Source organism: Sphingomonas sp. SORGH_AS_0870 (assembly GCF_031453175.1).
In the GTDB taxonomy this organism is placed as follows: Bacteria; Pseudomonadota; Alphaproteobacteria; order Sphingomonadales; family Sphingomonadaceae; genus Sphingomonas.
Map to the genome: position 1 here is coordinate 1,376,595 of NZ_JAVIYW010000002.1, position 229,038 is coordinate 1,605,632.

At 68.3% G+C, this 229,038-nt stretch carries 192 protein-coding genes, 3 tRNA genes and 3 pseudogenes (2 of these 198 running past the window's edge); 85 read left to right on the forward strand and 113 right to left on the reverse strand.

All coding sequences use genetic code 11. The annotated features are described in order from the left end of the window. The 5 genes from sufC to QE363_RS07065 form a co-directional block, all read left to right on the forward strand. On the forward strand, positions 1–647 hold the 3' portion of the coding sequence (gene sufC, locus QE363_RS07045; protein ID WP_309693600.1) for a Fe-S cluster assembly ATPase SufC. 106 nt of this gene lie to the left of the window's left edge; 647 of the gene's 753 nt are visible here — the last part of the coding sequence; its start codon lies off the left edge, out of view; its stop codon occupies positions 645–647. Continuing rightward, entirely contained in the window at positions 644–1,723 is a 1,080-nt protein-coding gene (locus QE363_RS07050) for a SufD family Fe-S cluster assembly protein (protein ID WP_309693603.1), read from the forward strand. Before sufC ends, QE363_RS07050 begins: the two co-directional genes overlap by 4 nt. A gap of 142 nt (positions 1,724–1,865) precedes the next feature. Beyond that, positions 1,866–3,071 carry a cysteine desulfurase gene (locus QE363_RS07055; protein WP_309693606.1) on the forward strand — a complete coding sequence of 402 codons (1,206 nt, stop codon included), beginning with the start codon at positions 1,866–1,868 and terminating at the stop codon, positions 3,069–3,071. Beyond that, positions 3,068–3,526 carry an SUF system Fe-S cluster assembly protein gene (locus tag QE363_RS07060; protein WP_307103911.1) on the forward strand — a complete coding sequence of 153 codons (459 nt, stop codon included), beginning with the start codon at positions 3,068–3,070 and terminating at the stop codon, positions 3,524–3,526. The genes QE363_RS07055 and QE363_RS07060 overlap by 4 nt, the downstream gene beginning before the upstream one ends. 2 nt (positions 3,527–3,528) lie before the next feature. Further along, positions 3,529–3,882, forward strand: coding sequence for an iron-sulfur cluster assembly accessory protein (locus QE363_RS07065; protein WP_309693609.1), 354 nt, complete (start codon positions 3,529–3,531; stop codon positions 3,880–3,882). A 210-nt stretch (positions 3,883–4,092) separates the two neighbouring features. On the opposite strand, the gene QE363_RS07070 is transcribed toward QE363_RS07065, so the two are convergent. From QE363_RS07070 to thpR, 3 genes are read right to left on the reverse strand one after another with little or no spacing between them, the layout of a single operon-like run. After that, positions 4,093–4,755 carry an HAD-IA family hydrolase gene (locus QE363_RS07070; protein ID WP_309693611.1) on the reverse strand — a complete coding sequence of 221 codons (663 nt, stop codon included), beginning with the start codon at positions 4,753–4,755 and terminating at the stop codon, positions 4,093–4,095. 10 nt (positions 4,756–4,765) lie between these two features. Continuing rightward, the gene (locus QE363_RS07075) at positions 4,766–5,302 is read right to left on the reverse strand and encodes a superoxide dismutase family protein (protein WP_309693613.1); all 537 of its coding nucleotides are present in this window, start codon (positions 5,300–5,302) and stop codon (positions 4,766–4,768) included. A 47-nt stretch (positions 5,303–5,349) separates the two neighbouring features. Beyond that, positions 5,350–5,901: an RNA 2',3'-cyclic phosphodiesterase gene (gene thpR, locus QE363_RS07080; protein WP_309693616.1), complete on the reverse strand. Its 552-nt coding sequence runs from the start codon at positions 5,899–5,901 to the stop codon at positions 5,350–5,352. A gap of 122 nt (positions 5,902–6,023) precedes the next feature. Between thpR and QE363_RS07085 the strand changes: the two genes are divergently transcribed. The 4 genes from QE363_RS07085 (at position 6,024) to QE363_RS07100 (ending at position 8,817) form a co-directional block, all read left to right on the forward strand. Further along, entirely contained in the window at positions 6,024–6,770 is a 747-nt protein-coding gene (locus tag QE363_RS07085; RefSeq protein ID WP_309693618.1) for a Bax inhibitor-1/YccA family protein, read from the forward strand. Between the two features lie 74 nt (positions 6,771–6,844). Beyond that, on the forward strand, positions 6,845–7,624 hold the full coding sequence (locus tag QE363_RS07090) for a transglutaminase family protein (protein WP_309693620.1): 780 nt from the start codon (positions 6,845–6,847) through the stop codon (positions 7,622–7,624). 63 nt (positions 7,625–7,687) lie between these two features. Then, positions 7,688–7,963: a hypothetical protein gene (locus QE363_RS07095; protein ID WP_309693622.1), complete on the forward strand. Its 276-nt coding sequence runs from the start codon at positions 7,688–7,690 to the stop codon at positions 7,961–7,963. 296 nt (positions 7,964–8,259) lie between these two features. Further along, a complete protein-coding gene (locus QE363_RS07100; protein WP_307103923.1) occupies positions 8,260–8,817 on the forward strand; it encodes a hypothetical protein in 558 nt (185 codons plus the stop codon). Positions 8,818–8,852: 35 nt separating this feature from the next. Here the strand turns inward: QE363_RS07100 and QE363_RS07105 are convergent, their stop codons facing one another. The 3 genes from QE363_RS07105 to QE363_RS07115 form a co-directional block, all read right to left on the reverse strand. Beyond that, positions 8,853–9,584 carry an extensin family protein gene (locus QE363_RS07105; protein WP_309693626.1) on the reverse strand — a complete coding sequence of 244 codons (732 nt, stop codon included), beginning with the start codon at positions 9,582–9,584 and terminating at the stop codon, positions 8,853–8,855. Beyond that, positions 9,584–10,363, reverse strand: a complete 780-nt coding sequence (locus QE363_RS07110; RefSeq protein ID WP_309693628.1) for an NUDIX hydrolase — start codon at positions 10,361–10,363, stop codon at positions 9,584–9,586. The genes QE363_RS07105 and QE363_RS07110 overlap by 1 nt, the downstream gene beginning before the upstream one ends. Before the next feature lie 97 nt (positions 10,364–10,460). Next, positions 10,461–10,536: transfer RNA gene (locus tag QE363_RS07115), tRNA-Ala, on the reverse strand. A gap of 247 nt (positions 10,537–10,783) precedes the next feature. On the opposite strand from QE363_RS07115, the gene QE363_RS07120 reads away from it, so the two are divergent. Together QE363_RS07120 and QE363_RS07125 are read left to right on the forward strand one after the other, a co-directional pair. Then, positions 10,784–12,058 carry a DUF2171 domain-containing protein gene (locus tag QE363_RS07120; protein ID WP_309693630.1) on the forward strand — a complete coding sequence of 425 codons (1,275 nt, stop codon included), beginning with the start codon at positions 10,784–10,786 and terminating at the stop codon, positions 12,056–12,058. 69 nt (positions 12,059–12,127) lie between these two features. Beyond that, the gene (locus tag QE363_RS07125; protein WP_405053168.1) at positions 12,128–13,144 is read left to right on the forward strand and encodes an NADP-dependent oxidoreductase; all 1,017 of its coding nucleotides are present in this window, start codon (positions 12,128–12,130) and stop codon (positions 13,142–13,144) included. 48 nt (positions 13,145–13,192) lie between these two features. Here QE363_RS07125 and QE363_RS07130 read toward each other — a convergent pair whose 3' ends face one another. Next, positions 13,193–14,101, reverse strand: coding sequence for a neutral zinc metallopeptidase (locus QE363_RS07130; protein ID WP_307103931.1), 909 nt, complete (start codon positions 14,099–14,101; stop codon positions 13,193–13,195). A 125-nt stretch (positions 14,102–14,226) separates the two neighbouring features. Between QE363_RS07130 and QE363_RS07135 the strand changes: the two genes are divergently transcribed. Further along, complete coding sequence (locus QE363_RS07135; protein ID WP_309693634.1) at positions 14,227–15,012, forward strand: 3-hydroxybutyrate dehydrogenase; 786 nt, start codon at positions 14,227–14,229, stop codon at positions 15,010–15,012. Next, a complete protein-coding gene (locus QE363_RS07140) occupies positions 14,997–15,620 on the forward strand; it encodes a DUF4893 domain-containing protein (RefSeq protein WP_309693636.1) in 624 nt (207 codons plus the stop codon). The genes QE363_RS07135 and QE363_RS07140 overlap by 16 nt, the downstream gene beginning before the upstream one ends. On the opposite strand, the gene QE363_RS07145 is transcribed toward QE363_RS07140, so the two are convergent. The 4 genes from QE363_RS07145 to aceA form a co-directional block, all read right to left on the reverse strand. Continuing rightward, positions 15,572–16,216, reverse strand: coding sequence for a hypothetical protein (locus QE363_RS07145; protein ID WP_309693638.1), 645 nt, complete (start codon positions 16,214–16,216; stop codon positions 15,572–15,574). The genes QE363_RS07140 and QE363_RS07145 overlap by 49 nt on opposite strands. Before the next feature lie 8 nt (positions 16,217–16,224). Next, positions 16,225–17,184 (reverse strand): cation diffusion facilitator family transporter, encoded by a 960-nt coding sequence (locus tag QE363_RS07150; protein WP_309693640.1) that lies wholly within the window; start codon positions 17,182–17,184, stop codon positions 16,225–16,227. 130 nt (positions 17,185–17,314) lie between these two features. Next, positions 17,315–17,473 carry a hypothetical protein gene (locus tag QE363_RS07155; protein WP_307103943.1) on the reverse strand — a complete coding sequence of 53 codons (159 nt, stop codon included), beginning with the start codon at positions 17,471–17,473 and terminating at the stop codon, positions 17,315–17,317. A 28-nt stretch (positions 17,474–17,501) separates the two neighbouring features. Further along, the gene (aceA, locus tag QE363_RS07160; RefSeq protein WP_309693643.1) at positions 17,502–18,782 is read right to left on the reverse strand and encodes an isocitrate lyase; all 1,281 of its coding nucleotides are present in this window, start codon (positions 18,780–18,782) and stop codon (positions 17,502–17,504) included. Between the two features lie 188 nt (positions 18,783–18,970). Between aceA and QE363_RS07165 the strand changes: the two genes are divergently transcribed. Both QE363_RS07165 and QE363_RS07170 read left to right on the forward strand, forming a co-directional pair. After that, positions 18,971–20,365, forward strand: a complete 1,395-nt coding sequence (locus QE363_RS07165; RefSeq protein ID WP_309693646.1) for a short-chain fatty acyl-CoA regulator family protein — start codon at positions 18,971–18,973, stop codon at positions 20,363–20,365. Positions 20,366–20,423: 58 nt separating this feature from the next. Further along, positions 20,424–22,469, forward strand: a complete 2,046-nt coding sequence (locus QE363_RS07170) for an EAL domain-containing protein (protein WP_309693647.1) — start codon at positions 20,424–20,426, stop codon at positions 22,467–22,469. Positions 22,470–22,488: 19 nt separating this feature from the next. Here QE363_RS07170 and QE363_RS07175 read toward each other — a convergent pair whose 3' ends face one another. The 3 genes from QE363_RS07175 to QE363_RS07185 are packed head-to-tail and all read right to left on the reverse strand — an operon-like array spanning position 22,489 to position 24,075. Further along, entirely contained in the window at positions 22,489–22,854 is a 366-nt protein-coding gene (locus tag QE363_RS07175; protein ID WP_307103951.1) for a response regulator, read from the reverse strand. Positions 22,855–22,914: 60 nt separating this feature from the next. Further along, a complete protein-coding gene (locus QE363_RS07180; protein WP_309693651.1) occupies positions 22,915–23,871 on the reverse strand; it encodes an aldo/keto reductase in 957 nt (318 codons plus the stop codon). A 6-nt stretch (positions 23,872–23,877) separates the two neighbouring features. Beyond that, the gene (locus QE363_RS07185) at positions 23,878–24,075 is read right to left on the reverse strand and encodes a hypothetical protein (RefSeq protein ID WP_307103956.1); all 198 of its coding nucleotides are present in this window, start codon (positions 24,073–24,075) and stop codon (positions 23,878–23,880) included. Positions 24,076–24,196: 121 nt separating this feature from the next. On the opposite strand from QE363_RS07185, the gene QE363_RS07190 reads away from it, so the two are divergent. Continuing rightward, on the forward strand, positions 24,197–24,649 hold the full coding sequence (locus QE363_RS07190) for a DUF4126 family protein (RefSeq protein WP_309693654.1): 453 nt from the start codon (positions 24,197–24,199) through the stop codon (positions 24,647–24,649). A gap of 245 nt (positions 24,650–24,894) precedes the next feature. Here the strand turns inward: QE363_RS07190 and QE363_RS07195 are convergent, their stop codons facing one another. Then, complete coding sequence (locus QE363_RS07195; RefSeq protein WP_309693657.1) at positions 24,895–26,082, reverse strand: Gfo/Idh/MocA family oxidoreductase; 1,188 nt, start codon at positions 26,080–26,082, stop codon at positions 24,895–24,897. Between the two features lie 121 nt (positions 26,083–26,203). On the opposite strand from QE363_RS07195, the gene QE363_RS07200 reads away from it, so the two are divergent. From QE363_RS07200 to QE363_RS07240, 9 genes are all read left to right on the forward strand, one after another. Continuing rightward, a complete protein-coding gene (locus QE363_RS07200; RefSeq protein WP_309693659.1) occupies positions 26,204–26,593 on the forward strand; it encodes a cytochrome c family protein in 390 nt (129 codons plus the stop codon). A 14-nt stretch (positions 26,594–26,607) separates the two neighbouring features. Then, positions 26,608–27,648, forward strand: a complete 1,041-nt coding sequence (locus QE363_RS07205) for a sugar phosphate isomerase/epimerase (protein ID WP_309698126.1) — start codon at positions 26,608–26,610, stop codon at positions 27,646–27,648. A gap of 69 nt (positions 27,649–27,717) precedes the next feature. Next, the gene (locus QE363_RS07210; protein WP_309693661.1) at positions 27,718–29,022 is read left to right on the forward strand and encodes an MFS transporter; all 1,305 of its coding nucleotides are present in this window, start codon (positions 27,718–27,720) and stop codon (positions 29,020–29,022) included. Then, complete coding sequence (locus QE363_RS07215; RefSeq protein ID WP_309693663.1) at positions 29,019–29,939, forward strand: TIM barrel protein; 921 nt, start codon at positions 29,019–29,021, stop codon at positions 29,937–29,939. The genes QE363_RS07210 and QE363_RS07215 overlap by 4 nt, the downstream gene beginning before the upstream one ends. Before the next feature lie 17 nt (positions 29,940–29,956). Then, positions 29,957–30,766: a DUF1080 domain-containing protein gene (locus QE363_RS07220; protein ID WP_309698128.1), complete on the forward strand. Its 810-nt coding sequence runs from the start codon at positions 29,957–29,959 to the stop codon at positions 30,764–30,766. Continuing rightward, positions 30,763–31,353 (forward strand): gluconate 2-dehydrogenase subunit 3 family protein, encoded by a 591-nt coding sequence (locus QE363_RS07225; protein ID WP_309693666.1) that lies wholly within the window; start codon positions 30,763–30,765, stop codon positions 31,351–31,353. The genes QE363_RS07220 and QE363_RS07225 overlap by 4 nt, the downstream gene beginning before the upstream one ends. Further along, positions 31,350–32,183: a sugar phosphate isomerase/epimerase gene (locus tag QE363_RS07230; protein WP_309693669.1), complete on the forward strand. Its 834-nt coding sequence runs from the start codon at positions 31,350–31,352 to the stop codon at positions 32,181–32,183. Before QE363_RS07225 ends, QE363_RS07230 begins: the two co-directional genes overlap by 4 nt. A gap of 31 nt (positions 32,184–32,214) precedes the next feature. Further along, positions 32,215–33,897, forward strand: coding sequence for a GMC family oxidoreductase (locus tag QE363_RS07235; protein WP_309693672.1), 1,683 nt, complete (start codon positions 32,215–32,217; stop codon positions 33,895–33,897). Between the two features lie 10 nt (positions 33,898–33,907). Next, the gene (locus QE363_RS07240) at positions 33,908–34,948 is read left to right on the forward strand and encodes a LacI family DNA-binding transcriptional regulator (protein ID WP_309693675.1); all 1,041 of its coding nucleotides are present in this window, start codon (positions 33,908–33,910) and stop codon (positions 34,946–34,948) included. Positions 34,949–35,215: 267 nt separating this feature from the next. Here QE363_RS07240 and QE363_RS07245 read toward each other — a convergent pair whose 3' ends face one another. After that, the gene (locus QE363_RS07245) at positions 35,216–36,235 is read right to left on the reverse strand and encodes a class 1 fructose-bisphosphatase (protein ID WP_309693677.1); all 1,020 of its coding nucleotides are present in this window, start codon (positions 36,233–36,235) and stop codon (positions 35,216–35,218) included. A 212-nt stretch (positions 36,236–36,447) separates the two neighbouring features. Between QE363_RS07245 and epsC the strand changes: the two genes are divergently transcribed. Then, positions 36,448–37,422, forward strand: a complete 975-nt coding sequence (gene epsC / locus QE363_RS07250; protein WP_307103980.1) for a serine O-acetyltransferase EpsC — start codon at positions 36,448–36,450, stop codon at positions 37,420–37,422. Continuing rightward, positions 37,419–38,159, forward strand: coding sequence for a gamma-glutamyl-gamma-aminobutyrate hydrolase family protein (locus QE363_RS07255; protein WP_309693681.1), 741 nt, complete (start codon positions 37,419–37,421; stop codon positions 38,157–38,159). The genes epsC and QE363_RS07255 overlap by 4 nt, the downstream gene beginning before the upstream one ends. A gap of 12 nt (positions 38,160–38,171) precedes the next feature. On the opposite strand, the gene QE363_RS07260 is transcribed toward QE363_RS07255, so the two are convergent. Beyond that, complete coding sequence (locus QE363_RS07260; RefSeq protein ID WP_309693682.1) at positions 38,172–40,646, reverse strand: sulfite reductase flavoprotein subunit alpha; 2,475 nt, start codon at positions 40,644–40,646, stop codon at positions 38,172–38,174. A 77-nt stretch (positions 40,647–40,723) separates the two neighbouring features. On the opposite strand from QE363_RS07260, the gene QE363_RS07265 reads away from it, so the two are divergent. After that, complete coding sequence (locus QE363_RS07265; protein ID WP_309693684.1) at positions 40,724–42,958, forward strand: TonB-dependent receptor domain-containing protein; 2,235 nt, start codon at positions 40,724–40,726, stop codon at positions 42,956–42,958. Positions 42,959–42,980: 22 nt separating this feature from the next. On the opposite strand, the gene QE363_RS07270 is transcribed toward QE363_RS07265, so the two are convergent. From QE363_RS07270 to QE363_RS07300, 7 genes and pseudogenes are all read right to left on the reverse strand, one after another. Next, positions 42,981–43,424, reverse strand: coding sequence for a MarR family transcriptional regulator (locus QE363_RS07270; protein WP_309693687.1), 444 nt, complete (start codon positions 43,422–43,424; stop codon positions 42,981–42,983). Between the two features lie 74 nt (positions 43,425–43,498). After that, positions 43,499–44,686, reverse strand: coding sequence for an HlyD family efflux transporter periplasmic adaptor subunit (locus QE363_RS07275; RefSeq protein ID WP_309693689.1), 1,188 nt, complete (start codon positions 44,684–44,686; stop codon positions 43,499–43,501). Then, positions 44,683–46,824 (reverse strand): type I secretion system permease/ATPase, encoded by a 2,142-nt coding sequence (locus QE363_RS07280; protein WP_309693692.1) that lies wholly within the window; start codon positions 46,822–46,824, stop codon positions 44,683–44,685. Before QE363_RS07280 ends, QE363_RS07275 begins: the two co-directional genes overlap by 4 nt. Then, a complete protein-coding gene (locus QE363_RS07285; protein WP_309693695.1) occupies positions 46,821–48,089 on the reverse strand; it encodes a TolC family protein in 1,269 nt (422 codons plus the stop codon). Before QE363_RS07285 ends, QE363_RS07280 begins: the two co-directional genes overlap by 4 nt. A 178-nt stretch (positions 48,090–48,267) precedes the next feature. After that, a complete protein-coding gene (locus tag QE363_RS07290) occupies positions 48,268–53,454 on the reverse strand; it encodes a BapA/Bap/LapF family large adhesin (RefSeq protein WP_309693699.1) in 5,187 nt (1,728 codons plus the stop codon). A gap of 25 nt (positions 53,455–53,479) precedes the next feature. After that, positions 53,480–57,460 (reverse strand): annotated as a pseudogene (locus tag QE363_RS07295) (Ig-like domain-containing protein); the annotation flags it as partial. Between the two features lie 195 nt (positions 57,461–57,655). Continuing rightward, positions 57,656–58,624, reverse strand: a complete 969-nt coding sequence (locus QE363_RS07300) for a family 43 glycosylhydrolase (protein WP_309693702.1) — start codon at positions 58,622–58,624, stop codon at positions 57,656–57,658. 132 nt (positions 58,625–58,756) lie between these two features. Here QE363_RS07300 and QE363_RS07305 point away from each other — a divergent pair, with 132 nt between their 5' ends. Next, the gene (locus tag QE363_RS07305; protein WP_309693705.1) at positions 58,757–59,890 is read left to right on the forward strand and encodes a cellulase family glycosylhydrolase; all 1,134 of its coding nucleotides are present in this window, start codon (positions 58,757–58,759) and stop codon (positions 59,888–59,890) included. Between the two features lie 9 nt (positions 59,891–59,899). Here the strand turns inward: QE363_RS07305 and QE363_RS07310 are convergent, their stop codons facing one another. The 9 genes from QE363_RS07310 to QE363_RS07350 all read right to left on the reverse strand — a co-directional run bounded on the left by QE363_RS07310 (position 59,900) and on the right by QE363_RS07350 (position 70,247). Further along, positions 59,900–61,219: a glycosyl hydrolase family 28 protein gene (locus tag QE363_RS07310; protein ID WP_309693708.1), complete on the reverse strand. Its 1,320-nt coding sequence runs from the start codon at positions 61,217–61,219 to the stop codon at positions 59,900–59,902. Between the two features lie 80 nt (positions 61,220–61,299). Beyond that, on the reverse strand, positions 61,300–62,655 hold the full coding sequence (locus QE363_RS07315; protein WP_405053214.1) for a glycoside hydrolase family 27 protein: 1,356 nt from the start codon (positions 62,653–62,655) through the stop codon (positions 61,300–61,302). A gap of 43 nt (positions 62,656–62,698) precedes the next feature. Continuing rightward, positions 62,699–64,129: a carboxylesterase family protein gene (locus tag QE363_RS07320; protein ID WP_309698132.1), complete on the reverse strand. Its 1,431-nt coding sequence runs from the start codon at positions 64,127–64,129 to the stop codon at positions 62,699–62,701. Between the two features lie 87 nt (positions 64,130–64,216). Further along, complete coding sequence (locus QE363_RS07325; RefSeq protein ID WP_309693711.1) at positions 64,217–65,320, reverse strand: acyltransferase; 1,104 nt, start codon at positions 65,318–65,320, stop codon at positions 64,217–64,219. Then, positions 65,317–65,865, reverse strand: coding sequence for a sugar O-acetyltransferase (locus QE363_RS07330; RefSeq protein WP_309693714.1), 549 nt, complete (start codon positions 65,863–65,865; stop codon positions 65,317–65,319). The genes QE363_RS07325 and QE363_RS07330 overlap by 4 nt, the downstream gene beginning before the upstream one ends. Before the next feature lie 3 nt (positions 65,866–65,868). Further along, the gene (locus QE363_RS07335; protein ID WP_309693717.1) at positions 65,869–66,543 is read right to left on the reverse strand and encodes a DUF1349 domain-containing protein; all 675 of its coding nucleotides are present in this window, start codon (positions 66,541–66,543) and stop codon (positions 65,869–65,871) included. A gap of 109 nt (positions 66,544–66,652) precedes the next feature. Next, entirely contained in the window at positions 66,653–68,176 is a 1,524-nt protein-coding gene (locus QE363_RS07340; RefSeq protein ID WP_309693721.1) for a DHA2 family efflux MFS transporter permease subunit, read from the reverse strand. A gap of 128 nt (positions 68,177–68,304) precedes the next feature. Continuing rightward, positions 68,305–69,105 carry a polysaccharide deacetylase family protein gene (locus tag QE363_RS07345; protein WP_309693724.1) on the reverse strand — a complete coding sequence of 267 codons (801 nt, stop codon included), beginning with the start codon at positions 69,103–69,105 and terminating at the stop codon, positions 68,305–68,307. Further along, entirely contained in the window at positions 69,105–70,247 is a 1,143-nt protein-coding gene (locus QE363_RS07350) for a GDSL-type esterase/lipase family protein (RefSeq protein WP_309693727.1), read from the reverse strand. The genes QE363_RS07345 and QE363_RS07350 overlap by 1 nt, the downstream gene beginning before the upstream one ends. Positions 70,248–70,368: 121 nt before the next feature. Between QE363_RS07350 and QE363_RS07355 the strand changes: the two genes are divergently transcribed. Next, positions 70,369–71,433: a cupin-like domain-containing protein gene (locus tag QE363_RS07355; RefSeq protein WP_309693730.1), complete on the forward strand. Its 1,065-nt coding sequence runs from the start codon at positions 70,369–70,371 to the stop codon at positions 71,431–71,433. Here QE363_RS07355 and QE363_RS07360 read toward each other — a convergent pair. The 4 genes and pseudogenes from QE363_RS07360 to QE363_RS07375 form a co-directional block, all read right to left on the reverse strand. Continuing rightward, positions 71,424–72,929 (reverse strand): tryptophan 7-halogenase, encoded by a 1,506-nt coding sequence (locus QE363_RS07360; RefSeq protein WP_309693733.1) that lies wholly within the window; start codon positions 72,927–72,929, stop codon positions 71,424–71,426. The two genes, QE363_RS07355 and QE363_RS07360, sit on opposite strands and share 10 nt — an antisense overlap. After that, on the reverse strand, positions 72,926–73,390 hold the full coding sequence (locus tag QE363_RS07365) for a tryptophan 7-halogenase (RefSeq protein ID WP_309693736.1): 465 nt from the start codon (positions 73,388–73,390) through the stop codon (positions 72,926–72,928). The genes QE363_RS07360 and QE363_RS07365 overlap by 4 nt, the downstream gene beginning before the upstream one ends. 100 nt (positions 73,391–73,490) lie before the next feature. Further along, positions 73,491–74,228 (reverse strand): annotated as a pseudogene (locus QE363_RS07370) (tryptophan 7-halogenase); the annotation flags it as partial. Beyond that, positions 74,225–75,751 (reverse strand): tryptophan 7-halogenase, encoded by a 1,527-nt coding sequence (locus QE363_RS07375; protein ID WP_309693739.1) that lies wholly within the window; start codon positions 75,749–75,751, stop codon positions 74,225–74,227. The pseudogene QE363_RS07370 and the gene QE363_RS07375, both read right to left, overlap by 4 nt. A gap of 222 nt (positions 75,752–75,973) precedes the next feature. Here QE363_RS07375 and QE363_RS07380 point away from each other — a divergent pair, with 222 nt between their 5' ends. Further along, positions 75,974–79,291 (forward strand): TonB-dependent receptor, encoded by a 3,318-nt coding sequence (locus QE363_RS07380; RefSeq protein WP_309693741.1) that lies wholly within the window; start codon positions 75,974–75,976, stop codon positions 79,289–79,291. A gap of 69 nt (positions 79,292–79,360) precedes the next feature. Here QE363_RS07380 and QE363_RS07385 read toward each other — a convergent pair whose 3' ends face one another. Further along, complete coding sequence (locus QE363_RS07385) at positions 79,361–80,092, reverse strand: GDSL-type esterase/lipase family protein (RefSeq protein ID WP_309693744.1); 732 nt, start codon at positions 80,090–80,092, stop codon at positions 79,361–79,363. 188 nt (positions 80,093–80,280) lie between these two features. Here QE363_RS07385 and QE363_RS07390 point away from each other — a divergent pair, with 188 nt between their 5' ends. From QE363_RS07390 to QE363_RS07400, 3 genes are all read left to right on the forward strand, one after another. Beyond that, on the forward strand, positions 80,281–82,767 hold the full coding sequence (locus QE363_RS07390) for an exo 1,3/1,4-beta-D-glucan glucohydrolase (RefSeq protein WP_309693746.1): 2,487 nt from the start codon (positions 80,281–80,283) through the stop codon (positions 82,765–82,767). Positions 82,768–83,046: 279 nt separating this feature from the next. After that, the gene (locus QE363_RS07395; protein WP_309693749.1) at positions 83,047–84,393 is read left to right on the forward strand and encodes a cellulase family glycosylhydrolase; all 1,347 of its coding nucleotides are present in this window, start codon (positions 83,047–83,049) and stop codon (positions 84,391–84,393) included. Between the two features lie 18 nt (positions 84,394–84,411). After that, positions 84,412–85,641, forward strand: a complete 1,230-nt coding sequence (locus tag QE363_RS07400) for a glycoside hydrolase family 27 protein (RefSeq protein WP_309693751.1) — start codon at positions 84,412–84,414, stop codon at positions 85,639–85,641. A gap of 21 nt (positions 85,642–85,662) precedes the next feature. Here the strand turns inward: QE363_RS07400 and QE363_RS07405 are convergent, their stop codons facing one another. After that, positions 85,663–89,208: a hydantoinase B/oxoprolinase family protein gene (locus QE363_RS07405; RefSeq protein WP_309693754.1), complete on the reverse strand. Its 3,546-nt coding sequence runs from the start codon at positions 89,206–89,208 to the stop codon at positions 85,663–85,665. A gap of 103 nt (positions 89,209–89,311) precedes the next feature. On the opposite strand from QE363_RS07405, the gene QE363_RS07410 reads away from it, so the two are divergent. The 4 genes from QE363_RS07410 to QE363_RS07425 are packed head-to-tail and all read left to right on the forward strand — an operon-like array spanning position 89,312 to position 92,432. Further along, positions 89,312–89,821 (forward strand): winged helix DNA-binding protein, encoded by a 510-nt coding sequence (locus QE363_RS07410; RefSeq protein ID WP_307104032.1) that lies wholly within the window; start codon positions 89,312–89,314, stop codon positions 89,819–89,821. A gap of 15 nt (positions 89,822–89,836) precedes the next feature. Next, complete coding sequence (locus QE363_RS07415; RefSeq protein ID WP_309693760.1) at positions 89,837–90,502, forward strand: 5-oxoproline transporter, DUF969 family subunit; 666 nt, start codon at positions 89,837–89,839, stop codon at positions 90,500–90,502. Beyond that, positions 90,499–91,461: a DUF979 domain-containing protein gene (locus QE363_RS07420; RefSeq protein WP_309693764.1), complete on the forward strand. Its 963-nt coding sequence runs from the start codon at positions 90,499–90,501 to the stop codon at positions 91,459–91,461. The genes QE363_RS07415 and QE363_RS07420 overlap by 4 nt, the downstream gene beginning before the upstream one ends. Then, positions 91,458–92,432 (forward strand): DUF2891 domain-containing protein, encoded by a 975-nt coding sequence (locus tag QE363_RS07425; RefSeq protein WP_309693765.1) that lies wholly within the window; start codon positions 91,458–91,460, stop codon positions 92,430–92,432. The genes QE363_RS07420 and QE363_RS07425 overlap by 4 nt, the downstream gene beginning before the upstream one ends. A 126-nt stretch (positions 92,433–92,558) precedes the next feature. On the opposite strand, the gene QE363_RS07430 is transcribed toward QE363_RS07425, so the two are convergent. Together QE363_RS07430 and QE363_RS07435 are read right to left on the reverse strand one after the other, a co-directional pair. Next, positions 92,559–92,634, reverse strand: a tRNA-Glu gene (locus tag QE363_RS07430). Positions 92,635–92,753: 119 nt separating this feature from the next. Then, complete coding sequence (locus QE363_RS07435) at positions 92,754–94,127, reverse strand: class II 3-deoxy-7-phosphoheptulonate synthase (RefSeq protein WP_309693768.1); 1,374 nt, start codon at positions 94,125–94,127, stop codon at positions 92,754–92,756. A 192-nt stretch (positions 94,128–94,319) separates the two neighbouring features. Here QE363_RS07435 and QE363_RS07440 point away from each other — a divergent pair, with 192 nt between their 5' ends. From QE363_RS07440 to QE363_RS07450, 3 genes are all read left to right on the forward strand, one after another. Further along, entirely contained in the window at positions 94,320–95,357 is a 1,038-nt protein-coding gene (locus QE363_RS07440; protein ID WP_309693771.1) for a M48 family metallopeptidase, read from the forward strand. Positions 95,358–95,473: 116 nt separating this feature from the next. Beyond that, positions 95,474–97,315, forward strand: coding sequence for a methyl-accepting chemotaxis protein (locus tag QE363_RS07445; protein ID WP_309693774.1), 1,842 nt, complete (start codon positions 95,474–95,476; stop codon positions 97,313–97,315). A 124-nt stretch (positions 97,316–97,439) separates the two neighbouring features. Next, complete coding sequence (locus QE363_RS07450; RefSeq protein WP_307104047.1) at positions 97,440–97,784, forward strand: hypothetical protein; 345 nt, start codon at positions 97,440–97,442, stop codon at positions 97,782–97,784. On the opposite strand, the gene cysS is transcribed toward QE363_RS07450, so the two are convergent. Then, complete coding sequence (cysS, locus tag QE363_RS07455; protein ID WP_309693779.1) at positions 97,770–99,221, reverse strand: cysteine--tRNA ligase; 1,452 nt, start codon at positions 99,219–99,221, stop codon at positions 97,770–97,772. The genes QE363_RS07450 and cysS overlap by 15 nt on opposite strands. A gap of 372 nt (positions 99,222–99,593) precedes the next feature. Between cysS and rpsU the strand changes: the two genes are divergently transcribed. Together rpsU and QE363_RS07465 are read left to right on the forward strand one after the other, a co-directional pair. Next, on the forward strand, positions 99,594–99,800 hold the full coding sequence (gene rpsU / locus QE363_RS07460; RefSeq protein ID WP_007404630.1) for a 30S ribosomal protein S21: 207 nt from the start codon (positions 99,594–99,596) through the stop codon (positions 99,798–99,800). A gap of 156 nt (positions 99,801–99,956) precedes the next feature. Beyond that, positions 99,957–100,526, forward strand: a complete 570-nt coding sequence (locus QE363_RS07465; protein ID WP_309693782.1) for an FKBP-type peptidyl-prolyl cis-trans isomerase — start codon at positions 99,957–99,959, stop codon at positions 100,524–100,526. Positions 100,527–101,155: 629 nt separating this feature from the next. Here QE363_RS07465 and QE363_RS07470 read toward each other — a convergent pair. From QE363_RS07470 to wecB, 5 genes are all read right to left on the reverse strand, one after another. After that, complete coding sequence (locus QE363_RS07470) at positions 101,156–101,671, reverse strand: transposase (protein ID WP_309690550.1); 516 nt, start codon at positions 101,669–101,671, stop codon at positions 101,156–101,158. Between the two features lie 444 nt (positions 101,672–102,115). Further along, positions 102,116–102,355: a hypothetical protein gene (locus QE363_RS07475; RefSeq protein WP_309693785.1), complete on the reverse strand. Its 240-nt coding sequence runs from the start codon at positions 102,353–102,355 to the stop codon at positions 102,116–102,118. A gap of 195 nt (positions 102,356–102,550) precedes the next feature. Then, positions 102,551–103,309 carry a metallophosphoesterase family protein gene (locus QE363_RS07480; protein ID WP_309693787.1) on the reverse strand — a complete coding sequence of 253 codons (759 nt, stop codon included), beginning with the start codon at positions 103,307–103,309 and terminating at the stop codon, positions 102,551–102,553. A 74-nt stretch (positions 103,310–103,383) separates the two neighbouring features. Next, positions 103,384–104,652, reverse strand: coding sequence for a UDP-N-acetyl-D-mannosamine dehydrogenase (gene wecC, locus QE363_RS07485; protein WP_309693790.1), 1,269 nt, complete (start codon positions 104,650–104,652; stop codon positions 103,384–103,386). After that, positions 104,636–105,766 (reverse strand): non-hydrolyzing UDP-N-acetylglucosamine 2-epimerase, encoded by a 1,131-nt coding sequence (gene wecB, locus QE363_RS07490; protein ID WP_309693793.1) that lies wholly within the window; start codon positions 105,764–105,766, stop codon positions 104,636–104,638. The genes wecC and wecB overlap by 17 nt, the downstream gene beginning before the upstream one ends. Positions 105,767–105,879: 113 nt before the next feature. Here wecB and galU point away from each other — a divergent pair, with 113 nt between their 5' ends. Next, complete coding sequence (gene galU / locus QE363_RS07495; RefSeq protein WP_309693795.1) at positions 105,880–106,740, forward strand: UTP--glucose-1-phosphate uridylyltransferase GalU; 861 nt, start codon at positions 105,880–105,882, stop codon at positions 106,738–106,740. A gap of 138 nt (positions 106,741–106,878) precedes the next feature. On the opposite strand, the gene QE363_RS07500 is transcribed toward galU, so the two are convergent. Genes QE363_RS07500 through QE363_RS07535 form a run of 8 tightly spaced genes read right to left on the reverse strand, consistent with a single transcriptional unit; the run spans position 106,879 to position 113,449 of the window. Next, on the reverse strand, positions 106,879–107,223 hold the full coding sequence (locus QE363_RS07500) for a hypothetical protein (protein ID WP_309693797.1): 345 nt from the start codon (positions 107,221–107,223) through the stop codon (positions 106,879–106,881). Further along, positions 107,220–107,984 carry a molybdopterin-synthase adenylyltransferase MoeB gene (locus tag QE363_RS07505; RefSeq protein WP_309693800.1) on the reverse strand — a complete coding sequence of 255 codons (765 nt, stop codon included), beginning with the start codon at positions 107,982–107,984 and terminating at the stop codon, positions 107,220–107,222. Before QE363_RS07505 ends, QE363_RS07500 begins: the two co-directional genes overlap by 4 nt. Beyond that, positions 107,981–108,418 carry a hypothetical protein gene (locus tag QE363_RS07510; RefSeq protein WP_309693802.1) on the reverse strand — a complete coding sequence of 146 codons (438 nt, stop codon included), beginning with the start codon at positions 108,416–108,418 and terminating at the stop codon, positions 107,981–107,983. The genes QE363_RS07505 and QE363_RS07510 overlap by 4 nt, the downstream gene beginning before the upstream one ends. Further along, positions 108,415–108,864, reverse strand: coding sequence for a dUTP diphosphatase (gene dut, locus QE363_RS07515; protein ID WP_309693805.1), 450 nt, complete (start codon positions 108,862–108,864; stop codon positions 108,415–108,417). Before dut ends, QE363_RS07510 begins: the two co-directional genes overlap by 4 nt. Further along, a complete protein-coding gene (gene coaBC, locus QE363_RS07520) occupies positions 108,861–110,048 on the reverse strand; it encodes a bifunctional phosphopantothenoylcysteine decarboxylase/phosphopantothenate--cysteine ligase CoaBC (protein ID WP_309693807.1) in 1,188 nt (395 codons plus the stop codon). Before coaBC ends, dut begins: the two co-directional genes overlap by 4 nt. Next, positions 110,045–111,124, reverse strand: a complete 1,080-nt coding sequence (locus QE363_RS07525) for a hypothetical protein (protein WP_309693810.1) — start codon at positions 111,122–111,124, stop codon at positions 110,045–110,047. Before QE363_RS07525 ends, coaBC begins: the two co-directional genes overlap by 4 nt. Positions 111,125–111,153: 29 nt before the next feature. Further along, positions 111,154–112,689, reverse strand: a complete 1,536-nt coding sequence (ubiB, locus tag QE363_RS07530; RefSeq protein WP_309693813.1) for a 2-polyprenylphenol 6-hydroxylase — start codon at positions 112,687–112,689, stop codon at positions 111,154–111,156. Positions 112,690–112,717: 28 nt separating this feature from the next. Further along, on the reverse strand, positions 112,718–113,449 hold the full coding sequence (locus tag QE363_RS07535) for a class I SAM-dependent methyltransferase (RefSeq protein WP_309693815.1): 732 nt from the start codon (positions 113,447–113,449) through the stop codon (positions 112,718–112,720). A 79-nt stretch (positions 113,450–113,528) separates the two neighbouring features. Here QE363_RS07535 and mutM point away from each other — a divergent pair, with 79 nt between their 5' ends. The 3 genes from mutM to dnaA all read left to right on the forward strand — a co-directional run bounded on the left by mutM (position 113,529) and on the right by dnaA (position 116,727). Next, entirely contained in the window at positions 113,529–114,344 is an 816-nt protein-coding gene (gene mutM / locus QE363_RS07540; protein ID WP_309693818.1) for a bifunctional DNA-formamidopyrimidine glycosylase/DNA-(apurinic or apyrimidinic site) lyase, read from the forward strand. Positions 114,345–114,431: 87 nt separating this feature from the next. Then, positions 114,432–114,695 (forward strand): 30S ribosomal protein S20, encoded by a 264-nt coding sequence (rpsT, locus tag QE363_RS07545; protein WP_007404699.1) that lies wholly within the window; start codon positions 114,432–114,434, stop codon positions 114,693–114,695. A gap of 469 nt (positions 114,696–115,164) precedes the next feature. Beyond that, the gene (gene dnaA, locus QE363_RS07550; protein WP_309693838.1) at positions 115,165–116,727 is read left to right on the forward strand and encodes a chromosomal replication initiator protein DnaA; all 1,563 of its coding nucleotides are present in this window, start codon (positions 115,165–115,167) and stop codon (positions 116,725–116,727) included. An 87-nt stretch (positions 116,728–116,814) separates the two neighbouring features. Here dnaA and QE363_RS07555 read toward each other — a convergent pair whose 3' ends face one another. The 4 genes from QE363_RS07555 to secB are packed head-to-tail and all read right to left on the reverse strand — an operon-like array spanning position 116,815 to position 120,500. Beyond that, a complete protein-coding gene (locus QE363_RS07555) occupies positions 116,815–117,381 on the reverse strand; it encodes a topology modulation protein (protein ID WP_309693843.1) in 567 nt (188 codons plus the stop codon). Continuing rightward, positions 117,381–118,388 (reverse strand): tryptophan--tRNA ligase, encoded by a 1,008-nt coding sequence (gene trpS / locus QE363_RS07560; RefSeq protein WP_309693846.1) that lies wholly within the window; start codon positions 118,386–118,388, stop codon positions 117,381–117,383. The genes QE363_RS07555 and trpS overlap by 1 nt, the downstream gene beginning before the upstream one ends. 8 nt (positions 118,389–118,396) lie before the next feature. After that, positions 118,397–119,974: a murein biosynthesis integral membrane protein MurJ gene (gene murJ, locus QE363_RS07565; protein WP_309693849.1), complete on the reverse strand. Its 1,578-nt coding sequence runs from the start codon at positions 119,972–119,974 to the stop codon at positions 118,397–118,399. A 13-nt stretch (positions 119,975–119,987) separates the two neighbouring features. Continuing rightward, positions 119,988–120,500, reverse strand: coding sequence for a protein-export chaperone SecB (secB, locus tag QE363_RS07570; RefSeq protein ID WP_307104089.1), 513 nt, complete (start codon positions 120,498–120,500; stop codon positions 119,988–119,990). A 219-nt stretch (positions 120,501–120,719) separates the two neighbouring features. On the opposite strand from secB, the gene QE363_RS07575 reads away from it, so the two are divergent. Genes QE363_RS07575 through QE363_RS07585 form a run of 3 tightly spaced genes read left to right on the forward strand, consistent with a single transcriptional unit; the run spans position 120,720 to position 123,276 of the window. After that, complete coding sequence (locus tag QE363_RS07575; RefSeq protein WP_405052658.1) at positions 120,720–121,343, forward strand: Tim44/TimA family putative adaptor protein; 624 nt, start codon at positions 120,720–120,722, stop codon at positions 121,341–121,343. A 9-nt stretch (positions 121,344–121,352) separates the two neighbouring features. Beyond that, entirely contained in the window at positions 121,353–122,723 is a 1,371-nt protein-coding gene (locus tag QE363_RS07580; protein ID WP_309693857.1) for an MltA domain-containing protein, read from the forward strand. A gap of 25 nt (positions 122,724–122,748) precedes the next feature. After that, positions 122,749–123,276 carry a Smr/MutS family protein gene (locus QE363_RS07585; RefSeq protein WP_309698134.1) on the forward strand — a complete coding sequence of 176 codons (528 nt, stop codon included), beginning with the start codon at positions 122,749–122,751 and terminating at the stop codon, positions 123,274–123,276. Here the strand turns inward: QE363_RS07585 and dapE are convergent. Continuing rightward, positions 123,254–124,372, reverse strand: a complete 1,119-nt coding sequence (gene dapE / locus QE363_RS07590) for a succinyl-diaminopimelate desuccinylase (RefSeq protein WP_309693860.1) — start codon at positions 124,370–124,372, stop codon at positions 123,254–123,256. The genes QE363_RS07585 and dapE overlap by 23 nt on opposite strands. Before the next feature lie 126 nt (positions 124,373–124,498). Between dapE and QE363_RS07595 the strand changes: the two genes are divergently transcribed. Next, on the forward strand, positions 124,499–124,669 hold the full coding sequence (locus tag QE363_RS07595; RefSeq protein ID WP_307104098.1) for a hypothetical protein: 171 nt from the start codon (positions 124,499–124,501) through the stop codon (positions 124,667–124,669). A 51-nt stretch (positions 124,670–124,720) separates the two neighbouring features. Here QE363_RS07595 and QE363_RS07600 read toward each other — a convergent pair whose 3' ends face one another. From QE363_RS07600 to rpmH, 8 genes are all read right to left on the reverse strand, one after another. Further along, the gene (locus tag QE363_RS07600; RefSeq protein WP_309693865.1) at positions 124,721–125,383 is read right to left on the reverse strand and encodes a glutathione S-transferase; all 663 of its coding nucleotides are present in this window, start codon (positions 125,381–125,383) and stop codon (positions 124,721–124,723) included. A 97-nt stretch (positions 125,384–125,480) separates the two neighbouring features. Continuing rightward, positions 125,481–128,354, reverse strand: a complete 2,874-nt coding sequence (locus QE363_RS07605) for a TonB-dependent receptor domain-containing protein (RefSeq protein ID WP_309693868.1) — start codon at positions 128,352–128,354, stop codon at positions 125,481–125,483. Positions 128,355–128,388: 34 nt separating this feature from the next. Next, positions 128,389–128,520 carry a hypothetical protein gene (locus tag QE363_RS07610; protein WP_309693871.1) on the reverse strand — a complete coding sequence of 44 codons (132 nt, stop codon included), beginning with the start codon at positions 128,518–128,520 and terminating at the stop codon, positions 128,389–128,391. Positions 128,521–129,000: 480 nt separating this feature from the next. Then, the gene (yihA, locus tag QE363_RS07615) at positions 129,001–129,675 is read right to left on the reverse strand and encodes a ribosome biogenesis GTP-binding protein YihA/YsxC (RefSeq protein WP_309693877.1); all 675 of its coding nucleotides are present in this window, start codon (positions 129,673–129,675) and stop codon (positions 129,001–129,003) included. Beyond that, positions 129,672–131,369, reverse strand: coding sequence for a membrane protein insertase YidC (yidC, locus tag QE363_RS07620; protein WP_309693880.1), 1,698 nt, complete (start codon positions 131,367–131,369; stop codon positions 129,672–129,674). Before yidC ends, yihA begins: the two co-directional genes overlap by 4 nt. 30 nt (positions 131,370–131,399) lie before the next feature. Then, positions 131,400–131,612, reverse strand: a complete 213-nt coding sequence (gene yidD / locus QE363_RS07625) for a membrane protein insertion efficiency factor YidD (RefSeq protein WP_042490341.1) — start codon at positions 131,610–131,612, stop codon at positions 131,400–131,402. A gap of 2 nt (positions 131,613–131,614) precedes the next feature. Further along, positions 131,615–132,001, reverse strand: a complete 387-nt coding sequence (gene rnpA, locus QE363_RS07630; protein WP_405053215.1) for a ribonuclease P protein component — start codon at positions 131,999–132,001, stop codon at positions 131,615–131,617. A 59-nt stretch (positions 132,002–132,060) separates the two neighbouring features. Then, a complete protein-coding gene (gene rpmH / locus QE363_RS07635; protein ID WP_007404632.1) occupies positions 132,061–132,195 on the reverse strand; it encodes a 50S ribosomal protein L34 in 135 nt (44 codons plus the stop codon). A gap of 196 nt (positions 132,196–132,391) precedes the next feature. Between rpmH and QE363_RS07640 the strand changes: the two genes are divergently transcribed. From QE363_RS07640 to QE363_RS07650, 3 genes are all read left to right on the forward strand, one after another. Beyond that, entirely contained in the window at positions 132,392–133,906 is a 1,515-nt protein-coding gene (locus QE363_RS07640) for a YifB family Mg chelatase-like AAA ATPase (RefSeq protein ID WP_309693883.1), read from the forward strand. 83 nt (positions 133,907–133,989) lie between these two features. Beyond that, positions 133,990–134,074 (forward strand) — tRNA-Leu (locus tag QE363_RS07645). A gap of 30 nt (positions 134,075–134,104) precedes the next feature. Next, the gene (locus tag QE363_RS07650) at positions 134,105–134,365 is read left to right on the forward strand and encodes a hypothetical protein (protein WP_309693886.1); all 261 of its coding nucleotides are present in this window, start codon (positions 134,105–134,107) and stop codon (positions 134,363–134,365) included. Between the two features lie 159 nt (positions 134,366–134,524). Here QE363_RS07650 and QE363_RS07655 read toward each other — a convergent pair whose 3' ends face one another. From QE363_RS07655 to QE363_RS07670, 4 genes are all read right to left on the reverse strand, one after another. Beyond that, the gene (locus QE363_RS07655; RefSeq protein ID WP_309693899.1) at positions 134,525–136,138 is read right to left on the reverse strand and encodes a S10 family serine carboxypeptidase-like protein; all 1,614 of its coding nucleotides are present in this window, start codon (positions 136,136–136,138) and stop codon (positions 134,525–134,527) included. A gap of 45 nt (positions 136,139–136,183) precedes the next feature. Then, complete coding sequence (locus QE363_RS07660) at positions 136,184–136,864, reverse strand: ZIP family metal transporter (RefSeq protein ID WP_309693914.1); 681 nt, start codon at positions 136,862–136,864, stop codon at positions 136,184–136,186. Between the two features lie 331 nt (positions 136,865–137,195). Further along, complete coding sequence (locus QE363_RS07665) at positions 137,196–137,828, reverse strand: TonB-dependent receptor (protein WP_309693916.1); 633 nt, start codon at positions 137,826–137,828, stop codon at positions 137,196–137,198. Positions 137,829–138,092: 264 nt separating this feature from the next. Next, a complete protein-coding gene (locus QE363_RS07670; protein ID WP_309693919.1) occupies positions 138,093–138,977 on the reverse strand; it encodes a LysR family transcriptional regulator in 885 nt (294 codons plus the stop codon). Positions 138,978–139,135: 158 nt separating this feature from the next. Between QE363_RS07670 and QE363_RS07675 the strand changes: the two genes are divergently transcribed. The 3 genes from QE363_RS07675 to QE363_RS07685 all read left to right on the forward strand — a co-directional run bounded on the left by QE363_RS07675 (position 139,136) and on the right by QE363_RS07685 (position 141,705). Next, the gene (locus QE363_RS07675; protein WP_309693922.1) at positions 139,136–140,176 is read left to right on the forward strand and encodes a catalase family peroxidase; all 1,041 of its coding nucleotides are present in this window, start codon (positions 139,136–139,138) and stop codon (positions 140,174–140,176) included. Further along, the gene (locus tag QE363_RS07680; RefSeq protein ID WP_309693925.1) at positions 140,173–140,703 is read left to right on the forward strand and encodes a cytochrome b; all 531 of its coding nucleotides are present in this window, start codon (positions 140,173–140,175) and stop codon (positions 140,701–140,703) included. The genes QE363_RS07675 and QE363_RS07680 overlap by 4 nt, the downstream gene beginning before the upstream one ends. A 102-nt stretch (positions 140,704–140,805) precedes the next feature. After that, a complete protein-coding gene (locus QE363_RS07685; RefSeq protein WP_309693927.1) occupies positions 140,806–141,705 on the forward strand; it encodes an NmrA family NAD(P)-binding protein in 900 nt (299 codons plus the stop codon). A 41-nt stretch (positions 141,706–141,746) separates the two neighbouring features. Here QE363_RS07685 and QE363_RS07690 read toward each other — a convergent pair whose 3' ends face one another. The 9 genes from QE363_RS07690 to QE363_RS07730 all read right to left on the reverse strand — a co-directional run bounded on the left by QE363_RS07690 (position 141,747) and on the right by QE363_RS07730 (position 152,952). Beyond that, the gene (locus QE363_RS07690) at positions 141,747–141,995 is read right to left on the reverse strand and encodes a hypothetical protein (RefSeq protein WP_309693930.1); all 249 of its coding nucleotides are present in this window, start codon (positions 141,993–141,995) and stop codon (positions 141,747–141,749) included. Positions 141,996–142,092: 97 nt separating this feature from the next. Continuing rightward, complete coding sequence (cobA, locus tag QE363_RS07695) at positions 142,093–142,875, reverse strand: uroporphyrinogen-III C-methyltransferase (RefSeq protein ID WP_405053216.1); 783 nt, start codon at positions 142,873–142,875, stop codon at positions 142,093–142,095. After that, entirely contained in the window at positions 142,868–145,465 is a 2,598-nt protein-coding gene (locus QE363_RS07700; protein WP_309693936.1) for a molybdopterin-dependent oxidoreductase, read from the reverse strand. Before QE363_RS07700 ends, cobA begins: the two co-directional genes overlap by 8 nt. Before the next feature lie 127 nt (positions 145,466–145,592). Then, a complete protein-coding gene (gene nirD / locus QE363_RS07705; RefSeq protein WP_309693939.1) occupies positions 145,593–145,931 on the reverse strand; it encodes a nitrite reductase small subunit NirD in 339 nt (112 codons plus the stop codon). Then, on the reverse strand, positions 145,928–148,417 hold the full coding sequence (gene nirB / locus QE363_RS07710; protein ID WP_309693942.1) for a nitrite reductase large subunit NirB: 2,490 nt from the start codon (positions 148,415–148,417) through the stop codon (positions 145,928–145,930). Before nirB ends, nirD begins: the two co-directional genes overlap by 4 nt. Beyond that, positions 148,417–149,643: an alginate export family protein gene (locus tag QE363_RS07715; RefSeq protein WP_405053169.1), complete on the reverse strand. Its 1,227-nt coding sequence runs from the start codon at positions 149,641–149,643 to the stop codon at positions 148,417–148,419. Before QE363_RS07715 ends, nirB begins: the two co-directional genes overlap by 1 nt. Beyond that, a complete protein-coding gene (locus QE363_RS07720) occupies positions 149,643–150,890 on the reverse strand; it encodes a nitrate/nitrite transporter (protein ID WP_309693944.1) in 1,248 nt (415 codons plus the stop codon). Before QE363_RS07720 ends, QE363_RS07715 begins: the two co-directional genes overlap by 1 nt. A gap of 272 nt (positions 150,891–151,162) precedes the next feature. Further along, a complete protein-coding gene (locus tag QE363_RS07725; RefSeq protein WP_309693947.1) occupies positions 151,163–152,374 on the reverse strand; it encodes a CmpA/NrtA family ABC transporter substrate-binding protein in 1,212 nt (403 codons plus the stop codon). Further along, on the reverse strand, positions 152,371–152,952 hold the full coding sequence (locus QE363_RS07730; RefSeq protein ID WP_307104166.1) for an ANTAR domain-containing response regulator: 582 nt from the start codon (positions 152,950–152,952) through the stop codon (positions 152,371–152,373). The genes QE363_RS07725 and QE363_RS07730 overlap by 4 nt, the downstream gene beginning before the upstream one ends. Before the next feature lie 232 nt (positions 152,953–153,184). On the opposite strand from QE363_RS07730, the gene QE363_RS07735 reads away from it, so the two are divergent. The 3 genes from QE363_RS07735 (at position 153,185) to QE363_RS07745 (ending at position 158,381) form a co-directional block, all read left to right on the forward strand. Beyond that, the gene (locus QE363_RS07735; protein WP_309693952.1) at positions 153,185–154,072 is read left to right on the forward strand and encodes an arabinan endo-1,5-alpha-L-arabinosidase; all 888 of its coding nucleotides are present in this window, start codon (positions 153,185–153,187) and stop codon (positions 154,070–154,072) included. Between the two features lie 87 nt (positions 154,073–154,159). Continuing rightward, entirely contained in the window at positions 154,160–155,200 is a 1,041-nt protein-coding gene (locus QE363_RS07740) for a glycoside hydrolase family 43 protein (RefSeq protein ID WP_309693954.1), read from the forward strand. A gap of 271 nt (positions 155,201–155,471) precedes the next feature. Next, entirely contained in the window at positions 155,472–158,381 is a 2,910-nt protein-coding gene (locus QE363_RS07745) for a TonB-dependent receptor (RefSeq protein ID WP_309693957.1), read from the forward strand. Between the two features lie 78 nt (positions 158,382–158,459). Here the strand turns inward: QE363_RS07745 and QE363_RS07750 are convergent, their stop codons facing one another. The 5 genes and pseudogenes from QE363_RS07750 to QE363_RS07770 form a co-directional block, all read right to left on the reverse strand. After that, the gene (locus QE363_RS07750; RefSeq protein ID WP_309693959.1) at positions 158,460–159,902 is read right to left on the reverse strand and encodes a GH1 family beta-glucosidase; all 1,443 of its coding nucleotides are present in this window, start codon (positions 159,900–159,902) and stop codon (positions 158,460–158,462) included. Between the two features lie 56 nt (positions 159,903–159,958). Continuing rightward, positions 159,959–161,764: a glycoside hydrolase family 9 protein gene (locus tag QE363_RS07755; protein ID WP_309693962.1), complete on the reverse strand. Its 1,806-nt coding sequence runs from the start codon at positions 161,762–161,764 to the stop codon at positions 159,959–159,961. Further along, positions 161,761–163,392: a tryptophan 7-halogenase gene (locus QE363_RS07760; RefSeq protein ID WP_309693964.1), complete on the reverse strand. Its 1,632-nt coding sequence runs from the start codon at positions 163,390–163,392 to the stop codon at positions 161,761–161,763. Before QE363_RS07760 ends, QE363_RS07755 begins: the two co-directional genes overlap by 4 nt. After that, complete coding sequence (locus QE363_RS07765; protein WP_309693966.1) at positions 163,389–164,861, reverse strand: tryptophan 7-halogenase; 1,473 nt, start codon at positions 164,859–164,861, stop codon at positions 163,389–163,391. The genes QE363_RS07760 and QE363_RS07765 overlap by 4 nt, the downstream gene beginning before the upstream one ends. Further along, positions 164,858–166,316, reverse strand: a pseudogene (locus QE363_RS07770) (tryptophan halogenase family protein). The gene QE363_RS07765 and the pseudogene QE363_RS07770 overlap by 4 nt, the downstream one beginning before the upstream one ends. Positions 166,317–166,634: 318 nt before the next feature. Here QE363_RS07770 and QE363_RS07775 point away from each other — a divergent pair. Further along, positions 166,635–170,084: a TonB-dependent receptor gene (locus QE363_RS07775; protein WP_405053217.1), complete on the forward strand. Its 3,450-nt coding sequence runs from the start codon at positions 166,635–166,637 to the stop codon at positions 170,082–170,084. A 124-nt stretch (positions 170,085–170,208) separates the two neighbouring features. On the opposite strand, the gene QE363_RS07780 is transcribed toward QE363_RS07775, so the two are convergent. The 3 genes from QE363_RS07780 to QE363_RS07790 all read right to left on the reverse strand — a co-directional run bounded on the left by QE363_RS07780 (position 170,209) and on the right by QE363_RS07790 (position 175,417). Further along, positions 170,209–170,784, reverse strand: coding sequence for a hypothetical protein (locus QE363_RS07780; RefSeq protein ID WP_309693971.1), 576 nt, complete (start codon positions 170,782–170,784; stop codon positions 170,209–170,211). 106 nt (positions 170,785–170,890) lie between these two features. Further along, entirely contained in the window at positions 170,891–173,212 is a 2,322-nt protein-coding gene (locus tag QE363_RS07785) for a TIM-barrel domain-containing protein (RefSeq protein ID WP_309698144.1), read from the reverse strand. A 135-nt stretch (positions 173,213–173,347) separates the two neighbouring features. Further along, positions 173,348–175,417, reverse strand: a complete 2,070-nt coding sequence (locus tag QE363_RS07790; protein ID WP_309693974.1) for a phosphocholine-specific phospholipase C — start codon at positions 175,415–175,417, stop codon at positions 173,348–173,350. Between the two features lie 298 nt (positions 175,418–175,715). On the opposite strand from QE363_RS07790, the gene QE363_RS07795 reads away from it, so the two are divergent. The 7 genes from QE363_RS07795 (at position 175,716) to QE363_RS07825 (ending at position 184,508) form a co-directional block, all read left to right on the forward strand. Beyond that, on the forward strand, positions 175,716–176,567 hold the full coding sequence (locus tag QE363_RS07795; RefSeq protein ID WP_309693976.1) for a TorF family putative porin: 852 nt from the start codon (positions 175,716–175,718) through the stop codon (positions 176,565–176,567). Between the two features lie 108 nt (positions 176,568–176,675). Further along, positions 176,676–176,765, forward strand: a complete 90-nt coding sequence (gene kdpF, locus QE363_RS07800) for a K(+)-transporting ATPase subunit F (protein ID WP_115378396.1) — start codon at positions 176,676–176,678, stop codon at positions 176,763–176,765. 13 nt (positions 176,766–176,778) lie between these two features. Continuing rightward, entirely contained in the window at positions 176,779–178,482 is a 1,704-nt protein-coding gene (gene kdpA, locus QE363_RS07805) for a potassium-transporting ATPase subunit KdpA (RefSeq protein WP_309693981.1), read from the forward strand. A gap of 15 nt (positions 178,483–178,497) precedes the next feature. After that, the gene (gene kdpB / locus QE363_RS07810; RefSeq protein WP_309693983.1) at positions 178,498–180,534 is read left to right on the forward strand and encodes a potassium-transporting ATPase subunit KdpB; all 2,037 of its coding nucleotides are present in this window, start codon (positions 178,498–178,500) and stop codon (positions 180,532–180,534) included. 55 nt (positions 180,535–180,589) lie between these two features. After that, the gene (gene kdpC / locus QE363_RS07815; RefSeq protein ID WP_309693986.1) at positions 180,590–181,162 is read left to right on the forward strand and encodes a potassium-transporting ATPase subunit KdpC; all 573 of its coding nucleotides are present in this window, start codon (positions 180,590–180,592) and stop codon (positions 181,160–181,162) included. Then, on the forward strand, positions 181,159–183,825 hold the full coding sequence (locus QE363_RS07820; protein ID WP_309693989.1) for a sensor histidine kinase KdpD: 2,667 nt from the start codon (positions 181,159–181,161) through the stop codon (positions 183,823–183,825). Before kdpC ends, QE363_RS07820 begins: the two co-directional genes overlap by 4 nt. Continuing rightward, entirely contained in the window at positions 183,825–184,508 is a 684-nt protein-coding gene (locus tag QE363_RS07825) for a response regulator transcription factor (protein WP_309693992.1), read from the forward strand. Before QE363_RS07820 ends, QE363_RS07825 begins: the two co-directional genes overlap by 1 nt. Before the next feature lie 172 nt (positions 184,509–184,680). Here the strand turns inward: QE363_RS07825 and map are convergent, their stop codons facing one another. The 5 genes from map to QE363_RS07850 all read right to left on the reverse strand — a co-directional run bounded on the left by map (position 184,681) and on the right by QE363_RS07850 (position 188,896). After that, positions 184,681–185,445, reverse strand: coding sequence for a type I methionyl aminopeptidase (gene map, locus QE363_RS07830; RefSeq protein WP_309693995.1), 765 nt, complete (start codon positions 185,443–185,445; stop codon positions 184,681–184,683). A 1-nt stretch (position 185,446) separates the two neighbouring features. Continuing rightward, a complete protein-coding gene (locus QE363_RS07835) occupies positions 185,447–185,653 on the reverse strand; it encodes a ParD-like family protein (protein WP_307104209.1) in 207 nt (68 codons plus the stop codon). Positions 185,654–185,696: 43 nt separating this feature from the next. After that, positions 185,697–186,062 (reverse strand): YbaN family protein, encoded by a 366-nt coding sequence (locus QE363_RS07840; protein ID WP_309693999.1) that lies wholly within the window; start codon positions 186,060–186,062, stop codon positions 185,697–185,699. Between the two features lie 97 nt (positions 186,063–186,159). Further along, the gene (locus QE363_RS07845; protein WP_309694002.1) at positions 186,160–188,280 is read right to left on the reverse strand and encodes a S9 family peptidase; all 2,121 of its coding nucleotides are present in this window, start codon (positions 188,278–188,280) and stop codon (positions 186,160–186,162) included. 64 nt (positions 188,281–188,344) lie between these two features. Next, complete coding sequence (locus tag QE363_RS07850; protein ID WP_307104215.1) at positions 188,345–188,896, reverse strand: TetR/AcrR family transcriptional regulator; 552 nt, start codon at positions 188,894–188,896, stop codon at positions 188,345–188,347. Between the two features lie 233 nt (positions 188,897–189,129). Between QE363_RS07850 and QE363_RS07855 the strand changes: the two genes are divergently transcribed. From QE363_RS07855 to QE363_RS07900, 10 genes are all read left to right on the forward strand, one after another. Then, complete coding sequence (locus QE363_RS07855; RefSeq protein ID WP_309694006.1) at positions 189,130–190,977, forward strand: methyl-accepting chemotaxis protein; 1,848 nt, start codon at positions 189,130–189,132, stop codon at positions 190,975–190,977. A 147-nt stretch (positions 190,978–191,124) separates the two neighbouring features. Beyond that, entirely contained in the window at positions 191,125–192,810 is a 1,686-nt protein-coding gene (locus tag QE363_RS07860) for an ABC transporter ATP-binding protein (RefSeq protein WP_309694009.1), read from the forward strand. Next, a complete protein-coding gene (locus tag QE363_RS07865; RefSeq protein ID WP_307104221.1) occupies positions 192,794–193,867 on the forward strand; it encodes an efflux RND transporter periplasmic adaptor subunit in 1,074 nt (357 codons plus the stop codon). The genes QE363_RS07860 and QE363_RS07865 overlap by 17 nt, the downstream gene beginning before the upstream one ends. Next, the gene (locus QE363_RS07870) at positions 193,864–195,300 is read left to right on the forward strand and encodes a TolC family protein (RefSeq protein WP_309694013.1); all 1,437 of its coding nucleotides are present in this window, start codon (positions 193,864–193,866) and stop codon (positions 195,298–195,300) included. Before QE363_RS07865 ends, QE363_RS07870 begins: the two co-directional genes overlap by 4 nt. A gap of 389 nt (positions 195,301–195,689) precedes the next feature. Further along, on the forward strand, positions 195,690–197,852 hold the full coding sequence (locus QE363_RS07875) for a TonB-dependent siderophore receptor (protein ID WP_309694015.1): 2,163 nt from the start codon (positions 195,690–195,692) through the stop codon (positions 197,850–197,852). Beyond that, complete coding sequence (locus QE363_RS07880; RefSeq protein WP_309694017.1) at positions 197,846–198,676, forward strand: alpha/beta hydrolase-fold protein; 831 nt, start codon at positions 197,846–197,848, stop codon at positions 198,674–198,676. The genes QE363_RS07875 and QE363_RS07880 overlap by 7 nt, the downstream gene beginning before the upstream one ends. Beyond that, the gene (locus QE363_RS07885) at positions 198,673–198,948 is read left to right on the forward strand and encodes a hypothetical protein (protein WP_309694021.1); all 276 of its coding nucleotides are present in this window, start codon (positions 198,673–198,675) and stop codon (positions 198,946–198,948) included. The genes QE363_RS07880 and QE363_RS07885 overlap by 4 nt, the downstream gene beginning before the upstream one ends. Further along, on the forward strand, positions 198,945–199,241 hold the full coding sequence (locus tag QE363_RS07890; protein ID WP_307104233.1) for a hypothetical protein: 297 nt from the start codon (positions 198,945–198,947) through the stop codon (positions 199,239–199,241). The genes QE363_RS07885 and QE363_RS07890 overlap by 4 nt, the downstream gene beginning before the upstream one ends. Before the next feature lie 6 nt (positions 199,242–199,247). After that, complete coding sequence (locus QE363_RS07895; RefSeq protein WP_309694026.1) at positions 199,248–200,846, forward strand: PepSY-associated TM helix domain-containing protein; 1,599 nt, start codon at positions 199,248–199,250, stop codon at positions 200,844–200,846. Between the two features lie 69 nt (positions 200,847–200,915). Further along, entirely contained in the window at positions 200,916–201,344 is a 429-nt protein-coding gene (locus QE363_RS07900) for a hypothetical protein (RefSeq protein WP_309694029.1), read from the forward strand. A gap of 51 nt (positions 201,345–201,395) precedes the next feature. On the opposite strand, the gene QE363_RS07905 is transcribed toward QE363_RS07900, so the two are convergent. The 8 genes from QE363_RS07905 to adh all read right to left on the reverse strand — a co-directional run bounded on the left by QE363_RS07905 (position 201,396) and on the right by adh (position 209,433). Further along, the gene (locus tag QE363_RS07905; RefSeq protein ID WP_309694031.1) at positions 201,396–202,562 is read right to left on the reverse strand and encodes a GTP-binding protein; all 1,167 of its coding nucleotides are present in this window, start codon (positions 202,560–202,562) and stop codon (positions 201,396–201,398) included. Then, entirely contained in the window at positions 202,555–202,695 is a 141-nt protein-coding gene (locus QE363_RS07910; RefSeq protein WP_309694034.1) for a hypothetical protein, read from the reverse strand. The genes QE363_RS07905 and QE363_RS07910 overlap by 8 nt, the downstream gene beginning before the upstream one ends. Before the next feature lie 10 nt (positions 202,696–202,705). Continuing rightward, the gene (gene sodC / locus QE363_RS07915) at positions 202,706–203,269 is read right to left on the reverse strand and encodes a superoxide dismutase[Cu-Zn] (RefSeq protein ID WP_309694036.1); all 564 of its coding nucleotides are present in this window, start codon (positions 203,267–203,269) and stop codon (positions 202,706–202,708) included. Beyond that, positions 203,266–204,513: a GTP-binding protein gene (locus QE363_RS07920; protein ID WP_309694038.1), complete on the reverse strand. Its 1,248-nt coding sequence runs from the start codon at positions 204,511–204,513 to the stop codon at positions 203,266–203,268. Before QE363_RS07920 ends, sodC begins: the two co-directional genes overlap by 4 nt. Positions 204,514–204,689: 176 nt before the next feature. Next, a complete protein-coding gene (locus tag QE363_RS07925; protein WP_309694041.1) occupies positions 204,690–205,229 on the reverse strand; it encodes a GNAT family N-acetyltransferase in 540 nt (179 codons plus the stop codon). Positions 205,230–205,252: 23 nt separating this feature from the next. Next, positions 205,253–206,767, reverse strand: a complete 1,515-nt coding sequence (locus QE363_RS07930) for an acetyl-CoA hydrolase/transferase family protein (RefSeq protein WP_309694043.1) — start codon at positions 206,765–206,767, stop codon at positions 205,253–205,255. A 50-nt stretch (positions 206,768–206,817) separates the two neighbouring features. Continuing rightward, the gene (locus tag QE363_RS07935) at positions 206,818–207,852 is read right to left on the reverse strand and encodes a zinc-dependent alcohol dehydrogenase (protein WP_309694046.1); all 1,035 of its coding nucleotides are present in this window, start codon (positions 207,850–207,852) and stop codon (positions 206,818–206,820) included. Between the two features lie 69 nt (positions 207,853–207,921). Next, positions 207,922–209,433: an aldehyde dehydrogenase gene (gene adh / locus QE363_RS07940; protein WP_309694048.1), complete on the reverse strand. Its 1,512-nt coding sequence runs from the start codon at positions 209,431–209,433 to the stop codon at positions 207,922–207,924. A 186-nt stretch (positions 209,434–209,619) separates the two neighbouring features. On the opposite strand from adh, the gene QE363_RS07945 reads away from it, so the two are divergent. Both QE363_RS07945 and QE363_RS07950 read left to right on the forward strand, forming a co-directional pair. Beyond that, a complete protein-coding gene (locus QE363_RS07945) occupies positions 209,620–210,657 on the forward strand; it encodes a GAF domain-containing protein (protein WP_309694051.1) in 1,038 nt (345 codons plus the stop codon). Between the two features lie 84 nt (positions 210,658–210,741). Next, positions 210,742–211,278, forward strand: a complete 537-nt coding sequence (locus QE363_RS07950; protein ID WP_309694054.1) for a hypothetical protein — start codon at positions 210,742–210,744, stop codon at positions 211,276–211,278. Positions 211,279–211,285: 7 nt separating this feature from the next. Here the strand turns inward: QE363_RS07950 and QE363_RS07955 are convergent, their stop codons facing one another. Genes QE363_RS07955 through QE363_RS07970 form a run of 4 tightly spaced genes read right to left on the reverse strand, consistent with a single transcriptional unit; the run spans position 211,286 to position 214,904 of the window. Beyond that, positions 211,286–211,993 (reverse strand): Crp/Fnr family transcriptional regulator, encoded by a 708-nt coding sequence (locus tag QE363_RS07955; protein WP_307104255.1) that lies wholly within the window; start codon positions 211,991–211,993, stop codon positions 211,286–211,288. A 57-nt stretch (positions 211,994–212,050) separates the two neighbouring features. Further along, positions 212,051–212,167, reverse strand: coding sequence for a cytochrome bd-I oxidase subunit CydX (cydX, locus tag QE363_RS07960; protein ID WP_307104256.1), 117 nt, complete (start codon positions 212,165–212,167; stop codon positions 212,051–212,053). A gap of 12 nt (positions 212,168–212,179) precedes the next feature. Further along, a complete protein-coding gene (gene cydB, locus QE363_RS07965; RefSeq protein WP_309694056.1) occupies positions 212,180–213,319 on the reverse strand; it encodes a cytochrome d ubiquinol oxidase subunit II in 1,140 nt (379 codons plus the stop codon). A 16-nt stretch (positions 213,320–213,335) separates the two neighbouring features. Continuing rightward, positions 213,336–214,904 carry a cytochrome ubiquinol oxidase subunit I gene (locus tag QE363_RS07970; protein WP_309694058.1) on the reverse strand — a complete coding sequence of 523 codons (1,569 nt, stop codon included), beginning with the start codon at positions 214,902–214,904 and terminating at the stop codon, positions 213,336–213,338. A 124-nt stretch (positions 214,905–215,028) separates the two neighbouring features. Here QE363_RS07970 and cydD point away from each other — a divergent pair, with 124 nt between their 5' ends. Together cydD and QE363_RS07980 are read left to right on the forward strand one after the other, a co-directional pair. Further along, positions 215,029–216,663 carry a thiol reductant ABC exporter subunit CydD gene (cydD, locus tag QE363_RS07975; protein ID WP_309694061.1) on the forward strand — a complete coding sequence of 545 codons (1,635 nt, stop codon included), beginning with the start codon at positions 215,029–215,031 and terminating at the stop codon, positions 216,661–216,663. Next, the gene (locus QE363_RS07980) at positions 216,660–218,261 is read left to right on the forward strand and encodes an ATP-binding cassette domain-containing protein (RefSeq protein ID WP_309694063.1); all 1,602 of its coding nucleotides are present in this window, start codon (positions 216,660–216,662) and stop codon (positions 218,259–218,261) included. The genes cydD and QE363_RS07980 overlap by 4 nt, the downstream gene beginning before the upstream one ends. Position 218,262: 1 nt before the next feature. Here QE363_RS07980 and QE363_RS07985 read toward each other — a convergent pair whose 3' ends face one another. Both QE363_RS07985 and QE363_RS07990 read right to left on the reverse strand, forming a co-directional pair. After that, positions 218,263–218,952, reverse strand: a complete 690-nt coding sequence (locus QE363_RS07985; RefSeq protein ID WP_309694066.1) for a Crp/Fnr family transcriptional regulator — start codon at positions 218,950–218,952, stop codon at positions 218,263–218,265. Next, positions 218,942–220,264, reverse strand: a complete 1,323-nt coding sequence (locus QE363_RS07990; RefSeq protein ID WP_309698146.1) for a radical SAM protein — start codon at positions 220,262–220,264, stop codon at positions 218,942–218,944. Before QE363_RS07990 ends, QE363_RS07985 begins: the two co-directional genes overlap by 11 nt. A 127-nt stretch (positions 220,265–220,391) precedes the next feature. On the opposite strand from QE363_RS07990, the gene QE363_RS07995 reads away from it, so the two are divergent. Beyond that, positions 220,392–221,093 (forward strand): OmpW family outer membrane protein, encoded by a 702-nt coding sequence (locus QE363_RS07995; RefSeq protein WP_309694067.1) that lies wholly within the window; start codon positions 220,392–220,394, stop codon positions 221,091–221,093. Between the two features lie 23 nt (positions 221,094–221,116). On the opposite strand, the gene QE363_RS08000 is transcribed toward QE363_RS07995, so the two are convergent. Continuing rightward, the gene (locus tag QE363_RS08000) at positions 221,117–222,220 is read right to left on the reverse strand and encodes an FUSC family protein (RefSeq protein WP_309694070.1); all 1,104 of its coding nucleotides are present in this window, start codon (positions 222,218–222,220) and stop codon (positions 221,117–221,119) included. A gap of 103 nt (positions 222,221–222,323) precedes the next feature. On the opposite strand from QE363_RS08000, the gene QE363_RS08005 reads away from it, so the two are divergent. Both QE363_RS08005 and lldD read left to right on the forward strand, forming a co-directional pair. Beyond that, positions 222,324–223,202 (forward strand): LysR substrate-binding domain-containing protein, encoded by an 879-nt coding sequence (locus tag QE363_RS08005; protein ID WP_309694074.1) that lies wholly within the window; start codon positions 222,324–222,326, stop codon positions 223,200–223,202. A gap of 141 nt (positions 223,203–223,343) precedes the next feature. Next, entirely contained in the window at positions 223,344–224,525 is a 1,182-nt protein-coding gene (gene lldD / locus QE363_RS08010) for an FMN-dependent L-lactate dehydrogenase LldD (RefSeq protein WP_309694077.1), read from the forward strand. A 12-nt stretch (positions 224,526–224,537) separates the two neighbouring features. Here lldD and QE363_RS08015 read toward each other — a convergent pair whose 3' ends face one another. The 4 genes from QE363_RS08015 to QE363_RS08030 all read right to left on the reverse strand — a co-directional run. Then, positions 224,538–225,659 carry an alpha-hydroxy-acid oxidizing protein gene (locus tag QE363_RS08015; RefSeq protein ID WP_309694081.1) on the reverse strand — a complete coding sequence of 374 codons (1,122 nt, stop codon included), beginning with the start codon at positions 225,657–225,659 and terminating at the stop codon, positions 224,538–224,540. Between the two features lies 1 nt (position 225,660). Further along, positions 225,661–227,373, reverse strand: coding sequence for a thiamine pyrophosphate-requiring protein (locus QE363_RS08020; protein WP_309694085.1), 1,713 nt, complete (start codon positions 227,371–227,373; stop codon positions 225,661–225,663). 68 nt (positions 227,374–227,441) lie between these two features. Beyond that, positions 227,442–228,899 (reverse strand): aldehyde dehydrogenase family protein, encoded by a 1,458-nt coding sequence (locus QE363_RS08025; RefSeq protein WP_309694088.1) that lies wholly within the window; start codon positions 228,897–228,899, stop codon positions 227,442–227,444. Between the two features lie 55 nt (positions 228,900–228,954). After that, on the reverse strand, positions 228,955–229,038 hold the final stretch of the coding sequence (locus tag QE363_RS08030) for an MFS transporter (protein ID WP_309694092.1). Its footprint extends 1,194 nt past the window's final position; the window shows 84 of its 1,278 coding nt (coding positions 1,195–1,278); its start codon lies beyond the right edge, outside the window; its stop codon occupies positions 228,955–228,957.

Sequence of the window (229,038 nt, forward strand, 5' to 3'; positions counted from 1 at the left end):
ACGGCGCGGGCAAGTCGACGCTCGGCTATGTGCTGGGTGGGCGTCCGGGCTATGAAGTGACCGAGGGTTCGGTGACGTTCGACGGCGTCGACCTGCTCGAGCTCGAGCCGAACGAGCGCGCGGCCGCCGGCCTGTTCTTGGGCTTCCAGTATCCGGTCGAGATTCCCGGCGTGTCCAACGTCCAGTTCCTGCGCGAGAGCCTGAACGCGCAGCGCGGGCAGCGGGACGAAAAGCCGCTGTCGGGGGCTGAGTTCCTGAAGCTCGCCCGCGCGCAGGCGGATGGGCTGGGGCTGAACCAGGACATGCTCAAGCGTCCGGTCAATGTCGGCTTCTCGGGCGGCGAGAAGAAGCGCAACGAGATGGTCCAGATGGGCATCCTGAACCCCAAGTTCGCGATCCTTGATGAGACGGACTCGGGCCTCGACATCGACGCGCTGCGCATCGTGGGCGACGGCATCAACCGCATCATGCGCGCGCCCGACAAGGCGGTGCTGCTGATCACCCATTATCAGCGGCTGCTCGACTATGTGCAGCCCGACCGGGTGCATGTGCTGGCCGATGGCCGCATCGTGCGTTCGGGCGGCCCCGAACTCGCGCTCGAGCTGGAGCGTGAGGGCTATGCGGGCGTCGAGGGAGCGGTGGCGTGACCACCACGCTGGAACTTCCCTCGACCCGCGAAGAGGCCTGGCGCTGGGCCGATATCGACGCGCTTCGCCGCGCGGCGGAGAGCGAGCGGGCGGTGCCGGTCGCGGGTGCGGATCGCTTCCTCGATCTGCCGGGCGCGCGGTTGCTGTTCGTCGACGGCGTGCTGGATGAAAGCGCCAGCAGCCCCGGCCCGGTTCAGCTGACCCAGATTGACGCCAGCGACCATCCGCTGGGTCGCCAGGCGCTCGGGCGTGGCTGGTCGCTGCGGCTGGAGCGCGACGCGGTCGCGGAGCCCGTGCAGATCGTCCATGTCGCCAGCGGCGCGGCCAATCACCTGCCCGCCGAGATCGTGCTGGCCGAGGATGCGGCGGCACAGATCTATGAGACCTATGTCGGGCGCGGCTGGACCAATCGGCTGACGCGGCTGAAGCTCGCCGCATCGGCGCGGCTGATGCGCGCGGTGCGTCTGTTGCAGGACGGCGGCTTCGTGTCGCTGCGCGAGGAAGCCGAGCTGGGCGAGGGCGCGAGCCTGACCGCGACCTTCCTGGCGGCGGGCAATATGGGCGCGCGGATCGATGGCGGGATCACCCAGACCGGCGACGGGGCCTATGCCGAGTTCGGGGGCGCGCTGCTGACCCGGGGCGAGTTGAAGCAGGAGTGCGCGGTGTCGCTGCGCCATGCCGCGCTGAACGGCCAGAGCCACCAGCTGTGGCGCGCGGTCGCCGCCGATCGCAGCCAGGCGAGCCTGGCCGCGCGGGTCGAAGTGGCGCGCGATGCGCAGAAGACCGACGGCGAACAGTCGCTTCGCGGCCTGCTGCTCCAGCGGACCGCGACGGTGAACCTGAAGCCCGAGCTGGAAATCTTCGCCGACGACGTGAAGTGCGCGCATGGCGCGACCGTGGGCGAACTCGATGCCAAGGCGCTGTTCTATATGCAGAGCCGCGGCATTCCCAAGCCGCGAGCACAGGCGCTGCTGACGCGGGCCTTCGTGGCGGATGCGATCGATCGTATCGGCAATGAGGTGGTGCGCGAGGCCTTTGCGGCGGACGCAGATGCCTGGCTGGAGGCCGCGCTTTGATGGTGATGACCCAGATCCTCCCTGCGCCTTGCGCGGGGAGGGGGACCGCTCGCGAAGCGAGGGGTGGAGGGGCCGGAGGGGCTTGCCCCTCCACCACCGCTTCGCGGCGGTCCCCCTCCCCATCGAAGATGGGGAGGATTTGATGGCGACGGCATCTCCCCTCGACCGTGTCGCGGATTTCCCCGCGATCCCGGACGGCTGGGCCTATCTCGACACCGCCGCGACCGCGCAGAAGCCGCAGGCCGTGATCGACGCGATCACGCGGGCCTATGACACCAGCTATGCCACCGTGCATCGCGGCGTCTATCAGCGTTCGGCCGACATGACGCTCGCCTATGAAGCCGCCCGCGAAGCGACCGCGCGGTTCATCGGCGCGGGGTCGGCGAACGAGATCGTCTTCACGCGCGGCGCGACCGAGGGGATCAACCTGGTCGCGCAATGCTGGGCCGCGACCCAGTTGAAGGCGGGCGACCGCATCCTGTTGTCGATGCTGGAGCATCATTCCAACATCGTGCCGTGGCAGATGGTCGCGGAGCGGTTGGGCGTCGCGATCGACGTGTTGCCGCTGACGGCGGATCACCGCATCGACCTGGACGCGATGGAGCAGATGCTGACCCCGGCGCATAAGCTGGTGTCGCTGGGCCATGTGTCGAACGTGCTGGGCTCGGTGCTCGACGGGCGTCGTGCGGCCGATCTGGCGCATCGGGTTGGCGCGAAGATCCTGCTCGACGGGTGCCAGGCGGTGCCGCGCATCGCGGTCGATGTGAAGGCGCTCGACTGCGACTTCTATGTCTTCTCGGGCCACAAGCTCTATGGCCCGACCGGCATCGGCGTGCTGTGGGCGCGGCCCGAATTGCTGGAGGCGATGCCGCCCTATCAGGGTGGCGGGTCGATGATCGACCGGGTCAGCTTCGAGAAGACGACCTATGCCCCGCCGCCCGGCCGGTTCGAGGCGGGGACGCCGCATATCGTCGGGGCGCTCGGGCTTCATGCCGCGATCGACTATGTGTCGGCCATCGGGCTGGACGCGATCCATGCGCATGAGGCCGCTCTGGTCGCGCAGGCGCGCGAGGGGCTGTCGGCGATCAACTCGGTGCGGCTGCTGGGGCCGGAGGACTCCGCCGGAATCGTCAGTTTCGCGGTCGAGGGGGTTCATCCCCACGACATCGGCACCATATTGGACGAGAGCCGGGTGGCGATCCGGGCGGGCCATCATTGCGCCCAGCCCTTGATGGAGGCGCTCGGCCTGCCCGCCACCGCGCGGGCGAGTTTCGGCGTGTATAACGGACCCGATGACGTCGCGGCGCTGGTGGATGGCGTCCGGCGGGTCACGAGGATTTTCGGATGAGCAGTTTCAAGATCGAAGAGGTCGAAAGCGTCGAGCAGCCGCCCAAGGCGCGCGTGCAGGACGTGGTCGAGGCACCGGCCGAGCGGCAGCGCGATTATCTGTCGGGCTTCCTTTCGCAAAAGCCGACCGCCGACGATCCCACCCAGCCGGGCGGCGCGCTGTATGACGGGATCATCGACGCGCTGAAGGAAATCTACGACCCCGAAATCCCGGTCAACATCTATGACCTGGGGCTGATCTATGGCGTGGAGGTGACCGAGGGCGGCCATGCGGTCGTCACCATGACGCTGACCACCCCGCATTGCCCGGTCGCCGAGTCGATGCCGGGCGAGGTCGAACTGCGTGTCTCGGCGGTGCCGGGGATCGCGACCGCCGACGTCAACCTGATCTGGGATCCGCCCTGGGACCCGCAGAAGATGTCTGACGACGCCAAGCTCGAACTGGGGATGCTCTGACCATGGCGACCACACTCCGCCCGCGTCCTGCCGCGCTGAACCTGACGCCCTCGGCCGAGGCACGGATCGCCGACCTGATGGCGCGTGCGCCGGAGGGGGCGATCGGGGTCAAGCTGTCGACGCCGCGCCGGGGATGCTCGGGCCTGGCCTATTCGGTGGATTACGTCACCGAGGCCAAGGCGTTCGACGAGCGGATCGATACGCCGGGCGGCACGCTCTATGTCGATGGCGGATCGATCCTGTATCTGATCGGATCGACCATGGACTGGGTCGAGGACGACTTCACCGCCGGGTTCGTATTCCAGAACCCGAACGCCAAGGGCGCGTGCGGGTGCGGGGAGAGCTTCACGGTCTGAGGGGGAGGGTTTCCCTTAACCTTCGACTGCGCTCACGCTGAACGGGGGTTAGGCAGGGTAACCGTTCTCTAACCCGTTCCCCGGCGAAGGCCGGGGCCCAGTTGCGATGGCTTTTCAATGGCAGGGGGTATCTGCCTCCCACGCGGCGATATCCCGCCATCTAGGCTGGATAGAAACTGAACCCTGGCCTCCGCCGAGGAACAGGTGGGATCAGACCCGGTGCTCCAGCTTCAAACTCGCCCCGTCCCATTCCACCGCCAGGTCGCGATAGTCCGTCACCATCGCATGGGCGGTGTCCATCGCCCCGCGATGCGTCTCGGTAATCACCACCACCGTCATCCCCGCCGCCTCGGCTGCCGCGATCCCCGCGGGGGCATCCTCGAACGCCAGACAGTCTTGCGGCGCGATCCCCAGCTTCTTGGCGCCCAGCAGGAAGCCGTCGGGGGCGGGCTTGCTCCGCTCGGCATCCTCGGCCGTCACGAACACGCCCGGTAGCGGCAACCCCGCCGCCTTCAGCCGCACCTCGGCCAGCCTTTTGGGCGCCGAGGTGACGATCGCCCAGCGATCCGGCGGCAGCACCGCCAGAAAGGCCGCCGCGCCTGCGATCGGCACGATGTCATCCAGGTCGAGCATCTCCGCCTCGGTCAGCGCATGCGCCTCCGCCACCGGATCGACGCCGGGCAGGTTGAGCCGCCGGATCGTCTCGACCGACTGGACGCCGTGGATGGTCGGCAGGAACGTCGCCACGTCCAGCCCCTGCCGCGTCGCCCAGGCGCTCCAGGCGCGTTCAGCCGAGGCGATCGAACTCAGGATCGTCCCGTCCATGTCAAACAGGAAGCCGCCAAAGGCGCGGGTCGGCAGGGGCGTGGTCATGGTCGGCGGATCAGTTCGCCTGGAACACGCCGCAGGCGATGCGCCCGCCGCTATTGCCGCTGGGGTCGGTCTTCAGATCGTCGGCGGCGGCATGGATGACGATCGCCGAGCCGTCCGCATCGAGCAGCCCGGCGATGGTCGCGCCCGGCAACACGATGCCCAGCGTGCCGCGTCCGTCATTGCCGACCGTCATGTTGGGCATGTCGCCCTCATGCGGGCCCTGCGGGTTCAGGCTGCCATGCTGGCGCTGGGTGGGGTTCCAATGGCCGCCCGCGGTGGTGAAGTCGGGCGCGTCGCAGCGGCCGACGGTGTGGATATGGACCCCGTGCATCCCGGCGGGGACGTTCTCGGCATCGAGCGTGATCCGCAGGCCCCCCGCCACCTCGGTCGCGGTCGCGCGGCCCGCCGCCACACCGGCCCCGGTCTGGAGCGACGCGGTCGCGCTGGAACCGCCGGGCGTCGGGGCGCCGGTTTCCACCTTGGCCTGGTCGCAACCCGCCAGGCCCAGGCCCAGCAGGGCGGCGGTCGTCAGCGCGAGATATTTCATGTCGGAGGCTCCCTGATCGAACGAAAAACGGATGTGCGCGCCGGTCCTTACCGGTCGATGTCGAGCGGCCAACGCATCACGGGTTCATAGGATGCGCCGCCATGCCCCAGCTCGCTGCGATACAGGACCAGATGCTCCATCATGAAGGGCGCGCTGGCAAGCCCGGCATGCGCGGCGCGCCACGCGCCGACCTCGGGCGCGGCCCCGGCGCTGCGCGGCATCCGGGCCAGCGTGATGTGCGGGCGATAGGCGCGGTGCTCGGGGGGCAGTCCGGCGCGGATACAGGCCTGGTCCACCTTGCGGTGCAGATGCGCCAGCACGTCGTGCGGCGTCACATCGGCCCAGAGCGTGTCGGCGCGCTCGCGCTTCTCGAAGGCGCCGACGCCCGCGATCCGGACGACGGGCGCGGGCGCATGGACCTGCGCCAGCATCGCCGCGACATCCTCGGCCACCGGGCGATCCACCTCGCCGATGAAGCGCAAAGTCAGGTGGAGCTGGTCGTCGTCCTGCCACCGGGCATGGGGCACGCCGTCCATGGCGTCGGTCAGCAGGTCGCGAATGGCGCGGGGCGGGCGGAGGGCGACGAACAGGCGGAGCATGACAAAATGTTTCTATCGCACGCACGCATGAAACGGGAACCGCTTTGGCTTGAAAAGCGTCCCCGAGAGAGCGATATTTCCATCAACCGGCATATGGCCGGTCAAAGGAGCAATAGTTCACCATGGCAAACTGGTCTGATCCACGGCCGAGCGCCGCGCCGTTCGGAACCACCGCCACCACGGGCTCGACCGCCTATGACGCGGGTCTGCGTTCGTACATGCTGTCCGTTTACAACTACATGTCGTCGGGCGTGCTGCTGACGGGTATCGTCGCGCTGCTCTTCGCATGGGGCGGGCGCGACAGCATGGCCGCGCAGGTCTTCCTCAATGGCGGCGCGCTGCGCTACGTCATCATGTTCGCGCCGCTGGGCTTCGTCTTCGCGCTGAGCATGGGCCAGACGCGGATGAAGACCTCGACGATGCAGCTGCTCTTCTGGGCGTTCGCGGTCGTCATGGGCCTGTCGCTGTCGACCATCTTCCTGGTCTATAGCGGTTCGTCGATCGCGGGCGCGTTCTTCGCCACCGCGGCGGGTTTCGCGGCGCTGAGCCTCTATGGCTACACCACGAAGCGCGACCTGTCGGCGTTCGGCACCTTCCTGATCATCGGTCTGGTCGGTCTGATCGTCGCGAGCGTGATCAACATCTTCCTGCAGTCGGGCACGATGGGCCTGGTCATCAGCTTCGTCGGCGTCCTGCTGTTCGCGGGCCTGACCGCCTATGACACGCAGCGTACCAAGTCGCTCTATTATGAGGTGCGCGGCACGTCGATGCAGGACCGCGTGGTCATCATGTCGGCGCTGAGCCTGTATCTCGACTTCATCAACATGTTCATGTTCATCCTGCGTCTGACCGGCTCGAGCCGCGACTGACGCCTGGAAACAGGGCAAGTCCCATGGGGCCCGGCGGATCGTCCGCCGGGCCTTTTTCGTGAAAGGATGACGGCATGCGCCTGTCGATCGAAGTGTCGCTCGACTATACCGTGACCGACCCCGCCGACATCCTGTTGCAGATCGAGGCGGCGGCGATGCCCGACCAGCGGCTGGAGCATCAGGCGCTGACCATCTGGTCCGACCATGGCGTGACGGCGGTGCCCGGCGATGACGGGATCGGCCAGCGTTGCTGGGTCCGGGTCGATCATGCGCTGCGTGCGCGCTATGAAGCGGTGGTGGCGGTCGAGCGACTGGTGGTGCCGCTCGATGCCCTGCCCGCGACGCCCGCACGGGCGCTGGGCGGTGATCTGATCCCCTATCTGCTGCCCAGCCGTTATTGCGAGTCCGACAAGCTGGAGGGGTTCGTGCGGCAACGCTTCGCCGGGCTGTCGGGCGGCGCGATGGCGGCGGCGCTGGCCGAATGGGTGGCGACGCGGATGACCTATCGCTCGGGCAGTTCGCAGGGGGTGACGACCGCGCTCGACACCTTCGCGTCGCGGACCGGCGTGTGTCGCGACTATGCCCATCTGCTGGTCGCGCTGGCCCGTGCGGCGGAGATCCCGGCGCGCTGCGTCTCGGCCTATGCGCCGGGCGTCGATCCGCCCGATTTCCATGCGGTCGCGGAATTGTGGCTGGGCGATGCGTGGCATCTGGTCGATGCGACCGGCATGGCGCGTGCGGACGAGATCGTCCGGGTCTGTGTGGGGCGCGACGCGACCGATATCGCCTTCATGACCGTGTTCGGCGAAGCCTGGCTTTGCGATCAACAGGTTAAGGTGCGCCGTCTGGACTGAGCGCGGGCAGGAACGCTGTGCGTCATGGCTCGTTGATCCTGTCCAATCAGATGGGGAATTGCCATGAACGACAGCATCGACGATCGCGCGCTCGACAGCGTTTCCGTCGCGCCGGGCGGCGACCAGGCCGAGCAGGGCAACCGTCCGCGCCCGCCCGAGCAGGATGCGGGACAGGACCCCGACATCACCGGGAATCTGGCCAAGAACCCCGAGGATGTCGACGCCCAGCTCGACGAGAGCCTCGACGAATCGATGGATGCCAGCGATCCGCCCTCCAACACCCAGCCCGGCCGTGACGGCCCCGCCGAGTCGTCGGGCTATACCGAAGAGGATCGCTGAGGCGGTTCCGCAGTAAAGCCATGTCGGGGGCGGCCGCGTCCCCGGCATCGCGCCCGTCGGCCAGGCAAGAGACCCGCCGACCCTATGGCCGCGTGCGAAACGCATATCCGCCGCGACGGGCCTAAAACATCGCCGACATGCCTATTCGGAAAAATTCCGAACGTCATCCTGCACTTCGTCGCAATCAATGTTGCGGCGCGGCGAATTTCGTGATGCTCTGTGCCCGGTCGTTCAGCGTTGCGTTAACCTAATGCGCGCATGATGATCGGGTTAGTTTCGATGGGCGGGGTGAGCACATGGGATCGAAGAACAGACCGGCCGAAGGCGCGATGACACTGGCCGAGATGAAGGAATTTGCAGGTTTCGCGGCGGCGACCCAGCGTTATATCCGCCGCTCGCTCGACATCGGCCTGGACCGCGAGGATGCGATGGCGCGCTGGTCGCGCGATGTGGTCGAGGCGGCGAGCATCCGGGCGCAGGCGCGGCTGTATCGCAATCTGCCCGAGATCCGGCACCATATCCCCGTCGACAGCGGACTGGAGTCGCTCGAACCCTTCATGGCGCCGTTCGTGACGATCGCCGCCTTCGATCTGGGGCAGGGGCGGCTGACCAGCTTCTCGGCCTTCCGCTTCCTGTACGAGCGGCTGGTCGGGGCCGAGGTCCGGCCCTGGCTGCCCGCGGTCTTCTGCTCGGCGGCGGCGCTGCCGCATCTGCATCCCGAACTGCGGCGGCAACTGCTCCAGTCGATCAGCGAGGCGGCGGCGACCGCTTCGGGCTGGTCCAGTCGCCAGCCCGCCTTCTTCCCGCATTGGGTGGAGAAGGTCGACACCAACGGTACGTCGCTGGCCAACTGAACCATGGCGGTGGCGGAGCGGGGGGCTCCGTCACCCTATCGACAGGCGCGCCAGCCCATCGGGCCGCGATAGGCCTGGTCCAGATGGAAATGGTCGGCATGGGCAGCATTATAATCGGGTGACAGGGTCGTGGCGAACAGCCGACAGGCATCGTCGCGCACGCGGTGCAGGAACCGCCCGGCCGGGCCGTCGTCCTTCCAGTCGCGCGCGACGCTGATCCGCCGCCCGTCGCTCAGGCGAAAGCCCGCCACGTCGATCGCATTCGCGCTGGCATGCTCGCTCCAGTCGCTGGACGAACGGCCGCTGATCCGGCGGCAATTATAGCTGCCCAGATGATCGATCGCGACGACCTGCGCGCCCAACAGGTCGCGCGCGGCGGGCTGGACGCTGTCCCATTCCCATAGCGCGAGCGACGCCGCCACCGGGCAGGATATGCCCAGCGAGGCGGGGCGATAGCCGATCGTCCGCGCGCCACCGGCGGTGAACCGCACGACATCGTCATAGCCGCATTGCGGCCCGTCACGGCGGTCGGGAAGGCGATTATGCCGAATCCCCGCCCGCTCCAGCAGCGCGAGGCATTGCGCGCGATCCTGGGTGAGCGCCGTCAGCTTGCGCCCCGTAAACAGCCCGACCGGCTGCCCCAGGTCGAGCGGCGCCCAGGGCATGTCCTGGGGGTGGCGCCGCGCCATGCTCCAGAGCAACAGGCCCAGCATCGCCGCTCCCGCCAGCGCGACCACCAGGGTCGTCCAGCGGCGGAGCGCGCGCATCAGCCGCGTCGGGCCTGTGCCACCGGCTCGGCGGTGATCGGAAAGCCCAGATCGTCGGGAATGCAGATGCTGGGCACGCCGTCATGCTCCGCCAGGAAGGGGATGATCCGCCGGACCGGCCATGCACGGGCATCGGCGACGGCAGAGGGGAAATCCCGATAGAGCGCCAATCGTTCCAGCGTCCGGCGGGTCGGATAGATGATCCGTATCTCGTCCCGATCGGCGCGGGCCAGCGCCTCGGCGGCAGGCAGCCATTCGGCGCGGACGGTTTCGCCGCCGTCGATCCGGGGCGTGGAGCGGCTCCGGTCGATCGCGGCGAGATAGAAGCGCGCATCGAACCGCCGGACCGGGACATGCTCGGGGCACCAGCGGGCAAATGGCGTCAGCGCCTCAGGCATCAGCGTCGATCCGGTCTCGGCCAGCAGCGTGGCGAGGCTTTCGCCCCGTCGCACCCCGTCGCGCAGTCTTTCCTGTCGGGCGCCGTCAGGCGTCGGGGCGATGCCGACTACCAGCCCGACCTCCTCGATCGTCTCGCGAATGGCGGCGATCCGCGCGGCGCTGTCCTCCGGATCGGCATCGGCGATGGCGACCATCGCCCGGTCGCCCGGATCGACCCGCCCACCGGGAAACACCATGGCGCCACCCAGAAAGGCCAACGCCGCCCCGCGCTCGATCATCAGGATTTCGGGCGGGTCGCCCGCCTCCGCGCCCTCACGCATCAGGATCAGCGTGGCGGCGGGGATGGCGTCGGAAGGGGCGGGGATCGCGTCTGGGGTCATCACCCGATCAACGAATCACGGCGGCAAACGGCAAGGCGATGCGACGAAAGTCCAGGCGGACCACCATGCTGTTGCGATGTGGGAATAAAAGGCGGGGTGGTGGAGCTGAGGGGAATCGAACCCCTGACCTCTGCAGTGCGATTGCAGCGCTCTCCCATCTGAGCTACAGCCCCGCCCCGTGCCCGACTATCGTCGGGAGCGACGCCATTAGCCGGTCATCGGGGGCGACGCAACACTGCTTCGCGCGATACGGGCAAAAAAATTTGCGCGCCTCCGGTCCTTCGCCTCGGGCATCCCGTCGCGCGTGGCATGGCGGCAACGGAACCATGTCTTGATCTGCCTCATTGAAACACCCGGAAGGCACGACCCGCCGATCGAGTGGCGTCGGCCCCCGCAGGACCGAATTTCAGGAGGGTTTGAATGGCTTACGATCGCTATTCCCGCGGCGCCAATGGCGGAAACCGCGACTTCGACTATGGCCGGGACTACGGCTCGGGGCGGGATTACACCTATTCCAGCGCGCGCGATTACGAAGCCGCCGGTGCGTTCGACGACGATCGCGGCAACGACCGTAACGACAGCCGGCGCGGTTACGGCGCGCGCGACTATGGCCATCAGGGCTATGGCCGCCAGGGCTATGACCAGCGCGGCGAGTATCGCGGCGGTTCGCGTCAGGATTTCGGCGGCCGTTACAATGAAGGGCGCTACGGCGAAGGCCGCTCGGGCGATTATGGCTATCGCAACGAACGCGATCAGGGCCGCGACTCCTATCGTTCGGGCGACCGCGATCAGGGTTATCGGACGGCGAGCTATGGCGATTCGTCGCGCGGCTATGGCTATACCGGCGACCGTTATGGACGTGACGACCGCCAGGGTCGCTATGAGCAGGGCCGTTACGAGCAGGGCCGGGGCCAGGACCGTCGTCCGCAATCGGGTGGCGATTATGGTCGCCAGCCGCAGGGCTATGACTATGAGGATCGCGGCTTCTTCGCCCGCGCCGGGGACGAGGTCCGCTCGTGGTTCGGCGACGAGGAGGCCGAGCGTCGTCGCGAAGCGGATGCGCAGTACGACGAGCGTTACTATGCGGCGCAGGACCGCGACTATGACAGCTGGCGCTCCGGCCAGATCGCCGCACTCGACCGCGATTATGACGAATATCGCAGCGAGAACCGCACCAAGTTTCACAATGAGTTCAACAGCTGGCGCACCGAGCGCCAGGGCCAGCGCGGCCTGCTGGGCAAGGTGACCGAGCATCAGGAGGTCGTCGGTTCGGACGGCAGCCATGTCGGCACGGTGGACAAGGTGCGCGGCGACCGCATCCTGCTGACCAAGAACGACAAGGATGCAGGCGGCCAGCATCATTCGATCCCGTCGCGCTGGCTGAAGTCGGTCGAGGACAAGGTCACGCTGACCAAGACCGCCGAGGAGGCCAAGGCCCAATGGCGCGAGGAGGAGAATGCCCGCGCGATGTTCGGCGATCGCACCAGTGAGCAGGGCTCGAACCGTTACGGCCAGAGTTCGTCCTATGGTCAGTCGAGCGGCTATGGCCAGACGTCCGCGACCGGCCAGACCGCCGCGACCGGCAACTCGGCGGGCAGCACGGCGACCGGCACGACCACCGGCACCGGCAGCACGACGACGACGGGCGCCACGACCGGCTCGACCACGGGCCAGGACGGCAATCGGGGCTATTAAGGTCGAAATCGTCACGCATCAGTGACTTTTTCTCGGGGGCTCGGGTGGACAACATCCGGGCCCTTTCCCATGTCCGCAACCCATGACGAAAAGGACAAGATGATGAAGGCCTGGACTCTGGCGGCGCGTCCCAAGGGGATGCCGCGCGACGAGGATTTCGCGCTGGTCGAACAGCCGCTTCCCGAACTGGCCGACGGCCAGGTGCGCGTGGCGAACCGCTGGCTGTCGGTCGATCCTTATATGCGCGGCCGGATGAATGACGGGAAAAGCTATGTCCCGCCCTTCCAGCTGGGTGAGCCGATGCAGGGCGGGGCGATCGGCGAGGTGGTCGAGAGCCGCGCGGAAACCGTCCCGGTCGGTACGCTGGTCAGCCATATGGCGGGCTGGCGCGACGAGGCGGTGATCCCGGCGCAGCATGTCCAGCCGCTCCCCGATCTGGGCGTCGATCCGCAGGCGTTTCTGGGGCAGTTCGGCATGCCGGGCATGACCGCCTATTACGGCCTGCTCCAGGTGGCCGAGGCCAAGCCCGGCGACACCGTCTTCGTCTCGGCGGCGGCGGGGGCGGTCGGGTCGACCGTGGTCCAGATCGCCAAGGCCAAGGGCATGACGGTGATCGGCTCGGCAGGCGGCCGGGACAAGACCGACTGGGTCCGTTCGCTCGGCGCCGATGCGGTCATCGACTATAAGGGCGATATGTCGGTGGTCGAGGCGCTGGGCAAGGCCGCGCCGGACGGGATCGACGTCTATTTCGACAATGTCGGCGGCGACCATCTCGATGCGGCGCTGGCGCATGCCCGGCCGGGCGCGCGCTTTGCGATTTGCGGCATGATCGACGTCTATAACGATGCAAAGCCGACCAGCCTGAAATATCTGGCGCGGCTGATCGGCAACCGGGTGCGGATCCAGGGCTTCATCGTCAGCGACTTCAAGGATCAGCAGGGCTTTTACCGCGACATGGCGGCGATGCTGAGCGAGGGGAAGTTGCAGCGCGAGGAGACGGTGTTCGAAGGTCTCGACCGCACGCCGGAGGCCTTTCTGGCGCTGTTCTCCGGCGGCAACAAGGGCAAGATGCTCGTCAGGCTATAAGCCGGAACGCCGCCGCCCCGGCCATGTGCCGGGGCGGCGAACCGGGCGTCAGATCGCGCCCGAGAAGGTGTCGCACTGGGCCGGATCGCCCGTCTCGATCCCGCGCCGCAGCCAGCGCATCCGCTGTTCCGAGGTGCCATGGGTGAAGCTGTCGGGCACGACCCGGCCGGTCGCCTCGCGCTGGAGCGTGTCGTCGCCGATCGCACGGGCGGCGGTCATGCCTTCCTCGACATCGCCGGGTTCCAGCCGATCGCGGTTCTTCGCGGCCCAGACGCCCGCATAGCAGTCCGCCTGCAACTCCAGCCGGACCGACAGGGCATTGCCCTCCGCCTCGCCCGCCGCCTGCTGCGCCTGCCGCACCTTGGTCGAGGTGCCGAGCAGGTTCTGGATGTGATGGCCAAACTCATGCGCGACGACATAATAGCGCGCGAAATCGCCCTTCGCGCCGAAACGCGTTTCGAGCTCGTTGAAGAAGCTGGTGTCGAGATAGATGCCGCTATCGGTCGGGCAATAAAAGGGCCCCATCGCCGACTGCGCCGCGCCGCAGCCCGAGCGGCCCGATCCGCTGAAGAAGCGCAGGCCCGGCGCCTCGAAGCGCTGACCGGCCTGGGCGAAGATCTTCTCCCAGGTGTTGTCGGCATTGCTGAACGCGCGGCAGGTCTCGCGGCGCTCGGGCGAGGCCTCGCACACCTGTCGGACGCTCTGTTCCCCCGACGAACCGGCGGAGCGGGTGACGGGCGCGTTGCCGCCGCCACCGCCGCCGGTCAGCAGGCTCAGCGGGTTCAGGCCGACGACCGCCAGGATGATGAGGACGACGACGATCCCGCCGCATCCGAATCGACTGCCGATCAGCGGCAACAGGCCGAACAGCAGGCCGCCACCGCCACCGCCGCCGAAGCCCCCGCTGGATTGCGCCTCGCCGACATTGATGTCGTTGTCATAATCGTCGAGCCGCATGGCGTCATTCCCCTTCGTTCCTGCCCCTATAACGGGTCTGTCATGCGTTGAACCCGCAAAGCCTTCCGGCGGTTGCACCGGGCGGCGTCTGCCAGCATGGTACGGGCGGACCAAGGGAGAATGGCATGTTCCTGAAGGGCAAGACGGCGGTGATTTCCGGTTCCACCTCGGGCATCGGCCTTGCCTATGCCAGGGCGCTGGCCGCCGAGGGCGCGGCGGTGATGCTGAACGGCTTCGGCGAGGCGGACGCGATCGAGGCGAACCGCGCCGCGCTGGCGGATCTCAGCGGTGCCGCGGCGCTGTACGATGCCGCCGACATGACCCGGCCCGACCAGATCGAGGCGATGATCGCGCGCGCGGCGGCGGAGACGGGATCGGTGGACATCGTCATCAACAATGCCGGTATCCAGCATGTCGCCCCGATCGCCGAATTCCCGGTCGAGAAATGGGATGCGATCATTGCGATCAACCTGTCCTCGGCCTGGCACATGATGCGCGCGGCGATTCCGTACATGCGGCAAAAGGGCTGGGGTCGGATCATCACCACCGCCTCGGCGCACAGCCTGGTCGCCAGCCCCAACAAATCGGCCTATGTCGCGGCCAAGCATGGCGTGGTCGGCATCACCAAGACGGTGGCGCTGGAGGTGGCGACCGACGGCATCACCGCCAATTGCATCTCGCCCGGCTATGTCTGGACGCCGCTGGTCGAGAACCAGATCCCCGATACGATGAAGTCCCGCGGGCTGAGCCGCGAGCAGGTGATCGAGGACGTGCTGCTCAAGGCACAGCCGACCAAGGAATTCGTCACCGTCGAACAGGTCGCGGCGCTGGCGCTGTTCCTGTGCCGCGACGAGGCAAGGGCGATTACCGGCGCGAACCTGTCGGTCGATGGCGGATGGACCGCGCAGTGAAGGCGGCCGGGCTGTTGGCCGCGCTGGCCGTCCTGGCGACGGCGGCGCCCGCCCCGGCGCGCCGCGATGCGGATGCGACCGACTGGCGGCGCGCGGCGACCGAGTCGGACCGTATCCGGCTGCGCGGCTGGCGAACCGCCTGGATGAAGGCGCTGGGGCAGGCGCGGGCAGGGGGTGCGGGCAAGGAGATCGATGGCCTGGGCGAACTGGCCGACCCCGATCACTCGATCGCGGAGCCGACCCTACCCGATGGCGACTATCGCTGCCGGACGATCAAGCTGGGGTCGCAGGGGCGCGCGGTGCTGACCTATGTCGCCTATTCCTATTTCCGTTGCCGCGTGTCGGCGGGCGGAACGCAGCTGGCCAAGCTGGACGGGTCGCAGCGGCTCGCCGGGCGGGTCTATGGCGACACCGATGCGCGCAGCATCTTCCTCGGCACGCTGATCCTGGGGGACGAAGAACGGTCCTATGCCTATGGTCGCGACGAGGCGCGCGACATGGCGGGCGTCCTGGAGCGGGTGGACGCCAAACGCTGGCGGATCGCCTTTCCCTATCCCGCTTATGAATCGGTGCTGGACATCGTCGAGCTGGTGCCCGCCGGGACCTGAGCCACCGGCGCGAGGCTCGACGGGGCGGCGGCCGGGAGCGGCGGCAGCGAGGCGAGATAGGCCTTGCCACTCTGGCCGATGACGGTCACGCGGCCGGCATTCGCCTGCGCCACGGTCTTCAGATAGGAACGGGGCTTCTTCATCAGTTCGGGATGCTCCAGCCCGACCAGCCCCAGCCGCCGCGCCGCCTCCTGCACGAAATGAACGCAGTTGCGCTGGTTCAGATTGTAACGGCCATCGCCCGTCTTCTCGTCCCAGGCCGCGACCAGCGCCAGGATGTCGCCATATTGCGCGTCGGTCATCACATAGGAAAATTGCGCGTCGCTGGTCGCGATATAGAAGGGCTTGGAGATATCCAGCCGCCCCTTGACCGTCCCCATCAGCAATGCCGGGGAAATCGACTTGGCGGTGAAGCCGTAATTGGCGTCGACCGGCGCGCCGGTGGCGTCGACCGTGCCGCGCAAGCTGAAAAAGGCATGGGGAAAGCTGTTCCCCAACTCATGGCTCCAGAAGGTGATGGTCACCGCCGCCTGCGCGGGAAGCGCGCCGAGGAGCGAAAAGGCCAGAGCGAGGGCAAGCCGCAAAAGCATCGTCATCAACGCCCTTATAGGGGAGATTGGGGCACGGGCGGAGCGGCATTTTCATGCTTCTCCGGACGGATATAGATGGAAGACAGCATCGGCACCGCGCGGCGCAGATCGTCCTCCAGCGTCTCGATCAGCGTCTCCGCCTCGCCCATCGGGACGGTGTCGACGAAATCCGCGCTGATCGCGGCGAAGATGCTGTCGGGCGCGGTGTGGATCGTGCGGACATGGTTGACGTGCGCGATCCAGGGGCGGTCGGCGACGATCGTGCGGATCGTCTCCACCACCTGCGGGTCGGCGCGCTCACCGATCAGCAGCCCCTTGGCCTCGCGCGCGAGCAGGATCGCGACCAGCCCCAGGACCAGCCCGATCAGGATCGAGGCGATGCCGTCGATCCGCGGATCGCCCAGCCGGTGCGACAGCCAGACGCCCAGCCCGGCGATGACCAGCCCGGCCAGTGCCGCCGAATCCTCGAACAGCACGATGAAGCCCGCCGGGTCCTTCGACTCATGGATCGCCTGCCACCAGCCGCCATCGCCCTTGGCCCGCGCGAATTCGCGCACCGCGATCGTCCAGGATGCGCCTTCGAGCGCGAAAGCGATGGCCAGGACGATATAGTTGACGGTGGGATCGCGCAGCTCTTCGGGCGCCTGGACATGCAGCCAGCCTTCGTAGATCGAGATGCCCGCGCCCAGCGCGAAGATCAGGATGGCGACGACGAAGGCCCAGAAATACAGCTCGCGCCCATAGCCGAAGGGGTGGACCGCATCGGGCCCGCGCCTGGCGCGCTTCTGGCCGTAGAGCAGCAGGATCTGGTTGCCGCTGTCCACCACCGAATGAACGCCCTCGGTCAGCATCGAGGAAGAGCCGGTGATCCCGGCGGCGATGAACTTGGCGACGCCGATACCCAGATTGGCGGCCAGCGCGCCGTAGAGGACGATATTCTCGCGAATGCGCGCGGTCAGGCCGGTGTCGGGCATGGGCGGTCAAGCGCGCGATCGGGCCGCTTGTTCCGCAGCGCGAACAAACCCCGCCGATGCTGGATCGGCGGGGCGCTTCCTTCCCCAAGGAAGAGGGGTGATGGGCTGGTGGCGGCGGCGGGAGAAACCCTTATGACGCGATCCGCCCCAGCCGGTGGTAGAGGTGCGCGAACTTGATCGATCGGGGATCGTCGGCGACACGCTTGACGTGTTCGGCGACGGCTTCCTTCATCAGCGCGAAATCCTCGGTGGAGAAGACGGCGCGGCTGCGTTGGGGTTCGGTCGGCATGGCATATTCTCCTCTCTTATGAACGGGTTCAGGCGGCCCGCTCGAACTGGGCGGCCTCGGTGGATTGGGCGAGCGCCGTGGTCGAGCTGTCGCCGCCCGCCACGGTCTGCGCGATCAGGTCGAAATAGCCGGTGCCCACCTCGCGCTGGTGGCGGGTCGCGGTATAGCCATGGCCCTCGGCGGCGAACTCGGCCTGCTGGAGCTCGGAATAGGCCGCCATGCCCCGGTCGCGATAGCCGCGCGCCAGCTCGAACATGCCGTAATTGAGCTGGTGGAACCCGGCGAGCGTGACGAACTGGAACTTGTACCCCATCGCCCCGATCTCCCGCTGGAAGCGGGCGATGTCGTCGCGGTCCAGATTCTTCTCCCAGTTGAAGCTGGGCGAGCAGTTATAGGCGAGCATCTTGTCCGGATAGGCGCGCCGGATCGCCTCGGCGAAGCGGCGGGCATCGGCGAGATTGGGCTTCGACGTCTCCCACCACAGCAGATCGGCATGCGGCGCGAAGGCCAGGCCGCGCTTGATGCAATGATCGACCCCGGTGCCCTCCTTCAGACGGAAAAAGCCCTCGGGCGTTCGCTCGCCGGTCAGGAATTCGGCATCGCGCTCGTCCACGTCCGAGGTGATCAGCCGCGCGCTTTCGGCGTCGGTGCGCGCGCAGATCACCGTCGGCACGCCCGCCACATCCGCCGCCAGCCGCGCCGCATCCAGATTGCGGATATGCGCGGCGGTCGGGATCAGCACCTTGCCGCCCAGATGGCCGCACTTCTTCTCCGACGCCAGCTGGTCCTCGAAATGCACGCCCGCCGCGCCCGCCGCGATATAGGCCTTCATGATCTCGAAGCAGTTGAGCGGACCGCCGAATCCGGCCTCGGCATCCGCGATTATGGGGGCGAACCAGTCGCGGGTCGCGCCGCCCTCGGCATGTTCGATCTGGTCGGCGCGCGCCAGCGTCGCGTTGATCCGCCGCGCCAGCTCGGGCCCGGCATTGGCGGGGTAGAGCGACTGGTCGGGATACATCTGCCCCGCCGTATTGGCGTCGGCCGCGACCTGCCAGCCCGACAGATAAATGGCCTTCAGCCCCGCGCGGACCATCTGCATCGCCTGGTTGCCCGACAGCGCGCCCAGCGCATGGACATAATCCTCAGTCTTCAGCAATTCCCACAGCTTCAGCGCGCCGCGCCGGGCGAGCGTATGCTCCACCGCGATCGACCCGCGCAGCCGCGCGACATCCGCCGGGGTGTAGGGACGGGCGATCCCGTCGAACCGCCCGGCAGGGGCCGGAACCAGATCGGTGAAGCTCTGCGTCATGGCGTGATCCTTTACAAAATCGCTATTCCCTGAGGCGGAGAATGCGGCTGTTCGGATCGATGGAACAGGCGGTTACGCCGTTTCGGCGCGTGTCGGGGTCACGTCGCTGCGACTTGCAGCATGTCGCGTTGTAAAGAATTGACAGCCTTTGCACGGCATAGCAGCATGATGCCGAAGGAGAGCCGGGCATGGGCGGAGCCAAGCTGATCGCGGGTCATGCGGTGCGCCGGTTGCGTCGCCAGCATGGATTGTCGCAGGCCGCGATGGCCGAGATGCTCGCCATCTCGCCCAGCTATCTGAACCTCATCGAGCGCAATCAGCGCCCCGTCTCGGCGGCGTTGCTGGTGCGGCTGGTCGAGACGTTCGACTTCGACCCGCGCGCGCTGGCGGCGGATGCGCCGGGGGGCGGGACAGCGGCGATGCGGCGGCGGCTGGCCGATCCGATGTTCGCCGATCTGGAGATCGACCGGACCGAGCTGGAGGAATGGCTGGCGGCGGCGCCCGGCGGTGCGGAGGCCTTTGCCCGCGCGTTCGACCGGATCGCAGGGGTTGGGGAGGCGACGGCTGCGACCCCGGCCGCGCCCGATCCGACGCTGCTCGTCCGGCGCGAGATCGAGCGGTGGCGCAACCATTTCCCCGATCTCGACGCAGCGGCCGAGGGGCTGGCCGACGAACTGCGCATGGCGGCGGGCGATCTCTATGGTGCGCTGGCCGAGCGGCTTCGCGTCCGCCATGCGCTGACCATCCGAATCCTGCCGATCGACATATTGCCCGATTTGCTGACCCGGCTGGACCTCCATGCGCGCCAGTTACAGCTGTCGGAGATGCTGGAGGCCCCGGCGCGCGTCTTTGCGCTGGCGACGCAACTCGCCCAGCTGGAGGCCCGCGCCGAGATCGACGCGCTGGCGCGCGGCGCGGCCTTTGGCGACCGGATCGCCGAGCGGCTGTTCCGGCGCCACCTGCAACGCTATTTCGCGGCGGCTTTGGTCATGCCCTATGCCCGCCTCCTGCGCGCGTGCGAGGCAACCGGCTATGATCTGGAAATCGTCGCGCGGCGCTTCGGCGTTTCGTACGAGCAACTGGCGCATCGGCTGACCACCCTGGGGCGGGTCGGTGCGCGGGGGCTGCCCTTTTTCCTGATGCGCGTGGACCGCGCGGGGCAGGTGTCCAAACGCTATGCCGGTTCGGCCAATCCGGTGCTGGTCGAGGCCGAAGGACGGTGTCCGCTATGGACCGTCTTCGCCGCCTTCGACCGCGTGGGGGAGGCGGTGTTCCAACTGGTCGAGATGCCCGATGGCAGCCGCTTTGCGACCATCGCACTGGCCGGGAACCGCGCGGGGCGGTCTGTGTCGGGTGTGACCGCGCGTTTCGTGCTGGTCCTGGGACTGGAGGCCGGTCTGGCGGGGCAACTGGCCGCCGCGCGCGGGCATGCGCTGACCGGACCGGCGACGCCGATCGGGCCCGGCTGTCGCCATTGTCCACGCCCCGCCTGTCCGCAAAGATCCCTGCCCCCCATCGGTCGGGCCCTGATCGTGAACGAACGGGACCGGCCGATCAACGCGCTGGTCTTTGCCCCGGATTGAGAAATGCGATCTGGTTTACTTAACCTGTTTTAAGGATTGATCGTATACAACGAACGCCATGACTTGGCTTCATCGTCGTATTCAGTCCCTGGAATTTCGTTTCGCGGCGATGCTGACCATCGTCCTGGGCATTTTCATGCTGCTCGGCGGCTGTGGACTTCTATTGAACAACCAGTTGCTTACCATGGTCCAGTCGACGCGCCGGATCGCGACGCTGCTCGACCAGCATGACAAGAAGGACGCGCAATTGCGCGATTTCCGGGTCCGAATCGGTGCACTGACCCGGCGGGTCGAGCAGGGGGGCAGCGTGCCCGCGCAACGCTGGCACATGCTGGACGCCAGCGCACGGGCCTGGCTGGCCGCCTCGCGGGTCGAGGATGGCGGCGTGCCGCCGGACCTCGTCACGGCCTATGACGAAGAGCTGGCGGCGGAGCGGCAGCTTCTGCGCACGGCGCGGGCCGTTATCCGTCGGGCGAGCGATCGGGATTCGATGAAGCGGACCATGCCGGTCTTCATCGCCGAACTGCACGTGCTGGAGGGGCGGCGCGACGCCGTGCACGAACGGCTGATCCGTCGGCTGGGATGGCAGACGCGGGAGGTGGAGGCGCTGGCCAGGCGTGCGCTGGTCCAGATGGTGCTGGCCGGGTTGCTGGTCGTGATCCTGGTGTCCGGGCTGATCCTCTGGCTGCGGAACCGGATCATGCGCCCGCTGATGAACATCGTCGCGGCGATGCGCGCGATGAGCGCGGGCCTGACGCTGGAGCCGCTCTGCCTGCGCCGTCGCGACGAACTGGGCGAGCTGGCGCGCGGCATGGACGCGCTGGCCCGCGCCGCCGAGGAGCGTGAGCGTATCCAGCGACAGGTCGAATATCTGGCCCATCACGATCCGCTGACCGGGCTGGCCAACCGGGTCGTCTTTGAACGGCGGCTCAACGCGGCCTTGCAGGCCGGACGCCGGATCGCGTTGCTGGCGATCGATCTGGACGGGTTCAAGGGTGTCAACGACACGCTCGGCCATGCCACCGGCGACACCATGCTCCGGCGCGCCAGCGATCTGCTCGCCGCAGCGGTGGGCAGCGGCGATACCGTCGCGCGGATCGGCGGGGACGAGTTCGCCATCATCCACCATCTGGCCCCCGACGAACAGGATGCCGAGGCGCTGGTGCGCCGTATCTATGCCATCGTCGCCAACGATCCCGCCAGCCCGGCGGTGCGGATGAGCGTCGGCGTCGCCCTGTCGCCGCGCCATGGCCGCGAAGCCGACGAGCTTCAGGCCTGCGCCGATATCGCGCTCTACCGGGCCAAGGCGGACGGCCGCCACCGTGCCCGCCATTACGACGCGGCGATGGACGAGGAACGCCGCCAGCGCCGCTGGCTCGCGCACGAACTGCGCGATGCGGGGGTGCGCGGCGAATTGCAGCTGGCGTTTCAGCCGATCGCGGACTGCCGGACCCGGCGGATCATCGGACAGGAGGCGCTGGCGCGCTGGACCCATCCGGTGCTCGGCCCGGTCAGCCCCGACGTCTTCATCGCCATCGCCGAGGAAGACGGCATGATCGGCGAGATCGGCCACCGGCTGCTGATCGAGGCGCTGATCGTCGCGCGCGCCTGGCCACGCGAATGGATGCTGGCGATCAACCTGTCGCCGGTGCAGCTGCGCGATCCGATGCTCGCTAGGCAGATGCTGGCGACGATCCTCGACCATGGCTTCGACCCGCGCCGCGTCGAGGTGGAGGTGACCGAGGGCGTGCTGATCGAGCAGCGCGAGACCGCCACCGCCAATCTGTGCGCGCTGCGCCAGGCGGGGGTGCGGATCGTCATGGACGATTTCGGCACCGGCTATTCCTCGCTCAGCAGCCTCCAGCAATTCCGGTTCGACAAGATCAAGATCGATCGCAGCTTCACCAGCGGCATGGATTCGCACGGCCCCGCTTTGTCGATCGTCCGCGCCTCGATCGGACTGGGCCGCAGCCTGAACATCCCGATCGTCGCCGAGGGCGTGGAAACCGAGGCGCAACTGGCGACCCTGCGCGAACTGGGGTGCGACCAGATCCAGGGCTATCTGATCGGTCGTCCGGGCGTGGTCCAGGCCAGGGCGGCCTGACGCGAAAACGCGCCTGGGGTCAGGCCATTTCCTCTTCGAGCATCCGGATGATCTCGTGCCCGACATAAGGCTTGGCGACGAAGCGAATATCGTCGGGCAGGTCGGTGGGGGCAAAAGCCTGATGCCCCGACGTCACCAGCACCGCGACGCGCGGATAGGCCCCCCGGATGCGCTCCGCCAGCGCCGCGCCGTCGAGCGAGCCCGGCATCGCGACATCGGTGAAGACCGCGCGAATGTCCGGATGACGGTCCAGCGCGATCAGCGCCTCGTCGGCATTCGCCGCCTGGATCACGGCGTAACCGGCATCCTCGAACGCGAAGCGGACGTGCAGCAACAGCAGCGGCTGGTCTTCGACGATCAGGACGGTCGGTCGCGGTGCGGACATGGGCTCTGATGACAAGGGAATGACAAGATTTTCCAAATTAATATAGTTTAATTTCGCTGTCTAGGCGCCGCTGGCGTCGAGTCGGGCCAGCTGGTCGTCGGTCAGGGTCAGGTGCATCGCGGGCGTCAATTCGCTCAGCTGGGTCACGCTGGTCGCGCTGGCGATCGGGGCGGTGACGCCCGCCTGCGCCATCAGCCAGGCCAGCGCCACCTGCGCCGGGGTGGCCCGCACCTCCTCCGCCACATCGTCGAGCGCGGCGAGGACATCGGCCCCCTTGCCGTGCAGCAGCTCGCCCATCCGGGCGCCCCGCACGCTTTGCGACAGATCGGCTTCGCTTCGGTACTTGCCGGTCAGGAACCCGGCCGCGAGCCCGTAATAGGGGACGACGCCGATATTCTCGGTGACGCAGTAATCCTGCAATTCGCCCTCGAACTTGTGGCGGCTGACCAGATTATATTCGGGCTGAAGGACGTGGAAGCGCGGCAGTCCCGCGTCGCGCGCCGCGTCATTGGCGGATTTCAGTCGGGCGGCGTGGAAGTTGGATGCGCCGATCACGCGGACCTTGCCCGCCTCGACCAGCCGGGCAAAGGCCTCCATCACCGCCTCCTGCGGCTGATCCTCGTCATCCTGATGCGCGAAATACAGGTCGATATGGTCGGTGCCCAGCCGCTTCAGCGAGGCTTCGGCCGCCGCCACGATACGCGCGGGCGCCAGCTTTTCGCCGCCTTCGCCGGGCAGCATCCCGACCTTGGTCGCGATCAGCACCCGGTCACGCTTTCCGCTGGCCTTCAGCCATTCGCCGATCATCGCCTCGGACTCGCCGCCTTGATGCCCGTCGACCCAGGCCGAATAGACATCGGCGGTGTCGATCATCGTGCCGCCCTGCTCGACAAAGGCGTCGAGCACCGCAAAGCTCGCCGTGCGATCGGCGGTCCAGCCGAACACATTGCCGCCCAGCACCAGGGGCGCGATCATCAGGTCGGTCGATCCCAGGCGGCGCAGATTCTTGTCGGTCATGGACGCTTAACCCTCGGTATCATGGGATGTTTCCCCCGTAACGTTCGACGGCGCCATCGCGTTCAGATCGACCGCATTGGCATCGAGCATGGCGGCGGCCTCGTTAAGCTGGCGATTCTCCTCCTCGCTCAGACCCGTGGGCTGGGTGTTGGAGGAACAGGCGGCCAGCGACAGCAGCGCGGCGAGGGGAAGGATGGGTTTCATGCCCGCATCATGGCGCAGCCGGGATGTCGTGGGAAAGGGGGCATGACAGACCGCCGGGAACCCGGTGGCGGGCGGCGGGATTGGTGCCGCTCGTCATGGGTTTCACGAAAAGGGTCGCGTCATGCTCGCATCGTTCAAAATGGGTCTGGTCGGCGGACAGCGCGCCATGACCCCGCTGGCCGCCGTGTCGATCGCGGCGGCGCGTGGGGAATTGCGGCTGGGCCAGGGGCCGCTGAAATGGCTCGCCAACCCGCTGGTCGCGGCGGGCACGCTGGCGCTCGCCATCGGCGAGATGGCGGGCGACAAGCAGAAGACCGCGCCCGACCGGATCGTGCCGATCGGCCTCGCGGCCCGCTTCACCACCTCTGCGATCGCAGGCGCGGCGCTCGCCAGCCCGAAGCATCGCTGGCTGGGCGCGGCGGTCGGCGGCGTGACGGCGGTGATCGCCTCCTATCCCGGCTGGCGCGGACGCATGGCGGCGCTGGGCCGTTATGGCCAGACGAAGACGGGCTTTGCCGAGGATGCGGCGGTACTGGCCGGCGCAGTCGGGATCGTGCGGGGGCGCAAGGCCTGACGCCGCCGTGCCCCTCCCGATGAGCCGATAGCCCAGCGCGGTCCGGTCCATCGGTTCTGCCGATCAGACCTAGGGTCGATCGACATTCTGCTGGGTGAGGGATTGGCGCTCGCGAAGCGAGCGCGCGAGCCTTTGGGCTCGCTCAACCCCTCACCCAAGCTGCGCTAGCCAGCAGGCTGGCAAGCTTCGCTAACCCTCTCCCCTGTCCAGGGGAGAGGGGAAGAAGATGCAATACTGAATGTCGATCAGACCTGGCCCCCGATGCTATCGACCTCCGGAAACGCCGTCCATTTCTCGTCCGACGCGGCATTGGCGAGCGCGGCCTCGACAAAGGCCATGGTGCGCAAACCCGGCACCAATCCCGGAAACCAGTCCGCCGCGCCGATCACGCCGCCCTCTGCCGGGCCATCCTCGTCCAGCGTCCGGGCGACCGCGCGGTAGAGATTGGCGAAGGCTTCGAGATAGCCTTCGGGGTGGCCGCCCGGCGTGCGCTGGCGCGGCAGGGTGGTGTCGGCCAGCCCCGGCCCGCCCGCGCGGACGATCTCCGCCGGGCGGTCGAGCCAGCGCAGGGTCAGCGTGTTCGGTTCCATCTGCGACCATTCCAGCCCGCCCTTCTCGCCATGGATGCGCAGGCGCAGGCCGTTTTCCTCACCCGCCGCCACCTGGGTTGCGCGCAACGTGCCCCGCGCGCCGCCGTCGAAGCGGAGAAGCACGTTCACATCGTCGTCGAGCATCCGCCCGTCGACATGGGTGGTAACGTCCGCCGACAAGGCCGCGACCCGGTGGCCCGAGACATGCTCGGCCAGTTGAAAGGCATGGGTGCCGATATCGCCCAGGCAGCCGCCCAGCCCGGCGCGCGCCGGGTCGGTGCGCCATTCGGCCTGTTTGTTGCCCTCGCGGTCGAGCGGGCGGCTCAGCCAGCCCTGGATATATTCGACATGGATCAGCCGGATCGCGCCGAAATCGCCGCGCGCCACCCGCGCCCGCGCCTCCTCGACCATCGGATAGCCGCTATAGGTGAAAGCCAGCGCATAGAGCCGGCCCGAGGCGCGGGCGGCCTCGGCGATGGCGCGGGCTTCGGCGAGGTTCATCGCCATCGGCTTTTCGCTGAACACCGCGAAACCGGCGTTCAGTGCGGCGATCGCCATCGGGGCGTGGAGATGATTGGGCGTGACGATCGCGACCGCATCGATCCGGTCCCCGGCGGCACGCGCGCGCTCGTCGGCCAGCAGCGCGTCGAGCGTGTCATGGACCCGGTCGGGGGACAGGCCGAGCTGCTCGCCCGTCCGGCGGTTGCGCTGCGGATCGCTGCTGAACGCGCCCGCGACCAGATCCCAATCCCCGTCCAGCGCCGCGGCGATGCGATGGATCGCCCCGATAAAGGCCCCTTCGCCGCCACCCGCCATCGCCAGCCGCAACCTGCGCTTCGCCATCATCCTCTCCCTTGCCCCGGTCGCTCACCTGGCGACATTCGATGCTTGCACGCCGACGGTTTAGCGGTAAACTCGATCGCGAACCAGCGAGTCTGGGAAAGAAAATGACAGGAGAGTGAGGATGAGGCAGCTGCTCTGGCTGGCCGCATTGTCCGGTGCCATGACCATCGTCATCGCCGCCAATGCGCCATCGACCGCGCAATCGGCCCCCGCCGCGGGGGCGCAGGCCTTTGCCGCCTGCCGCGCCTGCCACACGCTCAACAAGGGCGGGCGGAACGGCGTGGGTCCCAATCTGAACGGGGTCTTCGGGCGGCAGGCCGGGTCGGTGCCCGGCTTTAACTATTCGCCCGCGATGAAGGCCTCGGGGTTGAAGTGGGACGACAAGACGCTGAACGAGTTCATCGCCGCCCCGATGAAGAAGGTGCCGGGCACGCGGATGCCGATCGGCGTCGCCGATCCGGCCAAGCGCGCCGCGCTGATCGCCTATCTCAAGGCCGAGACCGCCAAGTGAGTGCGGTGCCCACCATGCGCGGGCCGGGCATCTTCCTGGCCCAGTTCATGGGCGATGCGGCCCCGTTCGACACGCTGGACTCGGCGGCGCGATGGATGGCGGAGGCGGGCTATGAAGGCGTGCAGATTCCGACCTGGGACGCGCGTTGCATCGACCTGAAGACCGCCGCCGAGAGCCAGGATTATTGCGACGACCTGGCCGGGCGCTGTGCCGAGGCGGGCGTCGCGATCACCGAACTGTCGACTCATTTGCAGGGGCAGCTGGTCGCGGTCCACCCCGCCTATGACGCCGCCTTCGACGGCTTCGCGCCCGAGGCGGTACGGGGCAAACCCGCCGAGCGACAGGCCTGGGCGGTCGAGCAGCTCGGATACGCCGCCAGGGCGAGTCGGCGGCTGGGCCTGAAGGCGCATGCGACCTTTTCGGGCGCGCTGCTCTGGCCCTTCGTCTATCCCTGGCCGCAGCGGCCCGCCGGGCTGGTCGCGGAAGGATTCGCCGAACTCGGCAAGCGCTGGCGGCCGATCCTGGATGCGTTCGAGGAGGAGGGCGTCGACCTCTGCTACGAACTCCATCCCGGCGAGGATCTGCACGATGGAACGACCTTCGAGCGGTTCCTGGATTCGGTCGGCGGCCATGCCCGCGCCAACATCCTCTACGACCCCAGCCATTTCGTGCTGCAGGCGATGGATTATCTGCAATTCATCGACTTTTATCACGACCGCATCCGCATGTTCCACGTCAAGGATGCCGAGTTCAACCCGACCGGCCGCGCGGGCGTCTATGGCAGTTACAGCGACTGGATCGACCGGCCGGGGCGGTTCCGCTCGCTGGGCGACGGGCAGGTCGATTTTGGCGGGATCTTCTCCAAGCTGACCCAATATGGCTATGCCGGTTGGGCGGTGCTGGAATGGGAATGCTGCCTCAAACACCCGGAGGATGGCGCGCGCGAAGGGGCTTCGTTCATCGCCGCCCATATGATCCGCCGGGCCGAGCGGGCCTTCGACGATTTCGCCGGTGGGGGCGATCCCGACGCCAATCGCCGCTGGCTGGGAATTTAACGATTGCAACGGCTTGACCATCCGCCTCGGACGGTAAAGTCTGCCAAAAAATATAAGCGGGAGAGGGGCGTGGAAGCGATACCGGACAATCGGTCGCGTCTGTTCTGGCTGAGCGTGCTGGCGCTGTTCACGGCCGCCGCGAGCGCGGCCTTGCGCGCGGCGGTGGCGAGCAGCCTGAAGGCGCAGTGGATCGACCCCATCGCGCCGGTGCAGGCGGGGGAGCTGATCGGGTCGGCGCTGGGCTCGGCCTTTCTGGGCTTTGCGGCGACGCTGTTCGTGGCGAGCGCCTTGCTCGACCGGATCGGCGCGCGGCAGATGCTGATCGGATGCGGCCTGTGCTTTCTGGTCGGGACGGCGGCGATCGTCGGGGCGGGCTCGCTGGCCAGCGGCATGGCGGTCTATCATATCGTCTGGGGCGGGATGCTGCTCAGCGGGATCGGCTGGGGGCTGGCGGAGGCGTCGATCAACCCGCTGACCGCGCGGCTCTATCCGGAAGAGACGACGCACCGGCTGAACGTGTTGCATGCCTGGTATCCCGGCGGACTGATCGTCGGTGGGCTGGCGGGCGTGCTGCTGGCAGAAACGCTGTCGTGGCAGGCGATCATGGCGCTGGTCCTGATCCCCGCGCTGGGCGTGCTGGTGATGGCGGCGACCACCCGCTTTCCGCCGGTGCCGCGCGAGGTGCGCGATGTCGGTTTCGGCGGCATGATCGCCGAGGTGTTCAAGCGGCCGAGCTTCTTCGTCTGGTTCGCCGCAATGTTCCTGACCGCCGCGTCCGAACTGGCACCGGGGCAATGGCTCGACGTGGCGCTGAGCAGCCGGGTCGGGATGCGCGGCATCCTGCTCCTCGTGTACGTGAGCGCGCTGATGTTCGTGTTCCGCCATTTCGCCGGGCGGATCGCGGGGCGGCTGTCCAATCCGGGGCTGCTCTGGGTGTCGAGCCTGATGGCGGGGATCGGCCTGTTCCTGTTGTCGCGCGCGCAGTCACCGGTGGCGGCGGTGCTGGCCTCGACCGTCTGGGGGCTGGGCGTCTGTGCGATGTGGCCGACCATGCTGGCGTCGGTCGCCGAGCGGTATCCGCGCGGCGGGGCCTGGGCATTGGGGCTGGTCGGATCGGCGGGCGCGCTGGCGAGCTTCTTCGTCCTGCCGCGTCTCGGCGCGATGTTCGATGCCGCCAAGGTCGAGCTGGCCGGTGGGCCAGAGGCGTTCAAGCGGCTGACCGGCGAGGCGCTGCGCCAGGTCGAGGATGCGGCGGCGTCGCAGTCCTTCGCGCGGCTGGCGATCGTGCCGGTGATCCTGTTGTTCGTGTTCGGCGGCATCTGGCTGGCCGAGCGCCGCCGTCCTCACCGCCCTGTCATGGAGACCGTCGCATGAGCTGGTCGCGACGCACCATCCTGGGCGGGATCGCCGCCGCCGCGCCGGTGGCCGCACTGGCGGCGCAAAAGGCGGGTCGATCCTCCAATGCCGCGCGCTTCACCCTGGGCTTCGCGCCGCATCTGGGCAGCTTTGCCAGCCGGGGCGACAGCTCGGTTGAGCAGATTGCCTATGCCGCCGATCAGGGTTTCTGGGCCTGGGAGGACAATGAATATCGCCTTCGCCCGGTGGCCGAACAGGAAGCGATCGCCAAGGCGCTGCGCGACCGGAAGATGACGATGGGCGTGTTCGTCGCATCGATGCCCAAATGGTCCGAGTCCCGGCCCTTGTTGGGCGGCGATGACGATGCCGAGCGGCAGGCCTTCCTCGCCGATGTGACAAGCGCGGTCGAGGTCGCCAAGCGGGTCGGCGCGACGCGGATGACCGTCGTCACCGGCTTCATGGACAAGCGTCTGCACCCCGCGATCCAGATGGGGCGGATCATCGACGTGATGCGCCGCGCGGGCGATATCGTCGCGCCGCACGGGATGGCGCTGGTGATGGAGCCGCTCAACACCCGGACCAACCATCCCGGCGTCTTCATGCAGTCGATCGCGGAGGGCTATGCGGTGGCGCGCGGGGCGAACAGTCCGGGCGTCAAGGTGCTGGCCGACCTGTATCACGAGCAGATCCAGTCGGGGAATCTGATCCCGACCCTGAAACTCTGCTGGGATGAGATCGGCTATATCCAGTTTGGCGACAATCCCGGCCGCAACGAGCCGGGCAGCGGCGAGATCAACTATGCCAATATCTGCCGCTTCCTGAAGGCACAGGGCTATGCCGGGGTGATCGGCATGGAACATGGCAATTCGGTCAAGGGCCGCGCGGGCGAAGAAAGGCTGATCGCCGCCTACCGCGCGATCGATCCTACAGCATGAGGAGGGGAGCGATGCGTATGCTATCGTTGATCGCGCTGGCCGTGGCGAGCGGCGCGGCGGCCCAGGACAAGCCGGGCATGGGGTTTCGCGACACGCCGATGCTGCCCGGTGGCCAATGGCATGTCCATGATCCGGACCGGCCCGCGCCGCGCGTCGTGACGCCCGCCGCGCAGCCCGGCGGCGCGCCGTCGGATGCGGTGGTGCTGTTCGACGGGCGCTCGCTGGACGCCTGGACGGCCAGCGGCAAGCCCTGGCTGCTTCAGGGGGGCGTGCTAACCGTGCCGCCGCGCGACGGCAACGCGGAGAGCGTGCTGGTCAGCAAGCAGAGCTTCGGGGATGTCCAACTGCACCTCGAATTCCGCTCGCCCAACCCGCCGCGCAAATCGTCGCAGGACCGGGGCAATAGCGGCATCTGGTTCATGCAGCGCTATGAGGTCCAGATCCTCGACGGCTACAATAATCCGACCTATGCCGATGGGCAGGTGGGGGCGGTCTATGCCTGGAAGCCGCCGCTGGTGAACGCCGCGCGCAAGCCCGGCGAGTGGCAAAGCTATGACATCATCTTCGAGCGGCCACGCTTTGGCGGCGACGGCAAGCTGCTCCGCCCCGCCTATGTCACCGCGCTGCTGAACGGCGTCGTCGTCCAGAACCATCAGGCGATGCTGGGCACCACCGTCTGGCGGCAGGTCGAAAAATACCAGGCGCATGGCGATGCCGCGCCGATCCAGCTTCAGGATCACGACTCGCCCGTCTCGTTCCGCAACATCTGGGTCCGCCCGCTGCCGCCCGAGGCGATCGCGCAGGACCTGCCGGAGGATGCCCGATGATCGCCCACCCCCATATCGACCGCAGACATGCCCTGGCGGGGATCACCGCCATGTTCGGCTCCGCGCTGTTCGCGCCCATCGCCCGTGCGGCGGGTGCGGTCGAGCAGACGCGCGGGGCCATTCCCGTCATTTCGAACGGCCCGCCCAGCGTGGCGGTCTTCACTCCCGTCCAGCGCGCGACGATGACCGCGCTGGCCGAACGCGTGCTGCCGACCACCGATACGCCCGGCGCGATTGCGGCCGGGGTGCCCGAATTCATCGAGAAGATGCTGGCCGACTGGTCGCTGCCCGCCGACCGGGTGCCGATCATTGCCGGGCTGAACGCGATCGAGGCGCGCAGCCAGAGCGTCCACCGCGTGTCCGCCGCCAAGGCGACGGCGGCGCAGCAGGACACGCTGCTGACCGAGGCGATGGAGGGCGTGTTGCCCGAAGGCCGCGCCTTCTTCGAGCCGTTCCGGCAACTGGTCATCACCGGCTATTACACGTCGGAGATCGGCATCACGCAGGAACGCGAATATCTGCCCGTGCCCGGCGAGTATAACGGCGCCTTCCCCTATTCTCAGGTCAACAAGGTATATTCGGCATGATCGATCGTCGTTCGCTGATGGGCGCGGGGCTGGGGCTGGGCGCAGGCGTGTTGCTGCCGGGCATGGCGCAGGCCGCGCGGCTGGGCGCCATCGGGCTCCAGCTCTACACGATCCGCGAGCTGTTCGCGGCCGATCCGGTCAAGACGCTCGAGGCGGTGGCGAAGATCGGATACCGCGAGATCGAATATGGCGGGGGCGGCTATGACGCGATGGACCATGCCATGCTCCGCCGCACGCAGGACCGGCTGGGGCTGAAGGCGCCGTCGGTCCATGTCCCCTATGACGCGCTGCTCGGCAATTTTGGGAAATGCGTGACCATGGCGAAGACGCTGGGCGCGGACACCGTCATCCTGCCCTATATGACCGACGAGCATCGGACCGAGGCCGGCTGGAATGCGGCGCTGCCCAACATCAATCGCTTCGCCGAGCAGTTGAAGAAGGCGGGGCTGGGCTTCGCCTATCACAATCACGATTTCGAGTTCACCAACAAGCCCGGCGGCGTCAGCCTGTATGACCGGCTGCTCAAGGGCACCGACCCGAAGCTCGTGAAGGTCGAGATCGATCTCTATTGGGCGATCCATGCGGGCGAGGATGCGGCGACGCTGATCCGGCGGCTGGCGGGGCGCATCTATGCCTATCACGTCAAGGATGCGCGCGCCGATGGCAGCATGACCGCGGTGGGAGCGGGGAAGATCGACTTCGCCGCGCTCTTCAGGCTCAACGGGCTGGCGGGCGTGAAGCATTTCTATGTCGAGAACGACCAGGCGCCCGCGCCTTACCTGCCCGACATCACGACCAGCTTCCGGACGCTGCAAGCGCTTCGATTCTAAAACGACAAGAACGATATAGGGAGGATAGACCATGGCGGCGACGAACCGTTTCGACGCGATCGTGATCGGGTCGGGGATCAGCGGCGGTTTCGCCGCTAAGGAACTGACCGAAAAGGGCCTGCGCGTCCTGATGCTCGACCGGGGCGTCATGGTCGAGCATGGCGAGGGCTATCCCTATGACGGCAAGCCGCCTTTCGAGGTGCCCGCGCGCAACATCATGCCCAAGCCCCTGGTGGAAAGCGATTATTTCATCGCCAAACAGGGCTATGTCGCGCCCAGCAACCAGAAATTCTACAATGACGACCGGCTGAACCCCTATGCCTATGACGAGGGCAGCAAATTCTATTGGATCCGCCCCGGCGCGGTCGGCGGCAAGTCGTTGATCTGGGGCCGCTGGTCCTTCCGCTGGAGCCCCGACGATTTCGAGGCGAACAAGCGCGAGGGCGTCGCCGCCGACTGGCCGATCCGCTATGACGACGTCGCGCCATGGTATGCCTATGTCGAGAAATATATCGGCGTATCGGGGTCGCGCGAGAATTTGCCTTATCTGCCCGACAGCGAGTTCCAGCCGCCGATCCCGATGAACGTCGCGGAGAAGTGGTTGAAGGAGCGGCTGGAGGGCCAGTTTCCGGGCCGCAAGCTGATCAACACCCGCCTGTCCAACATGACCGAGGACAAGCCCGACCAGAACCGCACCAAATGCCAGTTCCGCAACCAGTGCGGCAATGGATGCTCGTTCGGCGCCTATTTCTCGACCCAGGCGGTGACGCTGCCCGCCGCGCGCGCGACCGGGCGGCTGACGCTGCAATCGGACGCGGTGGTGACGGGGATCGACTATGACCCCGCCAGCAAGAAGGTCACCGGCGTCCGCTATGTCGATGCCAAGACGGGGCAGGCGCAGACGGTGGCCGCCAATCTCGTCTTCGTCTGCGCCTCGGCGATGGCGTCGGTGCAGATCCTGATGAACTCGCGCGCGCCCGGCTCGGAGCGCAGCCATTTCGACAGCAGCGGAACGCTGGGCCGCTATGTCATGGACCATATCTTCCGCGTCGGCGTGTCGGGCGAGATTCCCGGCATGGAGGATCTGATCGAATATGGCCGCCGTCCGGGCGGGGTCTATGTGCCGCGCTTCCGCAATCTGAAGGGCGACGAAGGGCTGGGCTTCCGGCGCGGCTATGGCTATCAGGGCTCGGCCTATCGCAATGCCGCCAAGCCGGTCGGCTTCGGCGCGGAGATGAAGCATGGCATGCGCCGCTATGGTCCCTGGCAGTTCAGCATGGGCGCGTTCGGCGAATGCCTGCCCTATGAGGACAATCGCATCTCGCTGCATTCCAGCAAGGTCGATCGCTTCGGCGTGCCGCTGTTGAAGTTCGACGTGACCTTCCGCGACAACGAACTGAAGATGATGGCGGACGCCCGGCGCGAGGGCGAGGCGATGCTGCGCGCGGCGGGCCTGAGGAACGTGACCAGCGGCGAGCAGGAGCATGTGCCGGGCGACGCGATCCACGAAATGGGCGGCGCGCGCATGGGGGCGGACCCGCGGGCCTCGGTGCTCAACAAATGGAGCCAGGCGCATGACGCGTCGAACCTGTACGTGACCGATGGTGCGCAGATGGCGTCGGTGTCGTGCGTCAACCCGTCGCTGACCTTCATGGCGCTGACCGCGCGCGCGGCCGATCACGCGGTCAAGGGGCTGAAGGCTGGCGCCGTCTGACCTCCCGCGCATGACCGCCAGGCGCCCCGAAGGCGTCACCATCCGCGCGGTGGGCGAGCGGGCGGGCGTCTCGGCGATGACGGTGTCCAACGTCATCAACGGCGCGGGCCGGGTCGGCGCGGCCACCCGCGCGGCGGTGCTCGCGGCGATCGAGGAACTGGGCTATGTCCCCAATGTGGCCGCGCGTCGGCTGGCCAAGGCGCGCGCGACCATGCTGGGGCTGGTCTATAGCGACCGGAGCACGCCCTTCATCGACTCGGTGCTGCTGGGGGCCTTGCGCGCCAGCAATGCGCGCGGGCTGCAATTCATCGCGCAGGGCGAGGAAGGGCTGACCCGCGACGCGGCCGAGGCGGCGGTGCGCGCGCTGGTGCAGAGCGGGGCGGCGGGGGTGCTGCTCGTGCCGCCTTTTGCCGAGCTGCTCAGCGGATCGGGACTGTTCGAGGAACTGGGCGTCGCGGCGGCGGCGATCGCGACGGGGCAGGCGCTGCCCGACATCGCCACCGTCCGGATCGACAACCGCGCGGCGATGGCGGCGATGACCGCGCATGTCGCACGGGCGGGGCACCGGCGGATCGGCTTCATCGCCGGGCCGCAACGCTTTTCGGTCGCCGACGAGCGGCTGGCGGGCTTTCGCGACGGATTGGCGGCCGCGGGCCTAACCTATGACCCTGCGCTGGTGATCCAGAGCGGATTCGATCCGCTGTCCGGCGCGGCGGCGGGGCGGGTCCTGCTGGACCTGGCGGACCGGCCGAGCGCGATCCTGTGCAGCAGCGACGACATGGCCGCCGGGCTGATCGGAGAGGCGCACCGCATGGGGTTGCGCCTGCCCGACGACCTGGCGGTGACGGGCTTCGACGACACCGCGATCGCATCGCGGGTCTGGCCACCGCTGACCGTCATTCGCCAGCCGGTCGAGGACATGGCGTTCGGCGCGGTGGAGCAGGTGCTGGCGGCGCTACGCTCGCGGATCGTGGAGGACCGGGTGATGGCCTTTGAACTGGTCGTGCGGGAGTCGGTGGGGCGCCATGCATGGTTCGGACCCGGCGGATAGGAATTCCCGTAGCCTTCGACTTCGCTCAGGCTGAACGGAGGGGGGAGAGCGGGCCAATATTCCTGTCGACCCCGGCGGAGGCCGGGGCCCAGGCGCCACCCGGCCGATGGCGCGCCAGGCAAAGCGGGGGAGGCAGGTTCATCCCGTCTTTCCAGCCACATCGTAACTGGGCCCCGGCCTTCGCCGGGGTCATAGGGATGTCTGGATTTCGATAACCTGCCCCGCCCTCCGTTCAGCCTGAGCGAAGTCGAAGGCCAAGGGAATTCCTCACCCCGTGCGCCCATATTCCGCGACCAGCGCCACCTCCTCGGCATCGCCCAGTACCACGCCGACGCGCTGGTGCAGGCCGATCGCCTCGACATCCATGATCGGGATGGCGCCGTCGATCGCCGCCCCGCCCGCCTGTTCGATCAGGAAGCTCATCGGATTGGCTTCGTACAGCAGGCGCAGCTTGGCCTTGCCCGACTGGCGGTGGTCGCCCGGATAGAGGAACACGCCGCCGCGCTTCAGGATGCGGTGGATGTCCGCCACCATCGAGGCGGTCCAGCGCATGTTATAGTCCACCCCGCACGGCCCCTCGGTGCCCAGGATGCGTTCCTCGATATAGCGGGCGATGCCCGGCGACCATTGGCGGCGGCGGGCCATGTTGATCGCGAACTCGCGGTTCCCCGCCGGAATCCGCATCGGCCCGTCGGTCAGCCGCCACGAACCCAATTCGCGGTCGAGCGTGAATTCATACACCCCGTCGCCGACCGTCAGCACCAGCAGCGTCTGCGGCCCGTAGATCGCATAGCCCGCCGCCACCTGCGCCCGGCCGGGTTGCAGGAAGTCCGCCTCGGTCACCTCGCGCCCCGCGCAATCCTCGGGCGCGCGCAGGACCGAGAAGATGGTCCCGACCGACAGGTCGACATCGACATTGCTCGACCCGTCGATCGGATCGAATAGCAGCAGATATTCGCCCTTGGGATAGCGGTTGGGGATGCGGTGGATCGTCTCCATCTCCTCCGACGCCATGGCGGCCAGGTGCCCGCCCCATTCATTGGCGTCGAGCAGCAGGTCGTTGGCGATCACGTCCAGCTTCTTTTGGACCTCGCCCTGCACATTCTCGCTGCCCAGCGAGCCCAGCACATCGCCCAGCGCGCCCTTGGAGATCGCCTGGTTCACCGCCTTGCAGGCGCGCGCCACGGTTTCGATCAGCAGGCGCAGCTCGGGGGGGCAGGTCTCCGGCGAGCGGCGCTGCTGCTCGATCAGGAAACGGGTCAGCGTCGTCTGGCGCGCTATGGTCATCGTCGCGGTGTTCCGGGGAATGGATGGGGCCGTGGGACGATCGGCCGGGCGGGCTCCCTCCCGCCGACCGGGCCATGATGATGCACCGACCCTGCCCCAGCCCCCCGAGCCGCGCAACCGTCCGTTAAGCAAAGCCCGTGCTTTATAGGGACGTAGCATTTCTGTTATATCCCATTCGCCAAGTGGGATATGTTGCCGGTCGGAGGATCATCATGTCGACCCAAGCCCTGACCCCGACCGACCGCGCCGCCCCCGACGCCGCGACCGGCATCGACGCGATCGTCACGGGGCTGCGCCGCGCCCGTGACGGCTGGCGGCAGCGGCAGGATGCGGGCCGCGACGTCGAGCGTTTCCCCTCGCGCGCCGGGGTCGAGGATGTCGTCGCGCTGATCGCCGCCGCGCTCTATCCGCGCCGTCTGGGCCATTTTCGGGGGGCGGGGGTGGAGGAGGACCGTTTCGTCGCCGCCAAGCTGCTCGCCGGGCTGACCGCGCTGGAGCGCGAGATCGGGGCGGAGCTGGCCTATTGGCAGAAGGACGCCGATGCCGCCTTCCCGCCCGAACAGGCCGCGCTGATCGCCCGACTGTTCGGCGCCACCCTTCCCAAAGTCCGCGACCTGATCGACAGCGATGTCGAGGCCGCCTTCCTGGCCGATCCGGCAGCGCGCAGCGTCGACGAGATCCTGCTCTGCTATCCCGGCGCGACCGCCAGCCTGCATCATCGCATCGCGCATGAACTGAACGAACTGGGCGCGCCCATCGTGGCGCGGATGATCTCCGAACTGGCCAATGAGCGGACCGGGATCGACATCCATCCGGGGGCGACGATCGGGCGGCATTTCTTCATCGACCATGGCACCGGCGTCGTCATCGGCGAGACCGCGATCATCGGCGAGCGGGTGCGGCTGTACCAGCATGTCACGTTGGGCGCGCGTTCGGCGCTGGGCACCGCACCGCGTTCGCCGCGCGACCGTTTCGCGCGCCATCCGATCGTCGAGGACGACGTCATCGTCTATGCCGGCGCGACGATCCTGGGCCGGGTGACGATCGGCGCGCGCTCGGTGATCGGCGGCAATGTCTGGCTGCTGGCGGATGCCGCGCCCGACAGCGTGCTGGTCCAGCCCGAGGCGCAGGCCCTGGCCATCGCGGAGGGCCGTGCACTACGCCAGGAACTGGAGGGACGGGCATGATCCGGGGCGGCAAGCCGATCATCGGTCTGATGTGCGGAAACGAGGAGGCGAACCGGCCGATCCAGGCGGTGGCGACGCGCTTCATCGATCCGCTGGTCAAGCTGGGCGGCGCCAGCGTCGTGCTGATCCCCGCCATTCCGGAGGCGGTCGACACGGTCATGATGGCCGACATGCTCGACGGCCTGTTGCTGACCGGGGGACGTTCGCATGTCGCGCCCGCGCAATATGGCGACTGCGCCGAACTCGCGCCCCAGGCGTGCGACCCGCGGCGCGACTCGGTCGCGCTGGCGCTGGGCGGGCGGATGATCGAGCGCGGCAAGCCTGTCTATGGCATCTGCCGGGGGATGCAGGAGATCAACGTGCTGTTCGGCGGGTCGCTGACCTGCCTGGGCGGCTCGGCGCGCCATCATCGCGGCAGCTGGGACGAGAGTTACGAGTCACTGTTCGGCCATCATCACCCCGTCGACCTGATGCCCGGCGGCGTGCTGGCGGGGCGGGACGGCGATCGGCGGCTGGAGGTCAATTCGGTCCACCAGCAGGGCGTCGACCGGCTGGGCTATGGGTTAGTGGTCGAGGCGCGCGATGCCGAGGATGGGCTGATCGAGGCATTCCGCGCCCCCGGTTGCGGCGCGGATGTGTTGGCGGTGCAATGGCATCCCGAATGGGACGTCGCCCAGTGCCATGTCGCGCGCAGCTTCTTCACCCGTCTGGGCCATTCGGCGCGCGGCCATGCCTGAGGAAATAACCCCTCAATAGATGTCGCGGGCATAACGCCCGGTCGCCGCCATCTCCTCCAGCGCCGCGTCGCCGAGCAGCTCGGTCAGCGTGCGGTGCACATCGCCCGCCATGCCCTTCAGGCTGCCGCAGACATAGAGCGTCGCGCCCGCCGCCACCGCCGCGCGGATCGTGTCGCGTTCCATCGCCACCACGTCCTGCACATAGCGCGGACCGGTCCCCAGCCGCGACCAGGCGGTCGCCATGCCGGTCAGCACGCCCGCCTGGCCGAGCGCCCGGCGCTCGGCGGCATGGTAATCGTCGTGATCGGGATGCCGCTCGCCCCAGAACAGCCAGGCGGGGCCGCCGCCGGTCGCGGCGCGCTGGCGCAGATGCCCCATCAGCCCGGCCAGCCCGGTCCCGTTGCCGATCAGCACGATCGGCGTCGCGGAGTCGGCGGGGGAATGGAAGGCGGGATTGGCATGGACGCGCGCCTTGACCACCGAGCCGATCGCCGCGCCCCCGCACAGCCAGCCGGAGCCCAGGCCCGGCAGCCCGTCCTCGGCGGTGCAGAGCCGGACGATCAGTTCGACCCGGCCCGCCGCCGCGATCGAGGCGATCGAATATTCGCGGTGCGCGAGGGGGCGCAGCGTGTCGGGGTCGAAACCGGGGCCGGCCTCGGGCGGCAGGATGCTGGTCATCAGCCGCGCGCGCATCGCGGGCGTGTCGGGCAGGCCGGTCGTCGCCAGGAAGGCGATGACCCGGCGGACATCCTGTTGCGGCAGGATTTCCAATATGTCGCCCGCCGCCCATTCGGCCGCGCCGTCCGCCGGGGCGAGCGCGACGTGCCAGGTCGGTCCGCCATGGCTGCCGGGATTGAGCAGGCGCCGCTCGACCAGCCGCCAGTCGGCCATCGGCGCGGGCGTCCAGTCGGGCTGGTCGGTCCGCGCGCCCAGGCTGGCAAGCTGCTGCTGCCACAGCCGCTGGGCATCGGCATCGTCGCCGTCCAGCTCGATCGCATCGAACAGCCGCTCCGCGCCGCCCGCATGCAGCCAGCGGTCGATCTGGTGCCCGAAGGCGCAGAAATCGCTATATTCGCGGTCGCCCAGCGCCAGAACGGCATAGCGCAGATGCGACAGGTCGCCGGGCGCCTCGGCCAGCGTCCGGGCAAAGCCGCGCGCAGCATCGGGCGGCTCGCCTTCGCCATAGGTGCTGGCGACGACGAACAGCTGCCGCAACCCCGCCAGCCGCGCCGGATCGAGCGCGGTCACGGGCACGGCGGCGGCATCGGGCAGCGCCTGCGCGGTCAGCCGGGCGATCCGCTCGGCCGATCCGGTCTGGCTGGCATAGGCGACCAGCGTCGTCGTGGTTTCGGGGGCCGCGACCGGCGTCTCGGCCAGCACCGCGCCCAGCGCCTTCTTGCGTCGCCGCCGCGCGAAATAGAGGAGGAAGCCCGTCACCGTGAACAGCGGCATGGTCAGGCTGGTCAGCGCCATGACGATCCGCCCGACCAGCCCGAAATAGGCGCCGCGATGAATCTCATAGACGCTGGTCACGATATCGTCGCCCAGCGGCCGCGTCGCATAGGGCGTATCGGAGACGATCCGCCCGGTCGCGCCGTCCACGGTCACCTCGTCCGACACGCGATCGTGCCGTCCGCCGGGCAGCTTGGCGCGGAACTGGATGGCGCCGTCGCGGACCGAGGCGGTGATCCGCTCATAGTCGCGCCCGCCGGTCGCCTGGGTGAAGCTGTTCCAGGCCCGCGACAGGTCGGGCCTGGCGTCCTTCGCGCCGCCGCCGCGCCGTCCATGCTCGACCTGCTCGGTCGTTAGCAGATGGCGCACGCCGTCACGATACCAGCCATAGGACCACCATAGCCCGGTGCCCGCGCTGATCAGGTAGAAGAGCAGCACCCATCCGCCGACCACCGCATGCAGCGCGCGGTAGAGATTGCGCCCCGTCTTGCGGAGATCGAGCACCAGCCAATTGCGCCAGTCCAGCGGGCGGCGCGGCCAGCGCAGATAGAGGCCCGACAGCGCGAAGAAGATCAGCGACAGCGCGGCAAAGCCGGTCAGCTGCCGTCCGATGCCATTGCCCTTGCCGGGCAGCGCCAGCCAGCGATGGAGATTTTCGACCGTCTCGAAGAATCCGCTGCCCCGAGGTTCGCCGAGCAGCGCGCCGGTCGCGGGATCGACATAGGCGCGTTCGCGCTTCTTGCTGTCGCCGATCGTATAGCCGACCATCGCCGCCCGGGTCGGATCGCGCTCGACGATCAGCCGCTGGATGCGCAGGCCGGGTATCTCCGCCTGGATGCGTGCGATCAGCGCGGGCGCGGGCAAAGGCGGCGTCCGGCCGGGGGTGACGGTCACGATACCGGGATTGGTCGCGGCCAGAATCTCGGGCTCGAAGCTGATCAGCGCGCCGGTCACGCCCATCACCGCCAGCACCAGTCCGGCGGTGATGCCCAGAAACCAGTGGACCTGAAACAATATCGTGCGCGTCGAGATCACGGTCGATCCAGGCTTGTTATTGATAATGAGTAGCGTTAGGGCGCCTCGCGATTCTGGTCAATGGTTTCGAGGGGGTAATGATGCATAAGATTGGGGCGAATGCTCGGTCGGGTCTACGCCGGGCATGGCTTGCCAGCAGCGCGGTCGCGATGTTGACGATGGCGGCACCCGCCGTCGCGCAGGTCCGACCCGCCGCAGAGCAGGGCGCGGCGGACGAGGCCGACAAGCAGGAAGTCGTCGTCACCGCCGCGCGCACCATCCTGCCGCCCAACGCGCTGCCGCTGACCATCGACATCATCGACAAGGCGGCGCTGGACCAGCAGATCGCGATCTCGGGCAGCACGACCGATGCCATATCGGTCCTGACGCCCAGCTTTTCCCCGACTCGCGGCAAGCTGTCGGGGGCGGGGGAGACGCTGCGCGGACGTTCGCCGCTCTATGCGATCAACGGCATTCCGCAGACGACCCCGCTGCGCGACGGCAGCCGCGACGGTTTCACCATCGACGGCTTCTTCATCGACCGGGTCGAGCTGATCTATGGCTCCAACGCGCTTCAGGGCGTCGGCGGGACCGGCGGCATCATCAACCAGGTGACGGTCGGCCCACCCCGGACCGAGGGCTGGTCGGGCCGTGCGCTGGTGCAGGGCACCACCGCCGACGGGTTCGAGGGCGAAGGGCTGGGCGGCAAGGCGGCGGGCCTCGTCCAGTACAAGTCCGGTATCTTCGACGCGACGCTGGGGGCGTCCTATGAACGGCGCGGCGTCTTCTACGATGCGCAGGATCGCCGGATCGGGATCAACCTGACGCAGGGCGAGACGCAGGATTCGCACGCGCTCGACCTGTTCGCGCGGCTGGGCGTCCAGTTGCGCGACACCGGGCGGCTGGACCTGATCGCCAATCGCTACACGCTGGACGGCGAGGGGCGGTTCGTGCCGCTGGCGGGCAATCGCCTGACCGGCGTGCCGACCAGCGCGGTGCGCGGCAACCCGCCCGGCAAGCCCGCGGCCAACCAGGCCGAGGCCCTGTCGCTATCCTATACCGACAGCGATGTGGCGGGCGGCAACCTGACGGCGCAGCTGTTCTTCAACCGCACCTATGACACGTTCGGCGGCGAGCCGACGGCGATCGCGACCTTCCAGGACCCGGCGATCGCGCCGGTCGGCACGCTGCTCGACCAGTCGGAGAACCGGTCGCGCAAGCTGGGCGCGCGGGCCAGCTATGAACGCGCGGTGCCGGGGTTCGAGGCGCTGGTCGCGACGATCGGCTTCGACGCGCTGTGGGACAAGTCGGAACAGCGGCTGATCATCACCAACCGCGTCTGGGTGCCACCCGCCGATTTCCGCAGCCTGGCGCCCTTCGCCCAGGCCAATCTGAAGCTGTTCGACGGCGTGGTCCGTCTGGCGGGCGGCGTCCGGTGGGAGAATGTGAAGGTCCGCATCAACGATTACCACACGCTCGCCTCCAACACCTATGACGGCAAGAATGCGGCGACCTATGGCGGCGTCAGCGTCAAGGGCGGCGAACCGGGCTTCGACCAGCTGCTGTACAATGGCGGCGTGATCCTGGAGCCGTGGAAGGGCATCCGCGCCTATGCCAGCTATGCGCAGGGCTTCACCATGGCCGATATCGGCCGCATCACCCGCGCGGTGTCCACCCCCGGCACCGACCTCAGCAACTTCCGCGCGATCGATCCGGTCATCTCGAACAATCGCGAGATCGGCGTCGAGGTGAAGCGTGGGCCGATGGACGCCAGCGCCACCTATTTCTGGTCGTCCAGCGACAAGGGCCAGGTCCTGCTGGCGCTGGGCAACGGCATCTTCGAGGTGCAGCGCCAGCGGGTCGAGATCCAGGGGCTGGAGCTCAATCTGGGCATGAAGATGCCGATCGAGGGGCTGCGCCTGTCGACCGGCTATGCCCATCTGATCGGCAGATATGACAGCGATACGCGCAATCCGGACGGCAAGGTCGACACCGATCTGGACGGCACCAACATCTCGCCCGACCGGATGAACGTGGCGGCCGACTTCGCCTCCGGCCCGGTTTCGGCGCGGGTGCAGACGCAATTGTATCTGGCGCGCAATTTCCACGGCAAGGCCAATCCCGATCCGCGCAACAATTTCGGCGGCTATACGGTGACCGACGCCTATCTGCGCTACCAGACGCGGATCGGCGGCTTCTATGTCAGCGCGCAGAACATCTTCGATCGCTTCTATATCGACTATAACAGCGACACCCGGCTGCCCAACGACAACCTCGCCTTCTTCGCCGGGCGCGGGCGGACCTTCACCATCGGGTGGGACCAGCGCTTCTGATCGCCGTGCGGCCGGGGACGGGTCAGCTTTGCGGCCGCCCGTCCTCGGTCATCGACAGGTCCAGGTGGCGCAGCATCGCGGTCATCGCATCGGTGCCGCGCTGGGTCAGGGTGACGGCCAGCCGCCGGTGATCCGCCGGGTCGGTCCGCCGCCGGATCAGCCCGGCCCCCTCCAGCCGGTCGATGCGGCGCAGCGCGCTGGTCGAGCTTTCGCCCGAGACGAGGATCAGTTCCTTGACGCAGAGGGGGCGGTTCTGCTGCTCGGCGATGAACAGCTCCAGCATCATGTCCCAGGCGGAATCGCGGAACACGTCGCGGGGAAAGAATTTGGCGGTATTGGCGCGCATCGCCTGGATCTGGCGGGCGAGGGCGAGCAGGGTGGGGCCGTTATGCGTCCGGATCGGCGCGGCGGACATTGCCGCGCGACCATGGGTGGCGGGATAGCGGGCTGCCAGGTTTTTCGACATCGACATATCCTGAGCTGAGGCCGGGGATGACGGTCATCCCTGGGATGGCGTGGGATGGGATGGGAGTGGGGCGACTACCGCTCACGCATCGCCTCGCGCGCGCGGTTGAGCGGTTTCAGAAGATATTGCAGCACCGTCTTGCTGCCGGTGTGGATGTCGGCGGTGGCGATCATGCCCGGCACGATCGGAAAGCGCTTGCCCGCCTTGTTGACCAGCGAGTCCGCCGTCGTCCGCACGAAGACGCGGTAATAATAGACGTCCGGGTTCACTTCGTCGCGGATGGTGTCGGGCGAGATGCTGCTGACCCTGCCCTCCAGCCCGCCGAAGATAGCATAGTCATAGGCGGTGATCTTGACGCTGGCGCGCTGGCCGGGGCGGATGAAGGCGATGTCGCGCGGCGCGATCCGCGCCTCGACCAGCAGGCGTTCGTCCAGCGGCACGATCTCCATGATCTTGCCATTGGGCGGGATCACGCCGCCGATGGTCGACACCTCGATATTCTTGACCACGCCGCGCACCGGCGAGCGCAGGGTCAGGCGGCTCAGCGTATCCGAGCGGCCGCGCACCACGGGGGCGAGCGCCTCCACTTCCTCGCTGACCTTGGCCAGGTCCTGCCGCGCCTCGACGATATATTGCGAGCGCAGATCGGATTTCTTCAGGTCCAGGTCGGCGCGCTGGCGCTTCAGGCGCAGCACCTCGACATTGCTGGCCGCGCCGACCGCGATCAGCGACTCCCCGATCCCCACTTCGCGGCCGATCAGCGCGAGCGACTCGTCGATCAGCCCGATCGAGCTGGCCAGGCTGCGGCGGCGCGCGTCATAAAGGCGCTGCTGCTCGGCCTTGAGCGCGGGAAAAGCGTTCAGTTCGGGCGAGAAGCTCAGGGGCGTGCCGTTCACTTCCGCCTGCAACCGCGCCTGTGCGGCCAGCGCGGCACGGTATTTGGCGGCGCTTTCCTCGACCGTCGATCCGGCTTGCGTGGGGTCGAGCTGCGCCAGGATCTGGCCGGGCTTCACGATATCGTCCTGCCGCACTAGCATCTTGGCGAGGATGCCGCCCTCCAGCGATTGCAGCACCTGTTCGCGGCTGGTCGGCACCACCCGGCCGCTGCCCGTCGCGACCTCGTCCAGCTCGGCGAACCAGGCCCAGCCGAGCGCCACGACGAACAGCGCGGTCAGCACCCAGGTCATCCGCTTGGCCGCGAGCAGCGGCGCGCCGCCCTCGTCGGCGAAGGGCAGGTCGGCGGGATGGGTCAGCGCGGTCATGCCGCCTGGCTCCGCGCGCCACCCTGTCCGGCCTTGGTCATGGTCGCCAGCGCATTGGCCTTGGGCTGATCGAGCAATATCTGACCCTGGTCGATCACGATGATGCGGTCGACCAGCTCGAGCACGCGCATTCGGTGGGTGGCGACGATGACGGTGCGGCCCCGGCTCCATTCGCGGAACCGTTCGATGAACTGGCGCTCGGCGGTTTCGTCCATCGCGGCGGTCGGTTCGTCAAGCAGCACGACCTGCGGCTGGCGGATCAGCAGCCGCGCGAGCAGCAGTGCCTGTTGCTGCCCGCCCGACAGGCCGCGCCCGCCCTCCAGCACGCGGTGCTCCAGCCCGTCGCGCAGCCGCCGGACGAAATCGACCGCGCCGACCATGGCGAGCGCGGACAGGATCGCCTCGTCGCGCGCCATCGGTGCGCCCATGGTCAGATTCTCGCGCAGCGTCCCGTGGAACAGGCGGCTGTCCTGGGTCAGCAGCGCGACGTCGCGGCGGACATCGCCGGGATCGATCTGGTGCAGCGCAAGATCGTCGAGCAGCACCTCGCCCGATATCGGCTGGAGCATCCCCGACAGGCCTTGCAGCAGCGTGGACTTGCCCGCCCCGTTGCGGCCGAGCAGCGCGATCGTCTCGCCTGCCCCAATGTCCAGCCGGGGGACGGTCAGCGCCGGGGGGGCATCGGGATCGGCATAGCCGAACACCGCCGAGCGCAGCGCGAAGCGCCCGGCGACCGAGGGCAGGGGGATGCGATGCTCGGCATCGGGATGGTCGACCGGCAGCGCCATGATCTGGTTCAGGCTCTGTGCGGCGACCTTGGCATGCTGATAGCGGCCGAGCAGGTGCGACACCTGCCCCATCGGCGCCATCATCCGGCTGGCCAGCATCGAGGTCGCGACCAGCGCGCCGGTCGTGATGTCGCCCGCGATGACCATCGGCGCGCCGACGAAGATCACGGTCGCATAGACCGCATTCTGCACGCTCTGCGCCCAGGTCGACAGGCTGGCGGTCAGCCCGCGCAGGCGCAACTGCGCCTCGCCCGCGACCGCGTTGCAATGGTTCCACTGGCGCTGGAAACGCTCCTCGGCCTGGAGCGTCTTGATATCCTCGATCCCCTGCACCGCCTCGACCAGCAGGGCGTTGCGCAGCGAGGTCTCGCGCATCGACTCGGTGGCATGGGCGCGCAGTCGCCGCTGGGCGAGGAGGCTGGGCAGCAGGAGCGCGACCAGCGCCACCACCGGCACCAGCGCCAGCGTGCCGCCGATGAAGCAGAGGATGGCGAGGAACAGCAGGAAGAAGGGCAGGTCCGCGACCGCCGCGACGGTGGTCGAGGTCAGCATGTCGCGCACCTGGTCCAGGTCGCGAAGCTGCGCGATGAAGGTGCCGGTCGAGGTCGGCCGCGCGCGGTTGCGGACGCGCAGCGCATGGCCGAAGACTCGATCGGACAGCCGCAGATCGGCGCGCTTGCCAAGAATGTCGGTGATTCCGACCCGCAGCCGCCGCAGGACGTAATCGAATCCAGTCGCCAGCAGCACGCCCAGGAACAGGATATAGAGCGTCGGCATCGACTGGGCGGGGACCACCCGGTCATAGACCTGCATCGAGAACAGCATGCCCGCCAGCCCCAGGCAGTTGGTCACGACCGAGGCGATGGCGACATGGCCGTAGCCGCGCGCGTCCTGGAGCAGGATGTCGCGCAGCCAGTGCGGCTGGAAGGGGCGGATATAGCTGTCGACGCGGACATCGGCGGCCGAGCGCGACGGGCGGGGGATGACGAAGACGCGGGTCTGTTCGACCAGCGCGGTGAGCGGGCGCTGCACCGCCAGATCGGCTTCGCCCGCGACGGTGAACAGCGCCTGCCCCTCGGCATCGATCGCGGTGATCAGCGCCAGCTCGCCGTCCGCCAGGCAGGCGATGACCGGCAGCCGCCAGCTGGTCAGCCGGACGCTGGCCGGGGCGGCGAAGCGCACCGACAGGCCCGAGGCGCGGGCGAGCGCGCGGACCCGCATCTCCTCGTCGCCCTCGCCCTGCCATAGTGCGGTCAGCCGCGCGCGCTGTTCGGCAAAGGGCATGCGGTAATGGCGCGCGACCTGGCCCATCATGTCGATCCAGCCCTGCGGATCGGCGGGCGCGGTCACAGCGTCACCCCCCGGATGCTGGTGCCGGTCAGCCCGAAATCATCGCGCGCCTGGCCCGAGACATAGAGGCATTCCACCGCCAGTCGCCGCAGGTCATGCTGGGTGTTCGCCGCATCGAAGCGGGCCTGCTGCAATTCCTGTTCGGCGTTGAGCAGGTCGACCAGCGTGCGCGTGCCCATGTCGAGATATTGCAGGCGATAGAGCTTGCCCGTCTCGACCATATTGTCCTGCCGTTCGGCGAGCGTGGCGAGCAGCTGCGACAGCCCGGCCATCTGCTGCTGCGCCTCGGCGAGTTGCTGGCCCGCCTCGTTGCGCGCCTGGCGCTCGGCGGCCTCGGCGGCGCGGACGCCGTAATCGGCGCTGCGCGCGCGGGCGCGCACCGCATTGCCACCGAACACGTCGCTGGTGACGTTCAACCCGAAATTATAAAGGCTGCGGTCCGAAAAGGGCGACGACACATCGGCCGAGGCATCGCCCGCCAGCGCGATGGTGGGCAGCCGCCCGGCATGGGCGCGCCGCGCCTCGGCGGTCGCCTGTTCATATTGCGCGCGGGCCCGCATGATCGCGGGCACATCAGCCCAGTCGACCGTCATCGCGCGGCCGCAGCTGCGCAACAGCCAGTCGGGCACCTGCGGATCGACCGCGGGCGCGCTCTCGCGGCCCAGCAGGAAGGACAGGCTGGTGGTCCAGCGGCGCTGTTCCGCCTCGATCCGGGTCAGCGTCGCGCGCGCGGCGGCGACCCGCGACTGCGCCTGGAGCGCGTCGGAGCGCGTGGTCGCGCCCTTGCCGAACCGCTTTTCGACCAGCGCGCTTATATCCTCGATCCGCGCCAGCTGCTCCATCGCGATGGCGCGTAGCGCGGCGTTGCGCTGTACCTCGATCATCGCAAAGCCGGTGTCGCGGATCAGGGCATCCACCGCCAGCAACAGGTCGGCGCGCCCGATCCGGGTGCCCGCACGCGCCGATTCCACCGCGCCCGCGACCTTGCCAAAATCATACAGCATCTGCGAGGCGGACAGTTGCGGCCGGGGGCGCCAGCCGGTGCTGATCCGGCTGTCATAGCCGCTGCCCACGCCCGCGCTGATCCGGGGAAGATAGCCCGCGCGGGCGACCTCGACATCCTCGCCGCGCGCGTCCAGCGTCGCGCTGGCCTGCGTGACCGAGGGGTGCCAGGCCAGCACCTCGCGCATGGCGCTTTCCATCGTGACGGCCGGTTCGGCCGATACGGGGGCGCTTGCCATGGTCACCGCCAGAATAGCCGCCATCATCCTTTCCGATCGTCGCTGGTAGCGTTCACGCCACTCTTTCGTCATCGATCGCCTCTTCTAACCTGCCCTGTGTGGGATCTCGGCTAAACTGCTTTAATAATATGAGAAAAGTGCCGAAGACTGGCGCCTTCGGCACTCCCAATCACGTCCATTTCCGGAGTGGTGACCGCATTCGTCACATTATGTGCATGGTCGCCAGTTTCTCCTGCTCGGGATCGGCCGAAACGGTCAGATAGCCCAGCGGATCGTCGACGATCGGCGCGGCGTCGATGGGACCGATATCAGTGGCGATCGCGGTCGATCCCCGATCGTCGTCGGTCAGGGTGACGGTCGCGGGCTGCTGCGTATCCAGATAGCGGGTCAGCACCGCCTCCAGATCGCCCTGACCCTCCATCAGCGACAGGGCGATCCGCGCATCGCCATGGTCGGCGGCGACCACCGGCGCGGGCTGGTCGATGTCCGCCATCATCGGCACCACGTCGAGCGCCAGATGATCCATGCCATCGGCATCGAGCGCGGTGATCGTCGCGGCCGGGAAGGCCGGGGCGACGCCGTTGTTGATGTCGACCGCGACGTCCAGACGCGCTGTCGCCACCTGCCCGTCGGGCTGGACGATCTGATAGGTGAAGCTGTCCACCGGATCGACCGCCGAATAGCCCAGCGTCGTGCTCGGCTGATAGCTATACTGTCCGACCTCGTTGATCGTCAGCGTGCCGTGCGCCCCCGCCAGCGTCAGCGGCGTGTCGCCCACCGCGACGAAGCGGCCGCCCGACAACATCCGGATTTCCAGGAAGTCGCTGCCCGGCGCGTCGTTCGCCAGCAGGTCGCCGCTGACCGGGGTCGTGCCGGTCAGCGCGAACTGGTCGAGATGGGTGACCGTCTGGGCGACATAGACGCTGCTCGTATAGCCGGTGCCCAGCGCGTTGGTGCTGGTGACGGTGTAGTTGTAGGTGCCCGAGGGCAGCCCGGTCATCGTCACGCTGAGCCCCGTGCCCAGCACCCCGCCAATGCCCGCCACGCCGGTGCCCGAGTTGGTGCCGACCACCGTGCCCGCCGCATTGGTGACGGTGATGGTATAGCTGGGCAGCAGCGCCAGCCCCGGCGCGATGACCGCCGACAGGGTGACGTTGGCGACGCTGTTGGCATCCACCGTGAAGCTGTCGACGGCCCGCCCGGTCTGCGGCCCGGACAATATGCTCGCCAGCGGCGTGGTGAAGCTGGTGTCGACGACCGGCGCGCGCGTCTCGACCACGTTGACGAAGCTGGCCGCGGCGGTGGCGACATCGTTCACGGCCAGGGGCGCGCCGGTCACGTCGGGGCTGCCGATCGTGATGGTCAGCGTGGCGCTCTCGCGTTCATTGTCCGAGGCGTCGAGCAGCGTGTAGGTGAAGCGGTCGACCTTGCCGAGCACCGCCGCATTCGCATCGGGGATATAGGTATAGCTGCCGTCGCGCGCGATGGTCAGCGTACCCCATAGACCCGCGACGATCGTGGCGTCGGCCGTCACCGCCGTCGTCACGCCGTTCAGCGTCACGCTCTCCACGACCGTCTGCGGGCTGACCACATCGATCTGGCCACCGGTGCCGGGATCGGTGATGACGTTGCCGTTGGTGACGGCGGGTATGACCTGCGCGATGTCGGTGAAGTCGGAATCGACCCCGGTAACGCTCAGCCCGCCCAGCAGCCCGACGCCCAGCGTATTGTCGAAGGTGACGAAGGCGCGGTACTGGCCCGGCCCCAGATCGACATTGGCGACGAGGTTGCCGTTCAGCAGCCCGACCTCCAGCAGCGACGACGTGCCACCGCCATCGACCGCGACCCAGCTGGTCCCGTTGAACCGCTGGACCACCACCGAATAGCCGCTGGCGACCCCGACATTGGCCAGCGAGTCATAGGTGAAGGTCGCCGCCAGCGTATGGCCCGCATCGACGGTGAACTGGACATTGGGGATGGCCAGCACCTGCGCATCGAGGTTGACCAGACCCAGCGAGACCAGCGCGGTGTAATTGGCGCTGCCTAGATTCTCGTTGGTCTGGACCGGGACCAGATCGACCAGCGTCGTGGCGGTGTTGTCGAAGGCGCCGATGTCGAAGGGCGCGACGATCGACACCGCCGCCGAGACATTGCCCGCCCCGTCGCGCAGGCCCACGCTCAGCGTCTCGCCCGCCAGCTGCGGGCTGGGCAGCGTGACCGCATAGAGCCCTCCGGGGGCAACCGTACCGGTGCCGAGGACGGTCCCGGCGGCGTTGCGCACCTCCACCGTGGCGCCCGGCTCGCCCAGGCCGCTGACCACCGTGCCGCCCGGATTGATCGTGGCGGTCGGGGGCGCGGGGGGCGTGATGTCGGGGGCGTTGGCGACGATCCGGACCGAGGCGTTGCCCGCCGCATCGGTCTGGGTCACGCTCAGCAGCTGGCCATTGGCCTGCGGCGTGGACAGCGTCGCGCTATACCCGCCATCCGCACCGACCAGCGTGGTGCCGACCAGCTGGCCGGCGGGGTCGAGGATGCGGATCGTCGCCCCCGCCTCGCCGGTGCCGGTGACGGTCGTGCCCGTGCCGTTGACCGTCGCCAGCGGGGCGGCGGGCGGCGTGATGTCGGGCGCGATCACGCTGCCGGGCAGCGAGGCATTGCCCGCGACATCGGCCTGCGTCACCTGAAGGAGCTGGCCATTGGCCTGCGGCACGGTCAGCGTCACGCTATAGCTGCCATTGGCCGCGACGATGCCGGTGCCGATGACCGTGCCCAGCGGATCGCGGACGGTGACCGTCGCTCCAGCCTCACCGGTGCCGGTGACCAGCGTACCGACGCCGTTGATCGCGGCGGTCAGCCCGATCGGGGCGGTGATGTCGGGCGCGGTCGCCTGCGCGGTCGCCGAGACATTGCCCGCCGCATCGGCCTGGCTGAGCGACAGGAGCTGGCCGTTCGCCTGGGCCGGGACGAGCGGCACGGCGAAGCTGCCGTCCGCCGCGACCAGGGCGGTGCCCAGAATGGCGCCGCCCGGCCCCCGGATGGTGACGGTCGCCCCCGCCTCGCCGGTGCCGGTCAGGGTGGTGCCGTCCCCCGACACGATGCCGACCGGCGCCAGCGGCGCGGTGAGGTCGGGTGCGGTCACGGCGGCAGCGGCCCCGACATTGCCCCCGGCATCGGCCTGGGTCACGGACAGCGCCTGGCCGTTGACCTGCGGCGTGGCGAGGATGGCGGCATAGGTGCCGTTGGGGGCCACCACCGCCGTGGCGATCGCCGTGCCGCCCGCGTCGCGGATGGTGACGGTCGCGCCCGCCTCGCCCTGGCCGGAGACCAGCGTCCCCGCGCCGTTGATCGCGGCGGTCAGGCCGACCGGTGCGGTGATGTCGGGCGCGCTGACCTGCGCGATCGGGGAGACATTGCCTGTCGGGTCGCTCTGGCTGAGCGACAGCAGCTGGCCATTGGCCTGGGGCGGGGTCAGCGTCGCGGTGAAGCTGCCGTCCCCGGCCACCAGCGCGGTGCCCAGCACGATGCCGCCGGGGCCGCGAATAGTGACGGTGGCGCCCGCCTCGCCGGTGCCGGTGATGGTGGTGCCGTCGCCCGCGACGATGCCGACCGGCGCGAGCGGCGCGGTCAGGTCCGGCGCGGTGACGGGGGCGGGGGTGCCGCTATTGCCCGCCGCATCCACCTGGGTCGCGACCAGCAGCTGGCCGTTGACCTGCGGCGTGGTCAGGAGCGTGGCATAGCTGCCGTTCGCGGCGACCAGCGCCGTGCCCAGCACCGTCCCGGCGGCATCGCGGATGGTGACGGTCGCCCCCGCTTCGCCCTGGCCCGTGACGATGATGCCTGCGCCGTCGATCGCGGCGGTCAGGCCGACCGGCGCGCTGATGTCGGGTGCGGCGATCTGCGCGATCGGCGAGACATTGCCCGCCGGATCGGCCTGGGTCAGCACCAGCAGCTGGCCATCGGCCTGAGCGGGCGACAGCGTTGCGGTGAAGCTGCCGTCCCCGGCCACCAGCGCGGTCGCCAGGATCGTGCCGCCCACGTCGCGGATGGTGACGGTCGCCCCCGCCTCGCCGGTGCCGGTGACCGTCGTCCCGTCTCCGGATACGGTGCCCAGCGGCGCGATCGGCGCGGTCAGGTCGGGCGCGATGACGCCGACGCCGGGCGAGGCATTGCCTGCCGCGTCCGCCTGCGTCGCAGTCAGCGGCTGGCCATCGGTCTGCGGCGTGGACAGCACCACCACATAGCGGCCGGTCGCGCCGACCACCCCGCTGCCCAGCAGCGTGCCGCCCGCGTCGGCGATGCGGACGGTTGCGCCGACTTCCCCGACGCCGGTCACCACCGAGCCGGTGGCGTCGATCGTGGCGGTCGGCGCGGCGGGCGAGGTCAGGTCCGGCGCGATCACGATGGCGGGGGGCGAGACATCGCCGTCCGCATCGGCCTGGGTCACGCGGACCGTCTCGCCATTGGTCTGCGGCGTGGTCAGCGTGGCGCTGTAGCTGCCGTCCGGATTGACGATGGTGCCGCCGATGACGGTGCCGGTCGCATCGCGCACCGTGATCGTCGCGCCCGCCTGTCCGGTGCCCGATATGCTCGCGCCGTCCAGCGCGACGCTGGCGGTCGGTGCGCCCGGCGTGTCGTTGGGCACCAGATCGGGGGCGATCGCCGCGCCGGGTGCCGAGACATTGCCCGCCGCATCCGCCTGGGTCAGCGTCAATAGCTGGCCGTTGGTCAGCGGCGGGGCGAGCGCGACGGTGAAGCGGCCGTCCGCGCCGACCGGCACGGTGGCGATCACCAGCCCGACCGGATCGGTGATGGTGACGATCGCGCCGATCTCGCCGGTGCCGGTCAGGCTGGCGCCGTCGGCCGCCACGACGGCGGCGGGCGCGTTCGGCGGCGTCAGATCGAGCGCGGCAACGCTCGTGCTGCCCGAGATATTGCCGGTGGCATCGGCCTGGCTGACCGACAGGATCTGCCGGTCGATCTGCGCGACGGGCAGGAGCACGGCATAGTTTCCCCCCGCATTGACGGTCGCGGTGCCCAGCACGTTGCCGCCCGCGTCGCGAACCGTCACGGTCGCGCCGACCTCGCCCGTGCCCGACACGATCCTACCCGTCGGATCGAGCGAGGCGAGCGGCGCGCCCGGCGCGGTGATGTCGGGCGCGGTCACGATGGTCGCGCCCGAGACATTGCCCGTCGCGTCGGACAGGGTGGCGCTGACCGTCCCGCCATTCGCCTGGGCGGGGGTCAGGGGCACGGCGAACAGGCCATCGGCACCGATCGCGCCGCTGCCGATCACCGTCCCGTCGCCGTCGCGGATGGTGACGGTCGCCCCCGCTTCGGCCGCTGCCGCTGGCCAGGGTGCCGTCGGCGTTGACGGCGACCAGCGGCGCATCGGGCGCGGTGAAGTCGGGCGCGGTCACCGTCACCGGGGCGGAGGCATTGCCCGCCGCATCGGCCTGCGTCACCAGCAGGGTGTCGCCGTCGATCTGGGGCGGGGCGAGGACGACCGTATAGGCGCCGTTGGCGGCGGCGGTCGCGGTGGCGACCACTGTGCCGCCCGCATCGCGCACGGTAACGGTCGCGCCCGCTTCGGCCAGCCCGGTCACGACCGTGCCGGTGGCATCGATCGCGGCGGTCAGCCCGACCGGCACGCTGGTATCGAGTGCGGTCAGCGCCAGCGGCGCGGAGACATTGCCCGCTGCATCCGCCTGGGTGACGGTCAGCGTCTGGCCGTTCACCTGCGGCGTGGTCAGCGTGACGGCGAAGTTGCCGTCCGCTCCGACCTGCGCGGTGCCCAATACCGTCCCGTCCGCCGCGCGCACGGTGACGGTGGCGCCGACCTCGCCGGTGCCACCGACCGTGATGCCCTCGGGCGACAGCGTGGCGACGGGCGCGGCGGGGGCGGTCAGGTCGGGGGCGATGGGGGCGACGGAGAGCGAGGCATTGCCTGCCGCATCCGCCTGCGTCACCTGCAAGGTCTCGGCATTGCGTTGCGGGATGGTCAGCGTCGCGACATAGCTGCCGTCCGCACCGACGATGGCGGTGCCGATGACGATACCGGCGGGATCGCGAATGGTGACGCTCGCCCCCGCTTCGCCCAGGCCGGTCACCAGCGTCCCGTCACCGCTGACCGTCGCGGTCAGTCCGGTGGGGGCGGTGATGTCCGGCGCGGTGACGATGACGACGGGCGAGGCATTGCCTGCCGCATCGGTCTGGACGATCTGCACGGTCTCGCCATTGGCCTGGGGCGTGGCCAGCGGGACGGCGAAGCCGCCGTCCGCGCCGACCTGCGCGGTGCCCAGCAGGGTGCCGTCGGCGGCCCGCACGGTGACGGTCGCGCCGGGCTCGCCGGTGCCCGCCAGCGTCACCCCGGCATCGACGACCGATCCCGTCGGCGCGAGCGGCGCGGTGATATCGGGTGCGGTCAGCGGGACGGGGGCGGAGACATTGCCCGCCGCATCGGCCTGGGTCACGCTCAGCGCCTGGCCATTGGCCTGCGGGGTGGTCAGCGTCGCGCTATAGCCGCCATTGGCATCGACCTGCGCGGTGCCGATCGCCGTGCCGCCCGCATCGCGGATGGTGACGGTCGCACCGGGCTCGCCGCTCCCGGTCACGACGATGCCGTTGCCGTCGATCGTCGCGGTCAGCCCGGTCGGGGCGGTGATGTCGGGCGCGGTGAGGGTGACGGAGGACGAGCTGTTCCCGCCGCGATCGGTCTGGCCGACCGTCAGGGTCTCGCCATTGGCCTGGGCGGGGGACAGGGTGACGCTATAGCCGCCGTCCGCGCCGACCACCGTGCTCGCCAGCGGCGTACCGTCCGGCCCGCGCACGGTGACGGTGGCGAAGGGCTCGCCGGTGCCGATGACCGCGCTGCCGTCCGGCGTGATCGTCGCGAGGGGCGCATCGGGGGCGGTCACGTCGGGGGCCGCGACGATGCTGGGGTCGGAGACATTGCCCGCCGCATCGGTCTGCGTCGCGGTGAGGACCTGGCCGCCGGTCTGCGGCGTGGCGAGCGACACGACGAAGCTGGTGTCGGCGGCGACCACCGCGCTGCCCAGCAGATTGCCGTTCGCATCGACGATCCGGACCGTCGCGCCAGGCTCGCCATTGCCATAAACCGCCGCACCGTCACCCGACAGCGTGACGCCGGGCGCATCCGGCGGGGTGATGTCGGGGGCGACCGTCATCATCGGCGGCGAGATGTTGCCCGCCGCGTCGGTCTGCGTGACCATCAGCATCTCGCCATTGGCCTGCGGCGTCGGCAGCGTCACCGAGAAGCTGCCGTCCGCCGCCACGGGCGCCGTCGCGATCAGCGTGCCGTCGGCGTCGCGGATCTCGACGATCGCCCCCGCCTCGCCGGTGCCGGTGACGACCGTGCCCTCGGGGCTGAGCGCGACCGAGGGCGCGTCGGGCGCCGCGAGATCGGGCGTGACGGTGGTGACGGCGGCGGAGACATTGCCCGCCGCGTCGGTCTGCGTCGCCGACAGCGTCCGGCCATCGGCGGTGCCGGTGGGCAGCGTGACGCTGAAGCCGCCATCCGCGCCGACGATGGCGGTACCGATCGGCAGGCCATCGGCGTCCGTGACCCGCACGGTCGCGCCGGGCTCGCCCGTCCCGGTCAGCACCGTGCCGTCCGCGCTGACCGCGACGACCGGCGCGCCGGGGGCGCTGGTATCCGGCGCGGTCAGCGAGGCCGCAGCCGAGACATTGCCCGCCGCATCCGCCTGGGTGACGGTCAGCGTCTCGCCATTGGTCTGCGGCGTGGTGAGGGTCAGCGTGTAGTTGCCCTGCGCATCGACGGTGGCGGTGCCGATGACCTGTCCGGCTGCATCGCGAACCGATACCGTTGCGCCGGGTTCGCCGGTGCCGGTGACGGTGTCGCCATTCTGCCCGAGCGTCGCGGTCGGCGCGGCGGGCGCGGTCGTATCGGGCGCGGTTAGCGTGGCGGCGGGCGAGACATTCCCGGCCGCGTCGGCCTGCGTGACGGTCAGGGTGCCGCCATTGGCCTGCGGCGTAGTGAGGGTCAGCGTATAATTACCTTGGGCATCGACGGTGGTGGTGCCGATGACCTGTCCGGCCGCGTCACGAACCGAAACCGTCGCGCCGGGCTCGCCGGTGCCGGTGACGGTATCGCCATTCTGTCCGAGCGTGGCAGTCGGTGCGGCGGGCGCGGTCGTATCGGGTGCGGTTAGCGTGGCGGCGGGCGAGACATTCCCGGCCGCGTCGGCCTGTGTGACGGTCAGGGTGCCGCCATTGGCCTGTGGGGAGGTTAGGGTCAGCGTGTAGTTACCTTGGGCATCGACGGTGGCGGTGCCGATGACCTGCCCAGCTGCGTCGCGAACCGAAACCGTCGCGCCGGGCTCGCCGGTGCCGGTTATCGTCGTGCCATTCTGGCCGAGCGTCGCGGTCGGTGCGGCGGGCGGGGTGATGTCGGGTGCGGTCAGCGTGGCGGCGGACGAGACATTCCCGGCCGCGTCGGCTTGGGTGACGGTTAGCGTCCCGCCATTGGCCTGCGGCGTGGTCAGCGTCAGCGTATAATTGCCCTGCGCATCGACCGTCGCGGTGCCCAGCACGTTTCCGGCGGCATCGCGGACGGTGACGGTTGCGCCGGGCTCGCCGGTGCCGGTGATCGTCGTGCCCTGGCCGTTCACGGTGGCGGTGGGGGCGGTGGGGGGCGTGATGTCGGGGGCGGTGACGCTCGCGCCGGGCGAGACATTGCCCGCCGGGTCCGACTGGGTGACGGTGACCGGCTGGCCGTTGGTCTGGGGCGGGTTGAGCGTGATGGCATAACTGCCGTCCGCGCCGACCGTGCCGGTCCCGATCACCGTGCCGGTGGGATCGGTGACGCGGACCGTCGCCCCGGCCTCGCCGGTGCCGGTGACGCCGGTTCCGGCCGGGTTGAAGATGGCGGTGGGCCGTGCGGGCGCCTGCGTATCGGCGGTCGGTGGGGTGGCGGGCGCGCGATCATCGTCGCCGCCGCCGCCCGAGACGGCCGCGACCAGACCGCCGACCCCCGCCACGCCCAGCACGGCGGGCAGGATGAACGACGCGCCGCCGCCCTGCGCCGCCCCCTGCGCGGCCAGCAGGTCGTCGAGGCTGGTCAGCGCGGTGAAGCGGCCCGCGCCACTGGCGGCGGGATGCGCCAGCCATTGACCGCCCTGATCGTCGCGCAGGACGAGGTCGCTGATGGTGCCGCGCTGCTCGTTGTAGAAATGGTCGATACGGATGGTCTGGCCATCAGTCAGGCGGATGATCAGGTCGTTGCCCTGCCGTTCCATCGCGGCAACCTGCGCGCGGTCGAGGTCGAGCCGGACGACGCTGGGCGCATCCAGGGTGATGACGTTGGCGGTGGTGGTCGTCGTGGTTCCGCTGGCCTTGGCGATGATCTCGGTCTGCATGCCCTGCTCCTCCCAAACGCTGTTCCCGGCGTCCGGCACGGGATGCCGGACGGGGGCGACGGCGCATGGGTCGCACAGAGATGCGGACGCACGGCCTGCCCCTTATGAAGCGGGAACCACGGCCTGGGTCGGCGGATGCTGGAATTCCGAATCCGGATTTGATTCAGATGGTTAATGGAAGTTTACGCGTCCCCGTCACCGCCGGGGCGACAGCGTCGGCGCATCGTCGTCGGTCATCGTCACGCGGCGTAACCCGCCGTCCGGGGAATAGCCGATCCGGTCGATCGCCACGACGCGTTCGCCCCGGAACGGGCCGGGCCCGGCCGCGCGGTCCCAGCGGTGATAGACGATCAGCCAGCGCCCGTCGGGCGTCTTCACGAAGCTGTGATGCCCCGGCCCCTGATGCCGCGCGTCGCTGGTCAGGATCGCACCGCGATAGCGCCATGGCCCGACGGGCGAGGGGGCGGTGGCGTAATGGACCGAATAATCGGGTCCGTCGAAGCGGCCATGGCTGTAGGACAGGTAATAGAGCCCGCCGCGTTCGTGCATGAACGCGCCTTCGGTGAAGTTCGGCGGCTGCGGCACCGGGATTTCGCGCGCGATCGACACCATGTCGGGCTTCAGCTGCCATACGCGCAGCCTCGCCCCCGCGCTGCCGCCCGCATAGAGATAGGTCCGGCCCGACTTGCGGTCGGTAAAGACCATCGGATCGATCGCCTCGAACCCCGGGCCGCCGGTGACGAGCGGGCGGCCGCTGTCGCGATACGGTCCCTCGGGCCGGTCGGCGACGGCCACGCCGATCCGGCTGGGCGTCGGATTTTGCGGGCCGACCGAATAATAGAGATAATAGCGGCCGCCCCGCACCGCGACGCCGGGCGCCCAGAGGAAATGGTCGCGGGCGCCGTCATCCTTGATCCAGCCGATCTGGTCGCGGCGGATCAGCGCACCGCGTGGCCGCCAGTCCTTGAGGTCGCGGCTGGAAAAGGCGCCGAACCGGTCGGCGGCCCAACTGCCCCCCGGCCCGCCGGTGGGAAAGATCCACATCTCGTCGCCGATCATCATGGCATGCGGGTCGGCCCCCTCGAATTGCGGGTTCCGCGCGGCGACCGAGACGGTGATCGCCAGCGCCAGTCCGGCGGCGGCGCAATAGTGGAACGCCCTCATCCTGATCCTCTCTCATGGTTGCGGCCGACCTGTCGCGGTCGATCCGATTGGTCGTACAATATCCTGTAACATCGACGGATTTTTCTCTAGCCTCCTCGTGCAAAAGACCAACAAGACAAGGGAGAGGATGGGATGAAGCCATGGATGCTGGGCGGAATCGCGCTGCTCGCGCTGCTGCCCGCCGCACCGGCCGAGGCGCGGGACCGCTGGACCGAGGCGCAGGCCCGGGCCTGGTATGATCGCCAGCCTTGGCTGGTAGGGGCCAACTACACCCCCGCATCGGCGATCAACCAGCTGGAGATGTGGCAGGCGGCGACCTGGGACCCGGCGCGGATCGACCGGGAACTGGCGCTGGCGCAGGGGATCGGGATGAACACGATGCGCGTGTTCCTGCACGACCAGCTCTGGGCGCAGGACCCGGAGGGGTTCAGGCAGCGGATCGGCGCGTTCCTGACCATCGCCAGCGCGCATGGCATCCGCCCGCTCTTCGTGCTGTTCGACAGCTGCTGGGACCCGGACCCCAGGCCGGGGCCGCAGCATCCGCCGATCCCCGGCGTCCACAATTCGGGCTGGGTGCAGGGGCCGGGAATGGCGGGGTTGCGCGACCGCGTGCGCTGGCCCCGCTACCGCGCCTATGTGCAGGGCGTCATCGGCGCCTTTCGCGACGATCCGCGCATCCTGGGCTGGGACGTGTGGAACGAGCCCGACAATGGCGCCGACCAATATAAGGGGCAGGAGGGCAAGGAGCCGTTGGTCCGCGCGATGCTGGCGCAGGTGTTCGACTGGGCCCGCGCGGCGGAGCCGTCTCAGCCGATCACGTCGGGCGTATGGCAGGGCGAGGACTGGGCGCCGGGCGGGCGCGCCTCACCGATGGAGAGGCTGCAACTGGCGCAGTCGGACGTGATCTCGTTCCACGACTATAGCTGGCCCGAGACGTTCGAGCGGCGGGTCAGGCAGTTGCTGCCCTATAACCGCCCGATCCTGTGCACCGAATACATGGCGCGCGGCAACGGATCGACCTTCGACGGATCGCTGCCCATCGGCAAGCGGTACAATGTCGCGATGATGAACTGGGGCTTTGTCGATGGGAAGACGCAGACGCGGCTGCCATGGGATAGCTGGAAAAAGCCCTATGTCCTTGAGGAACCGACCATCTGGTTTCATGAGGTGTTTCGCGGCGACGGCACGCCCTATCGCCCGGCGGAGACCGATCTGATCCGCCGCCTGGCCGCCGCGCCCAAGGGGGTGGTGCCCGCCGCCCCCTGATCCTGCGGGCTATCCGCCTTCGGGAAAGGGCATCCAGCGGGCGGCACAATCCCCCGCCACAGCCCGGGCGGGGGGCAGGGCGGGGCCCGGCGGTGGCGGAGAGACGCCCCCCGGCCCGGCGGCGATCCGTGCATTCTCGACCTGCCATGTCGCGCCGGGTGCGAAGCGGACGCCGTCCATCGTCACCTCCAGCGGATGGCCCGCATCATGCCCGCGCAGCACCAGCGTGCCGTCGGTGCCGGTCACGTCGTGCAGCGTGATGTCGCGGTAGAGCGGGATCGCAAACCCCCGTGCCGAGGCATCATAGCGCGTGTCGAAATCGATCGGCCGCCGGTTGCCGCGCAGGCATATCCCGTCATAGCGGACCCGCGTGACCAGCCCGCCCCGGCTGGCGTCGCTCTTGATCCGCAACCCCGAGGTCGTGCCGTCGAGCGTCAGATGGCGGACGAGGATATCGCTGACCCCGGCCTGGGTCTCGCTGCCGATCGACATGCCGTGCCCCGCATAGAAATGGCTGTCGAGGACCGAGACATGCCGGGTCGGGCCCTTACCCGCCTTGATTGCGACATTGTCGTCGCCGGTCCGGATGAAGGCATGCGCGATGGTGATGTCCTGCGACGCGCCCGGATCGATGCCGTCGGTGTTGCGCGCATCGGCGGGCGTGTCGATGCGCACGCCCCAGAAGGTCGCCCCCTGCACATCGTTCAGCACGACATGGAAATTGGGCGCATTGCGCAGGGTGACGCGGTAGAAGACGAGATTGCGGGCATGGTCGGCCTCGATCAGCCGGGGATTGTTCTGCTGGCCGCCCTCGCGTTGCGCGCGGCGGGCGAGTTGCCACCAGCTTTCGGCATGGCCGGTCATCGGGGTGCCGCCCGCACCGTCGATCGCGCCGTCCCCGACGATCCCGCCGCCGCGCGTCCCGTCGAAGCGGATGAAGGCCGTGCAGCCATTGCCCTTTGCCGCGATCGTGCCGCACACGCCCTGGCCCCGATCATAGACGCGCGGATCGGACAGGGCGGTCAGGACGACGCCGCGATCAAGCCACAGCGTGACGCCCGATGTCATGCGCAGCGGGCCGCTGAAGAAGCGCCCACCTTCGGGACCGGGCACCAGCCGGACCGCCGCTCCGCTGTCGCAATGGTCGATGGCGGCCTGGATGCGCCGCGTCGCGTCCTGGCCCGCGCCCTCGGGCGACAGGGTGGCACAGATCCGTTCGGGCAAAGCGGGCTCTGTCACCGTCCGGCGATCCTGCGCCCGGGCGGTCGCCGCGATCAGGCCGAGCGCGAGGAGGGGGCCGAAGCGTAAGCAGGGAAAGCGGGCAGCCATGCGGCGGTTCCTGCCATGGTCGGGATCGACCCCGCCTTACCGCCGGAGGACAGTGGGTTCATCCGTCATGCCGGTTCGCGTCAGCTGCGCAGGCGATAAAGCCCCGATCCATGCGGCGGCAGGGTCTGCGCGAAACGGCCGCTCGCCCGGCCGAGCGATTGTCCGCTCCACAGGTCGGTCACGCCGACCCCGCCCGGCAGGCCCAGATAGGACAGGGCCAGGCCCACCTCCCTGGGCTTGTCGGTGGTGTTGAACAGCGCGAGATAGCGGTCGCGCGGCGCGCCCTCGGGCGTGGCGGACCAGATACGCGCGCCGTCCTCGACGAAATGCGGCCGGTTGTCGGTCGAGGCCTGGTTGACCGCCAGCACCGCGCGGTTGGTCAGCAGCGCCAGCGTCGGCGCGTCCAGATGGCGCAGGTCGCCGCCCATGATCAGCGGCGAGCGCGCGATCGACCACAGCGTCATCAACGTCCGTTGCTCGTCGGGGGTGAACTTGGTGTCGCGCTTGCCCAGCGCGAGGCGGCCGAGCGGCAGCATGTCGGCATCGGGCCAGCCACCCGGCCCGCAATAGGGCGTCCAATTCTCCAGCCGGGTGAACTGCGCCTCCAGCATCGGCCATTCGTCCCAGAAATCGTCCGAGATGCGCCACATCTGCGCATGGCGGCGGACATGCGGGCCCCGGATCACCGGCGTCTCGCCGGGGGACAGGCTGAGGATGATCGGGCGGCCGCTATTGCCGATCGCCTTGTGCGCCGCCTCGATCTCGGGGGCATGGGCGTCATAGGGGCGGCTCATATCGTCCATCTTGACGAAATCGACGCCCCAGGAGGCATAGAGCGTGAACACGCTGTCATAATAGGCCTGCGCGCCGGGCCGGGTCATGTCGACGCCGTACATGTCGGGATTCCAGGCGCAGATGCTGGTCGTGTCGGCGATGTCGGCGGCGCGGTAGCGGGTGCCGAGGATCGGCAGGTTGCGCTTCACCGCCAGTCGGGGAATGCCGCGCATCAGGTGGATGCCGAACCGCATCCCCATGGCGTGCACGTCCGCCGCCAGCTTCGTGAAGCCCGATCCGTCGGCGCTGGAGGGAAAGCGGTTGGGCGCGGGGATCAAGCGGCCATGACCGTCCATCGCGGGCACCGGCGCGGCGCTATATTCATAGCTGGAGGCGTTGGGCTCATACCATTGGATGTCGACGGTGAAGATATCATAGCCGAAGGGCAGCAACCGGTCGCGCATGATCGCGGCGGTCTCGCGCGCCTGCGCCTCGGTGATGGTGGTGGCGAAGCTGTTCCAGCTGTTCCAGCCCATGGGCGGGCGCGGGGCGAGCGGCCCTGCGGGCGCGGCGGCGCGGGCGGGGCCGCTCGCCAGCATCGCCGTGCCCGTCCATGCCGCTCCGGCCAGCGCCTGGCGCCGGTTGATCCCGCTTTCGTCCATCCTCACCACTCCCGGCCCGTTATTCCGTCGTTATCCCGGCAGGTTAGGGGGCATCCCCGGAGGCGGCAACCCGGTCGATATCCGCGCCCCAGGGATCGCGACCGACCATGACCGTTCCGGCGGGCGTGAAATCCGCCAGCGTGTCGGCGGTGCGGCCATAGCGATCCCAGCGGGGCAGGCCCGCGCCATTGGGGTCGCCCGTCTTCACGAAATTGACGAGATAGCCGCTCATCGCCCGGCCCATCGCCCGGTCGCGCGGGGTCGTGGCGGCGCCGTATTTGATCGACGGATTGTCGAAGAAGAAGGGGATGTCGGTCGCATGCTGTGCACCCGGCTGGCCGACCGACGAGGCGACGTAGGAAAAGCGATATTCCCAGACCGGCACGCGCTTGTCGGCCAGCATTCCCGCCACCGCGCGTGCGCCGCCGACCATATAGCCGGTCTTGCCGCCGATATCGGCATCGGTCGCGCCGACCACCATCGGCACCCGCGCGAAGCGGTCGGCCCGATAGGCCGCGTGCGGATCGACGATCACCTTGCCGTCGACAAAGGGGCCGGAAAAGGTCGGCTCGCCGCCTGAGGGGGTGAAGAGCTGCGCCAGATTCAGCCCGTCGGTCACCTGCTCGGCGGACAGTGCGCGCAGCCGCGACAGCGCATCGGGGGCGGCGGGGTCGATCCCCTTGGTGCGCGCGAACGCCGCGCCGATCCGCTCGACGGCGGCGAGCGTCTTGCGCGGATCGCTGCGCGCATCGCCGCCCGACATGACGAAGGCCCGGGCGAACAGCCCTTGCGCCTCGGGCGAGGTGACGAGCTGGTGCACCGACATGCCGCCCGCGCTCTCGCCGACGATGGTGACCCTGGCCGGATCGCCGCCGAACGCCGCGATGTTGCGCCGGACCCAGCGCAGCGCGGCGATCTGGTCCATCGTGCCGTAATTGCCCAGCCGCCCGCCATCGGCATTCTCGGCGGTCAGCTGCGGCAGCGCGAAGGTGCCGAACCGCCCGACCCGGTAGTTGAAGCTGACGACCATCACCCCCTGGCGCGCCAGGTTCGCCCCCGCATAGGTCGGCGGCGACGCCCCGCCATTGACGAAGCCGCCGCCATAGATCCAGACCAGCACCGGCAGCTTGCCTCCGCTCCCGGCGGGCTTCCAGACATTGGCGTAGAGGCAGTCCTCCGACGGCCGGGTGCCGAGCGGTGCGGCGTCGCTGGGAAAGGGTTGCTGCATGCAGTCGGCGGCATAGGCGGTGGCGTCGCGCACGCCGTCCCAGCGCGCGGCCGGTTGCGGCGCGCGCCAGCGGAGGGGGCCGACCGGCGGCGCGGCAAAGGGAATGCCCTTCCAGCTGGTCACACCGTCCGCGACGGTGCCGCGCACCTGCCCCGTCTCGATCCGGACCGTGGCGCCGTCGGACCGGGCGACGGCCGGGGCGGCCAGGGCGAGCGCCGACAGGGTCAGGACGGTCAGGGACTTCATCATCGGGCTCTCCTCCGCGCCGCTTCGGGCGTTCCGGGGGAAGGGGTACAACCCGATCATGCCGCCGCGCAATGCGGGGCGAGGAATTTATCGCTTTGTTATCAGGGCATTCAGGCGCCTTCGCAGGGGCTCGTCCCAATAATGATGGGCGGCCGCGGCGAACAGGATCGTGAACAGATAGAGCGAAACCGCGATCGCCGCGGTCGTCGCGCCGCTGGCCGGTCGGGTCGCCACCCAGTTCATATAGACGTACACGAACGGATAATGGGTGATGTAGAGCGGATAGGAGAGCCGCCCCGCCACCCTGCACAGCCACAGCGTCGCGGGGCCGCCCGCCGAATGTCGGCCCGCCACGATGATGGCGGGAAACAGGATCAGCACGCACCCGGCCTGGTACAGCCCGTTCAACGCGATGCCGTGCCACGTTCCCAGCACCGGCGCGGCGAACAGCGCGAGCAGGATCGCGCTCAACAGCGGGAAACCCAGCGTGATGCGCGGCAGCCGGTCGCCCAGCCGATAGAGCAGCAATCCCACCAGAAAAGGATAGGCCAGCCGGACCGGCGCGCCCCAGAAATTGGCAAGCCCCCAGCCGGTATCATAAGACCCCAGCGACAGCGCGGTGACCAGCGAGGCCATTGCCGCCAGCCCGGTCAGCGCGATCAGCGCGCGCATCCGCAGCCGACGCAGGACCAGCGCATAGGTCAGATTGCCGATATATTCCTGAAACAAGGTCCAGGCCGGGGCATTGAGCGGATGGCTGTCCCCCAGCCGGTTGGGCAGCGGTGGCGAGGGCAGGGCGAGCATCGCCGCGACGAAGGCCAGAGCGACCAATGCCGCCGACGCATCCTGCCGCCCATCGGCAAAGGGATCGCCCAGATAGCTCGCCAGCCCGAGCAGGGCGCCCAGCATGACGAGTGGATGCAGGCGAAGCAGGCGCCGGACGAGAAAGTCGCGCACTGCCATCGCGCCCCATCGGTCGTCATAGGCATAGCCGATGACGAAGCCCGAAAGCGCGAAGAAGAAATCGACCGCGAGATAGGCATGAGGCAGCATCAGCCGCGCCGGATCGAACAGCACGGTGATGCCCTGGATATGGAAGGCGACGACCAGCAGCGCCGCCGTGCCGCGCAGGCCGTCGAGTGTCTCGAAATGCGGCTTGCCTGTGCCGGTCCGGTCGAGCCGGGCGCTCATCGTTCGATCGGCCGGGCGGGATTGCCCGCCACCGTCGCGCCTTGGGCGACGTCACGGGTCACGACGCTGCCCGCGCCGATGATCGCATCGTCGCCGATGGTCACGCCGGGCAGGATCAGCGCGCCGCCGCCGATCCAGACATTGGCACCGATCCGGATCGGCCGCCCCCATTCCAGTCCCTGCGCGCGCTGCGCGGGGTCGCGCGGGTGATCGGCGGTCAGGATCTGGACGCCGGGGCCGACCTGCGTCCCCGCGCCGATCTCCACCGTCACGACGTCCAGGATGACGCAGCCGAAGTTCAGGAAGACGCCGTCGCCCAGCGCGATGTTATAGCCATAGTCGCAGTGGAAGGGCGGTCGCACGACGACGTTGCGCCCGACCTTGCCCAGCCCCTCGACCAGCAGCGCGTGACGCCCGGTCGCATCGGCGGCGAGCGACGCGTTGTAGCGCACCATCCACGCCGCCGCCGCCGCCTGGTCGGCCGCCAGTTCGGGATCGTCGGCGGTATAGGGCTCGCCCGCCAGCATCCGGTCCTTCTGGCGCATCGATCAGCTCAGATCGTGCAGGTCTTTGCCCAGCGGGGCGGTGATGCGCAGGTCGGAAAAGCGGACGCTCAGCCCGCTGCGCTCCGGGGTACAGGCCATCGGCCCGACCTGATAGGCAGTGGCCACGGGGAAGGGGGCCAGCCGGACGAGCGGCCATGTCCGGCCGTCCGCCGACACCTGCAACCGCAATACGCCCTTGGCGACCGTCGCGCGCATCCAGAAGTCGGCGGCATCGCCCGTATAGGGGCCGGTCGCCCAGTCGGAACGGCCATCGGTCAACACGCTGCTCAGCATCGCGCGGCCATCAGACAGCTCGATCCCCGCCTTGACCCAGCGGCGTTCGTCGACGCGCACCATGATGCCCGCCTGATCGTAGAGCTTGTCGTAACGGCCCCGGATGCGCAGCTGCGCGGTAAAGGCGTCGGGGGCGGTGAAGCCCAGGAAATGGCCGCTGTCGCGCGTGAAGCCATAATGCGTCTCGCGCCAGAAGTCGGTGCCCTGATCGGTGACCAGGGTCAGGTCGCCCGCCGCATCGACGCTCCATTGCCGGGGCTCGTTCAGCCAGCGGCCGTCGCGGCGGCCCAGCACCGGCCTGCCCGCGCCCTGCGCCGCCGCCGTGCCGCCGATGCCCGGCACCGTCAGCGCCATCGCACCCCCCATGAGCGACCGGCGCGACATTCGCCTTTCCTGCATGACATCCATCCTTTCCGAGCAGCGGATCGACGGCGATGTGTACATTTGTACACACGCAATGCAAGCGGTTTGCGGACGGCGGGGCGGGCGGGCTTCACCGGGCCGGATGGTGCCCGCTCATCTCCGCTCCCGCATCGGCGGCGAAGCGGCGGTTCCAGATCACGGCGGAGGCCGAAATGGCGGCAACCACCAGGAATGCCGCCGAAAACACGGTCAGCGTCGGCTGCGCCTTACCCTCGACCAGCGTCCCCAGTTCCAGCACCGTCGCCGCCGTGCAGATGCCCAGCGACAGGGTCAGCTGCTGGAAGGTCGCATAGAAGCTGGTCGCCGCGCTCATCCGTTCCTTCTCGACATCGGCATAGGCGATCGCGTTGAAGCCGGTGAACTGGAACGAGGTGAAGAAGCCCGACAGCGCGAGCACGCCGATCATCGCGGCGGTCGGCCAGTCGGGGCGGAACAGCGCGCAGGTCGCATAGCCTGCGCTGCTGACCAGCCCCGACACGATCAGGCTGCGTCGAAAGCCCCAGCGGCGCAGCACACGCGGCGCCAGCGCCTTCATCGCCAGCGCGCCGACCGCGCCCGCCATGGTGATCGTGCCCGTCTTCGCGGCGGTCAGCCCGAAGCCCAGCTGGAACATCAGCGGCAACAGGAAGGGCTGCGCGCCCTGCGTGATCCGGGTCAGCGACCCGCCGATCACCGACAGGCGGAAGGTCGGCACGCGCATCAGCGTCAGGTCGAGGATCGGGTCGCTGACCCGCCGGGCATGGCGGATATAGGCGATGGCCAGCACCGCACCGACCGCCAGCAGCGCCAGCGCGGCCCAGCCCGTCCCCGGTCGGCTCGCCAGCTCGAACCCGAACAACAGGCAGCCGAGCGCGATCCCCGACAGGAGGAAGCCCGACACGTCGAACCGCGCCCGCGCATCGCCGGGCACGTCGGGCACCAGCAGGATCGCACCGATCATGCCCAGCACGCCGATCGGGATGTTGAGATAGAAGATCCAGCGCCAGTCGAGCCAGGTCACGATGAACCCGCCCAGCGGCGGCCCCAGGATCGGTCCGATCAGCGCGGGCATGACCAACCAGGACAGCGCCTGGACCATATCCTCCTTGGCGACACTGCGCAGCAGGACGAGGCGACCGACCGGCACCATCATCGCCCCGCCGATCCCCTGCAGGAACCGCGCCGCGACCAGGACGGGCAAGGTTCCCGCCTGCGCGCAGAGGACCGAGCCGAGTAGGAAAATGCCGATCGCCGAGCAGAAGACGGTCCGCGACCCGAAACGGTCGGCCAGCGTGCCGCTGGCGGGAATGAACAGCGCCAGCGCCAGCAGATAGGCGGTCAGCGCGAAGCTGAGGCTGGTGGCCGATGTGCCCAGGTCGCGCGCCATCGTGGGCAGCGCGACGGTCAGGACGGTGCCGTCCAACTGCTGCATGAACAGGGCCGATGCGACGACCAGCGCGATGACCCGATATCCGCGTTCCGGGGGGCGGGCGTCCGGGGTGAGGGTGGGGGTGGGGGTGGGGCGCGAACCGCTCGTCACCGCCTCGACCGCCGGGGCCAGTCCATCGCCCACATCCGCACTCATCGAAGCCAAATTACGCCGCCGCCATCGCATGCCGTCCCGTCACCTCATCGTCCGCCATTGCCGAGTCTCGATCCCTTTACACGCAAATGGCGCAAAACGATCGATTTTGGGTCATGATGGCTGACGAATTGGGGCGGTAGAGAGTTCCCGATGGCGCGCTATCGGCGCGGCGACGGTCCGGGATGCGCCTGCGCCCAGTCTAGCGCCTGTTGCAGCGTGGCGACCCAGACGTCACGGCGATGCGCCTTCAGCCAGGCGACGAAGGCGCGGTGCTGCGCATCGGTGACGGCCAGGTGATCGCCGCCGACGCCGTGGAACAGCAGCACCGCCATGCCGCCGCCCGCCTCGGCCTGTTGGACGAAGGCGATCATCTTCGCGGCGTCGTCCCCCTCGCCGAAACCGCGTGCGGGGATGTGCATCGGGTCGATCCGCGCGACGTCCGCCGCCAGCTCGGCCGGGCTGACGCTGACCCCGCGCGCATAGGTGACGAGGCCGGCGGCGCGCAGCGGCTCGAGATAATCGACCCCGCCTGCTCGCGTCTCGCCACAGGGTGTCGCAAAACCGTGGCGCATCCTGCCGTCGAGCGCGGTCAGCAGGACATTCTGCTGCGCGATCTCCCGGATCATGCTCGCCGGGGTATAGGCCTCAGTGGTGTAGCGCGGATCGGCGGGAAAGGCGGCGGCGCGGCAGGGGTGGAAGATGGTGTGATTGCCCAGCTCATGCCCTTCCTGCGCCACGGCGCGCCAGCGACCGACATCCTGCGCGCGGACATTGGCGAGGAAGAAGGTGCCCTTCAGCCCGGCGTCGTCGAGTGCGGGCACCGCATGGTCGAGCTGCGAGGGCAGCGCATCGTCATAGGTCAGCACCACGGCCGCCTTCGCACCATGGGGCCAGCGGGTGGCGGCCTGGGCGGGCATGGCGGCGGCCGCGACGGCGAGCAGCGTCAGAAGGCGGCGCATCAGCGGCGCGTCCATATATCGGGTCGGGCATCGATGGCCCGTTCGATCGCGGCGGCGATCCTGCGATCGTCATCGGTGTCGGGATGGGCGTCGCAGCCGGTAAAGCCCAGCCCGTCGACGGGCACGAAGGCGATGCGCCGCTCCCCGCCCGCGCGCAGTCGGTCGACGACCTTGCCGACCTCGCGCTTGATCTCGCCATCGGCCAAGTCGGTCGCCCACAGGACGAAGAAGGCGCGGGGATAGTGGCGGCGCAGGCGGCCGACGAAATCGACATAGCGCCGCTCGTAATCGGCGTGCAGCGCGTCGCGGTCGGCCCAGCGCTCGCCCGGCTTCAGCGGCGTCGAGAAGTCGTTGGTGCCCAGCGCGATGACCACGACCTGCGGGTTCCAGCCGGGCGTCGCCGCCGGGGTGCGGCCGTCGAACAGCGCATAGGGATAGGCGTCCGGCAAGGTCGGCGCGGCGAAGCCGCCATAGTTGCGCACGATCCCGCGACCGGAAATGGCGTTGACCTGATAATCCGCGTCGTAATGGCGCGCGGCGATGCCGGGCAGGCCCAGCGTCGTGTCGGTCGTCCGCCAGATCGCATCCTGGCTGCACTGGCGGGTGGGGGAGGTGTTGCCATAGCCGACCGTATGCGAATCGCCGATGAACTCGATCTGTCGGGCGCGCGGCGCGGGCGCGGCCAGCGGGGTCGTGCCGGTGGGGGCGAACAGCCCGCGCAGCACCGTCCATCCGGCCTGGCTCTCGCTGGCGACGTCGACGCGGATGCGGTGCGGCCCCGCGCCCCGTGCGGCGATGCGATAGAGGCCGGGGGCGGGGCGGACCAGCGGCATGGGCGCGCCGCCATCGACGCGGATGCGCAACGACACGGCACCGGGGCCGACCCCCAGATCGACCGACGGCCCCCGGAACGCGCCCTCGATATAGGTGCCCGGCCATTGCCGCCGATAGCCGTCGGTCGCGACCACGCGCCCGCCGATATGAAGCGGCAGCGGCTGCCCCGCCCGAGTCTCGGCCCCGAGCGCGCGGATGCCCTCGGCCGCACCCGACTGGGCGGGCAGAGCGGCGGGCAGGCCCATCGTCAGCGACAGACCGGCGAGCATCAGGCGGCAGCTCCGTGTCGGGGGCAGGATATGCGGCATTGTCTCTCCTGACGGGGCCGATGTTCCGCCCCATATGTTATCGCGTGCTACCCTTGGCGCGGCGCAACGCAACGAAAATCATTTCCTTTTCCCGTCCGGGCCTGACACGGATCGAACCGTGATGAGACAGGATTCCGAAGCGAGCGCGACCGCGGGGGGGGGCGACTGGATCGCCCAGGCCCCCCGCGTCGCGGAGCGGAGCGCGCCGACCACGCAGGACGGTTTCCTCGCGCTGGTCGAGGCGGCGACGCCGGTGGTGCTGCGCGGTCTGGTCGAGGGTTGGCCGGTGGTCGCGGCGGGGCGGCGGGGAGTGGCGGCGCTCGCCGACTGCCTGCGCGGCTATGACGGGGGCAGGCCGCTGGGTCTGATGGCGGGCGATCCCGCGATCGGCGGGCGATTCTTCTACCGCGACGATTTCAGCGGCTTCAATTTCGAGCGCGCGCAAATCCCGCTTCCCCTGCTGCTCGAGGCGTTGCTGCGCGCCGAGGGGCAGGATAAACCGCCCGCGCTTTATGCCGGGGCCAGCACCGCGGCCGAGCATTTCCCCGGCTGGACCCGCGACCATCCGCTGCCCTTGCCGGTCGGCGATGCGCAGGCGCGGCTGTGGATCGGCAATGGCAGCCGGGTGTCGGCGCATTACGACATGGCCAGCAACATCGCCGCCGTCGCGGCCGGACGCCGCCGGGTCGTGCTGTTCCCGCCCGAACAGGCCGCCAACCTCTATGTCGGGCCGCTCGACATGACGATGGCGGGGCAGCCGACCAGCATGGTCGACCTCGAACGCCCCGACCTGACCCGCTTTCCCCGTTTCGCCGCCGCGCAAGCCGCCGCCCAGGTCGCCGAGCTGGGGCCGGGCGACGCCATCTATATCCCCGCCATGTGGTGGCACGAGATTCGCGCCGAAGGGCCGCTGAACCTGCTGGTCAATTACTGGTGGACGCGCGGCACCTCGGATGCGCCCTTCGCCGCGCTGGTCCACGCCATATTGGCGGTGCGCGACCGACCGGCGGCGGAGCGGGCGGCGATGCGCGAATGGTTCGACCACTATGTCTTTGGCGAGGATGCCGCGCGGGTGGCGGATCACCTGCCCCCGGCGGTGCGCGGCATATTGGGGCCGCCCGCGCCCGAGCGGGACGAGCGGATTCGCGGCTATCTGTTGCGGATGCTGGGCGCCGGTCAGCCCTGACCGGCGACGATCCGCGCCAGCGCCACCGCATGCGGCGGCAGGCCCGCTACGGCGGTGGCGGTCGCCTGTCGCATCTGGCGCAGCGCGGCGAGCACCCGGTCGTCGTCCAGCGCGTCGATCACCGGGTCATAGCCTTCGGGCATCACCCCCTGGCCCAGCAGCACCGCGACCCAGCTGGGCGTCGCGAACAGCTCGTCCTCATAGCGGAAGATGCGCCCCTTTTCGCGGAACAGCGCGATCTTGCGGGTCAGCGTGTCGGGCAGGGCCATGGTGCGGACATGGTCCCAGAAGGGGGAATCGTCGCGCGCGGTCGCATGATAGTGAAGGATGATGAAGTCGCGGATCGAGCGGTAATTGTCGCCCATCTGCCGGTTATACTCGTCACGCTCGACCGGCGAGAGCCGCTTGTCGGGGAAGAGCGCGAACAGTTTCGAGATGCCCTGCTGGATCAGGTGGATGCTGGTCGATTCCAGCGGCTCCAGAAAGCCCCCCGCGAGGCCCAGCGCGACGACGTTGCGCTCCCACAGGCGCTGGCGGCATCCCGCGGTGAAGGACAGCCGCCGGGGCGTCGCGGTCGGCGCGGCGTCGAGCCGGGACAAGAGCAGGCGCTCCGCCGCATCGTCGTCCATGAAGCGGCTGGCATAGACCACGCCATTGCCGGTCCGGTGCTGGAGCGGGATGCGCCATTGCCAGCCCGCTTCGTGCGCGGTGGCGCGGGTATAGGGGAGCAGCGGCTCGGTCCGCTCGGTCGGCACCGCGATGGCGCGGTCGCAGGGCAGCCAGTGCGACCAGTCCTCGAACGGCACGCCCAGCGTGTCGCCCAGCAACAGGCTGCGGAAGCCCGAGCAGTCGACGAACAGGTCACCCGCGATCCGGCGGTCATCCTCCAGCCGTACCCCCGCGACATCGCCGTTTTCGTGCCGCTCGACCGCGACGATCCGTCCCTCGACCCGCACGACCCCGTCCGCCTCCGCGCGTCGGCGCAGAAAGGCGGCATAAAGCCCGGCATCGAAATGATAGGCATAGGCCAGCCCCGACAGCGGTGAGCGCGGATCGGGTAGGGGCTTGCCGAACGCGGCGCGCTCCATCGCGACGGTCGAGGCGGAATAGTCGCCGATCGGCCCGACGCCCGGCTGCCCCTGCATCTTCAGCCAGAGCTGATGGAAGTTCAGCCCCTGAATGTCGCGGCCATGATGGCCGAACGGGTGGATATAGTGGCTGTCGGGGCGGTGCCAGCCGGTGAATGCGATCCCCAGCTTGAAGCTGCCCTGGGTGGCGCGCAGGAACTCCGCCTCGTCGATGCCGAGCAGCGCGTTGAAGTTCAGGATCGACGGGATGGTCGCCTCGCCGACGCCGACTGTGCCGATCGCGTCCGATTCCACCAAGGTGATCCGGCGGCGGCCATTGTCCAGATAGCGCCCGGCGGCGGCCGCCATCATCCATCCGGCGGTGCCGCCGCCGACGATCACGACATGTTCGATGGGGGAAGGGGTCATGATCCGCGCTTTCCGGCGGCGGCGCGCCACTGTCCAGCCCTGTCGAGCACGGCCCGGCACGCGACCTCGCGCGGAATGCCCAACGCGATGGGGTCGGGCCGCTCGGGGCGCAGGCCCTGACCGATCAGCACCGCGATCCAGGCGTCGCGCTCGACCCAATCCTCGTCCGCCGGAGGCAGGGTGCCGCGCCGTTCGAACTGGGAAATCATGGTCGCCAGCGACGGGGGCATGGCGGGCGGCGTCGTGCTCGCGATGTAATGCGCGGCGAGGAAGTCGCGCATCCGGTCGGCGCGCTGGTTCGCGCGGCGATTATATTCGGCCGACAGCAGAGGCATGTCGGGGCCGGTCGGCAGCAACTCCAGCGCCAGCGCGATCTGGGCCAGCGCCAGCGTGAAGCCGGTCAGGCCCAGCGGCCCCGGCTGCACCGCCGCCTCGCCCAGCGCCAGGACGTTGCCGCGCATCGGCGCCGACAGGCGGCCGGGGGGTAAAGGCGATCGCGCCCGGTGCCGCGCCCCGGCTGGCCCTTACCGCCGCGCCGGGCCATGTGGCGGCCCAGCCGTCCGCCACGGCGCGATAGCTGTCGATGGGGGAGGGGGCGGCGGCGGATGGTTCCAGCCGAAGGTGATGGCAGGGCAGGCTGTCGCCCCAGCCCTCGAACCCCTGGGAGGTGGCGACCAGCCGTGCCGGGCCGGTCGCGTCGATAACCAGATCGGCCTCGATCCGACCGCCATCGGTGAGTTGCAGTGCCTCCACGCCGGTGTCGGTCGTCGCTGCGGCGAGCGGGGCACTTGCAAGGCCAACCCCCGCCTGCCGGGCGAGCGAGGCCAGTCCGTCGCGCAGCCGCCGCGCATCCAGATGGATCCCAGGCTCGACATCGCGGGGAACCAGGCCCGCCTCGGCGGCGATGCAGGCGGGGTGGAGCGCGTGGAACGGCATCGGCGCCCCGGCCCGGAGCCAGAACTGGTGTAGCGGTGCACCGGCAAGCGGCGGGGCGGGCTCGTCCGCGACCATCCACGCCGTCCCGTCCGCGCTCCAGTCGAGGAAGCGCGTGGCGAGGCGCGGCGTCGCCACGCCGTGCGCCAGCAGCATGTCGGGCGGGCAATGCAGCCGCGCGAGCATCGCATGGGCGGAGGGCAGGGCGAGCGGCCAGCGATCCGCCAGCGCGGCATCGGGCACGGGCGCGGGGACCAGCGTGACCCGCGTGCCCGGCATGGCCTGCGCAAAGGCGAGCGCGGCGGCGAAGGCGACCGGCCCGCCACCCGCGACCGCGACATGGGCGGGAAGGGTGCGGCGGTTCATGCGCGTGCTCCCGCTGCGATGGCCGCTAGTGCGGCGTCATGGGTGGGCATCCGCGCCACCCGATCGGCGATCGCGCGTGACAGGCCGGACAGGGCGCGGTCCAGCCCGGCGCCTTCGGGCCGATCGGCGCGCGGGTCCCAGCCATGCGGTACGACGCCCTGGCCCAGATAGACCGCGACCCAGCTCGGCTCGAGGAACAGGCCATGGCGATAATGCGCGACCTGCGCGGTGGCGCGCCACAACTCCATCTTCTCGGCCAGCGTGTCGGGCACCGTCATGGTGCGGACATGGTTCCAGAAGGGGGAGTCGTCGCGGGTCGTGGCGTGATAATGCAGGATCAGGAAATCGCGGATCCGGTCATATTCGGCATCGATCGCGGCGTTGAACCCGTCGCGGTCGATATCGGCGACATGCGCGTCCGGGAAATGCTCGACCAGCGCGGTGATCGCGGCCTGGACCAGATAGATGCTGGTCGACTCCAGCGGTTCGAGAAAGCCCGAGGCGAGCCCGACCGCCACGACATTGCCGACGAAGCTGCGCCGCCGCCGCCCCGCGCGGAATTTCAGGAAGCGCGGCTCGGCGAGCGCGGGGCCGTCCAACCCGGCCAGCAGCAGTTCGGCCGCCCGTTCATCGTCGCAGAATGCGCTGGCATAGACATGGCCGTTGCCGACCCGGTGGCGCAGCGGGATGCGCCAGCGCCAGCCTGCAAGGGTCGCGGTGGCCCGGGTGAAGGGCTCGGTCGGGGCGTCGGGGCTGGCGCTCGGCACCGCCACCGCACGGTCGCAGGGCAGCCAGTGCGACCAGTCCTCCCAGGGTTCGGCCAGTTCCTGCCCCAGCAACAGGCTGCGAAACCCCGAGCAGTCGATGAACAGGTCGCCCTCGATCCGCGTACCGTCGGCCTGCGTCACGGCCCGGACCGCGCCGTCGCCCGCATCGCGCTCGACCGCCACGACGCGCCCCTCGGTCCGCCGCGCGCCGCGCGCCTCGGCCCAGCGGCGGAGAAAGGGCGCGAAGCGGGTTGCGTCGAACTGATAGGCATAGCCGAAGCTGGTGGTGGGATCGTCGGGGTCGGTGCCCGGTCGCTCGAACCGGCGGGCCTCGGCGGCTGCGACCCCGGCAGAATAGGCGCCGATCGGCAGCACCGGCGCGCCTTCGGCATGGCGACGCAGCCAGTAATGGTGAAAGCCAATATCGGCGAGCGGACGGCCATAGGTGCCGAAGGGGTGGATATAGCGGTCGCCGATCCGGCCGAAATCGCGGAACTCGATCCCCAGCTTGTAGGTGGCATCGGTCGCCGCCATGAATTCGGCTTCGTCGATGCCCAGCCGTTCGAGATAGGCCCGCAGATGCGGCAGGGTCGCCTCGCCGACGCCGACGATGCCGATCTCCTCGGACTCGACCAGGTGGACGGTGCACGCCGCGGGCAACAGGCCCACCAACCCCGCCGCGGTCATCCAGCCCGCCGTGCCGCCGCCGATCACGATGATGCGCACCCGGTCGTCCGCCGATGGATCGCCGCTCACTCGAACCTCTCCCGATCATGCCCGCAGGGATCCTGTGGAGTGTCACCTGGCAGCAACAGTTCGATGCAATTCCTCAATAATTAAATCAAGTTTAGATATTTCCCTTGAGTCCGGATCGGCACCGATTTAGCCGCATGATAACCGCTATCACGCGGCACGAAAAAACGGGGGCGCTTCCATGACGAAGCGCATCGGAGAGGATCGGGAAGGTACATGCACACCATGCGAATCTTGGCTGACGGCGTCAGCCGCAAGCGGCTGGCGGCCACGGTTTCGGTCGTAGCCCTTTGTGCGGCCGTGCAAATGGTCCCCGCGACCGCGTCGGCCCAGACGACGCCCGCACCCGCTTCCCGCGACGACGAGTCCGTGCCGCAGACCAATGTCGGCGCCGGTACGGCCGGGCAGGCCAGCGTGCCCGCCGGTGCCAATGCGGGCAAAAAGCCGCTGTCGAACAGTGCGTCGATCGCCAACCAGACCGCGCCCGACCAGTCCAATGTGACCGCTACCGACGTCGCGACGCCCGCCGCCGAGGGCAATCAGGGTGACATCGTTGTCACGGGCCTGCGCCAGTCGCTCGCCAATGCCCAGTCGATCAAGCGCAACGCCGACACGGTGGTCGATGCGATCACTGCCGAGGACATCGGCGCGCTTCCGGACCGTTCGGTCAACGAGGCGCTGCAGCGCGTCCCTGGCGTCGCCATCACCCGCTTCGCCGCCGCCAACGACACCGCCCACTTCTCGGTCGAGGGTTCGGGCGTCACCATCCGTGGCCTCAGCTATGTGCGCGGCGAGTTCAACGGCCGCGACAGCTTCGGCGTGTCGGGCGGTCGTGAGATCGGCTTCAACGACGTGCCGACCGAACTGGTCGGCTCGGTCGACGTGTACAAGAACCTGACCGCCGACCTGATCGAAGGCGGTATCTCGGGCACGGTCAACATCAATACCCGCAAGCCCTTCGACACCAAGGAGACGCTGGTCTATCTGTCGGGCAGCGTGAACTATGGCGACTTCTCGAAGCGCAGCGCGCCCGCCGTCGTCGGCCTGTTCTCCAAGCAGTGGCAGCTGGGCAATGGCGGCCGCTTCGGCATCCTCGCCAGCGGCAGCTACAACCAGCAATATAGCCGGTCGGACTCGGTCTTCTATTCGGCGTTCATCCCGCGCTACAATGACGACACCAACGGCAATGGCCAGCAGGACGCGGGCGAGGGCCGGACGATCAACGCGGGCACGCCCTATGCGTCGACCGCCTATGACCATTATCCGGTGCCGTCGGGCCGCAACGTCGTGTACGTGCCGCTGGGCGCGGGCTCGCGCATGCAGCAGTTCGACCGCACCCGCATCGGCTATGCCGGTTCGGCGCAATATGAGAATGGTCGCGGCAACCTGCTGATCACCGCGCAGTTCCTGCGCGCCGAGTCCAAGCAGACTTGGCTGGACCGCACGGTCGAGCCGAACGTCTATTATGCCGACGCCAACCAGATCTTCCCGCAGGGCTATAACCCCAGCGCGCCGATCGCGGGGCAGAGCTTCACCCAGCCGACCTATGACGCCAACGGCCTGTTCACCTCGGGCACGCTGATCCGCAACGGCGGCGGCCAGTACACCACGCTCGCCAACCGCTATTTCAAGACGGACGGCGCGACGCAGGACCAGTCGGTCAACGTCAAGTGGGACCCGACCGAGCGGCTGCACCTGAACTTCGACGGGCAATATGTCTTCTCGAAGGGCCGCGATTCGGACGACACGGTCGAACTGGCGACCTTCTCGGGCGTGCGGATCGACGGTAGCAACGGTGCGCCGCTGATCAACGTGATCCCGCCCAACGGCCAGTCCGCCGCCGCCTATTTCGGCGACCCGACGAAGATCTTCATCCGCGACGCGATGAACAACCGCACGCACAGCGACGGCGACGAGTGGGCGTTCAAGGCCGATGCGCAATATGACGTGTCCGAGGACTCGTTCCTGCGCAAGGTGCGGGTCGGCGGCCGCTATTCGGACCGCAACCAGACGGTGAAGACCAACGACTATAACAACTGGGGCGCGGTGTCTGACACCTGGACCTCCAGCACCGCGACGCTCGACAAATATTCGAGCGCGGTGACCGGCCTGAACTTCACCGATTTCTATCGTGGTCAGGTGGTGACCCCGCCGACGACCTATGGCCTGCGCGATGCGCTGCTGACCGATCACGACGCGCTGACCGCGCTGCTGCGCGAGGCGACCAAGGCGTCGGGCGGCGGCTATACCCCGCTGGAGGATCGCGGCTCCGACCTCGTCGACGGCTATTTCCGGCCGAACGAAGTCTACAAGATGCGCGAGCGGACCTATGCCGCCTATGCGCGCGTCGACTTCGGCATCGACAATATCGGCGGCGGTGAGACCAGCCTGTCGGGCAATATCGGCCTGCGCTATGTCCATACGCGGGATGAATCGACCGGCGGCATCACCTTCCCGCAGATCGGCACGACGATCGGCACGTTCCCGACCGTCGCGGCCTATTGCGCCTCGCCCAACGACACCAACACGGTGCGCCCGATCTGTACGCTGACCAGCGCGCAGCAGGCGGCGGTCGTCGCCTTCTCGAACGGCGCGTCGACCACCGACGTGGCCAAGCAGAGCTTCGACAAGTGGCTGCCCAGCCTGAACCTGAAGTACCAGGTGACGCCGACCCTGCTGTTCCGTCTGGCGGCGTCCAAGGCGATCTCGCGCCCCGGCTTCACCGATCTGCGCAACTTCGTCGGCCTCAGCCCCTCGGGCAGCAACACGACCGGGTCCTACGGCTTCCAGTCGAGCGCGCGGAACCCCTATCTGCGTCCGGTCGATGCCAAGCAGGTCGACCTAACCGCCGAATGGTATTTCGCCAAGGTCGGCTCGCTGACGGGTGCGGTGTTCTACAAGGAATTGTCGAACATCATCCTCGACAATTACGGGTTCGTCCGCGACTTCACCAACAACGGCCAGACCTATGCCGTGTCGGTGAACGGCCCCGCCAATGCACCGGGCACGGCGCATATCAAGGGCGCGGAAATCTCGTACCAGCAGACCTACGACTTCCTGCCGGGCATCCTGCGCGGCCTGGGGACGCAGGCGACCTTCACCTATGTCGATCCGGGCAAGATCCCCAACGCGACGCCGAACAACGGGCCTGCCGACGGCAACCGTCCGCCGGTCGACGTGGCGGGGCTGTACAGCACGCTGCCGCTGGCCCAGCTGTCGAAGTACAACTTCAACGTGTCGGCCTTCTATGACTATGCGGGCATCTATGCGCGCATCGCCTATAGCTGGCGGTCCAAGTATCTGCTGACCAACCGCGACTGCTGCTTCCCGTTCCTGCCGGTCTATTCGCTGGCGGCGGGCCAGGCGGACGCCTCGCTGTTCTACACGGTCAACAAGCAGTTCAAGATCGGTCTGCAGGTCCAGAACCTGCTCGACGCGACGACGCGCACGACCTTCGTGCTGAACAGCTCGGGCCTGGAAGCGCCGCGTTCGTACTTCAAGAGCGACCGCCAGTTCCAGCTGAGCGTCCGCCTGACCTACTGATCGGTCGGCACGATCGCATGAAAAGGACCGCGGTGGCGACACCGCGGCCCTTGTTTTTTCCCGAGCCGATCAGCGGGCGATCGGCCGGGGCGCGGGCCTGGCAAGCGCGGTGCGGATCGCGGCCTCGGCCACCGGAGCCATCACGGCATAGCCCGCCTCATTGGGGTGGACGCCGTCATAGGTCAGGCTGGCGCGCGTGGCCTGTCCGTCGTGCAGCGCCGACCAGTAATCGGCATAGGTCGCGCCCGTGCGCGCCGCATAGCCCTTCATCCAGTCGTTGAGCACCGCGATCCGCGACGCAGTGTCGAGGCCCGGTCGCCAGGGGAAATGATCGGCGGGCGGGATCGACGCCAGGATCACGCGGATGCCGTGCGCACGCGCCAGCTCGGCCATGGACATGATGTTCGCCTCGGTCTGTTCGGGCGTCATCGGGCCGGTATTGCCCGCAATGTCGTTGGTGCCCGCCATGATCTGGACGATCTTCGGCTTCAGGTCGATCACGTCCTGGCGGAAGCGCAACAGCATCTGGGTCGTCGTCTGGCCGCCGATGCCGCGCCCGATCCGACCGGGGGTGAAGAAGCCCGGCATCTTGTCGAACCAGCCTTGCGTGATGGAATCGCCCATGAAGACGATCGTCACCGGCCCGGTCACGCGGGCATTGGCCTGTTGGTAGCGACCCAGCCAGCCGAAATCATTGTGCAGCCGTATCTCGCCCTCGTCGGGCTTGGCGGCGGGCGGCGGCACCTGCTGCGCGGAGGCTCCGGCACCAAGCAGCAGCAGAAGGGCAGGGGCGTAGCGCATCAACGTCTCCAGCAAGCATCAGGCGGTCGCAAGGCACGGCGCCGCCTTTGTTTTTCGTGCCCTCGGTTATGTCCGACGAAGCCATTGCGAAGCGTAGAGCGGTAAAAAGAAAATTTGAAATATGTTTTGTTGACAGCGCTGTCATGAAACCGGAACGTCGCATGAAAATCGACAGGAGAGGATGTACCATGCCGTTTTCCCGCACGCTGGCCCTGATGGTGGCCGCAACCGCGCTCAGCAGCGGCGTTTCCGCCCAGACAGCCGGGCAACAGGCCGCCGGTGCCGCCGAGGCCTCGGCGGTCGCGCATCCCGATCTCTGGCCCCGACTGCCCCTGAAGCGGCAGCGCGATCCGAAGGTCGAGGCGCGGGTCGAACAGATCCTGTCCAAGATGAGCGTGGAGGACAAGGTCGGCCAGCTGATCCAGGTCGACATCGCCTCGATCACGCCCAAGGACCTCGAGACGTACAAGCTCGGCTCGATCCTGAACGGCGGCAATTCGGCGCCCAATAATGACGAATTCGCCCCCGCGCCCGAATGGCTGAAGCTGTTCGACGCCTTTTACGACGCCTCGGCGAAGCGCAGCGATGGCCGTCCGCAGGTGCCGCTGATCTGGGGCACCGACGCGGTGCACGGCGCGAACAATATCGTCGGCGCGACGCTGTTCCCGCACAATATCGGCCTCGGCGCGGCGCGCGACCCCGAGCTGATCCGCAAGATCGGCGCGGCGACGGCGGCGGAGACGGCGGCGACCGGCATCGACTGGAGCTTCGCGCCGACCGTGGCGGTGGTGCAGGACGATCGCTGGGGCCGCACCTATGAAAGCTATTCGGAGGACCCGGCGATCGTCGAATCCTATGCCGGAAAGATGGTCGAGGGCATTCAGGGCAGCGTCGGCGGCGACTTCATGAAGCCGGGCCATGTCATCTCGTCGATCAAGCATTTCCTGGGCGATGGCGGCACCGGCGGCCGCGACCAGGGCGATACGCGCGTGTCCGAGGAGGTGCTGCGTGACGTGCATGCGGCCGGTTATCGCAGCGGCCTGGTCGCGGGCGCGCTGACCGTGATGCCCAGCTTCTCCAGCTGGAACGGCACCAAGATGACCGGCAACAAGAGCCTGTTGACCGGCGTGCTGAAGGACAAGCTCGGCTTTGACGGCTTCACCATCGGCGACTGGAACGCCCATGGCCAGGTGCCCGGCTGCAACAACGAGGATTGCCCGGCGGCGATCAATGCCGGGCTCGACATGTTCATGTATTCGGGCGCGGGCTGGAAGCAGCTTTACGCCAACACGCTGCGCGAGGCGAAGGACGGTACGATCCCGGCCGCGCGGCTGGACGATGCGGTGCGCCGCATCCTGCGCGTGAAGATATTGGCGGGCAGCTTCGAGGCGGGGCGTCCGTCCTCGCGGCCCGTATCGGGCAAGTTAGGCCTGATCGGATCGCCCGAGCACCGCGCCATCGCCCGCCAGGCGGTGCGCGAGTCGATGGTCCTCCTGAAGAACAATGGCAGCCTGTTGCCGCTCAAGCCCGGCGCCAATATCCTGGTCGCGGGACGCGGTGCCGACAATATCGGGCAGCAGGCTGGCGGCTGGTCGATCACCTGGCAGGGCACCGGCGTCACCAACGCCAACTTCCCCAACGGCCAGTCGATCTGGGCGGGCATCGACGAGGCGGTCCGCGCGGGCGGCGGCAAGGCGGTGCTGGCGGTCGACGGTGCCTATAGCGCCAAGCCCGATGCGGCGATCGTGGTGTTCGGTGAGACCCCCTATGCCGAGTTCACCGGCGACCGCCCGACGCTGGAATACAGCCCCGAGGACAAGAGCGACCTGGCGTTGCTCAAGAAGCTGAAGGCCGCCGGTGTCCCGGTCGTCGCGGTGTTCCTGTCGGGGCGTCCACTCTGGGTGAACCCCGAGATGAACGCGGCGGACGCATTCGTCGCGGCCTTCCTGCCCGGCACCGAGGGCGGCGGCGTGGCGGACGTGCTGATCGCCGGGCGCGATGGCAAGCCGCGCAACGACTTCCACGGCAAGCTCAGCTTTTCCTGGCCCAAGCGGCTCGACCAATATGTGCTGAACAAGCGGGACGCGAATTATGACCCGCTCTTCCCGATCGGCTATGGCCTGACCTATGCGCAGGGCGTGACCGTGCCGGTGCTGAGCGAGGCGCGTCCGGCGGTGGCGGCGGGGGACCAGAATGCGCTGTTCGTGCGCGGCCGGGTGGTCGCGGGCGCGCGGCTGGACGTGGCGGGCGCGGTGCAGCAGAGCCGCGTCGACCGCGCCGCGCAGGAGGACAGCCTGCGCTTCACCTTTACGGGCACCGGCCCGGCGAGCGCCGCGATCGAGGAAGCCAAGCCGATCGACATCACCCGCGAGTCCAACGGCCAGCTCAGCCTGCTGGTCGACTATCGCGTGACCCAGGCCCCGACCGCCGAGGTCCTGCTCGGCATGGAGGGCGGCAAGCCCGCCACCGTGCCGATCACCGGCGCGCTGAAGGGGACGCTGGGCGAATGGCGCCAGCTGGCGGTGCCGCTGCGCTGTTTCGCCGATGGCGGCGTGACCATGGCCTCGGTGACGAAGCCCTGGACGATCGCGACGACCGGCAAGCTGGGCCTCGACATCTCGTCGATCCGCATCGCCAGCGCGCCGCCGGGGCCGGTCAGCTGCGGGATGCGCTGATCGCCAATCCTCTCCCGTAAGGGAGGCGCTGCGAAAACACCTGACCATCCCGGCGCAGGCCGGGATCCAGTTGGGCAAGCGTTGGTAGGTTGTTGCCATCGCCCCGTAACTGGACCCCGGCCTTCGCCGGGGTGATGGGTGAGGGAGGGTTTCGGCTACCCAAAATACCGCAAGCAATTTGCATTATTCTTCGTTATGCCAATGGAATCAGGTCGATCGACCTGCACCATGACGACGGCAAAGCCGCGTCGGGAAACGATATGAGGGGAGGATGCGGGCATGACCATGGATATCGATCGTCGCGGCTTTCTGGGGTCGGCGGCCTTGCTGGCGGGATGCGCGGGCGTGGCGGCTGCCGCCGATGCGGCGGGCGCGAAGCGGGAGTTGTTCGTCCGTCGCAAGGGCACCCGCCTGATGATCGGCGACGCGGTCTATCGCTTCGTCGGGGCCAATATGTGGTATGCCGCCTATCTGGGCGCCGACGCACCTTATGGCGACCGCGCCCGGCTGCGGCGCGAGCTGGATGCGCTGGCCGCGATGGGCGTGACCAATATCCGCATCCTCGCCTCGGCCGAAGAAGGCCCCTTGCGCGACTCGATCAAGCCGGGTTTCCGCACCGCCACCACGACCAACCAGACTTTGCTCGCCGGGCTGGACTATGCGCTGGCGGAGATGGCGAAGCGCAACATGCGCGCGGTCTTGTACCTGACCAATTTCTGGGAATGGTCGGGGGGCATGATGACCTATCTGTCCTATGTGAATGGCGGCCAGTTCCTGAATGCGAACGATCCGGCGCATCCCTGGCCTGCCTTCGCCAATTTCAACGCGCAATTCTATGGCAATGCGCGCGCCAAGGAGATGTATCGCGACTGGATCCGCACCATCGTGTCGCGCACCAACAGCGTCACCGCAAAGCCCTATGCGGCCGACCCGACGATCATGGCGTGGCAGCTGTCCAACGAGCCGCGCCCGGCGGGCGATCTGGCGCATGCCGATCTCGACCAATTCCATGGCTGGGTCCGCGACAGCGCGACGCTGATCAAGTCGCTCGATCCCAACCATCTGGTCTGCACCGGATCGGAAGGGTTGAAGGGCACGCTGGAAAAGCCCGACATCCTGCTGGCCGAACATGGCATCGACGCGATCGATTATCTGACCGCGCATATCTGGCCCAACAATTGGGACTGGGTGAAGCAGGCCGATCTGGCGAACACCTACAAGCGCGGCGAGGCGTTGACCCAGGATTATATCGCCCGCCATGTCGGCTATGCCCGCCAGCTCGACAAGCCGCTGATCATCGAGGAGTTCGGCTATCCGCGCGACGGCGGCAGCAACGATCCGAAGGTGGCGACGACCTATAAGGACCGCTTCTACCGCCTGATCTATGCCGCCGCGCTGCGCGACATGGCGGCGGGCGGGCCGATCGCGGGCACCAATTTCTGGGCCTGGAATGGCGAGGCGCGCGCGCAGCATCCCGACTATCGGTTCCGCGACGGCGACGGTCAGTATATGGGCGACCCGCCGCACGAGCCGCAGGGCTGGTACGGCATCTTCACCGGCGACACGACGGTCCGCATCGTCGCGGACCATGCCGCGGCCGTCGCCCGGCTCCCCAAGACCCGATAAGCGCAAGGACAGGCCGCCATGCTCCGTCGTTTCGCCCGCCCGCTCGCCGCTACGCTGCTGCTCCAGATGGCTGTTCCCGCCATGGCGCAGGAAGTGTTGGACACCGACCCCAACACGCTCGCCCCCTCCCAGGACCCCAAGCGCACCGCCAACGGCCTCGCCCAGACCCCGCCCATGGGCTGGAACAGCTGGAACAAGTTCGCCTGCAACGTGAACGAGGACGTGATCCGCCGGACGGCGGATGCGATGGCCTCCAACGGGATGAAGGCGGCGGGATATGAATATATCGTCATCGACGATTGCTGGCACGGCGCGCGCGACGCCAATGGCTTCATCACCGAGGATCGCCGGCGCTTTCCCGGCGGGCTGAAGGCGCTGGGCGACTATATCCATGCAAGGGGGCTGAAGTTCGGCATCTATTCGGATGCGGGGACCAAGACCTGTGGCGGGCGTCCGGGCAGCCAGGGGCATGAATATCAGGACGCGCTGCAATATGCCCGCTGGGGCGTCGACTATCTGAAATATGACTGGTGCTCGACGGGCGTGCGCAATGCCGAGGAAGCCTATGCGACCATGGCCGATGCGCTGCGCGCGACGGGGCGGCCGATCCTGTTCTCGCTATGCGAATGGGGCCATTCGCGGCCCTGGCTATGGGGTGCGAAGATCGGCAATATGTGGCGCACCACCGGCGACATCACCGACAAATGGGAAGGCAAGCACGGCTATAGCTGGGGCGTTGCGTCGATCGTCGACATGAACGAGCCGCTCTGGCCCTTTGCCGGACCCGGCCATTGGAATGATCCCGACATGCTGGAAGTCGGCAATGGCGGATTGAGCGACACCGAATATCGCGCGCATTTCTCGCTCTGGGCGATGATGGCCGCGCCGCTGATCGCGGGCAACGACGTCGCGGGCATGACGCCCGCGACCCGCGACATCCTGCTGAACCGCGACGTCATCGCGGTCGATCAGGACCCGCTGGGCGCACAGGGCCACCGGGTGGCGCGCGACGGCCCGCGCGAGGTCTGGGTCAAGCCCATGGCCGATGGCGGCCGCGCCCTGTTGTTCTGGAACCGGGGCGAGACGCCCGCGCGGATCGGCGCGGACTGGACGCAGCTGGGCCTGCCCGCCACGACCCGCCTGCGCGCGCGCGACCTGTGGACCCACAAGGATCTCGGCCGCCTGTCCCGCCGCTACGAGGCGGAGGTCGCGCCGCACGGCGTGGCGATGATCCGCCTCCAACCCTGAAGCGGCGGCGGGCGCGAGCGGTCAGAGGCCCGCGCCGCCCCCGCCGGGCGTCTCGATGACGATCCGGTCCCCCGCCTGGAGCTCGACCTGATCGACGCCGGGCAGGGCGTGCCGGGTGCCGTCCGCCCGGACCAGCCATTGTCGTCCCACGGCTCCGGCACCGCCGCCCGCCAGGCCGAAGGGCGCGACGGTCCGGCGCGAGGCGACGATCGTGGCGGTCATCGGCTCCAGCGCGGTGATCTCGCGAATGGCCCCGTCGCCGCCGCGATGGCGACCGCTGCCCCCCGATCCCCGGCGGATGTCGAACCGGTCGAGCCGGACGGGATAGCGGAGTTCCAGTATCTCGGGATCGGTGATCCGCGTGTTGGTCATGTGGCTGTGCACCGCCGATGCGCCGTCAAAGCCCGGCCCGGCGCCGGTTCCGCCGCAGATCGTCTCGTAATATTGATAGCGGTCGTTGCCGAACAGGAAGTTGTTCATCGTCCCCTGCGACGCGGCGCAGGCCCCCAGCGCGCCGAGCAGGGCGTTGCAGACCGCCTGGCTCACCTCGGTATTGCCCGCCACCACCGCGCTGCCGGGCGGGGGCGACAGGAAGCTGCCCGCCGGGATGATGATGGTCAGCGGTGCCAGGCATCCCTCGTTCAGCGGCAGGTCCTCGCCGATCAGGCAGCGAAAGGCATAGAGCACGACCGCGCGGGTCACCGCCGGGGGAGCGTTGAAATTGCCGTGGCGAGCAGGGCCGGTGCCCGTGAAGTCAATCGTCGCCGCCCGCGCCGCCCGGTCGACCGTGACCCGCACCGCCAGCGGCGTGCCGTCGTCCATCGTGTAGGCGAAGGCCCCGTCCTCCAGCCGCGACAGGACATGGCGGATGCTTTCCTCCGCCTGGTCCATGACATGCTCCATATAGGCGTGCACCATCGGCCAGCCGCTGGCCGCGATCAGCGCGTTCAGCTCGGCGATGCCGGTCGCGTTGGCGGCCAGCTGCGCCTTGATGTCGGCGACATTGGTGTCCGGGCTGCGCGCGGGATAGCGCGCCCCGGCCAGCAGGTCGCGAAACGCCGCCTCGCGCAGCGTCCCGCCATCGACCAGCAGGAAGTCGTCGATCACCACGCCCTCTTCCTCCAGCGTGCGCGACAAAGGCGGGGTCGATCCGGGGGTCAGCCCACCGATATCCGCATGATGGCCGCGATTGGCGACGAAGAAGCGGATATGCTCGCCCGCCGCGTCGAAGACGGGAGCGATCACCGTCACGTCGGGCAGATGGGTGCCGCCGTTGAACGGATTGTTGAGCGCGACGACATCGCCGGGCTTGAGCGTGCCCGACCGGCTGGCGATGACGGCGCGGACGCTTTCGCCCATCGCCCCCAGATGGACGGGAACGTGCGGCGCGTTGGCGACCAGCCGTCCCTGGCCATCGAAGAGCGCGCAGGAGAAGTCGAGCCGCTCCTTCATGTTCACGCTGCGCGAGGTGTTGCGCAGGACCACGCCCATGCGCTCGGCGATGCCCATGAAGCGGGTGTTGAACAGTTCGAGCTGCACCGGATCGACATATTGCGGGTCGGGGGCGCTGCGCGTGTCCGATGCGTCATGCGCGAGCAGCAGTTCGCCGCCATCGCCGACGCGCAGCGTCCAGCCCGGCTCTACCATCGTCGTCGCGATCGCCTCGCGGATCAGTGCGGGGCCGGCAATGCGATCGCCGGGTCTCAGCGCGGCGCGGTCATGGACGGGGGTCGGATGCTCCGCACCGTTCGTCCAGACCGACACATGCGAAAGCGGCGGCGGCAGCGGACCTTGCCGCGCCGGGAGCGGCGGCGGCGTCACCGGCTCGCCGGGCAGGATCGCCTCGACCATCACGCTTTCGACGACCAGTTCGGCGTTCGGGCTGACGAAGCCGAAGCGCGCGCGGTGCGCCGCCTCGAAGGCGGCCTGCATGGCGTCGTCCCCGGCCCAGTCGACGGGCAGCGCGGTGTCGGTCCCGGCATAGCGCAGGTGAACGGTGGCGACGCGGCGGGCCCCGGCGCCGACCTCCGCCGCCGCTTCGTCGCCGAGCGCCGTCATGATGGCGTCCAGCGGCGTGCCCAGCGGCTGCTCGACCGAGCGTTGACGGATCGCCACCCGGTCGGCCAGTCCCATGCCATAGGCCGACAGCACGCCCGCGAGCGGATGGATCAGGACCGTGCGCATTCCCAGCACCTCGGCGACGCGGCAGGCATGTTGTCCACCGGCCCCGCCGAAACATTGCAGCGCGAAGCCGGTCACGTCCTCGCCGCGCTCCAGCGCGACACGCTTGATCGCCGCCGCCATATGCGCGACGGCCACCTCCAGGAATCCCTCCGCCACGGCGCGGGGATCGGCCATGTCCATCTCCGCCGCCAGCTCGGCAAAGGCGCGGCGGGGTGCCTCCATGTCGAGCGGCTGGTCGCCGTTCGGGCCGAAGACCGCCGGGAAATGCGCGGGCTGGATCTTGCCGACCAGCACATTGGCGTCGGTCACGGTCAGCGGGCCGCCGCGCCGATAGCAGGCGGGGCCGGGATGGGCGCCCGCGCTGTCCGGGCCGACGCGGAACCGCGATCCGTCATAATGCAGGATCGATCCGCCGCCCGCCGCGACCGTGTCGATCGCCATCATCGGCACGCGCATCTCGACGCCCGCGACCTCGGCGTCGAGCACCCGCTCGAACCGCCCGGCATAGAGCGCGACGTCGGTGGAGGTGCCCCCCATGTCGAAGCCGATCACCCGGTCGATCCCCGCCGCCTGCGCGGTGCGTGCGGCGGCGACGACGCCCCCGGCCGGGCCCGACAGGATCGCGTCCTTGCCCTGAAAGGCGCGCGCATCGGCCAGCCCGCCGCTGGACTGCATGAAATGGAGCGGGATCGGCCCCAGCGCACCCGCGACCCTATCGACATAGCGGCGCAGCACGGGCGACAGATAGGCATCGACCACCGCCGTCCGCCCGCGCGCGACCAGGCCGATCATTGGGCTGACGACATGGCTGGCCGAAATCTGGGTGAAGCCCGCCGCGCGCGCCAGCGCGGCGACGCGCGCTTCGGTGTCGCCATGCGCCCAGCCATGGGTGAGCGCGATAGCGACCGCCTCGAAACCCTCCGCGCGTTTCGCCGCCAGCTGCGCGGCGCACTCCGCCTCGTCCAACGGCAGGACCACCGCGCCGTCGGCATCGATCCGGCCGCCAATCTCGATCACCCCGTCATGAAGCGGGGCGGGGCGGCGAATGGCGAGGTCGAACAGGCGCGGGCGGGTCTGGTCGCCGATGACGAGCAGATTGGCAAAGCCTCGGTCGACCACCAGCAGCGTCCGCGCACCTTTGCGTTCCAGCAGCGCATTGGTCGCGACGGTCGTCCCCATCTTGACCTCGGCGATGCGATCGGCGGGCAGGGGTGCGTCGTCCGCCAGCCCCAGGATCGTGCGGATGCCCGCGATAGCCGCATCGGCATAACGTTCGGGCGCCTCGCTCAACAGCTTGGCGGTGGTCAGCGTCCCGTCGGGGGCGCGGGCGACCACGTCGGTAAAGGTGCCGCCACGATCGATCCAGAACGACCAGCCTGCCATCGCGCCACCTCCATGAGAAATTGTCGACGAATCGTCGATAAACTATCGGCGATGGATTGACAGCCCATAGAAACGCCGCGACCCTGATCGCGCAGGAGGCGGCATGACCAACGACAAGCGGGCGATCGTATCTTCGGCGCATCTGGCCGATGGCGCGGCCCCGGCGCTGTCCGAGCTGGAGTTCAGCCTGACGCTGGCCGCCGCCGCCTATCAACGCTGGATCGTGCGCTGCGCGGCGGCGGCGGGACTGGCGCTGGCGCCGCTGGAGGTGCTGATCCTGCACACCGTCCGCCACCGCGATCGCGCCAAGCGGATCGCCGACATCGCGCTGGTGCTGGATGTCGAGGACACGCATCTCATCACCTATGCGATCCGCAAGCTGGAACGCGCCGGGCTCGTCGCCACCGATCGATCCGGCAAGGAGAAGCGGATCGCGGCGACCGAGGCGGGCCGCGATTTCTGCCTGCACTATCGCGACATCCGCGAACGCGTGCTGGCCAGCGCCGTCGTCGCCGACGGTCCGGATGGCCAGGCACTGTCGGAGGCGGCGGACCTGCTGCGCTCGCTGTCGGGCCAGTATAACCAGGCGGCGCGAGCCGCCGCGACGCTTTAGCGAGAGGCCGCCGCCATGCTCGTCCTTTCGGGAATCGCGATCATCATCATCGGCTTCGCGCTGGGCGTGAACCCCTTGCTGGTGGTGACCGTCGCCGCGCTGGCCAGTGCGGCGGCGGCGGGGTTCGGGCCGGTCGCGGTGATCGCGATGATCGGGCGGGCCTTTGTCGATGCGCGCTTCCTGGCGGTCCCGTTCCTGGCGCTGCCGATGATCGGCCTTCTGGAACGCGCGGGGCTGCGCGAAAAGGCGCGCGACATCGTGCGGGGGTTGCGCCGGGCGACGACCGGGCGGGTGCTGCTCGGTTATCTCGCATTGCGTCAGATCACGGCGGCGCTGGGGCTGGTGTCGCTGGGCGGGCATGTCCAGATGGTCCGGCCGATCGTCGCCCCCATGGCGGAGGGCGCGGAGGAGCGCGACGAGCGCCAGCCGCTCGACCCCGAGACGCGCGACCGAATCCGCGCGCATGCCGCCGCCGTCGATAATATCGGCGTGTTCTTCGGCGAGGATGTGTTCATCGCGATCGGATCGATCCTGCTGATCCGCGCGATCCTCGAACAGGACGGCGTGGCGGTCGCACCGCTGGACGTCGCGCTCTGGGCGATCCCGACCGCCATCGCGGCGTTCCTGATCCACGGCGCGCGCCTGTTGCTGCTCGATCGGCGGTTGCGGCGGCGGGCATGATCGGGCTCGATGCGATCGGGATGGCGGCGGCGACGCTGCCCGCGGCAGTGGCGGCGCATCATGCCTGCGACCGGGAAGCGCCGACGCGCTGGCGCAATGCCGGGTTCTGGGGACTCTTCGCGGTGCTGCTCGGGGTGGGGCCATGGCTGCCCGATCTGCTCGCCGGGTGTCTCGTCCTCGTGATGGTGGGCCTCGCGACCTGGGGGCTGCGTCCCTCGGCCGTCGCCAGCAGCGATGCGGAGCAGCGCGCCGCCTCCGCCGTGCGACTGGGCGGCCGGCTGTTCGTGCCCGCGCTGATGCTGCCCGCCGTCACGCTGGCGGGGACGCTATCGGTCGGCAAGGGCCGGATCGCGGGCGTGGCGCTGATCGACCCGAAGCAGGTGACCCTGGTCGCGCTGGTGGCCGGGTCGATCGTCGCCCTCCTGCTGGCCGTGCGCCTCACCCGGCCGCCGCGCACCGCGCCGGTCGCCGAGGCGCGGCGGCTGGTCGACTCGATCGGCTGGGCGATGGTCTTGCCCCAGATGCTGGCGGCGCTGGGCGGCGTGTTCGCGATGGCGGGCGTGGGCAAGGTCGTCGCGAGCGGCGTCGTGAACATCGTCGCGCTCGATACGCCGCTGGCCGGGACGATCGCCTATTGCGTCGGGATGGCGCTGTTCACGATGGTCCTGGGCAATGCCTTTGCCGCCTTTCCGATCATGACGGCGGGCATCGGCCTGCCGCTGCTGATCCGCCATTTCGGCGGCGATCCGGCGGTGGTCGCGGCGCTGGGCATGTTGTCGGGCTTTTGCGGGACGTTGATGACGCCGATGGCGGCGAACTTCAACCTGGTGCCCGCCGCGGTCCTCGAACTGCGGGACCGGTTCGGGGTGATCCGCGTCCAGTGGCCGACCGCACTGATGCTGCTGGCGTTCAATATCACGGTGCTGACGCTCTGCGCCTTTCCTGGAGGATTGCGATGACCCCCATTCGTGCCGCGACATTCGCGCGGATCGCGCTCGGCCATGTCACCCGCGAATATCCGCACAAGGCCGATCATGTGATGACCGGCGATGACGACCCGTATCGCCCGCGCGCGGTGCATCCGATCTTCTTCGGCAGTTTCGACTGGCATAGCTGCGTCCATGGCTATTGGCTGCTCGCCCGGATCCGGCGTCTGTTCCCCGATCTGGCTGAGGTCGCCGCCATCGACGCGCTGTTCGACGCGGCCTTCACGCCCGAAAAGGTCGCGGCGGAGTGCGCCTATCTCGACCGGCCGAGCGCACGCGGGTTCGAGCGGCCCTATGGCTGGGCGTGGCTGTTGATGCTACAGAGCGAGTTGATGGTCGCGGGGCTGAGCCATGCGGACACGCTGCGGCCGCTGGCGGAGGCCTTTGCCGCACGATGGCGCGCGCATTTGCCGCTGATGACCTATCCGGTGCGCGCGGGGACGCATGCCAACACCGCCTTCGCGCTGGTGCTCGCCGATCGCTATGCGCGGGTCGCCAACGACCAGGCGATGCGCGGCGCGATGATCGAGCGCGCGCACCACTGGTTCGGCGCGGATCGCCAGGCCCAGGTCTGGGAGCCGAGCGGCGAGGATTTCCTGTCCCCGACGCTGATGGAGGCCATGGCGATGCAGCGCCTGTTGCCCGCCGACGCCTTTGCCGACTGGTTCGCGGCGTTCCTGCCGCTGCTTCCCGATACGCTGGCCACCCCGGCGCGCGTCAGCGATCGCAGCGACGGCCGGATCGCGCATCTCGACGGCCTGAACCTCAGCCGCGCCTGGGCGATGCAGGCGCTGGCGACGACACCGGAGGCCAGGCTGCGCAACGCCCTGCAAGCCGCCGCCGCCGACCACCTCGCCGCGGCGATCGACGAGGTCGCAGGCGACTATATGGGCGAACACTGGCTGGCGAGCTTCGCCATGCTGGCCTGCACGGGCACGGATTGAGGCGGGGTGCCGTGTCTGGCCGGGAGCGATCGACTTGTGAAAAGATCGCTGATCCGAAGGGTGTGGCTCTTCGCCTATCAGCACATGGCTGAATCATACCAAGCGCTATCCAACCTTTAAAAAGGCTGGTGACCCCTACGGGACTCGAACCCGTGTTTTCGCCGTGAGAGGGCGACGTCCTAGACCGCTAGACGAAGGGGCCGTTTGCGGTGGAGGGGCGCAATTAGCGGGGGTGGGGCGGGGCGTCAAGCGGACGGTGTACGGAAACTGTGGATAAGATCGGGGCGGGGAGCCTTGCGGCTTCCCCGCCCCGCATACCGGTCAGGCGGCGGCCTTGCGGCGTTCGGCCATTTCCTCGTTGAGCATCTCGGCCAGCAGGAAGGCCAGCTCCAGGCTCTGGCCCGCATTCAGGCGCGGGTCGCAATGCGTGTGATAGCGGTCGGCCAGCGACTGTTCAGTGACGTCGATCGCGCCGCCGGTGCATTCGGTGACGTTCTGGCCGGTCATCTCGGCATGGATGCCGCCCGCATGCGTCCCCTCGGCACGGTGCACGGCGAAGAAGCCGCGAACCTCGGCCAGGATACGGTCGAAGGGGCGGGTCTTGTAGCCGGTCGCGGCCTTGACCGTGTTGCCGTGCATCGGGTCGCACGACCAGACGACAGGATGGCCCTCGCGCGTGACGGCGCGGACCAGCCTGGGCAGATGCGCCTCGATCTTGTCATGGCCATAGCGGGTGATGAGCGTCATCCGGCCCGGCACCCGGCCGGGGTTCAGCGTGTCGAGCATGCGCAGCAGCGCGTCGGGCTCCAGGCTGGGTCCGCACTTCACGCCGATCGGGTTGTCGATGCCGCGCAGGAACTCGACATGCGCCGAGCCCTCGAAGCGGGTGCGGTCGCCGATCCACAGGAAGTGGGCCGAGGTGTCGTACCAGTCGCCGGTCAGCGAATCCTGCCGGGTCAGCGCCTGCTCATAGGGGAGCAGCAGCGCCTCGTGGCTGGTGTAGAAGCTGGTCTGCGCCAGCTGGGGGACCGAGGCGGGGTCGATGCCGCACGCCGCCATGAAGTCCAGCGCCTCGCCGATGCGGTCGGCGGTCTCGGCATATTTCTGCGCCCAGGGGCTGCGGCCCATGAAGTCATGGGTCCAGCGATGCACCTGGTGCAGATTGGCATAGCCGCCCTGCGCGAACGCGCGCAGCAGGTTCAGCGTCGCCGCCGACTGGGCATAGGAGCGCAGCATCCGCTGCGGATCGGGTATGCGGGCCTCGGCGGTGAAGGCAATGTCGTTGACATTGTCGCCGCGATAGCTGGGCAGTTCGACCCCGCCGATCACCTCGGTATCGGCCGAGCGCGGCTTGGCGAACTGGCCCGCCATGCGGCCCAGCTTCACCACCGGCAGCTTGGAGGCGAAGGTCAGGACGACCGCCATCTGGAGGATGACGCGGAAGGTGTCGCGGATGTTGTTCGCGCTATGCTCGGCAAAGCTCTCGGCACAGTCGCCGCCCTGGAGCAGGAAACCCCGGCCCGCCGCCACCTCGGCCAGCTCGGCGGTCAGGCTGCGCGCCTCGCCCGCAAAGACCAGCGGGGGATAGGTCGCCAGCGTACGGGTCGCGGCGTCCAGCGCATTGCGGTCGGGATAGTTGGGAAGCTGGCGGGCTTCGGCGCTCGTCCAGCTGTCGGGGGCCCATTTCGCGGCCATGATATCCTGCTCTTTCGTCTTCTTTGTTGATTTGCCCGCCATGCGCCGAATCGTGGGGATACGCAATGAAGTTGGCGTTTGGGCCCCTCAAGTCGCGCCGATTGTTGCGCATGATACGGCTTTGCGCCGAGCCGTTGGCGGTTGCGGCGGCGGGCTTTGCGGATCGGCGGGGAAGCGATTAGCAAGGGGCCCATGTCGCGTTCGCTCTTCCCATCGGCCGCCATGGTCGCGCTGTCCGCTCTATCGCTGGCCGTGGCGCCGCCCGTGCCGGCCTACGCCGTGTCCACGGTTGCGGTGGAGGCGACGGACGACCGGGCGCTGTTCGATGCGATGCGCGCGGCGGACCTGCGGCTGGCGACGATCGCATGGCGGCTGGCGACCGCCAATGTCACGCTGTGTCGGGATACGGCGCCGACCCCCGGCCTCGTCATCCATGCGATCGACCAATATGAGCCCGCACTGCGCAAGGAACTCCCTGCGACCTTCGGGTTCGAGGGGCCGGTCGCGGTCGAGGCGGTGGTGCCGGGCAGCGCGGCGGACAAGGCGGGGATCGCCCCCGACGACACGATCCTGGCGGTCGACGGCCAGCCCCTGGCGGTCGATCCGGCCGGTGCGACGCAGGCCAACAGCGCCACGCGCGACGCCGCCCAGCGGCGGATCGCCGCCGAGCCCGCCGATCGTCCGCTGCGCCTGACCATCCTGCGCCATGGTGAGCGGCGCGACGTGACGGTGGCCGCGCAGCGGGGTTGCCGGTCGCGGTTCGAGATGAGGATCGGCCCCGACCTGACCGCCTCGGCGGACGGGGACATCGTCCAGATCGGATCGCGCTTCTTCGAGCGGTTCGACGACCGAATGATCGCGGTCGTCGTCGCGCATGAATTCTCGCACAACATCCTGCACCATCGCGAGCGGCTGGACGCGGCGGGCGTCAAGCGCGGGTTGCTGTCGGAGTTCGGGCGCAACGGGCGGCTGTTCCGCCAGACCGAGACCGAGGCCGATCTGCTGGGCGCGCACCTCATGCGCAATGCGGGCTATGACCCGCAGGATGCGGTGCGCTTCTGGCGCGAGCATGGCGGCGAGGTCGATGGCGGCCTGTTCCGCAGCCGGACCCATCCCTCGTCCTCGGCGCGTGCCGATGCGGTGGCGGCCGAGATCGCCGCGATCCCGGCGGGGGCGCCGATTCCCTATCGCCCCGCGCTGATCGACCGGGCGGGGGCGGCGCTGCAATAAACGGCCCGCCGCAAAACCCATTCCTTGTGTAACGATTTAACCAACTGTTTGGAGTCACCGGTTAGGAGTCGGAGGCAATCGGAAGCGAAGGGGCTTTCGACCTGCCAGGATTCGTCATGCTCTCTTCCATGCCTATACCGAAGAAAATCGGTCTGTCCTTCGCCATCGTCGTCCTGTCGGTCCTGGCGATGATGGGGACCTTGTGGTGGGCATTGGCACGGATCGAGGGGATGACGAAAAAAAGCGTTCATGCCCAGACGGTCTATACCACCACGCTGGACATGGAAGGCGGCGTCCAGCGCGAGAACAGCCAGATGCGCGGCTTCCTGATCACCGGGGACGAGGCCTATCTGGCGCAATATTATACGGCACGTGCCGCCGAGAGGCAGGCGGCGGCGGAGCTGGACAGGGCGCTGGTCGATGACCCCAGGGCGCGCGCCGAGGTCGCGGCGTCGCATGCCAGGATGGAGGAATGGCGCCGCGACATCGGCGACCCGCTGATCGCGCGCAGCCGGACCGACCGCGAGGGTGCGCAGGCCTGGCTCCGTGCCAATAGCGAGCGGTCGCGGGTCACGGTGATCCTGCAACCCTTGCGTGATCTGCGCGCCCGAAGGGTCGAGATGATGGGGGCGGTCCGCAACGAGCGCAAGATCGTGCTGCGGACGGCGCAATGGAGCCTCGCCATCGGCGGCCTGATCATGATCAGTGTCGCCGTCGCGATGGCCATTTTGTTGTCGCGGGCGCTGGGTCGGCCGATCGTCCGGCTGACCGGGGTGATGGATGCGCTGGCGCGGGGGCGGAACGACATCGGGATTCCCGATGCCGAACGCGGCGACGAACTGGGCAGCATGTCGCGCGCCGTCGTCGTCTTCCGCGACACCGCCGTCGCCAAGGCGCAGGCCGATGCCGAGCAGAACCAGATGGTAAGCCAGATCGGCGAGGCGCTGGAGCAGCTCGCCGGTTCGGACCTGACGGTCAAGCTGAGCGGCTTCCCGCCTTCCTATGCCGCCATCGAGCGTGACTTCAACATGGCGGTGTCGCGGCTGTCGGGCTCGCTGGGCGCGGTACGGGTCAATGCGGCCGGGATCAGCAGCGGCACGGTGGAGATGAACCAGGCCGCCGACGATCTGGCCCGCCGCGCCGAGCAGCAGGCGGCCAGCATCGAGGAGACCTCGGCCGCGATGAACGAGATCGCCCAGTCGGTCACCGCCGCCGCGGCCAAGGCGCAATCGGCGCAGACGATCGTCCGCAAGGCGAGCAGCGACGTCGGCAACAGTGAGGAGATCGTCCGCCGCACCGTGTCGGCGATCGGCGACATCGAGCGTTCGTCGAGCGAGATCGCCGAGATCATCGCGGTGATCGACGGCCTGGCCTTCCAGACCAATTTGCTCGCGCTGAACGCGGGCGTCGAGGCAGCGCGGGCGGGTGACGCGGGCAAGGGCTTTGCGGTGGTCGCCTCCGAAGTGCGCGCGCTGGCCGAACGCTCGGCGGAGGCGGCGCGCGACATCAGCGCGCGGATCACCACCACGGTCGACCGGGTGCGCAGCGGCGTGGAACTGGCCAACAAGACCGACGATTCGCTGCGCCTGATCGCGACCGGGATGCAGGACATCGCCGGACTGGTCGAATCGATCGCGGGCGGGGCGTCCGAGCAGGCGACCAGCATTCAGCAGGTCAATCTGGCGATCAACGACATGGACGGTGTGACCCAGGCCAATGCCGCCATGGTCGAGGAGGTGACGGCCGCCGTCCGGGCGCTGTCCGCCGAGACCCAGGCGCTGGAGGAGCAGATCGGCCGCTTCCGGATCGAGGGCGGCTTGCCCCAGCCCGCCGCGCCCGTCGTCGCGATCCGGCGGCCGGCGGCGGTATCGCCCGCGCCGCGCCGCATGGCCGCGCCGGTGCCCTCCCAAGGCAATCTGGCGGTCAGGCAGGACGATGACGATTGGAGCAGCTTCTGATCGGCGTCCTATCCCGTTGAGCGGTCGATAAAAGGCCCGCCATCCCGGTCGTCGGGGTGGCGGGCCTTTCGCATTCGGAGCAAGGGGGCTTGTCACCCCTGTCCGGGCCGGGCAAGCGGCCGCCATGGATATTCCCGCACGCTATGCCGCCTTCATCCAATGGGTCGGCGACGGAACCGGCATGGCCGACAGCCTGCTGCACGTCCATGCGGGCATGGCGGTGCTGTTCCTCGCCCGCATCCTGACCCGCAAGTCGCTGGCGACCCCGATCCCGCTGCTCTGCGTCGCGCTGGCCGAGGCGGGCAACGAGGTCCTCGACCGGCTGCACTACGGGTCGTGGCGCTGGGCCGACACGCTGGGCGACATCGCCAATACAATGTTCTGGCCCACCGTGCTGTTCATCGGCCTGCGCCTGCGGTCGCCGCGCGGCGGCTATGGCGGCTGGCGCCGGGGATCAGGCGGCCGGTAGCACCGGCTTCCAGTCCCAGCCCAGCGGATCGCCGTCCATCACCTCGACCCCGGCGGCGAGCAGCGTGTCGCGGATCGCATCCGACCGGGCAAAGTCCTTGTCCGCCCGCGCCGCGCGTCGCTCGGCCAGCTGTGCCTCGATCCCCGCTTCGTCCAGCGTGGCCGCCTTGGGCCGGGTGCGCAGGTCGGCGCGGGTCAGCGTCGCGAGTTGCAGCCCCAGCGTCGCGTCGAAATCGGCGAGCGCAGCCAGCCGCACGCCGGGCGACAGCTTCTTGTCGGCCAGCATCTCGTCGAGCACGGGCAGCGCGCGCGGCGTCGCGAGATCGTCCGACAGCGCGGCGTCCAGCCGCTCGCGATAGGCCGCCGCATCGCCCTTGGCGGGCGCATCGGCCCGCATGCGCAGCCCCTCGACCGTCTGGACCAGCCGCTTCAGTCGCACCTGCGCGGCGGCGAGGCCGTCCCAGCCGAACTCCATTTCCGAACGATACTGCGCCTGCAGGCACATCAGCCGATAGGCGAGGGGGTGGAAGCCCCGATCGACCAGCGCCTGGAGCGTCAGGAACTCGCCCGAGGACTTGGACATCTTGCCGGTGCGGTCGACCAGGAAGTTGTTGTGCATCCAGATATTGGCGCCACTGTCAGCGGTGCAGCTGTGCGCCTGATTCTGCGCGATCTCGTTGGGATGGTGGATTTCGCGGTGGTCGATGCCGCCGGTATGGATGTCGAACTGCGCGCCCAGATATTGCTTGCTCATCACCGAGCATTCCAGATGCCAGCCCGGCGCGCCACGGCCCCAGGGGCTGTCCCATTCCATCTGGCGATTCTCGCCGGGCGCCGAGGCGCGCCAGATCGCGAAGTCGGCCGGATGGCGCTTGCCCGCGACGGGATCGATCCGGCTTTCGCCCTCATCGTCCTGATGGCGGGCGAGGCGGCCATAATCGGGCACCGTCGTCACGTCGAAATACAGCCCGTCGGGCAGGCGATAGCAATGCTTGGCCTCGATCGCCTTGGCGAACGCGATCATCTGGGGCACGTGATCGGTCGCCAGCGGGAAGCGGGTCGGCTCGGCGATGCCCAGATCCTTCAGATTCTGCTTGAAGGTCCGGGTGTAATGCGCGGCGATCGCCCAGATGTCCTGGCCGCTCTTCTTCGCGGCGGCCTCCATCTTGTCGTCGCCCGCATCGGCGTCGGAGGTCAGGTGGCCGACATCGGTGATGTTGATGATATGGGTCAGCGGCCAACCCTTCCAGCGCAGCACGCGCGCCAGGGTGTCGGTGAAGACATAGGCGCGCAGATTGCCGATATGCGCATAGTTATAGACGGTCGGCCCGCAGGAATAGACGCGGACATTGGCCGGATCGATCGGCCGGAACGTCTCGGGCGCGCGGGTCAGGCTGTTGTAGAGGATCAGCGGATTGGAAAGGTCGGGCGCGGTCATGCGGCCTGCCTTAGCCATGTCGCCTGTCCCCCGAAAGGGGGCCCCGGTCCGACGGGAGTTCGGACCGGGGCAAACGCAGCGACAGGGGAGGCGCCGCGTCATGATGCCGGTCACTCGGGGGAATGAGCCGACATGTCATACAGGGGTGTCCGGTACACGGGGATGAAACCGGACGAACGGCGTGATAGCGGTGGCGACATCACGTCGGCATGGCTGGCACATGACATTATGGTTCATGTCGCCTTGGCGGACGGGGCGAAATCCGCACCGACGGGTTGTATTGGACAGACTCCCCTGCTAGGAGCGCCCAACGATGCGGCTACAGTTGTTCTGTGGCCGCTTTATCCTGTTTTGCCGGAGCAATTCGTTTTTATGCAGATCATCGTTCGCGACAACAATGTGGATCAGGCCCTCCGCGCGCTCAAGAAGAAGCTGCAGCGGGAAGGCGTGTATCGCGAGATGAAGCTCCGTCGCCACTACGAGAAGCCGTCGGAAAAGCGCGCTCGTGAGCGTGCGGCGGCGGTTCGTCGTGCGCGCAAGCTGGAGCGCAAGCGCGCCGAGCGCGACGGCGCCCGGTAATATCCGGCGGATCGTCCCCGCCCCGTCGCTCCGAGCGGCCTGGGGTGGGGAACGGTCCCACCGGCCATCGATTCGCCTGGACGAATCGATTCGCGCTTCGCGCGTCGCATCCTTGATGCGTACTACGAACGCCAACGCACAGAGCGAGAAACAGGCATGTCCGTAACCGCTGTTCCCCTTCGTCCCGTCCGGCGTGCCTATCTGGTCTGGATATGGGTCGCGGTGGCTGCCGCGATCGTGGTGGCGGCCTTGCTGGCGCGCCAGGGCGATGCTGCGCTCCTGCGCGAGGCGCGTGGACCGGGTGTCGAGACGACCGCTTCGGGCCTGCAGTACAAGGTGCTGGTGCCCGGCAATGGCGGTGCGCATCCGACCGCCAGCGACGTGGCGCTGATCAACTATACCGGTCGTCTGATCGACGGCACCGTCTTCGACAAGTCGCAGCAGCCGGCCCCGATGCCGCTTTCGGGTGTCCTGCCGGGCTTTGCCGAGGCGCTCAAGCTGATGCCGAAGGGCGCGAAGTATCGCTTCTGGCTGCCCGCCAAGCTGGGCTATGGCGACCGCGCGAACGGTGCAATTCCGGCGAATTCGACGCTGGTGTTCGATGTCGATCTGATCGACTTCATCCCCGAATCGGTCCTGCGCCAGATGCAGGCCCAGCAGTCGATGATGGGCGGCGCGCCCGGGGCGATGCCCGGCGGCGTCCCCGGCGCGCCCTCGCCGCGCTGACCGGTCGGTCGCACGAGCGACCCTCCTGCCGATCGAAAATAGTCGCCGGGGTCCCATGGACTCCGGCGATTTCGTTTGTCTGCAGGGTGGGATTGTAGCCGTTCGACGCCGCCCTTTTGCGAGTTTTCCATCAGGAGGGTGAGGGGAAGCGGATCACCACAAAGCTGCTTTCGCCGTTCGGCCCAAGCGAAGTCGAGGGCCAGGGGGCAACTGTGATGTTCCTGCGAGAGCGATAGGCTGTCGCTTGCGGATCATGGCGTTGAGGATGACGAGGAGTTGCCGTGCGACGGCGATAAGGATGGTCTTTGGCGCCTTGCCCTTGGCGTGCATCCTGTCGCGCATGGCGGTGAGGACGGGAATACGCCGTGAGGCATTGAGGGCGGTGATGTAGAGGGCTTCGCGGACCTTGCGCCGCCCACCCCATATGCGTCTGGCACCGCGCCATGTGCCACTTTCCCGGGCGTGAGGGCAAGGCCTGCGAGCGAGGCGATCTTGCGGCGGCACAGCGTGCCGAGTTCGGGAAGTTCGCCGAGCAGGGTGGCGAGGACGGTGGGCCCGATGCTGGGAACGGCCGTTAGCAGCCGGGCCTGTTCGGACAGGGCGTGATCTTGGGCGATGAAGCCTGCGATCTATCGGTCGAGCTCGGCAATCTGCTGGCCGAGCAGGTCGATCATGGCCTCGATGGCTTGCGCGATATCGGGCTGACCTGTGCTGTGGCGATGCAGCTTTTCGGCTTTTCGCATGTCGACCAACTGCCTGCGACGGCGTACGAAATCGGCTAGGCGAGAACGCGTCGGGCTGAGCGGGATGGTAGCCGGCAGGTCGAGCGCCGCGCCCATCTGCGCGAGCACCCGGGCATCGACGCGGTCGGTCTTGGCGAGCGTGCCGGTGGCTCTGGCGAACTCGCGCGCCTGACGCGGATTGACGCGCGAGAAGGGATGGCTGCGGGTCGCCAGCGCGGCGATCAGGTCGCCGCCGCAGCCGCTGGTGGCTTCGAAGACGACACGGACATCATGGTCGAGCGTGTCGAGCCAGGCGTCGATGGCATCCGGTGTATTGGCGATCTGCCCGATCCGGCCGGATGGCAGCTCGCAAATGTCGATGAGAGCACGCGAAAGGTCGCAGCCGATGACGGCTTGTGGCATGGTATAGGCTCCTGTCCATGTCGTGCGGGATCAGCAGTCCCAAGCAACGGTTCAGGGTTGTGACCAACGCGGAAGGGACCCTTGCTCCCTATCGGGCTCCAGACCCTCGGGGGGGACGGGCTCCCTTCCGCAACACCTTCATACCAGCATCACATCAGACAGGGGGGGGGGGGAGGGCTCCCTTCCGCAACACCTTCATACCACCGTCGCATCAGGCAGGGGGGGCTGTCTTGCGCCGATCCCCATTTATGGCGGTGCAGGCCGCTAAGCCCGGTTTAGCGGTTTCGCCCAAGAGGAAGTGCCCAGCGTTAAATGATTCCAGATGGATCGCTGCTTGACGCCTGCGGGCAACTCAAGCGCCATAATTCAGCGAGCCCCGGAAATCAGGCAAAAAAATAGCGGCCCGAAGGCCGCTATTTCTTTCAGTCATGAAGCTGAAGCAGCTTACTTGCTGTCGGCCGAATCGTCCGAATCCGCGACAACCACGATGCCGGCAACGACGGCAGCCGCTGCCAGAACCGCAACGAGAACGCCACCACCGGCCAGGCCGTTCTTCTTGGCAGCCGGAGCCGAAGCGCGAACCGACTTCGAAACCGAGAGGCTGGCAGCCGGGTTCGCGGCCATCGCCGGAGCAACGGTCATCGAAACGGCGGCGGCGGCGACGAGAAACTTCCCAAGACGCATGTTAAACTCCCTTGATAAATGTCGGTGGGCTCATGACACGGCAGCCGTATCATGGCAACCCCACCAACGAGTGCGGGACAGTTATGCTCCCGCACTGGTGCGGCATTGCAACATTGCTTCTCCGCCTCGTGGCTATACTGTGCTTCGCCGGTAAACGGAATGCCCCGGCAAACGTTTCGCCTCGGTAAAGTGGCGTTAAGTGGTGAAAATCTCCTGGATGCCGTCTTCCAGCATCAGCGCGGACAGGCGATCGGTCTGGTAGGCGCCGGTGTCTATGCCGATGCGATGCGGCAGGATTTCCACCTCGTCCGCGACGGTATGGCCATGCACCACGACCTTCTCCAGCACGCCGCGATGGTCGAGAAAGGGATCGCGGATCCAGCGGGTCTCGGCCAGCTTCTGGTCGGCGATGGCGATACCCGGCCTGACGCCCGCATGGACGAACGCATAATCGCCCAGCACCATGATCTCTTTCAGATCGCTCAGGAACTCGCGATGTGTCGCGGGAATGACGGCCTTCAACCGCTCGGCGACCTCGGCATAATCGAGCCGTTCATAGTCCTCGGCCGTCACGCCATAGCTCAGCATCGTCTCCCGCCCGCCGACGCGGCAGAACAGACGGAGCGCCTTGTCCTCGCCCTGGAGCGCGCGAATCAGGATCTCCTCGTGATTGCCCATCAGGCAATGCACCCGGTGGTCGGCCGCGCACAGTCCGCGCACCCGCTCCAGCACCCCGGCGGAATGGGGGCCACGGTCGATCAGGTCGCCGAGAAAGATGATATGCCGCTCGGCCGGACCGCGCGCCGCGTCATCGGCCTCGATCCGTGCCAGCAGCGTGTCGAGCAGGTCGAGCCGACCGTGAATGTCACCGATCGCATAGACCCGAAGGCCAGGCTGCATGAAGGGCACGAACTCGGGCGCGCGTTTGCGCAGATTCAATAATTTGGCAAGCATGGGTGGCTTTAAATCCGCAACAGGCGGTTGTCCTTAATCTCCCCCGGCCCCCCACGCAAACGCGAAGCGCGGTCTCAGGCCTGGTCGGGCCACAGCCCGCGCGTATCCAGCACCGTCTTGCCGCGTCGCTCTTCCAGGGGAACCGATCGGAAGATGTCGTGATCGACCAGAACGACCATGGCGTCGCAAGTTTCCAGCGCGGTGTCGATGTCGATCAGGGTGGCGCCGGTCCCGTCGAAGCCGGAGGGCAGCGACCGGGCATAGGGCTCGACGATCCGGATTCGCGCGCCGAAGCGTCGGGCCAGGGCGGCGGCGACCTTCAGCGCGGGGCTTTCGCGGAAATCGTCGATATTCGCCTTGAAGGCGAGGCCGAGACAGGCGACCGGGCGGTCCGGTCCCTGCGCCTCGATCATCGCGCTGGCGCGGGCGATGATATGCGCGGTCTTGCCGTCATTCACTTCGCGCGCGGTGCGGATCAGCGGTGTGTTCTGCGGATCGGCGGCGACCAGGAACCAGGGGTCGACCGCGATGCAATGCCCGCCGACGCCGGGGCCGGGCGACAGGATGTTGACGCGCGGATGGCGGTTGGCGAGGCGGATCACCTCCCACACATCGACGCCCAGCGTGTCGGCGACCAGGCTGAGTTCGTTGGCGAAGGCGATGTTGACGTCGCGGAACGCGTTTTCGGTGAGCTTGGTCATCTCCGCCGCGCGCGCGGTCGTGGTGACGCAGGCGCCGCGCACGAAGCGCCGGTAAAAGGCCAGCGCCTTGCGCGCGCAGCGCGGGGTGATGCCGCCGATCACCCGGTCATTGTCGATCAGCTCGACCAGGATGCGCCCCGGCAGGACGCGTTCGGGGCAATAGGCGATGGCGAGATCGGCCTGCTCGCCCGCACGCGCCAGCCCCGGCATCTTCAGGTCGGGGCGCAGGGTGGCGATCAGGTCGCGCACCTGCTCGGTCGTGCCGACGGGCGAGGTCGATTCGAGGATCACCGTGTCGCCGGTCTTCAGCACCGGCGTGACCGCGCGCGCGGCGTCGAGGACATAGGTGATGTCGGGCTGCCGCGCCTCGGTAAAGGGCGTCGGCACCGCGATGACGAATACGTCGGCGGGCGCGACCGTCAACGCCGCCCTGAGCAATCCGCGCGACACCACGCCCGAGACGAGACCGTCGAGATCGACCTCCTCGATATGCACGCGGCCCGAATTGATCGTCTCCACGACCGAAGGCGTGACGTCGACGCCGGTCACGATCGCGCCGGTGCGCGCGATGATCGCGGCGGTGGGCAGGCCGATATAGCCCAGCCCCATGACCGTGACCGCAAATTCAGTGTCCAAGGGCATGTGTGATGATCCTGCTGATCCGGTCGGCGCTGTCGCCGTCGCCGAAGGGGTTGTGGGCGCGCGCCATCGCGGCATAGCGGTCGGGCTGGTCGAGCAGCGCGAACAGTTCGGCGACGATCCGGTCCTCGTCGGTGCCGACCAGCCGTGCGGTGCCAGCCGCGACGCCCTCGGGCCGCTCGGTCGTCTCGCGCATGACGAGCACCGGCTTGCCGAGCGCGGGGGCTTCCTCTTGCACGCCGCCCGAATCGGTCAGGACGATATGCGCGGCGTCCAGCGCCCGGACGAAATGCGGATAGTCGAGCGGCGCGATGCGCGCGATGCCGGGGTGATCGCCCAGCTCGCGGTCCATCACGCTGGCGACCTGCGGATTGGGATGGACGGGAAAGAGGATGCCGACATCCGCCCGCGCGGCGATCCGGCGCAGCGCACGGGCGATGGCGGCCATGCCGTCGCCGAAATTCTCCCGCCGATGGGTCGTGACCAGGACGATCCGCCGCCCCGCCATCCGCGCCAGCACCGGATCAAGATCGGCGGCCAGCGCAGGCTCGGCGGCGATGCGCGAGCGGGTCCAGTGCAGCGCATCGATCACGCTGTTGCCGGTGACATGCACGCGCTCGGCGGCGATCCCCTCGGCCCGCAGCGCGGCGGCGGCGGTTTCGGTCGGGGCGAAGTGAAGCGCGGCGATCGGGGCGATCATCCGCCGGTTCACTTCCTCCGGCCAGGGTTGATAGATGTCGCCCGAACGCAGTCCGGCCTCGACATGCGCGACCGGCACCTTGCGGTAATAGGCGGCCAGCGCGCCCGCCATGGCGGTGGCGGTATCGCCCTGCACGACGACCATCGCGGGGGCCTCGCGGTCCATCACCTCGCCTAGCCCGGTCAGCAGCCGCGCGGTCAGTCGATCGAGCGACTGGTCCGGTTCCATCAGGTCCAGATCATGGTCGGGCGTCAGCCCGGCGATCGCCAGCACCTGGTCCAGCATCCCGCGATGCTGCGCGGTGACGCAGGTCCGCACCGGCCGCCCCGTCGCCAGCGACAGGGCCCGGATCACGGGAAACAATTTGATCGCTTCGGGTCTTGTGCCGAAGACGACGAGGATGGGGGCCCGATTCATGCGGTTTACCTGTAGCTTGTCGCATTTAAAGACACCCTAATCGCGTTTTGTCATCACGGCACTTTGTTGCAGTGCATGATGCAGATAGGGCCGCTTCGTCCCAGGGAGGTTTCATGACGATCAAGAAAGTTCGCAAAGCGGTTTTCCCGGTGGCCGGGCTCGGTACGCGGTTCCTGCCGGCGACCAAGTCGATGCCCAAGGAAATGCTGACCGTCGTCGACAAGCCGCTGATCCAATATGCGGTCGAGGAAGCGCTGGAAGCGGGGATCGAGCAGATCATCTTCGTCACCGGTCGGGGCAAGGGCGCGCTGGAGGATCATTTCGATATCTCCTACGAACTGGAAGCCACGATGAAGGCGCGCGGCAAGTCGCTCGCCGTGATCGAGGGCATCCGCCAGAAGCCGGGCAGCCCCGTCTATGTCCGCCAGCAGGAGCCGCTGGGCCTGGGCCATGCCGTGTGGTGCGCGCGCGAGATCGTCGGCGACGAGCCGTTCGCGGTGCTGCTGCCCGACGAACTGATGGTCGGCGGCTTCATGAAGCAAATGGTCGAAGCCTATGACAGGGTCGGCGGCAACGTCATCGGCGCGCTGGAAGTGCCCGACAGCGAGACCGACAAATACGGCATCATCTCGCCCGGCAAGCAGGACGGTCGCCTGACCGAAGTGACCGCGCTGGTTGAGAAGCCCAAGGGCAAGGCGCCGTCGAACCTGATGATCCCCGGCCGCTACATCCTCCAGCCCGAGGTCATGCAGATCCTCGACGCGCAGGAGCCGGGCGCGGGCGGCGAGATCCAGCTGACCGACGCGATGGCCAAGCTGATCGGCAACCAGCCGTTCCACGGCTTCACCTTCGACGGCCAGCGTTACGACTGCGGCGACAAGGCGGGCTGGCTGACCGCCAACCTGGCGCTGGGCCTGGCACGCGAGGACATCGGCCCTGCGGTGCGCGAGTTCGCCAAGACGCTGCTCGGCTGATCGGCTTCCCGGTGTTTGGAGAAGGGGCGGGGCCGAGAGGCCGCCGCCCCTTTTTCATTCCCTCCTCGAGCGCCGACTGGGGAGGGGGACCATCGCGTCAGCGATGGTGGCGGAGCTTTGCCGTCCCGGACAGGTCGTTCATCGCCCTCGCCGCGACAGCCAGGCGAAGGTCAGCAGGATCACCGTCGGCCACAGCATCGTCGCCCACATGTCCGACCAGCTGGCGGCCAGATTGCCCTCGTCGGTGGGGTAGAAGGGCTGGAGCAGGTCATAGGCTTCGTTGACCGTCTCGATCGCCAGCACGGTCAGCCAGCACCGCCAGTCCCAGGGCTTGCGCCGCATCACCAGCGCGGCCAGCACCAGGATCGCCATGCCCGCATGAACGTGCAGCGTGCTGTCGGGCAGGCCGGTGACCTGGCCGATCCACCCCTTGTCCCCCGTCCAGTCGAGCCAGCCCGAGGGCGGCCGGGGAGTCCCGCTCATGCCGCCGCCGCCACGCCGGCGCAGCGGCAGCCGGGGTCCTTGGGCAAAGCGAGCGTGCGGAAGCGCAGCGACAGGAGATCGGCGATCAGCACGCTCCCCGCGCTGTCTCGGCCGAAGGGGGCGATGGCGCGCAACACCTCCAGCGCGGCCAGGCTGCCCATGATGCCCGTCACCGGCCCCAGCACACCGTCATCGGCGCAGGTCAGCCCGGCCTGATCGACCGCGTCGCCGACGAAGCAGCGATAACAGGGCTTGTCGGCTTCCCAGCCGCGATAGGTCGCCAGCTGACCCTCAAACTGCCCGACCGCCGCCGAGACCAGGGGGATGCGCCGCGACAGCGCGGCGTCGGCCACCGTCAGCCGGGTGGCGAAATTGTCGCATCCGTCGAGCACGACATCGGCGCCGTCGATCAGCGACAGCACGGTGTCGGGCATCACCCGCGCGCGGTGCGTGTCCACCGCGACATGCGGGTTCAGGCGGCGCGCGAAGCGGGCGGCGGCCTCCACCTTGGGCGTGCCGCGATCCTCTGTCGTGAAGATCGTCTGGCGTTGCAGATTGGACGGCTCGACGACATCGTCATCGATCAGGACCAGCGAGCCGACCCCGGCGGCGGCGAGATACTGGATGGCGGGTGAGCCGATCCCGCCCGCGCCGATCACCGCGACCCGCGCCTGTTTCAGCCGGAGCTGGCCCCCGCCGCCAAATTCGCGCAGCACGATGTGACGGGCATAGCGGGCCAGTTCGTCGTCGGTCAGGATCATCCCGGCCATGTATAGGTGATGACGGTCCGATACCAGCGGTCGCCCTGGCGCATCGGGCGGTACGGCATTTGCCGGATCATCCGCTGTGCCACGCCCGCGCTATATTGCTCGACCGTGGGGCAGCCGATGGCCAACGGCACCACGCTCTGCGCGCTGCCATCGGCGTTGAGCCAGACCGCCATCGGCACGACCAGCACCACCTGCCCCTCCTCGGTTACGCGGTCGCGCGGGCAACGCCCGGCCTGGACCTCGGCGCGGACGAAGCGGACCATATCCGGTCCGGCGGGCGGCAGGGTGAGGGTGGGAAGCGTGGTCCAGTCGTGCGGCGGCTCGCTGGCAGAGGGTGCCGCCGCCGGGGGCGGGGGCTGGGGCACCGTCACCTGCGGCGCGACCGACACGGTCTGGAGCGCGAACAGGGTGGCGAGCGCGATCATCGGCCGGTCGATCCGAAACCGCCGCTCCCGCGCTCGGTCGCATCCAGTTCGTCGACCTCGGCCAGCACGGCGCGCTGGACGGGGGCGGGGACCAGCTGCGCGATCCGCTCGCCGCGCACCACCGCAAAGGGCTCGTCGCCCAGATTGGCGAGGATCACCTTCACCTCGCCGCGATAATCCTCGTCGATGGTGCCGGGGGTGTTGAGACAGGTGATGCCATGCTTGAGCGCCAGGCCCGAGCGGGGGCGCACCTGCACCTCGTAACCCGGCGGGATGGCGATGGCGAAGCCGGTCGCGACGGCGGCGCGCCGACCGGGCTCCAGCGTCAGCGTCTCGGCCGCGACCACGTCCATCCCGGCCGCGCCGGGCGTGGCATAGCCGGGCAGGGGAAGCCCCTCGCCATGGGGCAAGCGTTTGAGAGCAATCGAAATGGGTGCAAGCGTCATGACCGCGCTTGTAGCGCATCGGCAATGCGTTGCGCGAGCCCCCTGGCGACGGCGTCCTTGCCCATCCGGTCCCAGCTCTCGACGCCGTCGGCGGTGACCAGGTGGATGCTGTTCGCGTCGCCCCCGAACACGTCCGAGGATACGTCATTGGCGACGATCCAGTCGGCGCGCTTGCGGGCGCGCTTGGCGACGGCATGGTCGATCACATGCTCGGTCTCGGCAGCGAAGCCGACGACCAGCGCGGGGCGGTTCGGCGCGGTGGCGACGCTTGCCAATATGTCGGGATTTTCGACCAGCGTCAGGGCGGGGGTCGCGCCGCCGTCCTTCTTGACCTTCTGCCCGGCCGCCTCGACCCGCCAGTCGGCGACCGCGGCGACCATCACCGCGGCATCGGCGGGCAGCGCGGCCGCGACGGCGTCGGCCATCTGGCGCGCGGTCTCGACATCGATCCGGTCTACCCCCGCAGGCGTCGGCAGCGTCACCGGCCCCGCGACCAGGGTCACGCGCGCACCCAGCCGGGCGAGCGCCTCGGCCATGGCGAAACCCTGCCGCCCCGAGGAGCGGTTGGCGATATAGCGGACGGGGTCGATCGGCTCATGCGTCGGCCCGGCGGTGACGAGGATATGGCGGCCGGTCAGGGGACCGGCCTTGGGAGCCAGCGCGGCCTCGATCGCGGCCAGGATGGCGGGCGGCTCGGGCAGGCGGCCGGGGCCGAACTCGCCACAGGCCATGGCGCCTTCGTCGGGGGCCATGACGGTCAGCCCGTCCGCGCGCAGCCGCGCGACGTTGCGCTGCGTCGCGGGGTGCTGCCACATGCGGACGTTCATCGCGGGCGCGACCAGCACCGGCGTATCGGTGGCGAGCAGCAACGTCGTCGCCAGATCATCGGCATGGCCGCCCGCCATCCGCGCCATCAGGTCGGCGGTGGCGGGCGCGACGACGATCAGGTCGGCCTGGCGGCTGAGCTGGATATGCCCCATCTCCGCTTCGTCCTTCAGGTCCCACAGGGTGGTGAAGACCTGATTCTCCGACAGCGCGGCCAGCGTCATCGGGGTGACGAAATGGCTGCCCCCCTCGGTCAGGACACAGCGCACGCCATGCCCGCTCCGGCGGAGCAGGCGGATCAGCTCGCATGCCTTGTACGCGGCGATGCCGCCGCCGACGATCAACAGGATTTGGCTCATCGCACGACTCGCGTCACGGTGATGCGTCGCCGGTCGCGCGCGGCGGCGATCAGCTCGCGAACCGCATCGGGGGCGAAGACGACGCCGAGGAAGAAGATCGGCGACAGGCCCAGCACCATGGCGGGCGACCCCGTCACCAGCGCCAGCGCCGCATAGACCGCCATGGTCGCGACCGCCCGCCGCGCCACGGGTTGCCGCCAATGCGCCCAGCCGAGCGCGGCCAGCACCGCCAGCGGTACGACCATGCTGATCGGCAGGCCGCCGACCGGCTGCGCCGCCGCGATCGACGCGATCAGCGTGCCGGGCGCGATCGGATGGACCGGGCCGTCCATCGCCGGGTCGATCGCGGTCACCATGCCGTGCAGCGCATGCGCATGCGCCGCCAGCACCAGCAGCGCGACCGCCAGCGCGGTCATCCATCCGATCGCCTCGCGCCGCGCGCCCGCCTGCGCCGCCAGCACCAGCATGATGACGGCATAGGGCAGCGCCATCGGGGTCAGGATCATCGCGACCAGCCCCAGCGCCACCGCGCTCAGGCCCGCCTCGGGCCGCCGCTGGACCAGCGACAGCGCGATCAGCACCCCCGCCCAGCCTTCGGGCGTGGTCACCATCGGCAGGTTGGGAAGCGGGAAGAAGCCCGCGATCAGCAGGACCGCCGCCAGCCCGATCGCGATCCGCCCCTCCAGCACCGGCACGATCCGCCGCAGCCACCCCATGACCAGCCCGACGCCCAGCATCATCATCCCCGCATGCCAGACCAGCGGGGGCAGGGCGGCCAGCGTGACGAACAGCGCGGGCAGCGGGACCGCCAGCAGCGCGGGGCGAAGCGCCCGGCCATTCTCGCGCAAAGCGTCGAGCGCGGCCGGATAGAAGGACTGGCCGTGGCGCATATGGTCGAGGATCGCCATGGTCACCGGCGACAGCCGCTCGGCCACCGGCTCGAAGGCGCCCTGCGTGGCATAGCCGATCGCGACCAGCAGGATCAGCAGCGCCAGCACCGCGCGCGCCACCATGGGCGACACGCCCGTCATCCGCCCCGGCTGGCCCAGCCAGAGCGGCCGCGACAGGCGGCGCACGGGAACAGGCGGCGCGCTGCCCGGCATTCCTACCGGAGCACGGCCAGTGTTGCCGCGACCCCGACCGCGGCCGAGGCCATGGACAGCAGCGCATAGCGCCAGCCGCCGCCGATCCGCACGACCTCGATCTCCTTGAGCGGCGGGGCGGGCGGCTCGCCACCCGGCGCGGGGTAGCGCGCCTCGATCCGGCGGACCAGTTCGGGCAGGCGGGCGAGCGTCTGCACATCCTCGATCAGGCGATCGGCGATCTTGGCCTCGGGGCCCAGCTCGGTGCGGATCCACTCGCGCACGAACGGTGCGGCCGAGTCCCACAGGTTGATATCGGGGTCGAGGCTGGTCGCCACGCCCTCGACCATCACCATGGTCTTTTGCAGCAACAGCAGATGCGGCTGCGTCACCATGTCGAAATCGCGGGTGATCGAGAACAGGCCGTCCAGCATCATGCCGATCGACATGTCCTTGACCGGCAACCCGCGCATCGGCTCGCCCACCGCGCGCAGGGCGGTGGCGAACTCGGCGACATTGTGGTGCGCGGGCACATATCCCGCCTCGAAATGAATCTCCGCGACGCGCTTATAGTTGCCGGTGATCAGGCCATAGAGGATCTCGGCCAGCCAGACCCGTGCGCGCCGGTCGATCCGGCCCATGATGCCGAAGTCGATCGCGGCGATCTTGTTGCCGGGCAGGGCGAAGAGATTGCCCTGGTGCATGTCGGCATGGAAGAAGCCCTCCGCGATCGCCTGGCGCAGAAAGGCGCGTACCAGCGTCTGGGCTAGGTGCGGCAGGTCGTACCCCGCCTCGACCAGCGCCTGCCGGTTGGACAGCTTGATCCCGTCGATCCATTCGACCGTCAGCACCTTGGCGGTCGAGCGCGCCCAGTCGATCTGCGGCACCATGAAATCGGGCTCGGCGGTCATCGCCTCGGCGAGTTCGGAGGCGGAGGCCGCCTCGCGCCGGAAGTTGAGTTCGCGCAGCGTCCAGCGGCGGAAATTCTCGACCGTCAGGCGTGGGCGGAGCCGGGCGGCCTCGCCGCTCATCCCCTCGACCTGCGCGGCGGCCCATTGATAGGTGTCGATGGCGCGGGTGAAGTCCTCCTCCACGCCGGGGCGCAGCACCTTGACCGCGACCGTCCGGCCATCGGTCGTGACCGCACGGTGCACCTGCGCGATCGAGGCGGCCCCGACCGGCGTCTCCTCGATCGAGCTGAAGAAGTGCGAGGGCGGGCGGCCCATGCTGGCCTCCATCGCGGCGCAGATCGTCGCGAAGGGGACAGGGGGCAGCTGGTCCTGGAGCCGCAGCAGATCCTGCGCGGCCTCTTCGCCGACCAGATCGGGGCGGGTGGCCAGCGTCTGGCCCAGCTTGATTGCCGCCGGGCCGATCGCCTGGAAGGCATCGGCATAGGCGGGCTGGACGGGCACGCGTGCGCCGAATCGCGCGACGCGCGCCAGCCGCCGCACGGGGGCGGGCGTGTTGGGATCGCGCTCGATACCCCGCAGCGCGCCATGCCGCGCCAGCGTCCGCCCCCATTTGAGCAGACGCCAGAGATGCACCACCGGCTGGGTCACAGGGCGTACCCGCCCATGCCTGGCTGCATCAAATCTTCCAGCCCGAATGGATCGCGACCAGGCCGCCCATGATCGGTTCGACCTTGGTCTCGACGAAGCCCGCCTCGCGGATCATCCGCTCGAAGGTCGGCATGTCGGGGAAGCGGCGGATCGATTCGATCAGATAGCGATAGCTGTCGGCATCGCCCGCCAGCATCTGGCCCAGCTTGGGGACCAGCTTGTGCGAATAGGCGTCATAGACTTCCGAAAAGCCCGGCCAGACGGTGGTCGAGAATTCCAGGCAGAAGAAGCGTCCGCCACGGCGCAGCACGCGGTGCGCTTCCTTGAGCGCGGCGGGGATGTCGGTGACGTTCCGGATGCCGAACGCGATCGTATAGGCATCGAAGAATTTGTCGGGGAAGGTCAGGATCTCGGCATTGGCCTCGGTCCAGACCAGGCCGTCGATGCCGCGATCCTGCGCGCGCTTCATGCCGACTTCCAGCATCGCCGGATTGATGTCGGCGACCGTGATGCTGGCGCCCGATTCGGCCAGGCGGAAGGCGATGTCGCCCGTGCCGCCCGCCATGTCGAGGATCTGGTCGCTGGCGCGCGGCTTCACCCGGCGGACGAAGCGATCCTTCCATAGCCGGTGCATGCCGCCCGACATGGCATCGTTCATCAGGTCGTATTTGGAGGCGACGTTGGTGAAGACCCCGCCGACACGGGCAGCCTTCTCGTCGCGGGGCACATCTTCATAGCCGAAGGAGACGGTATCGCTCATGGACTTGCCCTAGCCCGGCCTTGCTGGCGGGGCAAACGCTACCTAGCTGTTTGGGCGACGAAAGCCATTCAGAGGGACGATGCCCGAACTTCCCGAGGTCGAAACCACCGTGCGCGGCCTGACGCCGGTGCTGGCGGGCGAGCGGTTGACGCTGGTCGAGCCGCGCCGCGCCGACCTGCGTCGCCCGTTCCCCGCCGAGCTGCGCCAGCGGATGACGGGCGCGACGGTCACGGCGCTGGGGCGTCGCGCCAAATACGGCCTGATCGACACCGATCGGGGCGATACCATGGTCTTCCACCTGGGCATGTCGGGCCGCTGGCGGATCGATCCGGGCGAGCCGCTGGTCCATGACCATCTGCTGTTGGAGACGGGGGCGGGGCGGCGGCTGGCGCTGAACGATCCCCGGCGATTCGGTTTCATCGACCTGTGGCCGACCGCCCAGCTCGCGGGCTATCCGCCGTTCCTCGCCATGGGGCCCGAGCCGCTGGGCCCCGACTTCACCGCCGACTATCTGGCGACGGCGCTGGAGGGGCGCGCGGCCCCGATCAAGGCGATGCTGCTCGACCAGCGAATCGTCGCGGGCCTGGGCAATATCTATGTGTGCGAGGCGCTGCACATGGCGCGGATCACGCCGGGGCGCGCGGCCGGGCAGATTTCGCGGACGCGACTCGTGCGGCTGGTCGAGGCGATCCGGGCGGTGCTGGAGGCCGCGATCCTGGCGGGCGGGTCGTCGCTGCGCGATTATGTCCGCCCCGATGGCGAACTGGGCTATTTTTCGAAGGAGTGGCGGGTCTATGGTCGCGAGGGCGAGGCCTGCGAATGCGGGGCGATCGTCCGGCGCCGGACCGATTCGGGGCGGTCGACTTTCTGGTGTGCGACCTGCCAGCGGAGTTGACGACCGTCCCGCCAAGGTTTAAGGGGCGCGGCTTCAAAGCTGGTGCGTCGCGCCGCTATTCCTTTTGATCGAAATTTAGAGGTTTTCATGGCGAACACGCCGCAGGCCAAAAAGCGTATCCGTCGCAACGAACGTCGCGCCGTCATCAACGGCAACCGCGTCAGCCGCATCCGTACCTTCGTGAAGAAGGTCGAAGCCGCCCTGGCCGCCGGTGACAAGGAAACCGCGACGGTCGCTCTGGCCGCGGCGCAGCCCGAAATGGCGCGTGGCGTTGCCAAGGGTGTGCTGCACAAGAACACCGTGGCGCGCAAGTTCTCGCGCCTGACCAAGCGCATCGCCGCGCTGGCCTAAGCCTTTCAAAGCGACGAACGAAACCCGCCGGGGGCGGTCCCCCGGCGGGTTTTTTCGTGCGCCTGTCCCGGGTTAACGCATCGATTCCGTATCGGGCGGCGGGAACAAATCCGCGCTTTGCCGAACCCTAGGATTCTCCGCGATTCGACTAGATCGGGTCCGGGGAAGGCTTTCGTGCGCCTTGGTTAATTTATAATGATTTCAGTGGGTTGCGAGATAATTGAACGGGTTTCTGCGGGCTTTTGCCTGTCAATCCGGTTTATTTCAGATTTATGGCCGGACACGGTCTTGATCAGACCCCACCATGGCTCATAATCGGTATCCCAGCAGCGGCGTTACGTCGCCGCGTCATGGAAATAGCAAGGTGACAGGACCGGGCCGAATCCCCTCGATTCGCTCCAGGGATGTCCTGTCGCCAAGTGAAACAGGGTCGGCCGTCAGCGGCGGCCGGTGAGTATGGAGTGCGCGGGTGACGAATTGGCAGGCAACGCGACCGACGTCGGACCAGGCTCGTGCCTGGGCGCGCGTCCGCGCGAACCTGCGCGAATCGGCAGGGGCGCGGCTGTTCGACCAGTGGCTCAAGCCTATGGAGCTGATCGAGGGCGATGAGCCCGATACGGTCCGCCTGGCGCTTCCCTCGGCCTTTGCGACCAACTGGGTGCGCAGCCATTATGCGGACCGGCTCCATCTGGAATTCAAGGCGGTGCTGCCCGAGGTCCGCTCGGTCGTCATCGAAACCCGCGCCCCCAGCCGCACCGCACGGCTGACCAGCGCGGACACGCTCGACGTCGTGACCCCGCTGCGTGCGGTCGCCGCGCCGCGTGTCGAGGAGGCCGCGCCGTCCGCCGAGCAGCCGTCGCTGTTCGCGGTTCCGGCCGAGCCGGTGGCCGCGCCGCCTGCGCCGTCGCGGGCCCGCGCGCCGCGTGCGGCCCCCGCCGCCGCGCCGCATCCGGTCGCGCAGGAGGCCGCTCCCGCGACCACCGCCGCGCCGGCGATTCGGGTGACGAGCGACCGCCCGCCGCTCGACCCGCGCCTGACCTTCGACCGATTCGTGGTCGATTCGTCGAACCGGGTCGCGTTCAACGCCGCGCTGTCGCTGGCCGAACCGGGTCCGCCGCGGTTCAGCCCGCTCTTCCTCCATGGCGGCACCGGGCAGGGCAAGACCCACCTGATGCATGCCATCGCGCATGCCTTTCTCGAATCGCATCCCGAGGCGGTCGTGCTGTGCATGTCGGCCGAGCGGTTCATGTTCGATTTCGTCGCCGCGATGCGCGCGCGCGACACGCACAGCTTCAAGTCGCGGCTGCGCTCGGCCGACCTGCTGCTGATCGACGATCTCCAGTTCATCGCGGGCAAGGATTCGACGCAGGAGGAATTCTTCCACACCGTCAACGAGCTGGTCGGCGCGGGCAAGCGGCTGGTCATCTCGGCCGATCGTTCGCCCCAGTCGCTCGACGGGGTGGAGCCGCGCATTATCGGTCGCCTGGGCGCCGGGCTGGTTGCCGACATCAAGGCGCCCGACCTGACGCTGCGCCGCACGATCCTGAACCGCAAGGTCGCCGACCTGCCCGAGAATGTCCCGAACGACGTGCTCGACCTGCTCGCCTCGCGGATTCGCGGCAATATCCGCGAGCTGGAGGGCGCGCTGAACCGCGTCGTCGCCTATGCGCAGCTGACCGGCGACAAGATCGACCTGGAATTCGCGGTGGCGACGCTGGGCGAGGTGCTGCGCGGTGCCCAGCGGCGAATCACCATCGACGAGATCCAGAAGCTGGTGAGCCGCCATTTCGAGCTCAAGCCGCTCGACCTGGTCTCGGCCCGCCGCGCCCGCGCGATCGCGCGTCCGCGCCAGATCGCCATGTATCTCGCCAAGCGCCTGACCACCCGCTCGCTGCCCGAGATCGGCCGCAAGTTCGGCGGGCGCGACCATTCGACCGTGATCTATGCGGTGCGCAAGATCGAGGAACTGCGCGATACCGACCGCGATATCGACAATGCGGTGCGGGTGCTGATGAAGGAACTGGAGGGCTGAGGTTCCGCCGGGCGGGGTGGGGGCGTGGCCTTCGACTTCGCTCAGGCTGAACGGAGCGAGGGAAACAAGCCCTGTTCCAACAGCCGTTCAGCCTGAGCGAAGTCGAAGGCCACGCGCGTTCGCATCCCCAAGGTCCGTCAACACCCGATCCAACTCTGGTGCCCGCTTATAGCGGATCACCCGCTCCCCGGCGGGCTCCAGCACTTGCACGATCCCCGGCCGCACGGCGCGTCGCCATCGCCAGCCATATATCAGGAACGCCAGATCCAGCCGTTCGGGGCATCCGGGCGCGCTATCGGGCCGGACCTGCCCTCGATAGCGTGCCACGCGCCGCAGGATACGCGGCATGGTCACGCGGCGCGGCAGATCGAGCAGGATGATCCGATCCGCGCGCGCCAGTCGTTCGTCAATCGCAGGTCCATAGCGGGCATGGGAATAATTGCCGTCGATGACCCATCGGGGTTGCGCGGCGATCGCCGCCAGATCGGCGATGAACGCCTCCCTCGGCCGGGCGACCCAGCCGGGACCATGAAACAGCGCATCGGCGTGCCAGACGGGCAGGTCCAGGCGTTCGCCCAATTGCCGGGCCAGCGTCGACTTGCCGCTACCCGGCGGCCCCATCACCATGATGCGGGTGACGGGGCCGGGGGGCATCAGATTTGCAGGCCCATGGTCCGCTGCACGTCGAGCAGCATCGGCGCGGCCAGATCGCGCGCCTTCTCGGCGCCGCGTTCCAGAATGCGGCCCACCTCGCCGCGATCGTCGAGCAACCGGGTCAGCCGCTCGCGGATCGGGCCCAGCGTCGCGACCGCCAGGTCGGCCAGCTCGGGCTTGAACGCGCCGAAGCCCTGGCCCGCAAACTGCGCCAGCACATCGGCGGGCGCGCGGTCCGCCATCGCGGCATAGATGGTGATCAGGTTGCGCGCCTCGGGGCGGCCCTCCAGCCCCTCCAGCGTCTCGGGCAGGACGTCGGGGTCGGTCTTGGCCTTGCGGAATTTCTCGGCGATCTGGTCGTCGCTGTCGATCAGCTTGACCAGCGACATCTCCGACGGGTTGGACTTGGACATCTTGGCCGATCCGTCGCGCAGGGACATGATGCGCGGCGCGGCGGCGCTGATCAGCGGTTCGGGCAGGGTGAAGACCTCGCGGCCATAGTCGTTGTTGAACTTGGTCGCGATGTCGCGGGCCAGCTCCAGATGCTGCTTCTGGTCCTCGCCCACCGGCACATGGGTGGCGTTGTAGAGCAGCACGTCGGCGGCCATCAGCACCGGATAGTCGTACAGGCCGACGCTGGCGCCCTCGCGGTTCTTGCCCGCCTTGTCCTTGAACTGGGTCATGCGGTTCAGCCAGCCGACCCGCGCGACATTGTTGAGCAGCCAGCCCAGCTCGCTATGCGCGGGCACGCGGGTCTGGTTGAACAGGATCGAGCGTTCGGGATCGATCCCGGCCGCGATCAGCGTCGCGGTCATCTCGATCGTGTTGGCCGCCATCGCCTCGGGCGCGATCCACTCGGTCAGGCCGTGCAGGTCGGCGATGAAGTACATCGTCTCGCCGCCCTGGGCCTGGATCTGGTCCTGCATCGCCACCCACTGCTTCACGGCGCCCAGATAATTGCCGAGATGAAGGTTGCCTGTGGGCTTGATGCCGGAAACGACGCGCATGATGGTCCTCAACTGTTGCGGCGAACGAGCCGCTTGATGTCCGCGATCCGGAAAGCGCCGGTCGCGAAGGTGGCCATCGCATAGACCAGCATGCCGGTGGCGACCAGTAGGAGGAGCGCACCCCAGCGTTCGAGGTTGGAGCCGGTCACATAGGGCTGGAACTGCGTGTTGAGCAGCGCCATCGCCCCGCCCATCAGCAGCGCCGCGACCCCCATCCGCCACGCGCGGCGGCGCAGCTGCGCATCAGCGACGAAATGCCCACGCTTCGACAGGGTGCGATAGAGGAGCGCGACATTGACGGTCGAGGCGATCGCGGTGGCGAGCGGCGGGCCCATATGCTTGAGCGGCCAGATCAGGATCAGGTTCAGCACCAGATTGACCAGCATCGACTGGGTGGCGAAGCGCACCGGCGTACGGGTATCGGCGCGGGCGTAGAAGCCCGGCGTCAGCACCTTGACCAGAATATAGCTGGGCAGCCCGATCGAGAAGGCGGCCAGCGCCTGCGAGGTATAGAGGCTGTTGGTCGCGGTGAACTTGCCATGCTGGAACAGCGCGGCGGTGATCGGCTGGCCACAGACGATCAGCGCGACCGTGGCGGGCAGGGTGAGCAGCAGCGCCAGCTCCATGCCCCGGTTCTGCGTCTCCATCGCCTCGGCCTCCTTGCCCGCGCCCAGCAGGCGCGAGATGGTGGGCAGGAGCACGGTCCCCAGGCCGATGCCGATCAGCCCCAGCGGCAGCTGGTTCAGCCGGTCGGCGGCATAGATATAGGAGACGGAGCCTGCAGGCAGGAAGCGCGCGGCCAGCCCGGTCGAGATCAAGAGGTTGATCTGCACCGCGCCCGCCCCGGCGGCGGCGGGCAGGATCAGCTTCAGCAGCCGCTTGACGTCGTCGTTGATCGTCGGCCGCTTCAACCGCAACCGGACCCCGGCGCGGCGGCAGGCCCACCACAACCAGACGAATTGCAGGATGCCCGCGACCGACACCGCGATCGCCTGGTTGCGCGCGGTGGGCAGCGGATCATGCGCGTGGAACAGCAGAAGGGCCGCGATCAGCGTCAGGTTGAGCAGGATGGGGGCGGCCGCATTGACCCAGAAACGGTGCAGCGAATTGAGGATGCCGCCCAGCAGCGACACCAGGCTGATGAACAGCAGATAGGGAAAGGTCAGCCGGTTGAGCAGCACGATATAATCGAACTGCGCGGCCGTCCCGTCGCCATAGCCGAAGGTCTGGAGCCAGGTGACGGGCCAGGCCGCGACCTCGACGATCGCAGTCATCACGATCAGGACGGGCAACAGCACCGACAGCGCATTTTCGGCAAAGGCCAGCCCCAACGCCAGGCCGGAGCCTTCCGCGGCCTTGTCCCCCTCCGCCACCTTGCGGTTGAACATCGGGATGAAGGCAGCGGAAAAGGCGCCCTCGGCGAAGAGCGCGCGGAAGAGGTTGGGCAGGCGAAACGCGATCTGGAACGCGTCGGAGGCGAAGTTCGCGCCCACGAAGCGGAAGAACAGCGAGTCGCGAACCAGACCAAGCACGCGGCTGGCCAGAGTCAGCCCGCCGACCGAGCCCAGCGCCTTGGTCAGATTCATCGATCAGTCCGGATCAGGCGTGGCCGGTTTCCGGCGTGTTCGGCTGGGCCGTGCCCTGCGCCTCGGACTGCTGGACATAGAGCTGCGCGAAGTCGATCGGCTCCAGCATCAGCGGCGGGAAGCCGCCGTCGCGGACCGCATCGGCCAGCACGCGGCGCGCGAAGGGGAAGAGCAGGCGGGGCGCTTCGCCCAGCATGAAGGGCTGGATCTGGTCGACCGGCACGTTGCGGAAACCGAACAGGCCCGCATAGCTGAGGTCGACGATGAAGGCGGTCTTGCCCTCGGACTCGGCGCGCACCTCGATCTTCAGGACCAGTTCGTGCACTTCCTCGCCGACCTGCGACGCCGAGATGTTGAACTGCACGTCGATGCCGGGGGCGGCCTGCGCCTGGTAGATGCCCGGCGCGTTCGGGTTCTCGAACGACAGGTCCTTCACATATTGCGAGATCAGACCGGCGGCGGGACCGCCATCCTCACCCTCGGCGGTCGGCGCTTCGAAGCCCTGCGGCAAACCCTGTTCGTCCATCGTCAATACCTTCTAGCGTAGCATAAAGGGGAAAAGGGAACCGAAAGGGCGGGTTCGCGCGTTCGGCCCAATGGCCGCTTCGCGTAGCAGCGGGTCGACGGGGATTCAACCTTGGCCTCTTGCATGGGCCGTGCGGGTTTCCATTGTCGGGCCGCGCGCCTATATCGGCCCTATTAGTGAAAGGCGCCTGCGTTGTTATTCTACGTCGTTCTTCTCGCGATGGTCGCGCTCTTCCTCGCGCTGAGGCTGTACAGCGTGCTGGGCAAGCGCACCGGTCATGAACAGCAGCCGCTGGCGCGCAGCGCCGACGATCGGGCCCTGCCGGTCACGCTGCCCCGTGCGCCCGAACCGGCGCAGGCGGCGATGCCGGTGATGAACCGCAACATCGATCCGCGCGCCGAACAGGGCCTGCGCGCGGTGATCGCGGGCGAGTCCGGCTTCGACGTGGCGCAGTTCCTGAACGGCGCGCAGGCGGCCTATCGCATGACGCTGGAAGCCTTTTGGAAGGGCGACGAGGACGCGCTGGCCGATCTGGTCGAGGCCGATGTGCTGGGCGCCTTTGCCGAGGCGATCGAACAGCGGCGCGCGGCGGGCCAGACGCTCGACAACCGCCTGATCCGTATAGAGAGCGCCAAGATCGTCGACGCGCAGGTGCAGGGCCGCGATGCGCGCATCACCGTCCGCTTCGACGCCGATATCGCCGCGATCACGCGCGATGCCGACGGCAACGTCATTGCCGGTTCGCTGAGCGACGCGGTCGAGACGCACGACGTGTGGACCTTTGCCCGGACGCTCAAGAGCGGCGATCCGAACTGGAAGCTCATCGACACCGACGAAGCCTGACGCGGCCATATGGGGGACAGGAAAGCGGTGAGGGGGCTGAGGCTCGCGGCGACGGTCGCGCTATCGTTGAGCTTGGCGGCCTGTGCCGGACGGATCGTGCCGCCGGGCGCGGCGGGCGAGGCGCCGTCGCGCGGACATGGGGTTCGGCCCGAGCCCGTCCGGCCCCGTGCCGGTGGCGCGGCGGTTCAGCCGGGCGGTCCCAGCGTGTCGCGCGTGCCCAATGGTCCGGCCCGGATCGTGGGAGCGACGCCGCTGCCCGCCACCCCGGTCGTGCCCGTTGCGGGGGCGCTGAACGCGGCGCAGTCGGGTATCCTGGCCGGGCCACCCGTCGCCTCGCTTCCCATCACCGAGCCGCAGGCGGAGGCCGCGCGCGCCGCCTTTGCCTTGTCCTGCCCCGGACTGATGCGGCGCACCGATGCCAGTGGTCTGACGCAGGGCGCCGACTGGCAACCCGCCTGCCAGGCCGCCGCCAGCGTACCGCCTGGGCAGGCCCGCGACTTCTTCGCACGCTATTTCGAGGCGGTGCAGGTCAGCGACGGCAGCTCGCTCGCCACCGGCTATTACGAGCCCGAAATCGCCGGATCGCGCGATCGGCGCGCAGGGTATGACGTGCCCATCTATGCCCGGCCGCGCGACCTGATCGATGTCGATCTGGGGGCCTTCTCGACCGATTTGAAGGGCAAGAAGGTGCGCGGCAAGGTGCAGGGCAGCAACCTTGTTCCCTATGACGACCGCACCGCGATCGAGCAGGGATCGCTGGAGGGGCGTGCGCCGATCCTGGCCTGGGGTGCCGATCCGGTCGAGGTGTTCTTCCTTCAGATCCAGGGATCGGGGCGACTGCGCCAGCCCGACGGGTCGGTCATGCGGATCGGCTATGACAGCCAGAATGGCCGCGACTATACCGGCATCGGCGCGCTGATGAAGGCGCGCGGGCTGCTGGGGCCGGGGCAGACCTCGATGCAGGGCATCGTCGCATGGCTGCACGAGCATCCCGAGGAAGGCCGCGCGATCATGCGCGAGAATAAGAGCTTCGTCTTCTTCCGCGAGCTGAACGGCGCACCCCAGGGGGCGATGGGCTATGCCGTGACCGGACAGGTCAGCGCCGCCGCCGATCCGAAATTCGTGCCGCTGGGCGCGCCGGTCTTCCTGTCGATGGACCGGCAGGACGTGACCGGCCTGTGGGTCGTGCAGGACACCGGGGGGGCGATCAAGGGCTCCAACCGCTTCGACACCTTCTGGGGCGCGGGCGACACGGCGCGCAGCGTCGCGGGCGGCATGTCGGCGCGCGGCACCGCGTTCCTGCTGCTGCCGGTGGGCACGCTGGCGCGGGCGGGTTTGGCGAGCGGGAGCGGAACGCCCGGTGCGCCCCCTCAACGCTGACGAAGCGCAGCTCTGGGCGCGGGTGATGGAGACGGTGCGCCCGTTGCGCGCCGCCATCGTCCCCGCACGCCCCGCGCCGCCCCCGCCCAGCATGGAGGCGGTGTTCCAGGACACCCCCGGCGCGCCCAAGGTTCGCGTGAAGGGACGGGTGCCGCCGCTGCGCCAGCCCGCGCCGCCGCCCGCCGCGCCAAAGAAGGGGCCGGGCGAGACGCTGGACGGCGGTTGGGACAAGCGGCTGTCGCGGGGCAGCGTGATGCCCGATAGCTCGCTAGACCTGCATGGCCATACGCTGGCCTCGGCGCATGCGCTGCTCGACCAGGGGCTGGGCCGGGCGATCGCGCGGGGGGACCGGGTGCTGTTGCTCGTCACCGGCAAGCCGCCGCGCCCCGAAAGCGAACGGCCCCATGCGCGCGGTGCGATCCGTGCGGCGATCAGCGACTGGCTGGGGGCGTCGCGCCATGCCGATGCGATCGCGGCGATCCGGGGCGCCCATCCGCGCCATGGCGGGCTGGGCGCGCTCTATATTGTGTTCAGGCGCCCGCGCGAGCGATGACACTGGCATAGATTCGGGTCAGCGCGCGCAGGTCGTCGACCGCCACCGCTTCGTCGACCTTGTGCATCGTGGCGTTCAGCAGGCCGAACTCGACCGTCGGGCACAGCTTCGACAGGAAGCGCGCGTCGGAGGTGCCGCCGGTGGTCGACAGCTCCGGCTCGATCCCGGTCTCGGCACGGATGGCCTCGGCGATCATGGCGGAGAAGGAACCGGGCTGGGTCAGGAAGGCCTCGCCCGAGATGCGGCCGGTGACCTGCGCCGATGGGGCATGGGCGTGCGCGATTTCGGTAATGCGCGCCACCAGCGCCTCGCCGCTCTGTTCGTCGTTGAACCGGATCGACAGCCGCGCCTGGGCCGAGCCGGGAATGACGTTGGTCGCGGAATTGCCGACATGCAGGTCGGTGATCTCGATATTCGACGGCTGGAACCAGGCATTGCCGGTGTCTAGCGTGATCCCCTCGATCTCCGCCAGCATCGCGATCAGCGGGGTGATCGGATTGTCGGCCAGATGCGGATAGGCAACATGGCCCTGCCGGCCGGACACGGTGATCCAGATATTGACCGAGCCGCGCCGTCCGATCTTCATCATATCGCCCAGCCGCTGGGTCGAGGTCGGCTCACCGACCAGGCACAGATCGGGTGCGATGCCGCGCGCCGCCATCCGGTCGATCAGCGCGCGGGTGCCGTAGATGGCGGGGCCTTCCTCGTCGCCGGTGATGATCAGCGACAAAGGGATGGTCGCGGGGCAGGCGGCGACTGCTGCGACGAAGGCGGCGACCGCACCCTTCATGTCGACCGCGCCGCGCCCGAACAACAGCCCGTCGCGCACGTCCCCCGAAAAGGGCGAGCCCTGCCAGCCCTCGCCCGCGGGCACGACATCGACATGGCCCGCAAACGCCAGATGGGTGCCGCTGCCGCCGCGCGTCGCCAGCAGATTCTCGACCGGACCGTCGGGGGCCTCGCCCGCCACGAAGCGATCCACCGCAAAGCCGAGCGGGGTCAACGCTGCTTCCAGCACGTCGAACACGCTTCCCATCGCGGGCGTGACGCTGTCGGCGCGGATCAGCGCTTGGGCAAGGTCGAGAACATCGGTCATGCCCGGCGGCATAGGCACCGCATGGCCGCTCGGCAATTCCCCCTTTGAGGCAAAGCCCATGGGGAGCGGCTTGGACCCCTGCGCCGTCCGGCTTCGTTCTGTCCTCCGGACAACAGGAGCGATGCGATGAACGATCCCGATCATAAGGGGCACAAGGCGGGTGGACGATTGCTGATGTGGCTGGTGATCGCACTAGGGATTGCAGGAATCCTGCTCTACACCTTCAGCACGCGCGTCGCCGAACCGGCGGACGAACAGCGCGCGCCGCTGAACGAGGTGCGGCCGACCGCACGCTAGGTTCCGCCCTCCGTTCGCGCCCTGTCGAGGCGCGAGCGGAGGGGGCGGTCGTCACGCCACCGGCTGCTCGAACCGCTCGATCACCCATTCCTCTTCCTGCGCGGCGGCGATCCAGTCCTGCATGAAGGGATGGCGCAGCACCGCGTCCATATAGGGCACGGCGAAGCGCGCGACGGGCAGCTGATAGGTCACGATCCGGGTGACGACCGGTGCGAACATGATGTCGACCGCGCCGAACGCCCCGAACAGGAAGTCGCCCCCGCCGCCGAAGCGTGCGCGTGCCTGGGCCCATAGCTCCATGATGCGCTTCAGATCGACGATGACGTCCTCATCGGGCGTTTGCGCCGGGTAGACCTGGCGGATGTTCATGCTGTGCTTGCGGCGCAGCGCGACGAAGCTGGAATGCATCTCGGCCGCCATCGACCGCGCCATGGCGCGCGCGGCATCGTCCTGGGGCCAGAAACGGTCGCGGCCCACCTTGTCGGCCAGATAGTCGATGATCGCCAGGCTGTCCCACACGACCGCCTCGCCGTCCCACAGGATCGGCACCTTGCCCGAGGAGGGAGCGAACTCGGCACCCTCGCGGCGGCGGTCCCAATCCTCGTCATAGAGCGGCACGACCACTTCCTCGAACGCGATGCCCGACTGCCGACAGGCGAGCCAGCCGCGCAGCGACCAGGAGGAATAGGCCTTGTTACCGATGATCAGCTTCATGGACCAAGGCGTAACCGGCCCGACGCGACGCCGCAACCACACAAAAAAGCCCGCCCGGAGGGAACCGGACGGGCCTTTTCGTTTCGGCCGGGGCCGATCAGAAGCGGGCGGTGGCCGCCACGCGGAAGAAGCGCCCGATGATGCCCGAATAATAGGGCTGCACGCCCGTGGTGCCGACCGGCAGCGGGTAAGGCGGCCGGGCGTTGAACACATTGTCGACGATGAAGCGCAGGTTGAACTGCTCGTTCACCTTCATGCCGACCGTGGTGTTGAACACCATCCAGTCGCTGGCGCCCTTCACGTCGCGGGCATTGGCGGCCTCGTCCATGTCGAAGCGGACCTTGCCGGTATATTGCCCCTGGAACAGGACGTTGAAGTTGCGGCCCTCATAGGTGAGGTTCGCGGTGCCCGAATGGCGCGGATAGCCGATCTCACCCGCATTATGGTTGATGTCGCCGGTGCCGACCTGGGTCTGCAGCTTGTCGCGGTAGAAATAGTTGACCGACAGGCCGACGGTTCCCGCATCGGTCAACCCGACCCGGTCGAGCGGCAGGCGATAGGCGATGGTCGATTGCAGCCCGGCCGTTTCCAGCACGGCGGCGTTGTAATAGCCTTCGCGGATGGTCGTGATCTGCCCGTCGGCACCGCGATCCAGCAGGCCGCAGAACTGGTTGGGATAGCTCGACGAGTCGTAGCAGGCGTTCAGAATGTCCGTCCCGCCCAGCGAGGCGATGGCATCGTTCAGCTTGATGTTCACCCAATCGACCGCGATCGACAGGCCGGGGATGAAGCGCGGCTGCGCAATGGCACCGACGGTCCAGCTGTCCGCCTTCTCGTTGCGCAGATTCGGGTTGCCCGCGACCGTGACTGGGACGGTGAAGTCGCTGAAGTTCGATGTGAAGCTGTCCGGATTGATCCCGGCGGCGACGCAGTTTGCGCGACGGACGGCGGGATTGGGACCATTGCCGACATAGCGGGCATCACACGGATCACTGCCCGAATCGAATGCGCGCGAGGTCGGGTTGAACACTTCCGTGATCGCGGGCGAGCGGATCGAGCGGGTGAAGTTGCCGCGGAAGGTCAGCCCCTGGAAGAAGCCGACCCGGCCGCCGGCGGTCCAGGTCAGGTCGCCGCCCGACAGCGAGTTGTCGACATAGCGCGCCGCCCCGTCGAACTCGAGCGTCTTGAGCCAACGCAGCTCGTTCTTGCTCGACACGAAGGGGACGACCAACTCGCCGAACACCTCGTTGGTGTGGAACTTGCCACGGATCGGGTCGATCGGGATGATCCGGCCATATTGGACGCGGCTGCCGTCCGCCTGCGGCTCGCCATAATAATAGGTGCCGGGATCGAAGCGGGTCTTTTCCTCACGATGCTCGTAACCCAGCGACAGCGAGACGTCGTTGCCGAACAGCTGGAAGACCGGGCCGTTGATGTTGGCGTTGAGCACGATCTGCTCGTTGACCGAACGCGGCGTGGCGACCGCGAAGATATAGTCGCGCGCCGCCTGGCTGGCCTGGCCGATGCCGAAGATGTTGAGGGGCGTGCAGCTCTGGTTCGCGGTCGGGATGGTCGCGTTCACGACGCCGGGGCGGCAGGTGATGTTGCCCGACGCATCGCGCACCGCGTCGATCGCATTGGCGAAATTCTGCTGCACCAGCTCGTAATTGCGGCCGTCGGTCTGCGAACGGCCATAAACGCCCGAGGCTTCCCATTTGAAATCGCGGCCGAGCAGCGGCACCGTGCCGTCGAACCCGCCGACGAAGCGATAGGTCTCGACCTTCGCCTCGGCGCGGCCCGTGGTCAGGTCGGCCAGCGCGCGGCCCAGATAGAATTGGTTCTGTCCCGCGGGCAGGTTGGCGGCGATCGTCGCGCGGTCGGCGGCGGACAGGAACGGATTGTCCAGATTGACGATGATATTGCCGTCGGCGGTGCCCGCAGCGTCGAACAGCGCGGTGTTGTAATTCGGCTGGTCGATCAGGTTCACGCCCTTGCTGTGCGTGTACCAGGCTTCACCGAAGAAGCGGATGCGGTCGCTGATCTGATAGCTGGCCTGCGCGCTGGCGATATAGCGTTCGGAATTGGTCAGCAGATTGTTCTGGAGCGGCAGGTTGAAGCCGTTGCCGCCGCTGCTGATGTAACCCTGGCGCATCGGCGTGCCCAGGTCGAGCGGAACGAGCGTGCCGTCCGCGCCGAACTGGAGCAGCTGGCCCGCCGCGTTGCGGATGCCCGACCGGCGGGCGAGATAGTCGTCCGCACTGAACGGCACGCCGCCCACGGTGAATGCGCTGTAACGCTGCGACGGATAGAGGATGCGCTGGAACGGCGAGCTGGTATCGGTCGGCGTACCGAAGAAGCGGCCCTCGGCGGTCACTTCGCGATCGGCATAGGTCAGGCCGGTGACGCGGTTATACTCGCCCGAGATGGTGATGTTGCCGCGCCCGTCGGCGAAATTCTTGCCCGCCAGCACGCTCAGCCGCTGGTCGGGGGCGTCGCCGCGCTGTGAGACGCCCGCCTGGCCCTCGAGCTGAAGCCCCTCGTAATTGCGCTTCAGGATGATGTTGACGGTGCCCGCGATCGCATCCGAACCATAGATGGGCGCGCCGCCGATGGCGACGGTCTCGACCCGATCGACCAGCGTGGTCGGGATGTTGTTCAGATCGACCTGCGTACCGGCCGAGACGGGGCCGAAGATGCTGGCCGTGTTCGACGACACGAAGCGGCGGCCGTTGATCAGCACCAGCGTGCGCTGGGTGCCCAGACCGAAAAAGTCGACAAAGGTCTGCGCGGGGCCGAAGGACGACTGGGCGCCGACGCCGCTATTGCCCGGAGGGCCGAAGGCGGGGATCTCGCTCAGCACCTGGCCGACATTGGTATAGCCGCGATTTTCGATCTGCGCCGCGCCCACGACCTGGGTCGGCTGCAAGGTTTCGAACTCGGGGCGGGCGATGCGCGATCCGGTGACGACCACGTCCTGGCCGCCCGCCGCGTCCTGATCCGCCGGGCTATCCTGCGCGGTGGTGGTTTTCCGGCGCGCTGGGGGGCAGGGTCTGCGCGGCGGCGGGGGCCGCAAGCAGGGTGAGCAGCGCGACGGCGCTGACGTCGCGCAAGGCGCGCGAGCGGATATTCCGGGACATGATACGCTTTCCCCATTTTATGGTCTTGTTTTCATGGGGCTATTCCTGCGTATGACAGGAGGTCAATAAAAGCGTCATATTTGCTGACATTTGTCAGTCGTCGCTGCATTTTTGCAACAACATCAGTTAGTTCTTCTGGGGTCGATCGACATTCAGCGATGCCTTTCCTTCCCTCGCCCCTCGCAGAGGGGAGAGGGTTGCGCAGACTTGGTCTTTGCGAAAGCAAAGGCCTAGTCGGAGCTGGGTGAGGGGTGGGCGCTCGCTTGGCGAGCGCGCGAGCCTTTGGGCTCGCTCAACCCCTCACCCAAGCTGCGCTAGCCAGCAGGCTGGCAAGCTTCGCTAACCCTCTCCCCTGTCCAGGGGAGAGGGGAGGAAGAAGTAATGCTGAATGCCGATCCGACCTAGGTTCCGACATGTGGCCGGAATGTCATAGGACGAGACGGGAGCCCGCCGCCGCGCGGCCGGGCTCCCATGGCTGGTTCAGCCGATCGCTTCGAGTACGGCCGCGCGCAGCTCGGGAATGCCCAGCCCGCCCTCGCTGGAGGTGGCGAGGATCTCGGGATGCGCCGCGGCCCGCTTGCGAGCCTCCGCCTCGGTCCGCTCGACGACGGAGGCCAGTTCGCTCGCCTTCACCTTGTCAGCCTTGGTCAGGACGATGCGATAGCTGACTGCCGCGCGGTCGAGCATCTCCAGGATCTCGCGATCGACCTCCTTGATGCCGTGGCGTGAGTCGATCAGCACCAGCGCGCGCTTCAGCGCCTGCCGTCCGCGCAGGAAGTCGTTCACCAGGAACCGCCACTGCTTGACCATGTCCTTGGGCGCCTTGGCAAAGCCATAGCCCGGCATGTCGACCAGCCGCAGCGTCGGCGGCGTGCCGACGTCGAAGAAGTTCAACTCCTGCGTCCGGCCCGGCGTGTTCGAGGTGCGGGCCAGGCCGTTGCGGTTGGTCATCGCGTTGAGCAGCGACGACTTGCCGACATTGGACCGGCCTGCCACCGCGACTTCCGGCACGATCGGATCGGGCAGGAATTTCAGCGCGGGCGCGGACTTCAGGAACGAGACGGGACCGGCGAACAGCTTGCGTGCCGACTCGACCAGTTCCTCCGAAAAACCGGTCGGTTCTTCGGAGGGGAGGGGGGTGGGAAGCTCGCTCACTTGGCGACCGGCTGCTTCAGGCCCGGATGGCGGGCATAGAGCAGGCGCTGCTGCAGGATCGAGATGCAGTTGGTCGTGATCCAGTAGACCTGAAGGCCGACCGCGAACGGCGCCATCACGAACATCAGCACCCAGGGCAGGATCGCAAAGACCTGCTTTTGCGCGTCGTCCATCGGCTGCGGGTTCATCTTGAACTGGAAGTACATCGAGATGCCCAGCAGGATCGGCACCACGCCGATCGCGATGAAGTGCGGCGGCACGAAGGGCAGCAGGCCGAACAGGTTGACCGGGGTCAGCGGATCGGGCGCGGACAGATCCTTGATCCAGGCGACGAACGGCTGGTGCCGCATCTCGATCGTCAGCATCAGCACCTTGTAGAGCGCGTAGAAGATCGGGATCTGGATCAGCGTGGGCAGGCAGCCCGCCAGCGGATTGACCTTCTCCTGCTTGTAGAGGGCCATGACCTCCTGCTGCATCCGGACCTTGTCGTCCTTGAACCGCTCCTGCAGCGCCTTCATCTTGGGCTGCACCGCGCGCATCGCCGCCATCGAGGCGAACTGGCGCTGTGCGATCGGGAACATCAGCGCGCGGATGGTAACGGTCAGCAGGATGATCGCGACGCCGAAATTGCCGACCAGGTGGAACAGCCAGTCGAGATAGTAGAAGATCGGCTTTTCGAGGACGCGCAGATAGCCCCAGTCGAGCGCGTAATCGAGCTTCGTCGCGCCTTCCTTGTCGGTATAGCGGTCGAGCAGCGCGACTTCCTTGGCGCCAGCGAAGAAACGGGTCGTCTGGGTGATCTGCTTGCCCGGCGCCAGCGTTTGCGGCTGGAGCGTATAGTCGGCCTGATAGGTCTGGCCCGCGCCCGCGCGGAATTGGCCGTCAAAGGCCTTGGACTGGTCGGGGATCAGCGTCGCCAGCCAGTATTTGTCGGTAAAGCCCAGCCAGCCGCCGGTGGTGGTGAAGCGGGTGGGGGCCTTGTCCAGATCCTTCCAGTTGGGGCCGTAATGCGCGGTGCCGTCATTGACCGACATCGGGCCGACATGGATCGTCCAGGTGTCCGGATCGGCCGAGATGCCGCGATTGACATAGCCGTACGCCGCGACCGGCACGGCCGCGTTGCCGCCGTTCGCCACCGTCTGCTGGACGGTGAACATATAATCCTTGTCGACCGACAGGGTGATCTGGAAACGCTGGCCGGTCGCGTTGGCGGCGGTCAGCGTGACCGGCTGGCCGGGGCGCAGCACGGGCGCGCTGGCGGTCCAGACGGCGTCTGCTGCGGGCGGGTTCAGCCCGTCGGTGCGCCAGCCGAAACCGGCGAAATAGGCACCCTGCGCGCCGGCAGGCGACAACAGGCGGATCGGCGGCGAATCCTTGGCGACCGTTTCCTTATAGTCGAGCAGGACGAGGTCATCGATCCGCGCGCCCTTCAGGTTGATCGAGCCCTTCAGGCGCGGCGTGTCGATCGCCACGCGCGGGGTTTCGGCCAGCACGACGCGGCGGTCGCGAATCGCCGAGGGCGTCGTCGCGGTCGGATTGGCCGTCGAGTTGGCCACCGGCACCTGCTTGCCGTCGACGGTCTTCGTCGCGGGCGGGTTGCTCGGGAAGAACTTGTTCTGGATGAGCGGCCATCCGAACAGGATCAGCGCCGCGATCACCGCGAACACGACGAAATTCTTGCGGTCTTGGTTCACGTGGAAACCCCAGTTGTGACGCCAGTTACGTCAGGGGACCGGGTCGGGTCCGTGCCCGCCCCAGGGATGGCACCGCGCAATGCGCTTGAGCGCCAACCAGCCCCCTTTGACCGCGCCATAGCGGCCAATGGCCTGTATTGCATAGGCCGAACAGGATGGTTGATAGCGGCAAGTGGGCGGTAAAATGAGCGACGGGCCGAGTTGCCAGCCCCGCGCGATCAGAATCAAGGCCCGCGCGAACAGGGTCACGCGGGCTCCTGAGACGGTGTGGTGGGCTGGCGATGCGCGCCGCCGCGGGGGCTGCGCCCCTTGCCGCGACCATGATGCACGCGCGGTTCGCGCGGTTTCTGGTCGCCGCCGGTGTCGGGCGAGGCGGCGCGGGTCAGCGCCTTGGCCAGCTCGGCGGTGAGGGCGGCATAATCGCGCTCGATCCCGCCTTGCCGTCCGATCAGGACATGATCGGCGCCCGCAATGCCCTTTACCGGCAAAAGATCGCGCGCGAGCGCCCGCAACCGGCGTTTCATCCGGTTGCGAACGACCGCGTTGCCGATCTTCTTAGTGACGGTGAAGCCGACGCGAATCGTGGCCTCACCATCGTCACGCGGGCGAACCTGCAGCACGAAGCCGGGCATCGCCACGCGTCGCCCGCCATTGGCCGCGAGGAAATCGCGGCGGCGGGTCAGCGTCGTGATTACGCCGACAGCTTCTTGCGGCCGCGCGCGCGACGCGCCCGGATCACCGCACGGCCACCGGGGGTCGCCATCCGCGCACGGAAGCCGTGACGGCGAGCGCGCACCAGGTTGCTGGGCTGAAAGGTCCGCTTCATCGTTCATTCCTTGGATACGTCTGAATAAAAACGGCCGCCACGAGGACGGCCTTGGTGGCAAGCCGCTTACGCAAAGCGGGGTTTCAAGTCAATCCGCCGTACGCGATCCCCGTACGCCCGTCGCCCCTTGCGATCGGGCGGCATCCTTTGCAGGAAGCATAAGCGGGCAGGGGAGCGTCCGTACAGGGGGATTTGCATGGCGACGATCGTGTCCACGGTGGCCTATCTGGGGCTGGAGGCGCGTGCGGTCGAGGTGCAGGTCCAACTGATCGCCGGACTGCCCGCCTTCAACCTGGTGGGCCTGGCCGACAAGGCGGTAGGCGAAAGCCGCGAGCGGGTGCGCGCCGCGATCGCCGCGATGGGCCTGGCCCTGCCGCCCAAGCGGATCGCGGTGAACCTGTCGCCCGCCGACCTGCCCAAGGAAGGATCGCATTTCGACCTGCCGATTGCGCTCGCCCTGCTGGCGGCGATGGGGGTGATCGATGCCGAGCTGCTGGCCGATCATGTCGTGGTCGGCGAGCTGGCGCTGGACGGACGGATCGGGCCGTCGCCGGGGGTGTTGCTGGCCGCGCTCCATGCGGGGGCGCTCGACAAGGGGCTGATCTGTCCCGCCGCGCAAGGTGCCGAGGCGAGCTGGGCCGGGGGTGGGGCGGTGATCGCCGCGCCCGACCTGCTGTCGCTTATCAATCATTTGAAGGGGCATTCGCTGCTGCCCGTGCCGCAGGGCGGGACGGTCGAGGACGGCGTGCCCGGCCCCGACCTGTCGCAGGTGAAGGGCCAGGAAAACGCCCGCCGCGCGCTGGAGATCGCGGCGGCGGGCGGCCACAACCTGCTGATGAGCGGCCCGCCGGGGTCGGGCAAGTCGCTGATGGCGGCGTGCCTGCCCGGCATCCTGCCGCCGCTCGATGCGGCCGAGGCGCTGGAGGTTTCCATGGTCCAGTCGGTCGCCGGGACCTTGGCCGGAGGACGGCTGACCCGCACGCGTCCGTTCCGCGCTCCGCATCACTCGGCCTCGATGGCGGCGCTGACCGGCGGCGGGTTGAAGGCGAGGCCGGGCGAGGTGAGCCTGGCGCATCTGGGGGTCCTGTTCCTCGACGAACTGCCCGAATTTCAGCGCGCCGTGCTCGATTCGCTCCGCCAGCCGCTCGAGACGGGCACGGTCAGCATCGCGCGCGCCAACGCCCATGTGACCTTTCCGGCGCGGGTCCAGCTGGTCGCGGCGATGAACCCGTGTCGCTGCGGCCATCTGGGCGACGCGGCGCTCGCCTGCGCCCGCGCGCCGCGTTGTGCGGCGGATTATCAGGCCAAGATTTCCGGGCCGCTGCTCGACCGCATCGACCTGTCCGTCGAGGTCCAGCCGGTCCGCGCCATCGACCTGTTCGCCCCCGCCGCCGCCGAATCGTCCGCGATCGTCGCCCAAAGGGTCGCAGCCGCCCGCGCGCGCCAGACGCAGCGCTATCTCGACGCCCCGGTCACGGTCCGCACCAATGCCGAGGCCGATGGCGCCTGGCTCGAACGCTGGGCCACGCCGGACGACTCGGGCCGCGACCTGCTGGTCGAGGCGGCGGAGCGGATGCGCCTGACCGCGCGCGGCTATACCCGCGTCCTGCGCGTCGCCCGGACGATCGCCGACCTGGCGGGGGTGGAACAGGTGGGGCGCATCCATGTCGCCGAGGCGCTCAGCTATCGCCAGCGTCCGCCGGTGAATTAATCGGCCGGCGGCATAAGGGGCAAGATTGCCGACAATCCCCGCTTGCGCGACGCATCACCCTCGTCTAGCAGCACCCCTTCGCTGCCCCTGTGGCGAAATTGGTAGACGCATTCGACTCAAAATCGAACGCCGCAAGGCATGCTGGTTCGAGTCCGGCCAGGGGCACCACTTTCCCAAGTTTCTAAAGAAGCTTGGTATTTGCTGAAATCGCTGCTTGTGACGAGTGCCTGCTACGATCGTGGCGAGGCAGGGACGAGCCCGTACCTGCTCAAGCGTGATGATGGCTCCTGTTATTTCCGGCGGTCGATACCGTTAAAGTCAGGACTCGATCACAGCCAGAAGACGACGATGGCAGGTAAGGCGATGGAGGAAAAGGAGGCGGTGCCAGCGGTCCGGGCTGGAGGCGACGTTGGGAAGATACCGATCAAGACAGCCGCCGTATTCCCGCAAGGATGGTGAAGCGGGAAAGGCGATGAACTCGTCGATCGTGCTGCGGTCCGGCCACCGGCCGATCGTCGAACTTCGCCGCCACGTCTCCCGCCCGCACTTGTTCGGCGAAGGGCGGGAGAGGGCAAGCTCGAAACGCCAGTCAGACCCGCAGGGCGAGGCCCAGCATCGTCAGCGTTCCCGCCCCGCCGGACGGTTCTGCACGGACGCGCCCAGCGTCTCGTCATAGAAGTTCGCCAGATCGGTATGGAGCTGGTGCAAGGCGTCCGGGTTGAGATAGATCATGTGCCCCGAGGGATAGTATTTGAAGCTGACATTGCCGCGCAATTTCTTGTCCAGGAGCATGTGCGAAATGTCGTATTCGGTGGCGAAGAACGGCGTCGCCATGTCGTACCACCCGTTCAAGGACAGGACTTTGAGATAGGGGTTGGTGCGGATCGCGGCGGCGAGATCGACGGCGACATCGGGGTTGTTCATCGGATATCCCGATCCCGGCGCCTTATGCTTCCAGTTCCAGTCGAAATCCTTGAGACCATAGGTGCCGATGCGATAATCCAGCCCCGGCTTGTACTTCAGGTCGCGCTGCACATAGTCGCTGAACGTCGTGATGAACGCGCCGGAAATCGCGGTGTCCGAGGCGTCGAAATCGGGATTCTCGCCAGCGGAGTCCGCATCGACCCCCGTATAGCGGCTGTCGAACCGCCCCACCGTCAGCGCCTGGTCGCGCAGCAGTTCCTTCTGGAAACGGCCGAGATCGACGCGCAGCTTGGCGCGCTTGATGAAGGTCGCGGACAGGCCGGTATAGGCGGCCATCCGGGTGGCGATCGCATCCTCCTCCGCATCGGACAGATCCTGTCCCTTGCTGAGCGCCTGCGCATAGGGACCGGCGGCGAAGGCGCGTACCTCCTTCAGGAAGGCCGGAAGATCGGCGGGCTTGTTCGCGAGGCGATTGTGATACCATGCGGTCGCGGCATAGCTTGGCAGATAGCTGATATAGCTCTGGTCATAACCCTGCTGCTCGATGCCGTAGTTGAGGATCGACGAGAGCAGCACCACGCCGTTCAGCGCCATGCCCCGATCCTGCAACTGATAGGCGAGGGCCGCCGAGCGTGTCGTGCCATAGCTTTCGCCGAACAGGAATTTGGGGCTGGTCCAGCGGCCGTTCTTCGTCGTCCAGCGAAGGATCGTCTTGGCAAAGGCGTCGGCATCCTCGTCGACGCCCCAGAACTGCTTGCCCTTCGCATCGCCGAGCGGGCGTGAATAGCCGGCGCCGACCATGTCGATGAAGACGAGATCGGTCTTGTCGAGCAGCGTGTCCGGGTTGGGGCCAAAGCCATAGGGGGCGGGGCGGATATATTCGGGATTGGCGGTCTTCACCCGCACCGGCGCGAAAGACCCCATGTGCAGCCACACCGACGAGGAGCCGGGGCCGCCATTGTAGAAGAAGGTCACCGGCCGCGTGCCGGGCGCGGCGCCGTCGAGCGTATAGGCGACGTAGAAGACGCTGGCGGTCGGCTTGGCGTCGTCGTCCTTGATCGTGACCGTACCGGCCGTCGCATGATATTTGAGCGTGCGGCCATCGACGACGACGCTGTGCGCGGTCACGCTTTCCTGCTCCTTGGCGGGTGGCGCCACCCAGGCCTCGGCCAGATCCTGCGCCACCTTCTCGTCATGGATCGCAGCGGGAGACTTCCCGCCGGGCTGCGCGTCCTTGGGCGCATCCTGCGCCAAGGCGGGGGCTGCGATCGTCAGGGCGGTCAGGAGGGGGATCGTCAGAAGGCGCATGAGGCTATGAGTTCCTTTGATGAGGCTGAGGAAAGACGTGGAAGGCTAACCGGCGAAATGAACCACTCCGGCCATGGCGACGATGCCGCACAGGCTTGCCAGCCCGCTTGCCGCACCGGACCGCCCACACCGGCTGCGGGGCAGCAGTTCTGATGCGCCGATATAGAGAAAGCCACCGGCGAAGAGCGCGAGCAGCAGCGAGAAGCGTTCGAGATCGACGGGCACGGTCTGACCGATCGCGACACCGGCCAGCGGCGCAGCGGCATTGACGATGAGCCACCGATGCGTGCGTTCAGTCTTGCCCGCCAACGTGCTCAAGCCGACCATGTTGGCGCCATCGGCCATGTCATGCGCGAGCACCGCGATCGCGACCAGCCAGCCGGTTGCGCTCGAAAGCTGAAAGGCGATGCCGATGCCGAGGCCGTCCATCACGCTGTGCAGGATCAGGCTGATCCGCCCCGCCGCACCGGCGGCTGGCATCCGGTAAAGCAGGATATAGAGGGCTACGCCAGCCACCGTCGCACCGAAGACGATGTCGCCGCCGTGCACGCTTTCGCCACTTTCCAAGGCCTCGGGCAATAGATCGAGAAGGGCCAGCCCGATGACCATGCCGCCGGTCAGCCCAAACAACAGGTCGCGCCGCTGCCCCCAGCGCATCGCCAGCCTACCGCCGACATAGGTCGACAGGCTTGCCATCGCGCCGAGCAGGAAGGGCAGGGCCGTCACGGTCTCGGTTCAGACCAGAGCGGTGCGGAGCCGACATGCGCGAGGATGTGGCGGGGCGAGAATGTCTGACGCCCGTTCGGACAAGCGGGCAGGGGCGCTATGAGCATGGGCATAGGGTTACAGGGCCACGACGTAAACATTATACTATGTTATGAGATAACATAACTATATGGCATATGGTCGGCAACGTAAATAGGCTGGCGGACCTGGCGTCGCAGCCTGGCGGGCACCGCCAAGCCGCCCGATCGAAACCTGGCCCGACGGATACGCCAGCGCCAGCCTTTGTCCGTGGTCGGCGGGGGACCGCAATGGCCCCCGCCGATGCCGGTCGTCAGAACCGGAAATTTGCGCCGAAGCGGAACGTCCGGCCGACCGCGCCGATTTGCGTATAGGTCGGATTATAGTTGGTCGCGGCATAGTTGCCCGCGTTCAACGGCACCTTCTCGTCGGTCAGGTTGATGACGTTCATATAGAAGGTGAACTTGTCGTTGACCCGCACGCTGCCGACCAGGTCGACGTCGATGAAGCGGCGGACATGGCAGTTGAAGTTGGGGTCGGAACCGCCATAGGTGCTGCCGCCGTTGCAATCCATCGTGCCGAACTGGTCGAACCCGACCGCCTTGTAACCCGACACGTAATAGGTGGTCGCGGTCAGCGAATAGGGGCCGTAATCGACGCTGTTCTGCCAGTTGCCGCGCCATTGCGGCGTGCCCGCACCCGACGAGGTCACATAGGGCGACTGTGTGCCGACAAAGTCGGTATAGGGTTGGTCCGCGCTCGGCTTGAGCTGCCGATCAGCACGGCGGGCGCGGTGGTTCCCTGCAACAGGGCTGCGCGGATGACGGATACGCTGGTCATGTCTCGATACTCCACCCTTTTCCGTGACCTGTGGTCCCGGCAATATTTCGTAGGTGGACCTAGTATTGGTGGCGCATTCCGGCTGTAAATGACGCCAATATTTCATGATCCAAAAGTCGCGCGGATGTTGCGCCGCTGACACGGAATGTGAAATCTGCGTTATGTTGCGAATATCATTATGGGTTGAGCATATGTAGGTGGAAATACGACGCGTCCCTCTTGTGGCGCGTCTATGCTGCGGAGGCCGAGAGCGTCATCATGGCGATCGGTTCATAAAACTATTAGATTGGCGATGCTGGCAAGGCCGGTTTTTCCGTCCGCATGCCAGGAGGCCCGGAACGGCCCTTCACGTGCGAACTCTTCCGGGGTCTCACTTCGGGCTCTTCAAATGGTCGATAAGCGACCGGAGGGCGGCGGACACGTGCCGGTGCCCCGAATAATAAAGGAACAATTCGCTGAACTGCGCGCGATAGTCGGGCAGGCATCGGATCAGCCGTCCGCTGTCCAGATGGGCCCGCGCCCCCTCTTCGAAGACGAAGGCGAGGCCGGCGCCTTGCAGGGCGGCTTCGATCATGAGCGATTGATCGTTGAGGATCAGCGATCCCGTGACGTTCGTCTTGCTGATCTGGCCATTCCGCTCGAACATCCAGGGTGTCAAAACGCCGCTCGGCAGCCGGTACAGGATGCAGCGGTGGTGCGCGAGGTCGTCCGGGCTCATCGGCAGGTCTCGCCCGGCCAGATAGGCGGGTGAGGCAAGGACCGCGAAGTGGAACGCCTGGTTCAGTCGCACCGCGATCATGTCCTGCTGCATGGCGATGCCGAACCGGATACCGGCGTCGTAACCCTCGGCGACGATGTCGACCATCTGGTCGTTCGCATCGATCTCCACCGACAAGGCGGGATAGGTCGTGGCCAGCGCGGTGACCGCCCCGATTATGCTGGCGCTGACCGAACGGGGCACGGTGATGCGAAGCGATCCGTGCGGCTGGTCGCGAAAATCGTCGATCGCATCGACGGCATGGTCGAGGTCGCCCAATGCCTGCTTCGCACGGGAATGCAGCACGCGACCGGCCTCGGTGAGCGACACGCTGCGCGTGGTCCTGTTGAGCAGCCGAACCCCCAGCCGTTCCTCCAGCGTGCGGACTGCGTGGCTGAGCGTGGACCGGGTGACCCCGCGATCGAGCGCGGCCCGCTGGAAACTGAGCCGGTCGGCGACGGCCACGAACGCGGCGATGTCCTGAAGATGTCGGCCCATTGTTCGATCTCATTCACCAGCTCATTCGGGATTGTCCATCTAATCGTCGCAAGTCTTTGCGGCTAGAGATCGCATGTCAGGGGCAAGCAAGCGCCGGTCGGGGTGATCGAGCGGGATCAGGAGTCGTCTATGGCTGGCAGGAGTTCGTTGAGACGCGCTTGGCTTCCGCTGGTCGGCATCGCGACGATCGCCGGATCGCTGGGCGCGGCATTTGCCTGGAGCGCGGGACTGGTCGGCGACCGGATCACCACCTCGACCTTCCTGGCCGATACGCCAAAATCCTTTCCGGCGGGCTATCGCCGCGCGCATGGCAAGGGCATCTGCTTCGAGGGGTCTTCCGGGCGAGCGGGGCCGCCGCGTCGATTTCGACAGCGCGCGTGTTTTCCCAGGCGCAGACACCGGCGATCGGTCGTTTCTCGATCGGGACGGCCGATCCCTATGCGCCGGACAATTCGACGCGCACCGTCAGCATGGCCATGCTGATCGCCGCCGATGACGGTGAGCAATGGCGCATGAAAATGAACAATGAGCCGCTCTTCCCGACGCATGATGCGCAAGGCTTCCTCGCCCGGGTTGCGGCCTTTGCGCCCGATCCGGCAACCGGCCAGCCCGATCCGGCGAAGGTCGCTGCGTTCTACCGCGTCTATCCCGAAGCGCGCCGCGTCATCGAAGCGAAGGCCAAGGCGCCATGGCCCAGCAGCTTCGCGGGCGTGCATTATTATGCGATCCACGCCTATCTGTTCGTCGGCCCGGATGGGCGCCGCCAGCCGGTGCGATGGTGGTGGCGCCCGCATGCCGACTTCACCGGCTGGAGCGTCGAGGAGCGCGCCAAGGCCAATCGCGATCACCTGTTCAAGGATATTGCCGAGCGTTTGACGCACGGCCCGCTGCGCTGGGACCTCGTGCTGCAACTGGCCGAGCCGGGGGACCCCGTCGACGATCCGTCGCAGCCATGGCCCGCGACACGCAGGCAGATCGTCGGCGGCACCCTGGAGGTCACCCGCGTGGTCGATCAGGCCAAGGGGGCATGCCGGGACGTCAATTTCGATCCGACCCTGGTGCCGAAGGGTATGGCGCTCACCAACGATCCGGTGCTGGCCGCGCGCGGCGGGATCTACGCGCATTCCTATAATGCCCGGCTCCGTGAGATCGGCTATGGCCGCGCCACCGATGCGGTCGGCAGGAGGGAGGGCCGATGACGGACAGGAGGCATTTCAATCGGCTGGCGCGGGTGCTGCACTGGGCGATGGCGGCGGCGATCTTCGCCATGCTGTTCATCGGTGTCAGCATGACGACGTCGCTGACCTGGCGTCCGGCCCTGCTCGACCTTCACCAGCCGCTAGGGCTCGCCATCCTGCTGCTGGTTGTCGTCCGGCTGGCCAACCGGTTGCGTCACGGCGTACCGGCGCTACCGGCCGAGACACCCCGTTGGCAGGCGCTGGCGGCGCTGGGCAGCCACTGGATTCTGTATGGCCTGATGGTCCTGATCCCGCTCCTCGGCTGGGGAATGCGGTCGGCCGGGGGCTGGCCGGTCAGGATGACCAAGGGATGGAATGTGCCGCCGATCGCCCCGGTCGACCCGACGCTCTATGCCCTGTTGCGCGATGCCCATGGCATTCTGGCCTGGTTGCTGTTCGCCGTGGTGATCGGACATCTTTCGGCGGCTCTGCTGCACGGCTGGGTTTACCGCGACGGGGTGTTCTCCTCGATGGTGCGATCCCGTTAGGCGATCGGCCTGACGCCGTCGCGCGCGCATCCATAGCCTTCCTCAAACACCCTCCGGCCACCGCGCCGAACACCGACACAGTCGGAGAAAGAGAAGCGACCAATGGCCATTCTGTTGACGGGAAGCACCGGCCATACGGGTATGGACGTCGCTCGCATGCTTGCCTCGCAAGATGTTCCGGTAAGGGCTTTGACGCGTTCGCCCGACAAGGCCCGCTTCCCGGCCGGTGTGACGCCGGTACGGGGCGATCTGTCCGATATCGAGGTCATGCGGAGCGCGCTCGAAGGGGTCGAGACGCTTTTGCTGGTGGCGCCCAATGTTCCGGACGAACTGAACCAGACGCTGACGGCGCTCGCTCTGGCCCGGGACGCAGGCGTGCGCGGGATCGTCTATCTCTCGGTCTTCGAATGCGATCGTCATGCCGATGTTCCGCATTTCGCCTGCAAGGTCGCAGCGGAACGGATGATCGAACGATGCGATCTGCCCGCGACGATCCTGCGCTCCGCCTATTTCATGCAGAACGATCTGGAGCAGAAGGCGCCGCTGCTGGATCATGGGATTTATGGCATGCCGCTGGGCCATGTCGGCATTGCGGCCGTCGATACCCGCGACCTTGCCGAGATCGCGGCCAGGCAGCTCCTGCGGCGCCACGCGGCCCCGACTCCGCTGCCCAGGGACGGCTATAATGTCGTCGGTCCGGACGATCTGACGCCGGAGACGATCACGCGGATCTGGAGCGAAGCCCTTGGCCGTGCCGTGACCTATGCCGGTGACGATCTGGATGTGTTCCAGGAGCGACTCAGGTCGTTCGTGCCAGCGGGGTTCGCCTATGATCTGGCGCTGATGCTTCGCGCGTTCCAGCGTCATGGCGCCCGCGCCAGCGCGGAAGACCTTTCGACCATGACGACATTGCTGGGCCGCCCGCCGAGGCGCTATGCGGCGTTTGCTGCGGAGACCGCGGAGGCTTGGAAAAGCACGTCGACGCTCGCTCGACCTGATTGAAACAGGCCGCTCGCCGATGCCTCAGATATGGCTTTCCTCCGTCATTCTCTCCAGCGGGCGCTGACCATCATGTCGTCGAACAGATGCGCGCCCAGCATCGCCAAGGCGCTCCCCGCGCTGGCGCTCAGGAAGCCGGCGGTGGCCAGTTCGGCTGGCAGGAGATGCGCCGCCATCGCGGTCGAGGGGAGGGCGCAAAGCGTCCGGATCGCCAGATAGGCGAGCCCGCAGAGAATGGCTCCGAGAGCACGCAGGCCCAGATCGGCGCGTCGGGAGCGATGCCATTTTGCCATGCCACAATCCTTGTTGCGGCTGTCCACCTATCGGGCGCGGCATAGCATTTCGAGCGCGGTTTCGCCCTTTCGCATAGTGCGCGCATAGGGTTAGGGGCTATGCCTCCACCGCAGCACGGCAGGGAAGCGCGAGGCCTCCGTCCGCTACCCGCCCGGCGCCCACCGCCTCGCCGATCAGCAGCAGCGCGGGGTCCCTGTCGCCGATCGTGCGGGTCAGGAAGCCGAGCGCGTCGAGGCGGCCGGTGATCAGTCGCTCCGAGGGGAGCGAGACATTGACCGCGATCATCACCGGCGTCCCCGGCGCCATGCCCGCCGCTATCAGCTGTCGGGCGATTTCCGGCGCGGCGGCGCGGCCCATATAGACGGCCAGCGTCGCATCGGGAGCGGCCAGCGCCTGCCAGTCGAGCGAAAGCGGCTCGCCTTCGCGCAGATGCGCGGTCACCAGGGTCAGGCGGCGCGACAGGCCGCGCAGCGTCAGCGAGATCATGCCCGATGCCGCCGCCGCGCTGGCCGCGGTGATGCCGGGGCAGATCCGAACCGGGATACCGGCGGCGCGGCACGCGTCGATCTCCTCGGTCGAGCGGCCGAAGATCGACGGATCGCCGCCTTTCAACCGGACCACGCGCCGCCCTGCGCGTGCCGCCGCGACGATCATCGTGTCGATCGTCCCCTGATCCTTGGAATGACGGCCCGACCGCTTGCCGACGCTCGCCCGTTCGGCGGTGTCGGGGACGAGCGCCAGGATATCGGGTCCGACCAGCGCGTCGTAGAAGACGATGTCGGCGGCGGCGATCAGGCGTTCGGCCTTGCGGGTCAGCAGGTCGGGATCGCCAGGACCCGCACCGACCAGCCAGACCGAACCGGCGGGAAAATCATCCATGCGCATGGGCGGGCTCCTGGGCTTCGGTGAGCAGGCGGGCAAGGGCGGGGCGGCACGATCCGCAATTGGTGCCCGCGCCCAGCGCCGCGCCGATCGCGGCGACATCGGCCAGTTGCTGGTCGCGGATCGCGGCGACGATGGTCCGCACGCCGATATCGAAACAGGCGCAGACGATCGCGCCGCGATCGACCGAGGCGCCGGGCGCGCGACCTGCGAGGACGGTGGGCGCGACCTCGCTGGCGCTCAACTGCGCGATCAGCCAGTCGCGCGTCGGCAGTTCGCCGCGCTCGGTCAGGAACAGGGCGGCGGCGAGCCGATCCCCGGCGATCACCGCGACCCGGCGCGATCCCCGCGCGGGATCGGTGGCCTCGATCCGCTGCCCCTTGGGAAGCATCGTCTCCAGCACCACCGGGTCGCCATCGCCCGCCACTTCCCACAACCATCCGCCGGGAATGGCGACCCGCGTCGCCCAGAGGCAATCTGGCGTCGCGCTTGCCTCACCCGACAGGATGACGAAGCCGCGCCAGCGGGTTGCGACGGGGGTGATGCTGGCGGGGGTGCGCTTGAAGCCTGGCTGGCCCGAATAGGGGTCGGTCAGCGGGCGGGGAAGCAGTCCGGTGCGGCCCCCGGTCGCGGTCTGGTCGGTCCAGTGGATCGGGACGAACAGCTCGCCCGGCCGTTGCCCGGCGCTGACCGAGACGCGGTAGAGGCTCGTTCCCTGTGGTGTGCCGACCCGCGCCAGCCCGCCATCGGTCAGGTCCAGCCGCGCAGCGTCGTCGGGATGGACCTCGACCAGCGGTTCCTCGCGGTGGCGCGCCAGCTTGGGTGCCAGGCCGGTGCGGGTCATCGTGTGCCAGTGATCGCGGTAGCGGCCCGTGTTGAGCGTCATCGGCCAGTCGCGCAGCGGCTCGGGGAGCGTCTTCTGCGCAACGGGCACCAGCCGGGCGCGGCCGTCCGGCGTGGGGAAACGGCCATCGGCAAAGGGCACGCCGCCCCAGCGGAACGGCTGCATCGCGTCATAATCGGCATTGCCGCCGCTCGACCGGCCGGGCAGCGCGAACAGGCGTGAACCGTCGTTTTCATAATGGGATAGTCGGCAATGCTCGCGCCAGATCTCGGCCGGGCGGTCATAGGCGAAGGCGGTCTTCCACCCCATGCGGCGGCCGACTTCCTTGACGATCCACCAATCGGGCCGGGCCTCGCCGGGCAGAGGAAATAGCGCCCGCTGGCGGCTGATCGTGCGGTCGCTATTGGTGACGGTGCCGTCCTTTTCGCCCCAGGCGGCGGCGGGCAGGCGGACATGGGCGTTCACCGAGCTGTCGGTCTCGGCGATCACGTCGCTGACCACCACGAAGGGGCAGGCGGCCAGCGCCTGGCGCACCGACCCGGCATCGGGCATCGACACGGCGGGGTTGGTCGCCATGATCCATAGCGCCTTGATCCGGCCCTGGCCCAGTTCGCGGAACAGGTCGACCGCCTTCAGGCCCGGCTTGGGCGCGATGGCGGGGGAGGCCCAGAAACGCTGCACGCGGGCGCGGTTCTCGGGCGCGAAGTCCATATGCGCGGCCAGCGTCGAGGCGAGCCCGCCGACTTCCCGACCGCCCATCGCATTGGGCTGGCCGGTGATCGAGAAGGGGGCCGCGCCGGGCTTGCCGATCCGTCCCGTCGCGAGGTGCAGGTTGAGGATCGCGTTCACCTGATCGGTGCCCGTGACCGACTGGTTGATGCCCTGGCTGAACATCGTCACGGTGCGCGGCGTGGCGGCGAACAGCTCGTAGAAACGGCGCAGGTCGGCGGGCGCGACGTCGCAGGTCTTGGCGACCGACCACAGGTCACTGCCCGCTTCCAGCGCCGCCCAAAAATCCTCCGGCACCGCAACCGAGGCGGCGAGGAAGTCCGCGTCCACCACGCCCGCCGCGCGCGCCCAGGCGAGGGCGCCGTTCATCAGCGCCACGTCGCTGCCCGGCCGGATGGCGAGGTGCAGGTCGGCCTGCTCCGCCGTCTCGGTGCGGCGCGGGTCGATGACGACGAGCTTCGCGCCCGCATCGCACCGGGCGCGGATGCGCTGATAGACGATCGGATGGCACCAGGCGGTGTTGCTGCCGACCAGTATGATCAGGTCGGCGGCGTCGAGATCGTCATAGCTGGCGGGCACGATATCCTCGCCGAATGCGCGATTATGGCCCGCCACCGCGCTGGACATGCACAGCCGCGAATTGGTGTCGATATTGGCCGAGCCGATGAAGCCCTTCATCAGCTTGTTGGCGACGTAATAATCCTCGGTCAGCAACTGGCCCGAGACATAGAAGGCCACGCTGTCGGGGCCATGCTGCGCGATGGTGTCGCGAAAGCGTTTGGCGACGAGGTCCAGCGCCTTGTCCCAGCTCGCGCGGCGCTTGCCGATCATCGGGTGGAGCAGGCGACCCTCCAGGCCGACCGTCTCGCCCAGATGGGTGCCCTTGGAGCAGAGCTTGCCGCGATTGGCGGGATGGTCGGCATCGCCCTCGATCCGCACCTGCCGGTCGCCGGTCACGGTCGCGCGGATGCCGCAGCCGACGCCGCAATAGGCGCAGGTGGTTTTGATGGTCATTAGCCCTCTCCCCCTCGGGGAGAGGGTTGGGTGAGGGGCAGGGGCCTCGCAGAGGGGTGCGGCTCGGTGAGACACCCGCCCCTCACCCCGACCCTCTCCCCGAGGGGGAGAGGGAGGTGGATGCTGCTCACGCCGCCGCCTTCAGGGTGGAAGCGCGGCAGATCAGCACGCGGCCGCCGCTGATCTTCACCGGCACGGTCGGCGTGCAGCCCTTGTCCTCGCCCAGCGCCTCGCCGGTCGTCAGGCTGATCCGCCAATTGTGCAGCGGGCACGCCACCGCGCCGCCATGGACGATGCCCTGGCTCAGCCGCCCATGCTTGTGCGGGCAACGGTCGAGCAGCGCGAAGACGCTGTTCTCGCCGGTGCGGAAGACGGCGATGTCATCGCCACCCTCGACCTGCACCGTGCGGCTGCCGCGCAGGGGGATTTCCTCGACCCAGCCGATATCCAGCCACTCGCCCATCATGCCATTTCTCCCATCATTTCCCTGGCGGGCTGAAAGCGCGCCATCGGCGCATGGATCTCGCGTTCGGCCCCGGCGACCCGCGCCGCCCAGGGATCGTCTTGCGAGAAGCTCTGCGAGAAGAAGAAGCGGCGGGCGAGTTCGGCCCGCGCCTCCTCGTCGGGCAGCAGGCGCGACTGGATATAGGCCAGCCCGACCCGCTCGATCCACGGCGCGGTGCGCTCCAGATAGCGCGCCTCCTCGCGATAGAGCTGGATGAAGGCCGCGCACATCTCCATCGCCTCCGCCTCGGTCGCCACCTTGCAGAGCAGGTCGGTGGCGCGGACCTTGATCCCGCCATTGCCGCCGACGTGCAGCTCGTAACCGCTGTCGACGCAGACCACGCCGAAATCCTTGATCGTCGCCTCGGCACAGTTGCGCGGACAGCCCGACACCGCGATCTTGAACTTGTGCGGCATCCACGAGCCCCAGGTCGCCCGCTCCAGCTTGACGCCGAGGCCGGTCGAATCCTGCGTGCCGAAGCGGCACCATTCGGAGCCGACACAGGTCTTCACGGTACGGAGCGACTTGCCGTAGGCATGGCCCGACACCATCCCCGCCGCGTTCAAATCGGCCCAGACGGCGGGCAGATCCTCCTTCTTGATGCCGAAGATGTCGAGCCGCTGGCCGCCCGTCACCTTGACCATCGGCGCGTTGAACTTCTCGACCACATCGGCGATCGCGCGCAGCTCCTTGGGGCTGGTGATGCCGCCCCACATGCGCGGCACGACCGAATAGGTGCCGTCCTTCTGGATGTTGGCGTGCATCCGCTCGTTGACGAAGCGGCTCTGCTGATCATCGACATATTCGCCGGGCAGCGCGCAGAGCAGATAATAGTTGAGCGCGGGGCGGCACGACGAACAGCCATCGGGGGTCGACCAGTGCAGCTTCTGCATCACCTCGGGGATCGAGCGCATATTCTGCGCGACGATTTCGCGGCGGACATCGTCGTGACCGAAGCTGGTGCATTTGCACATCGTCTTCGGCCCCGCCTCGACCTCGCCGCCCAGGCGGATCGCCAACAGGCTCTCGACGATGCCGGTGCACGAGCCGCAGCTCGCCGACGCCTTGCAGCCCGAGCGGACCGCATCCAGGCTGTGCGCGCCACCGTCGATGCAGGCGAAGACCTTGCCCTTGGTCACGCCGTTGCAGCCGCAGATTTCCGCATCGTCGGAAAGCGCCGCAACGGCCGCCTTAGGGTCCGCGGAGGCGCCCCCCTGGGCAAAGGCCTGTCCGAAGATCAGCGCGTCGCGAATGTCGCCGACGCTCTCGCCCTTCTTGAGCAGGTCGAAATACCAGTTGCCGTCGGCGGTGTCGCCGTACAGCACCGCGCCGACGATCCGGTCGTCCTTGACCACCACCCGCTTGTAGATGCCACGCGCCGCGTCGCGCAGGACGATGTCCTCCGCCCCGTCGCCGCCGCCGAAATCGCCCGCCGAAAAGACGTCGAGCCCGGCGACCTTCAGCTTGGTCGCCGTCGCGGTGGGGCGATAGCCCGAGGGCGCGCCGGTCAGCGCATCGGCCAGGCTGCGGCACATGTCCCAGAGCGGTGCGACCAGGCCGTAAACCTGTCCGTCATGCTCGACACACTCGCCGACCGCCAGGATGCGCGGATCGGAGGTGACCATATGGTCGTCCACCTTGATCCCGCGCCCGACCTCAAGACCCGCCGCGCGGGCGAGCGCGACCGAGGGGCGGATGCCGACCGCCATCACGACCAGGTCAGCGGGGATTTCGCGCCCGTCCTTCAGGCGGATCGCCTCGACCTTGCCGTTGCCGACGATCTCGGCGGTGTCGGCGCCGGTCAGCACGGTCTGGCCGCGCGCCTCCAGCGCCTGTTTCAGCAGCCAGCCCGCCGCCTCGTCCAGCTGCCGCTCCATCAGCGTTGGCATCAGGTGGAGGACGGTGACTTTCATGCCCCGAAGCGACAGGCCATGCGCGGCCTCCAGACCGAGCAGGCCACCGCCGATCACCACCGCGCTGCCGCCCCGTTCGGCGGCGGCCAGCATATGCTCGACATCCTTCATGTCGCGGAAGCTGATGACGCCGGGCAGGTCGTGGCCGGGCACCGGGATGATGAACGGGTCGGAGCCGGTCGCGATCAGCAGCCGGTCATAGTCCAGCACCATGCCGCTCTTCGCGGTGACGGTCCGGCCCTCGCGATCGATCGCGGTGACAGGATCGCCGCTGACCAGAGTGATGCCGTTATCGGCATACCAGTCGAGCCCGTTGATGACGATCTCGTCGAACGTCTTTTCCCCCGCCAGCACGGGCGACAGCATGATCCGGTTGTAATTCACCAGCGGCTCGGCACCGAAGATGGTGATGCGGTAGCGGTTGGGATCGCGTGCCAGCAATTCCTCGACCGCACGGCATCCGGCCATGCCGTTGCCAATGACGATAAGGTGCTCGCGGGTATCGGTCGCCGCGACGACGGGGGTGTGTTCCATCAGATGGTCCAGTCCAGTTGGAGCCAGAATTTCTTGGTGTCCGTGCCGAAGCGATCCGCCTGGTAATCGGCGTAGCGCAGCGAGGCGGTGGTGCGGCCGACCTTGCCTTGCGCCAGCAGGTCGATCTCATTGCCGTAATGGCGGACCAGGCGGTCGCTCTCGAAACGGTGCCAGACGGCGGACAGGCTGACCGCCTTGACCGCACCGACCTGCTTCCAGCCCCAGCCGGTGCTGGCATAGAGGTCGCGGATGCCGTCGGGCGGGGTGGTGGTGAACTTGTCGGCCCAGCCCTGGAACTTGAAGATCGAGGACAAGGGCGTCTGGAAGCTGGTCAGTGCCTGGCCCCCCAACGGTCCCTTATCCGCGCCCAGCACTTCGTAACCGCCGCCCAGACGCGGGCCGTTCAGGTCCAGCGCGAGATCGGCCAGCCAGTAATCGGCCGCATAGCGGTTGGGATTGCGGTGATAGTCCGACTGGCGCGCCCAGCTCGTCTGATAGGACAGCTTGGCCTTGCCGATCGGCCGCATGCCCGAAAGGCGCGTGCCATAGGTCTGGCTGGACAGGCGAAAGCCCTGCACCGCCGCCTCATCCTCGTCGATCAGATAGGCAAAGCCGGTCAGCGTACCGATCGGCGAGGCCCAGCCCAGATTGGCGAGGACGGTGTTGCCGCCGACCGAGCGGGGCCGCACGCCGGTCCCGTCGATGCCCCAGACGGTGCGGACGCCCCAGACATAGCTGACATCCGCCTTCACACCCTTCACCGGCACGATCTCGGCGCGCACCGCGTCGAAGGTCTGGCCGTTGTTGCGGATCGCGGCCTGGCCGACGAAACGCTCGTCGTCCAGCGTGATGCGCTGCCGCCCGACGGTCAGGGTCAGCGGGGCCGACTTGTACTGCACCTGGGCGCGGTACAGGCCGATGCTCTGCGGATCGCCGATCAGCGGGCGGCTGGCATCGGGGTGCACGCCGTCGAAATAGTCGGGCACGATGGCCAGATTGCCCTGCGCCTCCGCCAGGGCCGACCAGCGGCCCGAGGTGGCGGCCACCCCGGTGCGGATGCGGGCGGTGACCGCATCCGAGGTCCGGGGCAGGCCGTCCTGGTCCACCTGCTCCCAGCGCAGCCGGGCATCGACGAGCGGCTTCAGCGTCACCGTCTGCGCGGCGGCCGGGGCCGCGATCAGGGCGGAGGCCGACAGGAGGAAGAGGGCGGGGCTGCGCATCGTCATCAGATCCGCACGCCTTCGGCCGCGCCCCAGGTCCGGCGCCACCGGCCCTTGACCGTCAGCAGCCCGGTCAGCGCGACCAGCGCCAGCGCGGCGAAGATCAGGAAGCCGCCGGAAAAGCTGCCGGTCCATTGCTTGGCCAGACCCAGCGAGGAGGCGAGGTAGAAGCCGCCAATGCCGCCCGCCATGCCGACCAGACCGGTCATCACGCCGATCTCGGCCGAGAAGCGCTGCGGCACGAGCTGGAACACCGAGCCGTTGCCGACGCCGAGCGCCAGCATCGACAGGACGAACAGCGCCAGCGAGGCCGCAAACCCGTCGACCATCGCCACGCCCGTCAGCGTCACGGCGGCGGCGGCGAACACCGCCATCAGCGCCTTCACGCCGCCGATCGCATCGGCCAGCGCCCCGCCCATCGGCCGCACCAGCGAGCCCGCAAAGACGCAGGCGGCGGTGGCATAGCCCGCCTGCACCGGGGTCAGGCCGAAGCGATCGGTGAAATAGATGGGCAGGCTGGCGGCGAGCCCGACGAACCCGCCAAAGGTGACGGCGTAGAAGCCCATCAGCCACCAGGCATCGGCCTGACGCAGCGGCGCCAGATATTCGACGAACCGGCGCGGCGGCGGCGCGCCGGGCGCGTCCTTGGCCATCACCATATAGACCAGGAAGACGATGCCCAGCGGAATGCAGGCCAGACCCAGCACCGCGTTCCAGCCGAACAGCTTGGCGAGCGCCGGGGCGAACAGCGCGGCGAGCACCGTACCCGAATTGCCCATGCCCGCCAGGCCCATGGCCTTGCCCTGATGCTCGGGCGGATACCAGCGGCTGGCGAGCGGCAGGGCGATCGCGAAGCTGGCGCCCGCAAAGCCCAGGATGACGCCCAGCGCCAGCGTGCCGCCGAAGCTGCTGACGCCCAGCGCCCAGGCGGAGAACAGGCCGGCGATCACGATGATCTGGCTGATCGCGCCTGCGCGCTTCGGCCCGATCCGGTCGACCAGCAGGCCGTTGACCACGCGCAGGATCGCGCCCGCCAGCGTCGGCACCGCGACCATCACGCCCTTTTGCGCCGGGGTGAGGGCGAGGGTGGCCGAAATCTGCGGCGCGAGCGGCCCGAGCAGCACCCAGACCATGAAGGCCAGATCGAAATACAGAAAGGCCGCGATCAGGGTCGGCGTATGTCCGCTTGACCAGAAGCCGCCGTCATCCGCTGCCTTTCCTGTCTTGCTGTCGTCCCAGAATGCCGTCGCCATCGTGCTTTCTCCCCCTGATCCGGGCCCAAACGGAAAAAGCCGCCAGGACGTGGACCCGTGGGTCACATCCTGGCGGCTTCGTTGCCTCCAAGCGGAACGCGCGCCTCAGCCCGCTTCCGCCAGCGTGCTACCCCGTCGTTGGAGCGGCATTCGCTGCTATCTCGTGCCCGACGCCATTGCCGGGCGAATGGAAAATTGCCTGATTCGCGGTCCCGGCGCAAGTCCCTTTCGCAATCGCAGCAATCGATCCTCCCTCGCGCCGGGAAGGGGCGTCAGGGCAATCCCGCCAGATACCCCGGAATGTCATCCGGATCGAAGGCGCGGCCGTCGAAGAAGCGGTCGCTGCCCAGCACCAGCCGTCCCTGCGTCGAGCCCGCGCCGATCGGCTCGACCAGCGCGCCCTCCAGCTTGGAGCTGGCGCCGGGCAGCGGCGCGCCTGATCCGGCCAGCGCGGCGCGGTAGAGATCGGAGCGGAACACGCCCTGCGCGGTCGCGGCATCCTGCGCGGAGAAGGGCAGCCCCTCCCACCGCACCATCTGGGCGTAGAGCCAGGCCGCCTGGCTGCGCCACGGGAAGTTCGCCGCCTCGCGATACTGGAACATGAAGTCGGGATAATGGACCGGCTCGCCGCCGGGCACGACGCGGATGCGGTCGGTGATCGCCCGCAGGACCGCATCGACCGGCGCGTCCAGATATTCGCGGCGCGACAGGATCGTCGCGCTCTGTTCGACCGTCTCGGGATCGACGAAATGCGCGGCCGCCGCGTGGAGCGCGCGGATCAGCCGGAGAACGCCGTCGCGGCGCTCCTCCGCCCGGTCGCCGCGCAGCGCCAGCACCTTCTCCACCCCGCGTCGCCAGATCTGCGCGGTGGCGAGGGCGATCCGGCCCACGCCGCGATCGACCGCGATCGAGTTCCACGGCTCGCCGACACAGATGCCGTCCACCTCTCCGGCGGCCAGCGCGTCGGCGGCGAAGGGCGGGCTGGTGACCAGGATCTCGACATCGGCGTCGGGCCGGATGCTGACCCCCGCCAGCCAGTAGCGCAGCATGTAATTATGGCTGGAATAGCGATGCACCACGCCGAAGCGAAGCGGCCTGCCCGCATCCCGGCGCTGTTCGGCCACGCCCTTCAGCGCCGCGCCGATCGCCACCGGATCGCCCAGAGTCTCGCCCAGGCCCACCGCCTCGCCCAGCGCGGTCGAAAAGGTGATCGCATTGCCGTTCAGGCCCAGCGCGAAGGGCACCGCCATCGGCACCGCCGGACGGTCGCGCCCCAAGGCGGTGGAGATGGCGAGCGGCGCGACCAGATGCGCGGCGTCGGTATGGCCATAGAGCAATCGGTCGCGCACCGCCGCCCAGGTCACGTCGCGGACCAGTTCGATCTCGACCGCCTCGGCCTCGGCAAAGCCCAGTTCGCGCGCCAGGATGGGCAGGGCGGCATCGACCAGCGGCAGAAAGCCGATACGGAACGTCTCGGCGGTCATGGCAGGTCTCCCATCAACTGCTCGCTGGTCACGATCGCCTCGGCCACGTCGGCGATGCGGCGGTTGGTGGTCATGGCATGGCTGCGCAGCAAGGCATAGGCGGCGGGTTCGTCCAGCCCGCGCCGCCGCATCAGGATCGCCTTGGCCCGGTCGATCACCTGCCGGTCGGCCAGCGCGGTCCGCGCCTCGGCCAATTCGGTCTGGAGCCGGGAAAAGGCCTGGAAGCGGCGGACGGCCAAGTCGAGGATCGGCTTGATCCGTTGCTTGGCCAGGCCGTCGACGACATAGGCGGACACGCCCGCATCGACCGCCGCCATCGTCGCCTCGGGCTCCGACTGGTCGACGAACATCGCGATCGGCCGGTCGAGCGCGCGCGACATGGCGAAGAAATCCTCCAGCACGTCGCGGCTGGGATTTTCCAGGTTGATCAGGACCACCTCGGGCGCGGCGCGTTCGACCTGCGCGGCCAGCGGCCCGCCGGGGTCGATCACCACCAGATCGGTCAGCCCAGCCTCGCGCAGCCCGTCCGAGATGATCGCCGCGCGCGTGCTGCTGGTATCGATAATCGCGATCCGCATGGCGGCTTAGTGCCGCGTCGCCGGGCTTGCGACAAGAGGGGCAGACGCGATCCCGCGGCTACGGGCGAAAGCCGCTTGCCATCGCATATGTCGGACTATATCGCTGTCATCAATAGCCGGACAAAATCATGGCTTTATCATAGGGAGGACGCCAAGCATCATGCGCCAGCCGCGCCGATTCCGGAGCCTGTGCGCCTTGCGTCCTGCGCTGCTGGGCATGGCCCTGCTTTCGATGCCCATCGATCCCGTTGCCGCACAGCACATGGCCCTGTCGGGCGATGTGGTGCCCGCCCATGATCCGGTCCTGATCCGCGAAGGCTTGGATTATCATAGCTATTCGACCGGGCAGCGGGGCCGGGTGCCGCTGGTCGCGCGGCGGTCCCGCGATTTGCGGCACTGGACCGCACTGCCATCGCCATTGGCCGCCATCCCCGACTGGGCGCTGGCGGCGGTGCCCGGCGCGCGCGAGATGTGGGCGCCCGACATTGCGCGGGTCGGGGGGCGCTATCGGCTTTATTACTCGGTGTCGCGTTTCGGCCAGCAGCAATCGGTGATCGGGCTGGCGACCTCTGCCACGCTCGATCCGGCGAGCCCGGCCTATAGCTGGCGCGACGAGGGGTCGGTCGTCGCGTCGAAGGCGGGCGACGCCTATAACGCGATCGATCCCGCCTTCGCCCGCGACCGGCAGGGGGGCGAGTGGCTGGCCTTTGGCAGCTTCTGGGGCGGCATCCAGCTGATCCGGATCGACCCGCACACCGGCAAGGCCATGCCCGGCGCGGTCCCGAAACCCATCGCACGACGTGGACCGGGCGAGGGGGCGGGCGGCGCGAATGCGATCGAGGCGCCGTTCATCGTCGATCATGGCGGCTGGTACTGGCTGATCGTCTCGTTCGACCTATGCTGTCGCGGCGTGAAGAGCAGCTATCATCTGGCCGTCGGGCGGTCGCGCGTGATCGAGGGGGCCCTATGTCGACCGTGCGGGGCGCGCGATGCTGGATGGCGGCGGGACGGTGCTGTTGCAGGCGGATGCGGCGGGGCGCGACCGGTTTCGCGGGCCGGGCCATGCCGGTGTCCTGCACGATCGCGGCGGCCGCGACTATCTGATCCATCATGCCTATGACGCGGCGGCGGGGGGAGCCCCTACGCTGCGCATCGCCCGGTTGCGCTGGGACGCGGCGGGCTGGCCCTTCATCGGAAAGGAAAACCCATGACCCAGATCGAGATGACCCGGCGCGCTCTGGTCGCGGGAGGCGCCGCGCTGGCCGCCGCGCCGCTTCTGGCGCGGGCCGGTGCCGCCGGGGGCGAGCGGGTGCGCAATCCGCTGATCCGCCAGCGCGCCGATGCGCAGATCGCGCTTCAGGACGATGGGCTCTACACCTTCATGGCCTCGGTCCCCGAATATGACCGGGTGGTGCTGCGTCGGGCAAAGACCATCGCCGGACTGGCGACCGCGCCCGAAACGGTGCTGTGGCGGCGGCCCGCATCGGGTCGGATGGCGGGGCATATCTGGGCGCCCGAAATCCATCGGATCGACGGCCGCTGGTATGTCTATGTCGCGGCGGGTGACGGCGGCGACGTGTTCCATATCCGCACCTATGTCCTGCAATGCGACGGAGCAGATCCGGTGATCGGCCGCTGGTCGGTGCTCGGCCAGCTGGAGACGCCGTGGGATACGTTCACGCTCGATTCGACCAGCTTCGTCCATCGCGGCACCCGCTATCTGGCCTGGGCGCAGAAGGAGCCGGGGATCGACACCAATTCCAACCTGTATCTGGCGCCGATGGCGACGCCGACCACGCTGGCGGCGCGGCCGACCCGGCTGACCGTGCCGACGCTGCCCTGGGAGATACAAGGGTTCAAGGTGGCCGAGGGACCTGCGCCGCTGATCCGCAACGGCCGCGTCTTCATGACCTATTCGGCCAGCGCCACCGATGCGCGCTATTGCATGGGCATGCTGACCGCGCGCGACGATGCCGACCTGATGGACCCCGCCGCCTGGACCAAGTCGCCCGAGCCGGTGTTCCGCACCGACGCCGCGCGCCACATCTACGGTCCCGGTCATAACAGCTTCACCGTCGACCGGGCGGGGGGCGATGTGCTTGTCTATCACGCGCGCGATTATGAGAAGATCAGCGGCGATCCTCTCTACGACCCCAATCGCGACACCCGCGTCCAGCGTTTCGGCTATCGCGCCGATGGGACGCCTGATTTCGGACGGCCGCTGGCCAATGGCCCGACCTTGGTATGATTCGGGTCATTAAGACCGACAAGTCAGGCTAGGCTCCGCCTCTCGGGGTTTCGCTCGGGCGGACTCAAACTTGCGGCGACGGATCAATCGCATGAGCGATTGTTCGCGCTAACATGCCGTTGCCCTCTTTGCGCCCTGGTGTTGCGAAAAATCAACGGACCAGATCGTCTTTCATAATTCGTTCATCCACGGCTTGACGATTGCGAAGGATAGTCAGACAAATGCTCCCGAAGGCGACACCGAAAACTCGGGTCCGATGAGGGGAGAGGTTATGAAGCATCACATTCTGCTGCTGTCGGTCGCACCGATCGCGCTGCTGGCGGCGCCCGCCCAGGCGCAGACCGCCGCGCCCGCGACCAAGGCCCAGACGACCGATCCCAACGTCCCGGTCGAGGCGCAGACCGCCGTCGGGATCGAGCAGGATCTTTCCGAAGTCCCCAATCGCAGCCCGGTCCAGGCCTCGACTACTGGCCTGGAGGACGATCAGGCCGATCCCCGCGACATCGTCGTCACCGGCTATCGCGCCAGCCTGGGCAGCGCGCAGGCGATCAAGCGCAACTCGGATGCGATCCTCGACGCCATCGTGGCGCAGGACATCGGCAAGTTGCCCGACAATACGGCGGCCGAATCGCTGGCGCGCGTGACCGGCATCCAGGTCAGCCGGTACAGCGACGAAGTGACCCAGGTGCTGGTCCGCGGCCTGCCCGACGTGGCGACGACCTTCAACGGCCGCGACATCTTCACTGCCGAGAATCGCCGCGCCGCACTCCAGGATTTTCCGTCGGGGGCTCTGGCGGGTCTGGAAGTATATAAGTCCGGCACGGCCGATCTGCTCGAGCCGGGACTGGCCGGCCTCATCAATGTGCGGTCGCGTCGCCCCTTCGACTTCGAAAAGGGTCTGACCATCGCGGGCGGCGTGCGCGGAACCTATAACGACCAGAGCAAGAAGTTCGACCCGCTGGGCAATCTGCAGATCAGCCAGCGTGCGGACACCGCGATCGGCGAAATCGGCTGGCTCATCAACGCCGCCTATACCCAGGCCCAGTATCGCAACGCGGTGCGCTGGGCCGATGGCTTCGTCACCAAGCCCAGCGACGGTACGACGATCAGCCCCAGCTCGGTCGGGCGGGCCTGGTCGATCCCGGCGGCGGTCGGCGTCTATAATGACGGCGGCAAGCGCTGGCGTCCGGCGATGAATGCCAGCGTTCAGTGGCGTCCGGCGCACAATCTGGAACTCTATTACGACTTCCTCTACCAGAGCTATCGCGGCGAGATCGGCAATGACTGGCTGCGCGTGCCGCTCGTCGACGGCAATCCGACGCTGAGCAATGTCGTCCTGCGGGAAGGCCAGCCGCTTCAGGTCGACAGCCTGACCAAGACCGGCGGCGTCCGGCCCGAAGCCTATCGCAGCACCGCCAAGGCCTATACCGACACCTATCAGGTGGCGGGCGGCGCCAAATGGGATATCGGCGACGCGCATCTGTCGACCGACCTGGCCTATACCACGTCGCAATATGGCAGCGACGAATGGAGCTTCGACAGCGCCTTTTCGCGCGCGCCGACCGCGGACGTGCGCTTCTTCGTCGAAAATGGTTCGTCCTTCAGCCTGCCCGGTTTCGATCCGGCCGATCCCAAAAACTATATCTGGCGCGGTTATTTCGAGAGCACCTATCGCGTGCAGGGCAAGGGGTGGCAGTGGCGCGCCGATCTCGATTACCAGACGAACCTGTCGCTGATCCCGAAATTGCAGTTGGGCGTGCGGTGGACGGACCGCGACGCCTCGCTGCGCCGGGGCAACCGCTATGCCTATACGGAATGGCTGGCCATCCCGCTGAACCAGACGCCGACCGGGGATCTGGCGCTGACCCAGAACGCCTTCCGGGGCAATCAGGGCTTTACCAGCTGGCTGATGCCGACGCGGGACGGGATCGCGGGCAATGCCCCGGCGCTGCGCCAATATGCCTTCGAGGCGTTGCAGCGGATCGTCGCGGGCAATCCGACCGACCAGGGCTATCGCGACGCGCTCAACCGCTTTGCCTCGCCCGAGGTGCAGCTCGATCCGCTGGCCACCTTCCTGGCGCGCGAGAAGACCTATGCCTTTTACGGCCAGGCGAAATATGAGTTCGACATCGGATCGGTCCGCTTCGACGGTCTGGTCGGCACGCGGGTGGTCAACACGGTCGGGCGGTATAGCGGTGTGTCCAGCGTGACCTTCAACGGCGTCACCCGTGCCGAGCCGCGCAACACCAAGGCCAATTATGTCGACATCCTGCCGAACATCAGTCTGCGCATTCGCCCGACGGAAAAGCTGCAGGTGCGTTTCGGCTGGACGATCACCCGTACCAAGCCCGAATTCAGCCAGCTGAACCCGGCCATCTATATCAGCCAGAATACCGCGACGCCGGTGCCCAACCCCGTGCCCGATACCCGCTTCGCGCCGGGGCTTCAGGGGCGGCCCGATGCCTATGGCGATGGCGGCAATCCGGGGCTTCAGCCGCTGACCTCGAAGAATTACGATGCGACGGTCGAATATTATTTCTCGCCCACCGCCTCGATTACCGCGGCCGTTTTCTACCGCGACCTGAAGGGCTTCATCAGCAACTATACGAACCGCACGATCGACCCCGTCTATGGCCTATTGGAGATCAGGCGGCCCGAAAATGCGGGCAAGGGACGTATCAAGGGCTTCGAACTGGGGGGGCAGACCTTCTTCGACTTCCTGCCGGGCCTGTGGAGCGGCTTTGGCGTGCAAGCCAACACCACCTATCTGCAAGGCGAACAGCAATATCCGGCCAATGTGTTCGCCAATGTCGGCGGCACGACGCCCCCGCCATTCGTCCCGATCCCCAACCTGTCGCGCTGGACCTACAATGTCGCGCTCTTCTATGAAAAGGGCGACGTGTCGACCCGCCTGTCGTGGAACAACCGCGATGCGTATCTGAACAGCAACTTCGTCAATGCGCAGGGCGTCTATAATGGCGAAGGGACGGTTCGCATCCAGCGCCTCGACTTCTCGTTCAACTACAACATCACCAAGGAAGTGACGATCGCGGTCGACGCGGCCAATCTTCTGGCGCAGCCGTTCAACAATTACGCGCAATATGGCGACGGCCTGGTCTATCCGCGCGATATTCGCGACGAAGGCCGCTATTATGGCGTAGGTGTCCGCTTCCGGTTCTGACGGTCGCCCCCTGGTGGACAGGCATGGAAAACCCCGCCGATCGGCCGATCGGCGGGGTTTTTTGTCATGTGGGAAGGATCATACCAGCGCGTTGCGGCGGATCAGTTCCTTGTACCAGCGCGCGGACAGCTTGGGGGTGCGCTTCTGGGTGGCGAAGTCGACATAGTGAATGCCGAACCGCTTGCCATAGCCGTCGGCCCATTCGAAATTGTCCATCAGGCTCCAGAGGAAATAGCCCTTGAGCGGGAATCCCTCGGCCGCCGCGCGGCGGAACTGGCCCAGATAGTTGCGCAGATACATGATCCGGTCGCCGTCATCGACCGTGCCGGAGCCGTTCAGCACGTCATCGGCCGAAGTGCCGTTTTCCGAGATGTAGATCGCCTTGGGCTTCCACAGCTCGCTGGCCGCGCGGACGCCCCAATAGGCGGCCTCGGGGCCGACATAGAGCCAGGGCGAGGCCATGCGCGGCGACTGGGGCAGATGGGGCAGGGGGACGTAGCCGCGCGGATCGCTCGCATCGGCCTTCACGAAGGTCGGCGTGTAGATGTTGAGCGCGACGAAATCGAGCGGGCTGCCGATCGCGGCCATGTCGCCCGCCTGCACCTTGGGCGCATCCGCCCCGGCTGAGGCGAGATAGCTGTCGATATAGCGGCCTTCCATGACGGCGGTCAGGAACATCGCATTCTCGTCGCGCATCGCCTTCTTGGTCGCCTCGATATGCTCGGGCGTCTCGATGACGGGGACGAAGATGCTGGCATTGTCGGCGATGCCGACCTCGGTCCCCGCCTTGGCATGGGCGCGGATCGCCTGCACGCCCAGGCCGTGCGCCAGGACCCCGTGATGGCGGACCTGGTTCACCTGTGCGGGGGGCAGCTTCAGGCCCGGTGCGTGGATTCCGACCATATGGCCCAGATCGGTGAAGCAGCGCAGCTCGTTGACCGTCATGAAACGGTGGACGCGGTCGGACAGCTTGCCCGCCATGAAGCCCGCATAATCGGCAAACGCCTTGGCCGTGTCGCGATTCTGCCAGCCGCCGGGCAGCGCCTGGGGCAGGTCCCAGTGGAACATGGTGACATTGGGCTGGATCCCCGCTGCCAGCAGCGCGTCGATGACGCGGTTATAATAGTCGAGGCCCTTCTGGTTGACCTTGCCGCGCCCCTCCGGGAAGATACGCGACCAGGCGATCGACATGCGATAGGCCTTCACGCCCAGATCGCTGAGCAGCGCGATATCGTCCTTGTAGCGGTGATAGCTGTCGCAGGCGACGTCGCCGGTGTCACCATTGGCGACCTTGCCCGGCGTGTGCGAGAACACGTCCCAGTTGGTCAGCCCGCGCCCATCCTCCTTGACCGCGCCCTCGATCTGATAGGCGGCGGTGGCGCAGCCCCAGAGGAAGTCCTTGGGAAAGCTCAGATCGGCGGTCTGCGCGGCGGCGCGTGCGGCGGCCAGCGTGCCGCCGCCGGTGGCGAGCGCGGCACCGCCCATCGCCATGCCGGTCTTCATGAAATCACGACGATCCATCGAATGTCCTTTTGTCCTGAAATCGAATTTTGCAGAAACTTGGTGAACCCGGGCTGTCAGCGTGCCGGGGCGGGCGGCCGGGTCAGGTCGCTGGCTAGCCAGACCAGCGGCGCGTTCCAGTTGATCGCGACCTCGTTATGCGCATAGGCGCGCGCATCGTCGATCCAGCAGCGCTGGCCCACGCAATGCCCCTTCATCGGCGCGGAGGCGGGTTCGGGAAAGACGGTGCTGTTGGCCCCGCCGCTCAGCACGCCGGGCGGCGGTCCGGGCATGCGGGCATCCATCTGATGCGCCCAGAAACGGTGATGCGGGTTCTTCATGGGCTTCCATCCGAAGCCGCTGACATAGCTCTGGTCGAGCGGATTGCGGCCCAGCACATAGTCCATCGTGTCGACCGCCGCGTCGCGGTAGCGGGCCTGCCCGGTGAAGCGCGCGGCCAGCGCCAGGATCATGCCTCGGCCCAGAATGCCGCTGTTCGATCCCCAGTGATAGGCGGTGTCGGCAAAGGGGATGTGATAGCCCGACCGCGCTTCCTCGGCCAGGAAGCGGTCGGCCAGTGCCACCAGCTTGGCGCGCGCGGCGGCGCGTTCGGCGGGGGCCACCCCGGTCGCGGTCGCCAGCGTGATCGTGCCCAGCGCGGCGGTGCTGCCCCAGCTCGGCTCGGCGGTCAGCGGCGCGGCATGGAGCGGCATCGCGTGCAGCGCCTCGGCCAGTTCGGGCACCCCGGTCGCGGCATAGAGTTCGGCGGTCGCCCAATAGAGTTCGTCGGACAGCTCGCCATCGCCGTAACCGCCGCTGCCGTTGAAGTCCTGCGCGGCATAGATGTCGGGATTGCGCCGCGCCGCGCGATACGCCTTGCCCGCCGCGACCAGGCAGCGTCTGGCGAAGGCGTCGTCGATCCCGCGCCAGATGCGCGCGCATTGCGCCGCCGTCGCCGCCAGGTTCAGCGTCGCGGCGGTGCTGGGCGGATAGAGCAGCCGCTCCTCATGATCGTCGGCGGGCGCGGTGGGCAGCGCCGTCCAGTTGCGGTCGGCGATCTTGTGATGTGCCATCCCGCCCGAATCGACCGGCGTCAGCTGCTTGACGCGCCCGGCCTGCCGCCCGACCGGCAGCGCCAGCGTCTGGCCGTCGGGCACCTGCATCGCCAGCAGGAAGCGCATTTCCCACGCCGTCTCGTCCAGCAGGTCGTTGATCCGGTTCCCGGCCTCGGGCAGCGCGGCGGCGCCATCGGGGAAGGGCGGCGACGCGGCATCGACCTCATAGAGATTTTGCAGCATCCACAGCGCGATGCCGCCATTGACGACATATTTGCCCTGGTCGCCCGCATCATACCATCCGCCGGTGACATCCAGCTTATAGGGGCAGCCCGGCCAGACGGTGCCCGCCAGATCCGCCCCCTTGAAGCAGGTCACGACTTCCTTCGTATGACCGGCGGCCCGCGCCCATTGCGGCCCGCCGGCGAAACGCGCCTCGATCGGCACGCCTGCGCGCTGCTGGTAGAAAAAGTTCAGTGCGGCGCGCGCCAGCGGGGCATAGACGCCTGCGTCGACGGTGAAGACGGGGCTGGTCCGCCCGTCCACCTGAAGCCGGTAGCGGCCCGGCGCGGCGAAGCGGCCGAAATCGATCTGGTGAACCGTGTCGCCCGAGGCGGCATCGGGGCCGAAGGGGGTGGTCCGCCCCTCCGCCACCGTCGCGCCGCTCTCGTTCAACAGCCGCCAGGGCAAGGGCTGCATGCCGTCATGCGCTAGGATGGCGCGCTTGGCGGTGTCGGGGCGAAAACCGATCTGGTTGAGATGGGGCCCCGGCGCGTCGGTCGCACCGATCGCGGCCAGCGCCAGCAGGGGAAGAACGAACCGCTTCACAAGATCACTCCCCGCGCCCGCCCGGTATCGGGGGCGGTGCGCGCAAAATCATAGCCGGTGTCGTCGGCCTTCGACGCCCCCGTCATGCCCGTCATCGCGGGGGCGAGCGGCGAGGGCGCGACCGCGCGCAGGAAATCGCCATGGCTGGGCAGCCGCGCCCCCGTCTCGGCATAGCCCTGATGCATCTGCGCCAGCGCCTGCGCCACCAGATTTTCGTCGAGCGCGTCGGCGGCGGGCTCCCACCCCTGCGGAACCAGCCCCTGGCCCAGGCAGACCGCGACCCAGCTGGGATTGCCGAACAAATCATAGCCTTCGCGGAACAGCCGCCCCTTGCCCGACCACAGCGCCATCTTGCGCGCCAGGCTGTCGGGCACGTCCATGGTGCGCACCCGGTCCCAGAAGGGCGTGTCGCCGCGCCGCGTCGCCTTATAGTGGAGGATGATGAAGTCGCGCACATCCTCGTACAGGTCGTGCATCTGGCGATTGAACTCGTCCCGCTCGGCCGGGTCGAAGCGGGCGTCGGGGAACAGCGCGATCAGCCGCTGGATCGCGGCCTGCACCAGATGGATGCTGGTCGATTCCAGCGGTTCCAGAAAGCCGCTCGACAGGCCCAGCGCCACGACGTTGCGGTTCCAGCTTTGCCGACGCCGCCCGGCGGTGAAGCGCAGCTGGCGCGGATCGCCCAGCAACTCCCCCTCCAGGCTGCCGAGCAGCTGCGCGCGCGCGGCATCGTCGTCCAGATATTCGCTGCAATAGACCAGGCCATTGCCCATCCGGTGCTGGAGCGGGATGCGCCATTGCCAGCCCGCCTGCCGCGCGGTCGCGCGGGTGAAGGGATCGGGTTCGCGCGGGTCGGGCAGCGCGCACGGGGCGGCGACCGCGCGGTCGCAGGGCAGCCACCGGGCATAGCTTTCATAGCCGGTGCCCAGCGCCTCCTCGATCAGCAGGCCACGAAAGCCCGAGCAGTCGATGAACAGGTCGCCCTCGACCCGGCGGCCATCGGCCAGCGTCACCGCCTCGACATAGCCATCCTCGGGGCGCAGCCCGACCGCCTCGATCCGCCCCTCGATCCGCGTCACCCCGCCACGCTCGGCATAGCCGCGCAGATAGCGGGCATAGAGCGAGGCGTCGAAGTGGAAGGCGTAGAACAGCTCGCGGATCGGCGAGCGCGCATCGGGTTTGGCGCGCCCGAACTTGCCCCCACGCGCCGCGACCGCGCTCATCGCCCAGTCGGCGATGTCGGGCAGGGCGGGCGTACGGCTCTTTTCGCGCAGCCAGAGCTGGTGGAAATGGACGCCCTGCAAATCCTGGCCATAGCGTCCGAAGGGGTGGAAATAGCGTTCGCCCCGCTCGCCCCAGTCGACGAACTCGATCCCCAGCTTGAACGTGCCGCCGGTCGCGGCGAGAAACTCATTCTCGTCCAGCCCCAGCATCTGGTTGAAGGTGATGATCGGCGGGATCGTCGCCTCGCCGACGCCGACCGTGCCGATCTCCTCGGACTCGATCAGCGTGACCTGGGTATAGCCGTTGTTGAGCAGCCGCGCGAAGGCGGCGGCGGCCATCCATCCGGCGGTGCCGCCGCCGACGATGACGACCCGGCGGATGCGGTGGTCATGCGATGTCGTCATCGGGCAAGGCGTCTCATCTGGGCGGCCCGCCATTCGGCATGGGCGGGAAGGCGGGGCAGGGCGGCGGCGATGGCGTTGGTGAAGCGGTCCATCATGCCCCGCAACTCGGCGAAGGTCATGGTCTCGGCCAGCGGATCGACGCGACGCGGCAGCACACCCTGACCCAGCAGGATCGCGGCCCAGCTGTCGCGCGCGAACGTCTCTTCCTCATAGAAGGGCAGGCGGCCGCGCTCGGCGAATTGCGCCAGCGTATGCGCCAGGCTGGCGGGCGGCTCGGCATGTGCCACCGCCTGCCACATCGGTTCGGGGCGGCGCGCGGTGCGGTAATGCGCGGCGAGGAAGTCGCGCACCCGCTCGGCCTCGGCCAGGGTCTGGCGGTTGAAATCCGCGCGCTCGACCGGCGCCATGTCCGCATCGGGCAGCATCGCGACCAGCCGGTCGATCGCGCTCAGCGCCAGATGGAGGTTGCACCATTCCAGCGGCTCGACCTGGGTGGCGGCATCGCCGATCGCGACGCAATTGCCGCGCCAGGGCTGGGGGCGGGTGCCGGGGTGGATCGTGACGGGCCGGTCCGGTGTCGCGCCGTCCCCCGCCAGCATCGCGGCGGCCTGCGCATCGGGCAGATGCGCCGAGGCATAGGCGATCCCGACCTGCTCGCCGCTCGACCAGTGCCATCCCGCCGCATGGGCGGTGACGGGGGTGAGCACCGGCGGCCCTTCGCCCCCCTGGCGGCTGCCGAGCAGCACCCGGTCGCAGGGCAGCCAGGCGCTCCAGTCCTGCCGCTCCGCGTCGATCGCGCCGCGCAGCCGCGCCGCCGGTCCGGTCGCGTCGACATACAGGTCGGCGGCCAGCGTCTCGCCGCCGGTCAGCCGGATGCCGGAGAGGAAGCCGCGCACGTCGCAGGCGGCCTCGGCGATCTCGCCGACGGTCTCGCGCACCCCGACATGCAGGGCGAAGGCGCGCATCATCGCGCGGTGCCGGTCCAGGTCGAGCGTCAGGCCATAGTCGTGTGCGGCGAACAGCGTGTCGGGCGTCGGCGGTACGAAGCGCCCCGCCCGCGCGGCTTGCGCGGCGGGGGAAAAGCCGTCGAACGGGGTGGTGCTGCCCTCGCGTGCCGCCCGCACCCAGTGGAGGTGGAAGGCGGCCGGACCGATGGCATGGCCATAGGAGCCATAGGCATGGACGTAATCGGGCAACCCCTCGGCCCAGCCCGCAAAGTGCGTGCCCAGCCGATAGCCCGCCCCGGCGCGCGTCACCCCGTCATCCTCGCCCAGCCCCAGATCGGCCTGGAAACCGGGAAGCGAGGGCAGGGTGCAGGCAATCCGGTCCGCCAGCGCATCGGGCGCGATCGCGGTGGCGAGCAGCGTGACGTCGAGGAACGGCGCGCGTCGCTTGAGCGCGGCGGCGGCGCACCAGCCGGTCAGCCCGCCGCCCGCGACCAGGACTCGCGTGATGGCGCGCGCCGTCATGCCGCCTCCACCATCGGGCAATAGCGTTGCAGGAAGGTGCGGTGATCGGGGCCGCGCGCCGACATCGGCATCGATCTCCGCCCGCAGGTCCGCGACCGCGCGGGTCAGTGCGTCGGCCCTCGCGACATCGGCGCGCGGGTCCCAGCCTTCGGGCAGGATGCCCTGGCCCAGATAGACCGCGATCCAGCTGGCATCCAGGAACACGCCCTCGCGATACTTCACCACCCGCGCCCGCCTGCGCCACAATTCCATCTTCTCGGCCAGGCTGTCCGGGATGGGCATGGTGCGGACATAGTTCCAGAAGGGGGAATCGTCGCGGGTCGTGGCGTGATAATGCAGGATCAGGAAATCGCGGATCCGGTCATATTCCAGGTCGATGATCCGGTTGAACTCGTCGCGGTCCGACGCGGCCATCCCGCGTTCGGGAAACAGCTCGATCAGCGCTGTGATCGCCTGCTGCACCAGATAGATGCTGGTCGATTCCAGCGGCTCCAGAAAGCCGCTGGCCAGCCCTATGGCCACGCAATTGCCGACCCAGCTCCGCCGCCGCCGCCCCGCCTTGAAGCGCAGGAGGCGCGGGCTGGCGAGCGGTTCGCCCTCCACCGCCTGCTCCAGCGCGCGCGACGCCTCGTCGTCGCCGATGAAGTCGCTGGCATAGACATAGCCATTGCCGGTGCGGTGCTGGAGCGGGATGCGCCAGCGCCATCCGGCGGGCATCGCAATTGCGCTGGTATAGGGGGTGACGGCGGTCTCGGTCTGGCACGGCATCGCCACCGCGCGGTCGGTCGGCAGCCATTTCGACCAGTCCTCGAACGGCTCCTCCAGCGTCTGCCCGAGCAGGAGCGAGCGGAAGCCCGAACAGTCGATGAAGAGGTCGCCTTCCACCCTCTCGCCATCCGCCAGCGTGACCGCGCGGATCAGGCCGCTCTCGCCGTCGCGCTCAACATCGACGACCATCCCTTCGGTCCGCACCGCGCCGGCCTCCTCGGCCAGTTGCCGCAGATAGGGGGCGAAGAGCAGCGCATCGAACTGATAGGCATAGCCGAAGGTCGAGGAGAGGTCCTCGCGATCCCGCCCCGGATGGTCAAACCGCCCCGCGCGCGCCAGGGCACAGGCATAGGACAGCCGGTCGAGCGGCGGCGGCGCGTGCCCCTCCCGCGCCAGCCGCGTCCAGTAATGGTGGAAGTCGATCGGGCCCGAACCGCGTCCGAAGGTGCCGAAGGGATGGATATAGCTATCCCCGATCCGGCCCCAGTCGCGAAACTCGATCCCCAGTTTGAACGTCGCGCGGGTGCGCGCCATGAAATCGGCCTCGGCGATGCCCAGTCGTTCGTTGAAGGCGCGGATATGGGGCAGGGTGGCCTCGCCGACGCCGACCACGCCGATCGCCTCGGATTCGATCAGCCGTACCGAACAGCGTCCTGAAACGAGACGCGTCAGCGCGGCGCCGGCCATCCACCCGGCGGTCCCGCCGCCCACGATGACGACCCGCAGCCGATCCGTTGTCACGCTACCATCCCCCCCCTTTTGGCCTCGATTCCCGTGCCAATTTTCCAAGTCATGCCGCGCCTTGGCCCTTGCCGCAATCCGTCGCAATGCGAAGCGTGGCAGGAATGTCGCACCTTGTCCCGGATCGGCCATTTTTAAGATCAGTATCTTGTTGTTTCGTGACTGGTAGCGCAATCATGTTGCGGTGAATCGCGGTAACAGTCGCGATCGCGACCTAGTCTGCGACGTCAATAGTGGCGCGCACAAAAGGGGGGGATGACCGTTATGCGCAGCTTTGCGCCGCTCACGTCCAATACCAATCGTTTTTCGCGCCTTCTGTTCGGGGCGTCCGCCGGTGCGCTGTGCATCGCCTCGCTGAGCGCGCCCGCCTTTGCGCAGGCCGCCGATCCGCAGGCTGCGGCCGGAGCGGACCAGTCCACCTCCTCGCCGACCGGATCGGTCGCGGGCCAGGGGACGGCCGGATCGGCGACGCCGCCGACCAGCGCCGCTGTCGGCACCGCCGGATCGCAGCCCGCCGCGGGCGATGAGGTCGGCAGCGAAAAGGAAGTCGTCGTCACCGGCATCCGCCAGAGCCTGGCGAACGCCCAGTCGATCAAGCGCAATTCCGACACCGTGGTCGACGCGATCACCGCCAGCGACATCGGCGCGCTGCCCGACCGTTCGGTGACCGAGGCGCTTCAGCGCGTGCCCGGCGTGTCGATCAGCCGCTTCGCCGCCGCCAACGATCCCGATCACTTCTCGGTCGAGGGTTCGGGCGTCGCGGTGCGCGGCCTGACCTTCGTCCGGTCCGAGTTCAACGGCCGCGACACCTTCTCGGCGGGTATCGGCGGGCAGGCGATCAACTTCTCCGACGTGCCTGCCGAACTGCTGGGCTCGGTCGAGGTGTACAAGAACGCCACCGCCGATCTGATCGAGGGCGGCCTGGCCGGTACGGTCAATCTGAACACCCGCAAGCCGTTCGACAACAAGGGTTTCCATATCGGCTTCACCGCCGAGGGCAATTATGGCGACTTCAAGAAGAAATGGTCGCCGACGGGCTCGCTGCTGGTCAGCAACACCTGGGATACCGGCATCGGCCGCTTCGGCCTGCTCGGCAACATCTCCTACTCGCGCGTTCGCAGCCGGGCGGACAGCATCCGCATCACCAATATCCAGACCCGCGACAACACGCTGGCGCTGGCGGCCAATTCGACCACCGCGCAGAATTGCCGCAACCCCTTGCCCGGCACGGTCGACCAGACGACGCTGCCGGTCGGCGGCACGACCGGGTTTGCGTGCGGTGCGGCCAGCACGCCGGGCGCGGACGGCTATCTCGACCCGGCATCGCTGCGCTACGCACCGATCGGCGGCCAGTTCGCGACGCAGGAATTCGATCGCAAGCGTGACGGCATCGCGCTGGCAGGCCAGTGGCAGAGCAATGACGAGCGCACCGTCCTGACCGCGCAGTTCCTGCGGACCCACACGGTCAACAACACGTCGGAGCGGACCTTCGAGACCGCGCCCGACCTGGCCGAGTACAACACCTACCCCGTCGGCTGTCTCCAGAACAATCTGGGCCCCAACAACGCGACGATCGCCCAGTGCCCGACCGGCACGACCAAGAACTATGTCTATGACGCCAACGGCCTGTTCCAGTCGGGGTACATCACCGCGCCGGGCAACGGGTATCGCGGCAATTGCAGCGGTCAGGCGACCTGCTGGGTTCCCACCGGCGGTACGCAGCAGTCACTGGCGCGCGGCATGACGCGGGACGAGAACACCGTCACCGATTTCGGCGTCAACCTGAAGACCCAGCTCGACGACCATTGGTCGGTCAATCTCGACGGTGACTATACCCGTGCGAAGAAGACCAACACCGATCTGCGCGTGTTCGGCTCGACCTTCGCCGACTCCGAACTCGACCTGTCGGGCAATCTGCCGGTCGTCATCCCGCACAAGCCGACGACGCTCCAGGCAAGCTGGGCGACGCCCAACCCGACCTTGAACCAGCAGAGCGATTCGCAATATTTCGCCAACCGCAACGTCCAGTTCTGGCGCGCGGCGATGGACCATCTCGAAGAGAGCGTGGGCCGCGAATATGCGTTCAAGGCCGATGTCGACTATAAGTTCGACGAAGGCAGCTTCTTCACCCGCGCGCGGTTCGGCGCACGCTATGCCGACCGCGCGTCGGAAGTGCGCTACACCACCTATAACTGGGGTGCGCTGTCGGAAGTCTGGTCGGGCAGCAACCCGGTGTCCTTCGCGCAGCAGCCGGGCCAGACCGAGCTCTATACCTTCCCGAACTTCTTCCGTGGTGCGACCAACGGTTCGCCGTCCGCCTATTATTATACCGGCAACATGACGGACGATTATCAGCAGGCGGCGGCCTATTTCCAGTCGATCGGCAATTTGTGGAAGTCGGCCAATGGTTCGACCGCCACGACCTGGTCGCCGCTGGCGCAGCGGGCGGGCGTCGTGTCGGGCACGCCGTATCTGCCGTCGGAAATCCAGCTGGTGAACCAGCAGGACAAGAACGCCTTTGCGCAGCTGAACTTCGCGACGCCGGGCGATCTGTTCCCGGGCGTTCGGATGAGCGGCAACATCGGCGTCCGCTATGTCCTGACCGACGTGACCTCGGCAGGCTCGATCGGTGCGCCGACCCGGCAGCAGACGGGCACGACCGACGAGTTCGAGGTCCGGTGCGCACCGCAGACCACGACGCAAAATGGCGTCAGCGTCACCGCCGTGCCGACGGGCATCTGCCAGCTCGGCAGGCCAGCCTATAACGCGATCCGGCAATTCTCGACCGGGGTCACGACGCCCGATACGGCGCGCAGCCAATATCATTACTGGCTGCCGAGCATGAACTTGAAGTTCGGGATCGGTCGCGACGTGGTGCTGCGTTTGGCGGCGTCGAAGGTGATGACGCGTCCGGACTTCGCGAATATCCGCAACTTCCTGCAACTCGGCTTTGATGCCAATGGCGGCCAGATCACCGCGACGGCGGGCAATCCCTATCTGAAGCCCGCCACCGCGTGGCAGTTCGACGCCACGGTGGAATGGTATTTCGCCCGTGTCGGCCAGCTGTCGTTGGACGTCTTCTACAAGTCGGTGAAGGACTTCTTCTACCAGTCGGTCACCACCCGCAACATCACCAGCAACGGCATCACCCAGTCGGTGCTGGTGCGCGGGCCGTCCAATTATGACGGCACGGGCAAGATAAAGGGCTTCGAGGCGGCGTATCAGCAGACCTTCGACTTCCTGCCGGGGCTGCTCGGCGGTCTGGGGGCGAGCGGCAGCTATACCTATATCGACAGCTCGGGCCTGCCCAACTCGTTCCTGAACGGCGGTGCTCCGGCGAACAATTCGAACATCAAGCCGGGCAATATTCCGCTGGAGGGGCTGTCGCGGCATACGGTCAACGCCGCGCTCTTCTATGAAAAGGGTCCGGTGTCACTGCGGGCGGCGTATAACTGGCGTTCGAAATATCTGCTGACCCCGGCGGATGTGATCTTTCCCTATACCTCCATCTATCAGGATGCAGGCGGGCAGCTCGACGCGTCGGCGTTCATCAACCTGAACAAATATCTGAAGATCGGCGTGCAGGGCGTGAACCTGGCCAATCAGGTCATCAAGACCGAGCAGGCCTATATCAGCGGTTCGACCGCTACGGCGCCGCGCTCGTACATCGTCAACGACCGCCGCTTCACCTTCGCGCTTCGCGGCACCTTCTGATCCGGAAGGTTCGGCCGGGGCCTTCGGGCTCCGGCCGGAGCGTGACGTGCGACCGCCCGCTTCCCATGGGGAGGCGGGCGGTCCTTTTTGGATGGGGGGTGGATTCCCGCCCCCTTTCAGCCCATCAGTTATGCGGCAATTTCGACCGATCGAACCCCGGCCCCAGATCGAGCAGGAAGGCCGGTCCGACCTCGATCACCTGCTTGGCCCCGGCCAGCTGGACCGAGATATTGGCCTTGCCCGCGGCATAGGCCTGGTTCGCGACGCCGGTGACATAATAGCGTTTCCAGGTCGATCCGACCCGAACCGGCTCGGTCGCGATCGGGGTGTAAGGCGGCTCGGAGCCGCCCATCCCCACCGGGATCGTCACCGGCGCGGCGTCGGTCGCATCGGGCGCGCGCAGGAAGACCATGACCAGCATCGTGTCGCCCGCCGCGATCGGCTTGACCGTCGGATAGGTGACGCCGCTGTCCCAGGGATTGGCCCCGGCGCGTGCGACCTTGATCTGGACCGCGGCCCCGCCCGGAACGTCCGTCGCGGGCACCTGCCTGGCGGTCTGGTTGGGGCCATAGGGATTCCACCCGATGCCCGGCGCGTTGACCGCCTTGTCGAAGATGCTGGGCTGCGCGGCGGCGCTGGGTGCGGCCTGTCCCGGCGCGGCGGGCAGCGTGGCCAACAGCATGGCAATAAGTCCGATCATGCTCCTTCTCCCCATTTTGGAACGGCCGGTCGTTCCGGTCCGTCGCCAAAATCGTATCGCGCCCGGTCCGTTTTCCTCAAGGGGAAACTCGCCGGGCGCGATCCCGTTACTGGCCGACGATCCTGACCAGCGGCGCCAGCGTCTGGCCGGTCGGCAGGCGGCCCCCGGCGGTCAACTGGCGGGTGGCGTCGTTCCAGCGCAGCGTGGCGCTGCGCCCGCCGCCGGTGCGATAGGCATTGGTGGTGCCGTCATCGTCATAAAGGGTGAAACTGGCATCGCGGCCCGGATAGACGCGAATGCTCTCCAGGGCTTGCGCGGTCGCGGTGCTCGGCACCTGGACGCCCATCGGCACGATCGACCCCGCCCGCACGAACAGCGGGATATGGTCGATCGGCGCCGCCGCCTCGATCCACTGGCCGCCCGTATAGCGCTTGTCGGTCCACCAGTCATACCAGTCAGTCCCGGCGGGCAGATAGACGCGGCGCGCCGTCTGCCCCTGTTCGGTGACGGGCGCGACCAGGAAGGCGGGGCCGAACATATATTCGTCGCCCAGCGTCTTCACGACCGGATCATTGGGAAAGTCCATGAACAGCGCGCGCATGAACGGCGCGCCGCTCTGGTTCGTCTGCCGCCCCAGCGCATAGATATAGGGGATCAGCGCATAGCGGAGCCGCAGGCTGCTCGCCAGGATCGGCTCGGCCGCCTTGCCATAGTCCCACAGCGCGGTGCCGGGCCGCTGGCCATGGATGCGCAGCGTCGGGGTGAAGGCGTTATACTGGAACCAGCGGACGAACAGCTCGGGATAATCGCGGTACGACGGCGCCATCGCGGTCGCGCCCGCCGGATCGACCAGCACCGGGGCCTGCGCCTCCGGCCCGCTCGGCCATTGCCAGCCGCCCGTGTCGCTCGACCAATAGGCGATGCCGCTGGCGGTCATGCCGAGCCCGGCGGGCACCTGCCGCTTCAGCGCTTCCCAGTTGGATTGCACGTCCGACGACCAGAACAAGCAGCCATTGGCCTGCGTCCCCAGATAGGCGGCGCGGCACAGGATGACGTTGCGCATGGTCGGCCGGTCGCGCGCCGACCCGTCCGCGACGCTGGCGGTGTGGAGCAGCGGATAGACGTTGCGATAGCGGTCGCCCGAGCCGATCGCGAAGAAATGCCCCTCCGGCACCAGATCGGGTTCGGTCTCGTCCAGCCAGGCATAGTCGAAGCCGTTCGAGAAGATATTGTCGCGGATCTTGCCCCAGAACCACTCGCGCGCCTCCGGATTGGTGCTGTCGATCAGCGCGCCCGCCCGGTCGGAGCGGATGGGCAGACCGTCGACCGGCTTGCCGTCCTTGTCCTTCATCAGCCAGCCCTTGGCCGCCAGCGTGTCGAACCAGCGGCTCTCGCGCTCGAAACGCGGCCAGATGCTGATGATGCTGCGCATGCCCATCGATTTCAGATGCGCGTTCATCCCCGCCGGATCGGGAAAGGCGGTGCGGTCGATGTCGAGCTGCCCCATCCGGGTCCAGTAGAACCAGTCGAGCACCATGATGTCGAGCGGCAGGCCCCGGCTGCGATAGCCGTCGGCGATCTCGGTCAGCTGGCCTTGCGTCTCATAGCGCGCCTTGCTCTGGATCAGGCCGAAGGCGGCCTTGGGCGGCAAGGGCGTCGCGCCGGTCAGCCGGGCGTAACCGGCATAGAGCTCGTCTGCCGTCCTGCCCGCGATGACAAAGAAGGATACCCGCTCGCCGACATTGGACTGGAACTTGGTCGCGTTCATCAGGCCGGGCGACACGGTCGCGGCCGAGGGATTGTCCCACAGGATCGCATAGCCCTTGTCCGTCACCATGAACGGCACGCAGACGGACTCGCCGCCGGGCCGGTCATAGTCGTGGCGGCAGTCGATCGTCCGGCCGCGCAGGTCGAGCACGCCGTCCTGATATTGGCCCAGCCCGTAATAATGGGTGTCGGGGGTGTCGGCGAAGTTCGCGCCCACCTTGAACGTCGCCTCGCCCGAGACGGTGTGCGGCGCCATCTCCCACCCGTTCATCCGGGTCAGCGGCTTGCCGTCGGCCCCGGCGAAGCTGATCGCTACAGGGGGCAGCGAGGGCGCGAAGTAGCGCTCCATCTGGCTGGGCGGCTTGGGCCAGGGCTGGGCGGCGACGGTGACGTTCAGCCCGGCCGAGGTGAAGATGTCGCCGCTGGTATCGGTGCGATGAGTCCAGCCGGTCGCATCGCTCCGGGCGGTGATGCCATAGCCGGGCTTGGCCTCCGCCAGCGTGCGGTCCATCGCGATGGTGACGCGCACGATGCCGGGGGCATAGGGTTCGACCGAAACCTGCGCGCCGTTGCGCTCGATCGTCGCCAGCGGATCGGCCGAGAGGGCGAGGGGGGCGCTGCCGCAGAGCAGCGCGGCGGCGGCGATCAGTCGCTTCGCCATTCGTCCGCGTCGGTCGCCCGGCGCCGTGGCGCGCGCTATGCTTCGCATGATCCTCATCCCCTTTAGAAACCCGATTATGTGACCGCTAACCCCTATCGCCCCGTCATGCGGCGGGGAAGTGGTTGATTTGCCCGGTCAGGCCATGAACGGGTCGCTCACCGTGGCGCGGTTCGCCTGGTCCTGCCGCCCGGCCAGGCGACGGCGATAGTCGGGTTGAGCCGCACGGGTCAGCATCATGTCGTACCAGCCCAGATCGGCGGCCAGCGACCAGCGATGCGCGCCGGGGGCCAGCGCCACGGTCCGCGTCTCGCCGCCCCCGGCCGTGGCGCGCACAATGCGAAGATCGGCGATCGCGGCGGGGACGGTCAGGTGCAGCATGTCCTCGGCGACCCGCCATTGCAGCGGCTGTGGCATCGCGCCCCGTCCCGCCAGATGCCGGTGGAACCCGCCCGGTCCCAGGATCCACAGGTCGTAGCGTCCCTCGGCATCCAGGTTCCAGCGATCCTCGATCCGGGTGCCGGCAGCCAGCGCATAGCGGCGCGGCACGCGGTCGAGCGCCAGCCGGTCATAGACATGGAAGACCGCGCCCGCGCCCTCCGCCTGGAACCGCAGGCCAAGGCCGTCGACCTCGACCATCTCCTGCACCTCGAGCCGATAGGGCAGGGGGCGGGCGCGGCGGAGGCCGGGCTCCTGGCGGGGCATGCCGGGCGCCATGGGTGCCTCTGGGCTGACCTGTCCCTTGATCGCGGCCGCCCGGATCGCCTCGCCGCGCGGATCGGGCAGGCGGGGTGCGGCATCCCCGCTCGCGGCAAAGTCGAACGCGCTGGTCAGGTCGCCGCAGATCGCGCGTCGCCAGGGTGAGATATTCGGCTCGTGAAAGCCGAAGCGCGTCTCAAGGAAGCGGATGACGCTGGTGTGGTCGAAGACCTGCGAGTTGACCCAGCCGCCCCGGCTCCAGGGCGACACGACATACATGGGCACGCGCGGTCCCAGGCCATAGGGGCGGCCGCGATAGGCGGGCTTGTCGACATCGGCATCTCCGGTCGAGGGCACGTCATGATATTCGCCCGCCAAGTCGACGGTCGATCCGCCGAGCGGACGGCCATCGGCCCCGCGCGACGGCGGCGCGGGCGGCGGGACATGGTCGAAAAAGCCGTCATTCTCGTCGAACATCACAAACAGAGTGGTCCGCGCCCAGACCTTGGGATCGGCGGTCAGCGCGTCGAGCAGTTCGGCGGTATAGGCCGCGCCCTGTGCCGGGCTTGAGGGGTTGGGATGTTCCGACCCGGCGGCGGTGGCGATGACATAGGACAGCTGCGGCAGCCGCCCGGCGAGCACATCGGCCTTGAGCACGTCCAGCCCGCGCGTAGTCAGCGCCCGGTCCTTCAGCGCCGGATCGCCGCGCCCGTGATGCGCCTCGCGAAAGGCCGCGAAACCGACCAGCGGATTGTCGGTGAAATTGTCCGCCATGTCCTGATAGATGCGCCAGTCCACGCCCGCCGCCTGCATCCGCTCGACCGTACTGGTCCAGCGATAAGGATCGGCCGCGCCGCCATCCTCGGCGAAGCTGTCATGCGAATTGCTGATCGCCGGGCCGCCCGCCTTGCCCGAAGGATCGTTGGTGCCGGTCCACAGGAACAGCCGGTTGGTGTTGGTCCCCGTCTGGATCGCACAGTGATAGGCGTCGCAAATGGTGAAGGCCTCGGCCAGCGCGAACTGGAAGGGGATGTCGGCGCGGGCATAATGGCCCATGGCGCGCTGCTTCTTGGCCTCGGGCCAATGCGCCATGCGCCCTTCGTCCCAGGCGGATTGCGCATCGGGCCAGGTGTGCGGGGTGCCCTCCATCCGCATCAGATCGAAATGGGCACGCGTGTCTAGCCGGAAGGGCGACACCAGACGCGGGCCGTCGGGGGCGGTGCGGTCCATCTGCTGCCAGACGGTGCGCGGCTCGCCGCCGGACGTGGTCGGGGCGAGCGGGATGGGGAAGCGGTCGCCAAAGCCGCGCACCCCGCGCATGGTGCCGAAATAATGATCGAAGCCGCGATTTTCCTGCATCAGGATGACGACATGCTCGACATCGCGGATGGTACCGGTGCGCCGGTCGGGGGCGATCGCGGCGGCGCGGGCGATGGCGGGGGGCAGGGCGCTGGCTCCGGCAAGCGCGGCACCGGCGGACAGGAGTGAGCGGCGGGAGAGTGTGACCATGTCCCGTCATGGCGGAAATCGTTGACGTTTCCATGACGCCATTTTCTTCCTCCCCTGCAAGGGGAGGTGGCGCGCGCAGCGCGTCGGAGGGGTGTCCCGCTACCGAGAGGGTGACACCCCTCCGTCAGGCCTGACGGCCTGCCACCTCCCCTTGCAGGGGAGGAATGAGGGGGCGAACTATACGCCGTCTATATGCGAAACCGGGCAATCGCCCTCGCATTGCTACGCCGCCCAGGCCTAATTGCCCGGCCCTGGAGGTCGCCCATTTCTTCGCGGCGGCCTGTCCATAGGGGCATATATGAAGACCATCACCATTTGCGCCGCCACGGCGCTGTTCGTGTTTCCGGCCGCCGCATCGGCGCAGACCGCCGAGACCGCGCCGCCGCCGCCCGTGACGGTCAGCGGTTCGGCCGCGATCGTCTCTGACTATCGGCTGCGCGGCATTTCGCAGTCGGACGAGCATATGGCGGTGCAGGGCGGCATCACGCTGACCCATGAGAGCGGCGCCTATGTCGGCACCTGGGCGTCGAACCTGGCGGGGTGGGGCACCTTCGGCGGCGCCAACATGGAGCTGGACCTGATCGGCGGGTACAAGACCCGGATCAGCCCGACCGGCACGCTCGACGTCGGCCTCACCTGGTACATGTATCCGGGCGGCGCGAACAAGACCGACTATGCCGAACCCTTCGCCAAGCTGTCGGGCACGACCGGCCCGGTCTCGCTGACCGCCGGTGTCGCCTATGCCCCCAAGCAGCAGGCGATCGGCAAATGGTATGATAACGGCGCGAGTGCGGCGGCGGGCGTCTATGACCATTCGGGCGCCAAGAGCGACAACCTGTATCTCTGGGGCGACGGCGCGGCGGCGATCCAGGGCACGCCGATCACCGCCAAGGCGCATATCGGCCATAGCTGGGGCATGAACGGCCTCGGCCCCAACGCCACCGCGCCGACACCGACTGGCGACTATTGGGACTGGTCGCTGGGCGCGGACACGACGTGGCGCAACCTGACGCTGGGGCTGGCCTGGGTCGACACCGACATTTCCGACCGCAAGGCCGCCTATCTGCGGCCGAGCTTCAGCAAGGGGCAGGACGGCACCGGCAATATCGCGGGCAGCACCTTCCTCGCCACCCTCACCGCCGCCTTCTGAGGAGCTGCGACATGGACGATCTGATCTGGTTGCTGGTCATGGCCGGGCTGGTGGCGGCGACGCTCGCCTATGGCCGCCTGTGCGACCACGCGTGAGGAGGGCCGAGCCATGACCCTCGACCTCTGGCTGGCGGCGCTGACCGCATTCGGCCTTCTCGTCTATCTGGTGGCGGTGCTGATCCGCCCCGAACGCTTCTGAAGGAGGCGGCATCATGACGCTTCAGGGATGGGCCCTGATTTTGGGCTTCGTCGCGATCCTGCTCGCGCTGACCAAGCCGGTCGGCGCATGGCTGTTCGCGCTGTACGAGGGGCGGCGCACGGCCCTCCACGCTGTGCTCGGTCCCGTCGAGCGCGGCTTCTACACGCTGTCGGGTATCGACCCGGAGGCGCAGCAGGGCTGGCGCCGCTATGCGCTGCACATGCTGATCTTCAACGTGGCGTTGATGGTCTTCACCTATGCGGTGCTGCGCCTGCAATTCTACCTGCCGGGCAATCCGCAGGGGCTGGCCGGGCTGACCCCGCATCTGGCGTTCAACACCGCGATCAGCTTCACCACCAACACCAACTGGCAAAGCTATGCGGGCGAGTCGACCATGTCGAACCTCAGTCAGATGCTCGGCCTGACCATCCACAACTTCATGTCGGCGGCGACCGGCATCGCGCTGGCTTTTGCGCTGTTCCGGGGCTTTGCGGGGCGCGAGACGAAGAATCTCGGCAATTTCTGGGCCGATGTGACGCGCATCACCCTGTATCTGCTGCTGCCGGTCAGCATCGTCTATGCGGTGTTCCTGATCGCCAGCGGCGTGCCACAGACCATGGCAGGCGTGGTCAATATCGACACGCTGGAGGGCGTGCGCCAGTCGATCCTGCTCGGCCCGGTGGCCAGCCAGGAAGCGATCAAGATGCTCGGCACCAATGGTGGCGGCTTCTTCAACGCCAATAGCGCGCATCCGTTCGAGAACCCGACCGCGCTCACCAATTTCGTCCAGATGCTGTCGATCTTCGTGATCGGCTTCGGCCTGACCTGGTGCTTCGGCAAGGCGGTCGGCAACACGCGGCAGGGCTGGGCGATCCTGGCCGCGATGGTCCTGCTGTTCCTGGGCGGCGCGACCGTGGCCTATTGGGCGGAAGCGGCGGGCAACCCCGTGCTGCACCAGCTGGTCGTCGCAGGGAGCAATATGGAGGGCAAGGAGGTCCGCTTCGGCGTCGCCGCGTCCGCCCTGTTCGCGGCTGTCACCACGGCGGCGTCGTGCGGCGCGGTCAATGCGATGCATGACAGCTTTACCGCACTTGGCGGCATGATCCCGCTGTTCAACATGCAGCTGGGCGAGGTCGTCATCGGCGGCGTGGGGGCAGGAATCTATGGCTTCCTGCTGTTCGCCATCCTGGCGGTGTTCGTCGCCGGCCTGATGGTCGGTCGCACGCCCGAATATGTCGGCAAGAAGATCGAAGCCCGAGAGGTGAAGCTCGCCGTCCTCGCCATCGCCGTCCTGCCGCTGTTCATCCTGGGGCTGACCGCGCTGTCCTGCGTCACGCAGGCGGGTCTTGCGGGGCCGCTCAACAAGGGGCCGCATGGGTTCGGCGAGATCCTCTATGCCTTCACCAGTGCGGTGGCGAACAACGGCTCGGCCTTTGCGGGCCTGACCGCCTCTACCCCCTGGTATGATGGCCTGCTGGGCGTCGCCATGTGGGTCGGCCGCTTCTTCATCATCGTGCCGATGCTCGCTATCGCGGGCAGCCTGGCGGCGAAGAAGCATGTCCCCGCCTCGGCCGGGTCCTTCCCGACCACGGGTGTGCTGTGGATCGGTCTGCTCGTCGGCATCGTGCTGGTGCTGGGCGGCCTGACCTTCCTGCCGAGCCTCGCCCTTGGTCCCATCGCCGATCATCTCGCGATGATCCGCGGTCAACTCTTCTGATCGGGAGCGCCATTCATGGCCAATTCCCCTACCAAGAGCCTGTTCACCGCCGAGCTCGTGCTCCCGGCGATCAAGGCCTCGTTCGTCAAACTCAATCCGCGCGAACTGATCCGCAACCCGGTGATGTTCGTGACCGCGGTGGTTGCCGCCCTGCTGACCGTCCTGCTCGTCGTCGGGCATGACGGGCTGACCACCGGCTTCAAGCTGCAACTGGTCGTCTGGCTGTGGCTGACCGTGTTGTTCGGCACCTTTGCCGAGGCGCTGGCGGAAGGCCGGGGCAAGGCACAGGCCGCGTCCCTGCGCGCCGCCAAGGCCGAGCTGACCGCCAAGCGGCTGACGAGCGCTGGCCAGGAGTGGGAGAATGTCCCCGCCAGCGCGCTGAAGATCGGCGACGTGGTGCTGGTCGAGACCGGCGACCTGATCCCCTCGGACGGCGAAGTCGTCGCGGGCGTGGCGAGCGTCAACGAAGCCGCGATCACCGGCGAGAGCGCGCCCGTCATCCGCGAGGCGGGCGGCGACCGTTCGGCGGTGACGGCGGGCACCCGCGTCATCTCCGACGAGATCCGCGTCAAGGTGACGGTCAATCCGGGTCAGGGTTTCCTCGACCGCATGATCGCGCTGGTCGAGGGCGCCGAGCGTCAGAAGACCCCGAACGAGGTGGCGCTGACCATATTGCTCGTCGGCCTGACCATCATCTTCCTGATCGCGGTCGGCACCATTCCGGGCTTCGCCTCCTATGCGGGCGGCAGCATCCCGGTGGCGATCCTGGCGGCGTTGCTCATCACCCTGATCCCGACGACCATCGCCGCGCTGCTGTCGGCGATCGGCATTGCGGGCATGGACCGTCTGGTCCGCTTCAACGTGCTCGCCAAGTCGGGCCGTGCGGTCGAGGCGGCGGGTGATGTCGACGTGCTGCTGCTCGACAAGACGGGCACCATCACCATCGGCGACCGTCAGGCGAGCGAGTTCCGTGCCGTCGGCGGCTCGGACGTGGATGCGCTGGCCGAGGCGGCGCTGATGGCCAGCCTGGCGGACGAAACGCCGGAAGGTCGCTCCATCGTCGTCCTGGCGCGCGAGCAGTTCAAGGTGTCGATCGCCAGCCTGCCTGCGGACGCCGAGATCATCCCCTTCACCGCCCAAACCCGTATCTCGGGCGTGCGGATCGGCGAGCGGCTGATCCAGAAGGGCGCGGTCGACTCGATCCTGCGCGCCCATCCGGGTGTGGGGGAGACGGCGGCGGCGACCCAGCTGCGTCGCATCACCGACGAGATCGCGCGCGCCGGTGGCACGCCTTTGGCGGTGGCGGAAAATGGTCGCCTGCTCGGCGCCATCTTCCTGAAGGACGTGGTCAAGGCGGGCATCCGCGAACGTTTCGGCGAGCTGCGCCGCATGGGCATCCGCACGGTGATGATCACCGGCGACAACCCCCTGACCGCCGCCGCCATCGCCGCCGAAGCGGGGGTGGACGACTTCCTCGCGCAGGCGACGCCCGAGGACAAGCTGGCGCTGATCCGTCAGGAACAGCAGGGCGGCAAGCTGGTCGCAATGTGCGGCGACGGCACCAACGATGCCCCGGCCCTGGCGCAGGCGGATGTCGGCGTCGCGATGAACACCGGGACCCAGGCTGCGCGCGAGGCGGGGAACATGGTCGACCTCGACAGCGACCCGACCAAGCTGATCGAGGTGGTCGGTCTCGGCAAGCAGTTGCTGATGACGCGCGGCGCGCTGACGACCTTCTCGGTCGCCAATGACGTGGCGAAGTATTTTGCGATCATCCCGGCGATGTTCGTGGCGCTCTATCCCGGCCTCGGCGTGCTGAATGTCATGGGTCTGGCGACGCCGCAATCGGCGATCCTGTCGGCGATCATCTTCAACGCGCTGATCATCCCGCTGCTCGTGCCGCTGGCGCTGAAGGGCGTCGCCTACAAGCCGATGGGGGCGGGGCCGCTGCTGGCGCGCAACCTCGCCATCTATGGCCTGGGCGGCCTGATCGCGCCGTTCGTCGGCATCAAGATCATCGACCTTGTGGTCGGTGGCCTGGGACTGGCGTGAGCTGAGGGCAAAAGCCCCTCCCCTTTCGGGGGAGGGGCTTGAGGAAGGAAGCATCATGAACACCGACATTACAACCGCATTACGGCCCGCGATCGTCATGACGATCCTGTTCGCGGTCCTGCTCGGATTGGTCTATCCTCTGGCGATGACCGGCATCGGACAGACGATCTTCCCGCATCAGGCCAGTGGCAGTTTGGTGCAGGTCGGGGGGCGCGTAATCGGCTCCGAAGTCGTCGGGCAGGCGTTCGTCAGCGACCGCTATTTCCAGACGCGTCCCTCGGCAGCGGGCAAGGGCTATGACGGGCTGGCCTCGTCGGGCTCGAACCTGGGGCCGACCTCGCAGGCGCTGGCCGACCGGGTGAAGGCCGAGGTCGCCAGGCGCCGGGCCGAAGGCGTGATGGGTGATATGCCCGCCGACCTCGTCACCGCCAGCGGATCGGGTCTCGACCCCGATCTGTCGCCCGAAGCCGCACTGGCGCAGGCCGCCCGCATCGCCCGTGTCCGCGGCCTGGGCGTCGAACAGGTCCGCGCGCTGGTCGTCGCCAGGACCGAGGACTCGGTGCTGGGCGACCCCCATGTCAACGTCCTCGCCCTCAACCGCGCGCTGGACGCCACGCCCGCGCGATGACGGCAGGCGAGCCGCGCCCCGACCCCGACGCCCTGCTGCGCGCCGCCGAGCGCGAGGGGCGCGGCCGCCTGAAAATCTTCCTCGGCGCAGCCCCCGGCGTCGGCAAGACGTTCGAGATGCTCTCCGAGGGCGCGGCACGACGCCGCGACGGCGTCGATGTCGTCGTCGCGGTGGTCGAGACGCACGGCCGGGTCGAGACCGAGGCGCTGGTGCGCGGGCAGGAGGTCATGCCCCGCCGCGCCGTGCCCTATGAGGGTCGGACGCTGCACGAGATGGACATCGATGCGGTCCTCGCCCGCGCGCCGCGCCTCGCGCTGGTCGATGAACTGGCGCATACCAATGCGCCGGGCAGTCGCCATCCCAAACGCTATCAGGATGTCGAGGAGCTGCTGGCGGCGGGGATCGACGTCTATTCCACCGTCAATATCCAGCACGTCGAAAGCCTGAACGACGTCGTCGCCAGCTTCACCCGCGTCCGGGTGCGCGAGACGGTGCCAGACCGCATCCTGGAGGCCGCCGAGATCGAGGTGGTCGACATTCCGCCCGACGAGCTGATCGAGCGGTTGAAGGCGGGCAAGGTCTATCTGCCGCAGGAAGCGACGCGGGCGCTGTCGCATTTCTTTTCCAAGTCGAACCTGTCGGCATTGCGCGAACTGGCGCTCCGGCGGGCGGCGCAGGCGGTTGATGCGCAGATGCTCGACCATGTCCGCAGCCTTGGCGTCGGCGGGCAATGGGCGGCGGGCGAGCGGCTGGTCGTCGCGGTCAGCGAGCTGCCCGGTGCCGACGAACTGGTCCGCGCCGCCAAGCGCGCGGCCGATGCGCTCCGCGCGCCCTGGACCGCCCTGTTCATCGACACGCCGCGCACCGCGACTTTGGGCGAGGCGCAGCATCGGCGGCTGGCCGCGACGATGACTTTGGCGACGCAACTCGGCGCGGCGGTCGCCACCGTGCCCGCGCCCAGCGTGGTCGAGGGCATCCGCGCCTTCCTGACCGATGCCCGCGCCACGCAGCTGGTCGTCGGCAAGGCCAAGCGCTCGCGCTGGTTCGAGCTGCGCCATGGCTCGGTCGTCGACCGGCTGGTGCGCGAGACGCCGGGCGTCACCGTCCATGTCCTGCCGGTCGGCGAGGTCCCGGTCGGGCGCGAGCGGACCCGGCGGCGCGGGCAATGGGGTTCGCCCACCGGCTATGGCCTGACGCTGCTCGGCGTGGCCTTGGTGACGGGCTTGGCGAGCGCGCTGTTCCATATCCTCAACCTGGGCAATGTCGCGCTGCTCTATCTGCTGCCCGTCATGGCGGCGGCGAGCCTTTACGGCCTGCGCACCGGGCTGTTCGCGGGGCTGGCATCGAGCCTCGCCTATAATTTCTTCTTCCTGCCCCCGGTGGGCACGCTGAGCGTCAGCAATCCTGAGAATGTCATTTCGATCTTCGTCCTGCTGGGCGTCGCGGTCGCGACCAGCCAGCTGACCTCGCGCGTGCGGGCGCAGGCCGACCTCGCGGCGGCGAGCGCGCGCGACAATGCGACGCTGGCGGGCTTCCTCCATCGGCTCAGCGGCCTTGCCGACCCGGCCGAGGCGGCGCGCGTGATCTGCGAAGACATCGCGCGGCTGTTCGAGGTGCAGGCGTTGCTGCTCACCCCGTCGCCCGCCGGTCTGGCGGTGCAGGCGGCGACCAAGCCCGATTACCGGCTGGAGACGATGGAAATGGCCGCCGCGCACTGGGCCTTCGACACCGGCACGCCGGCGGGCAAGGGGTCGGCGACGTTGGCCGCGTCCGAATGGCTGTTCCAGCCGCTCAAGGCGGGTAACCGGACGCTCGCCGTTCTCGGGCTGGCGCGTGAGGCGGGGGGCGAGCCGGTGCGCGCCGACCGCCTGCCGCTGCTGACCGGGCTGATCGACCAGGCGGCACTGGTCCTCGAACGGTTGCGGCTGGAGGCGGAGGTGCGCGATGTCGATGCGGTGCGTACCCGCGACCGGCTGCGGGCGGCGCTGCTGTCCTCGGTCAGCCATGATCTGCGCACGCCGCTGACCGCAGTGATGGCCGCCGCCGCGCAGTTGCGGCAGGGCGCGACGCCCGATCTGATCGCGACCATCGAGGGGGAGGCGGCGCGGCTCAACCGGTTCGTCGCCAACCTGCTCGACATGGCGCGCGTCGAGGCGGGGGCGCTGAAGCTGAGGATCGAGGCGATCGACCTGAGCGATGCGGTGACCGGCGCGGCGCACGACGTCCGCCGCGCGCTGGAGGGGCATGCCGTGCGGCTCGACGTGCCGCCCGACCTGCCGCTGGTGCGTGCCGATCCGCAATTGCTGCATCATTGCCTGCTCAACCTGCTCGACAATGCCGGGCGCTATGGCGATCCGGGGACCGAGATCGTGATCGAGGGGCGGCATCGCCACGGCAGCTTGCGCCTATCGGTGCTGGACCATGGCCCCGGCCTGCCGCCGGGCCGCGAGGCCGAAGTGTTCGAGACGTTCCGGCGACTGGAGGGCTCCGACCGGGTCGTCGGCGGCACCGGCCTGGGCCTCGCCATCGTCAAGGCCTTTGCGGAGGCGATGGGTCTGAGCGTAGAGGCGGGCAATCGCGACGATGAAAGCGGTGCGGCCTTCGCCCTGGTCTTTCCGCGCGACCTGATCATGCGCGACGGCGCGCCGGAGGGAATGGCCTGATGCCCGCGACGATATTGGTGGTGGACGACGAAGTCGCGATCCGTCGCCTGCTGCGCAACACGCTGGAGCAGGCGGGGCACAAGGTGGTCGAGGCGCGCGACGGCCGCGACGCGCTGGCACGCGCGGCGGCCGAGCATCCCGATGCGGTGCTGCTGGACCTGGGGCTGCCCGATCGCGACGGGCTGGGCCTGATCCCGCTGCTGCGTGCGGCAGAGCGGGTGGTGCTGGTCGTGTCTGCACGCGATGCGACCGAGGAGAAGGTCGCCGCGCTCGACCTGGGTGCGGACGATTATGTGACCAAGCCGTTCGACACCGACGAGCTGCTGGCGCGGCTGCGCGTCGCCCTCCGCCACGCCCGCGCGGCCGAGGCGGCGCCGACGATCGTGCGGACCGGCGACCTGGCGATCGATCTCGATCGTCGCTTGGTGACGCGCGGGGGTGAGGAACAGCATCTGACCCGCAAGGAATATGACGTGCTGGCGGTGCTGGCGCGCCATCCCGGCCGGGTGGTGACGCATGACCGGATCATTGACGCGGCCTGGGGCGGGGACGAGGATCCGCGCATCGACTATTTACGCATCGTCGTGCGCAACCTGCGCCAGAAGCTGGAAGCGCCGCAGCCGGTTGGGAGCGTCATCGCGAACGAACTGGGCGTGGGGTATCGGTTGCGGGTGGAGGGGTAGCTCCCTGTTCCCCGGCGAAGGCCGGAGCCCAGTTTCTACGAACAGCGTGGCGCGCCAGCCGATGCGGGGGAGGCTATAGCGACCGCGTCGTTGATGCCTCCCACGCATTGCCGTGTGCGCCACGGGCCGTACCGAAACTGGACCCCGGCCTCCGCCGGGGTACGAACGTAAGTCAGCCGACCTTCTCACCCGTCCGCAGCGTCAGCACTTCCACCCCGCTCTTCGTCACCGCGACCGTATGTTCGAACTGCGCCGACAGCTTCCCGTCGTCTGTCACGACCGTCCAGCCATCCTCGCCGGTCGACACCTTGTGCCTCCCCTGGTTGATCATCGGCTCGATGGTGAAGGTCATCCCCTCGCGCAGCACCGCGCCGGTTCCCGGCCGTCCGAAGTGCAGCACATTGGGTTCCTCGTGCATCTCGCGCCCGATGCCATGGCCGCAATAGTCGCGCACCACCGAATAGCCGTTCGCCTTGGCATGTTTCTCGATCGCCGCGCCGACATCGCCCAGCCGTGCGCCGGGCCGGACCTGGCGGATGCCCTTCCACATCGCCTCCTGCGCGACGCGGACCAGCCGCCTCGCGCCGGGCGCGACCTCGCCGACCATATAGGTCTTGCTGGAATCGGCGATGAAGCCGTTCTTTTCCAGCGTGATGTCCAGATTGACGATGTCGCCGTCGCGAACCACGTCGTCGGCGCTGGGCACGCCGTGGCAGACGACCTGGTTGATCGAGCTGTTGAGCACATAGGCAAAGCCATATTGCCCCTTGCTCGCGGGCCGGGCCGACAGGTCGTGGGTAATGAAATGCTCGACCCTATCGTTGATCGCCAGCGTCGACATGCCCGCCAGCGTCAGCCCGTCGAGCATCTCGAACACTTGGGCGAGCAGCCGTCCCGACACGCGCATCAGCGCCAGCTCGTCCGCCGTCTTGACCATGTCAGGCGACCATCGGCTGGGGCAGAGCGGCATCGGCGGCGGCCATCTGCGCCTTTACGATGTCATGGAAGCTGAGCGTCGGATTGGCCTCGGCCAGCATGCCCATCTTCATCCAGAATTCGGCCTGTGCGTTGATCGAGCGGCACATGACCGTGCTCGCGCGGCGGACCTCTTCATGGAGGTGATCGTCGATTTTGACTATGCCCATATACGAAGCATATACGGTTCATATATTGCTGACGCAACCGCGTTCAGTAACGCGCGGTCGGGCGGCTGAGGACGAAGCCCGCACAGCCCGCCATCGCCGCCCCGACCAGCAGCGCCAGCGGCCAGCGCGGGGCCGCCGTCAGCCAGAACAGGCCATAGCCCAGCGCCATGCCGCCGCACGCCATGGCCTTGCCCTTGACCCCGATCGCGCCGTCCCGTCGCCAGGCCCGCAGGGTCGGGCCGAAGCGCGGATGATCGAGCAGCCACGCCTCCAGCCGGGGCGACGAGCGCGCGAAGCAGCCCGCCGCCAGGATCAGGAAGATCGTCGTCGGCATCAGCGGCAGGATCGCCCCGATCACACCGAGCGCGACGAACAGCAATCCCAGGACAAGCCAGCCGAGCCGTATCATGGGTGATGCGTAGCGGGGGGCGAGCATGGGGGGAAGGGGACCCGCGCCCGTGACATGGCCTTGGGGGGAGGGCAGGCCGCAAAGCCCGCCCCGCCCATTATTCGCCCGCCACGCCCAGCTGCGACAGCATGAACGCCTGCCACTCGGCATTCTGGCGGATGCGCTCGAACCGCCCCGACTTGCCGCCATGCCCGGCCTCCATATTCACCCGGAACAGCAGCGGGTTGGCGTCGGTCTTCGTCGCGCGCAGCTTGGCGACCCATTTGGCCGGTTCGTAATATTGCACCTGGCTGTCCCACAGCCCGGTGCCGACATAGAGCGCCGGATAGGCCTTGGCCGCCACATTGTCATAGGGCGAATAGCTGAGCATGTAATCGTAAAAGGACTTGTTCGCCGGATTGCCCCACTCGTCATATTCGAAGGTCGTCAGCGGGATCGAGGCGTCGAGCATCGTCGTCACCACGTCGACAAAGGGCACCTGCGCGATGATGACATTGTAATCCTGCGGCGCCATGTTCGCGACCCCGCCCATCAGCAGGCCGCCCGCACTGCCGCCCATCGCCGCGACCCGGCCGGGCGCGGCATATTTCTGCGCCACGAGATAACGGGTGACGTCGATGAAGTCGGTGAAGCTGTTCTTCTTGTTCAGCAGATGGCCGTCATCATACCATCCGCGCCCCATTTCCTGCCCGCCGCGAATATGCGCGATGGCATAGACCACGCCGCGATCGAGCAGCCCGATCCGCCCCGGATCGACCCCCGGATCGGTCGAAATGCCATAGCTGCCATAGGCATATTGAAAGAGCGGCGCGGTGCCGTCGCGCTTCACGTCGCGGCGATAGACCAGTGAGACGGGCACGCGCGTTCCGTCGCGGGCCGGGGCCCAGACGCGTTCGGTGACGTAGCGGCTGGGATCATAGCCGGGCACCGGCGTCACCTTGAGCGTCCGGCGCTCGCCGGTGCGGGCATTGACCTCAAAGGTCGTGGTCGGCGTGACCAGCGAGCCATAGGTATAGCGGACCCAGGGCGTATCCGGCTCCTCGTTGGTCGACAGGCTCATGCGATAGGCGGGTTCGTCCGCCTTGACCGGGATCGACTTGCCCGCATCGGTCAGCAGGCGGATCATCCGGTTGCCGCCCTCGCGCTGGTCGATCGCGACGAACCCCTGGAACGGCTTGAAATCCTCAATGAACACGGTGTCGCTGCCGGGCACCAGATCGCGCCAGGCGGCGACCCCCTTGGCCATGTCGGCATCGGCCAGCGTCACGAGCTTGTAGTTCTTGGCCCCGCGATTGGTGCGGATGATCCAGCGATGGCCCAGATGGTCGGGGCTGTAGCGGAACTCGCGCTCGCGCGGGGCGATGACGGTAAAGCGGGTGGGTGCGGTCGCCGGCGCGCAGCGTTGCTCGTCGCTGACCGTGCTCTGGACGCCGATGCAGATATAGCGATCGTCGGTCGTCCGGCCGATGCCCATCTGGAAGGTATCGTCCTTCTCCTCATAGAGCATGCGGTCGTCGCCGACCGGCGTGCCCAGCCGATGCGCCATGACCCGATAGCCGCGCAGCGTCACCGGGTCCTTGGCGATATAGAGGATGGTGCGGTTGTCATCGGCCCAGATGATGTTGGGCTCGATATTGGTCACGGTGTCGGCAAGGATGCGGCCGGTCGCGATGTCCTTGACCTTCAAGACATATTGCCGCCGCCCGACCGTATCCTCGGCCCAGGCGACCATCTTGTTGTCCGGGCTGACCGACCAGTCGGACAGTGAGAAGAAATTGTGGCCCTTCGCCATGGCCGGCTGGTCGAAGAGAAGGGTGGCGGGGGCGCTCTGGCTGCCCTGCCGCCGTTCGATCAGCGGATAGTCGGCGCCGGTCACGAAGCGCGAGGAATACCAATAGCCGTTCTTGCGATACGGGACGCTGCTGTCGTCCTGTTTGATATGCGCGACCGTCTCGTCATAGAGCCGGGTCTGGAGCGGCTTGAGCCCGGCCAGCTGCGCATCGGCATAGGCGTTCTCGGCGTTGAGATAGGCGAGCATCTCCGGATTCTTGCGGGTGTCGTCGCGCAGCCAGTAATAATCATCCTCGCGCGCGCCGTTGGGCGAGGGCACCTGATAGGGCTTCTTCGCGGCGACGGGCGGGCGGACTGGAGCCTCCTGCGCCATGGCCGGGATCGCCAGCGCGACCAGACTTGCCGCCGCCATCCAACGCATCGTCATTCGCTTCCCCCCGATCGATCCATGGGGGGCAGGATGGCGGGGCCTGCGCGCCGGTGCAAGCCCGTCAGGGCGCCGCGATCCGGTGGACGATGGTGCGAATGGCCTCCCGGTCGAGCGGATCGCGATCGATGGAGTTGTGGATGCCGATCCCCTCGACCAGCGCATCCAGCGCGCGCGCGGTCAGCGGGTCGAAGAAACGCTCCAGCGCGGCGCGGCTGTTGTTCATCCACCCCTGCATCACGGTCGAGACCGAAGGGTGGCGCGCGGCAAAGGCATAGAGTTCATAGCTCAGCAGCAGCGTGCGCGGCTCCGCCCAGACCGACCCCGCGATGATGTCGATGATCGCCTCGCGCGCGCTGTCCGCATCGCTGGCCCGCGCCATATGCGCGGCGAAGGCGGCGGAGGAACGCTCGGCCAACTGGACGAAGGCGGTGGTCAGCAGCTCCTCCAGCGAGGCGAAATAATAGGTGACCGACCCCAGAGGCACCGCCGCCTTCGCCGCGATCCGGCGATGCGTGGTCCCCGGCACGCCCTGCTCGGCGACGACATCCAGCGTCGCGTCGATGATGCGTTGCCGCCGTTCGGGATCGTTCCGTCGTGCCTCGCCGCCTGCCACACCACACTCCCTGCCGCTCGATGGCGGGTCGTACACGGCTTGCCGCCGATGCGACAGGCACGCCGCGCGATCCTTTTCGGCCTGTCCCATGACTGGGGGCGAAGGCGGCGACCGTGACGCTTCGGCACGGGGAGGGGCCTGCTGCAAAGGTTTTTGTTAACCCGGCATGTCTATCGTTCCATGCCACTATGCGGGGGCATGGCGACGAATTCGAGAGACACAGGGAGTTTGCAATGAAGAACCTGCGGATCGGTACGAAGCTGATAAGCTGCTTCGCCGTCGTGCTGGTGGCCTTGCTGATCGTCGGCGGGCTTTCCATTCGCAATCAGAACGCCCTGAGCGCCAATGCCGCCGATATCGCCCAGCGGCTGGCGCGTCTCCAGAAGCTGACCCACAGCATCGATACGCAGACGTCGAACACCCGCGCCGAAGAAATGACCCATATCGTCAGCACCTCGCCCGAGGTGATGGACGCGCATGAAAAGGCGATGCGCAAGGCGGCCGACATCATCAACAAGTCGCTCGTGGAGGTCGCGTCGCTGGAACAGGACCCGACCGCGAAGGCCGCGATGCAGGACTTCGCCGCCGTCTGGCAACGCTATTTCGACCATGTCCCCGCCACGATCGCCCTGTCCCGCCAGGGTGAGGTCGCCGCGGCGCAGGCCAGCGCGCTGACCGAGGTCAAGGATTACGACGCGCAGAACGCCGCGCTCGGCCGGGCAGAGGACGCCTATACCGCCGCCATGGACGCGGCGCGTGCCAAGGCCGATTCGATCGCCTCGACCGGGCGACTGATTACCCTCGCGATGATCCTGGCCGCGGTGGCGCTGACGGTGGCGCTGCTCGTCCTGTTGATCCGCCAGATCGCCAAGCCGTTGGGCACGATGACCGAAGCGATGGGCCGACTGGCGGCGGGCGACATGCATGTGTCCGTCCCCGAAGCCGATCGCCGCGACGAGGTCGGCGATCTGGCCCAGGCGATGACCCGGTTCCGCGACCAGCTCGCGGCGGCGGAGCGGGCCAAGGCGGAGCAGACGACGCTGATCGTCGACAGCATTGGCCATGGCCTGTCCGAACTGGCGCGCGGCGACCTGCTGACCCGGATCGACACGCAGCTGACCGGCCCGTTCGCCAAGCTGAAGACCGACTTCAACGCCGCCGCCGAAGCCTTGCAGGACGCGCTGGGCCGGGTGTCGACCGCCGTGTCGGGCATCAACGGCGGCGCGAGCGAGATCCGCACCGCCTCCGACGACCTGTCGATGCGCACCGAGCAGCAGGCCGCGAGCCTGGAGGAAACCGCCTCGGCGATGGACGAGATCACCGCGACGATGCGCTCGACCGTCGAGCGGACCGCCAGCGCCAATGCGGCGGTGCGCAACGCGCGCGAGCTGGTCGAGAGGTCGGGGGGCATCGTCCGCAACGCGGTCGAGGCGATGAGCGGCATCGAGCGGCGGTCCAACGAAATCTCCGAGATCATCGGCGTGATCGACGGCATCGCCTTTCAGACCAATCTCCTCGCGCTGAACGCCGGTGTCGAAGCGGCGCGCGCGGGCGATGCGGGCAAGGGCTTCGCCGTCGTCGCATCGGAAGTCCGGGCGCTGGCGCAGCGTTCGGCCGACGCCGCCAAGGACGTCAAGGACCGGATCAGTGCTTCGTCCGAACAGGTGGCCGAGGGCGTCCGTCTGGTCGGCGAGACCGGGGACGCGCTGACCGGCATCATCGACCGGATCGTCGAGGTCAGCAGCCTGGTCGGCGAGATCGCCAGCGCGGCCGAACAGCAGGCGGCCGGGCTCCAGCAGGTCAATACTGCGGTCGGCGAGATGGACAGCGTGACCCAGCAGAATGCCGCGATGGTCGAGGAAGCGACCGCTGCCGCGCGCAGCCTGGCGGCGGAAGCCGACGGCCTGGCCAACCAGATCGCCCGTTTCCGCATCGGGATGCCCGCGCCCGCGCCGACCTCGCCGGTCCATGCGCTTCAGGACCGGGTGGCGACGGCGGCGCCGCGCATCCGCAGCAGCGCCCCGGCGCCGCGTGTCCAGGGCAATGTCGCGCTGGCCGACGATGACTGGGATGCCTTCTGATCCGTCCGTCTCGCTGCGGCGGCGCAGGAAGGCATGATGGGAAAAACGACATAGATTAGGCCGCTTCGTACCTTTCTTTACGCCGCAGAAACGATCCAGAAAAATTTCGGTGCGATGGGGCGCGTCGAAACGGAAAAGGGGGCCTTCGTGGCAGCGAAGCGGTTGGGATTTCGGGACGCGGTCGGCTGGCTGGCGCAGATCATGGGGCCGGACGCGGCCTATGTGCGGCTGGGCATGGTCTATACCATCGCGATCAGCCTGTTGGCGCTGGCCACGCCCATCTCGGTCCAGCTGCTGATCAACAGCGTGGCCAACACCGCGATGCCCGCCCCGCTCTGGGCGCTGTCGGGCGTGCTGCTGCTGTTGCTGTTGCTGGTCGCGGGGCTCAGCGCGCTTCGGGTGTGGATCATGGCCGCGTTCGAGCGCCGCCTGTTCTCGCGCGTGGTGGCCGAGGTCACGCTGCGCGCGGTGCATGCGCAGGACCCATTCTTCGCCGACGGCAATCGCGGCGACCTGTTCAATCGCTTCTTCGATCTGGTCGTCGTCCAGAAATCGGTGCCCAGCCTGGTGATCGGGGCGTTCACCATCATGTTGCAGGCGGTGATCGGACTGACGATCACCAGCTTCTACCACCCGGTCTTCCTGGCCTTCAACGCCGTGCTGGTGGCGGCGGTGCTGCTCGTCTGGCTGCTGTGGCGGCGCGGGGCGATCAGCGGCGCGGTCGCACTCAGCCATGCCAAGCACAATGCCGCGCGCTGGCTGGAGAGCGTCGGCGGATCGAACGGCTTCTACAAGTCGCTGCGCCACCTCGACTTCGCGATGGCGCGGTCGGAGGCGATGACCGCCAGCTATGTCGACACGCATCGCCGCTATTTCCGCTATCAGTTCGCGCAGACGATCGCGTTCCTGCTGATCTATGCCTTTGCCAGCGCCGGGTTGCTGCTGCTGGGCGGCATGCTGATCCTGCGCGGACAATTGTCGCTGGGCCAGCTGGTCGCCGCCGAGCTGATCCTGTCGGGCGTCTTCTACGGCATTTCGCAGCTCGGCTTGTATCTCGACACCTTCTACGACCTGGTCGCCAGTTCCGAGGAGCTGTCGCTGCTGTTTGCCATTCCGCAGGAGCCCAAGGTGCTGGGCGACAACGGTCCGCGCGACGGCGCGGTGAAGATGACCGATGTCCGGTTCGACCAGGCGCGGTACAATCTGACCCTGGCGGCGGGGGAGCAGCTCGTCACCGTCGCCGAACCCGGCGCAGAGCGGCGGCTGGCCATGTTGCTGAAACGGCACGTGGTGCCCGAGCGCGGGCTGGTGCGGATCGGCGGCACCGATTTGGGGTCGTTCGACATGTACCATCTGCGCTCGGACGTGACGGTGCTCGACCGTTCGACCATCGTCGAGGTCACGATCCGCGAATATCTGCGCTTGGCATCGGGCGAACGCGCCGAGGATGCGATGGCGGCGCTCGCCATGGTCGGGCTCGAGCGGCGTCTGGCCAGCCTGCCGCAGGGGCTGGACACCCTGCTCGGCTCGACCGGCTATCCGCTCAGCGTCGGGGAGACCATGGCGCTGAAGCTGGCCAATGCACTGCTCGTCCGGCCCCGGCTGTTGCTGCTCGGCCAGCTGTTCGACCTGTTGCCGCCGCAGCGGCTGCTGGCGGCGCTGCGCCTGCTGAAGACGCATGGCACCACCGTGTTGCTCTGCACCGGCCGACCCGAGGATCTGACGCTGGACGGGTATCTCTATCTGGGCCTGACCGAACAGCGGCGCTTTGACCATCTCGCCGATCTTCAGGCCGCTTATCGTCAGGAGGGTGGCGATGTCGCATCTGCCTGAGCATCTCGCGCATTTCCGCACCCTGGCCTCGCTGCGTCCGCCGCGCGTGGCGGTCGCCATCGCCTGGATCCTGACGGTCGGCATCGCGGTGGTGGTCTTCATCCTGTTCGCGGTGCCCTGGCTCCAGACCGCGCAGGGGCGGGGGCAGGTCGTGGCGCTCGACCCGGAGGACCGCGCGCAGGACGTGACCGCGCTGGTCCCCGGACGGGTCGAGCGCTGGTATGTCCAGGACGGCCAGCCGGTGAAGCGCGGCGACCCGATCGCGCGCATCGTCGATCTCGATCCCAATCTGCTGTCGCGCCTGGCCGCCGAGCGCGCGCAGGTCGAGGCGGAGATCGCCTCGGTCCGCCAGTCGCAGGCGGTGGCGCAGATCGACGTCAACCGCACCCGCCAGCTGTTCGCCGAAGGACTGGCCTCGCGGCGCGACTATGAACAGGCGCAGATCAAGGTGTCCGACTCTGGGGCCAAGCTGGCGGAGTCGCGCGCCAAGCTCAACCGGATCGACGTCCAGCTGAACCGCCAGTCGGCCCAGCTCGTCCGCGCCCCGCGCGACGGCCGTATCCAGAATCTGAACGCCACCGCCGGTGGTGCGCTGGTGTCCGCCGGGACGGCGCTGGCGGTGGTCGCGCCGGAACAGGTCGAACGCGCGGTCGAGCTGATGATCGACGGTCGCGACGTGCCGCTGTTGCGCCCCGGCCGCCCGGTGCGGCTGGAGTTCGAGGGGTGGCCCGCGATCCAGTTCAGCGGCTGGCCATCGGTCGCCTACGGCTTTTTCGACGGCCGCATCCGCAGCATCGACCCGACCGCCAACGCCCAGGGGCTGTTCCGCATCCTGGTCGAGCCGGTGCCGGGCAAGCCCGCCTGGCCCGAGCGGCGCTTCGTCCGGTTGGGCGGCAAGGTGCAGGGCTGGGTGCAGGGGGAGACGGTCAGCGTCGGCTATGAACTCTGGCGCCAGCTGAACGACTTCCCGCTGGAATTCGGCAAGGTCGCGACCGACAAGGCCACCGAGAAGGAGGACGACAAGAAGATCGCGGCCAAGGCGGGCAAGCCCAAATGATCCGGCCGCTGCTGATCCTGTCGATGCTCGCCGCGCCCGCTACGGCGCAGCGTATCCGGCCCAACCCCGTGCCGGTGCAGGCCACCGGCACGGGGCCGCTGACCCTGGACGAGGTGCTGCGCGCCTCCGCCCGCGCCGCGCCGCAGATCGTCGAGGCGCTGGCCAAGGTCCGCGCGGCCGAGGGGCGGGCCCTGACCGCGAACGGCGCGTTCGACACGGTGTTCGAGGCGGAGGGCCGGTCGCGCACGCTGGGCTATTATGACGGCACCGTCGCCTCGGCCACCGCGACCCGTCCGCTGGGCGACAATGGCGGCTATGTCTATGGTGGCTACCGCGTCAGCCGGGGTGATTTCCCGGTCTATGAGAACCAGAACTATACCAATCGCCTGGGCGAGGTGAAGGTCGGCGCGCTCTATTCGCTGCTGCGCGACCGGCTGGTGGACGAGCGTCGGACCCGCCGCACGCTGGCCTCGGGCGATATCGACATTGCGCGGTTCGAGCGCGAGGCGGTGGCGATCGGGGTGCAGCGGCGCGCGATCGACGCCTATCAGAATTGGGTGGCGGCGGGCCTGCGGCTGCGCGCCTATCGCGACCTGCTGGCGCTGTCCGAGAGCCGTCGCGGCGGCCTGGCCCGCCAGGTCCAGCTGGGCGCGCGGCCCGACATATTGCTGGCGGAGAACGACCAGAATCTCGTGCGCCGCCGGGCACTGGTGGTGCGGGCGGAAGGCGATTTCCAGGCGGCGGCCAATGCGCTGTCGCTCTATTTCCGCGACGCGGCGGGCGAGCCTCTGCTGGTCGGGCCGGACCGTCTGCCGCAAGGGGCCGAGGCACTGTCGGGGGTGGCGGCGGCCGCGCGCGCCGACTTCGCGCAGCAGCGGCCCGACATTCAGATGCTGCTGGCGCGGATCGACCAGGGGACGGCGCGGCTGGCGCTGGCGCAGAACGACCTGCGCCCCCGGCTCGACCTGCGGGGCGAGGCGGGCAAGGATATCGGCCCGGTCGGGCTGGGCGGGCCGTCGCGCACCCCACTGGAGGCGGCGGTCGGCTTTCGCTTTTCGCTGCCGCTCCAGAACCGCGCGGCCAAGGGTCGGATCGCGGAGGCACAGGCGGAGATGGACGCGCTGGCGGCGCGCAGCCGGTTCCTGCGCGACCAGATCGCGGTCGAGGTGGAGGGTATATTGATCGGCGTCGGCGCGGCCGAGAAGCTGGCCGGGATCGCCGACCAGGAACGGCAACTGGCCGAGCGGCTCGCGGCGGCCGAGCGGCGCCGCTTCGAACTGGGATCGAGCGACTTCTTCCTGGTCAACCAGCGCGAGGAAACCGCCAATGACGCCCGTGTCCGCCTGATCGACGCCCAGGCCCGGATCGCCGCCGCGCGCGCCGAACTGGCCAGCGCCACCGCCGATCGCGCCGCGCTGGGGCTCGACCCCTAGGTCGGATCGCCATTCAGGATTGCGTCTTCTTCCCTCTCCCCTGGACAGGGGAGAGGGTTGGCGAAGCTTGCCAGCCTGCTGGCTAGCGCAGCTTGGGTGAGGGGTTGAGCGAGCCCAAGGGCTCGCGCGCTCGCAAAGCGAGCGCCCACCCCTCACCCAGCTCCAACTAAGCCTTTGCTCTCGCAAAGGCCAAGTCTGCGCAACCCTTTCCCCTCTGCGAGGGGCGAGGGAAGGAAGGCGTCGCCCTTTGCCGGATGTGGCCGATATTCCTCAAACATTACAACATCCTGTTCATATGCGATTGACTCTCATTAGCCGACGCCATTAGACGCCCCCGAATTATCACGGAAGCGCCGTCAGGGCGGCGCGTACCAAGGGGCGGGAGACGTATGAAAATCTGTTTGGGTATCGGGTTGCTGCTGTCGGCGGCGACCTCGGCCGAGGCGGCCCAGGATAACAAGGGCGATGCGCTTCGCGATACCGACATCGTCGTGACCGCCACGGGGCAGACCCAGGCGACGTCGGGCACCAAGACCGCGACGCGCCTGATCGAAGTGCCGCAATCCATCTCGGTCATCACGCGCGAGGAACTCGACGTCCGCGCGGTGCACAGCGTGACCGAGGCGCTGGCCTATACCGCCGGGGTCCAGGCCGAGCAGGATGGCATCGACAGCCGCGCCGACAGCTTTTCGGTACGCGGCTTTTCGGCGGGCAGCTTCAGCGACAATCTGTTCCTCGACGGCATCCGGTTGCCCGCGGGCGGTCAATGGACGCGCACCGCCTTCGATCCCTTCGCGCTCCAGCAGATCGAGGTGCTGAAGGGCCCCTCGGCGGTGCTGTTCGGGCAGGTGGCGCCGGGCGGTATCGTCAATCTGGTGACGAAGCGGCCGACCGCGACCCCGCGCGGCGAGATCATGTTGCAGGGGGCCGGGTTCACCAGCCTCGGCAAGTGGCAGTATCAGGGCGCGGCGGATGTGTCGGGGCCGCTGACCGCCGATGGCACGGTCACCGCACGGCTGGTCGGGCTGGCGCGTTACGGCGATGCCCAGATCGATTCGATCAAGACGGGCCGCTATTACATCGCGCCCAGCCTGACCTGGGCGCCCGATGCGGCGACCAGCGTCACGCTGATGGCGCAATATCAGCGCGACGAGGGCGGATCGACCTTCCAGTTCCTGCCCGATATCGGATCGCGCCAGCCGGGCGCGGGCGGGCGCCATATCCGGCTGGACGCGTTTCTGGGCGAGCCGCAGTTCAACACCTATGACCGCAACCAGTATCTGCTCGGCTACGAACTGCGCCATGCCTTTTCCGATCGCTTCGAGCTGCGGCAAAATGGTCGCTACACCCGCGTCGAGACGCTGTTCGAGGGGACGGTGCTGCGCGGCGGCACCCTGTCCAACGGCAAGACGATCAACCGGCGCGCGGTGCGCGGCGTCGGCCATTCCGACGGCTATGGTCTCGATACCAAGCTGGAGGGTCGCATCGACACCGGTCGGCTGGCGCACCGGGTGCTGCTGGGCGTCGACATGCTCGACACCGAATGGCGGCACCTGCGCGACCTGTCGACCGACGTTCCGGCGATGCCCGACATCTTCAACCCCGTGTCGCAAGGGGTGGGGCGGATCCTCTCGACGCTCCGGCCGCAGGTCCATCTGAACGCGCGGCTGGAACAGGTCGGCGCCTATGGCCAGGATCAGCTCTCGCTCGGCCAGCTGCATGTCACCCTGGGCGCGCGTTACGACTGGGCCAAGAACCATCAGGTCAACGAACTGGCGACCGGCACCACCGATCCGGTGACGGTGACCAAGGCCGACAAGATGACGTGGCGCGCAGGGGCGACCTGGATCTCGCCCAGCGGCGTGGCGCCCTATGCCAGCTACTCGACCTCGTTCCAGCCGACGACCGGGCAATATTTCGACGGCACGCCGTTCAAGCCGACGACAGGCGACCAATATGAGGTCGGCGTGAAATACCAGCCGCAGGGCAGCAACGCGCTGCTCACCGCCGCGATGTACCAGCTGACCCAGAATAACCTCGCCAGCCCCGACCCGGACGAAAGCCATGTCTGCGCGGGCACGACCTGTCAGGTGCAGACCGGCCAGGGTCGCATCCGTGGCGTCGAGCTGGAGGGCAAGGCGACGCTGATCGGCGGCCTGAGCCTGATCGCGACCGGCACCTATATGGACAGCGAGATCACGCGCGGGGCAAAGGGGCAGCAGGGCAATCGGCTGACCCAGGTGCCCGACTGGATGGGGTCGCTGTTCGCCGATTATCGCTTTGCCGAGGGCGGGGCGCTGGGCGGCGTCGGCCTGGGCGGCGGGGTGCGCTATGTCGGCGTGTCCTATGGCGATACCGCCAACGCCTATCGCGTGCCGGGCTATACGCTGTACGACCTGTTCCTGCGCAAGGCCTTTGCCAGCGGTATCATCCTGTCGGTCAATGCGCGCAACCTGACCAACCGGCGCTATGTCGCCCTGTGCTCGTCGGCATCGGCCTGTTTCTACGGGTCGGGACGCACGCTGAACCTGCGGCTGCAATACCGGTGGTAAGCGCGTGGCTGGCGGGCCTGCTCGCGCTGGCGTCGCCGGTTGCGGCGGCGATGCCGGAGCCGCCCGCGGGACCGCCCTATACGCTGCCGCGCAGCGTCGAGCGGGTCGTCCATGCACCGGACGGAGAGGCGTATCGCCTCTTCGTCGCCTGGCCGGAGGCACCGCCGCCGCCCTCCGGCTATCCGGTGCTCTATGTGCTGGACGGCGAGGATAATTTCGCGATCGCGGCGCTGACCGCGCGTCGGCTGGCCGGGGCGGGCGCGCGCAGCGGCGTGGGGGAGGGCATCGTCGTCGGGATCGCGGCGGGCTCGCTCCAGCGTCGCGCCCGCGACTATACCCCCGCCACGCCCGGCTGGACGATCCCCGCGAACAGCCCCGGCAGTGGATGGCCGACCGGCGGGGCCGAGGCGTTTCTGGACCTCGTCGAGCGACAGGTGCAGCCGTTCGTCCGCCAGCATTGGCGGGTCGATCGATCGCGCGAGACGCTGCTCGGCCACAGCTTCGGCGGCCTGCTCGCGCTGCATGCCGCACTGACCCGTCCGGCGATGTTCGGCGGCGTCGTCGCGGTCAGCCCGTCGCTCTGGTTCGGCAACGGCCTGATCGCGCGTGAGGCCGCGACCGCCGGGGCCTCGCACCCTCGCATCCTGATCGCGGAGGGCGACGCGGCCGCGGCCCCTCCCGCCGAGCTGGCGCGGTCGCTCGATCGGGGCGGCGGCGCGGACCATGCCCGCTTCCTGCCGCTGCCGGGCCAGTCGCATGGAACGACGATGCTGGCGGCGATGGCACCGGCGATCCGCTTCGCCTTTGCACGGGCCGCGCCGTGATCGCGGCCTGGAGCGCCGCCTTCGCCATTATCGGCGGAGCTCTATGCCTTTATGTGGGCACGCCGCATCAGGCCCTGATCGCCGGTGGCGGGGCGCGGCGGTCCGGTCGGATCGCCGGGATCGTGCTGCTGGCGGTCGCGCTGGCGTTGCTGATGACCGTGCAGGGTCCGGCGACCGCCGTCTTCACCTGGATGACGGGGGCGATGCTGGTCTGGAGCATCGTCCCGGTGGCGGCACGCTGGTGGCGTTTCCGGCGGGAGGCGGCGCGATGAGCCGTCCGCTTCTCACCAGCCGCGACTGGTTCGGCAAGGTATCGGCCGCCGCCCTGCTGGGGCTGACGCTGGCCCTGGCGCTCACCTGTCTGTTCGCGGCGCTGTTCTCGACGGACGATGGCCCGTTCAGCGCGCAGAAACAGCTCGCCATGTGGCTGGTGTCGCCGATCTGGTGCCTGGTGCTGGGCCTTTGTTTCCTGTTCCGCAGCGGCGCGCGCGCATGGGGTTGGCTGGCGCTCGCCAATCTGATGGCCTGGGCGGCCTATATCGCCGCGCGCCTGCTTCTGGGGTGATCGCCGATGCGCACCGATATTCTGAAGACCTATAAGGATGTGCATAGCTGGGTCGGCATTATCGCCGGGCTGGCGCTGTTCATCGCCTTTTATGCCGGCGCGATCACGATGTTCGCCGAGCCGCTGAACCGATGGGCTTCCGCCCCCGCCAGCATCGCGCCGCCGCCGTCGCTGGATCGCACACCCGAGCTGATCGCCAAGGTGCTGCGCGCGCGGCCCGATGCGCGTGCCGCCTATACCGTCCATTTCGACACCGGCCCCGACATGCCCGCGCGGCTGAGCTGGACCACCGGCAACCGCCGCGCGCCGGGCCCGACCTTCCTCGCCGCGCTGACCCCGGAGGGCGCGTTGCAGGTGGTCCGGCAGGACGCCTCGCCGGTCGCGGAACTGGTCGACGTGCTGCACCAGCAGGTCGGCCTGCCGCTCGATCGCAGGACGGCGATGCCGATCATGGGGCTGGTCTCGCTGCTTTACGCCGTTGCCATCGTCTCGGGCGTCATCTGTCTGCTGCCCAGCCTGGCCAAGGACCTGTTCGCGCTGCGCTTCGGCAAGAATATCAAGCGAATGTGGCTCGACCTTCACAATCTGTTGGGTCTGTTCAGCCTGCCCTTCCATATCGTCATGGCCATCACCGCCGTCATCTTCGCATTTCACGACCAGATCTATGCCGCCCAGGGCGCGGTGTATCGGGTCGGCGCGGCGAGGGTCGAGCGGCGGGCCCCGCCGCCGCCCGGCCCGCCCGAGCCGCCCGCGCTCGAGGCGGTGCAGGGCACCTTGTCGCCCGTCGAACTGCAACGGCGGATCGCGGCACAGGCGCCCGGCTTCGCGCTGCGCTCGATCACCTATCGCCATGATGCCAAGGGGGGCGCCCAGGGCGATCTCACGGGCGTCGACCAACGCTATGGCATGCGCGCGCCCACCTATGGCCGGGCGGAGATCGACACCCGCACCGGTGCGATTACCGAGGCGGATTATATGCCGGGGCGGCAGGGGCCGTGGTTCGCGGCGGTCACCTCCTTCTTCGCGCTGCATTTCGGCAGCTTCGGCGGCGCGCCGGTGCGCTGGTCCTATTTCCTGCTGGGTCTTGCCGGTGCCTTCCTGTTCTACTCGGGCAATCTGCTGTGGATCGAGAGCCGCCGGCGCAAGGAGCGCAAGGCGGCTATGGTGGAGCAGACGCGCGCGACCCGCATCCTCGGCAGCCTGACCGTGGGCGTGCCGCTGGGCTGCGTCGCCGGGATCTCGCTGACGATCGCCGCCGCCAAGTGGCTGCCCGCCGACCGCGCCGATATCGGCGCATGGCATGGGCGCATCTATTATCTGGTGTTCGTCGCGGCGGTCGCCTGGGCGCTGATCCGCGGTGCGGCGCGCAGCGGATCGGAGTTGTTGTGGGTCGCCGCCGGCGCGACCGCCGCCATTCCGCTCACCACGCTCCTGTCCCCCATATTCGCACAGGGCTGGAGCCATCCCGGTGCGAGCCAGTTGGTCGACGGGGTCGCGACACTGGGGGCGATCGGCTTTGCCGTCATGGCGCGTGCCGCCCGGCGGCGTGCGGTGGCAGGGCCACGCGACAGCGTCTGGGCCGCACCGCGCATCGCCACGACATGACTCTTTGTTGATAATGACTATCAAATGCTATAATGACGGAGTCCCAGTAAGGCGTCGAAGGAACCCGGCATGAGCCCATGTCCGAAGCGAGCGGAAAGCCTCATGAACCCGCCAGCGCCGATGGGCGCGGCCCCCGATGCCGCCGGGCTTTTGACGGCCGCCGCGCGCTGCTGGCGCTATGCGCGTGACGGGGGCAGGCCGGTGCAACAGGCGTTGCACCGCATGCTGGCCCCGCATCGCTGCGAGATGCTGGCGCCGGTGTTCGACAGCTATCTGACCTTGTGCGAGGCCGCGCTCGGCCGCTGCATCGATGTGGGGGAGTGCGCGCGGTCGGACGACGAATGCCTGCTGCTCGGGCTGCTGGACGGATCGATGCGCCGCCGCGCCTGTATCGACTGCAACAAGGGCGCGGCCAGCGCGCTCGACTGCGCCATCTGTTCGACGCGCATCATGCTGGCGATGACGCTGGGCGCGCCGCGAGGATACGGACTCCAGTGACCGTCGCGCCCTGGGCGCCCGCGATGAACGGGGCGGCCAGGGGAGGGCGGGCTATGGAACGCCAAGCAGGCCGGAGGCGGGAACATCCTCGACCAGGCCCTGCAACCCGAAACAGTCCAGTCCCAGCGTCATCAGCGCCAGCGTGCCGCGCAGTTCGTCGGCGCTGACATCGCGGGTGATGAACACCAGCCGGGTGCGCCGGTCGTCGGACGGCCAGGCGTCCAGCACCACCGGCGGGTGGAAGACATGCTGCACGCCGTGGATCACCACCGGGTTCGGTTCGTCCTCCAGATTGACGATGCCCTTGATGCGCAGGATGTCCGGCCCCTTGAACATGGCCAGGACATCGAGCCAGCGCTCGAACGCATGCGCCTTCAACGGTTCGTCGAAGGTCAGGCAGGTGGCGCGGATGCGATCGTCATGCCGGTTCACGTCATGATGATGGTCATGGTCGTGATGGTCGTGATCGTGCCCGTGATGATGATGGTCGTGCCCATGATGGTGCGGATCGTCATAGGCCTCGGCCGCCAGCCAGCGGCGGACATCGTTGCTCTTGGTCTCGGGATTGTAGAGACCGGCGTCGAAGAGCACGTCCGGCGATACCGCGCCGTTGACCGCCACGATCAGCGGCGCGGCGGGGTTCAGCGCGCGCAGCCGCCCGGTCAGGGCCTGCTGGTCCTGCGGAGAGACGAGGTCGGTCTTGGTCAGGAGGATGCGGTCGGCGACGGCGGCCTGCTTGACCGCCTCTTCCTGCGCGTCGAGCGTCGCCATGCCGTTGACCGCATCGACCGTCGCGATCACGCCGTCGAGCCGGTAAAGCGTGCGCAGCCGATGGTCGGTCATCAGCGTGTGGAGGATCGGCGCGGGGTCGGCGAGGCCCGTGGTCTCGATCACCACCCGGTCGAACCAGCACAGGCCATCGCGGGCGAAGCGCCACGGCGCATCGCGCAGGGTGCGCGCCAGGTCGCCCCGGACGGTGCAGCACAGGCACCCGCCGATCATCTCGACCACCAGATCGTCATTCGACCGGGCGATGAGATCATGGTCCAGGCTGACCGCGCCGAACTCGTTGATGATGACCAGCGCGCGGCTCATCTGCGGCGCGCGCACCAGCTGGTTGAGCAGGGTCGTCTTGCCGCTGCCCAGAAAGCCGGTCAGCACCGAAACGGGGATCAGCGACTCGGGGCCGGAAAACAGCGCCGGATGCGACTCAGCCATGGGCGATCCTTCCCCGCCGAGCGAGGGCGCCGGAAAACGGCGCGATTGCCGGAGTACCGGCCTTGCGGATCATGTCTTCATCCTTGTCGGGGGTGAACGGGTCGGACTTCGCGCCGTCGTGGAAAAGCGTCATGCGGAACGGCTCAGCGAAGGACGGCGCAGGCGATGCGCGCGCCCGCGCCACCGATGGGCTGGGTCCGATAATCGTCCGGATCGGCGTGGATGACGAGCGCGGCGCCGTCGGCATCGTTCAGCGCGGGACGTCCGCCCGCGCCGGTCATCGATACCAGCGTGGAGTGCAGCTCGACGGTGGCGCTGCCGTCCGCCCGGACGAACAGGTTGGGCAGATCGCCCGCGTCATTGGCGCCCGGCACCAGGAAACCGTGCACGACCGGCTTGGCGGCATGGACATGGCCGCCCGCCGAGGTGAAGCCCGCGCTGGAACAATCGCCCTTCTCGTGGAAGTGCATGCCGTGCCATCCCGGCGGCAGGCCGGTCGCCTCGATCCGCAGGAGCACGCCCGACGCCGTATCCCGCACGCTGACGCTGCCATGGCGCGTGCCGTCGGCGGCGAGGATCGGGCTCGCCTGGGGTTCGGTCGCCGTGACCGGGGCGGTCAGCGTCAGCATGAGCGGCAGGGCGCAGACCAGCGATGCGTGGATCGGCAGGCGCGAAAGCGCGTGCGCGGCGGTCGCGATCCGGCTCATTCGGCCATTTCCAGCGCGCGCTCGCCCCAGGCCGGGAAGGGATCGCGCAGGCCCATCCACAGGTCGGGCGTGAACGCCTTGACCGGCAACAGGCAGGCGTCGAGCCGGGCGCGGATCCGCGCCTCGTCCATGCCGATGCCGATAAAGACCAGTTCCTGCCGCCGGTCGCCCCAGATTTCGTTCCAATGGCCCGCGACGAAACGCTCGAAACGGTCGTCGTCGGGCCATTGGTTGCGCGGGATGCTGGCCCACCAGCGGCCCAGGCGCGCGGTCATCGTCTGCGCGCCCGCGACCGCCAGTTCGCCGACCCAGTCGGGCCGGGTCGCCAGCCAGAAATGCCCCTTGGCCCGCACGACATGATCCAGTCCGCCATCGGTCAGGAAGCCATGGAACTTGACCGGATCGAATGGCGCGCGCGCGCGGTAGACGAAGCTCTCAATGCCATATTCCTCGGTTTCGGGGACATGGCTGGCATAGCCGTACAGCTCCTTCGCCCAGAGCGGATGCTGCGCGGCCTTTTCCTCGTCGAACAGGCCGGTGTCGAGAATGGCATCCAGCGGAACGCGCGCCTGGTCGCAGGCGATGATCCGGGCATCGGCATTCAGGCTGGCGACCAGCTTCTTGACGGTGGCGAGCTGTTCGGCGGACACCGACGACGCCTTGTTGACCACCACCACATCGGCGAACTCGATCTGTTCGACCAGCAGGCCGACCAGGCTGCGCGTGTCCTCCTCGCCCAGCGACTCGCCCCGATCGGCGAGGAAATCCTGGCTCGAATAGTCCTTCAGCAGATTGATGGCGTCGACCACCGTCACCATCGTGTCGAGCCGCGCGACATCGCCCAGCGACTGCCCCGCCTCATCGCGGAAGGAGAAGGTGGAGGCGACCGGCAAGGGCTCCGAGATGCCGGTGCTCTCGATCACCAGATGGTCGAACCGCCCGGCCTCGGCCAGCGCGCGCACCTCCTGCAACAGGTCATCGCGCAGCGTGCAGCAGATGCAGCCATTGGTCATCTCGACCAGCGTCTCCTCGCTGCGCGACAGCGTGGCATCGCCGCCGCGCACCAGATCGGCGTCGATATTCACCTCGGACATGTCGTTGACGATCACCGCCACGCGCCGCCCTTCGCGATTGGCCAGGATATGGTTGAGCAGCGTGGTCTTGCCCGCCCCCAGAAAGCCCGACAGGACGGTCACCGGCAGGCGGGCCTGCCCGGTCTCGACGATCGAAAATGCGCTGTTCATACCAAGCTCTCATCATTGATATGATGTATCATTACGTCATTGAGGCGTGGCAAGTCAAAGCGTTTGACCCAGGCCGCCGTCGCATGGGTGGCGATCGACCCTGCCGACGGGAAGGTGAGGGCGGGTAGGTCCGCCGCGGATCGCCGCCCCTGACGGGCGATCCGCAGGCCTCTCGGTCAGACGATGGTGCGTTTCAGCCGGATCAGCATGGGGTCGCCCTCGACCGGATGGGGCTCGAAACCCATTTCGCGTTCCAGGGTGATGGCGGACCGGTTGTCGCGATCCTCCAGCGCCTCGATCGTGCGATATCCCTTCTGCCTGGCATGGCCGACCAGATGGTCGAGCAGCGTCCAGCCGATGCCCTGCGCCTTTCGGTCATGCCGGATCGCGATCGCCGCCTCGGCCGATTTGGTCGCGGCGTCGCCCACCAGCATCGCCGCCGCGAGCACCGAGCCGTCATCGGCCAGGGCGATCAGGCTGGTGCTGGCGGCATCGTTGGCGCGGATCATCCCGGTCAGCCGCTCGTGACTGACCTGCCGAACGCTGGTCAGGAAGCGGAAGCGCAAATCCTCGGGCGAGACGCGCGCGAAGAATTCGGCCAGCGCGGCCTCGTCCTCCTCGCGCGTGGGACGAACGTGCAGCCGCACGCCATGGCGAGTGACGAGCAACTCGGTATCCGCGATCATCATCCTGTCCTCCTGACTGGGTGCCTTCATGGTCGGGGCGACCTTCGACATGGTCAAGATGGCCGCATCGTTCCCGTTTCCATGAAACGACGATGCCAGGACAACGCCTCGGCGGGCAGCGAGGGTGCATGAAGGCCATAGGAACCGCCCTCGGCCCGCAGCGCATAGTCGGCGAGCAGGGGGCGGTAATCGGGATGCGCGCAGCGTTCGATCACCGCCCGCGCGCGCTGGCGGGGCGACAGGCCGCGCAGGTCGGCCAGCCCCTGTTCGGTCACGATCACCTGCACGTCCTGCATGATGTGATCGACATGCGCCGCCTGCGGCACGATCGCGGAAATCTTGCCGCCCTTGGCGGTCGAGGGGGTCATGAAGATCGAGACATAGGCGTTGCGCGCGAAATCGCCCGATCCGCCGATGCCGTTCTGGATGCGCGATCCCATGACCAGCGTCGAGTTGACGTTGCCATAGATGTCCGCCTCGATCAGGCCGTTCATCGCGATGCACCCCAGGCGGCGGACCAGTTCGGGATGGTTGCTGATCTCCTGCGGGCGCAGGATCATGCGATCGCGATAGCCCGCCATGTTCGCGTTCAGCCGCGCCGCCGCCTGCGGGCTGAGCGAAAAGGCGGTGGCGGAGGCCATGCGCAGCTTGCCGGCGTCCAGCAGGTCGAGCATCCCGTCCTGGATCACCTCGGTATAGGCGGTCATCGGTTCGAAGGGCGTGTCGATCAGCCCCGACAGCACGGCATTGGCGATGTTGCCCACCCCCGACTGGATCGGCAGCAGCGCAGGGGGCAGGCGGCCGCGCGACACCTCATGGGCGAGGAACTCGATGATATGCCCGGCAATGGCGCGCGCGGTATCGTCGGGCGCGGCGAAGGGCAGGTTGCGGTCGGGCGCGTCCGTCTCGACCACGGCGACGATCTTGTCGGGATCGCAGGCCAGATAGGGCGTGCCGATGCGGTCGTCGGGCCGCACCAGCGGGATCGGCACGCGGTCGGGCGGCAGGCGGGTGCCGTAATAGATGTCGTGCATCCCCTCCAGCGCCGCATCCTGCCAGCGATTGACCTCCAGGATGACGCGCTTGGCGCGGTCGGCCCAGGTCTTGTTGTTGCCGACCGAGGAGGAGGGGATCAGCGAGCCGTCCGCGCGGATGCCCGACACCTCGATGATCGCGGTGTCGAGCGTGCCCAGCACCCCCTCCCACGCCATCGGCGCGACCTGGCTGAGATGCATGTCGAGATAGTCGATCTCGCCGCGATTGATCTTCTCGCGCGCGACCGGATCGCCGCTATAGGGCAGGCGCTGCGCGATGCCGTCGACTGCCGCCAGCGCGCCGTCCAGTTCGGGCCCGGTCGAGGCGCCGGTCCACAGGTTGACGCGGAAGGGCCGCCCCTCGGCATGCTCCGCCGCCATCCGCCGCGCCAGCGCCTGCGGCACGGCCTTGGGATAGCCCGATCCGGTGAAGCCGCTCGTCGCCACCGTCTCGCCGGGGCGGATCAGGGCGGCGGCGCTATCGGCATCGGTGATACGCGAACGAAGGGTCGGGCAGGCGATACGATCGGTCATTGTCACTCCCAAAGCGGCGGGCGGCGCCGAAACCGCCGCCCGCCCTGATGTCAGGCGGCGAGGTCGAGGACGATGCGGCCCTCGATCTGCCCTTGGCGCATCCGGTCGAACACGTGATTGACCTCGGTTAGCGGCGCGGTGGAAACCGTCGCCCTGACCTTGCCGTCCGCCGCGAAGTCCAGCGACTCCTGAAGGTCGAGCCGGGTTCCGACGATCGACCCGCGCACGGTGATGCCGTTCAGCACCAGACCGAAGATGTTGAGCGGGAAGTCGCCGGGCGGCAGGCCGTTGAGCGCCACCGTGCCGCCGCGCGCCATCATGCCCACGGCCTGCGCGAACGCCTTTTCGCTGACCGCCGTGACCAGCGCGCCTTGCGCCCCGCCGCCCGTCTCGCGCCTGATCGCCGCCGCCGGGTCCGCTTCCGTCCGCGCATTGACCGTGACCTTCGCGCCCAGACGGCGGGCCAGGTCCAGCTTGGCATCGTCGACATCGACCGCCGCGACGTTCAGCCCCATCGCGACGGCATATTGCACCGCCATATGGCCCAGGCCGCCGATGCCGGAGATGACGACCGTGTCGCCCGGCTTGGTGTCGGTCATCTTCAGCCCCTTATACACCGTGACCCCGGCGCACAGCACGGGCGCGATCTCGGTAAAGCCGATATTGGCGGGCAGGTGGCCGACGAAATTGGGGTCGGCGATGACATAATCGGCGAAACCGCCATTGACCGAATAGCCGGTGTTGAGCTGGCTTTCGCACAATGTCTCCCACCCGCCCAGGCAATGCACGCAGTGGCCGCAGGCGGTGTAGAGCCAGGGCACGCCGACCCGGTCGCCCTCCTTGATGTGCTTGACGCCCTTGCCGACCGCCGAGACATAGCCGACGCCCTCATGCCCCGGAATGAAGGGCGGGTTGGGCTTGACCGGCCAGTCGCCCTCGGCCGCGTGCAGATCGGTGTGACAGACGCCCGACGCCTGGATCGCGACCTGGATCATGCCGTCGCCGACTTCGGGAACGGGGACTTCATCGATGCTGAGCGGTTCGCCGAACGCACGGACGACCGCCGCCTTCATCGTCTTCGCCATGGTGTTTCTCCTGTCGAATGAGGATAGGCCGGGGATGGGCGCGGCGGCCGATCCCCGCCTTGACCGCGGTCAAAAGAAGCCGAGCTTCTTGGCCGAGTAGCTGACCAGCAGATTCTTGGTCTGCTGGTAGTGATCCAGCATCATCCGGTGCGTCTCGCGCCCGATGCCCGAGCGCTTATAGCCGCCGAACGCCGCATGGGCGGGATAGGCGTGATAGCAGTTGGTCCACACCCGCCCCGCCTGGATCGCGCGGCCCATGCGATAGGCGCGGGTGCCGTCGCGCGTCCACACGCCCGCGCCCAGGCCATAGAGCGTGTCGTTGGCGATGCGCAGCGCCTCCTCATCGTCCCTGAAGGTCGCGACCGAGACGACGGGGCCGAAAATCTCCTCCTGGAACACGCGCATCCGGTTGTTGCCGCTCAGCACCGTCGGCTTGACATAATAGCCCTCCAGCCCCTCGGGCCGGTTGCGCGTGCCGCCGGTCAGCACCTTCGCGCCCTCGTCGCGGCCGATGTCGAGATAGCCGAGGATCTTGTCCATCTGTTCCTGCGACGCCTGCGCCCCGACCATGGTGGCGGGGTCGAGCGGATCGCCCTGGATCATCGCCTCGACCCGCGCGACCGCCTTTTCCATGAAGCGGTCATAGATGGATTCGTGGACCAGCGCGCGGCTGGGGCAGGTGCAGACCTCGCCCTGGTTGAGCGCGAACATGGCGAAGCCCTCGATCGCCTTGTCCAGATAATCGTCATCCTCGGCCGCGACGTCGCCGAAGAAGATATTGGGGCTCTTGCCGCCCAGCTCCAGCGTCACCGGGATCAGGTTTTCCGACGCATAGGACATGATGAGCTGCCCGGTCGTCGTCTCGCCGGTAAAGGCGATCTTGGCGATGCGCGGGTTCTGCGCCAGCGGTTTGCCCGCCTCGACGCCATATCCGTTGACGATGTTGAGCACGCCCTCGGGCAGCAGGTCGGCGATCAGTTCGGCCAGTACCATGATCGACGCCGGGGTCTGTTCGGCGGGTTTCAGCACCACGCAATTGCCCGCCGCCAGCGCGGGCGCCAGCTTCCAGCAGGCCATCAGCAGCGGGAAGTTCCACGGGATGATCTGCCCGACGACGCCCAGCGGCTCGTGGAAATGATAGGCGACGGTGTCGTGGTCGATCTCCGAAATCCCGCCTTCCTGCGCGCGGATACATCCGGCGAAATAGCGGAAATGGTCGATCGCCAGCGGCAGGTCGGCGGCGGTCGTCTCGCGGATCGGCTTGCCATTGTCCCAGGTCTCGACGGTGGCGAGGCGGCCGAGATTCTCCTCCATCCGGTCGGCGATGCGGTGGAGGATCAGCGCCCGCTCGGCGACGCTGGTGCGGCCCCAGCCGTCCTTGGCCTTGTGCGCGGCGTCGAGCGCGAGTTCGATATCGGCCGCCTGGCTGCGCGCGACCTGGCAGATGACCTGTCCGTCGATCGGCGATCGGTTGTCGAACCAGCGTCCGTCGACCGGATCGACCCAGCGCCCGCCGATGAAATTGGCATAGCGTTCCTTGAACGGCGCGGTGCGGGCCTTGATGCTTTCCTGGATCGTCATGGAACCTCTCCTTGGTCTGTTATGACGCCAAGGCTCTGCCTGTGCGGTGCGCGGGGCAAGGTGATCCGCGACGAGATGCGCGGCGCCGATGGACTTTCCGTCGGCAAGGCGTAGCATGTGTCGCACGGCGCGACGCGAAAGCCGCGCCGGTGTCGCACTTTGCGACAGTCGGAGAAGGATGCGGCGATGGACGGCGCCGGGATAGAACAGGGCCGGCGAGCCTATTTCGACGAGGGGCAGCTGCCGCTCGAAAGCGTGCGCCAGCCGGTGCTGCGCTCCTGGCTGCGCTGCACCGACATGGGGCTGGCGCAGGGGCGGCTGCGCGACGGCGGGCCGCTGACCGAGGGCGAACTCCATGCCCTGCGCCAGCGTCGCGAGTCGCTGCGTCGCCTTTGCCGCCCCGAACTGGAGATGCTGGCGGGCGAGGCGCGCGACACGGGCAGCGTCGTGATCCTGGCGGATGCCGACGGCATGATCCTCGACACCATCGGCGACACCGGCTTCCTGTCGCGGGCGGCGCAGGTGGCGCTGCGGCCCGGCGTGTCCTGGACCGAGGCGAGCACCGGCACCAATGCGATCGGCACCGCCATCGCCGAGCGTCGCCCGATCGCGGTGCATGGCGGCGAGCATTTCTTCGCCGAACATGCGGTGCTGAGCTGCGCCGCGACGCCGATCCTCGATCCGCGCGGTGCGATCGTCGGGGCGCTCGACATTTCCGGCCCTTCGGTCAGCGGGCACGGGCATGCGCTCGGGCTGATCCGCCTGGCGGTCGACCAGATCGAGCACCGGCTGTTCCGCACCGGCTTTGCGGATTGCCGCGTGCTGCGCATGCATGACGATGCGGCGATGCTGGGCACGGCGCGAGAGGGGATATTGGTGTTTCGCGACGACCGGCTCGTCGCGGCCAACCGGCGCGGCCTGTCGCTGGTCGGGCGCAGCTGGGAGGCGCTGGACGACACCGCGCTCGGCGAGCTGGTCGACATGCGCGGCCAGGCGGCGAAGGGGCAGTTGCGCCTGGCCAATGGCGCGACGCTGATCGGCGGTTGGGATGCGGAGGCGCGAAGCGGCGGCATCGAGCTGTCGGTCGCGCGTCCTCTGGCGGATGACCGGGCGGAGGCGATCGACGCGGCGCTGGCGGCCCATGGCGGCAATGTCTCGGCGGCGGCGCGGCAACTGGGCGTCCACCGCAGCACGATCCACCGGCATCTCGCCCGCCAGCGTTGAAGGGGCCGGGCGCCCGCGTTTGACCATCGTCAATGTCGGCGACGCTGCCCTGCGTCACGAGGGCGACGAAGGAGACCCTGCGCGATGGACCGCAACCCGCTTCAAGGCAGCGTCGTGCCGTTCGCGCGTCGCTGGCACGTCATCCACGAAATCGACCTGGTCCGGCTGATCCAGGAACATCGCCGTCGCCTGGCCCTGTGCGACCAGGCGGAGGCGATCGCGGACGGCCTGCCGGAGCGGCCCGACGCGCCGATGACGGCGGCATTCCTGACGGCCTTGCAGGGGCTGGTGGCGAAGGGGGAGCGGGTCGATGGCGATTATCTGGCGGCGATGCTGCTCAACGGGCATGAAGATCCGCTCGCCTGGACGCTGCTCGACCATGTCCGGCATCGGCACATGGCGGACGGCGCGGCGGCGCGTGATCTGATCGAGGCTTTTGACGGTGCGGATGCCACCATGGGGCCCGAGGCGCTTGGCCATATGCTGCGCTGTTTCTTCACCGGGTGCCGCCGCGCGGTCGATTTCGAGCAGCTGACCATCATCGCCCTGGCCGGGCACCGCCTGACGCGCGAGGCCCGCGCGCTGCTGGTCGAGGCGCTGGCGGACAACGTCGCGGCCTGACCGCCTCTCAGGCCGCGGCGCGGGCGGCCAGGGCGTCGCGGTCGCTGATCGTGATGGCCCGGCCGCCGGGCAGGCCGATGATCCCGCTCTGCTTCATCCGGGTCAGCTGGCGGCTGACCGTCTCGATCGTCATGCCCAGCACGTCGGCGATCTGTCCGCGCGTCAGCGGCAGGTCGAAGGTGAGCGGCCCGTCGCGGCTGGCCCGGCACCCGCCGGCTCCGGCGCGCGCCGCCATGTCGAGCAGGAACCCGGCCAGCTTCTCCCCCGCCGACTGGCGCGCCAGCACCAGCATCCGCCCGCGCGCCTCGTTCAGCGACTCGAAGGTCCGCTGGAGCAACAGCCGCTCCATGCGCTGGTGATCCTCCAGCACCCGCTCGAAGGCGACACGCGGAAAGACGCAAAGCTCGGCATCGGTCAGCGCGGTCAGGGTGAAGTCGACATCGCCCGCATAGGGCTGTCCGAAGAAATCGGCCGGATAGAGCAGGCCGACCGTCTGTTCGCGCCCGTCGGCGGTGGCGGCGACCAGTTTCAGCACCCCCGACAGCAGGTTGCCGCAGAGCACTGCCTCGTCACCCGCCCAAGCGATGGTCTGGCCCCGCGCGACATGGCGGCGCTGGCCTATCGTGTTGAGCGCGATCAGCTCGCGATCGTCGAGGCTGCCGCACAGGGCCCGGTCGCGCACCGCGCAGTCGGCACAAACGTCGTTCGGGATCATGGCCTTGCCCGATAGCATGGCCATGATCCCTTGTCGTCGGACGGATTGTCCCATCCGTCAGTGTCGCGGCGACACATCCTCCTCCTGCGGCAAATGGAATTCATGCCACATGCCGTTGAGGATGCCGAAGCCGATGGCCAGGCCGAGGCCGAGGACCCAGGAGAAATACCACATGGACGGGGCCTTTCAGTAGAAGTCGGGGTTGGTGCGCACCGCATCCGCCGTCACGCGGCCGAACATCACCCGGTAGGCCCAGGCGGTGTAGGCCAGCACGATCGGCAGGAAGACGATGGTGACGAACAGCATGATGCCCAACGTCTTCTGCGTGGACGAGGCGTTCCAGACCGTCAGGCTGCTATGCGCGTCGATGCTGGAGGGCAGGATGAAGGGGAAGATCGAACAGCCGACCGTGGCGATGATGCCCGTCGCGGCCAGCGACGACCCGGCAAAGGCGACGCTCTCGCGCTTGGTCCTGATACCGATCAGGGCCAGCGCAGGCCCGGCAAAGCCCAGAATGGGCAGCGCCGTCATCCAGGGATAGGCGCCATAATTGTCCAGCCACGCGCCGCCCGCCGCTTCCGTCGTCATGTGCAGCGGATTGGACGGGCCGAGAGGATCGACCGTGCCGACGACATGATAGCCCATGCCGCCCCAGGCGACGAAGGCAAAACCGCCCGCGAACAGCAGGATCGCGGCGATCGCCGCCACCGTCCCGAACGTCCGGGCGCGGTCGTGGACCGGCCCGTGCTCGACCTTGATCGACAGCCACGCCGCGCCGTGCAGCACCAGCATCGCCACCGACAACAGCCCGCACAGCAGCGTGAACGGCGTGAACAGGCCCAGCAGCGTCCCGTCGTAAAAGGCGCGCAGATCGCTGTCGAGGCGGAAGGGCGCGCCCAGCAGGACGTTGCCGACCGCCACGCCGAAGACGAGCGCGGGCACCAGCCCGCCGACGAACAGCGCCCAGTCCCAGCGGGTGCGCCATGCCGGATCGGGTCGCTTGCTGCGATATTTGAACCCCACCGGCCGCAGGATCAGCGCGGCGAGGACCAGGAACATCGCCAGGTAGAAGCCCGAAAAGCTGACCGCATAGACGAAGGGCCAGGCGGCGAAGATCGCCCCGCCGCCCAGGATGAACCAGACCTGGTTTCCCTCCCAGGTCGGCCCGATGGAATTGATGACCATCCGCCGCTCGGCATCGTTCCGCGCGACGAAGGGCAGGAGGGCGGCGACCCCCAGGTCGAAGCCGTCGGTCAGCGCGAAGCCGATCAGCAATATACCCAGCAGCGCCCACCAGATCAGGCGCAACATCTCGTAATCGAACATATCCCAGTCCTTCGGCTCAGGCGGCAACGGGAATGGCGGCGGGGATCGGGCCGGGGCCGGGCTGGTCGTCCCGTTCCTCCGGCCCGTGCGCGATGGCGGCCAGGATCAGCCGGACCTCGATCACGGCCAGCACGCCGTACAGCGCGGTGAAGCCCGCCAGCGTGGTCCATAGCGCGCCGCGCGACAGCGAGCTGGTCGCGAGGAAGGTCGGCAGCACGCCCTCGATCGCCCAGGGCTGTCGCCCCAGTTCGGCGACCAGCCAGCCCAGCTCGATCGCCACCCAGGGCAACGGGATCGCCGCCACCGCCAGCTTGAGGAACCAGCGCGCATCCATGTGCATCCGCAGCGAACACAGGGCGAAGGCGGTCGCGAACAGCGCGATCATCGCAAAGCCGATCCCCGCCATGATGCGAAAGCTCCAGAAGAGCAGACCCACATCGGGCACCGTGTCCCATGCCGCCGCCTCGATCTGCTGCGGCGTCGCGCTGCGCGGATCGGCCATTTGCCGCTTGAGCAGCAGCGCATAGCCCAGGTCGCGCTTATGCGCCTCGAACCGCGCCCGCTGGGTCCGGTCCTGCGGATCGGTCTTCAGCCGCTGCACCGCGTCATAAGCGATCACGCCCGATGCGATCCGCTCCTGCGCCTTCAGCACCAGTTCGGACATGCCCGTCACCGTGCCGTCCAGGCTGCGCGTCGCGATCAGGCCCAGGACCCAGGGGATCTCGACCTTGTAGCGCGTCTCATGCGCCTTGATGTCGGGCAGGCCGAACAGCGTCAGCCCCGACGGGCCGGGTTCGGTGTGCCAGACCGCCTCGATCGCGGCGAGCTTCATCTTCTGGTTGTCGGTCAGCGCATAGCCGCTCTCGTCGCCCAGCACGACGACCGACAGCGAGGAGGCGAGGCCGAACGCCGCCGCCACCGTCATCGACCGGCGCGCCACGGACACGAACCGTCCCTTCAACAGCCAGAAGGCCGACACGCCCAGCACCACGACCGAGGCGCAGACATAGCCCGCGCTGACCGTATGGACGAACTTGGCCTGCGCCACCGGATTGAACAGCACCGCGCCGAAGTCCGCGACCTCCATCCGCATCGTGTTGGGATTGAAGGTCGCGCCGACCGGGTTCTGCATCCAGCCATTGGCGATGAGAATCCACAGCGCCGACAAATTGGTGCCCAGCGCCACCAGGAAGGTGACGATCAGATGGCCCAGCTTCGACAGCCGGTCCCAGCCGAAGAACATCAGCCCGACGAACGTCGCCTCCAGGAAGAAGGCCATCAGCCCCTCGATCGCCAGCGGCGCGCCGAAGATGTCGCCGACATAGTGCGAGAAATAGGACCAGTTGGTGCCGAACTGGAACTCCATGGTCAGCCCGGTGGCGACCCCCAGCACGAAGTTGATGCCGAAGATCTTGCCCCAGAAGCGCGTCGTCACCCGCCACACCGGGCGATTGGTCATGACATAGACCGATTCCATGATGACCAGCATCATCGACAGGCCCAGAGTCAGCGGCACGAACAGGAAATGATACAAGGCGGTGGCCGCGAATTGCAGCCGCGACAGGTCGACGACCCCGGGGTCCATGGCATGTCTCCATAAAAGGAGCCGCCCCCCGGCCCCTTGTCCGCGGATTCGCTACGCCCTGGCCCGACCCCCGACATTGACCGCGGTCAAAGACGCCCGCCCATGCCGCTGCGACGGTCGCGGCATGACGACGATCGCCCATGATGCCCCGACCGCCCGGATGCGGAGCCGCTGGTTGAAGGATGCGGCCGCGGGCCGTGACGGGACGCCGGGCCTGCTGCTCCTCGATACGCTGGCCGCCATCGGCTTTGCGGCCGGGATCGCGGGGGGCGTGGCGGCGGTGGCGAACCGGGGGGCGGTGCTGCCCTGGGCCCTGCTCGCGATCGGCATGGGGATGGCGCGCGGGTGGTTCGCGATGCTGGCCGTGCGACAGGGGGCCGCGCGGGCGGGACTGGTCAAGCGGGCGCAACGGCGGCGCGTCATTGCCGCCGCCCTGTTTCGGCAGGCGGGCATGCCGATGGACAGCGGCCAGCTGGCGACGCAGGCCGTGGATGCGGTCGAGGCGCTGGACGGGTTCGTCGCCCGTTTCCTGCCCGCACGCCGGGCCGCCGCCATCGCGCCGATCCTGGTCCTGGCCGCGACGGCCTGTGCCAGCCCGGTCGCGGCCGTCATTCTGGCGGCGACGCTGCTGCCCTTCGTCGCGGCGATGATCCTGGCGGGCGGCGCGGCGGCGGACGAGTCGCGGCGGCAGTTCCTTGCGCTGCATCGTCTGTCGGCGCGTTTCGCCGACCGGGTGCGCGCCTTGCCCGTCGTGCTGGCCTTCCGCGCCGAGACGCGCGAGACCCAGGCGATCGGCGCCGCCGCGCAGGAACTGGCGGAGCGGACCATGCGGGTCCTGCGGATCGCCTTCCTGTCGTCCGCCGCGCTGGAATTCTTCGCGGCGCTGTCGGTCGCGCTGGTCGCGGTCTATTGCGGTTTCTCGCTGCTCGGCCTGCTGCCCTTTGCGGCCCCCGAGACGCTGAGCTTGCCGCGCGCCTTCTTCGTGCTGGCCCTGGCGCCGGAATTCTATGCGCCGATGCGCCGCTTGGCTGCCGCCTATCATGACAAGCAAGGTGCGGAGACCGCCGCCGAGACGCTGATGCCGCTGGGCGGGCCGGCGCGCGTGGTTCCGGTCGCGGCGGCGGCTGGGGTGCTGACCTTGCGCGACGTCACGATCCATTATCCCGGCAGCGACGCGCCCGCCGTCTCGCGTCTTTCCCTGTCCGTCGGGGCCGGTGAGACGGTGGCGCTGCTGGGGCCGTCGGGCAGCGGCAAGACCAGCGTGCTGCATCTGTTGCTGGGCCTCGCGCCGCTATCGGCCGGAACGGTCGAGATGGGCGGCGTGGCCCTGACTTCGCTGGCGGGGCAGGCGAGCTGGGTCGGCCAGCATCCGTTGCTGATCGCGGGCACGATCCGCGAAAATCTGTTGCTGGCCCATCCCGAGGCCACGCCGCTGGCACTGCAACGGGCCGTCGTCGTGGCGGGGCTGATGCCGATGCTCCGCCGTCGTCCGGGCGGCCTGGATGCGCCGCTCGATGCGCGGGGAAGCGGTTTGTCGGGCGGCGAACGGCGGCGCATCGCCCTGGCCCGTGCTTTGTTGAACCCCGCGCCCTTCCTGTTGCTCGACGAGCCGACCGCGCATCTCGACGCGGTGGCCGAAGCCGCGCTGATCCGGACGATCGGCGGGGCGGCGCGTGGGCGCACGACGCTGATCGCCACCCATAGCCCCGCGCTCGCCGCCATCGCGACGCGCGTCATCCATCTGGGACCTGCCGCATGACTCTTCGCACATGGATCGCCGCCGAACGCCGGAACGAGCGTCGTCGTCTGTGGCGGGCGGGTGGCTGTGCCGCATCGGTGGCGGCCGCATCGGTGCTGCTGCTCGCGCTGTCGGGCTGGTTCCTGACCGCCGCCGCGCTGGCGGGCGGGGCCGGGATCGTGGCGGCGCAGGCGTTCAACTATATGCTGCCCTCCGCCGCGATCCGCCTGCTGGCGATCGTGCGGACCAGCGCGCGCTATGGCGAGCGGCTGGCTAGCCATGGCGCGGCGTTCGGTGCGCTCGCCCGGCTGCGGCCCGCGCTCTACCGCGCGATCACCGCCGCCCCGCCCCAGGTCGCGCTGGCGCTGGGACGGGGCGAGGCGACCGCGCGGCTGATCGGCGATGTCGATGCGGTGGAATGGCGCTTCGTCCGTCTGTCGGGGCCGTGGGGCGCCGTCGCGGCGGTCATGGCGGGCGCGGCGTTGACCCTGCTCGGCGGTTGGCCGGCGATGGTGGCGACGCTGGCCTGTGCCGGGGGCGTCCTGGCCCTGGCCCTTCATGGCGCGGGCCGGTTGGAGCAGCCCGGCCGCGCGGTGCAACGGGCCACGGGCGCGCTGCGCGAGGAGGTGGCGATGCTGGGAAGCGCGGCGGCGGAACTGCGCTGCTTCGCGCTGGAGGACTGGGCGGCCGCGCGCGTCGCGGCGGCGAGCGATCGCCTGGCCGAAGCGCAGATCCGGCAGGCCGCGGTCGCCGCGCGGTTCGAGGCGCTGCACGCGACCGGCGTGGCCGTGGCGGCGTCGTCGGCCCTGATGCTGTCGCTCGACGCCGGTGCGCCGGTCGCCGCGCTCGCGGCGCTGGCGGCGGCGATGACCGTCGACGGTCTCGCGCCGATCCTGCGGGCGTCGACCGAAAGGGGGCGGCTGCGTGAGGCGGAGGCGCGGCTGGATGCGGTCTTCGGTGCGGCGGCGGAACCGCGTCCCGCTGTCGGATCGCGCGGCCAGGCGATCCTCGTCCTCGATGGCGACCGGTTCATGCCGGGTAGCCGGATCGCACTGACCGGGCCATCGGGCTGCGGCAAGACGACGTTGGTCGAAGGCTTGCTGGGGCTGCGTCCGCTACGGTCCGGCCGGATCGGGATCGATGGCCGGGATGCGGCCGATCTGCCGCCCGCGACGCTGCGTGCGCTCTTCGCCTGGGCGCCGCAGGAGGCGATGCTGATCGCGGGCACGGTTCGCGACAATCTGCACATGGCCGACCCGCATGCGACCGAGGATCGCCTGTGGCAGGCGCTGGGCGACGCGGCGCTGGATGCGGTGGTGCGGGGCTTGCCGGACGGGCTCGACAGCTGGCTGGGCGACGATGGCGCGCGACTGTCGGGCGGAGAGCGTCGGCGGCTATCGCTGGCCCGCGCCTATCTGGGCGATGCGCCCTGGCTGTTGCTCGACGAACCGGGCGAGGGGCTGGACGCCGATGTCGCGGCGGAGGTCGCGCGTCGCCTTGCCGCCCGGCTGGAGCGGACCGGGCAGGGTATGATCCTCGTCAGCCATCGCCCCGTGCTGAGCGCGCTGTGCGAGCGGCAATGGGCGGCGGACGATGCGTCCCGCCGATCCGCCGCCTGAGCTAACCCGCGACGATGGCGAGGCGCGTCCGGTCGATCAGGCGCACGCCGCGCAGACCGCAAAGCTGGATCACCCCGTCATTCTGGAGGGCGGTCATGTGGCGGCTGACCGTCTCGACCGCCAGGCCCAGCGCCTCCGCCATCGCGCCGCGTGACAGGGGCAGGCGAAACATGCCGTCGCCCTCCGCCCCGCAGCGCCGCGCCATGTCGAGCAGCAGCGCGGCCACCCGTGCATCGGCGCGGGCGCGGGCCAGCATCGGCATCCAGCGCCGCACCTCGCCCAAGGTCGCCAGCGTCCGGCGCAGCAGCAGTCGCCCGGCGGCGGGATGGCGGACCAGCATCTCCTCCAGCGCCTGGCGCGGATAGACGCACAGATCGGCATCACCCAGCGCCGTGATCGCATCGGCGGACCGGTCGGCGAAGAGCGTGCCGACGAAATCGCCGGGATAGAGCAGGCCGACGATCTGGATGCCGCCATCCGCCTGCATGCGCGTCACCTTCAGCACGCCCGAGACGAGATGCGCGCAATGGCGCGCGGGATCGCCGATCCAGCCGAAAGCCTGCCCCGCACGCAGCCAACGGCGGTGACCGATATGATGGATCGCGGCCAGCGCGGCCTCGTCCAGACCGTCGCACAGCGCCATGCTCCGCCCGGCACAGGCCGCGCAGCGCGGCGGAAGGTCAGACAGCATGGCTGAAGCGGGTATCGTCCTCGTTGCGCCAGGCATCGATGGCCGCCGCGATGGTGCGAGCATAGGGCAGGGCCTCCGCCGCCAGCCGCAGGCACGCCCCGTCCCAGGCGATCAACCCGACCTGCTCGAACCGACCGAGCCGTTCGCGAATGGCGGTCCGCTCGGGCAGGCCATCGAGGTCCGCGACGCCGTGGCACAGCACGTCCGCAATCGCCCGAGCCCGGCGCTGTTCCAGGGCCCCGCGATGAAGGCCGCGCGTCGTCGCGAACCTACCCGCGCCGATCGCCTGATGCCATGCCCCCGCATTCTTGGCGTTCTGGAGCAGGCGGTCGGGAAAGGCGCTGATCGCGCTGGCGCCCAGGCCGATCACGATGTCGGCGGGATCGTCGGTAAAGCCCTGGAAATTGCGGCGCAGCCGTCCGTTCGCCGCCGCGCGCGCCAGCGGATCATGGCCTTGCGCGAAATGATCGAAGCCGATGGCGCGATAGCCTGCACGCGTCAGCCGGTCATGCGCCAGCGCCGCCTGGTCGAAACGCGCCGCCGCACCCGGAAGGGCCCGTGCGTCGATGCGGCGCTGGCGGGGGATCAGGTGCGGCACATGCGCATAGCCGAACACCGCCAACCGTTCCGGGGCCAGCGCGATGGCCTCCTCGAGCGTCGCGGCCAGCGTCGCATCGTCCTGGCCGGGCAGGCCGTACATCAGGTCGAAATTGATCGATCCGACTCCGGCGGCGCGCAACAGGGCGACCGCGCGGACGATCTGCTCGCGCGGCTGGACCCGACCGATCGCCGCCTGAAGTGCCGGGTCGAAGGTCTGCACCCCCAGGCTGGCCCGCGCGACGCCGGTTTCCGCGATGACGCTCGCCCAGTCCGCATCGAAACCGCGCGGATCGATCTCCAGCGACAGCGTCGCGCCCTGGCTGGAGAAGGCGGCGCGCAGATGGCCGACCAGCGCGGTGAAGGCGGCGGGCGGGATCGCATTGGGGCTTCCGCCACCAAAGGCGATCCGGGCGATCCGTCCGCGTCCCTTCAGCCTGGCGGCCACCAGATCAATCTCGGCGTGCAACCGCGCGAGATAGGCGTCCAGCCGCGCGGTCCGGTTCGCCGCCCCGGTGTTGCACCCGCAATACCAGCAGATCGCCCGGCAATAGGGGATGTGGAGATAGAGCGACACGATCTCGTCCGCCCCGACCGTGTCGAGCGCCGCCGCCATGTCGGCATGGCCCACATGGTCGCCGAACTCGGCGGCGGTGGGATAGCTGGTGTAGCGCGGCACGGGCCGGGCGAGCAGATCGGGATGATAGGGCCACATGCCCATGTCGTGCCCCGGCGGTGCGCGCATGCCTTTGACCGCCGTCAAACCGGCGCTTGTCGATGGTCAAGGCGGCGGGGCGGGGGTGCTCCTATTCCGACGCCCACAGCCTCGCAGGAGACATGGGATGACCGTCATCAGAACCGCCGCCACCCTCTTCGCGCTCGCCGCGACGGGAATCGGTACGTCGGCATGGGCGCAGGATAGCGGGGAACGCGACGCTCGGGTCGGGACTCGCGCCGGGGACGTGCTGCTCCGCGCCCGCGCCATCCTCGTCGCACCCAATGAGCGGTCGGGCAGCATCCTGCCCGCCTTCCCCGGAGAGCCGGTGAAGGTCGACGACCGCGTGATGCCGGAGGTCGACGCGACCTATATGGCGACCGACCATATCGGCGTCGAACTGATCGCCTCGACCACGAAGCATGCGATCGGCGGGGTGCGGGGCACGACCGGCGGTATCGGCAGGCTCGCCTCCACCTGGGTCCTGCCGCCGACCCTGACCGTCCAATATCACTTCACGCCGACCCGGCATGTCCGGCCCTATGTCGGTGCGGGCGTGAACTATACGATCTTCTGGAACGAGGCGGCTTCGGACGGGCTGGAAAGCGCGGTGGGGCCGACCAGGGTCCATCTGAAGGAAAGTGCAGGCTGGGCGGTGCAGGCGGGCGTCGATATGGACCTCACCCGCCGGGTCTTTCTGAACCTCGACGTCAAATATATCGATATCGACACCACCGCGCGGCTGGACAATGCTGCGCTGGGCCGCCAGCGGGTGAACGTCTCGCTGGACCCGCTGGTCTTCGGGGTCGGCCTGGGGCTGCGCCTGTGAGGATGGCCGGTCGGCGTCGAGGCCTATCGGCGGGCTGAGGGCGCGGGGCCGCGCCTGGTGTCGATCCATCGCACGAGCCCCGCGATCAGCGTACAGATCACGAGGGCGATCGACGTGCCCACGATCGTATCGACGGCGCGGGCCTGGGGCGCGCCCGCGCTTTGCAGGGGAAGAGCGATCTTGGCGATTACGACGAACAAGGGCGTCACGCATCCGACGAAGATGGTATAGTTGACCGCACGCAGCGCGATCGTCAGCGCGGCCAGCGGCAGCACCAGGGCCTCCAGCGCGACCGGGCCGTTGGCGTGGCCGATCAGGACCATCACGATCGCGGTCCCGATCAGCGTCCCCGCGATCCGCTCGACCGCGCGCCAGGACGAGGTGCGGATATTGACCGTGATGACGACCACCGCCGTCATCGTCGCCCATTGCGGATAGGCCAGCCCCAGGCCATGCGCCGCCAGGAAACAGGTAAACACCGCGACACCGGCGCTGGCGGCATGAAGCCGCGCCGACCGGGTCGAGGGAAGCTCGGGCGGGGCGGGGCGTGCCGCATCGCGGTCACGGTTTGGCCGCTCCAGCACATAGACGCTGCCGATCCGAAGCAGCAGCGCCAGGCCCCCACCGGCCAGGAACGCGATGCCGACCGCCATCGGGCCTGCCGCATCGACCGGCCATTCCGCCGCCACGACCACCACGACGCCCAGCAGCATGCCCACCGTGGCCATGCCATAGGACCGACCGGCGACAAAGGTGATCGCCGCGACCGCCACCGCCGCCAGCGTGGCGGTCAGCGGAAGGGCGGGATGCACCATGGCCGTCATGGCGGTCGCCAGCACCGCGCCGCCGATGACGAACAATGCCATGGCCCGCAGGCGCGACGCGGCATGGAGCCGATTGTCCGCCAAACAGGCCCAGAACGCCGCATAGGCCCCCCAGATATCCGCCGGGCGATGGGACGCCTGCGCCCACAGGATCATCGCCAGCACCGCGACGCTGCCCGATGCGCCCTCCAGCAGCGCGAACTCGCCCGCGCGGAACTGTATGCCACGACGCGCCAGCCCGGCGGCGAGGCGGCGGGCGATCGCCCGATCACGGGCAGGGACGGATGGGGGCGGCACGGGCACGACGGGCTCTTTGGATAACCGAGGGGAACACGCCCCGATAGCCGTTTTGCGGTCACGCCTGGAGCGACTTGTTGGCATGGGCGCTATTCCCTAAAGGAATGACATGGAGTTCCGAACGCTACGCGCCTTTGTCGAAGTGGTTCGCCAGGGCAGTTTTTCGCAGGCGGCCAGGACGATCTTCGCGACGCAGTCCACGGTCAGCAAGGCGGTCAAGCAGCTGGAGGACGAACTCGGCGCGCCGCTGTTCGACCGGATCGGCCCGCGCGTGAAGCTGACCACCTTTGGCGAGGCGCTGTATCCGCGCGCCGCGCGCCTGCTGGCGGAACGGAGCGACCTGCTCGTCGAACTGGACGAGATACGCGGATTGCAGCGGGGCAGCCTTCGGATCGGCTTGCCCCCGGTCGGCAGCGCGCGGATCTTCGCGCCGATGCTGGCCCGCTATCGCCGGACTTATCCGGGCATCGCCATCGAACTGCGCGAGCATGGCGGCGACCAGCTCCTCGACATGGTGCGCACCGGCGAGATCGAGCTGGCGGCGACGGTCGATCCCAGCGCGCCGGAATGGCATAGCCAGGAGGTCTGGCGCGATCCGGTGATGGCGGTGATGGCGCGCGATCATCCGCTGGCCAAGGCCGGATCGCTGTCGCTCGACGCCTTGCGCGACGAGCCGTTCATCCTGTTTTCCGACAGCTTCGTGCTGCATCGCATGGTGGTCGATGCGTGCCACCGCCATGGGTTCAAGCCGAATATCGCGGTCCAGAGCAGCGAGGTGGAATTCATCCTCGAACTGGCCGCGTCGGGGATCGGCATCGCCTTTCTGCCCCGGCTGCTGGTGGACCAGGTCGATGCGGAGCGTATCTGCGGCGTCCTGGTGACCGAACCCTATATCGAATGGCGGCTGGCGATGGTCTGGCGCAACGGCGCCTTCCTGTCGCACGCCGCGCGCGCCTGGTTGCAGATGGTGGCCGACCAGGCGGATTAGAGCGGTCAACCGGAGCGGCGATCCGTCTGGGCCAGTCGATTTGGGAATGGAGGCCAGTCGGAGCTTTCGTTTTTCGCAACCCGGCCCGTGGCCTATTTTCGTCGCTTACCGGGTCGGTGACCCGTCAAGCGAGGTCTTTCGATGATCATTTCCGCGCCCACGGATTTCCGCGAGGCGGCCCGGCGCCGCCTGCCGCGCTTCCTGTTCGACTATATCGATGGCGGTGCCGTCACCGAATCCACCATGGTCGGCAATGTCGACGCCCTGCAGCGGGTGGCGCTGCGCCAGCGGGTCCTCAAGGGCGCGGCGGACCCGTCGCTGGCGGTGACGGTGCTGGGCCAGCCATGGGCGATGCCGGTCGCGCTGGGGCCGGTCGGGGCGACGGGAATGTATGCCCGGCGCGGCGAGGTGCAGGCGGCGCGGGCGGCGGGCCTTGCGGGCATTCCCTATGCCCTCTCCACCGTCTCGGTCGCATCGATCGAGGAGGTGGCGCGCGACGCACCGGGGCAGCTCTGGTCGCAGCTCTATGTGCTCAAGGATCGCGGCTATATGCGCAACGCGCTCGACCGGGCCTGGGCGGCGGGGATGCGGACGCTGGTGTTCACCGTCGATATGCCGACGCCTGGCTCGCGCTATCGCGATCGGCGCTCCGGCATGGCCGGGCCCGCCGCGACGCTGCGCCAATATGCCCAGGCGCTCCGCCATCCGCGCTGGGCGGTCGATGTGGGATTGCGCGGCCGCCCGCTCTCCTTCGGCAATATCGAGGCCTATGTCGGCCATTCCATGAGCATGGCCGACTATACCGGCTTTCTGGCGCGCAACTTCGACCCCTCCATCCATTGGCGCGATCTGGAATGGGTGCGCCAGGACTGGAAGGGCGCGCTGATCCTCAAGGGCATTCTCGATCCCGACGACGCGCGCGAGGCGGTCCGTTTCGGGGCGGACGGGATCATCGTGTCCAACCATGGCGGGCGGCAGCTCGACGGGGCCATGCCCACCGCCACGGCGCTTCCCCCCATCGCCGATGCGGTCGCCGGAGCGATCGCGGTGCTGGCCGATTCCGGCGTGCGCTCGGGGATCGACGTGGTGCGCATGATGGCGCTGGGCGCGGATGCGGTGCTGCTCGGCCGGGCCTATATCTATGCGCTGGCGGCGCGGGGGCAGCGGGGGGTGAGCGAACTGCTCGACCTGATCGCGGCGGACATGCGGGTGACGATGACCCTGATCGGGGCCGACCGTCCCGGCGCGATCACCCGAGACAGTCTCGCCGGATTGCCGTCCTCGGTACAGGGCCGGTCGGAGGCACTCCGGGGCGGCGGGTGAAAGGCGGCCGCCTCAGGCCAAATGGCGGCGCTCCAGTCGGGTGACGTCGGGCGTCCCAAGCAGCGCCAGCGTCGTATCGACCTGCCGCCGCAGCATGGCGAGTACGGCATCGACGCCGCGCTCGCCATCCGCCGCCAGGGCATAGAGCAGCGGGCGGCCGACCAGCACGCCCCTGGCACCGGCAGCCATCGCCTTCACCACATCGGCACCGTCACGAACCCCGCTGTCCATCAGCACGGGCAGCCCGCACGCGTCCGCGACGGCGGGCAGAAGGTCGATGGGGGCGGGCGCGTCCTCCAGCTGGCGGCCGCCATGGTTGGAGACGACGACACCATCCACCCCCAGCCGTTCGCAATGCCGCGCATCCTCGGCGGAGACGATGCCCTTGACGATCAGCGTGCCGCGCCAGTCGTCGCGAAGCCGCGCCAGCGCCGTCCAGTCGAAGCTCGCATCCATCTGGCGCGCCATCAGCGCGGCCTGCGCCTCCACGTCCCCGTCACCGGCGACGACGAAATGGGCGAGTTGCGGAAAGCCCTGGCGCACCTGCCGGAGCGACCAGACCGGATGGCGGACGCCGTCCAGCAGGATGCGCGGCGTCATGCGCAGGGGAACGCCGAAGCCGTTGCGCCGGTCGCGCACCCGGTCGCCATTCACCGCGACATCGACGGTGAGGACCAGGGTCGTGCACCCCGCCTCGCGCGCGCGGGCCACCAGCCGATCCGCCAGCGCCCGCTGGACGACATAGAGCTGGAACCACAATTCCCCGTCCGAGGCGCGGCGCACCGCCTCGATCGTGCTGGTCGCGGCGGTGGACAGGCAGAAGGGGATGCCCGCCCGCGCCGCCGCCCGCGCCAGGATCAGGTCCCCCTGCGGCCGCACCACGCCGGTCAGGCCCATCGGCGCGACCGCGAACGGGCTTTCCCAGGGGCGGCCGAACGGCGCGATCGCCTGTCGACGCTGCGAGACATCGGTCAGGCGATCCGGCACCAGCCGGGTCCGCGCGAAAGCCTCGCGGTTGCGCGAAAGGCCGCGCTCGGAACCGGCGCCGCCCTCCAGATAGTCGAACACGATGCGCGGCAACCGGCGACGCGCGGCATCGCGATAATCGTCGAGCGTGATGAGCGCGCGAGTCATGTCAGTGATGGTCCAGCCACACGTCCAGCACGGCGCAGCGCCGTTCCTCACGCACGACCCGCAGCGCCTCGGCGATGGCATCGTCGATCTCCGCCGGGTCGCGAAGCTGTCGCCCCCATGCGCCGCCCGACGCGGCGGCGATGCCGACATAATCGGGGGCGGGGTCGAACGACGTGTCCAGATCGTCGGCATGCGCGGCATAGCCGTCAGGATGGACCGCCAGCGTCGACAGCTTGGGCGATTTCCAGCCGCGATTGTTGAAGACGATCTGCACGAACGGTGCGTCATAGCGGCGCGCCATCCAGTGCACCGAGCTGGGCACGGTGAACAGGAACGACCCGTCGCCGGTCAGCGCCACCACCGTCGCATCGGGCCTGGCCAGCCGGACGCCGATCGCCGCCCCGCCATTCCACCCCAGCGATCCGCCGCCGCTCGTGGAGATCGCCCCCGGCGTGTCGAGCCGCAGGTGATCGAACACCACGCCATAGTTGGAGATCGCCTCGTTGACGAAGAGCATGTCGTCGCTTTGCGCCGCCCGCAGGCGCGACACGAAATATTCCGGCGTGATGGTTCCCGCCGGAACCGCCTCGCGCGTTCGCAGCACCGCTTCGCGCGCCGCGTGGCGATCGGCATAATGCGCGCGCCGCTCCTCGATGCGCGCGGCGGGGAAGGGCCGCGCGGCGAGCCAGTCGTTCAGCTGGGCGAGCGCGGTCGCGGCATCGGTGCGGCACACCGCCTCCGCTCCGATCCGCCACAGCGGCATCTGTTCCTTCAGCGGGTCGACATCGATGTGGAAAATCCGCGCGGCATCGCCCGGCGCAGACACGGTCGGAATCCACGGCACGTCGCTGTCAATCACCAGCACCATATCCGCCGCGGCCAGATCGGCATTCTGCTGCGGCTGATTCCATTGGTTGCCGAGATAGAGCGGGTGGCCGTGCGGGAAGTTCATCGCATTGGGCACGGATTCGAGCACCCCGATCCCCAGCCGCTCGCACAGCGTCACCAGGGGCGCGACCGCCGCCGGATTGCGGCCCAGAAAGGACGTGACGACGAGCGGCCGTCGCGCTGTCAGCAGCGCCTCGCCGATCAGGGCGACCGTTTCGGGCGGCAGCGCGCCCGGCCCGATGCAGCGCCACGCCGCCGCCTCGTCGGGGGTCGGCGCGACCTCTTCCTCCATCACCTCGCGCGCGCCGATCAGATAGACGGGGCCTTTCGGATCGGAACCGGCGAACTGAAAGGCGCGGTGCACCAGTTCCTTGACGTTGCGCCCGGTGCGGATCTCGTTGTCATAGCGCATATAGCCGCGCACCAGTCCGCGCTGATCATGGACGTCCTGGATCCACTGGATGAACTCGTTGCGCGATCCCTTCAGCTCGCCATGCTGGGTGAAGGGGGACGCACCCGCGAAGATCAGCATCGGGGCGCGCCCCTTGGCGGCGTTGTGGACCGCGCCCGCCAGCGCCTGGGTCCCGCATTCGACATGCACCACCACCGCCTGCGCCACGCCGCTCGCCAGCCAGAAGCCGTGCGCGGCGCTCATGCCGACCATTTCATTGGGGCAGGTGACGATGCGCGGGATCGGCCGCCCGGCGGCGCGCGCCTCCGCGATCGCCTCGACCAGCGCGGGGTGATCGCTGCCGAGATTGGCGAAGACATGGGAGACGCCATGCTCGATCAGGGCATCGAGGAAGGCGCTGGAGGTGGTGTACATCGGGGGGCTGGGCCTTGTCGCATCGCCGGTCGCCCGGCGGGGGTCGTCGTCGGGGTAAGAGGCGGCGATCAGGGGATATAGTCGACCGCGCCGCGCCGGATCGTCACCCAATGCGTTGTGGTCATCTCCTCCACGATCCAGTCGCCGCCGAAACGGCCGATGCCGCTGTTCTTCTCGCCGCCGAACGGATTGAACGGCATGTCGGCGACGGTCATGTCGTTGACATGCGTCATCCCGACGTCGAGCCCATGGGCGAAGCGCAGCCCGCGCGCCTCGTCGCGGGTGAAGACCGCGCTGGACAGGCCCGCATCGGTGGCGTTGGCGAGTTCGAGCGCATGCGCCTCGTCCCGCGCACGGATGACGAAGGCGATCGGCGCGAACATCTCCGCCTGCGCCAGCGGATCGTCATTGTCGACATCCGCGAAGATGTGCGGCGGGACGACCGCGCCCGACGGCTCGCCACCCAGGACCAGGCGGAAGCGGGATTTGGCGGCGGCGAGGTGATCGAGGTTCGCGGCCAGTTGCTTCGCATTCATCGCCGGGCCGATCAGCGTGTCCGCCTCGGCCGGATCGCCATGTTTCAGCCGCGCGGCGCAGGCGGCGAACTTCTCGAGGAAGGCGTCGTGGACGCTGTCCTCCACGATCACGCGGTTGGTGCTCATGCAGATCTGGCCCTGGTGCAGGAACCGGCCGAAGGCCGCCGCCTGCGCCGCTTGGTCTAGGTCCGCATCGGCCAGCACCACGAACGGGTTGTTGCCGCCCAGCTCCAGCGCGACCCGCTTGATGACCGGGGCCTCGATGGCCAGCCTGCCGATGCGCCGCCCCACCCCGGTCGAGCCGGTGAAGGACAGGAAGCGCGGGACATCATGCGTGCAGAAGCCGTCGCCGATCACGCGCGAGCTGCCGGTGACGACGTTGAAGAGTCCGGGCGGCAGTCCCGCCTCTTCATAGATGCGCGCCAGCAGCAGGCCGCCGGTGACGGGGGTGTCCTCGGCCGGTTTGACGACCACGGCATTGCCCACCGCCAGCGCGGGCGCGATCGTGCGGTGCGACAGGTGGAGCGGGAAGTTCCACGGGCTGATCACGCCGACGACGCCGATGGGGCGGCGATAGACGCGGCTTTCGGTGTCGGGCAGGTCGATCGGCAGGATGCGGCCGTTGATGCGATAGGGGATCGACGCGGCCTCGTTCAGGCCGCCCATCACCGCCTGCCATTCGATCCCGGCCTTGATCCGGGTGGAGCCCGATTCAGCGACCAGCCAGTCGATGATCTCGTCGCGCCGGGCCTGGACGATATTCGCGACACGCCGGAACAGGTCGGCCCGGACCGCCGGAGGCGTTTGCGCCCATTCCCGCTGCGCCTTGGCGGCGGCCCGATAGGCGGCATCGACGTCGGAGAGGTCGGCGGCGCGCAGGCGGAGAAGGCACTCGCCCGAATAGGGGTTGCGGTCCTCCATGGTTTCCTCGCCCGAACCGGGCCGCCATGTCCCGTCGATATATTGCGCCTCGAAGCTGTAGCGGGTCATCCTCTCACTCCCTTTTTCCTTGTCGGTCCGTGCTATGCCGGTCGCGGGCCGGGCCTCAAACGGCGATGGCGGGCGTTTCGGGGCGGGCCGCCCCATGGCCGCGCCGCGGCGCGGTCTCGATCAGTGTGATGCTGGCGAC

What these genes read in the sequence shown, in the direction of transcription:
- QE363_RS07055 (WP_309693606.1), top strand. Translation starts at nt 1,866, where the DNA reads ATGGCGACGGCATCTCCCCTCGACCGTGTCGCGGATTTCCCCGCGATC.
- QE363_RS07060 (WP_307103911.1), top strand. Translation starts at nt 3,068, where the DNA reads ATGAGCAGTTTCAAGATCGAAGAGGTCGAAAGCGTCGAGCAGCCGCCC.
- QE363_RS07065 (WP_309693609.1), top strand. Translation starts at nt 3,529, where the DNA reads ATGGCGACCACACTCCGCCCGCGTCCTGCCGCGCTGAACCTGACGCCC.
- QE363_RS07070 (WP_309693611.1), bottom strand. Translation starts at nt 4,755, where the DNA reads ATGACCACGCCCCTGCCGACCCGCGCCTTTGGCGGCTTCCTGTTTGAC.
- QE363_RS07075 (WP_309693613.1), bottom strand. Translation starts at nt 5,302, where the DNA reads ATGAAATATCTCGCGCTGACGACCGCCGCCCTGCTGGGCCTGGGCCTG.
- thpR (WP_309693616.1), bottom strand. Translation starts at nt 5,901, where the DNA reads ATGCTCCGCCTGTTCGTCGCCCTCCGCCCGCCCCGCGCCATTCGCGAC.
- QE363_RS07085 (WP_309693618.1), top strand. Translation starts at nt 6,024, where the DNA reads ATGGCAAACTGGTCTGATCCACGGCCGAGCGCCGCGCCGTTCGGAACC.
- QE363_RS07090 (WP_309693620.1), top strand. Translation starts at nt 6,845, where the DNA reads ATGCGCCTGTCGATCGAAGTGTCGCTCGACTATACCGTGACCGACCCC.
- QE363_RS07095 (WP_309693622.1), top strand. Translation starts at nt 7,688, where the DNA reads ATGAACGACAGCATCGACGATCGCGCGCTCGACAGCGTTTCCGTCGCG.
- QE363_RS07100 (WP_307103923.1), top strand. Translation starts at nt 8,260, where the DNA reads ATGGGATCGAAGAACAGACCGGCCGAAGGCGCGATGACACTGGCCGAG.
- QE363_RS07105 (WP_309693626.1), bottom strand. Translation starts at nt 9,584, where the DNA reads ATGCGCGCGCTCCGCCGCTGGACGACCCTGGTGGTCGCGCTGGCGGGA.
- QE363_RS07110 (WP_309693628.1), bottom strand. Translation starts at nt 10,363, where the DNA reads ATGACCCCAGACGCGATCCCCGCCCCTTCCGACGCCATCCCCGCCGCC.
- QE363_RS07120 (WP_309693630.1), top strand. Translation starts at nt 10,784, where the DNA reads ATGGCTTACGATCGCTATTCCCGCGGCGCCAATGGCGGAAACCGCGAC.
- QE363_RS07125 (WP_405053168.1), top strand. Translation starts at nt 12,128, where the DNA reads ATGTCCGCAACCCATGACGAAAAGGACAAGATGATGAAGGCCTGGACT.
- QE363_RS07130 (WP_307103931.1), bottom strand. Translation starts at nt 14,101, where the DNA reads ATGCGGCTCGACGATTATGACAACGACATCAATGTCGGCGAGGCGCAA.
- QE363_RS07135 (WP_309693634.1), top strand. Translation starts at nt 14,227, where the DNA reads ATGTTCCTGAAGGGCAAGACGGCGGTGATTTCCGGTTCCACCTCGGGC.
- QE363_RS07140 (WP_309693636.1), top strand. Translation starts at nt 14,997, where the DNA reads ATGGACCGCGCAGTGAAGGCGGCCGGGCTGTTGGCCGCGCTGGCCGTC.
- QE363_RS07145 (WP_309693638.1), bottom strand. Translation starts at nt 16,216, where the DNA reads ATGACGATGCTTTTGCGGCTTGCCCTCGCTCTGGCCTTTTCGCTCCTC.
- QE363_RS07150 (WP_309693640.1), bottom strand. Translation starts at nt 17,184, where the DNA reads ATGCCCGACACCGGCCTGACCGCGCGCATTCGCGAGAATATCGTCCTC.
- QE363_RS07155 (WP_307103943.1), bottom strand. Translation starts at nt 17,473, where the DNA reads ATGCCGACCGAACCCCAACGCAGCCGCGCCGTCTTCTCCACCGAGGAT.
- aceA (WP_309693643.1), bottom strand. Translation starts at nt 18,782, where the DNA reads ATGACGCAGAGCTTCACCGATCTGGTTCCGGCCCCTGCCGGGCGGTTC.
- QE363_RS07165 (WP_309693646.1), top strand. Translation starts at nt 18,971, where the DNA reads ATGGGCGGAGCCAAGCTGATCGCGGGTCATGCGGTGCGCCGGTTGCGT.
- QE363_RS07170 (WP_309693647.1), top strand. Translation starts at nt 20,424, where the DNA reads ATGACTTGGCTTCATCGTCGTATTCAGTCCCTGGAATTTCGTTTCGCG.
- QE363_RS07175 (WP_307103951.1), bottom strand. Translation starts at nt 22,854, where the DNA reads ATGTCCGCACCGCGACCGACCGTCCTGATCGTCGAAGACCAGCCGCTG.
- QE363_RS07180 (WP_309693651.1), bottom strand. Translation starts at nt 23,871, where the DNA reads ATGACCGACAAGAATCTGCGCCGCCTGGGATCGACCGACCTGATGATC.
- QE363_RS07185 (WP_307103956.1), bottom strand. Translation starts at nt 24,075, where the DNA reads ATGAAACCCATCCTTCCCCTCGCCGCGCTGCTGTCGCTGGCCGCCTGT.
- QE363_RS07190 (WP_309693654.1), top strand. Translation starts at nt 24,197, where the DNA reads ATGCTCGCATCGTTCAAAATGGGTCTGGTCGGCGGACAGCGCGCCATG.
- QE363_RS07195 (WP_309693657.1), bottom strand. Translation starts at nt 26,082, where the DNA reads ATGGCGAAGCGCAGGTTGCGGCTGGCGATGGCGGGTGGCGGCGAAGGG.
- QE363_RS07200 (WP_309693659.1), top strand. Translation starts at nt 26,204, where the DNA reads ATGAGGCAGCTGCTCTGGCTGGCCGCATTGTCCGGTGCCATGACCATC.
- QE363_RS07205 (WP_309698126.1), top strand. Translation starts at nt 26,608, where the DNA reads ATGCGCGGGCCGGGCATCTTCCTGGCCCAGTTCATGGGCGATGCGGCC.
- QE363_RS07215 (WP_309693663.1), top strand. Translation starts at nt 29,019, where the DNA reads ATGAGCTGGTCGCGACGCACCATCCTGGGCGGGATCGCCGCCGCCGCG.
- QE363_RS07220 (WP_309698128.1), top strand. Translation starts at nt 29,957, where the DNA reads ATGCTATCGTTGATCGCGCTGGCCGTGGCGAGCGGCGCGGCGGCCCAG.
- QE363_RS07225 (WP_309693666.1), top strand. Translation starts at nt 30,763, where the DNA reads ATGATCGCCCACCCCCATATCGACCGCAGACATGCCCTGGCGGGGATC.
- QE363_RS07230 (WP_309693669.1), top strand. Translation starts at nt 31,350, where the DNA reads ATGATCGATCGTCGTTCGCTGATGGGCGCGGGGCTGGGGCTGGGCGCA.
- QE363_RS07235 (WP_309693672.1), top strand. Translation starts at nt 32,215, where the DNA reads ATGGCGGCGACGAACCGTTTCGACGCGATCGTGATCGGGTCGGGGATC.
- QE363_RS07240 (WP_309693675.1), top strand. Translation starts at nt 33,908, where the DNA reads ATGACCGCCAGGCGCCCCGAAGGCGTCACCATCCGCGCGGTGGGCGAG.
- QE363_RS07245 (WP_309693677.1), bottom strand. Translation starts at nt 36,235, where the DNA reads ATGACCATAGCGCGCCAGACGACGCTGACCCGTTTCCTGATCGAGCAG.
- epsC (WP_307103980.1), top strand. Translation starts at nt 36,448, where the DNA reads ATGTCGACCCAAGCCCTGACCCCGACCGACCGCGCCGCCCCCGACGCC.
- QE363_RS07255 (WP_309693681.1), top strand. Translation starts at nt 37,419, where the DNA reads ATGATCCGGGGCGGCAAGCCGATCATCGGTCTGATGTGCGGAAACGAG.
- QE363_RS07265 (WP_309693684.1), top strand. Translation starts at nt 40,724, where the DNA reads ATGATGCATAAGATTGGGGCGAATGCTCGGTCGGGTCTACGCCGGGCA.
- QE363_RS07270 (WP_309693687.1), bottom strand. Translation starts at nt 43,424, where the DNA reads ATGTCGAAAAACCTGGCAGCCCGCTATCCCGCCACCCATGGTCGCGCG.
- QE363_RS07275 (WP_309693689.1), bottom strand. Translation starts at nt 44,686, where the DNA reads ATGACCGCGCTGACCCATCCCGCCGACCTGCCCTTCGCCGACGAGGGC.
- QE363_RS07285 (WP_309693695.1), bottom strand. Translation starts at nt 48,089, where the DNA reads ATGGCGGCTATTCTGGCGGTGACCATGGCAAGCGCCCCCGTATCGGCC.
- QE363_RS07290 (WP_309693699.1), bottom strand. Translation starts at nt 53,454, where the DNA reads ATGCGCCGCTGGTCGCCGTCAACGCCGACGGCACCCTGGCCAGCGGCA.
- QE363_RS07300 (WP_309693702.1), bottom strand. Translation starts at nt 58,624, where the DNA reads ATGAGGGCGTTCCACTATTGCGCCGCCGCCGGACTGGCGCTGGCGATC.
- QE363_RS07305 (WP_309693705.1), top strand. Translation starts at nt 58,757, where the DNA reads ATGAAGCCATGGATGCTGGGCGGAATCGCGCTGCTCGCGCTGCTGCCC.
- QE363_RS07310 (WP_309693708.1), bottom strand. Translation starts at nt 61,219, where the DNA reads ATGGCTGCCCGCTTTCCCTGCTTACGCTTCGGCCCCCTCCTCGCGCTC.
- QE363_RS07315 (WP_405053214.1), bottom strand. Translation starts at nt 62,655, where the DNA reads ATGGACGAAAGCGGGATCAACCGGCGCCAGGCGCTGGCCGGAGCGGCA.
- QE363_RS07320 (WP_309698132.1), bottom strand. Translation starts at nt 64,129, where the DNA reads ATGAAGTCCCTGACCGTCCTGACCCTGTCGGCGCTCGCCCTGGCCGCC.
- QE363_RS07325 (WP_309693711.1), bottom strand. Translation starts at nt 65,320, where the DNA reads ATGAGCGCCCGGCTCGACCGGACCGGCACAGGCAAGCCGCATTTCGAG.
- QE363_RS07330 (WP_309693714.1), bottom strand. Translation starts at nt 65,865, where the DNA reads ATGCGCCAGAAGGACCGGATGCTGGCGGGCGAGCCCTATACCGCCGAC.
- QE363_RS07335 (WP_309693717.1), bottom strand. Translation starts at nt 66,543, where the DNA reads ATGTCGCGCCGGTCGCTCATGGGGGGTGCGATGGCGCTGACGGTGCCG.
- QE363_RS07340 (WP_309693721.1), bottom strand. Translation starts at nt 68,176, where the DNA reads ATGCGATGGCGGCGGCGTAATTTGGCTTCGATGAGTGCGGATGTGGGC.
- QE363_RS07345 (WP_309693724.1), bottom strand. Translation starts at nt 69,105, where the DNA reads ATGCGCCGCCTTCTGACGCTGCTCGCCGTCGCGGCCGCCGCCATGCCC.
- QE363_RS07350 (WP_309693727.1), bottom strand. Translation starts at nt 70,247, where the DNA reads ATGCCGCATATCCTGCCCCCGACACGGAGCTGCCGCCTGATGCTCGCC.
- QE363_RS07355 (WP_309693730.1), top strand. Translation starts at nt 70,369, where the DNA reads ATGAGACAGGATTCCGAAGCGAGCGCGACCGCGGGGGGGGGCGACTGG.
- QE363_RS07360 (WP_309693733.1), bottom strand. Translation starts at nt 72,929, where the DNA reads ATGACCCCTTCCCCCATCGAACATGTCGTGATCGTCGGCGGCGGCACC.
- QE363_RS07365 (WP_309693736.1), bottom strand. Translation starts at nt 73,390, where the DNA reads ATGCGCGGCAACGTCCTGGCGCTGGGCGAGGCGGCGGTGCAGCCGGGG.
- QE363_RS07380 (WP_309693741.1), top strand. Translation starts at nt 75,974, where the DNA reads ATGCGAATCTTGGCTGACGGCGTCAGCCGCAAGCGGCTGGCGGCCACG.
- QE363_RS07385 (WP_309693744.1), bottom strand. Translation starts at nt 80,092, where the DNA reads ATGCGCTACGCCCCTGCCCTTCTGCTGCTGCTTGGTGCCGGAGCCTCC.
- QE363_RS07390 (WP_309693746.1), top strand. Translation starts at nt 80,281, where the DNA reads ATGCCGTTTTCCCGCACGCTGGCCCTGATGGTGGCCGCAACCGCGCTC.
- QE363_RS07395 (WP_309693749.1), top strand. Translation starts at nt 83,047, where the DNA reads ATGACCATGGATATCGATCGTCGCGGCTTTCTGGGGTCGGCGGCCTTG.
- QE363_RS07400 (WP_309693751.1), top strand. Translation starts at nt 84,412, where the DNA reads ATGCTCCGTCGTTTCGCCCGCCCGCTCGCCGCTACGCTGCTGCTCCAG.
- QE363_RS07405 (WP_309693754.1), bottom strand. Translation starts at nt 89,208, where the DNA reads ATGGCAGGCTGGTCGTTCTGGATCGATCGTGGCGGCACCTTTACCGAC.
- QE363_RS07410 (WP_307104032.1), top strand. Translation starts at nt 89,312, where the DNA reads ATGACCAACGACAAGCGGGCGATCGTATCTTCGGCGCATCTGGCCGAT.
- QE363_RS07415 (WP_309693760.1), top strand. Translation starts at nt 89,837, where the DNA reads ATGCTCGTCCTTTCGGGAATCGCGATCATCATCATCGGCTTCGCGCTG.
- QE363_RS07420 (WP_309693764.1), top strand. Translation starts at nt 90,499, where the DNA reads ATGATCGGGCTCGATGCGATCGGGATGGCGGCGGCGACGCTGCCCGCG.
- QE363_RS07425 (WP_309693765.1), top strand. Translation starts at nt 91,458, where the DNA reads ATGACCCCCATTCGTGCCGCGACATTCGCGCGGATCGCGCTCGGCCAT.
- QE363_RS07435 (WP_309693768.1), bottom strand. Translation starts at nt 94,127, where the DNA reads ATGGCCGCGAAATGGGCCCCCGACAGCTGGACGAGCGCCGAAGCCCGC.
- QE363_RS07440 (WP_309693771.1), top strand. Translation starts at nt 94,320, where the DNA reads ATGTCGCGTTCGCTCTTCCCATCGGCCGCCATGGTCGCGCTGTCCGCT.
- QE363_RS07445 (WP_309693774.1), top strand. Translation starts at nt 95,474, where the DNA reads ATGCTCTCTTCCATGCCTATACCGAAGAAAATCGGTCTGTCCTTCGCC.
- QE363_RS07450 (WP_307104047.1), top strand. Translation starts at nt 97,440, where the DNA reads ATGGATATTCCCGCACGCTATGCCGCCTTCATCCAATGGGTCGGCGAC.
- cysS (WP_309693779.1), bottom strand. Translation starts at nt 99,221, where the DNA reads ATGACCGCGCCCGACCTTTCCAATCCGCTGATCCTCTACAACAGCCTG.
- rpsU (WP_007404630.1), top strand. Translation starts at nt 99,594, where the DNA reads ATGCAGATCATCGTTCGCGACAACAATGTGGATCAGGCCCTCCGCGCG.
- QE363_RS07465 (WP_309693782.1), top strand. Translation starts at nt 99,957, where the DNA reads ATGTCCGTAACCGCTGTTCCCCTTCGTCCCGTCCGGCGTGCCTATCTG.
- QE363_RS07470 (WP_309690550.1), bottom strand. Translation starts at nt 101,671, where the DNA reads ATGCCACAAGCCGTCATCGGCTGCGACCTTTCGCGTGCTCTCATCGAC.
- QE363_RS07475 (WP_309693785.1), bottom strand. Translation starts at nt 102,355, where the DNA reads ATGCGTCTTGGGAAGTTTCTCGTCGCCGCCGCCGCCGTTTCGATGACC.
- QE363_RS07480 (WP_309693787.1), bottom strand. Translation starts at nt 103,309, where the DNA reads ATGCTTGCCAAATTATTGAATCTGCGCAAACGCGCGCCCGAGTTCGTG.
- wecC (WP_309693790.1), bottom strand. Translation starts at nt 104,652, where the DNA reads ATGCCCTTGGACACTGAATTTGCGGTCACGGTCATGGGGCTGGGCTAT.
- wecB (WP_309693793.1), bottom strand. Translation starts at nt 105,766, where the DNA reads ATGAATCGGGCCCCCATCCTCGTCGTCTTCGGCACAAGACCCGAAGCG.
- galU (WP_309693795.1), top strand. Translation starts at nt 105,880, where the DNA reads ATGACGATCAAGAAAGTTCGCAAAGCGGTTTTCCCGGTGGCCGGGCTC.
- QE363_RS07500 (WP_309693797.1), bottom strand. Translation starts at nt 107,223, where the DNA reads ATGAGCGGGACTCCCCGGCCGCCCTCGGGCTGGCTCGACTGGACGGGG.
- QE363_RS07505 (WP_309693800.1), bottom strand. Translation starts at nt 107,984, where the DNA reads ATGATCCTGACCGACGACGAACTGGCCCGCTATGCCCGTCACATCGTG.
- QE363_RS07510 (WP_309693802.1), bottom strand. Translation starts at nt 108,418, where the DNA reads ATGATCGCGCTCGCCACCCTGTTCGCGCTCCAGACCGTGTCGGTCGCG.
- dut (WP_309693805.1), bottom strand. Translation starts at nt 108,864, where the DNA reads ATGACGCTTGCACCCATTTCGATTGCTCTCAAACGCTTGCCCCATGGC.
- coaBC (WP_309693807.1), bottom strand. Translation starts at nt 110,048, where the DNA reads ATGAGCCAAATCCTGTTGATCGTCGGCGGCGGCATCGCCGCGTACAAG.
- QE363_RS07535 (WP_309693815.1), bottom strand. Translation starts at nt 113,449, where the DNA reads ATGAGCGATACCGTCTCCTTCGGCTATGAAGATGTGCCCCGCGACGAG.
- mutM (WP_309693818.1), top strand. Translation starts at nt 113,529, where the DNA reads ATGCCCGAACTTCCCGAGGTCGAAACCACCGTGCGCGGCCTGACGCCG.
- rpsT (WP_007404699.1), top strand. Translation starts at nt 114,432, where the DNA reads ATGGCGAACACGCCGCAGGCCAAAAAGCGTATCCGTCGCAACGAACGT.
- QE363_RS07555 (WP_309693843.1), bottom strand. Translation starts at nt 117,381, where the DNA reads ATGCCCCCCGGCCCCGTCACCCGCATCATGGTGATGGGGCCGCCGGGT.
- trpS (WP_309693846.1), bottom strand. Translation starts at nt 118,388, where the DNA reads ATGCGCGTCGTTTCCGGCATCAAGCCCACAGGCAACCTTCATCTCGGC.
- murJ (WP_309693849.1), bottom strand. Translation starts at nt 119,974, where the DNA reads ATGAATCTGACCAAGGCGCTGGGCTCGGTCGGCGGGCTGACTCTGGCC.
- secB (WP_307104089.1), bottom strand. Translation starts at nt 120,500, where the DNA reads ATGGACGAACAGGGTTTGCCGCAGGGCTTCGAAGCGCCGACCGCCGAG.
- QE363_RS07575 (WP_405052658.1), top strand. Translation starts at nt 120,720, where the DNA reads ATGGTCGCGCTCTTCCTCGCGCTGAGGCTGTACAGCGTGCTGGGCAAG.
- QE363_RS07580 (WP_309693857.1), top strand. Translation starts at nt 121,353, where the DNA reads ATGGGGGACAGGAAAGCGGTGAGGGGGCTGAGGCTCGCGGCGACGGTC.
- QE363_RS07585 (WP_309698134.1), top strand. Translation starts at nt 122,749, where the DNA reads ATGGAGACGGTGCGCCCGTTGCGCGCCGCCATCGTCCCCGCACGCCCC.
- dapE (WP_309693860.1), bottom strand. Translation starts at nt 124,372, where the DNA reads ATGACCGATGTTCTCGACCTTGCCCAAGCGCTGATCCGCGCCGACAGC.
- QE363_RS07595 (WP_307104098.1), top strand. Translation starts at nt 124,499, where the DNA reads ATGAACGATCCCGATCATAAGGGGCACAAGGCGGGTGGACGATTGCTG.
- QE363_RS07600 (WP_309693865.1), bottom strand. Translation starts at nt 125,383, where the DNA reads ATGAAGCTGATCATCGGTAACAAGGCCTATTCCTCCTGGTCGCTGCGC.
- QE363_RS07610 (WP_309693871.1), bottom strand. Translation starts at nt 128,520, where the DNA reads ATGTCCCGGAATATCCGCTCGCGCGCCTTGCGCGACGTCAGCGCCGTC.
- rnpA (WP_405053215.1), bottom strand. Translation starts at nt 132,001, where the DNA reads ATGCCCGGCTTCGTGCTGCAGGTTCGCCCGCGTGACGATGGTGAGGCC.
- rpmH (WP_007404632.1), bottom strand. Translation starts at nt 132,195, where the DNA reads ATGAAGCGGACCTTTCAGCCCAGCAACCTGGTGCGCGCTCGCCGTCAC.
- QE363_RS07640 (WP_309693883.1), top strand. Translation starts at nt 132,392, where the DNA reads ATGGCGACGATCGTGTCCACGGTGGCCTATCTGGGGCTGGAGGCGCGT.
- QE363_RS07655 (WP_309693899.1), bottom strand. Translation starts at nt 136,138, where the DNA reads ATGCGCCTTCTGACGATCCCCCTCCTGACCGCCCTGACGATCGCAGCC.
- QE363_RS07665 (WP_309693916.1), bottom strand. Translation starts at nt 137,828, where the DNA reads ATGAAATATTGGCGTCATTTACAGCCGGAATGCGCCACCAATACTAGG.
- QE363_RS07670 (WP_309693919.1), bottom strand. Translation starts at nt 138,977, where the DNA reads ATGGGCCGACATCTTCAGGACATCGCCGCGTTCGTGGCCGTCGCCGAC.
- QE363_RS07680 (WP_309693925.1), top strand. Translation starts at nt 140,173, where the DNA reads ATGACGGACAGGAGGCATTTCAATCGGCTGGCGCGGGTGCTGCACTGG.
- QE363_RS07685 (WP_309693927.1), top strand. Translation starts at nt 140,806, where the DNA reads ATGGCCATTCTGTTGACGGGAAGCACCGGCCATACGGGTATGGACGTC.
- QE363_RS07690 (WP_309693930.1), bottom strand. Translation starts at nt 141,995, where the DNA reads ATGGCAAAATGGCATCGCTCCCGACGCGCCGATCTGGGCCTGCGTGCT.
- cobA (WP_405053216.1), bottom strand. Translation starts at nt 142,875, where the DNA reads ATGGATGATTTTCCCGCCGGTTCGGTCTGGCTGGTCGGTGCGGGTCCT.
- QE363_RS07700 (WP_309693936.1), bottom strand. Translation starts at nt 145,465, where the DNA reads ATGACCATCAAAACCACCTGCGCCTATTGCGGCGTCGGCTGCGGCATC.
- nirD (WP_309693939.1), bottom strand. Translation starts at nt 145,931, where the DNA reads ATGATGGGCGAGTGGCTGGATATCGGCTGGGTCGAGGAAATCCCCCTG.
- nirB (WP_309693942.1), bottom strand. Translation starts at nt 148,417, where the DNA reads ATGGAACACACCCCCGTCGTCGCGGCGACCGATACCCGCGAGCACCTT.
- QE363_RS07715 (WP_405053169.1), bottom strand. Translation starts at nt 149,643, where the DNA reads ATGACGATGCGCAGCCCCGCCCTCTTCCTCCTGTCGGCCTCCGCCCTG.
- QE363_RS07720 (WP_309693944.1), bottom strand. Translation starts at nt 150,890, where the DNA reads ATGGCGACGGCATTCTGGGACGACAGCAAGACAGGAAAGGCAGCGGAT.
- QE363_RS07725 (WP_309693947.1), bottom strand. Translation starts at nt 152,374, where the DNA reads ATGACCGCCGAGACGTTCCGTATCGGCTTTCTGCCGCTGGTCGATGCC.
- QE363_RS07730 (WP_307104166.1), bottom strand. Translation starts at nt 152,952, where the DNA reads ATGCGGATCGCGATTATCGATACCAGCAGCACGCGCGCGGCGATCATC.
- QE363_RS07735 (WP_309693952.1), top strand. Translation starts at nt 153,185, where the DNA reads ATGCCCATCGATCCCGTTGCCGCACAGCACATGGCCCTGTCGGGCGAT.
- QE363_RS07740 (WP_309693954.1), top strand. Translation starts at nt 154,160, where the DNA reads ATGACCCAGATCGAGATGACCCGGCGCGCTCTGGTCGCGGGAGGCGCC.
- QE363_RS07745 (WP_309693957.1), top strand. Translation starts at nt 155,472, where the DNA reads ATGAAGCATCACATTCTGCTGCTGTCGGTCGCACCGATCGCGCTGCTG.
- QE363_RS07750 (WP_309693959.1), bottom strand. Translation starts at nt 159,902, where the DNA reads ATGGATCGTCGTGATTTCATGAAGACCGGCATGGCGATGGGCGGTGCC.
- QE363_RS07760 (WP_309693964.1), bottom strand. Translation starts at nt 163,392, where the DNA reads ATGACGACATCGCATGACCACCGCATCCGCCGGGTCGTCATCGTCGGC.
- QE363_RS07765 (WP_309693966.1), bottom strand. Translation starts at nt 164,861, where the DNA reads ATGACGGCGCGCGCCATCACGCGAGTCCTGGTCGCGGGCGGCGGGCTG.
- QE363_RS07775 (WP_405053217.1), top strand. Translation starts at nt 166,635, where the DNA reads ATGCGCAGCTTTGCGCCGCTCACGTCCAATACCAATCGTTTTTCGCGC.
- QE363_RS07780 (WP_309693971.1), bottom strand. Translation starts at nt 170,784, where the DNA reads ATGATCGGACTTATTGCCATGCTGTTGGCCACGCTGCCCGCCGCGCCG.
- QE363_RS07785 (WP_309698144.1), bottom strand. Translation starts at nt 173,212, where the DNA reads ATGGCGAAGCGACTGATCGCCGCCGCCGCGCTGCTCTGCGGCAGCGCC.
- QE363_RS07790 (WP_309693974.1), bottom strand. Translation starts at nt 175,417, where the DNA reads ATGGTCACACTCTCCCGCCGCTCACTCCTGTCCGCCGGTGCCGCGCTT.
- QE363_RS07795 (WP_309693976.1), top strand. Translation starts at nt 175,716, where the DNA reads ATGAAGACCATCACCATTTGCGCCGCCACGGCGCTGTTCGTGTTTCCG.
- kdpF (WP_115378396.1), top strand. Translation starts at nt 176,676, where the DNA reads ATGACCCTCGACCTCTGGCTGGCGGCGCTGACCGCATTCGGCCTTCTC.
- kdpA (WP_309693981.1), top strand. Translation starts at nt 176,779, where the DNA reads ATGACGCTTCAGGGATGGGCCCTGATTTTGGGCTTCGTCGCGATCCTG.
- kdpB (WP_309693983.1), top strand. Translation starts at nt 178,498, where the DNA reads ATGGCCAATTCCCCTACCAAGAGCCTGTTCACCGCCGAGCTCGTGCTC.
- kdpC (WP_309693986.1), top strand. Translation starts at nt 180,590, where the DNA reads ATGAACACCGACATTACAACCGCATTACGGCCCGCGATCGTCATGACG.
- QE363_RS07820 (WP_309693989.1), top strand. Translation starts at nt 181,159, where the DNA reads ATGACGGCAGGCGAGCCGCGCCCCGACCCCGACGCCCTGCTGCGCGCC.
- QE363_RS07825 (WP_309693992.1), top strand. Translation starts at nt 183,825, where the DNA reads ATGCCCGCGACGATATTGGTGGTGGACGACGAAGTCGCGATCCGTCGC.
- map (WP_309693995.1), bottom strand. Translation starts at nt 185,445, where the DNA reads ATGGTCAAGACGGCGGACGAGCTGGCGCTGATGCGCGTGTCGGGACGG.
- QE363_RS07835 (WP_307104209.1), bottom strand. Translation starts at nt 185,653, where the DNA reads ATGGGCATAGTCAAAATCGACGATCACCTCCATGAAGAGGTCCGCCGC.
- QE363_RS07840 (WP_309693999.1), bottom strand. Translation starts at nt 186,062, where the DNA reads ATGATACGGCTCGGCTGGCTTGTCCTGGGATTGCTGTTCGTCGCGCTC.
- QE363_RS07845 (WP_309694002.1), bottom strand. Translation starts at nt 188,280, where the DNA reads ATGACGATGCGTTGGATGGCGGCGGCAAGTCTGGTCGCGCTGGCGATC.
- QE363_RS07855 (WP_309694006.1), top strand. Translation starts at nt 189,130, where the DNA reads ATGAAGAACCTGCGGATCGGTACGAAGCTGATAAGCTGCTTCGCCGTC.
- QE363_RS07865 (WP_307104221.1), top strand. Translation starts at nt 192,794, where the DNA reads ATGTCGCATCTGCCTGAGCATCTCGCGCATTTCCGCACCCTGGCCTCG.
- QE363_RS07870 (WP_309694013.1), top strand. Translation starts at nt 193,864, where the DNA reads ATGATCCGGCCGCTGCTGATCCTGTCGATGCTCGCCGCGCCCGCTACG.
- QE363_RS07875 (WP_309694015.1), top strand. Translation starts at nt 195,690, where the DNA reads ATGAAAATCTGTTTGGGTATCGGGTTGCTGCTGTCGGCGGCGACCTCG.
- QE363_RS07890 (WP_307104233.1), top strand. Translation starts at nt 198,945, where the DNA reads ATGAGCCGTCCGCTTCTCACCAGCCGCGACTGGTTCGGCAAGGTATCG.
- QE363_RS07895 (WP_309694026.1), top strand. Translation starts at nt 199,248, where the DNA reads ATGCGCACCGATATTCTGAAGACCTATAAGGATGTGCATAGCTGGGTC.
- QE363_RS07900 (WP_309694029.1), top strand. Translation starts at nt 200,916, where the DNA reads ATGAGCCCATGTCCGAAGCGAGCGGAAAGCCTCATGAACCCGCCAGCG.
- QE363_RS07905 (WP_309694031.1), bottom strand. Translation starts at nt 202,562, where the DNA reads ATGGCTGAGTCGCATCCGGCGCTGTTTTCCGGCCCCGAGTCGCTGATC.
- QE363_RS07910 (WP_309694034.1), bottom strand. Translation starts at nt 202,695, where the DNA reads ATGACGCTTTTCCACGACGGCGCGAAGTCCGACCCGTTCACCCCCGAC.
- sodC (WP_309694036.1), bottom strand. Translation starts at nt 203,269, where the DNA reads ATGAGCCGGATCGCGACCGCCGCGCACGCGCTTTCGCGCCTGCCGATC.
- QE363_RS07920 (WP_309694038.1), bottom strand. Translation starts at nt 204,513, where the DNA reads ATGAACAGCGCATTTTCGATCGTCGAGACCGGGCAGGCCCGCCTGCCG.
- QE363_RS07925 (WP_309694041.1), bottom strand. Translation starts at nt 205,229, where the DNA reads ATGAAGGCACCCAGTCAGGAGGACAGGATGATGATCGCGGATACCGAG.
- QE363_RS07930 (WP_309694043.1), bottom strand. Translation starts at nt 206,767, where the DNA reads ATGACCGATCGTATCGCCTGCCCGACCCTTCGTTCGCGTATCACCGAT.
- QE363_RS07935 (WP_309694046.1), bottom strand. Translation starts at nt 207,852, where the DNA reads ATGGCGAAGACGATGAAGGCGGCGGTCGTCCGTGCGTTCGGCGAACCG.
- adh (WP_309694048.1), bottom strand. Translation starts at nt 209,433, where the DNA reads ATGACGATCCAGGAAAGCATCAAGGCCCGCACCGCGCCGTTCAAGGAA.
- QE363_RS07945 (WP_309694051.1), top strand. Translation starts at nt 209,620, where the DNA reads ATGGACGGCGCCGGGATAGAACAGGGCCGGCGAGCCTATTTCGACGAG.
- QE363_RS07950 (WP_309694054.1), top strand. Translation starts at nt 210,742, where the DNA reads ATGGACCGCAACCCGCTTCAAGGCAGCGTCGTGCCGTTCGCGCGTCGC.
- QE363_RS07955 (WP_307104255.1), bottom strand. Translation starts at nt 211,993, where the DNA reads ATGATCCCGAACGACGTTTGTGCCGACTGCGCGGTGCGCGACCGGGCC.
- cydX (WP_307104256.1), bottom strand. Translation starts at nt 212,167, where the DNA reads ATGTGGTATTTCTCCTGGGTCCTCGGCCTCGGCCTGGCCATCGGCTTC.
- cydB (WP_309694056.1), bottom strand. Translation starts at nt 213,319, where the DNA reads ATGTTCGATTACGAGATGTTGCGCCTGATCTGGTGGGCGCTGCTGGGT.
- QE363_RS07970 (WP_309694058.1), bottom strand. Translation starts at nt 214,904, where the DNA reads ATGGACCCCGGGGTCGTCGACCTGTCGCGGCTGCAATTCGCGGCCACC.
- cydD (WP_309694061.1), top strand. Translation starts at nt 215,029, where the DNA reads ATGACGACGATCGCCCATGATGCCCCGACCGCCCGGATGCGGAGCCGC.
- QE363_RS07980 (WP_309694063.1), top strand. Translation starts at nt 216,660, where the DNA reads ATGACTCTTCGCACATGGATCGCCGCCGAACGCCGGAACGAGCGTCGT.
- QE363_RS07985 (WP_309694066.1), bottom strand. Translation starts at nt 218,952, where the DNA reads ATGCTGTCTGACCTTCCGCCGCGCTGCGCGGCCTGTGCCGGGCGGAGC.
- QE363_RS07990 (WP_309698146.1), bottom strand. Translation starts at nt 220,264, where the DNA reads ATGTGGCCCTATCATCCCGATCTGCTCGCCCGGCCCGTGCCGCGCTAC.
- QE363_RS07995 (WP_309694067.1), top strand. Translation starts at nt 220,392, where the DNA reads ATGACCGTCATCAGAACCGCCGCCACCCTCTTCGCGCTCGCCGCGACG.
- QE363_RS08005 (WP_309694074.1), top strand. Translation starts at nt 222,324, where the DNA reads ATGGAGTTCCGAACGCTACGCGCCTTTGTCGAAGTGGTTCGCCAGGGC.
- lldD (WP_309694077.1), top strand. Translation starts at nt 223,344, where the DNA reads ATGATCATTTCCGCGCCCACGGATTTCCGCGAGGCGGCCCGGCGCCGC.
- QE363_RS08015 (WP_309694081.1), bottom strand. Translation starts at nt 225,659, where the DNA reads ATGACTCGCGCGCTCATCACGCTCGACGATTATCGCGATGCCGCGCGT.
- QE363_RS08020 (WP_309694085.1), bottom strand. Translation starts at nt 227,373, where the DNA reads ATGTACACCACCTCCAGCGCCTTCCTCGATGCCCTGATCGAGCATGGC.
- QE363_RS08025 (WP_309694088.1), bottom strand. Translation starts at nt 228,899, where the DNA reads ATGACCCGCTACAGCTTCGAGGCGCAATATATCGACGGGACATGGCGG.